213 protein-coding genes, 1 tRNA gene and 7 pseudogenes (1 of these 221 cut by a window edge) are annotated in these 230686 nt (G+C 38.9%); 82 read left to right on the plus strand and 139 right to left on the minus strand.

The genetic code is table 11. The features are described 5' to 3' along the window. From rsxC to PR767_RS00020, 4 genes are all read right to left on the minus strand, one after another. The coding region (rsxC, locus tag PR767_RS00005; protein ID WP_272519703.1) for an electron transport complex subunit RsxC at positions 1-1780 on the minus strand (1780 nt) is incomplete at its 3' end. Then, positions 1773-2387, minus strand: coding sequence for an electron transport complex subunit RsxB (rsxB, locus tag PR767_RS00010; protein ID WP_004910986.1), 615 nt, complete (start codon positions 2385-2387; stop codon positions 1773-1775). The genes rsxC and rsxB, both read right to left, overlap by 8 nt. Continuing rightward, entirely contained in the window at positions 2387-2968 is a 582-nt protein-coding gene (rsxA, locus tag PR767_RS00015) for an electron transport complex subunit RsxA (RefSeq protein WP_004910983.1), read from the minus strand. The genes rsxB and rsxA overlap by 1 nt, the downstream gene beginning before the upstream one ends. A gap of 84 nt (positions 2969-3052) precedes the next feature. Continuing rightward, positions 3053-3493, minus strand: a complete 441-nt coding sequence (locus tag PR767_RS00020; protein ID WP_004910980.1) for a DUF2569 domain-containing protein — start codon at positions 3491-3493, stop codon at positions 3053-3055. Positions 3494-3621: 128 nt separating this feature from the next. Here PR767_RS00020 and PR767_RS00025 point away from each other — a divergent pair, with 128 nt between their 5' ends. Both PR767_RS00025 and PR767_RS00030 read left to right on the plus strand, forming a co-directional pair. Further along, the gene (locus tag PR767_RS00025) at positions 3622-4665 is read left to right on the plus strand and encodes an oxidoreductase (RefSeq protein WP_272519704.1); all 1044 of its coding nucleotides are present in this window, start codon (positions 3622-3624) and stop codon (positions 4663-4665) included. A gap of 60 nt (positions 4666-4725) precedes the next feature. Then, on the plus strand, positions 4726-5706 hold the full coding sequence (locus PR767_RS00030) for a bile acid:sodium symporter family protein (protein ID WP_109912257.1): 981 nt from the start codon (positions 4726-4728) through the stop codon (positions 5704-5706). Between the two features lie 307 nt (positions 5707-6013). Here the strand turns inward: PR767_RS00030 and PR767_RS00035 are convergent, their stop codons facing one another. The 4 genes from PR767_RS00035 to manA form a co-directional block, all read right to left on the minus strand. Beyond that, complete coding sequence (locus tag PR767_RS00035; RefSeq protein WP_272519705.1) at positions 6014-7228, minus strand: ADP-ribosyltransferase domain-containing protein; 1215 nt, start codon at positions 7226-7228, stop codon at positions 6014-6016. Between the two features lie 230 nt (positions 7229-7458). Further along, the gene (gene add, locus PR767_RS00040) at positions 7459-8460 is read right to left on the minus strand and encodes an adenosine deaminase (protein ID WP_272519706.1); all 1002 of its coding nucleotides are present in this window, start codon (positions 8458-8460) and stop codon (positions 7459-7461) included. Positions 8461-8654: 194 nt separating this feature from the next. Further along, positions 8655-10301 (minus strand): YdgA family protein, encoded by a 1647-nt coding sequence (locus PR767_RS00045; protein WP_272519707.1) that lies wholly within the window; start codon positions 10299-10301, stop codon positions 8655-8657. Positions 10302-10408: 107 nt separating this feature from the next. Then, positions 10409-11584 (minus strand): mannose-6-phosphate isomerase, encoded by a 1176-nt coding sequence (manA, locus tag PR767_RS00050; RefSeq protein WP_004910968.1) that lies wholly within the window; start codon positions 11582-11584, stop codon positions 10409-10411. Between the two features lie 179 nt (positions 11585-11763). Here manA and fumC point away from each other — a divergent pair, with 179 nt between their 5' ends. Then, complete coding sequence (gene fumC / locus PR767_RS00055; protein ID WP_004910966.1) at positions 11764-13161, plus strand: class II fumarate hydratase; 1398 nt, start codon at positions 11764-11766, stop codon at positions 13159-13161. A gap of 60 nt (positions 13162-13221) precedes the next feature. Here the strand turns inward: fumC and tus are convergent, their stop codons facing one another. From tus to PR767_RS00070, 3 genes are all read right to left on the minus strand, one after another. Next, positions 13222-14139, minus strand: a complete 918-nt coding sequence (gene tus, locus PR767_RS00060) for a DNA replication terminus site-binding protein (protein WP_272519708.1) — start codon at positions 14137-14139, stop codon at positions 13222-13224. Between the two features lie 133 nt (positions 14140-14272). Further along, entirely contained in the window at positions 14273-14851 is a 579-nt protein-coding gene (locus PR767_RS00065; protein WP_004910963.1) for a lytic polysaccharide monooxygenase, read from the minus strand. An 84-nt stretch (positions 14852-14935) separates the two neighbouring features. Continuing rightward, positions 14936-16207, minus strand: a complete 1272-nt coding sequence (locus PR767_RS00070; RefSeq protein ID WP_109912251.1) for an MFS transporter — start codon at positions 16205-16207, stop codon at positions 14936-14938. A 125-nt stretch (positions 16208-16332) separates the two neighbouring features. Here PR767_RS00070 and PR767_RS00075 point away from each other — a divergent pair, with 125 nt between their 5' ends. From PR767_RS00075 to bioD, 3 genes are all read left to right on the plus strand, one after another. Beyond that, positions 16333-17244: a LysR family transcriptional regulator gene (locus tag PR767_RS00075; RefSeq protein ID WP_004910958.1), complete on the plus strand. Its 912-nt coding sequence runs from the start codon at positions 16333-16335 to the stop codon at positions 17242-17244. Positions 17245-17335: 91 nt separating this feature from the next. Beyond that, a complete protein-coding gene (locus tag PR767_RS00080) occupies positions 17336-18547 on the plus strand; it encodes an ROK family protein (protein ID WP_110731941.1) in 1212 nt (403 codons plus the stop codon). A 142-nt stretch (positions 18548-18689) separates the two neighbouring features. After that, the gene (bioD, locus tag PR767_RS00085; protein WP_004910953.1) at positions 18690-19364 is read left to right on the plus strand and encodes a dethiobiotin synthase; all 675 of its coding nucleotides are present in this window, start codon (positions 18690-18692) and stop codon (positions 19362-19364) included. Between the two features lie 73 nt (positions 19365-19437). On the opposite strand, the gene PR767_RS00090 is transcribed toward bioD, so the two are convergent. The 5 genes from PR767_RS00090 to PR767_RS00110 all read right to left on the minus strand — a co-directional run bounded on the left by PR767_RS00090 (position 19438) and on the right by PR767_RS00110 (position 23912). Then, positions 19438-19671, minus strand: a complete 234-nt coding sequence (locus PR767_RS00090; protein ID WP_115167223.1) for a DUF1161 domain-containing protein — start codon at positions 19669-19671, stop codon at positions 19438-19440. A gap of 48 nt (positions 19672-19719) precedes the next feature. Further along, the gene (locus tag PR767_RS00095) at positions 19720-20091 is read right to left on the minus strand and encodes a DUF1283 family protein (protein WP_117161917.1); all 372 of its coding nucleotides are present in this window, start codon (positions 20089-20091) and stop codon (positions 19720-19722) included. A gap of 82 nt (positions 20092-20173) precedes the next feature. Continuing rightward, on the minus strand, positions 20174-20923 hold the full coding sequence (gene ydfG / locus PR767_RS00100) for a bifunctional NADP-dependent 3-hydroxy acid dehydrogenase/3-hydroxypropionate dehydrogenase YdfG (RefSeq protein ID WP_272519709.1): 750 nt from the start codon (positions 20921-20923) through the stop codon (positions 20174-20176). Between the two features lie 75 nt (positions 20924-20998). Next, the gene (locus tag PR767_RS00105) at positions 20999-22627 is read right to left on the minus strand and encodes a DUF4139 domain-containing protein (RefSeq protein WP_272519710.1); all 1629 of its coding nucleotides are present in this window, start codon (positions 22625-22627) and stop codon (positions 20999-21001) included. A gap of 163 nt (positions 22628-22790) precedes the next feature. After that, the gene (locus tag PR767_RS00110; protein WP_004910943.1) at positions 22791-23912 is read right to left on the minus strand and encodes a ribosomal protein uL16 3-hydroxylase; all 1122 of its coding nucleotides are present in this window, start codon (positions 23910-23912) and stop codon (positions 22791-22793) included. Between the two features lie 467 nt (positions 23913-24379). Here PR767_RS00110 and PR767_RS00115 point away from each other — a divergent pair, with 467 nt between their 5' ends. Further along, positions 24380-24658, plus strand: a complete 279-nt coding sequence (locus PR767_RS00115; RefSeq protein ID WP_004910941.1) for a VF530 family DNA-binding protein — start codon at positions 24380-24382, stop codon at positions 24656-24658. A gap of 254 nt (positions 24659-24912) precedes the next feature. Here the strand turns inward: PR767_RS00115 and yjjJ are convergent, their stop codons facing one another. The 3 genes from yjjJ to PR767_RS00130 all read right to left on the minus strand — a co-directional run bounded on the left by yjjJ (position 24913) and on the right by PR767_RS00130 (position 27178). Then, complete coding sequence (gene yjjJ / locus PR767_RS00120) at positions 24913-26217, minus strand: type II toxin-antitoxin system HipA family toxin YjjJ (RefSeq protein WP_109912246.1); 1305 nt, start codon at positions 26215-26217, stop codon at positions 24913-24915. A 345-nt stretch (positions 26218-26562) separates the two neighbouring features. Further along, on the minus strand, positions 26563-26832 hold the full coding sequence (locus PR767_RS00125) for a hypothetical protein (RefSeq protein WP_181937002.1): 270 nt from the start codon (positions 26830-26832) through the stop codon (positions 26563-26565). 82 nt (positions 26833-26914) lie between these two features. Next, positions 26915-27178, minus strand: coding sequence for a DUF3811 domain-containing protein (locus PR767_RS00130; protein WP_109912245.1), 264 nt, complete (start codon positions 27176-27178; stop codon positions 26915-26917). A gap of 156 nt (positions 27179-27334) precedes the next feature. Here PR767_RS00130 and mnmH point away from each other — a divergent pair, with 156 nt between their 5' ends. Continuing rightward, positions 27335-28423, plus strand: coding sequence for a tRNA 2-selenouridine(34) synthase MnmH (gene mnmH / locus PR767_RS00135; protein WP_272519711.1), 1089 nt, complete (start codon positions 27335-27337; stop codon positions 28421-28423). 81 nt (positions 28424-28504) lie between these two features. Here the strand turns inward: mnmH and PR767_RS00140 are convergent, their stop codons facing one another. From PR767_RS00140 to PR767_RS00155, 4 genes are all read right to left on the minus strand, one after another. Then, positions 28505-29158, minus strand: a complete 654-nt coding sequence (locus PR767_RS00140) for a LysE family transporter (RefSeq protein WP_072206017.1) — start codon at positions 29156-29158, stop codon at positions 28505-28507. Positions 29159-29262: 104 nt separating this feature from the next. Next, entirely contained in the window at positions 29263-29727 is a 465-nt protein-coding gene (locus PR767_RS00145; protein WP_272519712.1) for a YaiI/YqxD family protein, read from the minus strand. 135 nt (positions 29728-29862) lie between these two features. Next, positions 29863-30354: a GNAT family N-acetyltransferase gene (locus PR767_RS00150; protein ID WP_123381935.1), complete on the minus strand. Its 492-nt coding sequence runs from the start codon at positions 30352-30354 to the stop codon at positions 29863-29865. Between the two features lie 64 nt (positions 30355-30418). After that, positions 30419-31636, minus strand: a complete 1218-nt coding sequence (locus tag PR767_RS00155) for an MFS transporter (protein ID WP_272519713.1) — start codon at positions 31634-31636, stop codon at positions 30419-30421. Between the two features lie 111 nt (positions 31637-31747). Here PR767_RS00155 and PR767_RS00160 point away from each other — a divergent pair, with 111 nt between their 5' ends. Continuing rightward, positions 31748-32335, plus strand: coding sequence for a TetR/AcrR family transcriptional regulator (locus tag PR767_RS00160; protein WP_272519714.1), 588 nt, complete (start codon positions 31748-31750; stop codon positions 32333-32335). Positions 32336-32484: 149 nt separating this feature from the next. Here the strand turns inward: PR767_RS00160 and PR767_RS00165 are convergent, their stop codons facing one another. From PR767_RS00165 to PR767_RS00175, 3 genes are all read right to left on the minus strand, one after another. Further along, the gene (locus PR767_RS00165) at positions 32485-33510 is read right to left on the minus strand and encodes a threonine aldolase family protein (RefSeq protein WP_272519715.1); all 1026 of its coding nucleotides are present in this window, start codon (positions 33508-33510) and stop codon (positions 32485-32487) included. A gap of 194 nt (positions 33511-33704) precedes the next feature. After that, on the minus strand, positions 33705-34340 hold the full coding sequence (alkB, locus tag PR767_RS00170) for a DNA oxidative demethylase AlkB (protein WP_109912238.1): 636 nt from the start codon (positions 34338-34340) through the stop codon (positions 33705-33707). 100 nt (positions 34341-34440) lie between these two features. Further along, entirely contained in the window at positions 34441-35313 is an 873-nt protein-coding gene (locus PR767_RS00175; protein WP_272519716.1) for an EamA family transporter, read from the minus strand. A gap of 84 nt (positions 35314-35397) precedes the next feature. On the opposite strand from PR767_RS00175, the gene PR767_RS00180 reads away from it, so the two are divergent. Further along, positions 35398-35889 (plus strand): MarR family winged helix-turn-helix transcriptional regulator, encoded by a 492-nt coding sequence (locus PR767_RS00180; protein ID WP_109912237.1) that lies wholly within the window; start codon positions 35398-35400, stop codon positions 35887-35889. A gap of 46 nt (positions 35890-35935) precedes the next feature. Here PR767_RS00180 and PR767_RS00185 read toward each other — a convergent pair whose 3' ends face one another. The 5 genes from PR767_RS00185 to PR767_RS00205 all read right to left on the minus strand — a co-directional run bounded on the left by PR767_RS00185 (position 35936) and on the right by PR767_RS00205 (position 46649). After that, a complete protein-coding gene (locus PR767_RS00185; protein WP_272519717.1) occupies positions 35936-37978 on the minus strand; it encodes an SWIM zinc finger family protein in 2043 nt (680 codons plus the stop codon). Further along, positions 37975-39129 (minus strand): VWA domain-containing protein, encoded by a 1155-nt coding sequence (locus PR767_RS00190; protein WP_272519718.1) that lies wholly within the window; start codon positions 39127-39129, stop codon positions 37975-37977. The genes PR767_RS00185 and PR767_RS00190 overlap by 4 nt, the downstream gene beginning before the upstream one ends. Further along, positions 39129-41675: a DUF5682 family protein gene (locus PR767_RS00195; protein WP_196723413.1), complete on the minus strand. Its 2547-nt coding sequence runs from the start codon at positions 41673-41675 to the stop codon at positions 39129-39131. The genes PR767_RS00190 and PR767_RS00195 overlap by 1 nt, the downstream gene beginning before the upstream one ends. A gap of 105 nt (positions 41676-41780) precedes the next feature. Further along, positions 41781-42890 (minus strand): ATP-binding protein, encoded by a 1110-nt coding sequence (locus PR767_RS00200; protein WP_109912233.1) that lies wholly within the window; start codon positions 42888-42890, stop codon positions 41781-41783. 24 nt (positions 42891-42914) lie between these two features. Next, on the minus strand, positions 42915-46649 hold the full coding sequence (locus PR767_RS00205) for a DUF4132 domain-containing protein (protein WP_272519719.1): 3735 nt from the start codon (positions 46647-46649) through the stop codon (positions 42915-42917). A 359-nt stretch (positions 46650-47008) separates the two neighbouring features. On the opposite strand from PR767_RS00205, the gene PR767_RS00210 reads away from it, so the two are divergent. From PR767_RS00210 to PR767_RS00220, 3 genes are all read left to right on the plus strand, one after another. Continuing rightward, positions 47009-47398: a RidA family protein gene (locus PR767_RS00210; RefSeq protein WP_109912231.1), complete on the plus strand. Its 390-nt coding sequence runs from the start codon at positions 47009-47011 to the stop codon at positions 47396-47398. Between the two features lie 27 nt (positions 47399-47425). Continuing rightward, positions 47426-48391, plus strand: a complete 966-nt coding sequence (locus PR767_RS00215) for a threo-3-hydroxy-L-aspartate ammonia-lyase (RefSeq protein ID WP_004910908.1) — start codon at positions 47426-47428, stop codon at positions 48389-48391. A gap of 98 nt (positions 48392-48489) precedes the next feature. Next, entirely contained in the window at positions 48490-49119 is a 630-nt protein-coding gene (locus PR767_RS00220; protein ID WP_109912230.1) for a helix-turn-helix transcriptional regulator, read from the plus strand. On the opposite strand, the gene PR767_RS00225 is transcribed toward PR767_RS00220, so the two are convergent. Both PR767_RS00225 and PR767_RS00230 read right to left on the minus strand, forming a co-directional pair. Continuing rightward, positions 49116-49652, minus strand: coding sequence for a metallophosphoesterase family protein (locus PR767_RS00225; RefSeq protein WP_109912229.1), 537 nt, complete (start codon positions 49650-49652; stop codon positions 49116-49118). The two genes, PR767_RS00220 and PR767_RS00225, sit on opposite strands and share 4 nt — an antisense overlap. A gap of 127 nt (positions 49653-49779) precedes the next feature. After that, positions 49780-50703: a LysR family transcriptional regulator gene (locus PR767_RS00230; RefSeq protein WP_238563291.1), complete on the minus strand. Its 924-nt coding sequence runs from the start codon at positions 50701-50703 to the stop codon at positions 49780-49782. A gap of 94 nt (positions 50704-50797) precedes the next feature. Here PR767_RS00230 and PR767_RS00235 point away from each other — a divergent pair, with 94 nt between their 5' ends. Then, entirely contained in the window at positions 50798-51982 is a 1185-nt protein-coding gene (locus tag PR767_RS00235) for an MFS transporter (protein ID WP_109912227.1), read from the plus strand. A gap of 142 nt (positions 51983-52124) precedes the next feature. Further along, positions 52125-53003, plus strand: coding sequence for an alpha/beta fold hydrolase (locus tag PR767_RS00240; protein WP_109912226.1), 879 nt, complete (start codon positions 52125-52127; stop codon positions 53001-53003). Between the two features lie 43 nt (positions 53004-53046). Here the strand turns inward: PR767_RS00240 and PR767_RS00245 are convergent, their stop codons facing one another. Continuing rightward, positions 53047-53931 (minus strand): DUF362 domain-containing protein, encoded by an 885-nt coding sequence (locus tag PR767_RS00245; protein ID WP_004910894.1) that lies wholly within the window; start codon positions 53929-53931, stop codon positions 53047-53049. A gap of 411 nt (positions 53932-54342) precedes the next feature. Between PR767_RS00245 and PR767_RS00250 the strand changes: the two genes are divergently transcribed. Together PR767_RS00250 and ydeE are read left to right on the plus strand one after the other, a co-directional pair. Next, on the plus strand, positions 54343-55500 hold the full coding sequence (locus PR767_RS00250) for an iron-containing alcohol dehydrogenase (RefSeq protein WP_272519720.1): 1158 nt from the start codon (positions 54343-54345) through the stop codon (positions 55498-55500). A 467-nt stretch (positions 55501-55967) separates the two neighbouring features. Then, positions 55968-57158, plus strand: a complete 1191-nt coding sequence (ydeE, locus tag PR767_RS00255; protein ID WP_272519721.1) for an efflux MFS transporter YdeE — start codon at positions 55968-55970, stop codon at positions 57156-57158. A gap of 61 nt (positions 57159-57219) precedes the next feature. On the opposite strand, the gene PR767_RS00260 is transcribed toward ydeE, so the two are convergent. After that, complete coding sequence (locus PR767_RS00260; protein WP_272519722.1) at positions 57220-58371, minus strand: MFS transporter; 1152 nt, start codon at positions 58369-58371, stop codon at positions 57220-57222. A gap of 534 nt (positions 58372-58905) precedes the next feature. Here PR767_RS00260 and PR767_RS00265 point away from each other — a divergent pair. Beyond that, the gene (locus PR767_RS00265; protein ID WP_272519723.1) at positions 58906-60153 is read left to right on the plus strand and encodes an MFS transporter; all 1248 of its coding nucleotides are present in this window, start codon (positions 58906-58908) and stop codon (positions 60151-60153) included. A gap of 51 nt (positions 60154-60204) precedes the next feature. Here PR767_RS00265 and PR767_RS00270 read toward each other — a convergent pair whose 3' ends face one another. From PR767_RS00270 to PR767_RS00280, 3 genes are all read right to left on the minus strand, one after another. After that, positions 60205-60414: a hypothetical protein gene (locus PR767_RS00270; protein WP_004910885.1), complete on the minus strand. Its 210-nt coding sequence runs from the start codon at positions 60412-60414 to the stop codon at positions 60205-60207. Positions 60415-60658: 244 nt separating this feature from the next. After that, positions 60659-61735: a bifunctional DNA-binding transcriptional regulator/O6-methylguanine-DNA methyltransferase Ada gene (gene ada / locus PR767_RS00275; protein ID WP_109912220.1), complete on the minus strand. Its 1077-nt coding sequence runs from the start codon at positions 61733-61735 to the stop codon at positions 60659-60661. A gap of 170 nt (positions 61736-61905) precedes the next feature. Beyond that, the gene (locus tag PR767_RS00280; protein WP_109912219.1) at positions 61906-63084 is read right to left on the minus strand and encodes an MFS transporter; all 1179 of its coding nucleotides are present in this window, start codon (positions 63082-63084) and stop codon (positions 61906-61908) included. A gap of 117 nt (positions 63085-63201) precedes the next feature. Between PR767_RS00280 and PR767_RS00285 the strand changes: the two genes are divergently transcribed. Next, the gene (locus PR767_RS00285) at positions 63202-64101 is read left to right on the plus strand and encodes a LysR family transcriptional regulator (RefSeq protein ID WP_272519724.1); all 900 of its coding nucleotides are present in this window, start codon (positions 63202-63204) and stop codon (positions 64099-64101) included. A 2-nt stretch (positions 64102-64103) separates the two neighbouring features. Here PR767_RS00285 and PR767_RS00290 read toward each other — a convergent pair whose 3' ends face one another. Beyond that, entirely contained in the window at positions 64104-64958 is an 855-nt protein-coding gene (locus PR767_RS00290) for a helix-turn-helix domain-containing protein (protein ID WP_272519725.1), read from the minus strand. A 153-nt stretch (positions 64959-65111) separates the two neighbouring features. Here PR767_RS00290 and PR767_RS00295 point away from each other — a divergent pair, with 153 nt between their 5' ends. From PR767_RS00295 to PR767_RS00315, 5 genes are all read left to right on the plus strand, one after another. Continuing rightward, on the plus strand, positions 65112-65654 hold the full coding sequence (locus tag PR767_RS00295) for a GNAT family N-acetyltransferase (RefSeq protein WP_004910874.1): 543 nt from the start codon (positions 65112-65114) through the stop codon (positions 65652-65654). Between the two features lie 175 nt (positions 65655-65829). Beyond that, positions 65830-67257 carry a Na+/H+ antiporter NhaC family protein gene (locus PR767_RS00300; RefSeq protein WP_004910864.1) on the plus strand — a complete coding sequence of 476 codons (1428 nt, stop codon included), beginning with the start codon at positions 65830-65832 and terminating at the stop codon, positions 67255-67257. A gap of 15 nt (positions 67258-67272) precedes the next feature. Beyond that, positions 67273-68262, plus strand: coding sequence for a D-cysteine desulfhydrase (locus PR767_RS00305; protein ID WP_272519726.1), 990 nt, complete (start codon positions 67273-67275; stop codon positions 68260-68262). A gap of 130 nt (positions 68263-68392) precedes the next feature. Then, the gene (locus PR767_RS00310) at positions 68393-68587 is read left to right on the plus strand and encodes a hypothetical protein (protein WP_272519727.1); all 195 of its coding nucleotides are present in this window, start codon (positions 68393-68395) and stop codon (positions 68585-68587) included. An 84-nt stretch (positions 68588-68671) separates the two neighbouring features. After that, positions 68672-68806: a GNAT family N-acetyltransferase gene (locus PR767_RS00315; RefSeq protein WP_336297923.1), complete on the plus strand. Its 135-nt coding sequence runs from the start codon at positions 68672-68674 to the stop codon at positions 68804-68806. 251 nt (positions 68807-69057) lie between these two features. Here the strand turns inward: PR767_RS00315 and yqfB are convergent, their stop codons facing one another. After that, positions 69058-69387 (minus strand): N(4)-acetylcytidine aminohydrolase, encoded by a 330-nt coding sequence (gene yqfB, locus PR767_RS00320; protein ID WP_004910859.1) that lies wholly within the window; start codon positions 69385-69387, stop codon positions 69058-69060. A gap of 184 nt (positions 69388-69571) precedes the next feature. Between yqfB and PR767_RS00325 the strand changes: the two genes are divergently transcribed. Continuing rightward, the gene (locus PR767_RS00325; RefSeq protein ID WP_272519728.1) at positions 69572-70354 is read left to right on the plus strand and encodes a GNAT family N-acetyltransferase; all 783 of its coding nucleotides are present in this window, start codon (positions 69572-69574) and stop codon (positions 70352-70354) included. Between the two features lie 40 nt (positions 70355-70394). Here PR767_RS00325 and PR767_RS00330 read toward each other — a convergent pair whose 3' ends face one another. From PR767_RS00330 to PR767_RS00340, 3 genes are all read right to left on the minus strand, one after another. Beyond that, positions 70395-70994 carry a LysE family translocator gene (locus PR767_RS00330; RefSeq protein WP_272519729.1) on the minus strand — a complete coding sequence of 200 codons (600 nt, stop codon included), beginning with the start codon at positions 70992-70994 and terminating at the stop codon, positions 70395-70397. Position 70995: 1 nt separating this feature from the next. Continuing rightward, positions 70996-71916 (minus strand): alpha/beta hydrolase family protein, encoded by a 921-nt coding sequence (locus PR767_RS00335; RefSeq protein ID WP_272519730.1) that lies wholly within the window; start codon positions 71914-71916, stop codon positions 70996-70998. A 111-nt stretch (positions 71917-72027) separates the two neighbouring features. Then, a complete protein-coding gene (locus PR767_RS00340; protein ID WP_115167260.1) occupies positions 72028-72798 on the minus strand; it encodes a DeoR/GlpR family DNA-binding transcription regulator in 771 nt (256 codons plus the stop codon). 88 nt (positions 72799-72886) lie between these two features. On the opposite strand from PR767_RS00340, the gene PR767_RS00345 reads away from it, so the two are divergent. From PR767_RS00345 to PR767_RS00365, 5 genes are all read left to right on the plus strand, one after another. Next, positions 72887-73687: an inositol monophosphatase family protein gene (locus tag PR767_RS00345; protein WP_272519731.1), complete on the plus strand. Its 801-nt coding sequence runs from the start codon at positions 72887-72889 to the stop codon at positions 73685-73687. A gap of 27 nt (positions 73688-73714) precedes the next feature. Continuing rightward, positions 73715-74875 carry an MFS transporter gene (locus PR767_RS00350; RefSeq protein WP_272519732.1) on the plus strand — a complete coding sequence of 387 codons (1161 nt, stop codon included), beginning with the start codon at positions 73715-73717 and terminating at the stop codon, positions 74873-74875. 222 nt (positions 74876-75097) lie between these two features. Beyond that, positions 75098-76165 (plus strand): NAD(P)/FAD-dependent oxidoreductase, encoded by a 1068-nt coding sequence (locus tag PR767_RS00355; RefSeq protein WP_272519851.1) that lies wholly within the window; start codon positions 75098-75100, stop codon positions 76163-76165. A gap of 3 nt (positions 76166-76168) precedes the next feature. Further along, positions 76169-76942, plus strand: coding sequence for a GNAT family N-acetyltransferase (locus tag PR767_RS00360; protein WP_109912207.1), 774 nt, complete (start codon positions 76169-76171; stop codon positions 76940-76942). Between the two features lie 118 nt (positions 76943-77060). Then, a complete protein-coding gene (locus PR767_RS00365; RefSeq protein ID WP_117161927.1) occupies positions 77061-77612 on the plus strand; it encodes an adenylate kinase in 552 nt (183 codons plus the stop codon). Positions 77613-77659: 47 nt separating this feature from the next. On the opposite strand, the gene ddlA is transcribed toward PR767_RS00365, so the two are convergent. After that, complete coding sequence (ddlA, locus tag PR767_RS00370; protein ID WP_117161928.1) at positions 77660-78763, minus strand: D-alanine--D-alanine ligase; 1104 nt, start codon at positions 78761-78763, stop codon at positions 77660-77662. A gap of 133 nt (positions 78764-78896) precedes the next feature. Then, positions 78897-79781 carry a LysR family transcriptional regulator gene (locus PR767_RS00375; protein WP_272519733.1) on the minus strand — a complete coding sequence of 295 codons (885 nt, stop codon included), beginning with the start codon at positions 79779-79781 and terminating at the stop codon, positions 78897-78899. Between the two features lie 151 nt (positions 79782-79932). On the opposite strand from PR767_RS00375, the gene PR767_RS00380 reads away from it, so the two are divergent. Further along, positions 79933-80547 (plus strand): LysE family translocator, encoded by a 615-nt coding sequence (locus PR767_RS00380; protein ID WP_109912203.1) that lies wholly within the window; start codon positions 79933-79935, stop codon positions 80545-80547. Positions 80548-80595: 48 nt separating this feature from the next. Here the strand turns inward: PR767_RS00380 and PR767_RS00385 are convergent, their stop codons facing one another. Next, positions 80596-81069, minus strand: a complete 474-nt coding sequence (locus PR767_RS00385; RefSeq protein WP_272519734.1) for an NUDIX hydrolase — start codon at positions 81067-81069, stop codon at positions 80596-80598. 301 nt (positions 81070-81370) lie between these two features. Continuing rightward, positions 81371-82012: a leucine efflux protein LeuE gene (gene leuE, locus PR767_RS00390; protein WP_004910832.1), complete on the minus strand. Its 642-nt coding sequence runs from the start codon at positions 82010-82012 to the stop codon at positions 81371-81373. Between the two features lie 485 nt (positions 82013-82497). Here leuE and PR767_RS00395 point away from each other — a divergent pair, with 485 nt between their 5' ends. From PR767_RS00395 to PR767_RS00420, 6 genes are all read left to right on the plus strand, one after another. After that, positions 82498-83352 carry a helix-turn-helix transcriptional regulator gene (locus PR767_RS00395; RefSeq protein ID WP_004910830.1) on the plus strand — a complete coding sequence of 285 codons (855 nt, stop codon included), beginning with the start codon at positions 82498-82500 and terminating at the stop codon, positions 83350-83352. Positions 83353-83410: 58 nt separating this feature from the next. Beyond that, the gene (locus tag PR767_RS00400) at positions 83411-84112 is read left to right on the plus strand and encodes an AzlC family ABC transporter permease (protein ID WP_123381951.1); all 702 of its coding nucleotides are present in this window, start codon (positions 83411-83413) and stop codon (positions 84110-84112) included. After that, a complete protein-coding gene (locus PR767_RS00405; protein ID WP_004910828.1) occupies positions 84109-84423 on the plus strand; it encodes an AzlD domain-containing protein in 315 nt (104 codons plus the stop codon). The genes PR767_RS00400 and PR767_RS00405 overlap by 4 nt, the downstream gene beginning before the upstream one ends. A gap of 191 nt (positions 84424-84614) precedes the next feature. Then, the gene (locus tag PR767_RS00410) at positions 84615-85082 is read left to right on the plus strand and encodes a DUF1456 family protein (RefSeq protein WP_109912201.1); all 468 of its coding nucleotides are present in this window, start codon (positions 84615-84617) and stop codon (positions 85080-85082) included. A gap of 88 nt (positions 85083-85170) precedes the next feature. After that, positions 85171-85632 carry a type II RES/Xre toxin-antitoxin system antitoxin gene (gene parS / locus PR767_RS00415; protein ID WP_004910826.1) on the plus strand — a complete coding sequence of 154 codons (462 nt, stop codon included), beginning with the start codon at positions 85171-85173 and terminating at the stop codon, positions 85630-85632. Beyond that, positions 85629-86087 (plus strand): RES family NAD+ phosphorylase, encoded by a 459-nt coding sequence (locus tag PR767_RS00420; RefSeq protein ID WP_272519735.1) that lies wholly within the window; start codon positions 85629-85631, stop codon positions 86085-86087. The genes parS and PR767_RS00420 overlap by 4 nt, the downstream gene beginning before the upstream one ends. Here PR767_RS00420 and PR767_RS00425 read toward each other — a convergent pair whose 3' ends face one another. The 6 genes from PR767_RS00425 to PR767_RS00450 form a co-directional block, all read right to left on the minus strand. Continuing rightward, positions 86088-86978 carry a LysR family transcriptional regulator gene (locus PR767_RS00425; protein WP_109912199.1) on the minus strand — a complete coding sequence of 297 codons (891 nt, stop codon included), beginning with the start codon at positions 86976-86978 and terminating at the stop codon, positions 86088-86090. A 45-nt stretch (positions 86979-87023) separates the two neighbouring features. Continuing rightward, positions 87024-87983 carry an acetyl-CoA carboxylase carboxyl transferase subunit alpha gene (accA, locus tag PR767_RS00430; protein WP_109912198.1) on the minus strand — a complete coding sequence of 320 codons (960 nt, stop codon included), beginning with the start codon at positions 87981-87983 and terminating at the stop codon, positions 87024-87026. A 105-nt stretch (positions 87984-88088) separates the two neighbouring features. Further along, positions 88089-88511, minus strand: a complete 423-nt coding sequence (locus PR767_RS00435) for a helix-turn-helix domain-containing protein (RefSeq protein WP_004910820.1) — start codon at positions 88509-88511, stop codon at positions 88089-88091. Between the two features lie 30 nt (positions 88512-88541). After that, complete coding sequence (locus tag PR767_RS00440) at positions 88542-89105, minus strand: GNAT family N-acetyltransferase (RefSeq protein ID WP_080641505.1); 564 nt, start codon at positions 89103-89105, stop codon at positions 88542-88544. Then, the gene (locus PR767_RS00445; protein WP_375372754.1) at positions 89086-90546 is read right to left on the minus strand and encodes an AMP nucleosidase; all 1461 of its coding nucleotides are present in this window, start codon (positions 90544-90546) and stop codon (positions 89086-89088) included. Before PR767_RS00445 ends, PR767_RS00440 begins: the two co-directional genes overlap by 20 nt. A 119-nt stretch (positions 90547-90665) precedes the next feature. Then, on the minus strand, positions 90666-91574 hold the full coding sequence (locus PR767_RS00450) for an AEC family transporter (protein WP_272519736.1): 909 nt from the start codon (positions 91572-91574) through the stop codon (positions 90666-90668). 295 nt (positions 91575-91869) lie between these two features. Between PR767_RS00450 and PR767_RS00455 the strand changes: the two genes are divergently transcribed. The 4 genes from PR767_RS00455 (at position 91870) to PR767_RS00470 (ending at position 94824) form a co-directional block, all read left to right on the plus strand. Next, on the plus strand, positions 91870-92637 hold the full coding sequence (locus tag PR767_RS00455) for a basic amino acid ABC transporter substrate-binding protein (protein ID WP_442959800.1): 768 nt from the start codon (positions 91870-91872) through the stop codon (positions 92635-92637). Between the two features lie 65 nt (positions 92638-92702). Continuing rightward, the gene (locus tag PR767_RS00460) at positions 92703-93467 is read left to right on the plus strand and encodes an amino acid ABC transporter permease (RefSeq protein ID WP_272519737.1); all 765 of its coding nucleotides are present in this window, start codon (positions 92703-92705) and stop codon (positions 93465-93467) included. Next, the gene (locus tag PR767_RS00465) at positions 93454-94176 is read left to right on the plus strand and encodes an amino acid ABC transporter ATP-binding protein (protein ID WP_272519738.1); all 723 of its coding nucleotides are present in this window, start codon (positions 93454-93456) and stop codon (positions 94174-94176) included. The genes PR767_RS00460 and PR767_RS00465 overlap by 14 nt, the downstream gene beginning before the upstream one ends. A 99-nt stretch (positions 94177-94275) precedes the next feature. Then, positions 94276-94824, plus strand: coding sequence for an NADAR family protein (locus PR767_RS00470; protein WP_123381954.1), 549 nt, complete (start codon positions 94276-94278; stop codon positions 94822-94824). 97 nt (positions 94825-94921) lie between these two features. Here PR767_RS00470 and PR767_RS00475 read toward each other — a convergent pair whose 3' ends face one another. Next, positions 94922-95380 (minus strand): GNAT family N-acetyltransferase, encoded by a 459-nt coding sequence (locus PR767_RS00475; RefSeq protein WP_184957443.1) that lies wholly within the window; start codon positions 95378-95380, stop codon positions 94922-94924. Between the two features lie 103 nt (positions 95381-95483). On the opposite strand from PR767_RS00475, the gene pdxR reads away from it, so the two are divergent. Together pdxR and PR767_RS00485 are read left to right on the plus strand one after the other, a co-directional pair. After that, positions 95484-96971: a MocR-like pyridoxine biosynthesis transcription factor PdxR gene (pdxR, locus tag PR767_RS00480; protein WP_110731923.1), complete on the plus strand. Its 1488-nt coding sequence runs from the start codon at positions 95484-95486 to the stop codon at positions 96969-96971. Positions 96972-97065: 94 nt separating this feature from the next. Then, complete coding sequence (locus PR767_RS00485; RefSeq protein WP_123381956.1) at positions 97066-97647, plus strand: YebB family permuted papain-like enzyme; 582 nt, start codon at positions 97066-97068, stop codon at positions 97645-97647. Positions 97648-97726: 79 nt separating this feature from the next. Here PR767_RS00485 and yajD read toward each other — a convergent pair whose 3' ends face one another. From yajD to PR767_RS00500, 3 genes are all read right to left on the minus strand, one after another. Continuing rightward, on the minus strand, positions 97727-98074 hold the full coding sequence (yajD, locus tag PR767_RS00490) for an HNH nuclease YajD (RefSeq protein ID WP_004910806.1): 348 nt from the start codon (positions 98072-98074) through the stop codon (positions 97727-97729). A gap of 171 nt (positions 98075-98245) precedes the next feature. Continuing rightward, positions 98246-99277 carry a methionine synthase gene (locus PR767_RS00495; RefSeq protein WP_109912189.1) on the minus strand — a complete coding sequence of 344 codons (1032 nt, stop codon included), beginning with the start codon at positions 99275-99277 and terminating at the stop codon, positions 98246-98248. 29 nt (positions 99278-99306) lie between these two features. Next, positions 99307-100284: a DUF1852 domain-containing protein gene (locus PR767_RS00500; RefSeq protein ID WP_004910801.1), complete on the minus strand. Its 978-nt coding sequence runs from the start codon at positions 100282-100284 to the stop codon at positions 99307-99309. 364 nt (positions 100285-100648) lie between these two features. On the opposite strand from PR767_RS00500, the pseudogene PR767_RS00505 reads away from it, so the two are divergent. The 3 genes and pseudogenes from PR767_RS00505 to PR767_RS00515 all read left to right on the plus strand — a co-directional run. Beyond that, positions 100649-100906: pseudogene (locus PR767_RS00505) on the plus strand (phage tail sheath C-terminal domain-containing protein); the annotation flags it as partial. 12 nt (positions 100907-100918) lie between these two features. Then, a complete protein-coding gene (locus PR767_RS00510) occupies positions 100919-101332 on the plus strand; it encodes a phage major tail tube protein (RefSeq protein WP_272519739.1) in 414 nt (137 codons plus the stop codon). A 127-nt stretch (positions 101333-101459) separates the two neighbouring features. After that, a complete protein-coding gene (locus tag PR767_RS00515; RefSeq protein WP_222959675.1) occupies positions 101460-102971 on the plus strand; it encodes a phosphoethanolamine transferase in 1512 nt (503 codons plus the stop codon). 22 nt (positions 102972-102993) lie between these two features. Here the strand turns inward: PR767_RS00515 and PR767_RS21230 are convergent. The 4 genes and pseudogenes from PR767_RS21230 to PR767_RS00530 all read right to left on the minus strand — a co-directional run. Next, positions 102994-103134 (minus strand): annotated as a pseudogene (locus tag PR767_RS21230) (tail fiber assembly protein); the annotation flags it as partial. A gap of 12 nt (positions 103135-103146) precedes the next feature. Continuing rightward, positions 103147-103338, minus strand: a complete 192-nt coding sequence (locus tag PR767_RS00520) for a hypothetical protein (protein WP_004910797.1) — start codon at positions 103336-103338, stop codon at positions 103147-103149. Positions 103339-103375: 37 nt separating this feature from the next. Beyond that, a pseudogene (locus tag PR767_RS00525) lies at positions 103376-103546 on the minus strand (phage tail protein); the annotation flags it as partial. Beyond that, positions 103531-103707 (minus strand): annotated as a pseudogene (locus tag PR767_RS00530) (baseplate assembly protein); the annotation flags it as partial. The pseudogenes PR767_RS00525 and PR767_RS00530, both read right to left, overlap by 16 nt. Here PR767_RS00530 and PR767_RS00535 point away from each other — a divergent pair. Both PR767_RS00535 and PR767_RS00540 read left to right on the plus strand, forming a co-directional pair. Beyond that, positions 103699-103902: pseudogene (locus tag PR767_RS00535) on the plus strand (XRE family transcriptional regulator); the annotation flags it as partial. The pseudogenes PR767_RS00530 and PR767_RS00535 overlap by 9 nt on opposite strands. A 6-nt stretch (positions 103903-103908) precedes the next feature. After that, a pseudogene (locus tag PR767_RS00540) lies at positions 103909-104073 on the plus strand (phage integrase); the annotation flags it as partial. A gap of 194 nt (positions 104074-104267) precedes the next feature. Here the strand turns inward: PR767_RS00540 and ahpF are convergent. The 6 genes from ahpF to PR767_RS00570 form a co-directional block, all read right to left on the minus strand. Beyond that, entirely contained in the window at positions 104268-105842 is a 1575-nt protein-coding gene (ahpF, locus tag PR767_RS00545) for an alkyl hydroperoxide reductase subunit F (protein WP_272519740.1), read from the minus strand. A gap of 117 nt (positions 105843-105959) precedes the next feature. Continuing rightward, positions 105960-106523 carry an alkyl hydroperoxide reductase subunit C gene (gene ahpC / locus PR767_RS00550; protein WP_004910793.1) on the minus strand — a complete coding sequence of 188 codons (564 nt, stop codon included), beginning with the start codon at positions 106521-106523 and terminating at the stop codon, positions 105960-105962. 188 nt (positions 106524-106711) lie between these two features. Beyond that, positions 106712-107836: an ABC transporter permease gene (locus tag PR767_RS00555; protein WP_272519853.1), complete on the minus strand. Its 1125-nt coding sequence runs from the start codon at positions 107834-107836 to the stop codon at positions 106712-106714. A 5-nt stretch (positions 107837-107841) separates the two neighbouring features. Continuing rightward, on the minus strand, positions 107842-110598 hold the full coding sequence (rbbA, locus tag PR767_RS00560; protein ID WP_210783155.1) for a ribosome-associated ATPase/putative transporter RbbA: 2757 nt from the start codon (positions 110596-110598) through the stop codon (positions 107842-107844). After that, positions 110595-111665 carry an HlyD family secretion protein gene (locus PR767_RS00565; protein WP_004910790.1) on the minus strand — a complete coding sequence of 357 codons (1071 nt, stop codon included), beginning with the start codon at positions 111663-111665 and terminating at the stop codon, positions 110595-110597. The genes rbbA and PR767_RS00565 overlap by 4 nt, the downstream gene beginning before the upstream one ends. A 371-nt stretch (positions 111666-112036) precedes the next feature. Continuing rightward, positions 112037-112513 carry a GNAT family N-acetyltransferase gene (locus PR767_RS00570; protein WP_110731917.1) on the minus strand — a complete coding sequence of 159 codons (477 nt, stop codon included), beginning with the start codon at positions 112511-112513 and terminating at the stop codon, positions 112037-112039. Between the two features lie 418 nt (positions 112514-112931). On the opposite strand from PR767_RS00570, the gene PR767_RS00575 reads away from it, so the two are divergent. Then, positions 112932-114677, plus strand: coding sequence for an ABC-F family ATP-binding cassette domain-containing protein (locus PR767_RS00575; protein WP_164528879.1), 1746 nt, complete (start codon positions 112932-112934; stop codon positions 114675-114677). A 235-nt stretch (positions 114678-114912) separates the two neighbouring features. Here PR767_RS00575 and PR767_RS00580 read toward each other — a convergent pair whose 3' ends face one another. The 5 genes from PR767_RS00580 to PR767_RS00600 all read right to left on the minus strand — a co-directional run bounded on the left by PR767_RS00580 (position 114913) and on the right by PR767_RS00600 (position 120516). Then, a complete protein-coding gene (locus tag PR767_RS00580; protein ID WP_004910787.1) occupies positions 114913-115116 on the minus strand; it encodes a hypothetical protein in 204 nt (67 codons plus the stop codon). Then, positions 115109-115660 carry a PadR family transcriptional regulator gene (locus tag PR767_RS00585; protein WP_004910786.1) on the minus strand — a complete coding sequence of 184 codons (552 nt, stop codon included), beginning with the start codon at positions 115658-115660 and terminating at the stop codon, positions 115109-115111. The genes PR767_RS00580 and PR767_RS00585 overlap by 8 nt, the downstream gene beginning before the upstream one ends. Positions 115661-115931: 271 nt before the next feature. Continuing rightward, the gene (tyrP, locus tag PR767_RS00590) at positions 115932-117140 is read right to left on the minus strand and encodes a tyrosine transporter TyrP (RefSeq protein WP_272519741.1); all 1209 of its coding nucleotides are present in this window, start codon (positions 117138-117140) and stop codon (positions 115932-115934) included. A 20-nt stretch (positions 117141-117160) separates the two neighbouring features. Continuing rightward, entirely contained in the window at positions 117161-119101 is a 1941-nt protein-coding gene (locus PR767_RS00595; RefSeq protein ID WP_272519854.1) for a pyridoxal phosphate-dependent decarboxylase family protein, read from the minus strand. A gap of 404 nt (positions 119102-119505) precedes the next feature. Continuing rightward, the gene (locus tag PR767_RS00600) at positions 119506-120516 is read right to left on the minus strand and encodes an NAD(P)H-quinone oxidoreductase (protein WP_004910780.1); all 1011 of its coding nucleotides are present in this window, start codon (positions 120514-120516) and stop codon (positions 119506-119508) included. A 364-nt stretch (positions 120517-120880) separates the two neighbouring features. Here PR767_RS00600 and PR767_RS00605 point away from each other — a divergent pair, with 364 nt between their 5' ends. Beyond that, the gene (locus PR767_RS00605) at positions 120881-121636 is read left to right on the plus strand and encodes an FNR family transcription factor (RefSeq protein ID WP_004254821.1); all 756 of its coding nucleotides are present in this window, start codon (positions 120881-120883) and stop codon (positions 121634-121636) included. Between the two features lie 125 nt (positions 121637-121761). Continuing rightward, positions 121762-122709 (plus strand): universal stress protein UspE, encoded by a 948-nt coding sequence (gene uspE, locus PR767_RS00610; RefSeq protein WP_004910778.1) that lies wholly within the window; start codon positions 121762-121764, stop codon positions 122707-122709. Between the two features lie 49 nt (positions 122710-122758). Here uspE and PR767_RS00615 read toward each other — a convergent pair whose 3' ends face one another. Beyond that, complete coding sequence (locus PR767_RS00615) at positions 122759-123391, minus strand: TetR/AcrR family transcriptional regulator (RefSeq protein ID WP_109912182.1); 633 nt, start codon at positions 123389-123391, stop codon at positions 122759-122761. Between the two features lie 167 nt (positions 123392-123558). Here PR767_RS00615 and PR767_RS00620 point away from each other — a divergent pair, with 167 nt between their 5' ends. Beyond that, positions 123559-124755 carry an MFS transporter gene (locus PR767_RS00620; RefSeq protein WP_004910773.1) on the plus strand — a complete coding sequence of 399 codons (1197 nt, stop codon included), beginning with the start codon at positions 123559-123561 and terminating at the stop codon, positions 124753-124755. A 131-nt stretch (positions 124756-124886) separates the two neighbouring features. On the opposite strand, the gene pntB is transcribed toward PR767_RS00620, so the two are convergent. After that, the gene (gene pntB, locus PR767_RS00625) at positions 124887-126275 is read right to left on the minus strand and encodes a Re/Si-specific NAD(P)(+) transhydrogenase subunit beta (protein ID WP_004910772.1); all 1389 of its coding nucleotides are present in this window, start codon (positions 126273-126275) and stop codon (positions 124887-124889) included. 13 nt (positions 126276-126288) lie between these two features. Next, positions 126289-127818, minus strand: coding sequence for a Re/Si-specific NAD(P)(+) transhydrogenase subunit alpha (pntA, locus tag PR767_RS00630; protein WP_110731915.1), 1530 nt, complete (start codon positions 127816-127818; stop codon positions 126289-126291). 385 nt (positions 127819-128203) lie between these two features. Here pntA and ydgH point away from each other — a divergent pair, with 385 nt between their 5' ends. Together ydgH and PR767_RS00640 are read left to right on the plus strand one after the other, a co-directional pair. Further along, on the plus strand, positions 128204-129154 hold the full coding sequence (gene ydgH, locus PR767_RS00635) for a DUF1471 family protein YdgH (protein WP_109912180.1): 951 nt from the start codon (positions 128204-128206) through the stop codon (positions 129152-129154). Between the two features lie 353 nt (positions 129155-129507). Continuing rightward, positions 129508-130848 (plus strand): basic amino acid/polyamine antiporter, encoded by a 1341-nt coding sequence (locus PR767_RS00640; protein ID WP_371021248.1) that lies wholly within the window; start codon positions 129508-129510, stop codon positions 130846-130848. A gap of 283 nt (positions 130849-131131) precedes the next feature. On the opposite strand, the gene hrpA is transcribed toward PR767_RS00640, so the two are convergent. Beyond that, complete coding sequence (hrpA, locus tag PR767_RS00645) at positions 131132-135031, minus strand: ATP-dependent RNA helicase HrpA (protein ID WP_272519742.1); 3900 nt, start codon at positions 135029-135031, stop codon at positions 131132-131134. A gap of 214 nt (positions 135032-135245) precedes the next feature. Between hrpA and PR767_RS00650 the strand changes: the two genes are divergently transcribed. Then, entirely contained in the window at positions 135246-135845 is a 600-nt protein-coding gene (locus PR767_RS00650) for an FMN-dependent NADH-azoreductase (protein WP_004910760.1), read from the plus strand. A gap of 80 nt (positions 135846-135925) precedes the next feature. Here the strand turns inward: PR767_RS00650 and PR767_RS00655 are convergent, their stop codons facing one another. Genes PR767_RS00655 through PR767_RS00665 form a run of 3 tightly spaced genes read right to left on the minus strand, consistent with a single transcriptional unit; the run spans position 135926 to position 139073 of the window. Continuing rightward, the gene (locus tag PR767_RS00655) at positions 135926-136255 is read right to left on the minus strand and encodes a YdbL family protein (RefSeq protein WP_004910759.1); all 330 of its coding nucleotides are present in this window, start codon (positions 136253-136255) and stop codon (positions 135926-135928) included. Beyond that, positions 136252-136464 (minus strand): YnbE family lipoprotein, encoded by a 213-nt coding sequence (locus tag PR767_RS00660; RefSeq protein WP_102140371.1) that lies wholly within the window; start codon positions 136462-136464, stop codon positions 136252-136254. The genes PR767_RS00655 and PR767_RS00660 overlap by 4 nt, the downstream gene beginning before the upstream one ends. Before the next feature lie 11 nt (positions 136465-136475). Continuing rightward, on the minus strand, positions 136476-139073 hold the full coding sequence (locus PR767_RS00665; protein WP_272519743.1) for a YdbH family protein: 2598 nt from the start codon (positions 139071-139073) through the stop codon (positions 136476-136478). Positions 139074-139307: 234 nt separating this feature from the next. Here PR767_RS00665 and PR767_RS00670 point away from each other — a divergent pair, with 234 nt between their 5' ends. Then, entirely contained in the window at positions 139308-140306 is a 999-nt protein-coding gene (locus PR767_RS00670) for a 2-hydroxyacid dehydrogenase (RefSeq protein WP_272519855.1), read from the plus strand. Positions 140307-140320: 14 nt separating this feature from the next. Continuing rightward, positions 140321-140758 carry an META domain-containing protein gene (locus PR767_RS00675; RefSeq protein ID WP_164528881.1) on the plus strand — a complete coding sequence of 146 codons (438 nt, stop codon included), beginning with the start codon at positions 140321-140323 and terminating at the stop codon, positions 140756-140758. 78 nt (positions 140759-140836) lie between these two features. Here the strand turns inward: PR767_RS00675 and grxB are convergent, their stop codons facing one another. After that, positions 140837-141475, minus strand: a complete 639-nt coding sequence (gene grxB, locus PR767_RS00680) for a glutaredoxin 2 (RefSeq protein WP_211888801.1) — start codon at positions 141473-141475, stop codon at positions 140837-140839. A gap of 240 nt (positions 141476-141715) precedes the next feature. Between grxB and PR767_RS00685 the strand changes: the two are divergent. Continuing rightward, a pseudogene (locus PR767_RS00685) lies at positions 141716-142060 on the plus strand (DJ-1/PfpI family protein); the annotation flags it as partial. Between the two features lie 713 nt (positions 142061-142773). Beyond that, positions 142774-143076 carry a helix-turn-helix domain-containing protein gene (locus PR767_RS00690; protein ID WP_004910749.1) on the plus strand — a complete coding sequence of 101 codons (303 nt, stop codon included), beginning with the start codon at positions 142774-142776 and terminating at the stop codon, positions 143074-143076. A 100-nt stretch (positions 143077-143176) separates the two neighbouring features. On the opposite strand, the gene PR767_RS00695 is transcribed toward PR767_RS00690, so the two are convergent. From PR767_RS00695 to PR767_RS00740, 10 genes are all read right to left on the minus strand, one after another. Next, the gene (locus tag PR767_RS00695; RefSeq protein WP_164528882.1) at positions 143177-144208 is read right to left on the minus strand and encodes a fimbrial protein; all 1032 of its coding nucleotides are present in this window, start codon (positions 144206-144208) and stop codon (positions 143177-143179) included. Beyond that, the gene (locus PR767_RS00700) at positions 144199-146679 is read right to left on the minus strand and encodes a fimbria/pilus outer membrane usher protein (protein WP_272519744.1); all 2481 of its coding nucleotides are present in this window, start codon (positions 146677-146679) and stop codon (positions 144199-144201) included. The genes PR767_RS00695 and PR767_RS00700 overlap by 10 nt, the downstream gene beginning before the upstream one ends. Before the next feature lie 9 nt (positions 146680-146688). Next, entirely contained in the window at positions 146689-147390 is a 702-nt protein-coding gene (locus PR767_RS00705; RefSeq protein WP_102140365.1) for a fimbrial biogenesis chaperone, read from the minus strand. A 110-nt stretch (positions 147391-147500) separates the two neighbouring features. Then, positions 147501-148079, minus strand: a complete 579-nt coding sequence (locus tag PR767_RS00710) for a fimbrial protein (RefSeq protein WP_004910744.1) — start codon at positions 148077-148079, stop codon at positions 147501-147503. Between the two features lie 1604 nt (positions 148080-149683). After that, positions 149684-149917: a putative hemolysin gene (locus tag PR767_RS00715; RefSeq protein WP_109913289.1), complete on the minus strand. Its 234-nt coding sequence runs from the start codon at positions 149915-149917 to the stop codon at positions 149684-149686. 91 nt (positions 149918-150008) lie between these two features. After that, positions 150009-150218, minus strand: coding sequence for a hypothetical protein (locus PR767_RS00720; RefSeq protein WP_004910742.1), 210 nt, complete (start codon positions 150216-150218; stop codon positions 150009-150011). A 467-nt stretch (positions 150219-150685) separates the two neighbouring features. Then, positions 150686-151126, minus strand: a complete 441-nt coding sequence (locus tag PR767_RS00725; protein ID WP_004910740.1) for a YcgN family cysteine cluster protein — start codon at positions 151124-151126, stop codon at positions 150686-150688. Between the two features lie 20 nt (positions 151127-151146). Next, positions 151147-151803: a fumarylacetoacetate hydrolase family protein gene (locus PR767_RS00730; protein WP_004910738.1), complete on the minus strand. Its 657-nt coding sequence runs from the start codon at positions 151801-151803 to the stop codon at positions 151147-151149. Positions 151804-151822: 19 nt separating this feature from the next. Beyond that, positions 151823-152911, minus strand: coding sequence for a lytic murein transglycosylase (locus PR767_RS00735; RefSeq protein ID WP_004910737.1), 1089 nt, complete (start codon positions 152909-152911; stop codon positions 151823-151825). A gap of 48 nt (positions 152912-152959) precedes the next feature. Next, positions 152960-153229, minus strand: coding sequence for a YcgL domain-containing protein (locus tag PR767_RS00740; RefSeq protein WP_004910736.1), 270 nt, complete (start codon positions 153227-153229; stop codon positions 152960-152962). A gap of 129 nt (positions 153230-153358) precedes the next feature. Here PR767_RS00740 and minC point away from each other — a divergent pair, with 129 nt between their 5' ends. The 3 genes from minC to minE are packed head-to-tail and all read left to right on the plus strand — an operon-like array spanning position 153359 to position 155187. Next, on the plus strand, positions 153359-154060 hold the full coding sequence (gene minC / locus PR767_RS00745; protein WP_004910735.1) for a septum site-determining protein MinC: 702 nt from the start codon (positions 153359-153361) through the stop codon (positions 154058-154060). Between the two features lie 23 nt (positions 154061-154083). Beyond that, a complete protein-coding gene (gene minD, locus PR767_RS00750; protein ID WP_004910734.1) occupies positions 154084-154899 on the plus strand; it encodes a septum site-determining protein MinD in 816 nt (271 codons plus the stop codon). A 3-nt stretch (positions 154900-154902) separates the two neighbouring features. Next, positions 154903-155187 (plus strand): cell division topological specificity factor MinE, encoded by a 285-nt coding sequence (minE, locus tag PR767_RS00755; RefSeq protein WP_004910733.1) that lies wholly within the window; start codon positions 154903-154905, stop codon positions 155185-155187. Between the two features lie 153 nt (positions 155188-155340). Here the strand turns inward: minE and PR767_RS00760 are convergent, their stop codons facing one another. The 10 genes from PR767_RS00760 to PR767_RS00805 all read right to left on the minus strand — a co-directional run bounded on the left by PR767_RS00760 (position 155341) and on the right by PR767_RS00805 (position 168781). Beyond that, on the minus strand, positions 155341-156111 hold the full coding sequence (locus PR767_RS00760; RefSeq protein WP_110731912.1) for a TonB family protein: 771 nt from the start codon (positions 156109-156111) through the stop codon (positions 155341-155343). 67 nt (positions 156112-156178) lie between these two features. Beyond that, positions 156179-158851, minus strand: a complete 2673-nt coding sequence (locus PR767_RS00765) for a TonB-dependent receptor domain-containing protein (protein WP_272519745.1) — start codon at positions 158849-158851, stop codon at positions 156179-156181. Next, on the minus strand, positions 158802-159191 hold the full coding sequence (locus PR767_RS00770) for a hypothetical protein (RefSeq protein WP_272519746.1): 390 nt from the start codon (positions 159189-159191) through the stop codon (positions 158802-158804). The genes PR767_RS00765 and PR767_RS00770 overlap by 50 nt, the downstream gene beginning before the upstream one ends. An 18-nt stretch (positions 159192-159209) precedes the next feature. Beyond that, positions 159210-160622 (minus strand): surface lipoprotein assembly modifier, encoded by a 1413-nt coding sequence (locus PR767_RS00775; protein WP_272519747.1) that lies wholly within the window; start codon positions 160620-160622, stop codon positions 159210-159212. 87 nt (positions 160623-160709) lie between these two features. Beyond that, the gene (locus PR767_RS00780; RefSeq protein ID WP_272519748.1) at positions 160710-161453 is read right to left on the minus strand and encodes a Slam-dependent surface lipoprotein; all 744 of its coding nucleotides are present in this window, start codon (positions 161451-161453) and stop codon (positions 160710-160712) included. A 436-nt stretch (positions 161454-161889) separates the two neighbouring features. Beyond that, complete coding sequence (gene rnd, locus PR767_RS00785) at positions 161890-163011, minus strand: ribonuclease D (protein ID WP_272519749.1); 1122 nt, start codon at positions 163009-163011, stop codon at positions 161890-161892. 84 nt (positions 163012-163095) lie between these two features. Continuing rightward, positions 163096-164784: a long-chain-fatty-acid--CoA ligase FadD gene (gene fadD, locus PR767_RS00790; RefSeq protein WP_004910720.1), complete on the minus strand. Its 1689-nt coding sequence runs from the start codon at positions 164782-164784 to the stop codon at positions 163096-163098. 431 nt (positions 164785-165215) lie between these two features. Further along, the gene (locus tag PR767_RS00795; RefSeq protein WP_004910718.1) at positions 165216-165818 is read right to left on the minus strand and encodes a Slp family lipoprotein; all 603 of its coding nucleotides are present in this window, start codon (positions 165816-165818) and stop codon (positions 165216-165218) included. Between the two features lie 244 nt (positions 165819-166062). Further along, complete coding sequence (gene tsaB, locus PR767_RS00800) at positions 166063-166761, minus strand: tRNA (adenosine(37)-N6)-threonylcarbamoyltransferase complex dimerization subunit type 1 TsaB (RefSeq protein WP_272519750.1); 699 nt, start codon at positions 166759-166761, stop codon at positions 166063-166065. A gap of 94 nt (positions 166762-166855) precedes the next feature. After that, positions 166856-168781, minus strand: coding sequence for an ATP-dependent DNA helicase (locus PR767_RS00805; RefSeq protein ID WP_004910714.1), 1926 nt, complete (start codon positions 168779-168781; stop codon positions 166856-166858). Between the two features lie 149 nt (positions 168782-168930). On the opposite strand from PR767_RS00805, the gene PR767_RS00810 reads away from it, so the two are divergent. Next, complete coding sequence (locus PR767_RS00810; RefSeq protein ID WP_004254978.1) at positions 168931-169278, plus strand: RidA family protein; 348 nt, start codon at positions 168931-168933, stop codon at positions 169276-169278. Positions 169279-169455: 177 nt separating this feature from the next. Here PR767_RS00810 and mdtI read toward each other — a convergent pair whose 3' ends face one another. Both mdtI and mdtJ read right to left on the minus strand, forming a co-directional pair. After that, positions 169456-169788, minus strand: coding sequence for a multidrug/spermidine efflux SMR transporter subunit MdtI (gene mdtI / locus PR767_RS00815; RefSeq protein ID WP_004254980.1), 333 nt, complete (start codon positions 169786-169788; stop codon positions 169456-169458). A 1-nt stretch (position 169789) separates the two neighbouring features. Further along, complete coding sequence (gene mdtJ / locus PR767_RS00820; protein ID WP_004910709.1) at positions 169790-170218, minus strand: multidrug/spermidine efflux SMR transporter subunit MdtJ; 429 nt, start codon at positions 170216-170218, stop codon at positions 169790-169792. Between the two features lie 634 nt (positions 170219-170852). On the opposite strand from mdtJ, the gene pdxK reads away from it, so the two are divergent. Further along, positions 170853-171701, plus strand: a complete 849-nt coding sequence (gene pdxK / locus PR767_RS00825; protein WP_272519751.1) for a pyridoxine/pyridoxal/pyridoxamine kinase — start codon at positions 170853-170855, stop codon at positions 171699-171701. A gap of 97 nt (positions 171702-171798) precedes the next feature. On the opposite strand, the gene zwf is transcribed toward pdxK, so the two are convergent. Then, positions 171799-173274 (minus strand): glucose-6-phosphate dehydrogenase, encoded by a 1476-nt coding sequence (zwf, locus tag PR767_RS00830; protein ID WP_004910705.1) that lies wholly within the window; start codon positions 173272-173274, stop codon positions 171799-171801. A gap of 472 nt (positions 173275-173746) precedes the next feature. On the opposite strand from zwf, the gene PR767_RS00835 reads away from it, so the two are divergent. Continuing rightward, positions 173747-174592, plus strand: a complete 846-nt coding sequence (locus tag PR767_RS00835) for a MurR/RpiR family transcriptional regulator (protein ID WP_004910703.1) — start codon at positions 173747-173749, stop codon at positions 174590-174592. 200 nt (positions 174593-174792) lie between these two features. Further along, on the plus strand, positions 174793-176235 hold the full coding sequence (gene pyk, locus PR767_RS00840) for a pyruvate kinase (protein ID WP_109913282.1): 1443 nt from the start codon (positions 174793-174795) through the stop codon (positions 176233-176235). Positions 176236-176287: 52 nt separating this feature from the next. Here the strand turns inward: pyk and PR767_RS00845 are convergent, their stop codons facing one another. The 9 genes from PR767_RS00845 to znuA all read right to left on the minus strand — a co-directional run bounded on the left by PR767_RS00845 (position 176288) and on the right by znuA (position 186803). Then, positions 176288-176716, minus strand: a complete 429-nt coding sequence (locus PR767_RS00845; protein ID WP_164528889.1) for a DUF7832 domain-containing protein — start codon at positions 176714-176716, stop codon at positions 176288-176290. 156 nt (positions 176717-176872) lie between these two features. Then, positions 176873-177889, minus strand: coding sequence for a fimbrial protein (locus PR767_RS00850; protein WP_117161952.1), 1017 nt, complete (start codon positions 177887-177889; stop codon positions 176873-176875). A gap of 8 nt (positions 177890-177897) precedes the next feature. Continuing rightward, positions 177898-180384 carry a fimbria/pilus outer membrane usher protein gene (locus PR767_RS00855; RefSeq protein ID WP_272519752.1) on the minus strand — a complete coding sequence of 829 codons (2487 nt, stop codon included), beginning with the start codon at positions 180382-180384 and terminating at the stop codon, positions 177898-177900. A gap of 1 nt (position 180385) precedes the next feature. Further along, entirely contained in the window at positions 180386-181057 is a 672-nt protein-coding gene (locus tag PR767_RS00860; RefSeq protein ID WP_109913286.1) for a fimbrial biogenesis chaperone, read from the minus strand. Positions 181058-181113: 56 nt separating this feature from the next. Further along, positions 181114-181635, minus strand: coding sequence for a fimbrial protein (locus PR767_RS00865; protein ID WP_110731910.1), 522 nt, complete (start codon positions 181633-181635; stop codon positions 181114-181116). 158 nt (positions 181636-181793) lie between these two features. Next, entirely contained in the window at positions 181794-182681 is an 888-nt protein-coding gene (locus PR767_RS00870) for a LysR family transcriptional regulator (RefSeq protein ID WP_272519753.1), read from the minus strand. Positions 182682-183389: 708 nt separating this feature from the next. Further along, entirely contained in the window at positions 183390-184364 is a 975-nt protein-coding gene (gene lpxM, locus PR767_RS00875) for a lauroyl-Kdo(2)-lipid IV(A) myristoyltransferase (protein WP_004910694.1), read from the minus strand. A 118-nt stretch (positions 184365-184482) separates the two neighbouring features. After that, on the minus strand, positions 184483-185823 hold the full coding sequence (gene mepM, locus PR767_RS00880) for a murein DD-endopeptidase MepM (RefSeq protein WP_004910692.1): 1341 nt from the start codon (positions 185821-185823) through the stop codon (positions 184483-184485). A gap of 20 nt (positions 185824-185843) precedes the next feature. Further along, positions 185844-186803 (minus strand): zinc ABC transporter substrate-binding protein ZnuA, encoded by a 960-nt coding sequence (gene znuA, locus PR767_RS00885; RefSeq protein WP_004910690.1) that lies wholly within the window; start codon positions 186801-186803, stop codon positions 185844-185846. Positions 186804-186879: 76 nt separating this feature from the next. Here znuA and znuC point away from each other — a divergent pair, with 76 nt between their 5' ends. After that, positions 186880-187647 (plus strand): zinc ABC transporter ATP-binding protein ZnuC, encoded by a 768-nt coding sequence (gene znuC / locus PR767_RS00890; RefSeq protein WP_004910688.1) that lies wholly within the window; start codon positions 186880-186882, stop codon positions 187645-187647. After that, positions 187640-188425: a zinc ABC transporter permease subunit ZnuB gene (gene znuB, locus PR767_RS00895; RefSeq protein WP_109911322.1), complete on the plus strand. Its 786-nt coding sequence runs from the start codon at positions 187640-187642 to the stop codon at positions 188423-188425. Before znuC ends, znuB begins: the two co-directional genes overlap by 8 nt. Before the next feature lie 105 nt (positions 188426-188530). Here znuB and ruvB read toward each other — a convergent pair whose 3' ends face one another. The 6 genes from ruvB to aspS form a co-directional block, all read right to left on the minus strand. Then, complete coding sequence (gene ruvB / locus PR767_RS00900; RefSeq protein ID WP_004255021.1) at positions 188531-189541, minus strand: Holliday junction branch migration DNA helicase RuvB; 1011 nt, start codon at positions 189539-189541, stop codon at positions 188531-188533. Between the two features lie 16 nt (positions 189542-189557). Beyond that, positions 189558-190175, minus strand: a complete 618-nt coding sequence (ruvA, locus tag PR767_RS00905) for a Holliday junction branch migration protein RuvA (protein ID WP_004910685.1) — start codon at positions 190173-190175, stop codon at positions 189558-189560. Positions 190176-190317: 142 nt separating this feature from the next. After that, a complete protein-coding gene (gene ruvC, locus PR767_RS00910) occupies positions 190318-190839 on the minus strand; it encodes a crossover junction endodeoxyribonuclease RuvC (protein WP_004910683.1) in 522 nt (173 codons plus the stop codon). 269 nt (positions 190840-191108) lie between these two features. Next, entirely contained in the window at positions 191109-191852 is a 744-nt protein-coding gene (locus tag PR767_RS00915; RefSeq protein WP_004255032.1) for a YebC/PmpR family DNA-binding transcriptional regulator, read from the minus strand. 30 nt (positions 191853-191882) lie between these two features. Beyond that, positions 191883-192314: a dihydroneopterin triphosphate diphosphatase gene (gene nudB, locus PR767_RS00920; RefSeq protein WP_004910680.1), complete on the minus strand. Its 432-nt coding sequence runs from the start codon at positions 192312-192314 to the stop codon at positions 191883-191885. 5 nt (positions 192315-192319) lie between these two features. Beyond that, the gene (gene aspS / locus PR767_RS00925; protein ID WP_123382002.1) at positions 192320-194089 is read right to left on the minus strand and encodes an aspartate--tRNA ligase; all 1770 of its coding nucleotides are present in this window, start codon (positions 194087-194089) and stop codon (positions 192320-192322) included. A gap of 495 nt (positions 194090-194584) precedes the next feature. Between aspS and PR767_RS00930 the strand changes: the two genes are divergently transcribed. The 5 genes from PR767_RS00930 (at position 194585) to cmoB (ending at position 197825) form a co-directional block, all read left to right on the plus strand. Continuing rightward, a complete protein-coding gene (locus PR767_RS00930) occupies positions 194585-194908 on the plus strand; it encodes a DUF4377 domain-containing protein (RefSeq protein WP_109911319.1) in 324 nt (107 codons plus the stop codon). 108 nt (positions 194909-195016) lie between these two features. Further along, positions 195017-195421, plus strand: coding sequence for an NUDIX hydrolase (locus tag PR767_RS00935; RefSeq protein WP_004910675.1), 405 nt, complete (start codon positions 195017-195019; stop codon positions 195419-195421). A 150-nt stretch (positions 195422-195571) separates the two neighbouring features. Beyond that, positions 195572-195970 carry an MAPEG family protein gene (locus tag PR767_RS00940; RefSeq protein ID WP_004255048.1) on the plus strand — a complete coding sequence of 133 codons (399 nt, stop codon included), beginning with the start codon at positions 195572-195574 and terminating at the stop codon, positions 195968-195970. 131 nt (positions 195971-196101) lie between these two features. Further along, positions 196102-196851 carry a carboxy-S-adenosyl-L-methionine synthase CmoA gene (cmoA, locus tag PR767_RS00945; RefSeq protein WP_004910674.1) on the plus strand — a complete coding sequence of 250 codons (750 nt, stop codon included), beginning with the start codon at positions 196102-196104 and terminating at the stop codon, positions 196849-196851. 2 nt (positions 196852-196853) lie between these two features. Continuing rightward, positions 196854-197825, plus strand: coding sequence for a tRNA 5-methoxyuridine(34)/uridine 5-oxyacetic acid(34) synthase CmoB (cmoB, locus tag PR767_RS00950; protein WP_004910673.1), 972 nt, complete (start codon positions 196854-196856; stop codon positions 197823-197825). Between the two features lie 61 nt (positions 197826-197886). On the opposite strand, the gene PR767_RS00955 is transcribed toward cmoB, so the two are convergent. The 5 genes from PR767_RS00955 to PR767_RS00975 form a co-directional block, all read right to left on the minus strand. Next, on the minus strand, positions 197887-198663 hold the full coding sequence (locus PR767_RS00955) for a dimethyl sulfoxide reductase anchor subunit family protein (RefSeq protein ID WP_004910672.1): 777 nt from the start codon (positions 198661-198663) through the stop codon (positions 197887-197889). A gap of 1 nt (position 198664) precedes the next feature. Next, positions 198665-199282, minus strand: coding sequence for a DMSO/selenate family reductase complex B subunit (locus PR767_RS00960; RefSeq protein WP_004910671.1), 618 nt, complete (start codon positions 199280-199282; stop codon positions 198665-198667). A gap of 10 nt (positions 199283-199292) precedes the next feature. Then, the gene (locus PR767_RS00965) at positions 199293-201716 is read right to left on the minus strand and encodes a DMSO/selenate family reductase complex A subunit (protein ID WP_272519754.1); all 2424 of its coding nucleotides are present in this window, start codon (positions 201714-201716) and stop codon (positions 199293-199295) included. 291 nt (positions 201717-202007) lie between these two features. After that, positions 202008-202769 carry a copper homeostasis protein CutC gene (gene cutC / locus PR767_RS00970; protein ID WP_109911317.1) on the minus strand — a complete coding sequence of 254 codons (762 nt, stop codon included), beginning with the start codon at positions 202767-202769 and terminating at the stop codon, positions 202008-202010. A gap of 182 nt (positions 202770-202951) precedes the next feature. Continuing rightward, positions 202952-203506, minus strand: coding sequence for a VOC family protein (locus tag PR767_RS00975; RefSeq protein ID WP_004910664.1), 555 nt, complete (start codon positions 203504-203506; stop codon positions 202952-202954). 166 nt (positions 203507-203672) lie between these two features. On the opposite strand from PR767_RS00975, the gene argS reads away from it, so the two are divergent. After that, positions 203673-205403, plus strand: a complete 1731-nt coding sequence (gene argS, locus PR767_RS00980; protein WP_272519755.1) for an arginine--tRNA ligase — start codon at positions 203673-203675, stop codon at positions 205401-205403. Positions 205404-205424: 21 nt separating this feature from the next. On the opposite strand, the gene PR767_RS00985 is transcribed toward argS, so the two are convergent. The 4 genes from PR767_RS00985 to rimJ form a co-directional block, all read right to left on the minus strand. After that, positions 205425-205997, minus strand: a complete 573-nt coding sequence (locus PR767_RS00985; RefSeq protein ID WP_109911316.1) for a helix-turn-helix transcriptional regulator — start codon at positions 205995-205997, stop codon at positions 205425-205427. Positions 205998-206040: 43 nt separating this feature from the next. Next, positions 206041-206277, minus strand: a complete 237-nt coding sequence (locus PR767_RS00990; RefSeq protein ID WP_004255083.1) for a hypothetical protein — start codon at positions 206275-206277, stop codon at positions 206041-206043. 369 nt (positions 206278-206646) lie between these two features. Continuing rightward, positions 206647-208185, minus strand: a complete 1539-nt coding sequence (gene murJ, locus PR767_RS00995; protein ID WP_004910657.1) for a murein biosynthesis integral membrane protein MurJ — start codon at positions 208183-208185, stop codon at positions 206647-206649. Positions 208186-208268: 83 nt separating this feature from the next. Further along, positions 208269-208856, minus strand: coding sequence for a ribosomal protein S5-alanine N-acetyltransferase (rimJ, locus tag PR767_RS01000; RefSeq protein WP_109911314.1), 588 nt, complete (start codon positions 208854-208856; stop codon positions 208269-208271). 450 nt (positions 208857-209306) lie between these two features. On the opposite strand from rimJ, the gene mdtH reads away from it, so the two are divergent. After that, positions 209307-210512 (plus strand): multidrug efflux MFS transporter MdtH, encoded by a 1206-nt coding sequence (gene mdtH / locus PR767_RS01005; protein ID WP_004910648.1) that lies wholly within the window; start codon positions 209307-209309, stop codon positions 210510-210512. Positions 210513-210550: 38 nt separating this feature from the next. Continuing rightward, the gene (locus tag PR767_RS01010; RefSeq protein WP_004910646.1) at positions 210551-211111 is read left to right on the plus strand and encodes a lipoprotein; all 561 of its coding nucleotides are present in this window, start codon (positions 210551-210553) and stop codon (positions 211109-211111) included. A gap of 144 nt (positions 211112-211255) precedes the next feature. On the opposite strand, the gene PR767_RS01015 is transcribed toward PR767_RS01010, so the two are convergent. Both PR767_RS01015 and ghrA read right to left on the minus strand, forming a co-directional pair. Next, positions 211256-211807, minus strand: a complete 552-nt coding sequence (locus tag PR767_RS01015) for a TorD/DmsD family molecular chaperone (RefSeq protein ID WP_109911313.1) — start codon at positions 211805-211807, stop codon at positions 211256-211258. Between the two features lie 138 nt (positions 211808-211945). Then, positions 211946-212887 (minus strand): glyoxylate/hydroxypyruvate reductase GhrA, encoded by a 942-nt coding sequence (ghrA, locus tag PR767_RS01020; RefSeq protein ID WP_004910644.1) that lies wholly within the window; start codon positions 212885-212887, stop codon positions 211946-211948. Positions 212888-213224: 337 nt separating this feature from the next. Between ghrA and PR767_RS01025 the strand changes: the two genes are divergently transcribed. Beyond that, positions 213225-213312, plus strand: a tRNA-Ser gene (locus PR767_RS01025). A gap of 8 nt (positions 213313-213320) precedes the next feature. On the opposite strand, the gene PR767_RS01030 is transcribed toward PR767_RS01025, so the two are convergent. From PR767_RS01030 to PR767_RS01050, 5 genes are all read right to left on the minus strand, one after another. Then, positions 213321-214841 (minus strand): alanine/glycine:cation symporter family protein, encoded by a 1521-nt coding sequence (locus tag PR767_RS01030; RefSeq protein ID WP_109911311.1) that lies wholly within the window; start codon positions 214839-214841, stop codon positions 213321-213323. Between the two features lie 87 nt (positions 214842-214928). After that, a complete protein-coding gene (locus PR767_RS01035; protein WP_109911310.1) occupies positions 214929-216413 on the minus strand; it encodes an aldehyde dehydrogenase in 1485 nt (494 codons plus the stop codon). A gap of 8 nt (positions 216414-216421) precedes the next feature. Further along, the gene (dapA, locus tag PR767_RS01040) at positions 216422-217288 is read right to left on the minus strand and encodes a 4-hydroxy-tetrahydrodipicolinate synthase (protein ID WP_272519756.1); all 867 of its coding nucleotides are present in this window, start codon (positions 217286-217288) and stop codon (positions 216422-216424) included. An 18-nt stretch (positions 217289-217306) separates the two neighbouring features. Then, positions 217307-218554 (minus strand): NAD(P)/FAD-dependent oxidoreductase, encoded by a 1248-nt coding sequence (locus PR767_RS01045; protein ID WP_196723371.1) that lies wholly within the window; start codon positions 218552-218554, stop codon positions 217307-217309. A 9-nt stretch (positions 218555-218563) separates the two neighbouring features. Continuing rightward, positions 218564-219514, minus strand: a complete 951-nt coding sequence (locus tag PR767_RS01050; protein ID WP_272519757.1) for a 4-hydroxyproline epimerase — start codon at positions 219512-219514, stop codon at positions 218564-218566. 153 nt (positions 219515-219667) lie between these two features. Here PR767_RS01050 and PR767_RS01055 point away from each other — a divergent pair, with 153 nt between their 5' ends. From PR767_RS01055 to dauA, 5 genes are all read left to right on the plus strand, one after another. Next, positions 219668-220471: a helix-turn-helix domain-containing protein gene (locus PR767_RS01055; RefSeq protein ID WP_042851586.1), complete on the plus strand. Its 804-nt coding sequence runs from the start codon at positions 219668-219670 to the stop codon at positions 220469-220471. A 243-nt stretch (positions 220472-220714) separates the two neighbouring features. Beyond that, on the plus strand, positions 220715-221338 hold the full coding sequence (locus PR767_RS01060) for a CDP-alcohol phosphatidyltransferase family protein (RefSeq protein ID WP_110731898.1): 624 nt from the start codon (positions 220715-220717) through the stop codon (positions 221336-221338). Positions 221339-221347: 9 nt separating this feature from the next. Beyond that, positions 221348-223114, plus strand: coding sequence for a bifunctional alpha/beta hydrolase/class I SAM-dependent methyltransferase (locus tag PR767_RS01065; RefSeq protein ID WP_272519758.1), 1767 nt, complete (start codon positions 221348-221350; stop codon positions 223112-223114). A 171-nt stretch (positions 223115-223285) separates the two neighbouring features. Continuing rightward, positions 223286-224644 carry a phosphatase PAP2/dual specificity phosphatase family protein gene (locus tag PR767_RS01070; RefSeq protein WP_272519759.1) on the plus strand — a complete coding sequence of 453 codons (1359 nt, stop codon included), beginning with the start codon at positions 223286-223288 and terminating at the stop codon, positions 224642-224644. 656 nt (positions 224645-225300) lie between these two features. Continuing rightward, entirely contained in the window at positions 225301-227034 is a 1734-nt protein-coding gene (gene dauA / locus PR767_RS01075; RefSeq protein WP_222959712.1) for a C4-dicarboxylic acid transporter DauA, read from the plus strand. Between the two features lie 51 nt (positions 227035-227085). Here dauA and PR767_RS01080 read toward each other — a convergent pair whose 3' ends face one another. The 5 genes in view from PR767_RS01080 to prmC are tightly spaced (at most 46 nt apart) and all read right to left on the minus strand, a layout consistent with a single transcriptional unit that may run on beyond the window. After that, positions 227086-227820 (minus strand): tetratricopeptide repeat protein, encoded by a 735-nt coding sequence (locus tag PR767_RS01080; protein ID WP_228367024.1) that lies wholly within the window; start codon positions 227818-227820, stop codon positions 227086-227088. A gap of 20 nt (positions 227821-227840) precedes the next feature. Then, positions 227841-228743, minus strand: coding sequence for a TIGR01212 family radical SAM protein (locus tag PR767_RS01085; protein WP_004910623.1), 903 nt, complete (start codon positions 228741-228743; stop codon positions 227841-227843). Positions 228744-228755: 12 nt separating this feature from the next. Next, on the minus strand, positions 228756-229610 hold the full coding sequence (kdsA, locus tag PR767_RS01090; RefSeq protein WP_004255137.1) for a 3-deoxy-8-phosphooctulonate synthase: 855 nt from the start codon (positions 229608-229610) through the stop codon (positions 228756-228758). Positions 229611-229656: 46 nt separating this feature from the next. Beyond that, positions 229657-230466 (minus strand): invasion regulator SirB1, encoded by an 810-nt coding sequence (gene sirB1, locus PR767_RS01095; protein ID WP_109911300.1) that lies wholly within the window; start codon positions 230464-230466, stop codon positions 229657-229659. Positions 230467-230488: 22 nt separating this feature from the next. After that, a protein-coding gene (gene prmC, locus PR767_RS01100) for a peptide chain release factor N(5)-glutamine methyltransferase (RefSeq protein ID WP_272519760.1) crosses the window boundary here: on the minus strand, positions 230489-230686 show its 3' portion. It continues 636 nt past the right edge of the window; the window shows 198 of its 834 coding nt (coding positions 637-834); its start codon lies beyond the right edge, outside the window; its stop codon occupies positions 230489-230491.

Raw genomic sequence — 230686 nt, forward strand, 5'->3', positions numbered from 1 at the left:
CACACGCAATAGCCGCAGCGACAGCCGGAATGGCAGGTTGTTCTTGAGCGGCTTTTTTAGCTTTGGCACGCGCAATAGCTGCAGCGACGGCATCTTTACGGGGATCATCCGTTGCTGTTATATCAACAGTTTCTGTTTGTGCATTAGCCAGCTTTTCAGCTTGTTTAGCACGAGCTTGGGCTTTACGAGCTTCGCGAGCGGCGATTACTGCACTATTGTCTGGGAGTTCACCGGAAACAATCTTAATGGGTTCCGCTGTCAGCGTTTGTTTGGCTTTAACTCGAGCTAAAGCCGCATTAACGGCATCTTTATCTGCACTATCGACTTGCACAGCAGCTTTTTTATGGCGTTCTTCTCGTGCTTGTTTATCACGTTCCATACGCAACTGTTTTGCTTCAAAACGCAATTTTGCTTCAGCAGCACGGCGCTCTTCTTGAGCAATTTCACGAATTTCTGCTTTTTCTTGACGATAATATTGCACTAACGGAATATTACTCGGGCACACATAAGCACATGCACCACACTCTATGCAGTCAAATAAATTATGTTTTTGCGCTTTTTCGTGTTCATCTCCTTTACTGAACCAGTAAAGTTGCTGAGGTAGTAGCGCAGCAGGGCAGGCCTCAACACACAACCCACAACGAATACACGCTTCTTCTAGTGCTTTAGGCCCCATTTCTTCCATTGTAGGAACCAGTAAACAGTTACAAATTTTCACGACAGGAACATTTAAGTCGGGTAGGGTAAAGCCCATTAAAGGCCCTCCCATAATCACCATTTGTTCTGGTTCAGGGTTAAAACCTGATTGCTGTAATAGATGTTTAACTGGAGTCCCTAAACGAGCCCAAAAATTACCCGGTTTGCTGATTGCTTCACCTGTGACAGTGACTACTCGTTCGATTAATGGCTGGCCATCGATAACCGCGCGTTTGATAGCAACCACAGTACCGACGTTTTGCATTAACACGCCAATTTGAGAAGAACGCGCACCGGATGGTACTTCTTTTCCCGTTAAAATTTTTGTCAGCTGTTTAGCACCACCTGATGGGTACTTGGTTGGTATAACTCGAATGAATATTTGTTTGTCTTGCGAGGTGATTGCATCTTTAAGTGCACGAATAGCTTCGGGTTTATTGTCTTCAATACCAATTAGTACCTGGTCTGGGTTCAATAAATGCTGTAAAACACGGCAGCCTTCAATAACTTCCTGTGCATGTTCTTGCATTAATCTATCATCGGCTGTGATATAAGGTTCGCATTCAGCCGCATTAATAATTAATGTTTTAATTGCATCTTGACCACCTGCCAATTTTGATGCGGTTGGGAAACCAGCACCGCCGAGACCCGCAATACCCGCTTGTTCAATTTTCTGTAGTAATTCAGCGCGGGTTAATTGAACGTAGTTAGGCTCTGGGTATAAAGTACACCATGTATCTTGGCCATCGGATGCAATACGTACACACAACTCTTTTAAGCCAGAAGGATGCGCTGTCACCATGGGTTCAATCGCAGTGATAACCCCTGAAGTTGAAGCATGAACAGGCACAGTACGTCCAAGGCCTTTAGTTAAAGGCTGGCCTTTTAAAACGAAGTCACCGACTTGAACAATCAGTTCACCTTCAGGGCCTAAATGTTGTTGTAATGGGATAACCAGTTCATCAGGTATTGATGCAATACGCATTGGTGTTTGGCTTGATTGTAGCTTCATTTCAGGCGGATGGATCCCGCCTTTGAAATCCCAAATATTATCTTTTTTCAACCAATTAAAGAGCTTAAGCATGAGTTTCACCCCTTGCTTTAGTTACAAATGGTTCATTGGGTTCAACATTGATATTTTTGACTGGGATGGTGTTTAAATCCCATTTCCAATTGGCTGTGGTGGTTTTCACGGGAACAAGCTCAATACAATCGGTAGGGCAAGGGGCTACACACAGGTCACATCCTGTGCACAAATCTTCAATAACGGTATGCATGGCGCGGGTTGCACCCACAATAGCATCAACAGGGCAGGCTTGAATGCATTTAGTACAACCGATGCAGTTTTCTTCATCGATAATAGCAACTTTACGAACTGGATTTTGCGCGGCTTCATCACCATCGATTGGTTGGGGGTCAACATTAAGCAACTCAGCGATTTTTAGCATGACTTGCTCACCACCAGGGGCGCATTTGTTGATCATTTCCCCATTATTTGCAACCGCTTCAGCGTAAGGACGGCAGCCAGGGTAACTGCATTGACCGCACTGACTCTGAGGTAATATCGCTTCAACTTGTTCAACAATAGGGTCAGCCTCAACTTTGAATCGTAATGAGGCATACCCTAAAATCAGCCCAAAAATAAGGCCAAAAACGGCTAATATACCGATAGCAATCCATACAGACATCATTAGAATTTCACCAAACCACTAAAGCCCATAAACGCGAGAGACATCAAGCCAGCAGTTATTAACCCAATTGACGAGCCCTTAAAAGGAGCAGGAACATTGGCAACAGCTAAACGTTCGCGAATAGCGGCAAATAACACCATCACTAATGAAAAACCCACAGCAGCGCCAAAACCATACACGGCAGACTGCATAAAAGTATGAGACATATTAATATTTAATAAGGCAACACCAAGAACCGCGCAGTTGGTGGTAATTAAAGGCAGAAAAATACCAAGTAAACGGTAAAGCGTTGGACTCGTTTTCCTCACCACCATTTCAGTAAACTGTACAACGACAGCAATCGCTAAAATAAAACTTAGCGTTCGCAAATAGATGAGGTCGAGAGGAATGAGGATGAGAGTGTCAATCAACCAAGAACTGATTGACGCTAATGTCATAACAAACGTCGTTGCTAAGCCCATTCCAATGGCGGGTTCGAGTTTTTTTGAGACGCCCATAAAAGGGCATAAGCCTAGGAATTTAACGAGAACGAAGTTGTTAACCAGTACTGTTCCAACAAAGAGTAATAGATAATCAGTCATGCTATTGCCTGAAATGAAAAAAGAACAAAAACTGACCGAAGCCAGTTAAACTATCATTATGATATCAAGCAATTTATGTGATGCTTATCGATCTTGTGTGAAAGTCATTTTTACACGTTGGGACCGTTTTAAATAAGGGACAAAGAAACCTGCACCAATTAAAGGCCACGCTAAGACTTGCAAAGCAGTTTCATCATCAATAGGTGAAAATGCGAAGGTTTTTATACCTAATAATAATAAAATCATTAACCAAATAATAAAGCGGCGGGGAAAATGTTTTGAACGAGAAAACATTAGCTGCAACACATGGATACTGAAAATAGTCATCCCAATAGTAATCGCGAATGACAGATACCATGCGGCAGGAATAAAGCTTGTCCAATGGTCAACAGTCGTGACAATCTCATAAAACTTAATGCAATACATGACAGTCATACTGCAAACAGCTAAAAAGGTTAATAACAAATAGATTGCTGGAACTAATAACCAGCCAGTGATGCGGTTGGCGTCATAAACTGAAGTCATAATCAATAAAACCCATTTTGGCGAAGTCGCTGGACAATTTACAATCCTATCATAGATTTATTTGCCATTTCATTCCTTCTGATGGTACTTTTTATCTCCACCTGTGTTTATCGTTGTATGAGGTCTAAATGTCTAAACCAATTAAAGTTGCGATCGTCGGATATGGCTATGCTAGCAAAACATTTCATGCTCCCTTCCTTGACATTTTAGAAGGGTATGATTTAACAACGATTTCTAGCAGTGACCCGAGTAAGGTTAAGGCTGATTGGCCAAATGTTCATGTTGCCGCCTCTCCGGAAGCTATTTTTGCTGATAAAGATATCGAACTCGTCGTTATTCCTACGCCTAATGATACTCATTTTCCTCTCGCACAAGCGGCATTAGCAGCGGGAAAACACGTTGTTGTTGATAAACCATTTACATTAGATGTCTCACAAGCTGAACAATTGAAACAACAAGCGGAGCAAGCTGGAAAATTACTGTCGGTTTATCATAACCGCCGTTGGGACTCTGGTTTTTTAACCGTTAAAAAAATCTTAGAAGAAGGTAAGCTCGGGGATATTAAATACTATGAATCACATTTTGATCGTTATCGCCCACTGGTTAGGCAACGCTGGCGTGAAGCGGATATTCCCGGAGCCGGTATTTGGTATGACCTAGGTCCGCATTTATTAGACCAAGTCTTACAATATTTTGGCAGGCCGTTAGGGATCAATGTTGATCTTGCCATGATCCGCCCAAATGCACAGGCAGTGGATTACTTCCATGCCGTTTTGCAATATGCCGATAAAAAGGTGGTATTACATGCAACAACATTAGCTGCTGCACCAACGCCGATATATGTTATTCATGGCATGAATGGTAGTTATGTTAAATATGGTTTAGACACCCAAGAAGACTGCTTAAAGAGCGGCCAACGTCCAGAAGGGGCTGATTGGGGAATTGATACCAACATGGGTAATGTGACGCTGTCACAAGATGATGAGCTGATAACACAATCTTGGCCAAACCAACGTGGTAATTATGGTGGTTATTATCAAGGGATACATGATGCAATTCGCCATGGTAAACCAAATCCTGTCACCCCGAGCGAAGCGATAGATATTATGAAACTTATTGAAGCAGGTATACGTTCGGCAAAAGAAAAACGGACTATCGAAGAAATATTTTAACGTCATCAACGCTCACTATAAGGCCAGTTAACATAACTGGCTTTTATTATGGATAATCGAATGAATTTGCTAGCTAAACTGAGAATAGACCCATTTTTACTTATCATGATTGGTGTTGTCATTCTAGCCAGTCTTTTTCCTTGTGAAGGTGACATAAAAACGGGGTTTCAATATTTAACTACAGCTGCAATTGCATTGTTGTTCTTTATGCATGGAGCTAAGTTATCTCGTGAATCAATCATGGCGGGGATAGGGCACTGGCGTCTACATCTCCTGGTTTTTGCGAGTACATTTATTGTATTTCCTATTGTAGGATTAGGACTTGCGGTGATTGTACCTAAATGGATGTCACCGACTGTGTATATGGGTTTTTTATACCTGTGTGCTTTACCTGCAACCGTACAATCAGCAATTGCGTTCACATCAGTGGCCGGTGGGAATATTGCCGCAGCTATTTGTAGTGCATCGGCATCGAGTATTCTTGGGGTTTTTCTTTCGCCAATCTTAGTTGGCTTATTGATGGATGCTGATGGTAGCCAAGCCATGGATACGCTCAATGCGATAGGGTCTATCTTAATGCAATTGATGCTCCCGTTTGTTGTGGGGCATTTATCTCGACCATTGATTGCCAATTGGATTAACCGTAATCGTAAGTTAGTGAATATGACTGACCGGTCTTCAATATTGTTAGTGGTTTATGTGGCATTTAGTGAAGCCGTTGTAGAGGGGATTTGGCAGAAAATAGATGCATTTTCACTCTTAATGATAGTGGTTGTTACTTGCGTTATTTTATTTATTGTCATTGTATTTAATACGTTAGCTGCACGGTTGTTAGGTTTTAGCAAAGAAGACGAAATTACCATCGTTTTCTGTGGATCGAAAAAGAGTTTAGCGAATGGAGTACCAATGGCGAACGTGTTATTTCCTGCTGCGACAGTGGGGGTTATTTTATTGCCATTGATGATCTTCCACCAAATACAACTGATGGTCAGCGCTGTACTTGCTCAGCGTTATGCGAAAAGGCTATCAACTAAGGACTGACAATAGGGCAATCATGGGGTTTTGTTCTGACAAAATAGGCCATTACCCCTCAATTAGATTTATAACCGATCTCCTAAGCATACACGCCTTTTAGTTACAACATACAAATAATTATATAATTAACAATAGAGCCGCTGCTTATGCGGTGGATGCTAATAATCGATGATGTTATTTTAAGTAACGCATTGTTTTTAGACAGGCTTAATATATTCAGAAAGCGCGGTAGGGTTAATTATTTTACGCTAAAGTTCAAAAAAGCCTATAAAAAGAAAAATAATTGTTATAGGCTCAAAAACAAACTCTCGAACTAGTAAGGTAATAGTTGTGCGTCTTTTTGAGATTTAACTTCTGTTAACTCAATTTTATATATATTTTCTTTGGAGTTTTTTACAATATTGTTGACACTAAAGTTTGCCAGCGGTGAGTAGAGTACTTCACTTTCATTATTATTAAAGCTTAGCCCAGCTTGCGGAGTGATCCCGTTGCCACTATTGCCTTTCACTAAAAACATAACTTTAACATCATCTTGGCTCTGGTTGGCAAAAGACTTAGCAATATCATTTCTACTCGACGTTGAAAAAAATTGCCCTAACTGATAAACCGTCTTATTATCGCTTTTTTTGTCGGCATTAAAATTATTAATTAAAGTATTTAAGCCATCACTAGTCATACCTTGCCCACGATGGGTGGTTGCTGTTGTACTTGACGGTGAATACCAATTTTTAGCAGCGGTTTTCACTAACTCATTTAAATTATCACTGTTACATTTTAATTCAAATTTAATGTGGCTATTTCCTTTTGAAAAAATATCTGAGCCATGTACTCGCTCATATTCAGCAATGACTTTACTACCACTTAAAGAGCCACCTTGTTTGCCATTACCAAAAATATAGCGGGCCTCATTGTTGATTGCTTTACAACCTTCATTACTTTGGTAGATAGAAGAAAATTGCTGACGCTTAATTTTTAGCTGTTCAGCTGCTTTCTTATTATCGGCTTCTTGTGTTTTAATCGTGTTTAATTGAGTTTCTATTGGGGCAAGCTCTTTACTGAGACTAGTAATTTGTTGTTGAGCATTTTTATTGTTATCGGTCAGTGATGATAAGGTTGATTCATTTTTTGCTTTCAACTTCGTGAGCAAGTTAGTTGAATCGGCGACAGTAACACTTTTTGCTGTTACATTTAATAAGGTTGCCGCGGCAGTGCGTTCAGTTTGGTAGCGGCCACTGGAAAAAATATTTTTTAGTACATTACTTCCTTGGCCTAATTTAAAATGCCCATTTTTGAGGCGGACTTGGCTATCTTTTCCATGTTGGTCAGAGATACTCTTCAGCTCTTTTAAGAATGACATATTATGTTTGATAAATTCTTTTAATTCTGTCATTTCCGCTTTATTCGTTTCTATTGTAGTTTTAATTTTATTAATATTGCTAACTAAACTATTTTTTTGCGATATGAGCTGCTGTTTTAAATTTGGGCTAGCTATATGTTGTGTTGAAGTACTTGAGTTAATAATAGTCATGCTGATTTTCCTAAATGAATATATAAGATGTTTTTTATTAATATATAAAATATGAATATATAGGCTTGCGTAAAACGATTTTTAAATAGTAAGAGAGCGGCTAACTAAAAAAATAGGGCAGATATTAACAATCTCATATAGCAGCATGCAGGCCAAAGATTTTTCGGAAGGGGAATTTTAAGGATATTGAGATAGAGGGGCAGATCCCCTCTAAATCTTAACTAAATAAATTAGCGATTGGCGACTTTTTTTGACAGCGCATTTTTCTCACTATCCGAAAAAAATGCCATACTCAGACCATTTCGTTGTGCTTGTTCTATTTCTGCTGCCGTTAAACCAGCTTGTGGGGCAGCTACTTCATATTCATGGCGTAACTCAATCCCTTGAACTGCAGGGTCATCTGTATTAATTGAAGCCAGAACACCTTGTTGTAAAAAGTTTTTTAACGGGTGTTGAGCTAAGGATGGAACTGCACTTGTTTGAATATTCGACGTTAAACAGCTTTCCATGCCAATTTGATGTTTTACTAAATACTCAATTAGAGCAGGGTCTTCTATTGCTTTAACGCCATGACCAATTCGTTGTGCGCCTAATACCTTAATAGCATGCCAAATACTGTCTGCACCAGCCGCTTCACCTGCATGAACAGTAATATTTAACCCAGTATCTCTAGCTTTAATAAAATGTGACTCAAAGAGCTCTCCAGGGAATCCGAGCTCATCTCCCGCTAAATCTAATGCGCATAAATGATCCCGATGCGCTAATAATCCTTGCAGCTCAGTTGTACAGGCTTGTTGGCCAAAAGTACGGCTTAAAATACCAATTAAATTAATTTTAATATCAAATTGTTGGCACCCTGCACGTACACCATCAACAATGGCTTCAACGACACCTTCAACAGGCAATTGGTGTTTCATCGCCATATAATAAGGGGAAAAGCGCAGCTCTGCGTAATCAATACCTGCATTAAAGGCATCTTCAACATTTTCAAATGCCACGCGGCGACAGGCATCTAAGTTTGCTAAAACAGCGACCCCCCAATCAAGTTTTGCTAAGAAACCGACTAAGTCAGCTTCTTGTCCTATAATTTGGACATGAGGGCGTAATGCTTCAAGCTCTGAAGCAGGTAATTGAATATGGTGTTGCTCTGCTAAGGAGAGAATTGTTTCTGGACGGATGTTGCCATCAAGATGGCGGTGTAAATCGGTTAAAGGTAAATGTGTTTTAATCACGGAATGATCCTTTATCTATTTTCTATCCTCATTTTGGCTTTTATTTCGCTAAAGGCAATTGTAAATCACGAAAAATGTGAAACGCGATCAATAATTACATTTTAAATGTGATTAAAATCACGTTTATTTTGCGATGCAAATAAAAAAGCCAGCTAATATTAACTGGCTTTTGTGATTAAATTATATCAATTAGATTAGTTAGCTGGCGCTGCATCTTGTGGTGCTAATTCAGGCTCAACTTCCATTCCTGGTGCTGGTTCTGCATCTGGAGCAGGTACTGCTTCATATTCTAATGCATCTTCTGGATTAGACATCACTTTCATCTTAGTGAGGAACTCAGCTAAGGTATATTTGTCATTATTGAATGTCAGGTCATTACCTGCAAATTTGATAGTCATAGTTAAATCATTTTCGCTATCAATCATCCAAGGTGATTTTTTCTGTTTAGCTTTTTCAGCGCGTTCTTCATCCGTCATAAACATTTCTTCAAACGGAGAAGAGAACATATCTGAAGTCAGCATTTGCTGAACACCTTCAAACTCAGAAGTGACCATGCCTTTCATTTCTTTTTTCGTGTTAGCATCAACTGGAACACCTTGATCTAAAATCATTGCTTGAGTCATTGATTCGATCACCATTGGTTTATTCAGTTTTAAATTGAAATCAAAAGAAGTAATGAGCTGCTTGATAGCTTCATCAACTTTGTTAGACATTGCTAACGCAGTAATTTCGTCTTGGTTCCATTTATTGAATGTGATGTTTAGGTCAATTGAGCTTTGGCCAGCTTCATTTTTCCAGTAGAAAGGGCTAACCGTGAATACCGGCTTGCTCTTCATTAGCTCTGGCAATGTCGTAGACATCATTTCCATAGCTAAACGCTCTGTTGCTTCAGTTGGGTCGCCATTAGCTAAACCTTGTGCTAAAGCTTCATTATATTGCTCAACGAATTTACCTAATGCTTTTGCATCTAATTTTTCAATAGCAACCGTCAGTTCGCCTGAACCTAAGTTTTGCTCTAATGCTTTTAAGTCAGAGATGCTATAAGAAATATTCCCTTTCACATCTTCGCCAGTAATAGAGGTGTCACTTGAAATTTTGAAATCTTTAAAAGAGAATTTGGTTTCAGGAATGTTGAAATTTGTATCCGCAATAACAAATGACTGGGTTCCGGTGTAGAAGCCATATTGTGATTTTGTCACATTAGAGACTAATTTTAAGCCTTTTAGTGTCATAGATTCAGAGTTATCTTTCTTACCGATAACTAAATTATCAGTGACTAAAGTTGCATCTACAGCAGCAAGGTCGGAAGTCGTTGATACATCAAACTTAGAACCACTGAAAGATAATGAAACGTCATCTTTCTTATACTCGACAGGGATCAGCTCTAAATTGGTATCAATACTTTTACTATAGCCAATGACCGCAGAACCATGAATAAATGGTTTACCTTGTGTCGCTTCAAACAATTCTTTTGTTGTTGCGTTGTTAGCTAATTCAATTTGCGTCGCTGCTAATTTTGGTAATAAATTAAACTTAGCGACTTGTGATAATGGGAATGGACCATGATCAATATTCGTTTTAAATACGATAGAGTCGTCTGGTGATGCAGAATCAGCAGAGGTGATTACGATATCCGCTTTAGATGAAAAAACACCTTTTTCATAATTTTCTACTTTAAAATTCAAACCTGACTCAGGCACATTTACAGCAAAAAAATCGTTGGTTTTGAGGATTACTCTATCAAGTTCATCTTTTACTTTAGAACCTGTATACCATGAAGCTCCGGTCCACACTGCACCCAGAGCAACAATAACACCAACCGCGACTAATGACTTTTTCATTATAAACATCCATCCTTTCAGTACGTTATTGCCGTACTTATCAATTTATAAAAGTTTTAAATAACCGCCATTCATTGAATGAAGACGGTTAAATACAGAATATGACTCTATTTGTTAAATACTCGGGCTAGTTTACCACTGCCATTAATGGTTATGCTTTTCTCATAAGCCGGTAAAAAAACAGATTCACCTGAATTAATGCATATTTCATCATTACCTGAATGCAAAACTAACTGGCCTTCAATACAGAACAAAATTGAGGCACTATTGTTAGATAGCGCAACTTCCGAGTGGTCTATAGAATATATATTAAATGCAAAATCTTCTACTGGAATATTATATTTCCAGATATTTCCAGATTTTTCGGGAATGCTTAATAAATCCTTTGCAAACGTAGGCTTAAAGTCAATATTAGCAATCAGCTCTGGAATATCTATGTGCTTGTTTGTTAACCCGGCACGCAGCACATTATCGGAATTTGCCATCACCTCTAACCCAACACCTTCAAGATAGGCATGCGGTGTTCTTGCATATAAGAACATCGCTTCACCAGGCTCTAATTCAACGATATTAAGAAGAAGTGGGGTAAATAGCCCATTATCTTCAGGGTACAGGCTTACCATTTGTTTTATCGAGTTCCATGGTTCACCTTGTCGGCTATTTAACGCGGCTTTCAATACACCAAGCGCTAAATCTTTTTGTTCACCTGTCAGATTAAGAATTTGTGCAAATAAACGTGATAATTTTTCTTCAGTTGGGTCCTGAACAAATAGCTGAATATCCGGATGTGCTGCTGAAACAAAATCCAGCAATTGTGCAATTTCGTCGAGTGGGCGAAACGCATTCATAGCTTTAAAAGGCGTTAATGCAAAGATTAATTCAGGTTTATGGTTATCGTCTTTATAGTTGCGTATTGGGGAGTCTAATGGGATCCCGGCTGAGTTTTCTTTGGCAAACCCAACTTCAGCATAAGTTTTATTTGGGTGTACCTGAACAGATAACGGTTGAGCTGCACATAACACCTTAAATAAATAAGGTAAGCGGTGATAAGTTTGTGCGACATGCTGGCCTAAATAGGTTTCAGGAGCACTTTCGATTAAGACATTAAGTGGAATGCTTTGATTTTTTTCCTCATCGAGAACTTCAGAGCTTGCTTTTGGATGAGCTCCCATCCAAAGTTCAGCCATAGGTAAGTTATCAGGGTTTGAAATCCCATATAGCTTAGTCAGGGCTGTTTTACTGCCCCAGTCATAGTTTTGGACTTTGTTTATCATTTTAAGCATAGCAAAATTCTCTTTTTCATAAAAATCAACTGATTTCCTTTTCACTACAGTACAATAAGCTCGACCAAGTCTCATAAATGAAATTCAATTTGTGGCATTATACTGCTCGGTTATTTGCTTACCTGCAAGCAGATGATTCTAAAATCAATTATTCTGTGTATGTACCTAAGGAGATAGTAATGGCAGCCACTCGCATTGAAAAAGACTCAATGGGACCAATTGAAGTACCTGCTGACCAATTGTGGGGCGCGCAAACGCAGCGTTCTTTAGAACATTTCCGTATATCTGTAGAAAAAATGCCTGTTGCGTTGATTCACGCACTCGCTATCACAAAAAAAGCCGCTGCTAGTGTCAATATGGATCTTGGATTATTAGCCAAAGAGCGCGGTGATGCAATCATTGCTGCTGCTGACGAAGTCTTAGCTGGCAAACATCCAACGGAATTTCCTCTCGCTATTTGGCAAACAGGTTCTGGTACGCAAAGTAACATGAACATGAACGAGGTTTTAGCTAACCGTGGTAGCGAAATTCTCGGAGGCCAACGTGGCAATGATCGTCTTATTCACCCTAATGATGATGTGAATAAAAGTCAAAGTTCAAATGATGTTTTCCCAACGGCAATGCACGTTGCTGCGGTTGTCGCAATCCGCGAACATCTTCTCCCAGAACTGAAAGTTTTGCATCAAACATTAGATGCAAAAGCGAAAGAATTTAAAGATATCGTAAAAATCGGTCGTACTCACTTACAAGATGCAACCCCACTGACATTAGGTCAAGAAATTTCAGGTTGGGCTGCAATGTTGGCGCATAATGAAAAACACATTGAAAACGCTGTTCCGCATGTGTGCGAATTAGCGTTAGGTGGTACAGCAGTAGGAACTGGTTTAAATACGCATCCAGAATATGCAGTGCGTGTTGCGAAAAAAATCGCAGAATTAACTGGCCAGCCATTTGTTACAGCGCCTAATAAATTTGAAGCATTGGCAACGTGCGATAGCCTTGTGCACGCACACGGTGCTTTAAAAGGTTTGGCTGCCTCTTTAATGAAAATTGCGAACGATGTTAGGTGGTTAGCATCTGGCCCACGTTGCGGCATTGGTGAAATTTCAATTCCAGAAAATGAGCCAGGCAGCTCAATCATGCCCGGTAAAGTTAACCCGACGCAGTGTGAAGCATTAACCATGTTATGCGCACAAGTGATGGGAAATGACGTTGCTGTTAATATTGGTGGTGCGTCTGGTAATTTTGAGCTGAATGTATTCCGCCCAATGCTAATTGATAACTTCTTACAATCCGTTCGTTTGTTAGCGGATGGTATGCGTAGCTTTAATGAGCACTGTGCGATTGGCATTGAACCAAACCGTGAGCGTATTGAAAAATTACTTCATGAATCATTAATGCTAGTAACAGCTTTAAATACTCACATTGGGTACGATAAAGCGGCAGAAATCGCTAAAAAAGCGCACAAAGAAGGGCTGACTTTGAAAGAGTCTGCATTGAAACTCAACTATTTAACTGAAGAACAATTCAATGATTGGGTTCGTCCAGAAGATATGGTGGGCAGCATGAAATCTTAAGCTAGCCAATTAAACTAGCGAGTATATAACACCCATACTGTTTTACAGATGGGTGTTTTTTTAGCGCTCAATATACAAATTTAAGCGTGGTATTAATAATTCAACTGCTTTTGCTTTAGGGCGATTACGAATAACAATGCTATTTGCATGGTAATCGGGGAGTTCACCGACTTTAATTTCGGCCACTGTTTTTTCGAGCGCAAAAACAAACAAAGGGGTTGCACAGGCAAACTGCGTTTGTTTCTGTTGTTCTTTATCCCACACTCGAGCTATTGGCTGAACTTTGACAGGACGTTGAGTTTTCAAAACCGCATTATGGGGTAGGGAATCAATTAACCGAATTTCATTTTCCAATTGTAAAAGCCAGTGTTCTTTAGGTAAATGAAGAGGGGAGCGACCACTTTCTAAACTTGCTTGTAAACGGTCTAGTACTGTTTCTTTGGTCACTTTATTAATGACTTTTTTATTCGCCCAACCAAAATTAATCGTATCGATATCAACCAATGAGGTGAGGGTGCGGTAAGTATTTAGTGTTAGCAGTCCATGTAAACTGCTACGTATAAATTCGAATCGATGTGGTTCGTTAACTTGAGTGACTATTGCTTTTATATGCATCTTTAACTCATTGATCTTTGATATTAATGAATTAAAGTCACGATACGCCTGTAAATTGGTTTGTATACATATTGCCCCAGGTAAGCGGATAGCGGCTTTATTGCTAATTTCTTCAGATTTATTCTGTAAAAATAACAAGTTAATTAATTTTATTGTTTCTTTTACTGCATCATGGCTCACCACCGTTTCCACTGCGATTTGTTCTATCTCATTATTTTCTTCACCTTTGATTATCGAAGGTAATTGAAATACATGGGCTGTAAATGGTACTTGCTTTGATTGATCCAATAGCAAAAGGCTAAATTGGTTTATTTGTGATTCCAATTCATTAAACGTATTAATCAGGTCTTGTTTATTTGTCATTTAGTTACAACATTCAATATGTGGTAAACAATAATTAACATTAACTATCGTGTTTATCAATAAAAAATAAAGCCTAAAAGGGCAAGTGGGTATTTTAACACTTGTCCTTCTCTTATTATGACTTACGTTTACGCTAATTTATTTCTGCATCAATGACTTGGTAAAACGCATTTACCGTATCATTTATTGTCCAAATTGCTAAAATCACATGGTAACCTTTTTGATTCTTCGGTAATACGCAATTGTGCTCCACGCTCTCCCCTGGAATTTCTACACGTTCAAATTTACAAAATGGGGTTAGTATAAACTGTTTACGCGATAACGGCGAATTGGGTTGCCAATCTGGTTTAGTGATGAAGTATTCCCATTTTGTTGTTTTATGTTTCGCAGTAATGCGCCATTTAAACCTAACATTTGGTGAATTTATAATAGCTCGTTGCCACCGAACAGTAGTTTGTATGTCTAAGGGAGAAAAAAGAGCATTAGCTGCACTGGCAATTTTACCATCGGCTGGGCCGTATTTGGGAAAGCCTTGTTTGCCTTCAATGGATTGCGGTTCATATTGCACTGGGCCACATTGCTTATTTACCCCTAACTTACAATAGTATGAACGACTTTCAGGGGACTTAACATAGCCATGCGACCAGACCACAAAACTGCAACAAAAAAGCAATGGTGCAAATAAAAATGATTTTATAGAGAATGATTTCATTGGGTTTCCTCGTTATTAATAGACACTCATATCATCTACTAATAACGGGAGAAAATGGTAGTTTAACCTTTATCAGCCTCTAATCTACTGGTTATAACAAATTGATTTTAAACGACAAGCGATGATAAGACCGATAAACAGTATGCCAGCGATAAATAGCGCAACACCCGTCCAACCAAAGTGTTCCCAAAATAAACCACCGACTGTACCTGCGATACTTGACCCTGCATAATAACTGAATAAATACAGAGAAGAAGCTTGTCCTCGTGCTCGTTTCGCTCTACGTCCCACCCAGCTACTGGCAACAGAGTGCGCAGCAAAAAAACCGGTTGTTAGTACCGTCATCCCAAATAAAACTAACCACACATTCGAACACAATGTGATTAAAATACCAATTAACATCAAGGTAATAGAAGCTATCAATATACGACCAAGCCCATATTTTTGAGTTAGGCTTCCTGTTTTAGTCGCACTGTAAGTCCCTGTTAAATAAATAACAGATAGCAAGCCAACCGTAGACTGAGAAAATGAATAAGGTGCGTCAAGTAAACGATATCCGATGTAGTTATACATTGTGACAAAACCACCCATCAAGACAAAGCCTTCGATAAATAGAAAAGGTAAACCTTTGTCTCTAAAGTGTAGATGTAAATTAACCCATAGATTTTTAGGTTTTAAAGAACTCGCGCGGAAATGTTGAGAAGGGGGCAGTAAGCGCCAAAAGCCAATTGCGGCAATCAAGGCTAACGAACCTAAAATAACGACAGCAACACGCCATGAATAAAAATCTGCGATCACCCCCGTCATTAGCCGGCCACTCATACCTCCCAGCGAGTTGCCACTAATATACAACCCCATAGATAGTGCAACATAACTAGGGTGGATCTCTTCACTTAAATAGGTCATAGCCACTGCAGCAACACCGCTTAGCGATAAACCAACTAATGCTCTGGCAATTAAGATCCCTTGCCAGCTCTGCATGATTGAGCTGAGTAGAGTAAATAATGCAGCGCAGGTCAATGCAATAACCATCACATTCTTACGGCCTATTGCGTCTGAAATTGGCCCAGTAATTAATAACCCTAATGCCATTAAGCCTGTACTCAGTGATAATGATAAACTTGCTGTTGCAGGGGAAATGTTAAAATCTTCTGACAGCATAGGCAAAATTGGCTGAACGAAATACAGCAAAGCAAATGTGGCAAAACCAACGGTAAAAAAGGATAAGGTCACACGTAAATACAGCGCGTCATCTCTTTGTATGTAATGTTTTTTTGGTGTGGTATGTCCCTGTAAGGGTGTTCTTATTCCTTCATTAGGTTGCTCAGATGTAAGGCTATTTTGTGAGTGTTCCATGTTTATTCCTTGTCATACCAACACACTTGATTTCGATCAAAGAATAGAAATTTTTTAGTTTTTTGTCTAATATATTAATTATTCATAATAATACTTTAAACATATTAATGGGTATTAACCAAACGATGAGTATAGAACTTAGACATCTTCGATACTTTATTGCTGTCGCGGAAGAACTTCATTTTGGTAGAGCTGCTGAACGATTGCATATTTCTCAGCCCCCTTTAAGTCAGCAAATACAAATACTTGAAGAGAAAATTAATGCAAAACTATTGGAAAGAAATAACCGAAATGTGGCCTTAACGGCAGCGGGGACTATGTTCTTAAAAGAAGCATATCAAATTTTAGCTCAAGTCGATGCAGCAGCAACAAAAGCAGCTCGCATGGAAAAGGGTGAACTTGGAGAGTTATCCATTGGTTTTACTTCAACTACGCCATTTATGCACAAAGTTACGATGAGCTTACGGCAATATCGAGAAGCTTACCCTGAAGTTTCTATTCATATGCACCAGATGAATACCAAACAACAGATAGCGCCATTAATTACGGGGCGAATTGATATTGGTATTATGAGAAATACGGTATTACCAGAACAATTGGATTATCAACTATTATTTAAAGAGCCTTTTATGGTAGCCGTCTATGAGGGACATCCATTATTAGAATTTATTGATGTAGGCGTAGATATTCAACAACTTGCTGATTATCCTTTTATTTTCTTTGAGCGCGATGTTGGTACAGCATTATATGATGAAATAAATCAATTACTAACATCTGCGGGAGTGGTTCCAACCATTTCTCAAGAAGCCGGGGAAGCCATGACTATTTTGGGACTAGTTTCCGCTGGTATGGGAATATCAGTGATTACAGAATCATTCACGCGTATGAAAATTGATGGTGTAAAATACTTAAAACTCACTAATCTTAATGCTTCATCTGAAGTCTGGTTAGTCTACAATACACGTAGAACATTGCCCTCCGTCGCAAAAAAATTAACGAATCTTTTGATGGCCAACATTGTTGGTAACCAAAAGTGAGCAAGTTCACACTTTTAATGTAAATGAAATCATTCATACACAGATTAAGGCATAATAACTCATTGCTTTATAAAGGAATTGAATTATTACCATGGTGAATCAAACTGGCCATATAGACCAAATCAAACAATTAAATACGGGTATTGTTTACCGTATCATTGATCAACATGGTCCAATTTCGCGTATTGCTTTGTCAAAACAAGCACAGCTTGCGCCCGCTAGTATCACCAAAATTACACGTGAACTTATGGATGCTCACTTAATTAAAGAATTAGAGTTTCCGGTACTCGGTCTGCGCGGACGCCCAGCAGTCGGGTTAGTCATTGAAAGTGAAGGGTGGCAATTTTTAGCTATTCGTATCGAAGGCCAAAAACTCACGATTTCTCTGAAAGAAATTAACGCAGTTACCTTAGCTCAAACAGAGTATCCATTTACACCGCTAGGAAATAGCGAATTTATCGATTTTCTTTCTGAATTAATTAGTCAATTCTTTGCCAGCCAGCAAAAAATATTAGAAAGAGTCACCGCGATAAGTATCCTTATTGATGGTATTTTAGACCCTCATACTGGCGTTATTTATCAGCATTCTTCTTTTAAAATCCACCAACTTGCCATCGCAGAATATCTTACCAAGCAAACTGGTTTACCCGTTTATTTACATCCGCCAGTGGATGCTTTAGCCTTAATGGACCTCTTCTCCCATCAGGAAAAAAGAAAAGAAAAAAATATCATTTACTTACAGCTACAAAATGTTGTTAATGTCATGGTATTAAACCATGGGACAACATTGGATACGAATACCCATCGGCCTATTCTATTCGGCCATACTCAATGTGAGCCTGAACAAAATAACGTTTGCTACTGTGGTAGCTATGATTGCTTAGAAACCCATACGTCCATTCCTGCAATATTACAACAAGCTAATAATTTGCTAATAAACTACCCAGATTCATTTTTGCATCAGCAAGATATCTCAATGGATAAAATTTGCGCTGGCGCAATTCTAAACGACAGTCTTTGTGTTTATCTTATTAATAAAGTTGCACAACAGTTGGCAAAACCGTTAGCACTGATGGTAAATTTATTGGGTAGTCAGCTCATTTTGGTTAATTCTCCTTTGAATCAAGATTCTGATCTGTTTTTAAAATGTTTACATAAACATATAAATAAACTTTCTATTCCTCTGTATTCGTCTACATTAGTGATAGAAAAATCTACATTTAGCATCAAAGATAGTGAAACTTCATTAATACAGCGAGCGTTATACGATGGTTCACTTCTACTACAACTATTACAAGGCTAAAACAATTCGATAATATTTACACTATCGTACACAAAATTGAGCTAACGCAAACTTCTCACTTACCCATTCCAATAAACTGAATCCATATCATTTTTGCAGCTTATTGCTGTATAAGTCTGTCACTTCAGGATAGAAAAAGACCATGATCAATCTATTTGTTACCGGGACAGATACAGATGTCGGGAAGACAGTATCGACGCTTGCCATCCTGCAAGCACTAAATAGCCAAGGAATTAAAGCCGTGGGCTACAAACCTATTGCTGACCAATGCATTGATACCCCTGAAGGAATCAGAAATAAAGATGCATTGCTAATTCACAGTGTTTCTAAAGACCTAGTTTCCTACGATGAAGTTAATCCTGTGCGTATCACGGACAATTACAGCCATGAGAACAGCATTGATTTCAATAAAATAAAGCATGGTCTAGACCATTTACATCATCAATGTGACATGGTTGTTATCGAAGGTAATGGGGGATGGCGCTATTTGCTTGATGACAATACTTTTTATGCAGACTGGTTAAAAGGCCAGCCGGTCGGTGTTATCTTAGTCGTAGGTATTCAACATGGCTGTGTTAATCATGCACTATTAACTGCGGATGCAATCCGAGCAGATGGATTACCATTAATCGGTTGGATGGCAAACCGTATCAACCCAGGGTTAGCGCACTATGCTCAAATAATTGATCGGTTACAACATCATATTAAGGCCCCATTAATTGGGGAAATCCCATATTTATTGCGGCCGGAAGAAAGAGAGCTAGGGCATTATCTCAATACAGATAAACTGCAAGAGCTTATCGCTATTCCTAATTAATTGCATTAATAACCCAACAAAGAAAAAGGGCGCTATCATCAAATAGCGCCCTTTATTTTACCTAAAATATAGACTAATGGCGGGTATAAATGATTTTATAAGAATCATTTTGGCAGTGACCTACAACTTGACCTTTAGATGAGTCAACTTCATCATTAGGTACTGCGACCAAACTAAAATTATCAGCAGGAACGCCATTATTGATAATCTTTTGTTTGATTTCCTCAATCACACTTTCACATGAAGCTTGCGCAAAAGCGGGCGCTAACATCAGTACAAATAAGGGTAACAATAATTTCTTTTTCATCTTATCTCCTTGTTGAACAACAACTCCATAAGGCAACCTATTATCAGGTTATGGATTACTAATTGGACGACCATTACTCACATCAAGGCAACGTTTGGTGCTTGGCTCCCAATAAGCATTTAGATTAAGACTTTTTTCACATTTATCTTTTGCATCAAAAGCGGCATCTACTTTATCAAATTCTTTTTCAGTACGCGCATTAACTTTATTACGCAACATACGGGTACTATCCCATTGTTCCTTTTCTTGACGCGCTTGCTCTTTATTAAGAGAGTCATCGCCTTTACCTACTGAAACACAAGTACTACCTGCAGTACATGATGTTGTCGATTGTGCAGCAGGAGACGACGTAGCCCAAAGTAGAGGGAGACAAAAACATAACGCAGTTAAGCCAGTTTTCAACATTTTGTGTGAATTCATGGTAATTCCTTACTAAACAGGACTGATAATCTGAGTATAGCTAAAAGTGTGCTAGTGCGTCTGTATAGAATAGTACTAAAATCTAAAGTTGTTTATGTACGGTTAAACCTGCAAACGTTTGGCAAACAGGCATTAATTCTAATGTATTTACGTTCATGTGAGCAGGTAGCGTGGCAACCCAATACACTGTTTCAGCAATATCTTCAGGGGTCAGGGCATCTGTACCTTGATAAGTGCTAGCTGCTTTATCGTCATCCCCTTTAAAGCGAATATTTGAAAACTCTGTGCCACCAACTAAGCCTGGTTCAATATCGGTAACTCGAATTTTTTTCCCTTGTAAATCAGCACGTAAACCAAGTGAAAATTGTTTCACAAAGGCTTTGGTTGCACCATAAACATTACCACCTTTGTAGGGCCAACTTGCCGCAGTAGAACCAATATTAATAATGTGACCATGATTTTCGGCTACCATGTTTTGCAACACCTCATAGGTCATATTCACTAAGCCTTTAGTATTCGTATTAATCATAACGTCCCAGTCATCAGGATTTGCATCAAAAGCAGGCTCTAGGCCCAATGCAAGACCGGCATTATTGACTAAGACATCAATGTTTTTGAGGTGAGTAGGTAAATTAGCGATTGCAGATTGAATGGCTTTTCTGTCTTGAACATCCAATGTTAATGGATAAAATTTTTCCCCTAATTCTTGATGTAGGGCTTTTAAACGTTCAGTTCTACGCCCTGTACCAATAACAGTATGATTATTTTGAATAAATTTACGAGCGATTGATTCACCAAAGCCAGAAGAAGCGCCTGTTACTAATATAATCATGGAAACCTCAAATTTGTTATTGTTGTGTCAGCATGGCGTTATTCTAACGCCATCTAACATTAACTACAAAAATTGTTATAACCCTAATATTTGTTTGTCTTTTGGATAGCTCAATGTATAACTGAATGAAATTTGCTTTTCTTCATTAGGCTCTAAAGTAATATCCCAGGCTATTTCACCTGTACTTTTATTGGTAACTGCGTTTTTATCCTCTATTTCAGACACTTTTATCTCACTATCCTCACTTAGCGGAATTTGGTCATAAACCGTTAATTCAACTGGTTTCGCATGCATATTTTTTACTTTGATCAAGTAACTTTCTGTTTGTTGGATTGTTGATCCCATAAAACTCGGTTTTTTCTTTATTTTTTCATTTGGTTCACGGGAAACTTGAATACTCTTGTCAACACCAAAAGGAACTCGTAATGTATCAACCAATTGATTTGCATTAATCATAACGTTGCCAATATATGTATTACCATAATAAATATTAGCATTTCCATTCAATAGGTTAAGTGATTGCCAATTGTCGATATCTGCTTGTAAGAACACCTCTTCAATCAGTTTTGGCGTGGTGGTATATTTGTATTTTACATCGAGATTTTGTTGTTTGATGGTGACAGTATTCGGCTTGTTCGCGCTTTTTAGTGAATAAGGCAGGGCGATTTGATAATTTAAATTGATACCATTATTAGACGTTGTAACAAAGTCTGATATACCTGAATTGATTGTTTTTTTCTTCTCACTAACACCATTTTCTTGATACATTGCCGCAGGGGCTACAGGCATCCTCATTCGAACCTGACGCGCTATTTGAGCATTATCATCATAAACGGATAAGCGCCAAGGCTGTAAAACAGAAGGCGTGATATTTTTTGATGGGTTAACCGTCGATAAGGTCAAATTGACTTTTTCCCAATCAATGCCTGTATTTTGAATTAAATTGGCTTTATACGTGAGGGTGATTGGCGACTCAACGTCCTGACTACGAATGTCATAACTTGGTGACCACGCGGCATCAGGCGTTAAATAGGACAATTGTAGCTGTGCAATGGTTGGTTTAGCCGCATCGACCAACATGACAATCTGAGTTTGCTGGCCAACAGACGAGGGCATTTTTTCATCGATCTGCGTTTGCAATATCGCAAGTTTTTCTTCTAACTTATCAATCTCTAATTGGTATTTTTGTTGTTCATGCAATATTGAAGTCATTTGTTGACGGATAAAGTCTAACTTTTGAGAGGACTGTTCTAATGATTGCGCGTTATTTTCCCCAAAAAAGCGCTGATCTTTCAATAAGCTTAATTGCTCTTCACCGACTTTAATTGCAATGTTTAAGTTTTCAACTTGCTGAACTAAGTCCTTTTGTTGTTCTTGTAATTCAACAATATTGGCGGGGTATGTAGGTGTAACTGCCACATTTTGTACATTTACGGAACGAATAGTCACATCACTATTATCAAAGTCAATTGAAAGCGTTCGAGCGTCAATATTGCTTGCTATATTCGTAAGAACAACCTCAGTCTGCCCCTTATTAAGTGACAGTGTCACACTGTTGTCTAAGGTAGCACCGCGCAAAAACACGGTTGCATGATTTAGTTTAACATCTTGATTTAGTTTTGTTTCAGCATCAGCACGTACGTGTTGAGAAGCCAAAAGTGTTGCGAATAATAAGCCGCTGACCAGCCGAGTAGGAACTGTCATTTTTAACTCCAATCAGAAGTACCGCTAAGTAAGATAATGACTAAAACTAGCTTATTTGACTTTTATTAGATAACAGATAAAACCTAAAAACTGACAAAAGTAGAAGGACAGAAGGGATAAAACACCCATCAGCAGGTGTTTTATCTTGTTGGGCAGGGGCGACTTATTCTTCGAAATACCAATATCCTTGATTGATAAATTCGGTTAATTGCGCAACAAAATCTCGGTTATTCAGTGCCTTACCAAGTTCATTGCTGTCGACTTCCGTAAACTGGCACAATGCATCCGCACCCTTTGTTTCTGTGGTAATCCAGCTTTCAGAATTCACGAAAAAGTGCTCATTAATACGCATCACACGCAAACCGCTCAGTCGGATCAGTTTTTCACCATCATTCAGTGCACTCAGCACTTCTTCCGGTTGGTATGGCGGTTCCGCAGGCGCAATATCCAATTCATGACGTAGAGTCGTTGCAAAACGGCCTAACCACTGTTCAAAATCACCCGGTTTGTTGATCATTTCAATCATCATGGCTCGTAGACGTTCAACCTCATGAGGTTTCATGGTGCCTGTGTTTTCAGTCACCGTGAGGTCAGGATCGCTATAATTTATGCCACCTAAATCCTGTTCCAGCGCATAGTCTGCAAAACTGCTCAGCAGATCACGTCCTGTTGGCCCGCGAAAGCCGACAGAATAGTTCATGGTATCTTCGAAAGTGAAACCATCATGAGGGAATCCCGGCGGAATATACAGAATATCTCCAGGCGCCATTTCTACGTCAATAATCGGTTCAAATGGGTCGACATGTAATAATGCCGGATGTGAGCAGAATTGACGCATAGGTAGGGCATCGCCCACACGCCAGCGGCGGCGTCCCATACCTTGGATGATGAAAACATCATAGTTATCAATATGAGGTCCAACACCACCTTCAGGCACCGAATAGGAGATCATCAAATCATCAAGACGCCACTCGGGTAGTACACGAAACGGTTTTACCAGTTCGGCCGCTGGCATATGCCAATGGTTGACCGCTTGCACCAGTAGTGACCATCCTTTTTCGCCTAATTCGCTGAAATCTTCAAACGGGCCGTGACTCGCTTCCCATTTGTTATCAATAAAGCTGACTAGGCGACTGTCAACTTCCGGCTCCATGGCTAAGCCCGCCAGTTCATCCGGTGTGATAGGGTCGACAAAATCAGGAAATGCATTTTTCAATACAACGGGTTTTTTCTGCCAGTATTTTTCTAAAAATTCAGGCCAGTTAAGATTCAGTTTGTAAGCCATGTGACCACATCTATATGAGTAAATTAGCGGGTAATTATAGAAGTAATACACCGTCATATTCTTGTTTGGCGTCAAACGTCGGTCAATAACTTTTGTGGGAATATCCGTAACATATTGCCAGAATTCATTTCTCACAATAATCATAATATGAATTAGGTTAGTTAGCATGGGAACTAACAGATATCAGAGTAATTGAAGAACCCATAGAAGTTATTGCAAAACGGAAGATTTATGAAGTCAAATTGGGTTTAAAACCAAAAAAGAACCAACACGATTAACCAGCCAAAACGCTGGATTTCTTCATTTCACACTTAGATTCGCATAATGCATATTATGTTAAATATAATTTCAGGGCAAAAATAGGCCTTGCTCGTTCAGTCATTGTTAACACCCTATTGACTTAGATTGGTATTCAGCTTATTTATATGCGCTTAATAATAACCTGCCTATGCTTCGGATATGCCGTAATGAGTGAATATAAATCGAAAGACCCTTTACATGGAGTTACACTAGAAATGCAAGTTAATGCATTGGTTGATAGATACGGTTGGAGCCAACTTGGACGCATTATAAAAATAAACTGCTTTAACAAAGATCCAAGTATTAAATCTAGCTTAAAGTTTCTTCGTCGCACGCCATGGGCAAGAACTGAAGTTGAGTTACTCTATTTGGATATGATAGAAAACAATTCGATTGATAATACGGGAGCATATCCTAATGACCCATGGTGTAATTCACGACGTTAAAAGCCAAGATAATATTAACGCCTCACTAATGACCACAATCATACATAACAAATATCTACTTAAGCCTTAAATCTACCTTAATAATGTTTAAGGTTTAGGCATTACGGCCGCCCCGCTGGTTAATACCCCTTTCACAAAATCGGGTTGAAATTTCATGGTTAAAAACTTACGTAACCCAATTTTGGCGATCGGTTACATAAGCAATTAACCTTTTCATGAATAATGAAAAATACTGACATCTATACCAATGAGCCTCACTCCAAACGGGATATGCGTGACCTCGCCTCATCAAGATGATTACGCAACGCAGTAAGACATTGGCCAAAATTATTTGATAACCGATCACAATTATTTACCAAGGTGAAAAACTCTTCCGCTAGTGCTAACGCCTCTCGCCAAATATCCCCACTGATCCCATCAAGTAGAGTTGCCACTCGAAGTGAGTTTACGATTTCACCGCCCGATTTAGGAGCAAACCCCATAGGCAAAATATCGTAGGCTGGCGCAAGCTGATATGGACGACCATGGCTACTAATAAATGATAAATTACCATGGTGCATATCCGTATTTCCTATCAACATGCCAAATGCCCAAAGTCGCGCAGTACTAATGGCGGCATCGGCATCTACATACCCTTGTTTGACAAGGTCATTCACCAATACAGGCCAAGGTTTCATCGCTTTGCCAACAAACTCAGCTTCTAGAGCTTGTAAAGAGAAAAGGCCTATGCGACCCAGTGAACCTACTCGGTCAAACCGAGGAACTTCAAGAAAGCGCTGTCCACCAAAATCAAAAACTTCTGTTTCTACACCAAGCACTTTTAACGCAAGATGTTCAGCTTGCAATAAATCGCGCCACCGTTCGCTGATTACGTTATCGTCCAGCGCCGTAAATTTTACGAGTACATGACCACGATCGGTATAAGTACAAAATTTTGGTTGCTCTCCACCGGCTGATGAGCCTGGAGCTTCTCCAGAACTGACAGCCAATGCTAGTGAGGGATAGGTTATAGCTCGATCAACAGGTGTCGGTGAAGGCATATTCAAAAATTGCTTTTTTGCCTGCTCCCCAATTAATAAGTTTCCTACTGCATCATGACCATGGGTTATTAAAGCCCTTATTATATCGCTATCTGACCAGTGTTCTGGATTAGCTGGTAGACCAAGTTCTGCTGAATAAGTTGATGCATACGCCCGACCAAGATACCCCTGTGGACGCATATCAAACAACCACCATGGCAGGCCATCACTATAAAGGCAGACATTATCTTCCTGCTCCATGACAAATCCTCCGGGGTAAACTGGGATCAGTTTCCCTAGTGGCCTTAAGGTTCCCTCTTCACTGATGCGATAAATAGGTGCCGTGTCAAACCCGCGAAAAGTATCACGCAAAGCATATTGAATAGATGGGCCCGAACCAATTCGAACAATGTCTTCACCAAGTGATGTTAACGCTCGAGAAATGGTTGGCTGACTAATATTCATTATATCAGCGAGTTGCCTTGCCGTTGCTGGCTCTCGACGCAATAATTGACGAATCATTTCAAGTCTATTTGTCATGATTTAATCACTCAGTGAATAGGTTTATGAATAGATAAATGAATATCTATATGAATAGATAATCTATCAGCCACCGCTACTTTTGTCACGTGGAAGTTAAACAACCACCGCTGGATACTGAAAGCCGTTGTATTAACTCATAGCATTCATGGATTACCAGTTACTTTTAGTGAAGTTGCCAGAGCGCTAGAAAAAGGAAATTTATTGAATAGAAAAATACAAGGTCGTTGGCAATTTTGCCCAAGAAGGCCGAGAGTCGGCTTCTGCTTTAACTTGGGGATCCTATATCGCCAAAAAATGCAAAGAGAGCAAACAGCGAATAATCCGATTATATTGTGTTCCCCACTAGACCCAACCAATTTTACTGGTACTGCATTTCGCATCTTGAGCTTTACAAAAAATACTGCCTTGCCCTTGCCCTAATTCACAACGCCGAGAGGTTTTGTTTCGTGCTGTTTGCTCGGACATTGCAGCTTCTGCATAAAAATTAGAAAAAGGAGATAAAGCGCAAACATGCACAACAACAGAATCATTACGGGATGGTTTCCCATGATAATGGGATTTTGCGACAGCAAAACTACTAAATAACAAGAATAATAACGTAATCTTTTTCATCTTAGAGATCTTTTAATGATTTGAATTGCATAAAATTACAATCACTTAACGCAAATCACTAGCGGAACACTCTGATTAAAAATTAACGATACCCTCTTTTGTGATTTTGTGAAGACCAACTGTATGTTATATCACTGGGTACTAATTTATCTTTTTTCTTTTCTGCTCGTCGTTTTTTAGCTTGTTTTTCGACTTCTTGAGATATTTCGGTAATAATTTGTTTTCTTACCTTGCTCTGCTCAGAATTGGTTAATTCACGGCCTAGTTTCTTCCTTTCTTGCGCGAGTCTCGTGCGCACTTGGATTTTTTGAGTTTCGGTCATTTCTTGAATCGTTAGCATCTTCATAGTATTACCCCTTACTCATATTAAAATACCTAACGACAATATATCATTATTACGCAGTAAAATACTAACCCTCGTTTTAAACCTAACATTAATGCCAAGCAATAGGATTAAGAGTATAGTAAACCCATTGCAACTTTAAAGAATCTCTCTGTTATTATGGAATTAACCACTTCTTCGCAAAATATTCGTCAAATCTTAACCACTGGCACACCACTTATCGATGTCAGAGCGCCTATCGAATTTCAACAAGGGTCAATGCCGAATACCATAAACCTGCCTTTGATGAATGATGATGAACGCGCAGCTGTTGGTACATGCTATAAACAACAAGGTTCGGCTAAAGCTGTTGAATTAGGCCACCAGCTTGTCAGTGGTGACCTTAAAATGGCTCGGATCACTGCATGGATAGCAGCTTGTAAACAAAATATGAATGGCTATATTTGCTGTGCACGCGGTGGTATGCGGTCACATATCGTGCAATCTTGGTTAAAAGAGGCCGGTATTGAATACCCTCTCATCAATGGTGGTTACAAAGCATTACGACAAACAGCAATTGATGCCGTTAATGAATTGGTTCAACGTCCTATTATTTTAGTGGGAGGCTGTACGGGTAATGGTAAAACCACTCTCGTACATCATTTAGCGAACGGAATTGATTTAGAAGGTCTCGCACATCATCGTGGCTCTTCGTTTGGTCGTACATTACAACAACAGCACACTCAAGCCACTTTTGAAAATTATTTAGCAGTTACGCTATTGAAAAAAGCCCAACAATGTCAGCGTTGGGTACTGGAAGATGAAGGACGTGCCATTGGTGCAAATAGCCTGCCACTTGAACTACGCGCACAAATGGAAAAAGCGCCAATCGCTATTATTGATGACCCTTTTGAACTGCGTCTTGAGCGTTTAAAATATGAATATTTTGACCGTATGACGCAAGATTTTATAGCGACTTTTGGTTTCGAGCGTGGCTGGCAGGAATATAGCGACTATTTACATCATGGTCTGTTTGCCATCCGTAAACGGTTAGGATCACAGCGGACAATCGAATTGACGCATTTACTTGAGCGTGCTTTAGCAGACCAAAAAACAACCGGAGATACCCATACACATTTTTCGTGGTTAATCCCATTGTTGAATGAGTATTATGACCCAATGTATCGCTATCAATTAAGTAAAAAACAACATCGCATCATTTTTCGCGGTAATTACCAAGAAGTTGAACATTGGTTAACGTATCAATAAATTCATTTTATTCCACTGCAAATAGCCTCATCGTAAAGTCTGAGGCTATTTTATATAGCAATGACTTCTTCATCAGTAAATCTAGAACGGTGATTTCTTCATAGCCAATTCGCTGAACCCTTGGTAAATCAACCTTGTTGCCAACGCTCCTAGAATTAACCCAACACCTTTACCGACCACTTTATGAACTCGTGAATAGGTTCTACGAACTGAGGTTAAAGAGAATGTTTGGCATAAAATAATCCGCCAAATTAATGATGCAATAACAATTCCCAGCCAAATGACTAATTTAGCCCATAATGGTGTTGATGGCGAAATGGTCGTTGAAAAAATACTCATAAAAAATAAAACGGTTTGGGGGTTTGATAAATCAGAAATTAGCCCCCGCCTAAAATAGATACCAGATGGGAAATGTTCCGTAGTATTTTCGGTGGACAGATTAAGTTGCGTTTTGTTATTAAATACACTTAGCGCGTAATAAAGCAAATATAAGCCACCAAGAATTTTAATCAGTGAAAATAATGAGCCAAATTCAGCCATTAATGTGACAAGACCGAATAAACCGAGCCCCGAATAAATGGCATTGCCTAACACCACACCATAACCACAAGTTAATCCTGCTTTTTTACCGGAGCTCAATGTGGTTTGCACCACAATAAACAAATTTGCTCCAGGATTAAAAAAGGTCAGTATAAATAAGAATAGCGTGATGATAATACTGTGTAATGGATCCATCATTTTTCTTCAAAAATTTAAGGTTAACCATTATAGGCACGGTATAGATTGTAATTCTGTTTTACTATGCACATTTTCTGAGCTTAAATAAAAAATGTGCTGGTTTATAATGACTTTAGTGATTTCTTACGTTGCAACAGCCATTTATCTAACTCATTAGCAAATTGTTGCCTGTCTTTCTGGTTTAGACTTGCAGGCCCTCCCGTTTGGATGCCACTGGCTCTCATGGTATCCATAAAGTCACGAATATTAAGACGCTCACGAATAGTCGCTTCGCTATACCGTTCACCTCTAGGATTCAAGGCATTGGCGCCCTTTTCCATGACTTCTGCGGCTAATGGGATATCTGCAGTGATCACTAAATCATCTTTTTGAACTCGTAATACAATTTCATTATCCGCTACATCAAATCCTGCAGGCACCTGCAAGGTTTTTAAAAAAGGAGATGGAGGTACTGTTAAGCGTTGGTTCGCAACAAATGTTATTTGCACTTTTTCCCTATCTGCTGCTCGGTATAAAACTTCTTTAATTACTTTTGGACAGGCATCCGCATCAACCCAAATTATCATTATTACTTCCCAAATGGTGATTATCTATGATGAGATATCATATCAGACAACAAAATTACACGTTAGATACTTCGTATGGAAAAACTCCCAAGCTCACTCAGACGGCCTCAAAATAGTGGGCTTGAGAAAATAGGTTTACAGTTTCATTACCATTTCATGCCACGTCATTCCGCCATGGTCAGATTCTGACGGTTTAACATATTGGTAGCCAAAATGCTTATACAGGTCAATATGGCGTTCTTTGCACATAAGATGAATCGTTTTTTTATTCATCTCCTTCATGACATTGATAAACCTTTTCATCAGTAAAGATGAATAGCCTTTACCTTGATACTTGGGATGCACTACCACTGACATAATAACGACATTTGGTGCTTGTGAGTCATGCCCAATGAGTTCTTTAAACTCTTCATCCGACATCACAACATCCCATGCACAACCCGAATTAATAAAACCAACGACTTCCCCGGCTAATTCCATACATAAAAAACCGTCTGGATATTGCTGAACTCGTGTTGCTATTTTTTCTTTTGTTGCCGCTTCATCCCCTTCATAGGATTCGATTTCAATCGTATAACAGGCGTCAACATCATCAAGTGTGGCAGTGCGAAAGACTGGAGAATGCATGAAATTACCTCATTAAATTATTTTTTATGATTTTATCACTACATGGTTTATTTTTTCGTTGTTTTTAATGGTAATCCTCACATTCAACTGCCATTTTTTGTTGTGTTTTATCCCGTAAGTAGCTCAGCCATGTTGAAATGAAAACTAAAACTCCACCAGAGATTGCGACGGCATAACCTGCATAAGGACCATAGGTATCCACCATTTTGCCCGTTAGCATCGCACCAATCGCAACGCCAATATTTAACCCTGCGAGTAACCATGTCATTCCTTCTGTTAATTTATTCCGTGGAACAATTCTCTCAACTAATGTCATTGCAATAATCATCGTCGGTGCAAAGAACAATCCTGAAATAAACACCACCACAGACAAAGAATAAACACCTACCACCCACCACATTGGCACAATAGAAAGAAACGTCATTAAGCCACTGAGGAATAATAAACGTGATAACGATGTGTTAAAGGTTAATCCGCCAAATACAAGCCCCATCGCACATGAACCGATCGCATAGGCCGATAACACTAAACTGGCCATCGCTGGTTGCTGTTGTAATTGAGCCAACGTGACACTTAAAATATCCACACTGCCAACAATCACGCCTAAAGCAATCATTAATACAATCAACAACTGCAAGCCAATCATTGAAATAATTGATTTATTCACCAATACAAGAGAGTCATGCGCCACAACTTTGGGTTCTGTGCTTCGCTGTGAAATAAATAAAGCCATTCCCACGGCTAATAAAATTGCCGCAACCAGTAAACCTGCTTGAGGAAATAAAGCGACAGTGATCCCGACAGATAACGGAGGGCCAACAATAAAAGTGGCATCATCAAATACGGTTTCTAATGAATAGGCTGTTTGTAGTATGGGTTGATCTTTATACAGCGCAGTCCACCTAGCCCTTACCATGGCAGACATACTGGGCATCGCCCCCGTTAATAAAGCTCCGATAAATAAGCCGATATCGGGTAATGATAACCACGTAGTTAAGATAATAATAAACACACCAAGCACACTGATTACGGTCACCACTGGCAAGACGCGAAATTGACCATATTTATCCACTAAGCGAGAAACTTGTGGAGATAGTAACGCATAAGTTAAGACAAAAGTTGCAGAAACAAGCCCTGCTAAGGTATAGCTTCCTTTTAGTTGCGCTAACAAGGTAATGATCCCGATCCCCATCATCGGTAACGATAAACGTGCCAGTAACCCTGCTATCACAAAACGTTGGTTTTCTTTTGCCTGAAATAACTGCTGATAGCGACCTATCATATGAGCTCCAAAATGAAATTTAATTATACATACTCTGCGTATGTATAATCATGATATAATCATACAGATTGAATGTAAATAATTATACGCTATGTATGTAAGAGGCTTTTAATGGCAAGAAGAACGCAAGCTCAAATGGCAGAAACACGTGCAAATTTATTAACTACAGCACGAGAGCACTTTAGCCGGCTTGGTTATGCAGAAACCTCAATGGATGAAATAGCAGCAAGCGTTAATCTCACACGCGGAGCCCTTTACCACCACTTTGGTGATAAACAAGGCTTATTTACTGCCGTTGTTGAACAAATTGACTCACAAATGAATGCCCGTTTACAAGCAATTACTCTCCATACTGAAGACCTATGGAATAGTTTTTGTCAGCGTTGTCACGCCTACTTAGAAATGGCATTAGAACCGGAGTATCAACAAATTATTTTGCGTGACGCAAAAGCCGTTTTAGGCGATTTTTTGGCTAAATCAAACTTACAGTGTACTGAACAAATTGAACGCCTGCTTCATCAGCTAGTCCAAAATGGCGTTATTAAAAGTATTGATACCCATGCATTGGCTTTTTTAATTAATGGTGGGCTCGCTGAGGCAGCTTATTGGATCTCACAAGGTGAAAGTCAACAGCGACTAAAGAAAAGTGTCGAAGCCATAGATATGATGTTATCAGGGCTATTACTCTCGAAAGATTAGCTCTACGTTACCTTTCGCTGGCACGGATATTGTATCAGTACCAACAATATAATTGCTCAGTAAAATCATCAATAAACTACCATCATGATAAATAAAACCCAATAAATATAGGCGAAAGATCGGAAATATTTATTGGGTTAATTAATTATCTAAATTAGAGTTTGGAAAGTTTGTTTTAATTTATCGACATCTTGCTGAGTTGTTGACCACGAGGTACAAAAACGAATACAGGTGGTCTCTCGTGTCGGTTTGCATATTTGATTTAATTGATAATGTACTAATAATTTATTTGCCAGTGCATCTGGGAAAATAACGAAAACTTGGTTTGATTCAACGGGCGCAAGAAACTGAAATCCCTTTTCGGCAAAAAATGAAGCTAATTGTGAAGCCATCTCATTAAGATGACGCCCCAATTTAAAATACAAATCATCATTAAACAGCGGCTCAAACTGGGCAGCAAGCAGCCAACCTTTGGCTTGTAACCCACCTTTTTGTTTAATACTAAAACGAAAATCAGATTGCAGTGCTGGGTTTACAATCACCAAGATCTCCCCGGTTAATGCACCAATTTTCGTTCCACCGATATAAAAAATATCAGTTAACTGCGCAACATCTTCGACTGTTAAATCACTATATTTCGACATTAAACCTGAAGATAAGCGAGCACCATCCATAAATAACAGTAAGTTATGAGCATCGCAAACCTCACGTAACGCAACTAACTCTTCTTTACGGTAAACGGTACCAATTTCGGTTGAATTACTAATATAAACAAGCTTAGGTTGAACCGTATGTTCATCATTATGCTCAGACAGTACTTTGATGATATGTTCTGGCGCTAATTTGCCTGATGGCGAGTCAACAGTAATAACTTTATGGCCGGTTGCTTCAATTGCTCCCGTTTCATGGACTGCGATATGCCCACTGTCTACAGTGATAACCGCTTGGTGTGGTCGTAAAACATGGGAAATCGTAGTTAGATTAGTGATTGTACCGCCATTAAAAAAATGAATTTCCGCATTAGGCTGGCCAATTCTTAATCTAATTTTATCTGCTACACGACGACAAATCTCATCAGTGCCATAACCTTTGAAACGTTTCCCTGATAAATTATTTAGGACTTGCATAACTGCCGGATGAGCTATTTCGTTATAATCATTTAAAAAGCTATACATTCACTTACCTATCAATAACTAGTTATATTAATTTATAGCCATTATTTATAGGGGGTTCCAATTCATTATTCAATGATATTTTTGCTATATAAATACCAAAGTTAACGATTAATATTATTTAAGTTGCTGAAATTAAATATTAAGTCATTCATAGTCTATTTCATTGATAAATTGGCATACTGTAAAAGGTGAATTCAGGGTTGAGAATGCCTAAACGTCAAGTTATATCGATACGGGCCTAACAGCGGGTGCACACCTGATTTAACTCGACGCACCCCATGGTAATTTAATCGTGACTGGCCTCCCCATACCAAAACATCGCCATGCTCTATATAAATAGCAACTTTGGGCGCATCTCGAGTTACTCCACCAAAATCAAATGTTGTGGGTAACCCTAAAGAAAAAGAGACAATCGGCTGAGTAAAATCAGTTTCGTCTTTGTCTTGGTGCAATGCCATCGCAGCACCAACGGCATAGCGGTTAATCAAGCAAGCATCAGGGATAAAATGATCAAAGCCAGCAGTGCTCGCTGCAGAAGTGGCCAATTGAACAAAGGAAATTGGTATGGGTTGCCAAGGCTCATTAGTGACAGGGTCACGCTGACTATAGCGATATCCCTTTTCATCAGTTACCCAACCCCAGTCACCGCAGTTAGTCATTGCGGCAGACATTGAGTAGCCATTTGGTGTCGTCATATGTCTTAAGGGGTTAGCTGCAATAATGTTGTTTAATGACTGCAATAATGCATCAGTTTGCCCCAGTAGAAACCCTTTGAGTAAAAAAGCCTCTGGTGCAATTTGTACGGTATTATCTTCATCAGGAAATAACATATTAGCCACTGTTTAATAGTCTGAGTGAATGCTCTAATGAATGTTAACACAGGAAAAAAAGTTGCTCATCACATTCAATGAGCAACCTACAGGGTTAACTTTAACGTTGATAAGCTAGAGTGACTTTTCTTGTTTCCGCTCGCTGACTCGCCCACACACTGAGTAAAATGACAACCATGCCGATAAATTGCAAGGTACTAAGCTGTTGATTGAGATAAAACCATCCCAAAACCACCGCACTCACGGGGCTTAAAAAACCCAGTGACGCCACTGAACTTGGACCTAATATTGCCAGTCCGCGGAACCATAAGGCGTAAGTTAATGCACCGCCAATAAGCGTGAGATACCCTAAACCAATTAAATTTAGTGAACTTAACGTTGGTAAAGCCGGCTCAAACATCATGGCAAACGGTAATAATACTAATCCTCCCGCGGTTAATTGCCATGAAGTAAAGGTTAAAGCACTGACTGGTGGCTGCCACCGGCGACTCAAAACCGTCCCCGCAGCCATTGAAAATGCCCCTGCTAACCCAGCAATAATACCTAAAGGGTCTAAGGCGGCATTCGGTGTTAAGAGCAATATAGCTACCCCGAATACCCCTGCTATTGATGCCATAATGGATACCGCAGATAAACGGTTATTTAACAGCCAGCGGCTTAAAAATAGCACAATTAATGGCTGTACAGCGCCAACCGTTGCGGCGACACCACCAGGTAAGCGATACGCAGCAATAAACAATAGCCACCAAAATAAAGAAAAGTTTAAAACACTTAATACCACTACCCGCAACCACCAAATGCCTTCGGGGAGTTTTCGTAACACAAGTATCAATAGTAATCCTGCAGGTAACGCGCGTAATACCGCCAATGTTAATGGTATCCCTGCGGGTAACATCTCTGTTGTCACTAGATATGTGCTTCCCCACACAATTGGTGCTAATGCTGTCAACCCTAAAACCGTTATACGATTCATATTTCTATTCTCTTAATTTATCTTGAAGTCAAGATATGTGCATTTTACCTTGACGTCAAGATAAATAACCGCCATTATTTGCCTATGGATAGAATAGATAAAATCACTCAACAGTGGGAAAGAGAGCGCCCTGACCTCGATATTAGCCCAATGGGGCTAATTGGCCGGCTAGGTAATGTCGCGTTCCACTTAACTCGGGAAATGGAAAAGGTCTTCGCTCAGTTTGGCCTTAACCGTTCAAGCTTTGATGTACTTGCGACTTTACGGCGTGCAGGTGCCCCCTATACACTGAGCCCAGGAGAAATGTTATCAACGTTGATGGTCACATCAGGAACGATGACCAACCGAATAGACCAATTGGAAAAAGCGGGGTTAGTCAGCCGCCATACTAACCCTGATGACGGCCGCGGCTTTTTGGTTTCATTAACTCCCGAAGGGTTAACGTTAATCAACCAACTTATTGAAGCACACACACAAAACCAGGCTCGCCTCGTCGCTAACTTGTCTCAACAAGAGCAACATGCGTTGAACCAGTTATTACGGACATTCTTAGCGTCATTTGAATCTAATGAATAATAATACGTTGTGTTGAACATAACATGGGGGAATACCTCCCCTCATGTTATTGGCTAAATTGAAAAGGTAATGGCATTTGTAACCGTTCAAAATGGTCACATAAATAAACTAATTGTAAAAGTAATTGGGGTTGTATAGCGCCGGAAGCCACCAAAGGTTTGAACTGATTAGCCAACCAAAGCGCCCCCAAATCTTCAAGTGTTCTAACGACATACGCTATTTCATCTTGTTGAGTCTGAGATAAACGCTGCCTTCCTGTACATGCTTGAGTTTCTAATACCGAAAGTAGCGGCCGAACAAGCTGACTAGCCAACGTTAATTCAGGTACAAAAACTTGGTTTTTTTGCTGTTTTTTCACCATATATTCGATAATTTTATTAAAAAAACCAGAACGTTGTTTCTTACGCGGTGTACTTTCAAAATCTAAATAGAACAGCTCAATACCATGTTCTTTTTTTAACCATAATGTTTTGGGGATTAATTGAAGCACTTCTTGTGAATGGCTCACCTGCACCGTCACAGCACAAATTGGCCATTGCTGCTTTGTAATAAAACGCAATTCCTCAATTTTATGGTCATCACTTCCTTGCCAATTTAGCCGTAAAAACGCCCTGTTTTTTTGTGAATCAATCACCGTCCACAATACACATTGTTCGGTTTCATCCCAATAGAGCGGCTCATAATCAGTAATATGCAATAAAATGGGCGAAAACCTATTCTCTTGTATAAATGTCGGTAATTCGTTAGCTGCTGATTGCCAGTCGGTATAACCAAATTCAGCTTTGATGCTAAGATAATCATCAGTTGTTAATCCTTTTTCTTTGCAGCTAACTGCATAGCTTTCACCGCTAGCTGATAATTTCCCTTCCTCTGATAACCTTGGTAAATGCAATTTAAAGGGGCTTTTCATCAAACTTACTGCGGTATGTTTCCATAACGCCAAGGTTTGCCAAACATTTTGTCGGTTAAACGTCGGGTCAAGGCTATTTCCACGCCCCTGTGTGCATTGAATAATTTTTTTATTTTGTTGATCCCAAAAACTCAATGTAGCACCGATCGCACCGCTATCTGTTTTCCACCAATTCGCATCGATAGGCAGCAAATCAAACTCTATGGGTTGGTCGGTATACTGCCGTCTTTGTAACCCTTTGAGTGCCATAAGCTGATGTTCATTGGCTGTTGATAATTGATACATATAAGCAGATATTTCAGCAATTAACCGTAAAACTTGCCCTTCATCCATCGTAAAATGTTTATCGGCTAAGCGTTTAACTTGCTGGCTAAGGCGTTTCATATAATTGGCTAAGCGAGGCAACCCTTCCGCACGTGCTGACATATTTAGTAATTGCAACTGGCTAGCACTGCTTTGGCTAATATGTGATAGCCCTTGTCGTAACATATCCTGAATGAATTGCTCAACTGAACCCATCACCATTTTATCGTCTTGGGTCAGCTCTTGTTGATGAGTTTGACCTACGGTTATCTCCTCTGGCCATTGCCACTGTTGGCCATGCTGAAACATTAGTTTTGCAATAATAGCGAGATGAACTGCACTTTTTTGTTTTTCAGGTATTGATGAAATCATGCCCTGCAAACCACTACCTCGCATATAAATAATTGGCTCATCATATTCTGGTAGGATAATTTTTAACTGGCTAGAATGTGCTTCATAAACCAGCTCTTTATCTTGCCATACCTGCATAAATCTCAACGCTAAACGAATATCAGGTTTCGGTGTTTGTTTAATTAAGCTTTCTGGTAATAATGCTAATAATTCACTTAGCACCGTTTCACTAGCTACCGGCTCTGCTGAAGTCATTTCTGCGGCTGTATTCGATTGAATCCATAAAACTGCTGCCAAAATGTGTTTACAGCATCCCGTTGCTGGGCAATCGCAAGTGGCTTTTTGGATCCCTTGCGCATCTAAAGAGACACATTGCCCATCACTCGTGAATGTCCCAAGGTTTAAGTCCGTTGGATTAACCTTTTGGTTTTCAACATCTTTGCGTGCACGCCTGAGTAACCCCACATTCGCTAATACGACTAATGCGTCGTCGTCATACTGTAGGTAACTGTTTTTCCAACTCATTGCATGACCTCTGCTAACCATTGCGCAAAATGCTCCGGTGTTAATGCTGCAACATGCATCCCTCTATCTGCGAGTTTTTGGGCAATTTCAGGGTCATAAACAGGGAGTGCCTCGTCATCCAACGCAGCTAAACCTAATAATTTCACTTGTTGGCTATGTAAACGCTGTGTGCAATTGAGTAAATGATTCAGCGCGCCACCCTCTTCAAAATCACTAATTAAGCTAATCACGGTACGTTTTGGGTTACGTATTAAGCTTTCGCAATATTGCATGGCTTTAGCGATATCTGTTCCGCCGCCCAGTTGCACTGTCATTAACACTTCAACGGGATCATGCGCAAGATGGCTTAAATCTACCACTTGAGTATCAAAAATCACTAAAGAGACACGCACTGTCGGCAATGCCGCTAATATACTCGCACACACCGCGGCATACATAATAGAGCTCGCCATCGAGCCGCTTTGGTCCACACACAAGATCACATCCCATGGTAAATGCTGTTGCTGACGAGAATTAAAATGGGGTGTTTTGATAACTAACCGTTGATTTTGCTTATCGTAATTCTTCAAATTGGCAGCGATAGTCCCTCGCCAATCAAAATTACGGCTGTTTGGGATCAGTGAACGTTGAAAACGGTTACGCCGCCCTGTTAATGCGTGACGAAATTGGTTACGCATTTGACTTAAAATATCATCAACTACTTTACGTATAATATTTTTAACGGCATCACGGGTTTCTTCATTCATTTTCCCGCGTAAGCTTAACAAGGCTTTAGCGAGGGATTTTGTCGGTTCCATGGCATTGAGCGCCTGTGGATCCTTTAGTAAGCTACTGATCTCATAACGTTCTAACGCTTGGGATTGCATCCGCTCAAAAGTACTATTAGGAAATAATTTACGTGCTTGATTTAACCAGTTAACCGCCGTTAATTGAGAAGCATCTAAGGAGCCGTGGCGTCCAGCTTCTTGTTTTAAGCCTCGACGTAGGTATTCTCGGCGATATAAAAAATCCAAAGAACGTTCTATTTTCAACTCTTCAGCACTAAAGGTGGCTTGGCCCAGCGCGTTATCGGCATATTGCCCGAGGACTAAGCGCCAGCGCTTAGCCAATTGAAGTTGTTCAGGGGTTAATGTCGTATTTTTCTGACTCATTATTTGTCATCCTGAGCACGAGCAAACCAATCCTGTAACCCTAGTTCAATCAGCTGGCTCTGTAATTGTTGTTCGAGTTGAATCACTTCCATCATCTGTTGTTCATTAAATTCTGTCTGGTGCAATGTGAGTTCTTTTGCCTCAATCGCCAAGTCTTGTGCCACATATTGTGCCATTTGTGCATTTTGTTTAGGCGTTAACTGGCTAAACGCAAACCGTAAATCAGGTAACACCTGAATAAAACGCCCTTCATCCCATTCACTAAGCAACTGATTTAACATATCAATTAATAATGGTATGCGTAAGACTAACTCTGGTGCTGTTCGCATCACACCGATAAAATAGCCAATTGCCATTTCAGGATCACTGCCTGTGCTGAACGCGCGCCTAATTTCATCTGTCAGGACGGTTTCATCAATTTTCGCCCCAAGGTAACGCAAAGCATCCACTGCGCCTTTTAAAAGCGGTGTCTGATTTAACTGACCTTCACAACGGCCTAATGCCTGATAAAAATCATTGGTGTAGTCATGGCTGTTATTAATTTCAGGCATAAAAGTGATTAATTCACGGCAAGAAAGTAATGCTGAAAAATGAGGCTCTTGCTGCTGTTCATCCCCTTGTGTAATTTGAGCAAAACAATAAAATGCTTGTTGTAATAAGGCATCTAAACGCGCTTCGATAGCAAAATTATCTTCAATATCAAAGAATTGACGCCCCCTCCAAAGATGAACCAGTTTATGACCACAAGCAATCAATGATTCAAACTTTGTATCCTGCTGAATATAACCATCCAACAAAGAAAATAATGCGGGCATCCGTTGATGTAACCCAATTAACGCGGCTTGCATAAGGAGTGCAACCGCACTTTGGCTTGAGCGACTAACCCCTTGTTGTTCTAGGTTTTTTTCCATTTCAAACAAACGGGCTAGCGCGATAGCTTTTAATTGCGTTCCTTTTTCCGATAATGCAATCAATTCCCCCTCAACATTAGGCGTCCATGCGTATTGCCATTCTTCAAATAATAAATCCATTTGGTTACCCGACAAAAAGTTTGGCCCAGAGAGCAGCTTAGCAAAATGGATATCAAGAAATGCTAGTAAATGCAGAAATCGGCTGCGCGCACGATGTTGTTGGTTACGATAAACATCTAAGCGGCTCACCTTACTTAAGGTATCATCAAGTTTGAAACGAAAACTTTTTGCTAATTCATAAGTTTCAGTGACTAACGGAGGTGTTGCTGTCCCTTTGGGAATTTTTCCGAGTAAAAAGCCGGAAAAACAGGTTGTTATTTCCTGCCAAAGTTCAACTTGGCTTTCATCTAAGCTACCTTTGATAAAAACGCTTTGTAACCCATCCAACAGGTCATAACGCCCTGGGCCTGCATGCCCACGAAAGACGGCAAGGCGAATGCTTTGCTCTGCAGCCAGTTTAACCGATAAAAACCCGGGAGCCGCTTCAAATTGCCTTTCACGTAAGATATTCGCAACTTTAGAAAGATAGGCAACACCTAAACGGTTTCGATAAGCCTGCGTAGGCTGGTTATCGCCTGTCAACTGTGCTTGGCGTTGCTGCAATAATGACAACCATGATTGTTGGTAAAATGCAGGAGAAGGCATGCCGGATGCATAGCCATTTAATGCATCAAGTTTGTCATAGCTATAGCGAATAAACCAAGCCTTGTCTTGTTCACCCAATTTTTGTTGTTGAATAAACGCTTTTTGTTGTGCTACAGAAAGCTTAAATTGTTGATTGCGAGTCTCTTCTAACCCTTCAAGAAGCGCAAGGGTATGGAATCCTCCCGTCACCACCACAATTTTAGCTTGTGGGTGCTGGGCTTTAATGGTCTGGATATGCGCTTGCATATAGCGCTCACGCTGTATAGAGCCTTCTGCTTCAAGGACTTGGGGCTCATAATCAAGCCGTGCCAATGCACACCAAATAAAGCTATCCATGAAAAATGTCTGCCAATCCGCGAGTTGTTCAATCGCCCGTAATTCAAAAATTTGCTCCCATAATTCATCATGGTCACGGCAACCACTTTTTTTCGCAAGCTGGCTAATAAATAGGCTATGGGCTAAGTAGCGTTCTTTCTGCAAACTTTGAGATTGCAACTCATTGGCTTCGTCTTCATTAACTTGCGCTGTCCATGGTAAGTCAATGAAACGCAACTGGGCTTGGTGTTGTTGGCCGATTTGTAAAGCCTGCCATTCAGGGGAATATTCACAGAAAGGAAAATAAGCAGATCGAGTGACAACGTCACTTTTATCTCCTACTTGTGCGGGTTTTACTTCTGTTTGTGCCATAATAGCGACAGGTGGCTGGGTATCATGATGTAATAAGCTCGCCAGTAGCCCATTAAAACTATCGGGTCCCTCGATTAAAACATAGTCAGGTTCGATTTGTTCAATCAACGACAACGTGCTGTATGCACATGCGGGGCTATGATGCCGAATAGGTGCAAAGTAGATACCGGCTGATTCAAGTTGTTGCCTGTTGTGTAATGCATTTTCAATGCGTTTTGGTAAAGGTATAGATAGCAAGCTCACCGCTGATTTCCCTAAGGGTTATTCGTCTTAAATGGCCTAGTACTAATTCAATCATCATGACGAGGGGTTAGTAGAACCATAGTGGCTCTACCTTGTTATGAAACTTTATTGCCAATATGCCCTCGAAGCATCAAAAAAAGCTTTCCACTCTTGGCTATGTTTCGCCCTTTCTCTCGCGACATTGTCAATGTAATAACGCATCCGTTTGATATCATCTGCGTTATCTTTTAAAACCACACCAATAAGCTGGCGTGCAACTGCTCCTGCATTGAGTATGCCATCACCTAAGTAATGGGCTTCAAGTGCACATGCATAAGCAATATTAACGGCTTCAGCTGTCGACATCACCGCGTCTGGCGTTTTAATGCTGCCCCCATCTTTGGTATTTCCTGAACGCAATTCTTGGAACGTGGTGACCAACAGCTCGATCACGTTGCTTGGGATGGTTACTTGGCCATTGAGGTCAGCTAACTCTGCGGTTAATTGCTTATTGATCAGCTTAATTTCAAATGCGGGATCTTGGATAGGCCGTACCGTTTCAAAATTAAATCGACGTTTTAACGCTGATGACATTTCATGAACGCCACGATCACGCAAGTTTGCTGTACCAATTAAATTAAACCCTTGCTTCGCGCTGATCCGTGCATTGTCTTTCATTTCAGGGATCATCATTTGCTTTTCTGACATCAAGCTAACCAGCACATCTTGAATTTCAGGAGGACAGCGCGTGATCTCTTCAAAACGAACAATTTTCCCCTCTTGCATACCTTGGTATAACGGCGAGCTAACCAATGCTTTCTCTGTTGGGCCTTCAGCTAATAGCAATGCATAATTCCATGAATATTTAATATGATCTTCAGTTGTGCCCGCGGTTCCTTGAATGGTTAAACCTGAATCACCACTAATTGCAGCGGCTAATAACTCCGATAACATGGATTTTGCCGTCCCAGGCTCCCCGACTAACATTAACCCTTGTTTACCTAATAACGTCACAATTGCACGGTCAACTAAAGCATCATCACCAAAAAATTTTGCAGAAATATTGAGTGATTCATCACCTAAGATAAATTGCCTAACAGCACGAGGTGAGCGCAACCACCCTTGTGGTTTCGGGTTCTGTTTATCTGCTTCGGTTAAACGCGCCAATTCATCGGCAAAACGAATTTCTGCGCTTTCACGCAGAATATTCCCTTCTATTGTTTTACTTTTAGTCATTCTAAAATCCTACGTTAAACCCACTTACCAAGGTGTTTTCTTTTCCCACTCAGGATCAAAACCTGCACACGCATCCGCAACTTTTAAATAATCCGCATAGCTTTCAGCTAATAAAATAGGTGGGATATCTTTTAACTCGATATAGCTGCGGTTCCATGAGCTTTGTTGTGATTTTTCGAAGCTTAATGAAAACAAGACCGCTGGAATATTTTCCTCTGGCACATAGCTGCCACTAAATTCGATATAGACATAAAAACCTAAACTGGCAAAGTGTTTTGCATAATGGGTAAAACTCCCACCGTCTTCTGCTTGCCCGCGTTGATAACCCATTTTTGTCAAGACGCCACGCAAGGTATAGGTGTCGGTTAACCACCCTTTACGATCTTCAATTTCAGTTAATTTCAGATCCAGAGCAGGGATTTTATGTTCCATTTGTGAAAATAAAAATTTCACTTTGTAATCTTTAAAGTGCGTTATCCACGCTTTTCGCTCATCTTCACTGACCAATGCAGCATGGGCTAATTTGATGTAAGAGTCAGCAGATAACGTCACTTCGTCATCATCTAAATTTAATAAACTGCCATCATCCGATGGACGAAACACATTCAGGATATTGTTCTCTTTCGTTTCTATCCAAACTAATTTTTCGATAAGGCCACGCATCACCGGGTGCGCTTGGATATATTCCTGCCAATCTGCGGTTGTCCAAAGGCGCTCTGCGCACATCGCTTCATATAAACGAGCCGTTTGCAGTTCAATGACTTGCTTGAGTTCTTTTTTACTCGCAGTGAATAGCTTTTTAGATTCTTTAGCCAATTCTTCGTTATCGGTTTTACGTGCAGCGGGTAATGCTTTGATTTCTTTGCCTTCTGGATTAAATAAGACTAATTTTTGCTGTGCGTCCAGCTTCGCAGTAAACGTACGGTCACCATATTCGAGTGCCAAAATACCTGTTTCATCCATTCCGGCAGTCGGTATTGTTCTATCTGCAAGTTCATCCGCGCTCCAACCATTACGTTCAGCAATTTGAGCAACAAGTCCGCGCGCTTTTTCTTGAACTGACGCGGTACGATAACGGCGAGAAAGTGACAATAATAATTGAATAATCAGAGGGTCATTGCTTGTCGCCACCGCATCAATCATGGCTTCAATTTGTGCGCGACGTTGGTAATGATCACGCATATAGTTGCGCAATGTGGTTACGGCAAGGTGCCCTTCAATACCACAAATCAGCGCTAACATTCCTTTATCACTAATAGCGGAGCCTAAATAGCGGCGCAGAACTTCATTTTTTATCTCATTAAACGTCTGCTCTAAAGTATAGTTTTCATACTGACTATAATATTCAGGCCAGCGTTTCACCCAATCTTGATAATTAGCTAAGCGTTTTGGGGCATCACGTTCTGCTTCTGTCATTGCCATTTCTAATGACGGCCCAGCAATATCTTGCCCGATAAAACTATTTAAAATAAAACTACCTAATTTCTTTTGGCTATCTATCGAAAGTAAACCAATATAACGTTGAAGTAATCCATTACCCGCTGGCATTTTTAATTTAACGGCCAGAACCACCCACCAGCGAATAATATCGGCTTCTACGGGTTTATTATTTTGCCAAGTTAATGCCGGCAAAGAATCGAGATTAAACCATGCCATACTAGCAGGCGCTTTCGCTTTTAGCCCTTTTTGCGCTTCAGCTAATAACACTTTAGGCGCAAGATAACCTGAAATATCCTCACCAAATTGTTCCAGTGCAGTTAACAAGGCCGCCCGTACAACTTCCCGTTTTTCTTTCTTTAATAAGGCATAGAGTGGTTTTAATGACTCTGGATTTTTCAAACGAGCCAACCATTCAATTGCGGTGACACGAATTTCTTGTTTGCCTGAATCTAACCCTTCTGCCGCGTTAAGGTGAATATTCGGTAATGTCTCTAGTAATTTTTGTGCACTCAGGCGGTGGGTTTTATTTTCCCCAAGAGCCAACTCCATAATACGTGGAATAAAACGTGCTGGAATGGTCGGTAACATTGCAAGGACATCAATTCCACTCGCCGCATCATATTCTTGATAATAACGCTGCGTTTCTTGTTGAGGAATTAAACCTAATGCTTCTGCAATAAAATCTGGGTATTGAATGAAAAACGGCCAAACTTGTGCTGGCTGGTTAAAAATTGCTAACCCATTAGCATATGAGCGTAAACAAAGGTCTGCAATCAACCGTGTTGCGTTTTTAAAATGACATTGTGTTAACGTTTTTTCTAGCTGACGCAATTCAATTTGCCCAAGAATTCGCGGTGGAACTTCCCGTGTAAGATGGTAATGGGATAAATGTTCCTCATTTGTTCGGTTATGGCTGATCAGACGTAATGCATGGAATAAGTTATATTCGGGCAAGTTAGTAATACGTTCTTTAAATTTCACCACGCTATATTCATGGTCAGTAATAATTTCCTTACCTGAATTCAGCTTATCAATCACCTTACAGCAGGCTTGCGCATTGAGTTTTTGGAATTCTTTATAATGTCGCTGTGCCCAATTGTAGCTGTGCTTCTGTTTTTTGTTTTCTTCAATTTCACTTTCTGCATTTTCCTTGGCTTTTTGCAGCATTTCATTGAAATTATTAACTAAGATATCTTTTGCACTTTCAGGCAGCGGTGTATCTTCTAATTCAATAAACTCAGGTAACTCAGTCTCTTCAACTTGGCTGGCGGTATCCATGACTGAAAATCTCGAAATTGCACTTTCAATACTTTTCAGTACGGTTTTATTGGTTTCTGTTGTCAATGCCGCTGCTAATATCTCTCTGTGTTCGCCTATACGGGCAAACAAATCTGCTGCTTGGGTACGCTGTTTTGGCGTACCTCCAGTTAAAATTTGAGTTAAGTGTTGCGTAACCGATTGTGCAGGTAAAATTGCCATTGTGGGTTCCGCGGCTGCACGCACTGTTTTTAACGAACTAGTAGCAAAAGAAACTAATACATCAGCAAAAAGCGTATAAAGCTCAACGTCTTTCTTCAGTGTGTTGATTAACTGAATTTGCCCTGCAGCAGATAAATTATTCACTAACGTCTGCTTAATAAATGCTTGTTCTGCGATTAAATACGCTTTGAATCCTGGAATGGCAAATAACCGATTTAAGTTATCATAATGGTAATCAGATAAATGATGACGATCGAAAATGATATATAAAATAGTGTTAGCCGGTTTATCTGTCTCTTGTTCGATGATTTCAGTTAGTAGGTCAAAATGCCAATGTTTACGGTGTTCTAACTTAGTATCCCGCGAATTATCATAGGTTTTTGCAAAGGCATCGCCCATTAAATAACTTACCCACGATGGTAATTCAGGTGTTAATACTTTGATGTTAATATCTTGGCACGCCGCCGCTAATACTTTTGCAAAACGGGCAATTTGCGATGAAGTAATCCCATCGCCCACTTTCGAATATAGTTTATGTCTTGCATTTGCCCCTTGGCGAATTAATTTATTATATTGGCTCGAATTAAAGCTATTTCCTCCCCACCACCAATCTACGGTACCGGGTTTATCGAGCAAAATAACCGCTTTTTCGTTATCCAATTGGCTTAATTGAACCAATACTTCTGGCGATTTTCCATCTAATACATACTCTAAAACGGTTTTAGGTAGTTCTTCATCTAAGACAGACAAAGGTAAAAGCGCTTCTTGTAAATATTGTTCTGCAACGGGTGATTCTTTTTTCCCAAAAATTGAAAGAAGATTAAATGTGAACTTTGCCATCTGATTTCCCTAAAAGTATTTATATAACAACTTCTTATCATTTTAATCATATCGTCACAATTTGATTATTCTTAATCGTTTTTAATTAAGATATATCATTTAACCCGTCTTGCGATTTTAAATTCTGCCTATAGGGATATAGCTATAGGTTTACTCTTTATAATTAAACTTTACCCAATAAATTATTTAATTAACTGCCTTATACCTATATTTTTCTTTTTATTATGTTGACGATAATTCTGATAACAGTTTATTGCTATTTACATCAAATTTATTCGCGAAGAAAACGTTGACTAAACACTAAATCTAATATTAGACTAAAAATCTAGTCAACGTATTTTGTGCATGGTGAGGCAGATATGAGTCAACTTATTGAATGTGTGAATGCACCGATACTCATTGCTCCAAAAGGGCATTATTCACACTGTGTTACTGCTAATGGATTGGTTTTTATCTCAGGGCAATTACCCGTTGATAAGTTAGGCAATGCGATGACTGACGTAGCATTCCAAGAGCAAGCCACGCTTGTGCTTGCTAATTTACAAGCATGCTTAGATGCTGTTAATTGTAGCAAAGCGCATTTGGTTCAAGTTCGAGTTTATATAACAGATATGGAAAATTGGCCGTTATTCAACCAGATTTATGCTAGTTGGATAGGCGATCACCGCCCAGCTCGTGCTGTCGCAGGCGTTGCTGAACTTCATTTTGGTGCAGCATTAGAAATTGAAGCGATTGCGATGTCTGCTTAATTACTTATTATTCATTGGGGTTATATCATGTCAGGATTAATATTACCGACTTATCAAGATGTAGACGCAGCAGCACAACGTATTGCGGGTTTTGCACATAAAACCCCTGTTCTCACCTCAACCACCGCAAATAAAGAATTTGGGGGCGAACTGTTTTTTAAATGTGAAAACTTTCAGCGTATGGGGGCGTTTAAATTTCGAGGAGCCTTTAATGCGTTGAGTTTGTTAAGCCCCGAGCAGAAAAAAGCGGGCGTTATTGCATTTTCTTCCGGTAACCATGCACAAGGTATCGCTTTAGCAGCGCAACTTTTGCATATTCCTGCCACTATTCTTATGCCCAATGACGCACCTGCGGTGAAAGTGGCTGCTACACAAGGTTACGGTGCCACCGTTATCCGTTTTGATCGCTATAAAGAAGACAGAGAAGTGCTTTGCCAACAACTCGCTACTCAACAAGAGTTAACGATTATTCCTCCTTATGACCACCCTGATATCATCGCTGGCCAAGGTACCGCAGCCAAAGAACTGATTGAAGAAGTGGGTGAATTGGATGCCCTATTTGTTTGCTTAGGTGGCGGAGGCCTACTTTCAGGGTGTGCCATTGCTACCAGAAAATTATCACCTAACTGCCAAATTTATGGGGTTGAGCCTTTAGCCGGCAATGATGCGCAACAATCATTTCATCGAGGGGAAATTGTGCACATTGATACGCCAAAAACCATCGCAGACGGTGCGCAAACCCAACATCTAGGTAACTACACCTTTGCTGTTATCAAAAACAAGGTTGATGATATTTTCACTGTAACCGACGAGCAACTTATTGATCGCATGAAATTTTATGCTGAACGCATGAAAATTATCGTTGAGCCGACAGGTTGCTTATCCTATGCTGCTGCCCTTGCCCACAAAGAACAATTCCAAGGTAAGCGCGTGGGGGTCATTGTCAGCGGTGGTAATGTTGATATTCAGCACTTTGCACAATTAGTTTTATAAGTAATTAGTTTCATAATGAACACCGCCCTTCATCTATTAGCAATACTAAAAATAGGTTAAAATTAGGGATTAGCAATTGATGGATGAAGGGAAACAGCATGTCAGATCAAAAAGATAATTCAATACTGGCTCAAGTTGAAATTATTGCGAAAGGTCTTAGTGAAACATTTGCCCCTTTTTGTGAAGTGGTGGTACACGACCTTAAAAATCCGGAACACTCGATCCTTTCTATTCATAATAACTTATCTGGTCGCCAAGTTGGTGAACCTACTACCGAACTCGGCCATGCAAGAATTGAATCTGCAGATTTTCCGAATATTATTGCTAATTATGCCAACCAATTTTCTGATGGGCGCCCAGTAAAAAGCACTTCGATTGGTATTAAAGATGAGTCAGGACAATACATTGCCGCATTGTGCTTAAATCTGGATATGACATTATTTAGAAGTATGCAAAGTATGTTATCGCAATTTATTGACGTGGGTAATAGCCCAATAAAAGAGCATATTGAGCCTAATGGTGCAGAAGCCATTCGCATGCGTATTGACCAATATGCAGCCACCTTAGCTGCGACACCACGCACATTGAAAGTAGACGAAAGAAAAAACTTAATTGAAGTGCTACGCAATGAAGGCCTGTTAGATATCAAAAAATCTATGGAAACAGTAGCTCAGCACTTAGGAATATCAAGAGCCTCGGTTTATTTGTATGCGAAAAAAGACAGTTAACGATTGGCTTTTTTTAATATCTGTTTAATGCTGATGGGGAAAAAATCATTTACATCCACGCCGACATTAATAGCACGGGGCCCTAACACCGCTAAGCGCTTAAACTGCTCTGGGTCTTTCCCTGAATTATGAACATGGCCGTATAAATGAATTGCATCACGGAAGAAGCCTTGCCATTCTAATATTGGGTAATGGAATAACACTAATTTTTGTTTTTGATATTCCAACTCATAATAGCTTTTAACCCATTCAAACAACGATTGGTCAAATTCAGGGTCGTCCAAAAATTTATCATGATTGCCGCGGATCAAATATTTTTTCCCTGCTAAGCGACGTAATATTTTATTCGCATCCGCGCCATTCCCCTTGTATAAAAAATCACCGAGTATGTAGATCTCATCATGCTCAGTAACATACGCATTCCAGTTATGAATCAACGTATCATTCATGTGACTGATACTCTTGAACGGTCGGTCACATAGGTTAATAATATTTGAATGGCAAAAATGGGTATCTGAAATAAAGTAAATCATATAAAACCTAAAAATATATTAATAATAATTCTACTCAAGCAAACCATTTGCTTACTATTTATCATATCTCAATGATTTTTAATTGCTTTACGGAATTAGCTGAAAACAGACTTATTTAGCGTAATAATCACTCCCAAATTGCCCTTCCTTCCCAACACTCATCAATTAGCGCTAAAAACTCACGAACTTTAGGGGGTAAATAACGTTTTGTCGGGTATAGCGCACAAATAGGTGACTCAGGCAGGGAAAACTCGGTTAGCACTGGCACTAATCGGCCTTTTTTGATTTCCTCACTCACTAAAAATGCACCTAACTGGCACACTCCCTGTCCTTCTATAGCTGCGGCGAGAATAGCCTCGGTGTCATTTAATACTAAACGCCCTTGAGCTGGATAATTTTGCAAATGCCCATTAATTTTATACTTCCACGACACATTATATCCTCGGTGCCTAAACACCAGCATACTGTGATACTGTAAAGCTTGCGGGTTTACTGGTTCACCGCGCTGCTGGAGATATTCAGGGGATGCGCACGTGATTAACCGATGTGGGGCTAAGACTTTACGGACTAAACGGTTATCATCCATTCCGCCAATACGGATCGCAATATCAAAACCATCGCGCACAATATCACAATAGTCATCATTAAAATCTACATCCACCTCAACCTGTTCCCATTGTGCTAGATAACGTTGAGCAAGAGGTAAAATGAAACGTTTTCCAAATACCACAGGTACCGTTATCCTTAATAATCCTTTTGGTTGTTGCTGGCCTTGGCTTAATATATTTTCAACTCTTTCAATCTCTTGTAATATGTTAATGGCAGATTCATACACCAATTGACCTTCATCACTTAAATGAATACTTCGTGTCGTTCGATGTAACAAGCGAGTTTGTAGACGATGTTCTAGTCGCCCAATACATTTCCCAATCGCTGAACGCGATAGTGCTAGCCGTTCGGCCGATTTCGTGAAACTCAGTGTTTCAACAACATCCACAAAGACTTTTAAATCAAGTAGGTTATCCATCACTAGAGAAGCTGAATTAGACACGATTTATCCCCAATATTACTACATTTGATATATTTATCTCCCATCATGTCCCCTATATGCTATTTCAACAAGTTTATTTTTAGTTAGGTAGAATATGTTTTCACAATGCATTAAACATTCAAATAGCATCAGCACACTTCGTTCATGGGGGGCAATACTGACCTTAACCCTTGCCACTTTTATTGTTGTGACCACTGAAATGTTACCCGTCGGCCTATTAACCCCTATTGCCAATCAGTTTTCTATTTCTATCGGTTTGAGCGGGTTGCTTATGACTTTACCTGCTGTCGTGGCTGCAATTTGCTCACCATTGGTAATTTTATTTACCGAACAAATTGATCGTAAAAAATTGCTGATTTTGGGTGCGCTACTGCTCGTTGTATGTAACTTGCTTGCGGCAATCACGTCTCATTTTACATTGCTATTAATTAGCCGCTTATTTATTGGTTTGTGTATTGGCATTATATGGGCGATCGCAGGTGGAATAGCACCGCGTTTAGTGGCATCAGCACATGTTAATTTAGCAACATCAATGATTTTTGGTGGCGTGGCTGCTGCCTCGGTAGTGGGGATTCCATTAGGCGTTTTTATGGGTGAATGGTGGGATTGGCGCAGCGCATTTTTCTTAATGAGTGCCTTATCATGTATTTTATTATTGTTAATGGTAGTTCTTTTACCCTCTTTACCGACGGTCACACCACCTTCAGCTAACGCTTTTATTGCACAATTAAAACGCCCAACAATATTGCTTGGGTTAGCCATTACCTTACTCTTGGTATCAGGGCATTTTATGGTGTTTACCTATATTAGACCGCTATTAGTCACTAATATTCATGCAACAGGTGAACAACTTAGCATTATGCTATTCTTTTATGGTATTGCGGGCATTTTTGGTAATTTTATCTTTGGCTTAACTGCGGGGAAAAAGCTTAATTTATCCTTGTTTATTATTATAACAATCATTATTGCTTGCTTATTTTTGCTTGCTATTTTACCCCTGACAACATTAATTGGCGGCCTAACTATTATAGCTTGGGGAATGGCTTATGGTGGTGTCTCCGTCACATTGATGACATGGATGATTACGCACAGTCTTCAACATATTGAAATTACGGGCTCACTGTATATTGCTTTTTTTAATGCAGGCATTGCTTTGGGTTCTGCTTTAGGCAGCATGGTTGTCTTCTTATATGGGTTATCTGCTAACCTCATCATCGCAGTTCTATTACTCACAACGGCGCTACTGGCACTCGCTATTTATCACCTTAAAACACATTAATCTGACATTCTTCATCAATAAAATGATTACCATGATAAACTTCGATTATATCATAGGTAATCATTGCCATTTTTTATGGCTCGTAATTGCAACGAAACTACGGCATATAAATAGCACTATTAATGAAGATACCGGAAGAAAAATGACCAAAACCAATTCAGTTCCACTTTTTTATGATTCATTTGGTACACCAGATAACCCGACTATAGTCCTCATTCCTGGCTTAGGTGGCCATAACATTAGTTGGACGTCAGACTTTTGTCAGGAAATTGCAGATGCTGGTTTTTACCTGTTACGTATAGATAACCGAGATGCGGGTTTATCTCATCATATCAATGAGTTCCCACCTATTGATTTAGGGGTATTGATTGAAAAAATGCAACAAGGTGAGCCTTTCGCTGTTCCTTATACCTTATTCGATATGGCTGAAGATATTATCCATCTCTTAAATACGTTATCTATTGATAAAGCCCACTTTATTGGTCGTTCCATGGGCGGAATGATTGCCCAAATAGCGGCAGCGAAATTTCCTGAACGTACATTATCTCTTTGTGCAATCATGTCATCGACTGGGAACCCGACTTTGCCACAAAGTGCTCCCGATGTTATGCAAATGCTGATGAGCCCAAGTGCTAACCCAAAAGAAGATTTAGAAGGATATTTGTCAGGACAGCTTGCGTTTTATCGCCGGATCAGCTCAACGTTTGGCCCATTTGATGAAAATTATTATCGTGAATATATACTGCAATCACTCGCACGCAATCATTCACCAGAAGGCACCAAACGCCAAATTGTGGCTGTTGCCGTCACCGGAGATTTGCGTTCTTATATACAGCACATTAATGTACCCACATTAGTTATTCATGGTTCAATCGACCCGCTCTTCCCATTAGCCGCAGGGCAAGATATTGCTAACAATATTCCGAATGCAAAATTGGAAGTTATTGAAGGTATGGGCCATGAAACGCCACCAATGATTAATCCACAAATCGCTAAACTGATAATTAATCATTTAAATTAATAAATTCGCGTACTAAGGCTCTGAAAATGAGCCTTAGTTACTATTATAACCACCCTTGTTTCTTATGCTGCGCACAAATTGGGCAAATATGGGTATTTTCTTCCCAAGAAGAAAAAGGTAAATGGCAGGTATTACACTGCGCATCATAATAATGGAAAATTTTTGGTACGCTATTTTTGGCTGTATATGCTTGTACATGGATAGATTTAGGAAAACAAACGACTTGGCAACTCATACAACCAGTACAACGTTTTTCATCTATCAAAAATTGGTTATTTTCAATTTCTATCGCATGCTCATCACACATCTTGGCACAAGCACCACAAAGAATGCATTTTTCTGTGTCTAATTCGACCTTAAACCAGCTATCTTCAGGGTAAAATTGTTTTCTTGCATTTAATCCTGTTTTCACCTGGCCCTTATCTAACGGCTTTGAATCCAATTTTTGACGAAATAGCATCATCCGACGACCGCTATCGACTTGTTCAGGCTGAACAATACGTAATTGCCAAATAGGTTCTTGTAATATTTTGAGTTTTAAATTTAATGCCGCAATCGTTGGCAACCATTTATCAACCCAGGGTTCAGCAATTTGCATACCACGAATGCCATATTGCCGGTGCCAAACAATCAGTTCGTCCGCATTCGCAATGGGTTCGTCATGTTTTACTATCAGAAACTCCCCTTGATAGCTGCGTTCGTGAGGTTTGATATTTTCAATAGCATCGACAGGGCAAGCAAATAAACAATTACCACATTGAAAACACAATTCATTATTAATTTCTGCATTCATATGGCTAAACGATACCGCACCCACTGGACAACTCGTGGCACAATTATCACAGATGCTATTTTTCAGGCGTTTTCTTACACACTGGCTATTAATTATGGGTTCAGGTGGTAGCTCTAAACTAATAAACCGTCTCATCGCTCTTTTATTCCCATCGTTGTAAAAACAACCAAAATAATAATGAAAAAATTATAATCACAAACACAATACTTTAATTCTATCACTAAGTTACATTTTATTTTACAGTAACCTTTTATTCATAAAGATGACCTGGGCTAAGTAACAAGCAGAAAAATATTTATCAATATAATTTCAATGGGTTAATAGAATAACGTTACTCTACAGCCCCGCTTTGCACCTTCATATTCATCATGTATGCGATAATTTATTCTATAATTTCATTATAAGTAATATATAACGCATATTTATGATAAATAATCATATAGTTTTAATCTATAATATTAATCTGTTAGTCTTATATCAATCATATTAGTTTATATACGTGATATTTTAGTACCGCTCACCCTCCATACAAACTAAGGTTTATCTATGAATAATTTTGAATTTTATAACCCAACTCGTATTATCTTTGGCGAAGGTAAAATCATTGAGCTTGATAGATTAATTCCGAAAACGGCAAAAGTTCTCATTCTTTTTGGTGGTGATAGTGCAAAAAAAACGGGAACATTAGGTGAAGTTGAGCAAGCTTTAGGATCTCGAACATTCGATCATTTTGGTGGAATTGAGGCTAATCCTCGTTATGAAACCTTGATAAAAGCGGTCGATAAAATTGAAAAGGAAGGCTTTGACTACTTGCTGGCTGTTGGTGGCGGTTCGGTCATTGATGGCGTTAAATTTGTTGCGGCAGCGGTAAATTATCCAGGTGATAAGTGGGAAGTGGTCACCAATAGAGGCACTACCATAAATACTGCGCTACCGTTTGGAACTGTATTAACATTACCTGCTACAGGTTCTGAAATGAACAAAGGTTCTGTGATTACTCGTGAAGAACTACACTCTAAACTTGCATTTATGAGTGACCACGTATTTCCTCAGTTCTCTATTCTTGACCCAGTCAAAACCTATACCTTACCGGCTCGTCAAATCAGTAATGGTGTCGTTGACGCTTTTGTTCATGTGATTGAACAATATTTGACTTATCCAGTAAATGCCTATGTACAAGATGCATTTGCAGAAGGTTTATTGAAGACATTAATCGAAATTGGACCTAAAGCGCTAGAGACTCCGAAAGATTATGATATTCGGGCTAATTTAATGTGGACAGCCACATTGGCTTTAAACGGTTTAATCGGTGTTGGTGTTCCACAAGACTGGTCTACCCATATGTTAGGTCACGAAATTACTGTGTTGTATGGTTTGGATCATGCACAAACACTCGCGATTGTTCTACCGTCCATGCTGACAGAAAAATTAGCCCAAAAACAGGCCAAATTAGTGCAATATGCCGAACGAGTTTGGGGAATTACGTCAGGTACAGAACAAGAGAAAGCACTCAAATCCATTGAGTTAACTCGAGAGTTCTTTGAAAAAATGCGAGTGGGTACTCGTTTCAGTGACTACCAGCTGAATCAAGATGTTATTGAGCCCTTAGTCAATAGCTTGGCTGCACATGGTATGGTGAAATTAGGTGAGCACCAAGATATTAATTTAGATATTAGCCGCCGAGTATATACTGCCGCTTTATAATGTTTACTTCTTTCGAAAAGGTGCAAAATTGCACCTTTGAGGTTATTGACAAAGCGGGATAAAAGCGTGGTTTTTCCCGCTTTGTGTTATCAGCCGAAAATCAATAATTTGATTTTCCTCGTTTATTTTCAAAACCTATTAGACTTGCCGCCAAGCATAATATGTTTGGCGGCAAGTCTGAAAGGTGCAAATTTGCACCTTTTTCTATTTTAACGTCAAGATTCCTTCGCCTTATAACTCACTTTAAATTCTTGGTGATTACAACAGCATATAACATTTAATTATCAAGATTGTATTTCATATTACCAGATTTTTAATTGAGAATGGTACATTAGCATCAGCAAAATATTGTTTTCAATTTTGAGCATTAATCACCATATCTCACCGCAGTAAATTTAGGTATTTTATAGCTTACAGAACGTCTGAAACAAATCTATAACAACAATTAATGAGTTAGGTTGTGTGCCATGTTATCTAAATTTAATATATCAAACAGTGCATTACTTGCATCGTCACTGCTCTTAACTATTGGGCGTGGTGCGACATTGCCCTTCATGGCTATTTACCTGACCCGTGAATATAAAATGGCTATTGATATTGTTGGTGTTGCAATGTCAATGGCTATGGTAGTCGGTGTTTTATTTAGCATGGGTTTTGGCATGCTAGCTGACCGCGTAGACAAAAAACGCTGTATGTTATTTGCTGTTATCGCCTTTATTTGTGGGTTTATTGCAATACCTATCGTTAATAATGCAATTTTAGTTATTATTTTCTTTTCACTAATAAATTGCTCTTATTCCGTATTCTCTACGGTACTAAAAGCGTATTTCGCAGATACCCTCACCGTTGCATTAAAAGCAAAAATATTTTCCTTAAACTATACCTTTATTAATATAGGCTGGACCGTTGGACCACCAATTGGTACTTGGTTATTAATGTATAGTATTAACTTGCCATTCTATTTAGCCGCAATTTCTGCCGCTTTTCCGATATTTTTTATACAAAGGTTTGTACAGAGCATAAAGCCGACACCATTAGGAGAAGGCCAAATCCGTAAATGGAACCCTGTCGCTATGCTACGAGACCAAGTGCTAGCTTGGTTTATTTTATCAACGTTTTTAGGCTCATTAGTTTTCGGTACTTTTACGACTTGGATATCCCAGTACGCCATTACTGTAGCGGACAGTGATTTCGCTCAAGTGGTTATTGGTGTTATTTTGCCTGTAAATGCGATTGTCGTGGTGACGTTGCAATATACCGTCGGAAAACGCATCACCTCAGATAATTTAAGAAAATTAATGACATTAGGCAGTCTATTTTTTATTTTAGGGTTGGCAACCTTTATGTATGCCCATGAAAATTTATACCTTTGGGCTCTTGGTGCCTTTATTTTCACTCTGGGTGAATTAATTTATGCCCCTGGTGAATATATGCTGATTGATAGTATTGCACCAGACGGAATGAAGGCTAGTTACTTTTCGGCCCAATCTCTAGGGCTGCTTGGTGGTGCATTTAATCCGATGTTAACAGGGGTTGTATTAACAGAACTTCCACCCTATTTTATTTTTATTATTCTTATGTTTATTACATTTTTAGCTTGGCTATCCATGTTAAATGGAATGCGTCTAAGAAAGAAACAACTATTAGTTGCCCAATAGCACTCTTTTCTCCACTGAAAAACCATTTTCGGTGGAGAAAAATAAGCAATCTACTATCTTTTTATTCTCTGTCTTTTCTCTGTCTTGTCGGGAAAACTAAAAAAATAGCGGAGCTCAAGAATATAACAATCATGATCATAGAAATCACAAGGTGACCTTTCGAAAAAAATAAAGAAAATACGGGTAGTGCAGATAATAAAACCAAGTTGTTCACACTCTCGGATATCGACAAGACAAAACCTTTATTCTCTGCACTTTGCCTTGCTAACATTGAGGTACTTATGGGAGATGCTAATCCCAACATCCCCCCAAGAATAGTTAAGCATAAGCCATGACCAATTAACGAAAGCCACCCACTAAGAAATAACATAATCGCAGCCATGATTATTAAAATAATAACAATGAGTTTTGTATTATTTGACGTCTTAATCCTCTCTATTCTTGCAACCAAACCATTGCCACATAATAATCCGACCCCGAATAATCCCATTAGACTGCCAACTTCAACGCTTTCTAAGTGTGATCTTTGCCTTAATATTTCACCCGCAAGCAGAAACATACAGACTGACACCCCATTCCATAGACCTTTCGCTAATATAAGTCGAACAATACCTTTTTGTTTAATCGCTATGAAAGATAATTTTTTACTGGTTACTTTTTGTGAACGAGGTAGCGTAAATATCCCTATGATGAATACCACTAAGCACCCTACCGCGGTATAAATAAATGGCACGTACCACGCAAAATACTGAACTAATGCCCCAGCGATGATAGGCCCGGTAATAATACCGACAGTCATTCCCATCATAATGTTTCCCATTGCTGCAGCTTGCTTACTTTCGCTCATCACATCAGCAATAAGGGCAAAGATAACCGGAACAAGTGCGGCAGATGCTAATCCACCAAATCCTCTTAAAACTAGTGCAATCAATAAATTAGGCGCAAAAATAATAACCAAGCTATCAAGTGATAATAACAAAAGAGCCATGAGTACAATTTTTCGTTTATCAATTCGATCTGATAAGAAACCTATAATAGGCGCTGCCAAGGTATAGGCCAATGCATAAGCTGATATCAACCAAGCAATTTGGTCGGGCTGAACATGAAAAACATTTGCTAACGGCGATAAAATCGCCGATAACATGAATTCTGCGGTACCCACAAGGTATACCGCTACTGCGGATAAAAGCAGCAGGTAATGAGTAGATATCATAATATTCTCGTTTTGATATACATCGAATTTCCAACCATTGTTTATGATTGGTACTTATAAAATTTGAATTTTAAAAAAGTAGTTGAGGTAAGTTTTTTGGTAGCAAGCCACTAGGGCGCAGTCAAGCTGACTACTGGAAAAATTGAGATATTAATTGGGATAGCATACTGAAAGTATGAGGCTGAAGAGATACCTATTAAATCTTAAATATTAATTAAATTCAAGTAATACCGACTAAGTTAAATATATATTAACTATCATTTAATCATCTTGAATTCAGAAGAGTTAATTCTCACACTTATTTTATTATATCTTTATTTTGATACGTGAAATCTCCTATAAAAAGGGACTAATTCCTACAATTAATCGATGATTTGCCTCTTCCATATCAAAAAAACTCACATTAACTATTTTATAATGCTCAAACAATAACAAGATGGGTGCTTCCATGTTTGGTTATTAAATTAATTGAAAAGAACAGTTTATTTAATAATTACATTAAAGCATGTTTAGGCTAACGGAAGGTGTATGAACATGAATATCACTGCTCGGCTAAAATTCGTTTCATTTCTTCAATTTTTTATCTGGGGCTCATGGCTGGTTACTTTTGCGTCTTACCTCTTCAATACCTTACATTTCAAAGGTGGTGAAATTGGCCTGATTTTTAGTACATTAGGCATCTCAGCTTTATGTTCACCGATTATTATCGGATTTATTGCAGATAAAATTAATAACCGAAAACTGGTGTATATTGCTTCACATATTATTTCTGCTGTATTTTTGATCGCAATGGCGCATAGTGACTCAATAACCTTGCTATTTATTATGACATTAGTTCACCTAATGTTTTATATGCCAACTATTTCCGTTTGTAATAGCATTGTTTTTGAGATGTTGAGCGCAAAAAAACTCGATTCGGATGTTTATTTTCCCAAAATACGCGTTTACGGCACCGTAGGTTTTATTGTTGCTATGTGGACAATTAGCTTATTAAAATTGGAAATGAGTTTTTATCAATTATATGTAGGTGCGATCGCATCCGTGGTCCTCAGTATCTTTTCTATTTTCTTTATTTCAACACAGGCCTGTAAAATTGAGAAAAAAGAACAGAAATCTAGCTTTAGTTGTCAAAATATTATTTTACTCTTTAAAAAGGGGCGAGTTGCAGTATTCTTGTTTTTTGCCATGCTATTAGGTTCTGTCTTACAAATTACCAATACCTTTGGCGTTCCCTTTTTACAAGATATGGCATTAATGCCTGAAGCTAGAGGCTCGGTTTTTTCTGAATACCCCACTATCTTTTTATCGATATCGCAATTTTCAGAAATTGTCTTTATTTTACTCTTGCCGCTGTTACTCAAAAAATTCAAAATTGAAACCATCTTATTTATGAGTATGGTTGCATGGATTTTACGACTAGGCTTATTTGCTTATGGTGATTTCACTGCGATTGGTACACTGGCATTATTTTTATCCATGGTTGTATACGGCTGTGCATTTGATTTCTTTAATATCGCAGGAGCACTATTTTTGGAAAAAGAAATTGCGCCCGAATTTCGTTCAACAGCACAAGGCGTATTCACCACATTAGTCAATGGATTTGGTACGTTTTTAGGGGCGGTATTATGTGGTTGGGTTATCGAGCTTAATACCGTCAATGGTATAGTAGATTGGAAAACCTTCTGGATGATTTTTACAGGTTACACGGCCAGTTTTACACTTCTCTATGTGATTTACTTATTCTATTCTAAAAATAGTCAACCGAAACCCACCATTCAATGACTATTATTCCCCTTATTCATGACTCATATCTACTGAATAAGGGGTTTTATATTATTTTAAGCTTGTGACTTTTAATGCTTCCCCTAATATTTTAATTGCATTGCGTCGCCTTGCGATTAATGGAAGCGCATAGTTTATTCGCAAATGATTAAGGAAACATCCGCCGGTCGAGAAATGTTCCCCTGTTAAAACGGTGACTTTATTACGATGTAGAATATCGAGTAATTTACGACTATCAACCGGTAGATGTTCAACCCACAATGAAAATCCTCCTTGTGGCCGCGAAATACGAGTATTAGCAGGAAAATGGGTTTCAACTAACTCTTTATATTGGCATGTTACTTCTAAAAGTAAAACTTTAGATCTAGATACTATATTGTGTTTACTAAACAGCACCTATTATATATTAATATAGGTGCTGTTTATTTTAAATATTCTAATTAAGGTAGTTCACTAGAAATAATTATATGAATACTATGGTTATCCGTGATCCCCTTAGCTATCATTAACTATTATCTGCCTTATACTGGGCTTCTTTTAACAATAGCGCTTGTTTTCGGTCAATGCCCCAACGATAGCCTGAAAGGTCACCATTACTCTTAACCACTCGGTGACAAGGAATAGCGACAGCTAACATATTTGCACCACAGGCATTAGCTACCGCTCTGACGGCACTAGGCTTGCCAATTTTTTCTGCTATATCACTGTAACTTACTGTTTCCCCTACTGGAATATTACGTAAAGCTTGCCAAACGCGTTGTTGAAATGCAGTGCCTTGAATGTCTAATGGTAAATTTAATCCAATTTCAGGTGCTTCAATAAAACCTACCACCTGAGCAACCAGTTGCTCAAAGCCGTCATCTCCTCCAATCAGCTCTGCTTTTGGGAATTTATCCTGTAAATTATTCAATAACTGCTCAGGGTCATCCCCTAACAAAATGGCGCAAACACCTATCGGACTTTGTGCAACCAATAGTGTCCCTAATGAGCAAACCGCAAGAGCAAAGTAAATTTTACTGCCCCCCCCTCCTGATTTCCATTCACTCGGCGTCATTCCTAGTCGTTGAGATGAGGCTTCATAAAAGCGACTATTTGATTGATAACCCGCATCATAAATAGCGTCAGTAATTCGTTTTTTTTCTTGAAGCCGTTGTTGCAAGGTTTTATGGCGAAATGCATCCGCATAGGCTTTTGGTGTTAACCCTATTTGCGCTTTAAACAAACGGTGGAAATGATAGCGACTCATACCAATGTAACTAGCTAATGCAGCCAAACTCACCGTTTGCTCTTGCTGTTCAATATAACGACAAGCTTTCTCAATTTGCTCTTGATAAAATTGGGTTAATTGTGATGTTTCTGTCCGAAAGCGTTTTCCTGCACGATAGCCTTGTTCAATCGCTTGTTGCTCATTATCAAAAAACTCAACATTATTTATATTTGGTAAACGGCCAGCAGCAGACGGATGGCAATAAATAGCAGAGGTTCTTACACCGTAAACAAAGTGACCATCCGCGGCTTTATTCCTTTCAACCACCGCTTGCCATCTCTGTTCTGGCGTATTCCACAAATTTTTAGTTGTCATCATGTCGCCCTTCTTTAGTTAATTGCATTAATTATGACAAACTACAATTGCAAAAAACTCCGAACATTGCTTTTTAATTCAAGTTTTATTTATTCCGTGCGAGGGATCCTTTTAATCCACTTAACGGTGATTTTACATTAATTATCAAATGAAGAATAAGTACAATAAAATTAGCTGCATGCAATTTCAGTTTCCATTTTAGAATCGGATTTTTTGCGAAAAACAACCAGAATAACCATAATTCCCAAAACAGCGACTAGTGCCCCCATAAAACTAATCATTGAATAGCTATACCCATAGGATAAAACTATCCCACCAATTGCTGCGCCAATGGCATTTCCTAAATTAAAGGCACCTATATTAACGGAGGACGCTAAGGCTTGCGCACCTTTTGCTGCATTCATGACTAACATTTGAATAGGAGGAACAATACCAAAGCTAAAAATACTCCATACCATTAGGCCGACACCCGCACCAAATGCATTTACCGCAATAAATGGGAATATAGCCATGCTTAATGCCAACATAATGAAAAATATTATTAAAGTGCTAAAAAGTGACTTATCTGCAAATAACCCACCAATATAATTACCAACAGTAAAGCCTATACCGATAATCACTAACATTATTGTGACCATTTGGTCTGAAGCCTGAATAAAATTCATTAACATTGGTGTAATATAGGTATACAACGTAAACATTGCGCTCGCACCTAACACAGTAGATAACATGCCTAACAGGACTTGAGGGCGCCGTAAAATACGCAATTCATTTTTTACATCCACTTTTGTCCCCATTAGGTTATTTGGTAAAGCCCAAATTAAACTTATAATCGTCAAAATGCCTAAAATTGAAATTAAATAAAATGCCTGCCTCCATCCTACGACTTGTGTTAATTTCGTCATCAAAGGTACGCCACCAATATTGGCTATTGTTAACCCCATGAACATAGCCGCTATTGCACTTGCTTGTTTTCCTGGAGGAACCACGCTTGCCGCAACAATTGCGCCTAATCCAAAAAATGCACCATGATTTAAACTGGTAATAAAACGAGAAAGTGACAGGGTCACCAGATCAGGTGACATTGCCGATAATACATTCCCAATAGTGAAGATCGACATCAAAAATACTAATGCTATTTTAGGACGCCTTTTGACTAACAATAGCGTCATAATAGGTGCACCAACCATAACGCCGAGGGCATAAATAACCACTATCACCCCCACAGAAGGAATGTCTTCTTTAAGATTGTCAGCAATATAAGGAAGCATTCCCATTGGTGAAAATTCTGTTGCTCCAATAGCAAAAGCCCCTATTGCTAATGCTAGTAATGCCGTATTAATTCTCATTTAAAAACCTTATTGAAATAAATTATTAACATTTTTATTAATGAGCAGAATTTTTTCACATTGATACTCAATGAAAAAGGCGTTAAGGTGAAAATAACTTTTGCCGGATATGCAATAATGAAAATAACTTTTGAAGAGCTTCAGGCCTTTATTAGCGTTGTAGATTGTGGTTCTATCACCGCAGCAGCAGAGCAATTAAACATGACAATATCGACAGTAAGTCGTTTATTACTCAGGCTTGAAGAAAAAATAAATACGACGTTAATCTACCGAACAACTCGTTCAATTAAACTTAGTGATGAAGGCGCTGCATTTTTGCAGAAATCGCGAAAAATAGTTGAACTAGCTCAAGAAGCTGAAGATATGCTCTCAATACGACAGACTGTTCCTTCAGGTAAATTACGGATAGATGCATCAACTCCCTTTTTGACTCATGTTATTACCCCATTAATTCCACAATTTTATGCACTTTATCCGCAAATCGAACTTGAGATCCATAACTATGAAGGAATTACTAATCTGTTAGAAAAACGAATTGATGTAGCTTTTCGTATTGGAGTCCTCAAAGATTCTTCACTCAATGCCACCTTATTAGGTTTTAGTCGACAACGACTCGTTGCCAGCCCTGATTATCTTGAAAAATATGGCGTACCGGAAAGTATTGAAGAATTAAAACAACACTGTTTATTAGGCTTCACTCAACCTGATTCATTAAATATTTGGCCAATAAAAACTCATGATGGGGATTTATTTAAGATTTCACCTGATATTTCAGGCACTAGCGGCGAAGTTTTATTTCACCTTGCAGTTCAAGGTGCAGGCATTTTATATTCAGCTGATTTCGTCACACTAGACGCTTTCGCTCGTGGTGAATTAGTACAAGTATTAGAAAAGAAAACCATTAAAACTCGCCAACCTATAAATGCCGTTTACTATCGTAACCAAGCTGTTTCACCACGCTTACGCTGTTTCATTGAATTTATAAAAAAATACTCAACAAAGATTGAACCACATTAATATTATTTATTTTTCCGTTCTTTTTGTTCAATGCGTTTTTTAAATCCCGTTAACGTCATCCCTGTATGCCGTTTAAAATAGCGACATAAATAAGATGTATCTTCAAAGTTTAATTCATCCGCAATTTGCTTAATGGATAAATTACCAATTTCTAATAATGCCTTTATTTCTAGAATCACTTGCCTATCAATCAATACCTTTGGTGAGTCTTTAAAAAAACTTTGACTAATTTTAGATAAGTAAAATGGAGTGATCGACAATTGCTCCGCATAAAATTTCACTTCTTTATGCTGTTTACAGTAGGTCGTAATTAAGCCCCAAAAACGCCAGCACAGTTGCTCTTGGCGGCTTTTATTTTCTGGTTTGATAGAAGTGTGTTGTGCATGATTACTAATTTCTAAAAATAAATTTTGCAAATGATTTTTTAATTGTAATAGCCCATGACCACTCCAGTTAGACACGATAGTTAGAAGAATATATCTCCAGCTTTCAAATAGTGCAGCTTTTTCTAATGACGTTGAAATCACAGGGAAGTCATTAAAAAAAGCAAAAAGTTGATGTGGTAATGCATAAGCAATTTCTACTGCTAGCTTTTTATCAATCAACCAATACTCCAAACGAAATTTGCGTGATTTGGCTTGTAGCATTGCAAAGGAATCATCGTACAAAACGATTATGTCGTTTTTTCGTACTGGATACCGTTTGAAATTAATATTGAATGTTGCATATCCTTGCTTGCACACACAAACCGCCACATAAGATGTTTTAATCGGTTTAAATTGCATTTTATCCATATGGCTTTCACCAATCCGAATGACTTCAGGCAAATCAATTTGATAATTTTTTAAATGCATCATGATCGTTGTACTTTAATTTGCACCATATCGCACTACCATAACAAATAAGTTGTTATAAGTACCTAAAATGAACAAATTATGCCCTTATTTTATTTCTATAAATACCTAAAATAACTTTCAAGTTAGGAGATAGCGTAATGAGGAGATGATAAAATGGTACTTACAACAAATAGGTTAATATTGCGTCCTTGGCAAGAAACAGATGCCGCGGATTTATATTTCTATGCAAAAGATGAAAGAATTGGCCCAATCGCAGGTTGGCCTACTCACAAAAGCGAAGAAGAAAGTCTTTCTATCATCAAAAATATTTTTATGCGTGATGAAATTTACGCTGTGACGTTAAAAAATGAGAACCAAGCTATTGGCTTGATTGGTTTATCATTCAGCCATGAAAGTAATTTTCCTATTGGTGAAAATGACGCAGAAGTTAGCTATTGGGTTGGTGTACCGTTCTGGGGAAAAGGCATTATTCCAGAATCAATTAACGCCATCATTCACCATGCTTTCACTGATTTAAAATTAGATAATTTGTGGTGCGGTTACTTTCAAGGTAACGAACAATCTAAAATTGCTCAAGAAAAATGTGGCTTCAAATACTATGCAACTCTTGAACCACAATTTATTGAATTAATTGGCGAAACTAAAACAGAAGATATTAGTAAAATAACAGCTAAAGAGTGGCAAGCTCGACAGTAATATTTGATTCTATCTATACATATGGCCAACATTTATCTGTTTGGCCTTTTTCTTATTAATTTATTGTCACAACGTATTTCAAACTACATAAAATTATTCTACCGTGTTCCTATTAATGCTATGATTTTTCAACAATTATAAAATTCATATTTTCTCTCGGATCACAGGTAAACACATGCAGGACTATGGTATTTGGACCGTTATCACTCCCATTGTGACTATAATATTGGCGATATTAACTCGCCAAGTCATGCTTTCATTAATGTTAGGAATACTCGTTGGTTTTACTGTCATTCATGACCACAACGTATTATTAGGTGTACAAGGTACCGTTGATGGTATTATTGATACATTTTCATCTGCAGGAAATACGCGAACAATTGTCTTTATGGTTATGATCGGTGGGATCATGAGGCTTGTTGTGGTTACAGGTGGCGTTCGTGCTTTAGTTCAGTTACTTACCAATAAGACAAAATTAATTAAAAACCGTAAATCTACTCAGTTGCTCGCCATTATCATTACTTCTCTTATTTTTATTGAAAGTTCAATTAACCAATTAGTCGCTGGAGCTTCAACTAAAAATCTCGCACGACAATATGGTGTTGCCCCTGAAAAAATGTCCTATATTATCCAAACTGCGTGTGTTTCTGTTTGTTCCTCTGCCATCATCAATGGGTGGGGAGCGGTAATAATGGGGTTAATTGGGGTACAAATTTCCCAAGGGCTGATTCAAGGCGAGCCTTTTGATATTTTAATTACGTCGATTGGTTACAATTTAATGGCGTGGTTATCCATTATAACGATCCTATTCTATGTATTTACTAATATTTCATGGGGTCCCATGAAAAAAGCAGAAGATACATACCAACAAAATTTTATTGCTGGGAACATTTCTCAATTACAACGTCAGGATAACGAAGAAGAGATTATTGACCACCCTAATGCTCATTCTTCATTAAACTTCTTTATACCTATTTTATCTACAGTATTAATGGTCCCTATCGCACTATATATCACAGGTGATGGTGACTTTAGTAAAGGAAGCGGTTCGACATCCGTATATTGGGGAGTCATGTTTGGTACTATGGTATCTTTCTGTTGGTTTATCGGTCGACGGTTACTAAATATTGATGCTTTCTTTAAAGAATTGTTTATCGGTTATGCCAATATGCTAAAAATTAGCTCCATTATGATTTTAGCATTCTTAATGGGAAATGTTTCTGCTGAGTTAAATACAGGTGCTTATATTGCTGAAGTCACTCAAGGCGTTATGGCCCCAGGTTTTTCTATTGGTTTTATCTTTATAATTAGCGCCATTATGTCTTTAGCAACAGGCACCTCTTGGGGTACTTTCGCAATAATGATCCCTATCGGAGTTCAATTAGGTTTATCTGTAGGAATGCCTGTGGAATATATGATTGGTGCAGCAATTTCTGGCTCAATATTTGGCGATATGACCTCTCCAATTTCTGCGGATGCTATTGTTGCATCAATGGCGACAGACTGCGAACATATTGAGCATATTCGAACACAGATGCCTTATGCACTAGTGACTGCCAGTATTGTTCTTGCTATTTACCTTTACCTTGGTTTCTCTTATTAATTATTGGGAATTTAGATGTCTCTTCAACAACGACTAGCACAGTTTGCAAAAATAGATTTACTTAACGCATCGACTCCGCTTAATCGATTGAATAATTTATCGCGTAAGTTTGGTCGTGAGATTTATATAAAGCGTGATGATATGACTCCCCTTGCCATGGGGGGAAATAAACTGCGTAAACTAGAATTTTTAATGGCTGATGCATTAGCCAAAAAAGCAAAAATTATTGTTACTGCGGGGGCAATTCAATCAAACCATGTCCGCCAAACTGCCGCAGTTGCCGCTATGCATGGGCTTGAATGCGTTGCATTGTTAGAAAATCCAATTCAAAGCGATAATCCTAACTTTCTTCATAATGGTAATAAATTATTAACTGATTTATTTGCCACTCGTTGTGTTATGTGTGACGAACTAACCGATCCGCAATCTCAACTGGAAGAATTAATAAAAACACTTTCTCTTAAAGATGCCTATGTTATCCCTGTTGGAGGGTCAAATGCATTAGGTGCCTTAGGTTATATTCAATGCGCTATTGAAATAGCTCAGCAGAAGCCAGAACATATAGAATTTGACAAAGTTATTGTTGCCTCCGGGAGTGCTGGAACGCATGCAGGGCTTGCCATTGGCTTGCAAGAACTATTACCACAAAGCCAAGTAATTGGTGTCACCGTTTCAAGAAAACAACAAGACCAAGCCCCTAAAGTTGAAAAATTGCAATCCGAACTGGCTCAATGGCTGGATCTAACTAAAACACCCAAAGTACAACTATGGGATAACTTCTTTACCCCCATGTACGGAATGCCAAACCAAAAAGGCCTCGCAGCAATCAATTTATTAGCGAGGCAAGAAGGTATTTTATTAGACCCAGTTTATACCGGTAAAGCCATGGCTGGATTAATTGACTACTTAGAAAACTCTGAAGAAAAAACCCCCATTCTATTTGTTCATACAGGTGGAGCCCAAGCGTTATTTGCTTACTCAGATATTAGCCAAACAATTAAATAATCATCATCAGATAAAAGGGCTAATTAGTCCTTTTATCTTCTCTCTAATACCAAAAATGCTCTACTTTTCCTCTTCTATGACATTTATCAATTGATTGCTATACACTGATAAAGCACAGGAGAAAACATTTATGAACCAAGTTCCCCATATACTAAGAAAAGCAACGAAACACGACGCGTTATTGCTACATAAAATAGGTACGGAAAGTTATTTGCATCATTTTGCTACATTATGGAATAGCCAAAATGAACTTAACTCATATTTACATCAAGAATACAGCACAACTAAAATCACTGAAGACCTTAATCAACAGCATATTGATTAGTATGTTATTGAAAATACGAGCCCAATCGGTTTAGTAAAACTAACCTATCACTCCTGTATACCTGAAACTAATTTAGTTGGTACTTTGTTAAATAAGCTTTACTTTTATCCTGGTGCTACAGGTAAAGGTTATGGAAAAACCGTATTTAAATTTATTGAAGCGCTCGCAAAACAACAAGGTGACTCTTTGCTATGGCTAGATGTTCTCGCAAGTAACTAAGTATTCCCAAAAAATTAATATTCCGCCAATAAAGGTCACTGTACTGAGTAGCTCATTAAGAAATAGAGTTCCCACAATAACCGCACTCAGCGGATTTAGTGCAATAAATACCCCTGCACCCGCAGCAACTAATGGTGAACCCCCTTAGCCCACCAGTTAAGCGTAGTATTGCTTTTGCTGTTATTAACGAGAACCAAGCATCACCGGCAACAAAGGCATTTTTACAAATTGCCAAAAAACTATATTCGTGATCAGTCAGTGCTATTCAGCAATTGGTAAGTGATTACGTATAAATATTGCTCGTTTGGGTAAATCTCTTTGATAAGCGCTTTCAACGTCTCTAGACTCATGGCTTCTTGCTTAGCGTGGTATTCAGAAATGTCATCATAAGAAATGGGCTCTACCGACAATATTTTAATATCAGTATAATATTCACCTGTTTCCAGCGCGTATACCTTCACAATAGTCCCAGGAACATAATCGCTCTCGCTTTTATCACGGATAGTGATAATTTTTTTACCGGAAACCACCAGTGGAAGTAAACGCTCAAAAAAGGTTATCGTGTCTGGGGCGTTATTCATAATAATTCTCTTATTTTTATGCAATGTCTTTTCTAGGAAGACCTATTTTCTTATAAACCCAATAAATTGCAATAAAATGGTTCTTTTCGTGCTTTCAATTATACGAATACTATAGCGATCATTGCGTTTTATATACAATCAAGCCATAAAAATATTATCTACTACTATAAATTGAGTATACATAATGGATAACAATGAAAATTTGTTCTATCAACAAGAACACTATTTTTGGTCTGCAATATGTGCAAATGTAGTGAAAATCAGCAACCAAACTAGTGCTTACTTTTCTGAGCTACCATTGCCTATATTTAATTATATTTACCTCCACCAAGGTGCGCTCATTTCAGATTACGAGAAGGCTGAAATGCTGTTCAAACAACAAGCTAAGCCTTATGTCCTTGTTGTTCATGGCCAAATACGTTCTCTATTTGAGTCAGAAATAGTAACACGGGGGTTAATCTATGATGGTGAATCAACCGCAATGATTTTACCGCAAGACGTTTTATCTCAGTACAATTCACCACCGCAGCTTAATGCGGCTTTTCAGGTTGTGTTCAGCAATAATCAACTCAAGGATTGGGCTCAGCCGTTAATTACAGCATTCCCTGTCGATTCTGATACAGATGAAAGTGACTCAACTGTTACTGACGAGTATATTCGTTATCACCAAAGAGCACTTGATAAACAAACTAATATGGTGCATTTAGTCTTATTTGCAGATCAGCAACCAGTCTCAACCTTAACTATGACATTTAATAATGAAACAGCTCGACTTGATGATATTGGTACTGATATTCAATACCAAGGTAAAGGGCTCGCGACTTCACTTATTAAACATGCGCTATACCTTTGCCATCAACAAGAGGCTAAACAGTGTGTATTAGAGTCATCCAGTGAAGGGTTATCTATCTACAAAAGACTGGGTTTTGTACCTATATTTAATTACTACAGCTATATTTCGGAATGATTTTATTAAATGCATCTTAATAAATAAGGTGCATTTTACTTTACCTAAAAAAATAAGGCTCTAGTGTAATCGCTAATAGCAACACTCCACCACCAATATTAATGTATTTTCGTAATGTTGAGGCGCTCAGGGAGGAAGAAGAAATAATTAAAGCGGAGCAAGAAAACAGCAGCCATAAAGCCATCATGATAATATGGATAAGTGATAATACAAGAAAATTAGCAAGTGACGGGTCAGCTCCTGCATATTTTGAAACAACGACTAAATATAAAATAATCGCTTTTGGGTTAAGTAAATTAGCTAAATAAGCATCTTTGACCGTAATTTTTTTTATTTCTTGAGAGCTTTCTCTTTTACTGGCATTAATTCCTGAAATGATCAATGAAATAGCAAGATACAATAGATATAATGTACCTAAAATACCAATTAAATTCATTACCCACTGGTAAGAAACCAGTATTTTACTTAAACCAATTCCAACTAAAAAACCATGAGTTAAAATGCCTAATCCCGTTCCAATAATAGGTATAAACAGTCCTCTAATACCTTGGTTTAATACACTATTTAAAGCAATCGCAAAGCTTGCTCCCGGTGACACGACAATGGGGAATAATATAACGATAAAGCCAAGTATATCCACTTTATTTTGTCACCGTTTGGTACCAATGTTGAATATCTGTCACAATTTGTTCAGTATGTAACTGCCCATCTTTATCTTTAAAAAAATGGTCTAAATCTTGATATGCTCGGTAGCTGACATGGGGATTACGAATTTGTTTCATCATATTATCTGTACCATGAGCATCCACGTTGGTATCCGCCATCGTTTGTATCACCAAATGTGGAGTTTTAACTGACTGGATAAGCTTTAAATTGTCAATGGTGAGCATCTCATACCACCATTTCGGGCCATGGCCGCTGACAAATTGGTCGTTATTTAATTGCTTTTGTTTTACCGCTTCTGCAAATTGTTTAAAACCTTCTTTTGAGTTAGCAATTTCTTCTCTAGGTGTATTATTTTCAATACTATACAGAACATCATTAATAAAATATTGTCCGCCGACATTCAATGCAACGGATGCGGTTATAAAGTTTTCTTGTGCAACAATTAAATTAGTTACCAGTGCACCTTCACTTCCGCCTAATAGCACTATGTGTTGATAATCATTTTTTAATTGTTGTAATACTGCAACATAATTATTGGCGCGTTCTAATGGCGAGTCTTTCGACATATAGTCAACAGGACACTCTTCTTCCGAAGCTTCTTCATCATTAGCCCCCACTAGGTTGTTTAACCCTGTTTTTTCAACTAATAAAATATCATTATCAGGAAATGCCACACCGAAATTTTTCAGCATGTTTGGGTTATTAATGACGCTTTTACAATCTGAGCCTTGTAATAGAACTAATAAGTTTTTTGATTTTTCGGCTTGTTTTTGGATTAAGTAATAATGTATTTCTTTGCCGGCAAAGTGCATAGTTTGCATATTCACAGATAAATCCTGAGCAAATACATCCAATGAATAAAGTGAAAGCAACAAGGTAATCATTTTTAGTTTCATTACACACTCATCATATTTATAAAAGCCTTTCGAAAATATTATATTGATTTTTTTATATCAAATAGCACCTAAAATGCCCTCACGGTACAAGATAAAAGTTAGACATATGGCCTATGCTTGTGCAATCTTTATTGCCATATTAGTAAACAAGTCAGTCGTTTGTTTATTCAATTCTGTTGTCATAACTAAGATTGAAATTTGTTCACAATTGGCAATCTTATACCTCGCAACCCCGGGTAATTTGTCTGCGGTCACCCCCATAATGACTTGATTACTGCGCTCAAAAAGCATTTTCTTAAATTTAGATTCTTCATAATCAAATATCGAAACTCCCATTTGCGGATCCAAAGCACAGCCACCAATAAAGCATTGGTCAAAGTGGATTTGGTTGATTTGATTTACTGCAGAAATATCAATACTCGCGCCAACTTGGCGGTTTAATTTCCCACCAATTAAAATCACTTCATATAGTGGCTTCTTCATTAATTCTAATGCTATTGAGGGGGAATGAGTCACAACCGTCAATGATAGTTCCGAAGGTAAATAACGAGCGATTTCTAAGTTAGTTGAACCTGAATCAATAAAAATACAGGTATTTTGTTTGACTAGTTTATTGCAAGCCTTCGCTATTTTAATTTTTTCATCTTGGTTTTGTGTCGTTCTCTGCTCGAATGTGCCCTTTTCCTCAAGCATACTGACCGCACCACCATGGACTCGGCGGCAAACGCCTTCTTGTGCTAATTCATTTAAATCCCTACGAATGGTATGCTCTGAAACTTGCATTTCACGGGCTAAAGTCGTACAAACCACTCGCCCTTCATCTAGCAGTAGCTGGCGAATTTTATTTTGCCTTTGCTCTGGAAAAGCGACATAATCAAGCATGAAATTCCTCATTAATTTTTTTAGCAATCATAATCGAGCAAGAAAAGATGTCAAACACTATCTTGTTCAAGCACTCGAGGACAACTAAATGTCGCACTCTCAGTTACCAGATAGCTTTTTCTTACATGAACTTGCCAATACTGCCGCTAAAATTTCTCTTGAATACTATCGAACAAATGAACTTAGTGTTATTGAAAACAAACCCAAAGCCAACTATCGCTTCGACCCAGTCACTCAAGCGGATAAGCTCGCAGAAAAAGCCATGCGAGAACTGATATCTAAACATTATCCAACGCATTCTATCATGGGTGAAGAATATGGAATAACGGGTACAGGTCCCATTCAATGGGTACTTGACCCCATCGATGGAACCCGCCCTTTCCTTTGTGGACTCCCTTTATGGGCAAACCTGATAGGCCTAACTGAGCATGGCAAAGCGGTCATGGGAATGATGAGCCAACCCTATATTGGTGAACGCTTTTGGGCAGACCAACACGGGAGTTGGACTAGTAGCTCTCACGGACAATATCGCTTATCTACTCGCAAACAAGTCAAACTCGAACAAGCCATCTTGCATACCACATCGCCTGAGCCTATAGCAGCACTGCCAGACATTCATTTTATGGCGCTTGAGAAACAAGTATTAATGACTCGCTATGGGGGAGAATGCTATGCAATGGCAATGTTAGCAGCGGGTAGAATCGATATTTGTGTCGAATTCGCACTGGAACCTTATGATATTGTTCCATTAATCCCTATTATAGAACGTGCTGGTGGCATAGTGACTACATTGGATGGCAGCCGAGCTGAAGCAGGCGGTGCTGTTGTAGCAACGGGTTGCCCATATCTTCATGAACAAATTCTGACTATCTTAAATACAGGTAGTTAATTTTATCTTTTTAAGAAGCCCTATAAAATGCAATCTACTCAACAAGTTAATAGCCATGTTTCCTTAATACCCGCTAAAAGGGAGCAAATTTCTACTCGAATTATTTTTTTTATTGCTGGTTTTGTTACCGCGGCCTGGGCAGCCATTGTTCCTTATGTCAAACTTAACACAGGAGCAAATGATGCCACCCTTGGCATGCTATTATTATGTTTCGGTGGAGGGGCACTTATTGCTATGCCGGTGACCGGAGCATTAGCGGCCAAGTATGGCTGCCGCCGCTTAATGGTTTTTTCCACTATCGCCTTTTGTTTGTTGTTCCCCATTTTATCTTCTTTATCGCAAGTTAACTTTATCATCGTTGCCTTATTATTTTTTGGAATTTTCATTGGCTTAACAGATTGCGCGATGAACATTCAAGCTGTTATTGTTGAAAAGTTATCCGACAAGCCAATTATGTCTGGTTTTCACGGTTTTTATAGTGTCGGGGGTATAGCAGGTGCAGGTATCATGAGTTTGATCTTGCTACTTGGCGTTTCCGCGACAATGGCATCAATGATTATTTCAATTGTTGCGGCGGTTCTATTAGCGGCTTGCTATAACGGTTTAATCCCCTACGCTAACGCCCCAACGGGCCCCCTTATCGCTATCCCGAAAGGCATTGTTTTAGTTATTGGGATTGTCTGTTTTGCCGTTTTTCTTGCTGAAGGCGCAGTTCTTGACTGGGGAGCTGTATTTCTAATTGAACACCATGGATTAAAAGAAACTTTAGGCGGTTTAGGTTTTGCGGCTTTCGCCACAACCATGACTATTGGCCGATTACTGGGCGACAAAATTGTTATGCGAGTTGGTTCTGCTCGTATCGTATTTTTAGGTGCTTTGCTCGCTTGCCTTGGTTTTGTTATTGCTGTTTTATCTCCTCATCTCATATTTGCCATCATAGGTTTTGCATTAGTCGGTGCGGGTTCATCTAATATAGTACCGGTGATGTTTTCTGCTGTAGGGAAGCAAAAAACGATGCCAGAGGCTCTTGCCGTACCTGCAATTTCAACTTTAGGCTATTTAGGTATTTTGGCTGGACCTGCAGCTATTGGTTTTGTTGCTTTTCAATTGTCCTTGGCAACTGCATTATTATTAATTTCTGCATTATTAGTTATTATTGCTTTTGTAACTCGTTTTATCCGTGTGTAATTTTTTGAATCTCTTAAGGCTACTGCATTGTAGCCTTATGCTCCGTTTTTCCTCATCGATTGTTCGTATCTGATAAAAATGGAAACAATCGTGCTCTATTTATAGATTTCATGTATATAATTATTCATTAAACTATTAAAATTCCATCTGATTTTTCTGCTAGTGACTTCCATATATACTGAGGCTAAATGAACCCTACTCATAAAAAAAAAGATTATCATTATTGGTGCTGGCTTTGTTGGTACAACATTAGCTTGGTATCTATCAAGACAATCCGATAAGCAGGTCATTTTGCTTGATAAAGCACACGCTGGCCAAGGTGTCACACAGCATGCTTTCGCTTGGTTAAATGTGTCATATGGAAGGCCCGATGCATATAGTCAACTTCGACAACAAGCCCTCGTTGCATGGCATGAACTCGATAAACACACTGATAGAAAGTTAAAGATCCAGTGGACAGGTGCTCTCAGCTGGCAAGAAACAGATTCAGCAACTGCAGAATATGTCTACCACCACCAACAGAGTGGATTTAATGTCGAATTATTGGACAAGTCAACTGTACACAAGATGGAACCTTGCTTATCTGCTTTACCTGAACTTGCTGCATTTTGCCCAGATGAAGGTAGCGTTGACCCGATTCATGCAACAAAAGCGTTGCTGTCCCTTGCTATTGAACAAGGTGTTGTCTATTTACCTCAGCAGGAAGTTCACACTATTTTGCAGGAAAATGGGCGCATAATTGGCGTAAACACCCATAAAAATACGTTTTTAGCTGAACAGGTTATCGTGACTGCTGGCGTAGACGCGACTGCCCTTATGCAATCGCTTAATGTTGAATTACCTATTACCTCCTCTCCCTCTATCATTGTGCGTATCAATGATTCCGTCGAACAAACATTGGTTCAACATATCATTTCAACACCACAAATGGAGCTACGACCAGCAGGTTCAGGTAAAATACTCTGTGCTGAAGATTATATTAGCGAAAAGCCCGAGCACAGTGCAGTGGCTATCGCACAAAACGCCCTTACAACGATTAAAAATTCATTTATAGGTAGTAACACGTTAAATCTTGAAAACGCTTTCATAGGAATGCGACCTATGCCTAAAGATGAGATGCCAATTGTCGGAAAAGTTGCTGATTTTGAAGGTTTATATATTATCAGTATGCACGCTGCGATTACGCTAGCGCCTTTGATATGCCAATTGGCTCAAGATGAAATCTTGCATGGAATAGAACAAGCCGCATTAGGCCCATATCGATTAACTCGTTTTGTATCAGGTAACTGACAAATGAATATTCCGTTGTACTATTTAAGACATTATCAATCGATTGAAAAAACATTTTGGACATCTATTTGTGAACATAGTATCCAGATTGCACAACACACAATTTGCTATTTAACGCCCCTTAATTCGCCGGCGTTTAACTTCATTTATTTGCAGCCTGACTCGACCAGTCACGCCTTTATGCAGGCTCACAACCTGTTTGTTTCACAGAAGAAAAACCATACTTTAGTGATCCCCGAAGAGATGCTCCAACAGGTGGTAACTGAGGCTGAGTCACTAGGTTACAAACGTGACAGCGTCACTACCGCAATGGCGTTGACTTTAGCAAAACAAAATGAGGTTGAACTGCCTGATAACCAAGTCGATATCGTCTTAGCGAATCACGATTTGTCTTTGTGGGCTAAGCCACTTGTTTCCGCATTTTATCTATCTGAAGAGCACGACCAGGTTATTAAAGAATATGTGCGTTATCATGAGGATGCTTTGCAACAAGGCGCACCACAATTTCACCTTGTGTTGCTCGTCAACGGAGAACCAGCGACCTCAATGACCGTAACAATTGAAGGAACGTTAGCCCGTTTTGATGATATTGGTACTGAGCCAAGCCATCAAGGTAATGGCTATGCATCACAACTCATTGATTATGCTTTAGCATTTTGCCGCCAGCAAGGTGTAGAGCACTGTTTCCTTGATGCTTCAGAAGCAGGATTTGACCTGTATAAAAAATTTGGTTTTGAGCCATTATTTCGCTACATCAATTATGTCTGGTGCAAATAATTTAAAGCAATAGTGTTATTTGTAGAGGCATCTAATCTGGGATCATTGTTCATACAATGGTTCCAAATTCAGTCATTTCCAGATCAACCCTAGTGACAAAATTGTCTGATGTTTACATATGAAAATTAATATTATTGGCACTAGTGGCAGCGGTAAAAGTACCCTTTGCCAGCAACTTTCTTTGTTATTAAATGTCCCTTCTATTGAGTTAGATAGCTTATATTGGCTAGCAAATTGGCAAGGTTCTTCGGATGATGAGCTTAACCAGAAACTCGCCGCTACATTAGATAAAGCGGTATCTGGATGGATTCTTGATGGCAACTATACACGGACTCAACCCATTAAATGGAAAGAAGTCGACATGGTGGTTTGGTTGGATTACTCCTTGCCTCGAACCCTTTATCAGTCGATTACGCGCACATTAGCGCGCATTCGTTCTGGACAAGAGCTGTGGGAAAATACGGGCAATAAAGAATGTTGGAAAAATGCCTTTTTCAGTCGCGATTCGATAATTTTGTGGCTGCTAAAGACTTACTATCCAAATAAGAAAAGAAACCTAAGTCATATGGTAAATTTCAATTTACGCCATATTCAGTTTGTTCGGCTCACCTCACCAAAAGAAACAAACTTATTTTTACAACAGATGAAGGCTCAAGTTCAGAGTAAATAAACATCTCGGTAGTCATAAAAACTACCGAGATAGTATTATCTCAGCGATTAAAGCTCATTACATGCCGTTTTCAACATCGCCGTTTGTTGAAATTTTTCAATTCCTAACTCAATTAAGCGGCTAATTAATTGCTGATAGGTCATACCGCCTTGCTGCCATAGTTTAGGGTACATACTGATATTCGTAAAACCAGGCAATGTGTTGATTTCATTGATAACAACGTCATTATTTTCTGTTAAGAAAACATCCACACGGGACATTCCATAGCAATTTAATGCACGATATGCTGATAAAGCAATCTCACGAATTTTATCACTCACCGCTTCATCTAATTGTGCAGGAGCAACGACCGATGCGCCATTCTCATCAATATATTTGGTATGGTATGCATAAAAACTATCGTGCAACACGATTTCACCACAAGGGCTGGCAAGAGGCGCTTCATTACCTAATACTGCGCACTCAATTTCACGCCCTTTTACTGCGCTTTCAATAAGGACTTTCGTATCAAATAAAAAGGCAAAATCCAGTGCCGAGTCAAATTCTGATTCAGTGCTGACTTTGCTGATCCCAACAGATGAACCTTGATTTGCCGGCTTAATAAATAACGGTAAACCTAATTGTGCCACAGTGGCTTCATATTTCGTTGTTGCGCGTTCATTTTTAAACACCGTAATAAACGGGGCGATATTTAAGCCTGCGTCTCTAAGTAATCTTTTGGTAACGTCTTTATCCATACAGGCCGACGAACCTAAAACCCCCGGCCCGACAAACGGTAAATTCGCCATACGCAATAAGCCTTGCAGTGAACCGTCTTCACCTAAGTTACCGTGAACAATAGGGAAAATGACATCAATTTGCGGCAATGGCTTCGTATCTTCAAGGGAAATAAATTGTTCTCGCGTTTTTCCCGGAACAAGTGCAATGCTACGTTTTGGTGTATTCAAGGCAATACGAGACGGGTCATCACCATGCAATAAATAATCAGATTCGTTATATTCATGCCATTGCCCTTCTTTATTAATTCCCAAAAGGCACACATCAAATTTATTGCGGTCTAATCCATTGATAATATTTTTAGCGGACTGTAGCGAAACTTCATGTTCTGTTGATCGACCACCAAAAATAACACCTACTCGTATCTTGCTCATTATTTGCTCCGACATAAAACACCAAACCTAGCAGAGAAATATAGCACGCAAAGAAATGGTTATGACATAAATTATTTATTTTTCATTAGGGTTCGCTGGCTTTATAATCAAACCTTCTTTTTTTGATAGGTAATTATCTTCCGTCAATCAGGGTTTCAATACTGATATTCACCTGCTCTATTAGCCACTGGGTAAAAATAGCTGCTGCACTGCCCTTTTCAATAGGTTTCGATGACAATAAATAATACGCAGAACTATCTTCAATGAAACCATATGGTGCGGCTAATTGCTTTGATTGTACTTCATCCGCAACCATCAAAAATGATGCAAGCGCTGCTCCTTGCCCCGCCAATGCAGCTTGAATGCACAAGTAAAAGTGCTCATATGTAATTGTTTTACTATTTGGAAGAGTAACTTTTTTTATATTCTGCCAAGTTGTCCATGCATTGGGTCTAGATGTCGTCGACAGTTGTGGTATATGAGCAAAGTTTTTCTTAAGATCAAGTCCAGGCCGAACCACAACTCCCATGCGTTCTGAACAAACTTTTACTGCAAAAAGATTGTCATTCCATTTAAAATCATTACGCCTCAATGCTAAATCAACGTTCGCTTTTGTAAAATCAATAACACCACCTGCGGCAACTAGATGTACCGTAATATGAGGATATTGTTGATAAAAATGCGTAAGTCGAGGAATTAACCACTTCATTGCAATTGTTGGTTCACAAGACAAGCTAACAATATCAGGAAACGTGCTACTTTTTATCTTTTCAACACCGTCTTTAAGCTGTTCAAATATCGAACTAGTTGTTTGTAACAATATTTGCCCGTTAGCCGTTAAAAAAACAGCTCGGTTCCTTCGTTCGAATAACTCAACACCAAGATATTCTTCTAATAAACGAATTTGTCGGCTAATCGCACTATGAGTCACATTTAGCTCTTTTGCTGCCTTCACAAAACTGCCTGCTTTCGCAGCAGTATCAAAAAAACGTAATGATGTTAACGGTGGTAGTTTCATATATATAGGTAACAAAAACTGACAGATTTGCGTCAGGATAAATCGCTTTTTAGTTTTATTCAATCCATTGATAATAAAAACAATAAATAAACAAATTATTTCAAAGTAAATACATTTTTAGTCTGTTTCTATTACCTTTCAGGAAATTAATATGAATGAAGTTATTGCAGTTGCGACCATCACCATTTTAGCCGTAATTAGTCCAGGGCCTGACTTCGCTATGGTAACTCGCAATAGTTATACCTATGGCATTAAAACAGGCTTATTGTGTGCGCTAGGTATCGCTATTGGGGTACAGGTTCATGTGTTCTATACCGTTTTTGGTATCACGCTGGTCATCATGAATTCACCAACATTATTCTTAATAGTTAAACTTATTGGTGTAATTTACTTGGTGTATATCGGATTTAAATCATTAACAAATAAAGTAAAAATATCCTCAAATAATGCAGTATCAAGGCCATTATCTGCCTTAAACGCTTTTAAAAATGGTTTTTTGACGAATGCTTTAAACCCAAAAACCATGTTTTTTGTAGTTTCTGTGTACAGCCAAGTTATCAGTACACAGAACTCAATTTGGTTAAATTTAAGTTATGGCCTATTTATTTCTTTCGCTCATTGGCTTTGGTTTAGTCTAATTGCTATTTTCTTTGCGACACCCGTAGTACGAAACAAAATTCTTAACTACCAATTTATTATGGATAGAACAATTGGTGCACTACTCATTCTATTGGGACTATCTTTATTATTCTTTAATATAAATTAATCTTGTATCTTGTACTTACATTCCTACCTATGTTCACATTCATGACAACTATTTACCCTGCAACCGATAATATTCATTGACCACTTTCGCCAACTCAATCACGTCGGCTGGAATATTGAGTTTGGCGAGCGCCTCAAATGGCACCCATTCAAATGGTGCAAAAGGCGGTTGTGATGAAGGCAATAACTCACATAAATAAATCATATCAATATGCCAATGGTTACCTTTCTTTTTATCGACAATAAACTCTTTCAAGATAGCGATAGGCAACGGCAGTACTTGTGTATGGGATGAATCATGGATTTGTGATGCAAACGGGAAACCACAACTGACTACTTGGCACTCTAACCCAGTTTCCTCAAGAACTTCTCGAAAAACAGCATGCTGTGGCTCTTCATTCACTTCGATGTGGCCCCCCGGAGGTAACCAAAAACCAAGCTTTAGATGTTCGTGTAATAAAAATTCACCATGCTCATTACGGATCATTGCTGTTGCCGTAAAATGTTTAACTTCCTCGTTCATCCTATCATTGCCCTTTTTTCCATTTTACTATTTCTACGTTGTATTTTTATTTTCGAGCTTAACACCTCGCGGCCTTCCAGTCATAAGGCATTAACTCTGCTAATGTCACTTGCGTATTTTCATTGACTGCAACAATAGCTTTAATGACTGAGATGCTAACTAGATATACACGCCAGGCATGCAAACACTATACCGTCAAACGGGCAAGGAAGACACTAGAAGACACTAAACGGAAGCTAGTGAGTGGGTAACAGTGATAAAAAAATAGCCAGCGCATGGCCGGCTATTTCTGATAAAACTATTATGCGGTTAGTGCAAGTTTTGCTCCAAACATCAAGAATACAGCGCCAATACAACTATTAGATAATTTAGATAGCTTTTTATTATGTTTAACCATATTCGTTACGGCAACCGCGCCAAAAATCAATAGTGATAAATAAATCATGCTACAGGCTTCTAAAATGGCGCCAAGAATAAAAAATGGCACCCCCGCGCTTGGGTAAGCTGGATCAATGAATTGGATAAAAAATGAAACATAAAAAATGATCATTTTAGGGTTTAGTAAACTTAAAAAAACGGCTTTTTTATAGGTACCCTTGGTTTCTAAAATAATTGAATCAACATCACCTGTATTTTCTTTCTTATGTAACACGCTATATAAGGTTTTAATCCCTAAATAAAATAAATATGCCGCCCCTGCGTATTTTATAACACTAAAAAAGATAGGCGATGTTTTTACTAAAGACGCAACCCCTAAAAATGATAGAAAAATGAGCATAGCATCTCCTGTAAAGACACCTAATGCTGCTTTATAACCATTTTTCACACCATATTTCGCACTGCTAGTTAAAACAAATAAAGAATTAGGGCCTGGTACCAATGTAATAAAAATAACACCGATAAGATAAGTCCATAAGTTTGTAATACCGAGATTTTCAAGCATAGGAAACCCGCTAACTCAATAAAAGTTATAACAAAAAATTCACATCATTTCTTTATATTTATTATGATACAGACTTTATTCACTCCATAAAAGATATCACTAATGAATAATGCAAATATAAAATATAATTTCAATAAATTAAAGTAATCTGGTTTTATAGCAATGAGGTAAAACACCTAACAAGAACAATAAACCACGCAAACCAACTTAATCAGAAGCGGACTACAAACACCTAGCAAGACAGTGATTAATGCCAGTATTTATTAATAAAAAAGAATTTAACACCACAAAAACAAATGGAATAGTAATAGTGATTTGAGTGAGGTTTCACGTTATAACATAAATGTCGGTGCTATTTAAAAGTAACGTTGGATAAAAACTGTATAAAATTAAAACACCTCATTTAATAGCAAGCTAAGATTATTTTCTTTTAACATTTTATTAAAAAATATTGAGTTATTAATCATTATTATTTTAGGAATTCCATGGAAAGCGCTAACTATTTTCATCTAGAGGAACTCAACGGCCTTGAAATGATCAAAGCCCGTTATCATCAACAAAAATTTTCTCGCCATAGTCATGAAGGGTTTTGCATTGGTGTTATCGAAGAAGGCGCACAACAATTTTTCCGTACTGGCGAAAACCACTACGCGCCTAAAGGGGATATAATTTTAGTTAATGCCGATGAAATTCACACTGGCTCATCAGCAATGGAAAATGGCTGGTCTTATCAGGCTATTTACCCTACTCCAGAACTTTTTACCCAACTCACACTCGGTTTAACAACAGAGCACCAAGGGCTGGTACCCTGGTTTCCTATTGCAGTGATACAGGATGCAGGGCTTAGCGCCCAACTCCGCTTATTGTTTAATCTATTACCTCAATCAGGTAATACCCTTTTCAAGGAAACCTTGTTGTTATCCTCTTTAAGTTGGCTAACCTTACGTTACAACCGCACTAAAATTGAATTAACAGAAATAACACCCGCAAAGCAACGCATAGAACAAATTTGTGACTTGCTCATCAACACCTGCGAACAAGAACATTCATTAAGCCAATTAGCCGAAATATCAGGTTTTAGCCAATGGCACTTTCTACGACAGTTTAAATTGCATACAGGAATTACACCACACGCATTCTTAGTACAAGCCCGCTTACACAAGGCAAAAAAACTGTTATTAGCAGGAAATACGCCTGCAGAAGTCTCAAACCAATGCGGTTTTTCCGACCAAAGTCATTTCACTCGGCATTTTAAACAGGCCCTTGGAGTTACCCCTGGGAATTTTATTCGGCATCGGATCGGTGAAAAGAGCAATTTTATTCTATCTACTAATATTTAATATCTTTAAAATCAATCAAATTATAAAAGTGTTCATAATTACAACAAGGTTAGTTTAAATGGCATCACAACAAAGTAACCAATGGCAAAAAGCGATGATGACAGGAGCTGTTCATACCGCTCCTCTTAATCTTGCTGTTATTCCATGGGGGGTATTAGCAGGTTCAATGGCGGTCGAAACAGGTCTCGATTTCTGGCAAAGTGTGGCGATGTCTGCAATGGTATTTGCAGGCGCAGCACAGTTAGTCACCCTTGGATTGCTAAATTCAGGTGCGGGCTATATCACGATTGTTATCTCTGTTTTTTTTATCACTTCTCAGCACTTACTTTATGGGCTGACATTACGCCCTCAAGTTAAAGACTTTACAACGCCCCAGCGCCTTAGTATCGGCTTTTTATTAACAGATGAATTATTTGCGATTAGCGCAGCTAAACGCCAAAGTTTAAGTTTTCCCTATCTCTTTGGTGCTGGGTTTAGTTTTTATATCGTTTGGTTAATCGCCAGCCTTTGTGGGATTGCGATGGCCAATATTGTGGGCGATTTGAGCCGCTTACATCTCGATTTTTCTGTGGTTGCAACTTTGCTTGCAATCGTCGTTCCACTAACAAGAAAAATAAGTACGCTTTGTGGTGTTATTTTTTCACTCGTTGTCGCCATCGTACTTTCAATGTACTCCTTTAGTAGTGCTATTGTTATCGCTGGTGTGGGTGGGATGTTTGTATCGGTGGCCGTTTCACGTTTATTGAAGGAGGAAAAATGATTTGGCTTTTAATTATTACCTTAACAGCAGTTGTTTTTACTCTACGTTATATTTTCCTAATACCACAGTTACCAATACGTCTGCCCCTCGTGGTTCGTCAAGCACTAGGGTACTCAGCGCCTTGCTTGCTAACCGCAATTTGTGCCCCTGTTATCCTATTAGAAAACCATGATCTACGCTCCTTCCCAGATAATCCTTATTTATGGGGGGCGTTATTCTGTGTCATTGTTGCCTCAGTATTGAAAAATATGCTGTTAACTGTCGGTCTTACTTTAGTATTTTTCTATTCCCTTATTTATTTTATCGGTTAACTTAATATTCAAGATAAAGCATCGTTCAACGCTTTGCTTTATCTTGGTTAATCCCTCATAATATGCCCCTCTCAAAATACATTCCTTTTCAATTTCACCCTGTCATTGATTGTCATAGTGAATACTTTATTGGCCTTACTTACTCAATAAATAGCCAATTAACTTTTATAGATAATGGATAATACAATACCATGCTTAATAATTATGTTTTACGTAGTGTTCGCTATATGTTGGATCTAAGCGATGCCCAAATGGTTAAAATCGTAAAACTCGCAGATTTGGCTGTTACAAAAGAAGAAATGGTGACTTGGTTAAAAAAAGATAATGAGCCTGAATATGTTGAGTGCAATGACAATGTAATGGGGCATTTTCTGAATGGTTTAATCTATCACCGCCGCGGTAAAGATGAAAATCATCCCGCACCTGACGTTGATAGCCGCCTTAATAACAATATTATGCTCAAAAAATTACGCGTAGCTTTTGAATTAAAAGATACAGATATGATTGAAATCTATCAGCTTGTTGATTTTCGTGTATCCAAACCTGAGCTTAACGCTGTTTTTCGTAAACCAGGACATAAAAACTATCGCGAATGTGGGGACCAATTATTGCGTTACTTCCTAAAAGGCCTGACAATTCGTCTACGTGGTGATAAATAACTATTTCCTCTGTTTGTTTTTTGTTCATTAATTTTGCATTTTTCTGACATTTGTCTATAATGAAAATGACAAATGTCAGGAGGTTCAAATGAGAAACTATATCCCCACAACCCCACTTCAACCGACTGCTTCATCTTTTAAACCACTATGGCGCCATGTAGGGTTACCTGCCGAACGTGGTATTGAATTGACCCACTTCTTACGCCAAGGGCTGTCTGTCTCTGTTTTAGACAATATCCAAGAATGGTCAGGGATGAGTAAAACTGAATTATTACGGATATCCGGCATTAATGAACGCAATATTGCTCGTCGCAAAAATGCAGGCCAACCCCTCAATGCTGATGAAAGCGAACGAATTGCTCGTCTAGTACGCGTATTCGATGCGGCAGTGCGTTTATTTAATGGAGATAAACATGCAGCAGGTGATTGGCTTAATCACCCCGTTAAAGGGTTAGGCCATTTACGCCCTATTGAGCTTATTGCGACAGAAAGTGGAGCCATTGAGGTGATTGATTTGATTGGCCGCATTGAGCATGGTGTGTTTTCATGATTTTGTATCGATTGGTTAAATCCGGTTTTATTCACGATGCATGGTCTGGTCAAGGAGCCATGCTCTACGGTGGGCGTTGGAATCATAAAGGAACTCCCGCTGTTTATACTTCAACCAGTATTTCATTAGCCACCCTTGAAATACTCGTTCACATCAATCAAGACTTACTATTAAACCAGTTCAGTTTGCTATCCATCGATATCAATGATAGGTACGTGATGAAATTGTCGTTAGACCACCTTCCAACAGATTGGCAGCAAGACCCAGCGCCAACTTCTACCATGGATATTGGTACTACATGGCTAAATAACCAAGATAGCTTAGTATTATTAATTCCCTCTTGTATTATTCCCTACGAATACAATGCAATTATTAACCCGTTGCACCCGCAATTTCAAAAAGCCATACATACTGTTAAACCGCTGGATTTTAGTGTTGACCCACGCTTAGCATAGTTAAATATTTGCTAACAAATACTGTAAAAAAGTGTCTATCTTCGGTGATAATGCACTACGGCTCGCATAAACCGCGCGCAGCTCTATTGGGGCTGGTGATACTCCATCGAATTCTATTTGCACTAATTTATTCTGTGTAATCTGTTCGGCACACGCTTCTAATGCCAGAATGGCATAACCAACGCCGTTCATTGCGGCAGCGTGAGCTAGAATGCCACTATTTACTCGATAATTACTGTTAATTATCACTTTTTGCTGTAAACCCTCTGAATCAATAAATATCCATGGTTGCCCCTGCAATGCACTCAAGCTTGAAATACACGGCATATTAGCTAAGTCCTTAAATAAACATGGTTTTCCTACTTGTTCAATTAATTGGGGAGCGGCAACTACAACACTTTGCCATGATTTGATTAAACGTGAGTGATAGCTACTGTCCTCAAGGTGACCGCGATGAAATGTGAGTAATAAATCAATATCATCACTAATAACATCTTGAGGCATTAATTGTGTATCACAGTGAATATTTAATTGTGGGTGTAATAATGCAAACTTCGCTAATAAATCCGCGAATAATAGACTACCAAATTCACTGGGGATAGTTAGCCGTAACGTTCCAGTAAGTTGTTGTGGATGACAAATTTGCACCACAACCTGCTCTAATTCACTAACTAACCTTTGGCTTTGCTCAAATAAAATATTTCCTGTTTCAGTTAGCCGCATTTGCCGGGTTGTACGTTCAATTAACTGGCTGTTAAGTTGTTGTTCCAACTGTTTAATATAACGGCTCACATTCGATGTTGGCATTGAAAGTAATTTTGCCGCATTGACAAAATTTCCTTGTGTCGCAACGGCAATAAATACTTTCAATAAATTCAGGTCAACAGCCATTTCTAATCCCTACAGTTCACTCTCTATTAATCTGAACTAATAGCATTAGCAGTATCCAAAATCCATTATTTTTTGATACCGCTCTGCCAGCAATACTTCCATGTCTAATTGAATTAACTCATTTAAATCAGTGAGTAATTGTTGTTTTAATTGTTCTGCAGCTAACTGATAGTCACGGTGAGCTCCACCCAAAGGCTCTGAAATAATGGTATCGATAATGCCTAGTTCTTTTAACCGTGGAGCAGTCATTCCCATCACTTCTGCTGCAATTTGTGCCTTTTGAGAGTCTTTCCATAAAATAGAAGCACAACCTTCCGGAGATATCGCTGCATAAGTACTGTATTCCAACATATTAATACGATCCCCCACACCAATGCCTAACGCACCACCAGAACAACCTTCACCTGTAATGACACAAATAATGGGCGTTTTTAAGCGCGACATTTCCATAATATTACGAGCAATGGCTTCTGCTTGTCCGCGCTCTTCAGCGCCAACGCCAGGATAAGCTCCCGCAGAATCAATAAATACCAATACAGGTAAGTGGAAACGTTCCGCCATTTTCATCAAACGGAGTGCTTTGCGGTAGCCTTCTGGCGACGGCATACCAAAATTACGCATAACTTTCTCTTTTGTTGTACGCCCTTTTTGTTGCCCCAGCACCATAACCGGCCTACCATCCAAACGAGCAAGCCCCCCCACCAGCGCCTTATCATCAGCAAAAGCACGGTCACCGGCTAATTCTTGAAATTCAGTAAATATTAATGAAATATAATCAAGAGGATAAGGCCTTAATGGATGCCTAGCTAATTGAACAATTTCCCATGCCCCAAGAGATGCAAATATCGTTTTCGTCAGCGAATGACTCTTTTTTTTCAAGAGCTGGATTTCTTCATCTAATTTAATTTCTGAAGGGTGCCCTTTCTGTTTGAAGGCAATAAGCGCCTCAATTTTATCATTAAGTTCAACAATGGGTTTCTCAAATGCAAGAAAATGGTTAGTCATATCGTTCCTAAAATGGTAACTGCAATCTTAGGAGTGTAACCAGAGAATCAATCCCATTCCATGCCTGAAAATAGAATTGATTATTACCAAAAGTGGGATAGTTATTTAGCGTTGATTTTTCTTCAATTGATTTAATTTTAAACTATTTTCCATGATTTTTTGAAAATTAGGGCATAAAAAGTGATTTTTTTCAGGGCAATTCGCAATGTGTAAAATACCTTTTTTTAATGCAGATAACCCCTGTATGGTTTGCTCAATCTCCTCGGCTTTTTCGAGTAAGCTCGCACGTTCAATATTAGGGCCATCCTTATGATTGAGCATGGTAGCAATTTCGTCGAGTGAAAATTTAGCTTCCTGCCCTAATGCAATTAAAGATAAGCGGGTCATAACATCTTTCCCATGATAAACCCGTTTTAACCCCTTGCGGCCTATCGGTTTAATCAAACCTCTTTCTTCATAATAACGTAAGGTTGATGCCGCTAAACCTGATAATTGGCTAACTTGAGAAATATCTAGTTCATCATGCATGAGATAATAACCCGCTCTAACATTCACAACTCAAGCTAATTGTTGCCGTAATAGTACCGTGATCGTGCCATTCATAAATATCTCACGGTCAACTACGTAACCCAATTTTTCAGCCACGCGTAAAGATGCTAAATTCCTCGGCTCAATAAAACAAATAGATTGCCGAAACTTATTTTCTTTTATTAGCCAAGACAATGCAGCCTGCATCGCTTCTGTTGCATAACCTTTTCCTTGATATTCAGGTGCAATGACCCAGCCCGCTTCCGGAATGCCTTTAACTTGCGGCTCGACCATACGATGAAAATCTGCAAACCCCAAATCACCAATATATTGGCCACTCACCTTTTCGCGGACAGCCCAATAACCAAAACCTAATAATGGCCATAAGCCACCATAAGCTAACATTCTCATCCATGACTCGCGCTCGCTAGATGGCATACCGCCAATGTAGCGAACCATCGACTCGGTCGCCCATAACTTCGCAAGTGCAGGAAAATCACTCACTTGGTGTTTATTTAATATTAATCTGTCTGTCTCAAGCTCAGGTATTACAGCCATTGATTGCATCTCCTTGCTATCTAAATGGGGGTTCATCAAACGTTCTTAATTTCCTTGAATGTAATTTATCCCCTTCTTGCCTCAATAAATCAATAGCACGAATACCTATTTGTAAGTGTTCAGAAATTGCACCTTCATAGAAACTGTTTGCTTGGCCCGGTAATTTAATCTCACCATGCAAAGGTTTATCCGAAACACATAAAAGCGTACCGTAGGGAACCCTGAAACGATAACCTTGTGCTGCGATTGTGGCACTTTCCATATCCACTGCAACAGCGCGACTTAAACTAAAGCGGCGAGCCGTTGCAAAAAAGCGTAATTCCCAGTTTCTATCATCTGTTGTAACAACGGTTCCTGTTCGTAGCCGTTGCTTTACCAACTCCCCAGGCATATTACTAACTTGTTTCGTTGCGTCATACAGCGCGCGTTGGACTTCTGCAATACTTGGAATAGGAATATCTGGCGGTAATACATCATCAAGAATATGGTCATCACGCAAATAAGCATGTGCCAAAACATAATCACCAATTTTTTGGCTTTCTCTTAATCCACCACAATGGCCTATCATCAACCAAGCATGTGGTCGTAAAACCGCTAAATGGTCGCAAATATTCTTTGCATTTGAAGGCCCAACACCGATATTCACTATAGTAATCCCTGCACCATCCCTAGCGATTAGATGATATGCAGGCATTTGAAATTTTTTCCATGTTAAATCAGAAGTGGCAATTTGCGGGTCTGCATTTTCAGCGGTTAAATAATTATGCCCTACACAAGATAATGCAATATAACGACTTTCAGGATCTCGTACCTGTTCACATGCCCAATTTACGAACTCATCAACATAACGGTTATAATTGGTGAACAAAATATACGGTTGAACATGCTCAGGTGGGGTTCCGGTATAATGTTTCAAACGTGCTAATGAAAAATCCACACGTAATGCATCAAAATGGGACAGTGGCATTTCATCTGTAGCAGAATACAAACCATCGGTAATATCATCACTAATGTGAGATAAATCGGTTATAGGAAAATATGCAGCTAAATTACTGCTCATACTCCTATCCAACACTAAGTCTGACCCATCAATGACAAAAGGATAAGGAATTTCAATTTTTGAAGGGCGAACAGCAAAAGTAACATCATAATCCTGTTGCAAAATAGACAGCTGTTCAACTAAATAGGCACGGAATAAATCTGGCTGCGTCACCGTAATGGTGTAATCGCCTCGTTTAACAAAGCGAGCATAAGCACGTGTTTTTTCACAATGATCGATTTTTCCTTCCCATGTTACACATAGCTCGGGGTAAGCGAATAACCCATTTTCCCTTTCTGTAATATCTGGTATGCGGCCTTCTTTTACATAAATAGCGATAGCGTCCCTTAATGAGTCTATCGCATTGCTATATAACAACGAAAGTTTATCCAAAACATCTTCAATAGATAAGTTTTCATATTTCTGGCATTTTTCCAAAGACACACACAACTCCTTATCATCAGATAAAATCATCTCCGATAACATAGAGTATCAGTGTGATAGTTGCAAAATATATCGAGACTAATGTGCTTATCCCACAATTAATATATTCACAATTAATGTACTACAAAGGATAAAACAATGGGTAATGTGAACACAGCAACCACGGTTTGTAAGGTTATTATACCTGCCATTAACTGACTATCTCCATTTAACTGGCGCGTTAAAATATAAGCGGTTGGTGCAGTGGGAATAGCAAAAAATAGCACTAATAGGGTTGTTTCAAGATTTGGCAATGAAAATAAACTCGCTACTGTTACCGCTAAAATAGGCATAAGAAGTAAGCGTAACAGTGTCGATGTCATGATGGGTTTAAATTCACTTCTCAACGTTGAGGTTTGTAATGCGGCCCCAATACAGATTAGGCCTAGTGGTAAACTAGCGGCTGCGAGTAATTTTAAAAATTGATCAGATCCAAACGGTAACCCCACAGGCGATATATTTAATAACACTCCCACAACACAAGAAATAATTAATGGATTTTTTATGATCGGCAATAAAATTTGCTTAACGGAGACTTTTTGCCCAGAAGATAATGAAAGTACAGCTATGACATTACAGCTTGGCACTAAAACAGCCATAATGACTGCAGCAATAGCAATGCCTTCTTTACCAAATAAATCTGCAACAATGGCCAGCCCTAAATAAGTATTAAAACGCGTAATTCCTTGGATATGAGCCCCAAATCGTGGGATAGGAATTTTGAATAAATATTTGCAACCAAGAACTAACGCAGAACTAATCGCTAAAACACATAGAATGGCGCTCGCTAAATAGGGTAATTTAGGGTTATCCAATGGTGCTATTGCTAAACTGTTGATTAATAATGCAGGGAATAAAATGTAATAGTTTAACTTTTCAGCACTCGGCCAAAAATCAGTGGCAACTATTGTCGAACGGCGTAATACAAATCCCATTGCAATCAGAGCAAATAATGGCCATAAAACTAATAAAATCTTATCCATGAGCACGTAATCTGTTTTATCGAAGTATTAATTAAGTATATTAATCAGTCTATCGTTAAGTTTTTGTGACGGATAGGTAAAAAAAGCTCTATTTCAATATTTGGCCTTTTCTCTAATTTATTGTTCCATCAACCAAGATTTAATCGATTATTTCTCGTTTATATTTAAATAAATATTTTTCCACACAAAAACTGAACCCTAAAATTATCTCACTTAGGCATATAAAAATCATTTGCTTACCACAACAATATTATGTATTTTTATTCACTATAAATGCATAATTAAAGAGGTTGGTATGTTTAAAAAATTAGTTTTTGCTGGCTGTATGTCATTGGCAGCCTTCGCCGGGAATGTTTACGCAAAAGAAAGCTATACAGTTGGTGCTGGTGGGACTTACCGTCCATTCGAATATGAAAATAGCCAAAAACAGCTCGAAGGCTTTGATATTGATATCATTAAAGCAATCGCGGAAGCAGAAGGTTTTGACGTTAAACTTGTCAATACTCCTTGGGAAGGGATTTTTGCGACTTTATCGTCAGGTGATAGGGATATTTTAATTTCGGGGATTACAATTACCGATAAACGCAAAAATATGGTTGATTTTTCTAATCCCTATTTCCCTGCTGAGCAAGCGATCGTTATCAGCGAAACATCTGATGTAAAAGATTTAAATAGCTTAAAAGACCTGAATGTGGGTGTCGTCAACTCCAGCACAGGTGACATTGTTGTTTCTGACGTAATCGGAAAAAACAGTACATCAATTAAACGTTTCGACAATACTCCGCTTTTATTACAAGAGCTATTTGAAGATGGTATTGATGCAGCTGTTGGTGATGTTGGTGTGATTAAATATTACATAAAAACGCACCCAGAGAAAAAATTTAAACTGATCTACGATAACCACTTCGAAAAACAATATTTTGGTATTGCTGTCGCAAAAGGAAATAGCGAATTACAGCAAAAAATAAATAATGGCTTAGAAAAAATTATTGCAGACGGTACTTACAATAAAATTTATCAAAAATGGTTTGATGAAAACGTTCCTCAATTACCAAAACAATAATTAAATCTAACTTAAGGCCATCCTTAGATGGCTTTTTCACGTTCTAAATCAGGGTGAAAATTAAGATGTCTGCGTTTCGTTGGGAAATAATTGAAGAATATGCTCCATTATTTGCTGAAGGCGCAATGATGACGATAAAAGCAACCATCATTTGCGTTATTTTAGGCTCATTATGGGGGTTAACTCTCGGCTTAGGAAGAACTGCCAAAGCTGAGCAAGGAATTTGGAACCCGATTTTACATTATTTTGTGCAGTGGCCTGTTCGCTTCTATGTCAGTGCTTTTCGTGGTACTCCGCTATTTGTTCAAATAATGGTTGTTCACTTTGCCTTAGTTCCACTATTTATTAACCCGCGTGATGGCTTATTTGTTACCTCAGGGATAATGTCTGTTGATACGGCTAAAATGCTCCGGTCCGATTACGGTGCATTTTTATCTTGTGTCATTGCAATCACTTTAAACTCAGGGGCTTATGTTTCTGAAATTTTTCGTGCGGGCATTCAATCTATTGACAAAGGGCAGATGGAAGCCTCGCGTGCGCTTGGTATGAGTTGGGCAAAAACAATGCGTAAAGTGATCCTTCCACAAGCTTTTCGTCGTATCCTTCCCCCGCTTGGAAATAATGCCATCGCGATTGTTAAGGATTCCTCCCTTGCTTCCGCAATTGGCTTAGCTGATCTCGCCTATGCAGCGAGAACGGTATCCGGTGCTTATGCAACTTATTGGGAACCCTACTTAACGATATCTGTGATTTATTGGATGCTGACATTTATACTTGCTCAGCTGGTGCAATATATGGAAAGAAGGTTGGGCAGAAGTGATTTACGTTAATAATTTACAAAAGAAATTTGGCGATGCTCATGTACTTAGAGGTATTTCTTGTGAAGTTAAACCTCAAGAAGTGATTTGTGTCATAGGCCCTTCTGGCTCAGGCAAAAGTACCTTCTTACGGTGTTTAAACGCACTAGAACGCCCAGATGGCGGTGAAATACAAGTTAACGGTTTTAACGTTCATGACCCTAAAACCGATTTAAATAAAATGAGAGAAAATGTGGGGATGGTGTTTCAGCGTTTTAACTTATTCCCCCATATGACCGTGTTAGAAAATTTAATGATGGCACCAACCTTAGTAAAAGGAATAAAAAAGGAACTGGCACTTAAACAAGCTGAACAGCTCCTAACCAAAGTAGGGCTGTTAGATAAAATTGATGCATGGTCTGCCAGTTTATCCGGTGGGCAGCAGCAACGTGTTGCTATTGCCCGGGCCTTAGCAATGCAACCGTCCATTTTGTTATTTGATGAACCGACGTCTGCGCTTGACCCTGAATTAGTTGGGGAGGTACTTTCTGTGATGAAAACCCTAGCGAATGAAGGTATGACGATGGTTATCGTCACCCATGAAATGGGATTTGCACGTGAAGTTGCTGACCGCGTTATGTTTATTGACCAAGGCATAATTCAAGAAGAAGGCACACCAGAACAACTCTTTACTGCACCTAAAAACCCACGAACTGCGGAGTTTTTAAGTAAAGTACTTTAATTTTATTACCTGCTTAGTAGGCTAAGCAGGTTTTTCTGATATCCAAATCTTTTTATTATCGATAAGCTAAGAATATTATTCCTTAATAAAACTTAAGTTATGGATATCAAAAGCCTCTGTAAACAATACCGCTCAGGGAAAAAATTTAAATATATTTTCTTCTGGGGCCACCAAACCAAGCAAAGCCAAATTACAAAAAGCTGTTTCAGCCAGTGGTACCCTTCCCCATTTGTTATCAATAATCACCGTTTTGCTAGCGCAGAGCATTTTATGATGGCAGAAAAAGCACGCTTATTTGGTGATTTAGAAACATTGGATAAAATTATTCATGCACCAAATCCTGGTGCAGCTAAAGCATTTGGCCGTGAGGTTCGTGGGTTTAAACAAGATATATGGGATGAAAACCGTTTTACCATTGTTGTTGCGGCGAATATGGCCAAATTTTCTCAAAATAAAGAAATTAAGCAGTTTTTACTTGCCACAAACGAACGTGTTCTGGTTGAAGCTAGCCCCGTTGATAAAATTTGGGGAATAGGCCTTGCCGAAGATGCTGAAAATATTGAAAACCCATTAACATGGAAAGGGTTAAATCTGCTCGGTTTTGCATTGATGGAGGTTAGAAGTCAGTTAGCCAATCTAACTGCCTAATTTTTGCTTATTTTCTGATAAAAACAAAAAACCCGTTGTGACTAAACAACGGGCCTATCGATAGGTTACTGAATATAGGATATGCTACTGCGTTTTATTACAAAGGCATTCTATATTCAATTACTCCTGGTTTTTCTGCTACCCAATTATACAATTTTTGACCTCGTAAATTGGTTTCCTGTGTATGCCAATATAAGCGGCCACATTGTTTTTCTTGTGCTTGTGCATGTACAAATTCAATTAATTGTTTTCCTACATGCCGCCCGCGCATTTCTGGTGTCACATATAAATCTTCTAGGTAACAAAAATCATTTTCTGCCCATGTTGAACGGTGAAATAAATAATTCACAAAACCAACAACTTTTCCACCTTCAAGCGCAACCGCACAATACATCGGTTCATTTTCATCAAAAAAGCGCTCCCATGCTTTTAGGGTAATTTCTTCGCTTAAATCTACTCGATAAAATTTTTGATATTCCAGCCAGTACACTAACCATGCAGGATAATGTTCTGGAGCAACAAATTCTACGGTAACTGATAATGTTGTTTTACTCATAATAACCCTTCCATTTGTAGACATATTACATAATGGAGTTATAGTACATAGCAATCTGGCCCTGTATAAGAGACACTTTTGTTATTTATTTAGGAACCATTTTATGCGACGCCAACAACATGCGCAGTTCCCATTACTTTTACTTGAAGATGGACACATTAAGGAAAATGTTTATCACACAATACGTAACGCTATCTTAGATGGACGTATTGCTGCCGGTGTTAAACTACCCTCATCGAGAGCATTAGCAGAAATGATGTCAATCTCGCGAAATTCAGTTATTGCTGGGTTTGAACGATTAATTGATGAAGGGTATCTTTACTCTAAAAAAGGCTCAGGAACTTATGTGTCACCCCATATTCCTGATGAATTAGTTGGCACTATAAGTAGTACTAAACAGCGTGACCAATCTGGATACCCTGCATTAAATCTGAACCCAAGAGTTTCTACTTTAACAAATTTATGGAAAAACTCACGGCCGAATACCGATAAGAACTCAATGTTTAATATTGGTATTGGCTGTGTAGACCAATTTCCACATGAATTATGGGGTAGATTATTAGGCCGAGTTTGGCGTAAATCTAAACATACAATTACGCATTTTAATCACCCTGATGGGTATACCCCGCTTAAAAATTTATTAGTCGATTACGTTCGTTCTACTCGCGGAGTTCATTGTAAACAGCAACAAATTATTATTGTCAATGGAACACAGCAAGCTATTAACTTAGCCGCAAAAGTCTTATTACAACAAGGGGATAAAGTATGGTTAGATGACCCTGGCTATGATAGTGCGAGAGCTATTTTAACCGCAGCAGGTGCTGAGATTGCCGCTATTCCATCTGACAGAGAAGGAATGGATATTGTATACGGTGCAAAACATCATGAAACAGCAAAATTAATTTACACCACGCCTTCTCACCAGTTTCCTCTCGGCACCACTCTCAGCTTACCGAGACGTTTAGCATTATTGGATTGGGCACAACAAAATAATGCATGGGTTTTTGAAGATGACTATAACAGTGAATTTCGTTTTCTATCAAAACCTATTCAAGCCTTACAAGGCTTAGATAATCATCAACGTGTTATTTATGCAGGGACATTCTCTAAAATGATGTATCCCGGTTTTCGTTTAGGTTTTTTAATTGTGCCAGAAATTCTGAGTGAGGCATTCACCATGATGAAATATTATAGTGATAGCCACTGTAGTTATTTAGAGCAGGCAGCTTTAGCGCAGTTTATCCAAGAAGGCCACTATGCACGCCACGTCAGAAAAATACGAAAGATATGTTACGACCGACAAAATACGTTTATCAATGCCATCAACCATTATCTCCCGCATATATTTGATGTACAAATGACAGACTCAGGCATTCATACCGTTTGTTGGGTTAAAGATGGTTATGATATTAACCTGATCCTTAACCAATGCCGTCTGTTAGGCTTTGGTGCACAACCGCTATCGCGTTACTGCATTCAGAGTGCTCACCAAAATGCGATTCTATTTGGCTACGCTGCTCATGGTGAAAACGAGATAATTAGCAACGTAAAACTACTTAGCGAACAATTGAGTAAAATATACCCTAGTTAAACAAAAATGATTTTCAGCTTTTATCCGATAGCTAGAAATTTTTCTAATCTTTATAACTGTACCTTAATAGCATTGTTTATATTGAGGTACTTTTATGACAAAAATAAATTATCCACATGAGTACGAAGTTGGCGATGTTGTCTTTACCAGTATTGGGAGCGAATTATTTCGCCAAATAGCCTCAGCATCTTTATGTTGGAGTAACCATGTTGGCATGATTGTCGGCCATAATGGCGAAGACTATTTGATTGCAGAAAGTCGTGTTCCGCTTTCAACAACCACAACCTTATCTCGCTTTATTTCCCGTTCATCTGGTAATCGTTACAGTGTACGTCGATTTGCTCATACACTAACCCATGAACAAAAATCAGCATTAGTCGCTGAAGTTCCTGCTCGCTTAAACAAATTTTACCACACCGGGTTTAATTACAATTCACCTAGGCAGTTTTGCTCTAAGTTTGTTTTTGATATTTACCAATCTGCGTTATCAATCCAAATTGGCGAAATTGAAACCTTTGAAGAATTATTAACTAAAAATCCGAGTGCAAAATTAAATTTCTGGAAACTTTGGTTTATTGGTCATATCCCATGGAAACGCACTACAGTGACGCCCGCAAGCCTATGGAATCACCCTGAACTATCACTCGTATATCGTAGTCATGAGGATATTCATTAATAACCAATATGGATTTAAATACGTAAAAAGCACTCGATAGAGTGCCTTTAAATACAACAGCCTGAGTCTGCAATGATACTTATTTTTTCTTATTCATCATTGATTTTAAATCAGCAAATGGGTTATAGGTTGCTGCTTCAACATCATTTTGCGCATCTTCCCCTGCAACAACATTAGTGCCATACATCTCAGCCTCTGTGTACTTCGAATGCTCATGATCATGGCAAAATAGGCATAATAGTTCCCAATTGCTGCCATCTTCGGGGTTATTAGTATGATCATGGTCGATATGGTGAACGGTTAATTCACGCAAATTTGAATACACAAACTCGCGGGTACAGCGCCCACAAACCCATGGATAAATCTTAAGTGCTTTTTCACGATAGCCACTTTCCAATCGCGCATAGTTTTTAGGGATCAAAGCCATTGCCAATATTCCTATTGAAGATCGTAATTTTGAAATAATACGCCTAATATACCTCAAGTCAGAACAAAAAAAGAAACTCAATGCAACAAAAAACCCAGATATCATGAAGTCCCAATTTTATAGGGCACCTCATCAATTCTGGGTCCTTTTATCCGTTAATTTATACTTAGATTACTTATTCAACAATTCTCTGCGGATAATCTCAGCACCCGCACTTAATGCATTGAGTTTACCGGTTGCGACACGACGAGATAACGGCGCCATCCCACAGTTTGTTGATGGATAAAGTTTATCTGCATCCACAAATTGCAGTGCTTTACGTAGCGTATTGGCGACTTCTTCTGGTGTTTCGATAATATTACTGGCTACATCAATCGCCCCCACCATCACTTTTTTACCGCGAATAAGCTCAATCAAATCCATTGGAACATGGGAGTTATGGCATTCCAAAGAGATAATATCGATATTCGAGGTTTGTAGTTTTGGGAAAGCCTCTTCATATTGTCGCCACTCGGAGCCCAACGTCTTCTTCCAATCAGTATTAGCTTTGATGCCGTATCCATAACAGATATGAACCGCAGTTTCGCATTTCAGCCCTTCAATGGCTCTTTCTAACGCGGCTACGCCCCAATCATTCACTTCATCAAAGAATACATTAAAAGCTGGCTCGTCAAACTGAATGATATCAACGCCCGCCGCTTCAAGCTCTTTTGCCTCTTGGTTCAAAATCTTAGCAAATTCCCACGCCAATTTTTCACGACTTTTGTAATGATTATCATACAGGGTATCAATCATCGTCATTGGTCCAGGAAGCGCCCATTTTATCGGCTGGTTCGTTAGCTTACGTAAAAATTTAGCATCTTCGACAAAAACAGGCTTTTGACGTTCAACCGCGCCAACCACCGTTGGCACACTTGCATCATAACGATCGCGAATTTTAACCACTTCACGCTTTGCAAAATCAACACCGCTGAGATGCTCAATAAATGTCGTCACAAAGTGCTGACGTGTTTGCTCACCGTCACTAACAATATCAATTCCAGCACGCAGTTGATCTTCAAGGGATAAGCGCAGTGCGTCTTGTTTTCCCTCAATGAGCTCTTCATTTTGCAACTTCCAAGGAGACCAAAGCGTCTCAGGTTCAGCAAGCCAAGAAGGTTTTGGTAAGCTACCCGCGGTAGAAGTTGGTAATAATGTTTTCATAATAATTGACCTTAAATATTTATAATTAATCAAAGCGCGTAGTTAGCAGACCATTGCTCTAGAATATGCCTATAGGGTTCAATAAAGTGTTCTTCCGTATATTTCCCTTGCTCAATAGCCAATCGGCTACGTTCTTCGCGGTCATAAACAATTTTTGTTAATGAATAATCTTGGTTCGTCAAACTCGGTTGATAGCATGGTCCCGCAACGGAGTTCGCATTGTAAATCTCCGGGCGATAAATTTTCTGGAATGTTTCCATCGTGCTAATCGTGCTAATTAATTCAATATTGCTGTAATCGCTCAGCAAATCTCCCGTAAAATAAAATGCCAGCGGTGCAACACTGTTTTGAGGCATAAAATAACGAACCTGTAATCCCATCTTTTTAAAATATTGATCCGTTAATGAAGCCCCATTTTGCTGATATTCAATACCTAGTACAGGGTGTTGATTACCCGTACGATGATAAATATCTTTATTTGAGACACTTAAACAAATGACTGGCGCCTTACTAAAATGGGTTTTGTATTCGCTAGAATTAACAAAATATTTAAAGATATTCCCATGTAAGTCACCAAAATTTTCTGGAATACTAAAGTTTGCTTGGTCTTTATTGTGGTCTAACAATAAAACACTAAAATCATAATCACGCACATAAGATGAAAAGTTATTTCCAACTATGCCCTCAGTACGTTTGCCTGTTTTGTGATCAACAATATTGGTTTTCAATATTTCAATCACAGGAAAGGTATTACTATTCCCTTCAACACTCATCTCAACAGAAATAATTTCAAGTTCGATAGAGTAACGGTCACTTTTAGGGTTATCCCAGTAAGCTAATGTATTGAAACGGTTGTTCATCATGACAAGCGTGTTACGCAAATTTTCTTGGCGATTTTTCCCTCTGGCTAAATTAGCAAAGTTAGTTGTAATACGTGTATTTTCAGAAGGATTATAATTTTCGTCAAAAAGACTACTTTTAATCGTAAATGTAAAATTTTTGTTCATCGTCTCGTCACACCCTAAATTCCAAGATGGAAACTCAATTGACTTCTTGATTTTCTAGAAGTTTTAGTTGTCCATTCATCAATCTTTATGTTGTAAATACGTTAATTTGTTTGCGTTGTCTAATTTATGCCAGAGCTGTTGATTGAGTGAAAGCGACTTAATTTCATTTCAAACATGAACGATTTTCATGATCATTTATTTCACTTATTTTAATTATGTGACAGAGAACTAAGAAATATTATTTTTCATTATAATTCATAGCATTAAGTGTATTATATGGACAATTTCCTAGAGGGGATGAATACTCGACACGAAGACTTAAACATTGGTCAGTGAAATAAATTTATTTAGTACATATAGAAAAATCGACAAAACACTCACGCCCTCATTGGTAAAAGATATTGTGGATGGTATCAACCGCAAAGGCGCACAACTCGTCACGCAAGGCCGTTTATTGGGCTTCCAGTGCTGGTATGACCCATCGGATAACCCTAAAGAAAATTTACGCGATGGTAAGGCGCACATTCGCTACAAGTACACCCCCGTACCGCCACTGGAAAACCTGACATTAACGCAAGAATTCACTGACGAGTATTTCGCTGTTTTTGACCAACTGGGCTAAGGAATTTGAATTATGGGTATGCCTAAAAAACTCTTTTTGTTTGACCTATACATTGATGGCCAAACCTACCTTGGACAAGTAGAAGAAGTCACCCCGCCAAAGCTGTCATTAAAAACGGAGGATTATCAGGGTGCCGGTATGGTGGGCTCCATTGCTGTCATGATGGGCTTTGATTCTGGCGCATTAGATATGGATGCCTCTATGGGTGGCCTAATGTCGGAATTATTAGAAAGTTGGGGCGCGACGATTGACTGTAAGCAATTCTGCTTTGCTGGCTCTTACTACGATGATCCAACCGGTGAATCCGTTCCGTGTGAAATTCAAACTCGCGGGCGTTTCACTGAATTGGATTTCGGCAGTGCGAAAGCCGGCGATAACACAAACAACCATGAGCATAGCCATGATATAGAACTTTATAATGAGTGACATAGCTCAATCAATGATAAATTTTTCTGATAATATCAAAAATTCAATCCTATTGTTATGTTTCGTTTACTCTATTTGTGCTAATCTACGCGGCAAAAATTAAGAGTGAATTGTTAAAAAGCTAGTTATGATCCAGAAAATACAAAATGTAATTTTAAGCAAAATAATGCTGAAGTTTATCGCATTATTTTTTCTCTTTTCTATATTACACAAGGTAATGGGCTATCCATTCAAGCCGCTGTATATATTTTTCATAAGCATTGGTTTGCTTTATGTGAAAAATAGCATCTACCGTTTTATTGTTTTATTTTTCACTATTTTAGCTGCTATTTATTTACCTGTCGGGTTGATTTATGGCTCCCCTACATATAATACAGTTGCTTCCTTTTATTATACCGACATACAAGAATCACGAGAATTTATATCAAATATAGATAATAAATATTTTATTTATTCTATCTTAATACTCGCTTTTGGAACTTTAGTTAGCTTTATTAAAGCCAATTCGATGAATTATCATAAAAAGACAATACTAAGTATCGTAATGGTGTTTTTTTTCTTCACTCCCTCAAAATATGCTTTAAGTGGTAAATATGAGAGAGCGGCTAATTCAGGAACACCAGAAACTCGTTTTTTTACAGAGCTCATTTATTCTATTTATTCCTTAATCAATGAGGTTGAATTATATACAAGTGATGACACTTTTAAAATCACTGACGTTAATAACCAATATGATACTTACGTTATTGTTATTGGTGAAAGTGTCCGAAAAGATTTTATGCAAGAATACGGTTTTAAAATACAGAACACACCATTTATGAGCTCCATCAATGGGACTTTTTTTACTAACTACACTTCTGCAGCGAGTTCGACACAACCTTCTTTAACGCATAGCTTATCCTTATATCCTGAAATCGGTAATAACATCATGACATTAGCTAACAAAGCAGGTTTTGATACTTACTGGTTATCTAATCAAGGATTTGTGGGTGAATATGACGGCTCAGTTGCCGCTATTGGACGAAGAGCAAACAATAGTTTTTTTATTAAAAGAAGAAGTTCAGATGATAAATCAGTCTCTCCAGACGATGCATTGTTACCAGAATTTAAATTGGCTTTGAAGTCCCAAGTACCTAAAAAACTTATTGTTGTTCATCTTATGGGAAGTCATACGCCATTTTGTACCAGAACAGAGGAGCAGTTTGATCATTTTTATCAGAATAAAAAATTCTCTTGTTATGTCCAGAGTATAAAAAATACAGATAAATTGTTATCAGAAATATATTCTGACTTAAGTAAAACTAAATCAAAATGGTCAATGATGTATTTTTCTGATCATGCGTTATCTTTAACATATGACAAAAATGAATTGGCACATAGTGATAAGTACAAGCAGAACTATGAAGTGCCTTTTTTCATCACATCTTATAATTCTAAGCATAAAGAAATAATAAACAGCCGTCGTAGTGGGCTAAGTTTTATGTCTTTATTTTCTCAGTGGACCGGAATAGAAGAAAGTAATATTGAAAGTAATTGTGATATGTTGTCTAAAAATGATTGCCCTAACCAAAATATCATAATTGATTTTAATAGAAATCATCGCATGTTTGATGATTTACCCGATGATTATTCCAAATAAGAATAAAATGGGATGCCTTCACTCATAAGGCATCCTTAAAATATGACGGATAAACTAGCCAAATAATATCCGACGCAGTTGAAATCTCTACTCGATTTAATATTACTCGATATCTTTTCCAGGCGCTTAATTGTAATTTCTCACTTTCTAAAGCAATCCCTAAATCTAATGTATCTTATAATGGAGTTATGATCTTATCTGCATGATTGATCAATTTAACTTTACATTTATTAGCTATGTAAACTTCTTTTTCTTTCAATTCAGTCGCTCCAAGTTCTTTCCATTCTGGGAATCGGTTAAAGTTTTGTATAACTTTGAAACCTAATTTCTCGGTTTTTGTAAACTCATCATAAGTAGACTGGAACACCCAAACGCCTTTTAAGTCACTTTCAATCTCAGCACTAAATCATACGGATAGTTTGCGTGCGACCTGAGCCCTCGGCCAATAATGGTTTATAAGTTTCAGGGCAATTCGCCACGACCACCAATAACCCCGATTTATCAAACAAACCAATTTCCCTCATCCACCAACCGCCCTCATTTTCGGGGATCACTTGTTCCGCAATAACTTGGTTAACGGCTCAGATTCTAAGTCCAATGTACGTGCAATCGTTTCCCGCTGCTCTACTAGCATAGCAGCTATTAACGCGGCTTTTCGCTCGGCGAATAGCACCTCATAATCTAATAACTCGACCACATCCGATGCGGGTAACAAACTCAAATCGTTACCTATCATGGATATGAAAGTGGAAAAGCTAAAATATCATTGGAGTCTGCGATGAAATTCTTTAAGCACCCCCGATTTAGAAAATACCGAGATTGGTTCATGTTCGATGAGGTGAATCCCGAAGCTGGCCAAATCGCACCGGCTTTAGCGCACACTAGGCACGAAAATTCAGGCTCACCCCACTCAGACAAGAAAACTAGTTAACAATTTTTCGCAACCCATTTTATGATGAATGGCGGTAGTATTATTACTTTGCAGAGGATCTTAGGGCACTCAACATTACAGCAACCCCTGACCTACGCACACTTTGCACCGGACTTTCTTCAAGATGCGATTACATACAACCCATTAAAAGGAGGAACAGAGTTAGCTTAATAGGTTGTTCGTTTTAGGATGATTTTGAGGACGAAAAGCAATACAAATTTAACTTTTGCATATCCACAAATTGTCCACACTTGAACACTTTTAGGCACTTTTGAGCCTTTTTTGTACAGATTATGCACAAAAAAAAGGCACTCGCCCCCGAGTGCCTTTTGACTACAACTCACTGAATATAAAGTAAATTACACCTATTCAGCGGTTCTGGTACTTGTGCGGATTAGGTAATCAAAGGCGCTAAGTGCGGCTTTTGCTCCTTCTCCGGCTGAAATAATAATTTGCTTATAAGGGACTGTAGTACAATCGCCTGCAGCGAAAATACCTTTAATACTGGTCTCATTACGAGCGTCAATTTCAATTTCGCCCATACGGTTTCTGGCGACCGTATCACCTAACCAATTGGTATTTGGCAATAAACCAATTTGTACGAATGCGCCAGCCACTTCCAATAAATGTACGCTATCATCGGTACGGTCTTTATACTCAAGTCCGGTCATTTTACTGCCATCGCCTTTTACTTCTAAGGTTTGTGCATTGACGATAATATCGACATTTTTCAGGCTACGGGCTTTTTGCTGTAACACTGAGTCTGCTTTCAGTTCCGGAGCAAACTCCAGTACGGTCACATGTTCAACCACTCCAGCTAAATCGATAGCCGCTTCAATACCTGAGTTCCCGCCACCAATAACAGCAACACGTTTACCTTTAAATAATGGGCCATCACAATGCGGACAGAATGTTACGCCTTTAGTGCGATATTCTTGTTCCCCCGGAACACCCATATTTCTCCAGCGCGCACCCGTTGAAATAATGATACTGCGTGATTTTAAGATACCACCTGATGCTGTTTCGATTTGGTGTAATCCACCTTCTTCTGCAGCTGGGATCAGTTTTGCAACTGATTGACCATCAATAACATCAACATCATAGTTGTCCACGTGGTTCTTTAATGCACCTGCAAAAATGGCACCTTCCGTTTTGATAACTGAAATATAGTTTTCAATATCAACCGTATCCATGACTTGGCCACCAAAACGCTCACCAATCACACCAGTGCGGATCCCTTTACGAGCCGTATAAATTGCCGCTGAAGCCCCTGCTGGACCACTACCAATAACAAGCACTTCAAAAGGTTCGCGCTCTGTTAGTGATTTTGCTGCACGCGCATCCGCATTGGTATCGACTTTGCTAACAATCTCGCTTAATGTCATACGCCCTTGACCAAACTCTTTTCCATTCAGGAAAACCGCAGGAACGCCCATTACATTACGTTCATCAATTTCATTTTGGAAAAGTGCACCATCAATAGCGGTATGACTAATATTTGGATTTAAAACTGCCATCAAGTTCAGTGCCTGAACAACATCTGGGCAGTTATGGCAAGATAAAGAATAATAAGTCTCAAAATGAAACTCGCCTTCAAGACCTTTAACCTGCTCTAATAACTCTTGTGCTTCTTTCGATGGATGACCACCGATTTGCAATAAAGCCAGCACAAGAGACGTAAATTCATGTCCCAGAGGCGAGCCGGCAAAACGCAAACCACTATCTGTACCTGGGTTAGTAATTAAAAAAGAAGGTGTTCTTACTGCACTATTTCGTTCTTCACGTACAGTGACTTTATCAGACAACGACGCAATTTGTTCTAACAGCTGTTTGATTTCATTTGATTTTTGGCTGTCATCTATATTAGCAACTAATTCAACGGGCTTAGTTAAACGTTCTAAGTAGGCTTTCAATTGTGCCTGTAAATTATTGTCGAGCATGTAATCCCCTTTAATTTTTATCATAAAATCGGGTACATATACCCGTCATGATCCAGGTTGCAGGCCTAGACACCTGCAACCTGAATTATTCAGTATTAATCAATTAAGCTAGATTAATTAGATTTTGCCGACTAAGTCCAAAGATGGGGACAGCGTTGCATCACCTTCTTTCCATTTAGCTGGGCAAACTTCACCTGGGTGGCTAGCAACATATTGCGCTGCTTTTACTTTACGCAGTAAATCTGAAGCGTCACGGCCAATGCCTTCTGCTGTAACTTCAATCGCTTGGATGATACCTTGTGGGTCAACAACGAAAGTACCGCGGTCTGCTAAGCCTTCATCTTCACGCATGTTTTCGAAGTTACGTGTTAATGCGCCTGTTGGGTCACCAATCATTGCATATTTGATTTTACCGATAGTTTCTGAACTTGCATGCCATGCTTTATGGGTAAAATGTGTGTCAGTAGAAACAGAGAAAATTTCAACACCTAATTTTTGGAATTCTTCATAATGGTCAGCAATGTCACCCAATTCTGTTGGGCAAACAAAGGTGAAGTCAGCTGGATAAAAGAAGAAAACACTCCATTTACCTGCAACATCTTTCTCAGAAACTTCGATGAATTCACCGTTTTTAAATGCTTGGTTAGTAAATGGTTTGATTTGAGTATTAATTAATGACATATGATGTTCTCCTGTTTGGTTGCCTATTAAGTTACTGTTTTACAGCAGCTTAATCCAATCATTACCTACTATCGATTTGATAGGTACAGCCTAATCATATTTTAAAAATCAATAGGTGAGACATTAAAACGCTTCCTGTTCTGTTCAGCAAGCGTTTTATTTATAAGGTCTATTTTATGTTCAGTGAGTTAAGCCATGGTGGCAATCGTTTTGCGAAAACGAATGAGTGCGAGGGAAAAGAATACAGCGCCAATCACAACGAGCACTGCAAATTGAGGCCAAACAATTTGGAAACCTGCTCCGCGATATAAAATCGCCTGAGCTAGACTAACAAAGTGTGTGGTCGGCATGGTTAACATAATATCTTGAACGAGCTGGGGCATGCTTTCTCGTGCTGTCATCCCGCCAGAAAGCATGTTTAATGGCAACAGTACTAAAATCATCAACAAACCAAACTGAGGCATAGATCGTGCAATTGTCCCCATAAAAATACCAATTGATGTTGTCGCAAATAAACTCAAGGCAACTCCACACATAAACAATAAGATAGACCCTTCTATGGGGACTTGTAGCAATGTTTTTACCACTAAAATTAAGGAAACACCGGATGCAATCAATACCACCAGCCCCATTGACCATATTTTTGACATCATAATTTCAAATGGTGTTAGTGGCATGACCATCAAGTGCTCAACGGTACCGTGCTCTCGCTCCCTGATAAGTGCTGCCCCCGTCAAAACGATCGATAGCATCGTAATATTATTGATAATTGCCATAACAGAACCGAACCATGACTGCGTCAAGTTAGGATTAAAGCGCATGCGCACTTCCAGATCGACAGGCAAACTCGCATTACTGCGGTATTTTGCTAAAAATTCGTTCACTTCACCTAAGGTAATGTTTTGAATATAACTATTCCCTAAGAAGGCTTGGCTCATTCGTGTTGCATCAATATTCACCTGAATTTCTGGATGCCGGCCGGCAAGCACATCACGTTGAAAATTAGGCGGAATATCTAATGCAAATGTATATGAGCCACGGTTTAACAAGCCATTAATTTGGTCTGGTGTGATATCTATGGGGGGTAAGAAATAAGGTGCGTAAAAGCTATTGATTATCCGGTTTGATAACTGTGACTTATCTTGGTCAGCAATCGCAATGGGAGCATTATGTAAAGAACCGGGTGTCACCGTTGCCGACGAATAAATCGATACCGTAAAAGCAAAGACAATCAAGGCTAGCATTGCTTTATCGCGGCCCAGACTGCGCAATTCTTTGATTCCTAAATTAAAAATATTCTGAATTTTACGTATCATCACTATGCCTCCTGCTTTTTCAGGAATAAAACACTTAGCCCAATAACCAGTGGTACGGTGATCAGTAATGGAATAAATGATGACTGTAAATCAAATAAATTTAACCCCTTAGAGAAGGTTCCTCGCGTGATAGTCAAAAAATGTGATGTTGGATAAACCATCCCAACCCAGCGGCCAATACCTTCCAATGATGAGACAGGGTCAATCATTCCTGAAAACTGAGTTGCTGGTATCAATGTGATGATAGAAGTACCAAAAATTGCCGCAATTTGGCTTTTCATAAAGCATGAAATTAGTAGTCCCATACCTGTTGCAATACTGATATACAGAAATGCTGCCAGCGTTAATGTCAGAAAACTACCTTTGAATTCAACACCAAATATATACACTGATAATATGCAAAGTAATACAAAGTTAAACATGCCTAATAAAATGTAAGGGAGCTGTTTTCCAAGTAAAAATTCTAATTTGGTGATCGGGGTGACATAAAGATTGATAATCGAACCAAGTTCTTTTTCCCGAACAACACTTAACGCACTCAGCATGGCGGGTATCATCATTAATAATAATGGAATAACCGCGGGAACAATCGCCGGCAAACTGCGAACATCTGGGTTATAACGATATCGAGTTTCAATGTCGATAGCGGGCATACCAGCAACACCTACGGGTTGACGAGCAGCCATCGTACTTAGCCATGCTAAGTGCATTGCTTGTACATAGCCACGCACAGTTTCAGCACGGTTTGGCATGGCACCATCAATCCACACGCCAATTTTGACGTTATTACCACGAGCGATATCCCTAGCAAAATTAGGTGGAATTTCTATCGCAACAGTAACATCACCGCTACGCATTTTTGCCTCTAAGTCATCATAATCTTTAATTGGTGGTTGTTCGATAAAGTAACGTGAGCCTGCTAAGTTCAGAGTATATCCCTGACTTAGCCCTGTTTGGTCGCGATCGAGTACTGAAAAACGTAAATTTTCTACATCCATACTAATACCGTAACCCATGATAAACATAAGAATTACAGTTCCCAATAACGCCAATGTAGAACGGACAGGATCTCGACGCAATTCCATGCCTTCCCGGATGGAATAACTAAATAACCGACGTAAACTAAAGCGTTTTTTCAACGCTTCAGTCGCTTGTTCTTTCAGTTCAGGGTCAACATGGAACTCAGGCGCAGTTTCTTGCCCTTGCCCTGCATCACCTACCGCATCTTGCAAATAAGCAATAAAAGTTTCTTCTAACGTCGCTAATCCGCGTTTTTTGGTTAAGTTTGCAGGCGTATCACAATCAAGTACCTTTCCTGCATGCATTAATGAAATCCGGTCACAGCGTTCGGCTTCATTCATAAAGTGAGTTGAGATAAAAATTGTGACGCCGTCACGCCTTGATAAATCGACCATTAAATTCCAGAACATATCTCTGGCAACAGGGTCCACTCCTGACGTTGGCTCATCGAGGATTAACATTTCAGGTTCATGAATAACAGCGACAGCTAAAGATAACCGTTGACGAATTCCTAAAGGCAAATCATCAGGCATAGTACCCCTGACTTCCTCGAGTTCAAATCGTTGACACATATCATCAATGCGTTGTGCGATTTTTTCTTCTGGAATATGAAAGAGTTTTGCATGCAGTTCAAGGTTTTGCTCAACACTGAGTTCACTATATAACGAGAAAGCTTGCGACATATAACCGACGCGTTTGCGTGTTTCGATATCCTTCGGATCAATTTCTTGACCAAATAGCCACGCTTGACCTTCACTGGCTTGTAATAAACCCGTCAACATTTTCATTGTGGTTGATTTACCACAGCCATTGGAGCCTAAAAATCCGAAAATCTCCCCTTTCGGAATTTTAAAATTAACATGGTCAACAGCGACAAAGTTGCCAAAACGCATGGTTAGGTCTTGAGCCTCAATGGCAATAATATTGTCTTTTGTGGTATCACGCGCAGGGATCACAACCTTTTTGTGCCCGCTACGCTTTTCTTCTGGTAGTAATTGAATAAACGCAGCTTCAAGGTCATCACATTGCGTCTGTGCTTTTAATTCAGAGGCATGGCCAGTGGCAAGCACCTTGCCATCATCCATTGCCACTAACCAATCAAAACGTTCGGCTTCTTCCATGTAAGCTGTTGCGACCAAAACACTCATATTGGTTTGTCGCAAACGAATACGATCGATTAAATCCCAAAATTGTGCACGAGATAACGGGTCAACCCCAGTGGTAGGTTCATCTAAAATTAATAAATCGGGATCATGAATTAACGCACAGCATAATCCCAACTTTTGTTTCATGCCTCCTGATAATTTGCCAGCAGGACGGTCTTTAAAGGGTGCAAGCCCTGTACTTTCAAGTAAATCTTGAATGCGATATTCACGCTCAGCTTTTGATTGGCCAAATAAACGCCCAAAAAAATCGACGTTTTCATAAACAGATAATGTATGGTAGAGATTCTTCCCTAAACCTTGTGGCATATAAGCGATGCGAGGGCAAACAGCTCGGCGGTGTTCAATGTCATTCATATCACCATCAAGTACCGTTATTTGGCCTTCTTGAATCACTCTTGCCCCCGCGATCAGAGAAATCAAGCTTGATTTTCCTACACCATCTGGACCAATCAACCCAACCATTTTTCTTGCTGGGATGGAAAGTACAATGTCATCCAACGCACAATTATCACCATAATGCTGGCTGACATGCTGTATATCGATAATCACATCATCCATCAGTTTATTGGTCATTGTGGTAATCTCACCTCAAGTTCAGCAGGCCAAGATTCATTCGGATCCAAACGTACATACGCTTTACCAGGTAACCCTGTTTTGACATATTCTAAGTGTTGCTCTAATAACTCAGGGGAAATACGCGCACGTACTCTGAACATCAATTTTAAGCGTTCATTTTGTGTTTCTACGGTTTTGGGTGTGAATTGTGCAACACTTGCCACGAACGTGGTTTTTGCTGGGATCACGATGTTTGGTGCAGCATCAAGGATAATGTGAACATCACTGCCTAAGGCAACTTTACCTGCATCTTCAGTCGGTAAGAAAAAGGTCATATACACATCACTTAAATCGACCATATTCAAGACCCGCCCACCAGCGCCAAGTACCTCTCCAGGCTCAGCGACACGGTATTGAATACGCCCGTTTCTTGGTGCTTTTAGAATACTGTCATCTAAGTCCGCAATAATGCGACGTTCCGTTGCTGTCGCTGCATCAACACGGTTTTTCGCTTGGACAATACCGGCGCTTGCAGAATCAATCGCTGATGTCGCGGCGGCAACTTGCGCTTTTGACGCCTCCAGTGCTGCGCGAGCACCTTGCATCTGCGCTGTATCGTCATCGACTTGTTGTTGAGAAACAGCGTTGGTTCTTACCAAAGCTCTAGAGCGATTTAATCGTTTCTGTGCGGCGTCTAATTCCGCTTCACGTTGGCGAACAACCGCTTGAGCGGCAACTTTTTCACTTTTTCGTTGGGCTAAAGCAGATTCGGCTGTTGTCACTGCACTAATCGCTTGGCGTAACTGGGCTTGTACTTCATGAAGCTGCTCTTGGAGCGCTCGTGTATCCATACGAGCAAGTTCTTGCCCTTCTTTAACAAAATCGCCTTCTTTTACATTAATCGTTTCAATGCGCCCTGCAGTCTTAGTCGCAATATCAATTTCCGTTGCTTCTATACGGCCATTACTTTGTGCAAATCCAGCAGGTAGCCCACCTGAATTAACATTCCAGTAATAAAAACCACCCGCAACAATAATTATTATTAAAATGATGTAAAAAGATATTTTTTGCTTATTTATTTTCATACCATCCCTTTCCATTAAATGAGAAAACAAGGAACAACAATTATTTTGATTATTAACCTGGTAAATATTAATAAAACGATATAACTGTCCTATATGCTAAATAAATACAACTAAGACAAAAGTAATAATTTTTTATTTTTTAACTATGTTAGTACGTGTAAACACAGTTATTAAATTAGCTATCTATCTAATTTAATAACATTTTATCAGCATTTAAGTTAAGTGAAGTTGCCTTGTGTCACAAAAAGGTAGAATAGACAGATAAAAACAATAATAAGGCATTAATTGTATACATTTAATTCAATATATAAAAAATAAAGCCAGTCAATTAGTTTACTGGCTTTATTAATAACATTTGATTTGAATAAATATTAGCAAGCAAATTCAGCTATCGTTTTTTCGTCCATGCGGTAACGAACCCACTCATCCTGTGGTTGCGCACCTATACTTTTATAGAAATCAATCGCTGGCTGATTCCAATCAAGAACGCTCCATTCCAGACGCTGGCATTTTCGATCTACGGCCAATTTTGCAATATGTTTCAATAGTTTTTTTCCGGCACCTGCCCCTCTATAATTAGGGGATACATATAAATCCTCTAAATAAATGCCACTATTACCTAACCATGTTGAATAACTTGTAAAGAATACGGCATACCCTGCTGGCTGCCCATCGACATAACAAATCAATGCTTCAGTGCTTGAATTTTCATCGAATAAGGAATTTTCGATATCAGCAACTGTAGCTTTCACTTCATGACGTGCTTTTTCGTAATCCGCAAGTTCAATGATCATATCTAATATCAAAGCGGCATCTTGGTGGGTTGCTGACTTTATTTCTACGTTCATGTGGGGCTCTCTTAGCTTTTGAATCCTAATTTTAAACGCTACCAACGAAGAACCCAATTCACAGCAGTATTATTCATTTCTTCGTGCATGATATAAGTATCATTTATATCTGTGGATATACTTAATTTAACAATAATAATCAAACAACGCATTTCTGGACATTGTTTGCCAAAGACTATGTTTGCTATGATTATCTCATGGATTAACTTAACAAATATTAAGGAGGCTAATCTATGCTGTTGTGTGATCTTATTGAATACTCACACTTCTTTGGTAATCGCCAGAGCTCAGGCTTTCACAGTTTTATACTGCGATAACCCTGCCTGAGCGAAGCCACTAAAGAAAATCTTCCCTCAGCTTACTGGGTTGTCGTGACGACTATGCCCTGGCATTTTTATGCCTAAAATTTGAGTAAGCTATGAGCACTTTATTAACTGTAAAATCACTAAATTACGATACTTCAACCTCGACTTTATTGAATGATATCTCTTTTACCGTTCAACAAGGCGACCGTATTGGTTTAATTGGCCATAACGGAAGCGGAAAAAGTACATTATTGAAGCTAATAACCCAGCAATTGTCCCCTAATAATGGCAGTATTACTTATGCGAACCACTGTGTTACTGCTTATATTGAACAACATTTACCCGATGATATTGCTTCCTTAACACTCCTTGATGCACTGGTTCAAAAATTACCTGAACAAGACAAAGTCACTGAACGCTGGCGGGCTGAAGTTTTATTATCAGAATTAGGTTTTACACCTGAACAGTGGGAACAAAAAGCTTATGCCATCAGTGGAGGGCAACATACTCGTTTGCTTCTAGGTCGTGCTTTAATTGAGCAGCCCGATTTACTACTACTTGATGAACCAAGTAATCATTTAGATTTACCCACACTTATTTGGTTAGGTAATTTCTTACAGTCATGGAAAGGCAGTTTCGTACTCGTGTCTCATGACCAGTCATTATTAGATAAGGTGAGTAACTGCACTTGGATTTTACGAGATAAATCACTGCATTTTTATCGGTTACCTTGCAGTGCAGCACGGCAAGCATTGAGTGAAAAAGACATTACTGATGCACGTCGTAATCAAGCCGAGCAAAAAGAAATTGACCGTATTGCATCAAGTGCCAAGCGCTTAGCTATTTGGGGGCATGTGTATGACAATGAAGCCTTATCACGCAAAGCCAAGCAGATGGAAAAACATATTGATCGGCTTAAAGATGCCCAAACTGAGTTAACTGAAGGCTATCAATGGAAGCTTGCTTTAAATGGCAAAGCGATTCCTGCAGATAGAGTTTTGGAGTTGGAATACACTGTTGTTTCAACACCGAATGGAAATCAGTTGTTTAAAACGGCATTTCATCAAGTGAAAAGTGGTGACCGTATCGCCATCATGGGCGCTAATGGCTGTGGTAAATCGACACTATTACGTCTACTTTGGCAATGTTATCAACAAGATTTGCGTTATAGCTCGCAATTGAAGTTTCACCCAGCAATCAGTGCTGGTTATTATGACCAACAATTAGAGCAGCTAAATGATAATGATAGCCTACTAGAGGCACTACGTCATTTTGCACCTTTAACCGATGAACAACGAAAAATGGCCTTGATTGGCGCTGGTTTTGCTTATTCACGCCATCAACAGAAAGTAGTAACACTGAGTGGTGGAGAACGCGCTAGGTTATTGTTTATTGGTTTAAGTTTAGCTCAGTACGAGTTGATTTTATTGGACGAACCTACCAATCACCTTGATCTAGAAGGCAAGGAAGCGCTTTGTGAACAAATTAGCTTATTTTCTGGAGCATTATTGGTTGTAAGCCATGATAGATGGCTCATTGAAAATAGCTGCCAACGCTTCTGGTTTATCGATGATAATCGGCTAGAGGAATACCTTAATGTTGATGATATTTATCATAAAATCGAGCTGCAATCCCAGTCATTATTAACGCCTACACTTGGGAGAGATGTCTCTGTTAAATCGGCGATTAAAATTCCTTGTGAGGAAGATGCGCATGAAGATGAGCTACTAGAAACATTACTGATATTAGAGCAAAAGTTACTTGCGGATCAAAAACGCAAACTAAGCCACCAAAAGCCACAGTTACAACAACAGTGGATAAATGAAATAGCCCAAATACACGCTAAATTGGGCTTATAACCGATACCCCCTGATGACGCTAAGTGATCAGGGGGCCTTCTCAATAAGTCGTATACTGATATAGAATGATAGTTACAGTTTACAAAATAATTATATGTACCCTAAAATTTACCTTATTGACGAAATAATAGAAAATTGAGTACTGTTATTCATCAATAATGAAAATAATTGCATTTATTCTTTATGTTCTTTATGCCTTTCGTATGAATAAAGATTTTGTAAACTATCCAAATTATTATTTTATTTTTTGTTTTTTAGCTCGCTTAAAATATGACGTTGGGACATTGGGGCAAACAACCTCTTTAAATTTAACATCTTTATTCGTATTCACAGGCGGTTCATTTTCAGAAGTAACCGGGTCGTTGCTCTGTGGTATTTTGCTTGTTTCTTTCATATATAAATGCTCTTTTGCTTGTATAATATCATTCGTTTTAGCCATTTGATTTTCCCTCTGCCACTAACACCGCATTAACTTGCTCAATTCGTTCCACTGCGCGGTTAATGATCTCAACGACTCTTGTTGTCTCTTCTTTTGTCAACTGTTGTATCACGATTTGGTGTCTCAACAATGACTTAAATTTATCTACAGCACATTCAATTTCATTAGCAAATTGATTACCTGCTTTTAATTCCTGTGCATATTTTAATTTTAGTTGAACTTCTGCCAATATTTCAGCTTTGAGTAATAAAAAACAGCGACCTTCTGGAGTAATCACATAACACTTGCGCCCTTTTCCATTATCTTTACCCGCTGAAATAAACCCTAACTCTTCTAATAACGTTAGAGTCGGATAAATTACACCCGGACTTGGACAATAAAAACCTGCCGTTTCTTCTGCAATTTTTTTTATTAACTCATAACCATAATTAATTCCCCCCGTCAGTAAATGTAGGATATAAATCCTTAACTGTTTAGGGTTAAACATACGACTGACACTTTTACCGTTACACAAACACGGGTCTAGTTGTTGTTCACTGGCCATTAAAATTCTCAGGGTTATTTACTCTAAAACCGATATATCTAACATAATAGTTACTTTTACAGAAAATGCCAGCTTTAGATATATCTGTTTTTGTGCATAACGTGCTAATGATAATCATTCTTATATGGATTATACCGACTAAATGTCGATACAACAGTAAAAAATGTGCGGTAAATTGTCTAACTGAGTAAATTATGCCGTAAATTTGAGAAAGGCTTTAAGGAAAGGAACAAGCCAGCTATCAAAAGACAGCTGGCAAGTAAACGGTTTATTAGCCAATATTAGGTAATATGTTGAAAACAATCCCTAACTGAACACCAATAACTATAATGCCACAAATAAATACCAATGATAGACCTAATCCACCACCCAATACTTGATATTTCTGTGGGTTCAATGCCCTTGATTTAAATGCCATTGCACTAGGTAGTAATAAAGCTAGTATTGAAAGTGCAATTGCGGCATATCCTAATGCCATCACAAACCCTTTAGGATAAAATAAAGCAAAAACTAGCGGTGGTCCAAAGGTTAGTAAACCTGTTTGTAGACGCCCTGAAGCATTATCTTGACGTTTAAATAAGTCTGCTAAAAAGTCAAATAACCCTAAAGCAACCCCAAGGAAAGATGTCGCTAGAGCCAAGCTCATGAACATTTGTGCAATTAACTCTGTTTTTCCTGATTGAGCCACATCCTTAATTGCATCTAATAGTCCATTAAGCCCTGCGTTTTCAGCCAAAATACCAACGAACGTGGTTGTACCAATACTCCCTAAGGTTACGATTTGCCATAAAATATAAGCAATCAATGGGATAGCACTTCCGATGATAAAAATAACTCGCAGCTTTTTGACATCTCCCCCCATGTATTTAACGATACTTGGGACGCTACCATGAAAGCCAAATGAGGTAAAAAATACTGGTATCGCAGATAAAATGAGAACTTTTTCAGTTGGCGCAGCCAATAAATTTTGTTGCTCAACATGCGGTATCATTAATGCCAATATAATGACTAGGAAAACAATTTTTGCAGCAAATAAAATACGGTTGATAAAATCTACGGATGAAGTCCCGAAACATACAACGCCACCGCCAATGACGGTAAATACAACAATTCCCATCCAATCGGCCATTTCAATGGCAAAACTACTTTTTAAATTTGAAGTAATGATTTCCCCTGCACCACTGACATAAGCCGCTGTCAGTGCATACATAAGGAACATCATACTGAAACCCGTAATAAATTTGCCGCTAGACCCTAAATACCGCTGCGCAACACTACCAATCCCCGTTTCGTGGGATTCATGTTGATAAACCTCGACCAAAAGCAATGCTGTGTAACACATCAATGCCCATAACACTAATAACATAGCCAAGCTAACTAAAAACCCATTACCAGCAGCCGCGATAGGCATAGCTAACATACCTGCGCCAATCGTAGTACCTGCAACAATAAATACACTACCAAGTGTGCGATTTTTCATATTGAGATCCTAACAATCAATTAAATATTAATTTTATAATTGGAATGATTTGACTTATTTTCTTCATTAATGAGTTGTTGCAGTTTATCTTCAAAGATATTTTTTAACTCCGCCCAATAGGTTTCAAAATGTGCCCTATCACGCAAGCAATGCGTCATGATTGCTGCCCGTAGTACATAAATTGACCGCACTTTATGCCATTCATTATCAGAGAACTGTGCATCTCGACATAAATTCAATGGATTATCACCATATTCGTCATAAGTTAGCGAAGTTGATGAGGTGAGAAAATCATTAGAATAACTCCGACCAGCTGCATAAGAGCATAATTCATATAGCCGCTTATTGAGCTGATTTTGCTTTTCTAAAGAGGTGTTTCCGATTTCACGAAACATAAAGTTAATCATATGAAAATCAGGCGTAGGCATCGCTATAATTGAAAATTGACGCTCATCAATAATGAAAGGCTCACATTGATTAATTTTGTCAATCATCCAATTAGCTGTGATGATCCCTGCGGCAATCACTTTTCCATACCCTAAAACATTTAATGGGACTAAGCGGTGTGCAGCCCATACCGCTGCGGCGGTTGCGCCCGCTTTTGATCCTTCCATGATGGAAGAGCCAAGTAATACATTTTGCGTTTTTTCTGCTTTACGCTGTTTTTCTTGCACTTCTTCAAATACATAAGCGGCATGGTAAGAAATCAAATCAACAATCCGCTTATCTTTCATACAAATAGCCCCCGCCGCATACGGAATAAACCCCACTTTATGAGGGTCAACGGTAATAGAATCAGCTTGGCTTAATGCTTTAAAACTTTCATACACATCGCGTTTTGGCCACACCATATTTTCAGGGAAAATTCCTTCACTATGATACCGTTGGATTAAATTCTCATACTCCATAAATTGATTTTCTTCATCACGAAACATCGCACAAGCGTATCCCGCATAAGCAGCATCGATATGCACATAAAAAGAAACACCAAAACGTTGCTCACATTCACGTCGTAGCTCAATGACTTCTTTGACATTGTCAATTGCGCCAGTTTCTGTGGTTCCCATAACGGCAACGACTGCTAAAATAGGTTCTTCTTGCTCAATCAATGCAAATACGGTTTCACGCATTTTACACACATCCGTTCGATAACTTGCATCAACGGGTAGTTGCACAATATTCTGTTGGCCTAAACCAAGGATATCCATCGCTTTCATCCATGAATAATGTTTAGACTGGGGAACCAATAACTTACCAAGCTTTCCTTGCTCTACGCCAACTCCACGGCAGGTTAAATCACGAATTTCCTCAAAAATTTGCTGTTTCTTTAATTCGTCAATTAAGTCTAGAACTGTAGATACTGAAAGATTGAGCAACTCTTTTTCGGTTTTCCCCTTTAGCAAGTATTGGGATTTTGGGTGCTGCATAACCGCCAACGGTAGTGTTTTAATATTTCTAGCCACCCATAATCCTTCATAGTTAGCTACTGTGCCACCTGATGTAATATGCCCCCAAGCATGTTGTACGTCATAACCAAACATGGCACATAAATCTAATCCGGCCTCTATTTCTAAAACGGTTGTCGTCGGAGAAGATTCTTGTGCACAATTATTAGGGTTGTACATCATCGCCATAACATAAGCTAAATTAGAAATCATCAGCGTATCTGCATTCATATGGCCCATATAACGTGGAGAGAACCATGGAACTGATGTTGTTTTTAATTTTGAAGAGAGTTGATTAAGAATACCTTCTGTACGATATAACGTATCTCGGTATTCAGGGGCATAGCGGTCAACGGTAGAGATAAGATCAGGGTCTTCTGGATGATAGCTAGAGCGCCAATGCATGTGTTCACTCACTGAATATTCCATCATTTCTTTGAAAAAGACAGCATTTTCAGATTTAGGGCCTAAAAACAATGCATCTACATTCATCTTTGCATTTTTAAAATTATTCATCATTACTACACCTTCAAACTGCAATTAGCAGCCGCTAGTTGCATTTAAGTCACTTAACTTAATATCATTGGAAAGTGCATAACGGGCTGTGTTTATATAAAAGATATCAATATATTAATGATATACATTTAAAAATATCATTTAAGGATTACTTATTGATAAACAAACCGTTAATGGCCAACTTGTTTATAGATATAATCTATTTTTATTAAATTATTAACAAACCAATTGGAATTTCATTCTAATTTGTGGACGAGCACAAAAAATCAAAATTTAGTTAACTGTAAAGAGATATTTACGCTAAAAAGACTTGATTATGTAAATTATTTGTTATAAATGGACTGGTTTTTACTATTATAAATATATCGTAATACAACAATAAAAACCAGAATGAAAAATTCTATTTAATTGTTTATTAGGACTATTTTACCAACAAGATCACCTGATTCCATATATTCATGAGCTTCTTTTACTTGGTCTAAAGGATAGCATTTGTTAATAACAGGTTTAATTTCACCTTTTTGTAACATCCCCCAAACTTGTTCTTTGAGCTCTTGTGCGATCAAAACTTTTTCTTCAATAGTTCGAGAACGCATTGTTGATCCCGTATGAGTTAATCTTTTTACCATTAAAGGCATCATATTTAACTCTTTAGGGTTACCTTTCATCATCCCAATCTGGATAATGCGCCCAAACTTAGCAGCAACTTGATAATTTTTTGCAACATAATCGCCACCGATAATATCCACGACCATATCTACACCTCGAGAGGAAGTATAATTGAGCGTAGCCTCAACAAAATCATCTTTTCTATAGTTAACAGCACAATCTGCACCTAACGATTTTGCAACTTCAGCCTTATCCTCAGAACCAACAGTGGTAATCACTGTTGCACCAAACGCTTTCGCTAACATAATCGCCACACTACCAATACCCGATGTTCCCCCGTGAATAAGTACTGTTTCGTCTTTTTTTAACTTGCCGATTTGAAAAACGTTTGCCCAAACAGTAAAAAAGTTTTCAGGTATTGCCGCCCCCTCGATAAAAGATAAATTCCCTAACGGTAAGGCGATGTGCTTATGCACTAGACAATATTCCGCATAACCGCCCCCAGCAACCAGCCCACAAACTTTATCACCTAGCTGCCATTCCGCTACATCATCCGCCTTGCCTACAATAGTTCCTGCAATTTCAAGCCCCATAATCGGTGAAGCATCAGCCGGTGGAGGATAAGATCCCTTACGCTGAAAAATATCAGGACGATTAACGCCCGCAGCTTCCACCTTAACAAGTAAATACCCTGCAGAAATTCTAGGTAACGGTTTATCAATTAATCGCAGCTTTTCTGACCCACCAGGTTCTATAATGTCAACAACTGTCATCGAAGTGGGTAAAGACTGTTGAGTAAGTGTCATTATAATCTCCTTATTGAGGTTAATTTGAAAAATTGATATTCATAAATTTATTTTCGTGTTAAATTAATGCTAATTAGTTTAATATTTCGTGCTCAAGCACTATAATTTTAAGTATTAATTACAATGGTGATATCTGTCATCTTTTTATCGTTTAGAGGGTGAAATTTAATCTATATCAAATTTTATATTTAGTAATCTTCTTTAATTTAGCATTAATATCTAAATTCACTAATTTCTTCCATGTTCTCTGATTGGCTTTTTTGTTTATTAAGTCGATTCTGTCATACATTACTACTTACCAGTTGCATTATCTTATGTTAAAATTGACTCATATCAATAATTTTAACTTGATTGAGCCTTAAATATGATCCCAGAAAAAAGAGTTGTTCGTCGCATCCAGTCTGGTGGTTGTGCTATTCATTGCCAGGACTGCAGTATTAGCCAACTTTGCATTCCTTTTACGCTGAATGAACATGAACTGGATCAACTTGATAATATCATCGAACGCAAGAAACCAATTCAAAAAGGCCAAGCTTTGTTTAAAGCAGGCGATGAGTTGCGTTCATTATATGCCATCCGCTCTGGTACAATAAAAAGCTATACAATAACCGAAGAAGGCGATGAGCAAATTACCGGTTTTCATTTAGCTGGAGACCTTGTTGGTTTTGACGCCATCATTCATACACAGCACCCAAGTTTTGCACAAGCACTTGAAACATCAATGGTTTGTGAAATACCTTTTGAAACATTAGATGATTTATCAGGCAAAATGCCTAATTTACGTCAGCAAATTATGCGTTTAATGAGCGGTGAAATTAAAGGTGACCAAGAAATGATCCTTTTATTATCTAAGAAAAATGCGGAAGAACGTTTAGCTGCATTTATTCTTAACCTCTCACACCGCTTTGCAGAACGCGGTTTTTCACCAAGAGAATTTAGATTGACCATGACTCGTGGAGATATTGGTAACTATCTTGGATTAACTGTTGAAACCATCAGCCGTTTATTAGGCCGCTTTCAAAAAAGTGGCATGCTGAGTGTTAAAGGTAAGTATATCACCATCGAAGATATGGCTAAACTGACTGATATTGCTGGTAAAGTTTCCGCAATTACATGCTAATATCCCTAAACGGATCACGTTATCAGTGATCCGTTTTCATTTTTTTCCCTAGATTTCTTGCCTATTTAATCTCAATATCATAGTTTATCTATATGGAAATATCCGTGTATCGAGAGGATTTCAATATGGCAAACTATAAAAATCTGCTAGTTGCAATTGACCCAAATCAGGATGATCAACCTGCATTAAGACGTGCTGTCTACATCGTGCAGCGTAATGGTGGACGGATAAAAGCGTTTTTGCCTATCTACGACCTTTCCTATGACATGACAACATTACTGTCCCCTGAAGAGCGTAATGCCATGCGTAAAGGTGTAATAAGCCAAAAAGCAGCGTGGATCAAACAACAAGCTCATTTCTATCTTGAAGCAGGCATTGATATTGAAATTAAAGTTATTTGGCACAACAAGCCATATGAGGCCATTATTCAGGAAGTTATCAGTGGTGAACATGACTTATTACTGAAAATGGCACATCAAACCGATAATTTCGAGTCAATTATTTTTACCCCGTTAGACTGGCATTTACTCCGAAAATGCCCTGCTCCTGTCTGGATGGTGAAAGATAAAGTATGGCCAGACCACGGTTCCGTGGTTGTTGCCGTTAATTTATCAAATGAGGAATCTTATCACGATGACCTCAATATTAAATTGGTCGAAAAAACAAAAGACTTAGCAACACGCATTATTAAAGAACAGGAAATTCATTTAGTAAGCGCATATCCTGTTGCGCCAATGAATATTGCCATAGAGTTGCCCGATTTCGACCCGAGCTTATATAACAACGCACTACGTGGCCAACATTTAATTGCGATGAAAGAGCTACGGCAAAAATTTGGGATTGATGAAAAGTACACCCATGTCCGTGAAGGCCTACCTGAAAAAATTATTCCTGACATGTGTGAAGAATTACATGCGGGGGTTGTGGTGCTGGGTATTTTAGGCCGTACAGGGATTTCAGCGGCCTTTTTGGGGAATACCGCAGAGCATGTCATCGATAAGCTAAAATGTGATTTATTAGCGATTAAACCTGACGGCTTTGTCTGCCCTATCACCCCTGCTGATGAAGATTAATTAATCATTTAAAAATTGCTCCCCCTAATTCACTAACTAGGGGAGCAATTCAATCCTGATTCTGTTTATGTTGGCTGGAATTAAGTACTGGCCAAACCTGCATAGCATTAAAAATAACTTGATTCAGCCTCTCAAGTTCAATTCCGTCACACGCTTGGATGGTAAAACCATCAATTACCGTGATATAAAAATCAACGATAGCTTCAATCGGTGCATCTGGTGCAACATCGCCATCAGCAATACCTTTGCGCATGCGCTCTAGTAGAATCTCTTGATAGCTCTTACGTTTTTCTTGAACGTTTAATTGCACATCTTCGATTTGCTTCGCCCCATTCATTGCTGCAGTAATCAACATACAACCTGCGGGTTTGTTTGGCTGAATTAGCCTTTTGGCGCTTTCGTACATCAGTAATTCAATCGCAATTTTCGCCGTTTTAGCTTGCTTTACGATAGACAAAATAGGGCAAGCTTCATTCATCAAATAATAATCAATACATTGATTGAACAACGATGCTTTATCACCAAAAGCACAGTAAAGACTAGGTGCGGTGATACCTAGCTCATGAGTTAAATCGCTAATTGAGGTTGCAACATAGCCATTTCGCCAAAAAAGTAACATGGCTTTAGCTAATGCATCTTGTTGGTCAAAGCCTTTAGGCCGCCCGCGTTTTATTTGATTCATCTTCTCACTTTACTCGCAGTCAACTCACGATGCCATAACTATTTTATAGTGATCACTACAAAAATAATTGACAGCGCCTAAATTTGCATAAAGAATAGCATTATAATTTTATAGCGGTCACTATAAAATTATTTTTTTGTAAATAACTCAATTTTCATGGAAAGCAAATGACAACAACTCATTTTTCTTCGCACAATGGTAACTGGCTTTCACTATTATCTGCAACTTTTGCTTGCTTCATTATTGTTACTGGTGAATTTTTAGCGATTAGCGTCCTGAATAATATCGCTTATGATTTCCAAATATCAACAGGTACTGCAGGACTTACCGTGACAGTCACATCTATCGCAGGTATGGTATCCTCCCTATTTGTTCCCATTTATGCAAAAAATATCGATAGACGCCAAGTATTACTTTTCTTAGTTGCTCTCATGATATTAGCCAACGCAATTACGGCTTTCGCTTCTAATTTTAGTTTAGTTTTATTAGGTCGTTTCGCATTAGGAATTGCATTAGGGGGTTTTTGGGGTGTTGCTGCTGGCTTAGTCGTACGTTTAGCACCTAAAAACATGTCAATTACCACATCCGTAACAATATTTTTTTCGGCAGTCACATTAGTTACCGTACTCGGCGTACCTCTAGGCGCTTGGCTATCTGATAACTATGGTTGGAGAACACCTTATATTGCATTAGTCATTGCGGGCGCTATCGCATTTTTAATGCAGTATTTTTCTTTACCATCATTAAAGCCGTCCTCGTCTATGCAATGGAAAGAGTTATTATTGATGCCCTCGCACCCTATTGCACGTAAAGGGTTAGTTATATTCACACTGATTTTTTTAGCACATTTCTCTGCCTATAATTATTTTACGGTATTCTTTAAACAAACCGCAGGCTTTATCGAAGGGCAAATTTCAGCATTATTACTCTTTTTTGGAGTGGCTAGCGTCGTTGGCAATATACTGGCAGGTTATGTCGGAAAACATAATGTTCGTTATAATTTTGCGATTAGTGCACTTTTATTGGCCTTAGCTTTTCTCGCATTATCTGTTTTAGATTTTAATTGGGCAACCAGTATCATATTTGTTTTTTCATGGGGAGTTGCTGCGGGTATGGTTCCTGCAACAATCAACATGTGGATGCACGTTCATGTTCCAGAATTAACCGAAAAAGGTTCAGCTTTGATTACCTTTATGTTTTTAATTTTAATTACTATTGGTAGCTTAGTGGGAGGATATGTCATGGATAATTTCAATGGCGGAGTTCTCATGATGAGCATGCTCATAATATCAACACTAGCGTTTTTATTAGTGTTTACCTTTGCTCGAGGGCTAACCAATTGCGCTCGATTTTGCCTCAAATGATGCGTTTATAAGACTGCATCACATAAACTGATTTAACTCTCAAATATCAAGAAGGGGTGACTGGAATTAACCAATCACCCCTTCTTATTTACTTTGCTAATTTTTTTGAAATGAATTAGTAACTCATTAAATTACAATGCACGTAAGATTGCATCAACGCTATCTTTCGCATCACCAAACAACATCTGCGTATTTTCTTTGAAGAATAATGGGTTTTGCACCCCAGCATAGCCAGTATTCATTGAACGTTTAAATACAATGACATTGCTTGCTTTCCAAACTTCAAGAACTGGCATACCTGCAATTGGGCTGTTTGGATCTTCTTGAGCCGCTGGGTTAACCGTATCGTTAGCACCAATAACAAGAACGGTATCGGTATCAGAGAAATCATCATTAATTTCATCCATTTCCAATACGATATCATAAGGTACTTTAGCTTCGGCTAATAATACGTTCATATGGCCAGGTAAACGCCCAGCTACAGGGTGAATACCAAAACGCACATTAATACCACGTTCACGTAGTTTAGTGGTGATATCCGCAACAGGGTATTGTGCTTGTGCAACCGCCATACCATAGCCTGGAGTGATAATTACCGATGTTGAATTTTTCAACATTTCAGCGACTTCTTCTGCCGTGCTTTCACGGTACTCACCCATTTCTTCTTCTGTGCCTGTTGAAGAGCCATCTGTACCGAAGCCTCCTGCAATAACACTGATAAACGAACGGTTCATCGCCTTACACATAATATAGGACAGAATCGCACCTGAAGAACCGACCAATGCCCCTGTGACGATCAACAAGTCATTGCTTAACATGAAACCTGCCGCTGCAGCAGCCCAACCTGAATAAGAATTCAGCATTGAAACAACCACAGGCATATCCGCTCCACCAATTGATGCCACTAAATGCCAGCCAAAAGCTAAAGCAATCGCAGTCATGATTAGCATCAAGAAGACTTGTAAGCCCACACTTTCTGTTTTAACGAAAATCACTAACAGAATGAATGAAACAACTAATGCCGCTAAATTCAGTTTATGGCGATTAGGTAACATCATCGGTTTTGATGACATTTTTCCTGATAATTTACCATAAGCGACCACTGAGCCAGTGAAGGTAACCGCACCAATGAAGATCCCTAAGAAAACTTCTGTTAAATGAATGTTTTCCATCACAACATCAGCGTGCCCTTCACTTGCGATAAAGCTGTTGAAACCAACCAGCACTGCTGCTAAACCGACAAAACTATGTAAAATAGCCACCAGCTCAGGCATTTCTGTCATTTCAACTTTTTTCGCTAAGCGAATACCAATCACTGCACCAATAACCATCGCAACGATCATCCAGCCCACATTAGCACTGTGAGGACCTAAAATCGTGGCTACCAATGCAATAGCCATCCCGATGATGCCGTAAGTATTCCCTCGTTGGGAGCTTTCATGACGGGATAGCCCAGCAAGGCTGAAAATAAATAGGATAGCAGCAACTATATAAGCTGCTGTCACAATTCCACTCGACAACATAAGTTACCCCTTACCCTTTACGAAACATTTTTAACATGCGTTGGGTTACAGTGAACCCACCAAAAATATTGATACTGGCGATCAATATGGCGATAAAGGATAAGAAGCTTACCCAGCCACCGCTTCCAATCTGGAGCAAGGCGCCCACGACGATGATCCCTGAAATAGCATTAGTGACTGACATTAACGGTGTATGCAATGCATGAGTGACATTCCACACCACGTAATAACCGACCACACAAGCTAATGCAAATACCGTAAAGTGCGATAAAAACTCTTTTGGCGCTGAATTAGCGAACCAACCAAACAAGATGATGGCTAATGCCATCAAGCCATATTTCAGCGTCGGTGACATCTTTTTCTCAGGCGCTTTAACTTTTTCAACCGATTGCGGTTTCGCCTGCGGTTGAGCAGATACCTGAATTGGGGGGGCAGGCCAGGTGATTTCACCTTGCTTAATCACTGTGACACCGCGAATAACCAGATCGTCAAAATCAATGTTGATTTCACCGTCTTTTTCTTTGCATAGCAGTTTCATCAAGTTAACAAGGTTTGTTCCATATAACTGTGATGATTGAGTTGGCAAACGGCTTGGTAAATCAGTGTAGCCAATGATTTTTACGCCATTGTCAGTCACAACCAACTTATCTGCTTGAGTTAATTCACAGTTTCCCCCAGTTTGCGCCGCTAAGTCGACAACCACACTCCCTGGTTTCATTGATTCAACCATTTCCTTGGTAATCAATTTAGGTGCGGGTTTACCTGGGATCAGTGCCGTAGTCACAATGATATCGACTTCTTTCGCCTGGGCAGCGAACAATTCCATCTCAGCTTTAATAAATGCTTCTGACATCACTTTGGCATAGCCATCGCCACTACCAGCCTCTTCTTTGAAATCTAGCTCAAGGAATTCAGCTCCCATACTCTGAACTTGCTCTTTCACCTCAGGGCGAGTGTCAAAAGCGCGAACAATAGCGCCTAAGCTACCTGCTGCACCAATTGCAGCAAGACCAGCAACCCCAGCACCGATGATCATGACTTTCGCTGGAGGCACTTTACCTGCTGCCGTAATTTGCCCCGTAAAAAAACGGCCAAATTCATGAGCAGCTTCAACAATTGCACGGTAGCCTGCAATGTTTGCCATTGAACTCAGCGCATCAAGTGACTGGGCACGTGAAATACGTGGCACGGCATCCATCGCCATCACGTTAATTTTCCGAGCTTTTAACGCTTCCATTAGCTCAGCATTTTGTGCCGGCCAAATGAAACTCACCAGTGTTGCCCCTTCTTTTAACAGAGGAATTTCATCATCCAGTGGCGCGTTGACTTTAAAAACGATATCCGCAGCAAATGCAGTATCACGATCAACGATTTCTGCCCCCGCTTGTTCGTATGCTACATCATCAAAACTGGCTAAATGACCCGCATTTTGTTCTACACAGACAGAAAAACCTAACTTAAGAAGTTGAGTCACTGTTGATGGTGTAGCTGCAACACGCGCTTCATTGGCAAGTCTTTCTCTTGGTATACCAATACGCATAATGTTCCCTTTTTAATGCCTAACGTAATGTTGTTAATAGAGTGTTTGCTAAAATAATGACTATCATCACAGAGAAAAGTCTTATTTTGTGCATAAACAGATTTTTAATGTTCTAATAACCTACTGAAAATAAGCTTCTTGATCCATAATTGATCTCGATTCTTAGACAGTAAATGGAATTCGCAGTGAAAATCTTAGTTTTAGGTCAATAAAATACTGGATACTTTAAAAAATCTGGTAAATTTAACTAGTCAATAATTATTTATTTCTCATAAAAAGAAAATCATGAGACAACGGGTTCCGTTACGTGTAATAATCACGTACATGTGATACAACTAAGATTCAGCATGTTTATAATAAATTGCGCAAGGCGGAAGGATTTTGTATGAAGCTGAAAACTACGGTCATCGCAGCCGCGGTGTTATCATTAACTAGTATAACTGCTACTCAGGCGGCTGTTGAATTGACGCCAAAACAGGCTACTGAATTAAAACCTTATGAGCGTATAACAGTTACCGGGCGCTTTAATGCTATTTATGAAGCATCCGATGCAGTCTCCCGTAGGGCTGATAAAATGGGGGCATATGCCTTTTACATTCAAAGCCTTGATGATGTAGGTGATAGCGGCAACATGCGTGTTGTTGCAGATGTCTACGCAAAAGATGCACCAGAAGTTGGTACACCGAAACGTCGTGTATTCGGTGGTGTTGAAGAAATGTCAAAAACTGACGCAACAGAATATGAGCCTTTTGATACTGTTACGGTAAGCGGTTTTTACCCTTCTCAACCAGACCTCTATGAGGCTATTGCTAAAAAAGCCCTTGAAAAAAATGCAGCCTCATTCTATGTGGTTCGTAATATCGCAATGAATGATGGTGGAAACACATTAGCAACGGCTTACATCTATAAGAAAGATGCCCCGAAACGACAAGTACTTAATGAAGACGCAGTGGTTCCTGCTGATTCAGAAGCTGGTCGAGCTCTATTAGCTGAAGGCGGTGAAGCAGCTAAAAAAGTACGTATCCCAGGTGTTGCATCTTCTGAAGAGCCAACAAGCGCAGTCGGTCGTTTCTTTGAAACCTCTAGCAGCCAGCCAGGTCGTACTAGTGTGACTCTGCCAAGTGGCTATGTTATTGAAGAAGTGAACAAAACAGCAGCAGCTCAAATGGTTCCATTTGACTCTATTACATTCTCAGGATATTACACCAATACGCCAGAAGTACGTTACCAAATAGCAAAACGTGCTGAAGCTAAAGGGGCTAAGTATTTCCATATTACAAGAGAATGGCAATCTAATGGTGGAAGTGTCACCATCAGTGCTGACTTGTTTAAATAACCCAGTATTACGTGATGTTAAAACCAGCCTACTCGGCTGGTTTTTTTGTTTTTATACTTTCTCTTTACGTTATTTATTTTCTTTGGCTCTATTCACTTCCATTCTTTTAAAAAAGTGCATAAAACATCTTTAAAAATGCATACATTGCCATTGCATATCTGTCATTTCGTTCGTAGAATCCACACCTATGAAAACATGTAGTCATTCTATCTGCTTTTTTAATGGCTACTAGTTAAACTAATTATTGCAATGGCATTTTAACGTCATTTTAACTTTTGATTTCTGAACGTTCAGGATTTACTTTGAAAAATACTTTGAGTCTTACCGCACTAACAGCGCTAGTTCTTAGCTCAATGGTTGGCGCCGGTGTTTTTAGTCTCCCTCAAAATATGGCGGAAGTTGCCAGCCCACTCGCATTAATAATTGGTTGGTCAATTACAGGTGTGGGTATCCTCTTTTTAGCATTTGCCCTATTGTTACTTTCCCGCATACGTCCTGACCTTGACGGTGGAATATTTACTTACGCAAAAGTCGGCTTCGGGGAATTAATTGGTTTTTGTTCAGCCTGGGGGTATTGGCTATGTGCGGTAGTTGCCAATGTGTCTTATCTCGTTATCGTATTCGCAGCAATCAGTTTTTTTACGGATACGCCTGATAACATTGTTTTTGGTGATGGGAATACATGGCAAGCTCTAATCGGAGAGTCCATACTTCTCTGGTTTGTTCATTATTTAGTTCTTCGAGGGGTACAGACAGCCGCTGGGATTAATAAACTTGCTACAATGGCAAAATTGGTTCCTCTTGGCTTATTTATTGTATTGGCTTTTTTTGCGTTTAAACTTGATATTTTCAATGCAGATTTTAGTGGTATCGAATTTGGTGTTCCGGTTTGGGAACAAGTTAAAGATACCATGCTGATTACACTCTGGGTATTTATTGGTATCGAAGGTGCTGTTGTCGTTTCTGCTAGAGCTAAAAATCGCCGTGATGTTGGCTTAGCAACAATTTTTGCAGTAAGTTCTGCATTAATTATCTACATTCTTGTTACCTTACTTTCCCTAGGTATCATGCCTAGAGCTGAACTCGCAGAAATAAAAAACCCATCCATGGCTCCGCTCATGGTAAATTTAATTGGTTCGAGTGGTGATATTATTATTGCGGCAGGCCTAATTATTTCCGTTTGTGGGGCTTATCTAAGCTGGACTATTATGGCTGCGGAAGTACCTTATATCGCAGCCCAATATCAATCATTCCCTAAAATATTCAACAAATTAAATAAAAATGATGCACCATCATCTTCTTTATGGCTCACCAATGGTGCAGTACAACTATCTTTGGTTCTTATTTGGCTTAGTGGGAGTAATTACAACACATTGCTTACCATCGCCTCTGAAATGATTTTAGTCCCTTATTTCCTTGTTGGCGCATTTTTAGTAAAAGTGGCTTTTGAACGTCATAATAAAGCATTACTTGCCGTTGGAGCTATTGCCAGCCTTTATGGTTTATGGCTGCTTTATGCATCAGGGTTAATTAATTTGCTATTATCTGTCGTTTTGTATGCTCCAGGTATTTTGGTCTTTTTCTATGCTCGTCAGCAGCAAACCAACCAAATGCCATTAAAAGCGATTGAAAAAATTATGGCATATGCCATTGCGATAGCCGCTATTCCTGCGCTCTATTATTTGGTTGCCTAGTCTTATATAAAGGGCTTAATTTTTATGAGTAAATTTAAGCCCTAATCTGCTGCAAAATCCTAGTCCCTGGTCGCTTAATAGCCCAATAATTTTCTATTACCCCCACCTCTTTCACTATTTTTCGCTCTCTTATTTTAGTGAAAATGACTGTTGTACGAACTCGAAAGTTTATATTTTTAATTTCCTTTAGTATGTTGTAACTAAATAAGCCAAGATTAACTAAAATAAAAAACGCTTCACATAAACAATATGTGAAGCGCCAATGAGTAAAAAATAATAGTTCTTACAGCTGTTGTGATAAGTGTTCCATCAACTGCATAATGCGTTTATCCGAAATTGGGTATGGTGTTCCAAGCTGTTGGGCAAACAAGCTAACTCGCAATTCTTCAATCATCCAACGAATTTCTTGAACTTCTGGCATATTTCTCTGAATTGGAGATAATTTAGCTAGCCATTGTTGCCACATATTCTGAACATGCTCTACCTTACTCATTTGAGCACGATCTCGGTTAGGGTCAATCGCTAATTTTTCTAATCTCCGCTCTATTCCATTTAAATAACGAAGAATATCAGGTAAGCGCTTCCAACCATGAGTGGTCACAAAGCCTTTAAATACCAAATTCGACATTTGTGTTTTTATATCCGATAACGCTATCGCCATCGAAAAATCAACCCGCCCTTTTAGACGTTTATTGATAGCAAACACCGCTGTTAATATTTGTTCAACTTGCTTAGCAATATTAACAACCACATCATTTAATTCTGCACGTGCAAACTCTTTCAGTTTTTCAAACTGCACTTCATCCCATACCGCACCACCAAAATCAGCAATTATTTGGTCGACGCCACAAGCAATACAGTCATCAATTAACTCTAATACCTTACCATAAGGGTTAAAATACAGACCTAATTTTGATTTATTTGGTAATTTTTCATGTAGATATTTAATTGGCGATGGAATGTTTAACAGCAATAACCGACGCACTCCGGCCCACATTGCTTGCTGTTGTTCCAATTCGGTTTCAAATACCTTGATACCAACGCTATTTTTCTCATCGACTAACGCAGGATAAGCTTTAACGGAATATCCGCCTCTTTTTTGCTCATAACGTTGAGGTAATTCGCCAAAACTCCAAATATGTAACCCGTGTTGCTCAATACCGTCATCCACAACTTCAGATAACGTTTCTTGCACTTTTTCTTTTAAGCTATTTTTTAGCTCATCAAGATTTTGCCCTTCCGCAACGGTTTTATTTTTGTCACCCACAACACGATACGTCATTTTTAAATGGGCTGGAAGCTGCGCTAATTGCCATGATTCACGTTCAACAGTGACACCTGTCATACGGCGTAATTCACGTTCAAGTTTATCCAATACGCTGCCTTCAGGCTCTGGCACTCGTTCTAAAAATGCAGAAGCATAATTAGGTGCAGGGACAAAATTTCGTCTAATAGGTTTAGGTAGTGATTTAATTAAAGCAACGATTAGCTCATGACGCAGCCCAGGAACTTGCCAATCAAAGCCAATATTCTGAACCTGATTTAATACAGCAAGAGGTATATGTACCGTCACACCATCAGCATCAGTTCCAGGTTCAAATTGGTAACTCAACCGAAATTTTAAATCTCCTTGATGCCAATAGTTAGGGTAATCAAGTGCCGAAACATTGCTGGCATCCTCTTTAATCAGCATACTTTTTTCAAAGCTTAACAGGTCAGATTGTTGCTTAGATGCTGTTTTCCACCAATTATCAAAATGACGGGAAGAAATCACATCATTCGGGATACGTTGGTCATAAAATGCAAATAATGTTTCATCATCAACTAAAATGTCACGTCGACGTGATTTATGCTCCAAATCCTCTACTTCTGATAATAATTTCAGATTTTCTTTAAAGAATGCGTGGCGAGTGACCCAATCCCCTTCAACCAAAGCGTGACGAATGAATAACTCACGGCATAGTAATGGGTCAATATTCCCATAGTTAACCTGCCTTGACGCAACAATAGGTAGCCCATATAGAGTCACTTTTTCGGATGCCATTACCGCGCCTTCAGATTTTGACCAATGAGGCTCACTATAACTATGTTTAGTTAAATGTTCAGCTAAGGGTTCAACCCACTCAACATCGATGGATGCGGCAATTCTTCCCCATAATTTCGATGTTTCAACAAGTTCCACAACCATTGTCCATTTTGGTGGTTTTTTAAACAACCCCGAACCTGGGAAAATAGTAAAACGTGCATTCCTAGCCCCAGTGAATTCGTGTTTATCGGCATCTTTTTGACCAATATGTGAAAGTAACCCAGCCAATAGCGAAACGTGAATACTTCGAAAATCAGCCTCAGAACTATTAATTGCAAAACCTTGCTCTTTTACCACTTGCCTCAGCTGAGTATATAAATCTTGCCACTCTCGAATACGTAAATAATTGAGAAAATCTTGGCGGCACATTTTTCTAAATTGGGCGTTAGAAAGCTGCGTTTGTTGTTCTTTTAAGTAATCCCAAAGATTTAAAAAGGCTAAGAAATCTGATTGCTTATCATGGAAACGGCGATGTTTTTCATCAGCAGCTTGCTGTTTATCTAACGGTCTCTCCCGCGGATCTTGAATTGATAATGCAGAAACAATCACCATTGTCTCACGTACTGCACCATGTTTACGTGCTTCAATCACCATCCGAGCAAGTCTTGGGTCAACAGGAAGCTGAGCTAGCTGCCGACCTGTATCTGTCAATTGATAGCCTTTATCTGCCTGTTTGTGGGACTTAATTGCACCTAGCTCTTCCAGTAATTTCACACCATCTTGGATATTACGTTTATCTGGAGCCTCTACAAATGGAAATGCAGAAATATCACCAAGACCAATAGAAGTCATTTGTAATATAACTGATGCTAAATTCGTCCGTAAAATTTCAGGGTCTGTAAACTCTGGGCGTGATAGAAAGTCATCTTCTGAATATAAACGAATACAAATCCCATCGGAAACACGGCCACAGCGCCCTTTACGTTGATTAGCGGAAGCCTGAGAGATAGCTTCAACAGGGAGACGCTGTACTTTTGTACGGTAACTATAACGACTAATACGTGCATAACCGGTATCAATGACATATTTGATACCAGGTACAGTTAATGATGTTTCTGCTACGTTTGTTGCAAGAATGATCCGACGTCCTCCATGAGGATGAAAGATGCGATTTTGCTCACTATTAGAAAGCCTTGCGAATAATGGTAAGATTTCAGTATGACGTAAAGAAAGTTTTGATAACGCATCTGCGGTATCACGAATTTCCCGCTCACCACTCATAAAAATCAATATATCGCCATTACCTTCAACAGATAGCTCATTTACTGCATCTATAATCCCATCTATTTGGTCACGGTCGCTATCGTTCTGATCTCCCATAATAGGACGATAACGGACTTCAACCGGATAGGTACGGCCAGACACTTCAACAATCGGAGCATGATTAAAGTGTTTCGAAAAACGTTCTGGGTCAATAGTTGCTGATGTAATAATAACTTTTAAATCAGGGCGTCTTGGTAATAATTGACGTAAATAACCTAAAATAAAGTCGATATTGAGGCTTCTTTCGTGAGCTTCATCGATGATAATAGTGTCATACTGCAACAGCAATTTGTCATTTTGTAGCTCCGCAAGCAAGATACCATCAGTCATCAATTTGACTTGAGTTGTTTCACTCACTTGGTCACTAAATCGCACTTTATAGCCAACATTTGAACCTAATTCACATTCAAGTTCTTGAGCAAGACGTGTCGCGACTGAGCGTGCGGCTAAACGTCTTGGCTGAGTGTGGCCTATAAATCCTAGGACCCCTCTGCCAAGTTCTAGACAAATTTTTGGAATTTGGGTGGTCTTTCCAGAGCCCGTTTCACCTGCAACAATAACTACTTGATGCTTTTTAATGGCATCTAAAATAACCTCTTTTTTCTGGCTGACGGGTAAATTATCCGGATACACAATTTTAGGCACATTTAATCGTTTAATTTCAACTTTTTGTTTGGCCTTTTCAATATCTATTTTAATAGCGTCAAGTACCGCAGAGCGCGATTTTTCGTTCTGGATCTTTGCAATACCTTGCACTCTTTTCTTTAGTAACCATTGGTCACGTAATGAAGTTTGTCCAATATCAGCGGTTAATGCTGTCAGAATGGATTTCACCTGTTAAATCCTTATCTTTAATAAATTTCAATACACGCTAGCCAATCCACTTCGCAATTTGTAAGGGCTAAATTTCGTTTTTATTTTTAATTGTTATTATCACATAAAAATACCATCAATTTTTTTGAAGAAGGCTATCTAATTTTTTTCCTATCAATCAGTTACACCTTACGTATCATTACCAATAAAGTTTTACCTAAAAATAGAGGAACACATGAGTAAAGTATTACTATTGAAATCAAGTATTCTGGCTGATTATTCACAAAGCAATAAAATGGCAGATTACTTTATTCAACAATGGCAGGAAAAACACTCAGCAGATACAGTAACTGTACGAGATTTAGTCAAAGAGCCAATTCCAGCGATTGACGGTGAAATTTTAGCAGCTTTTAGCCCAAGTGACACGAAAACAGAACAACAACAAGCACATTTGGACCTGTCAAATACGTTGATTGATGAAATTAAAGCTCACGATGTGATTGTTATTGCAGCCCCAATGTATAACTTTACGATTTCTTCTCATTTAAAACATTACTTCGACTTTATCGCTCGCTCAGGGCACACGTTTAAATATACAGAACAAGGTTCTGTTGGCTTATTAAAAGACAAGCGTGCCTATGTATTAACGAGTCGAGGTGGTATCTATAAAGGTACACCAACAGATACCATGGTGCCTTATTTAACATTATTTTTAGATTTCATTGGCATTACAGACGTTGAGTTCGTTTTTGCTGAAGGAACATCGTTAGGCCAAGAGTCCGTTGAACGAGCACATCAACAAGCACAAAACCATATAAATACTATTATCGCTTAAGATATAGTCTTTTTAAGTCATATATTATTAAAACCCAAAGCTACCATTGTTATATTTTGCGCACTTTCTGAGTGCGCTTTTTATTTCTTTTGTAACCATTGGCCATTAATGCCACGCACAAACTCCCCAGGACTTGCCCGTTCTACGAGTTTTTGCCCTGCTATCCTAGCGACCTCATTTGTTTTTAGGTTATTTTTTGCAGCAATTTCGCTGTATCTTTTTTCTCGTTCTTGGTTAATTTGTGCTGCTAGCTTAGTTGCCTCCTGGTTACTCGTATTAATCGGAGCTAAATAGCCCGACAGTGTTTCCCCTAATAGGCCTGTTTCTTTGGCTTCATCAACCGTAATTGCTATCGTCTGAAAAGCAGTCAATAATGAACATAGTGCTAGTACCTTGATAATTCGACTCATTTAGGATTTACCTCACCGAACAAATCACTATTTTCTTTCAATAATTCTTCTACTTGCCTATCCGCTTTTATTTGGATTTCATGTTCAATTTTTACATTCATATTAATATTGATGGGCTTATCCGGTGTTGCGACCTCAACTCGCAAGCAAGCTGATAACAACAATGCGATCGATATAGCTGTAGTGAATTTTAATATTTTCACGTTCATTCTTATGCTCATTATAAATTTTTTTCCAACCACTCTTCTAAAGAGCTACCAAATCGTAAACTACGCCATAATTGAAAGATATTTTCTTCATGTTGATAATGCAAATGAACTTCACGTTTTTTCTTTTCTTGCGTGTTATACCCTTCAAGGATTGTTGTCATCTTTAACATCCCTAAATTTGTAACATTAACATCTGTACGGCTGCGTTTTATTTCCAAATATTGTAACCACCCCATTGCGGAACCTGCAGATATATTATCTTCTCGGATAGAATCAACAAATTGGGGATCTAATCGTAATGTTAATGGCCCACTATTTTCTAACCATCCATCTTTAACTATCCATTCTGGGTTATTTAAATAAAAAGGTAATTCACCATTAACTTTACCGGAAACAGCAAATTGCGACACTCTTAGTATGGTAAATAACTGGCTAAGTTCAATCTGCCTTAATTTTATCGTAGCGGCTTGAGTTTGTGGCCAACGCAGTAAATCCATCGATATTTCACCCCCTAATGTTTTAAAGCCTACATTAGTCAGTTTTAATGGCGAATTTTCCGTTGGCGGATAAGAACCAGAGAGATCTGCTTTAATATCAGTTAATTCGAATAAATTATTGAGCTGCTTAATACGCAACTCAACAGGTACTTTAGCGCCCAAAGTCCAAGTACTTTGTTTTAAACGCCACGGTAAAACAAAATCTAATCCTGATAATTCGCCATCTTTTAACCAAAGACTAGTATTCTCTACGCGCCAGTGTCCTCCTGCAATAAAACCATCTTCCGGCGTTATTGAAAAAGCGGCTTGAGAAAATAATTTTCCTTGTTTTAATTCAATACCAAGGTCAGCAGGAATTAACGTTTGAAAAGCCGTGACCGACTGTTCAGGCCAACGAGCTTCCCCTCTTAATCTTTCACCGTCCCAGCGCCCAAAAATGACTATTGGCCCTACATCTTTAGTACTTAAATCGCCTTTAAGTTGAAATTCAGCAGGAGATTTTCCACTAAGATCTGCGTTTAATGTGATCCTTGGCAGATAACTTTCAGTACCGAATTGCATCCGTTCACTGGTAAGCTGTAATTTTCCATTAAAATTGGCTTTATTCTGATCACGCTGCCAAACCAATGGCTTACTTAGCTGTAAGCGTGGAGCTCTCATCGATAAGAGCCCATATTGTATTTGGTCAAACCCTGTATTTAAGCTATTTAATGTGATTAAAGTGTCCTGCCAACTCCCATTACCCTTAATATCCCAATTAGCTGATAATGAAGGCAAATTGGCATTTCCCCAATAATTCCAAAACCATTTTCCCTTATCTAAAGCAAACTTATTGGCTTTACCATCCAAATGAATGTCGAAATCTCCCCAGTACTGTTCTTTAACCTTAAGGATAGCTTGTAAACGCCCTGAAATACCATCTTCACTTAATGATGTTCCCGCGAGTGGTAATCTAACTTCATTCAGAACAAGTGTTTCAGAAAGGCGGCCATAAGCTCTTAATAATGAACTGGATAAAAAAGAAATTTTTGGGGCTGCTAGCTGACCTGAAAGCTTAGCGGGTAAATTAATATCCAGCACCATGTCATCATATTTAACTTGGCCATTTAAACTAAAATTAATATTCGTATCGAGTAAGTCTATTTGAGTGGCTGGCAGTGTTAAAACAATATTAGCTTTACCTTTCTTCGCTTGTGTAAGCATATTGACACGCCCTGAGAAAACCATTTCACTTAACGTTTTATCCCAGTTATCGACTTGAAAATTAACTCCCCCCTGCAAAGGAATATCTGCTTCTTTCCATTGCCATTTTCCTTGAGATATCTGTATGTTAGATGGTGTTAGCGCCCATGGTAGATAAAGTAATTCTTCTTGTGTTTCTGTATCCTTGACCGTTAATACCCCTTGGCCATTCACCCAACCAAATTCAGCCAGTAAAAATTTTTCTGGGTTGATTAACTTAAAGTAAGCATTCAATTCCCCCTTTTCGGGAAATTGATTAGCCATTAATGGCAATTGAACATCACCAAATAACTCTATTGTTTGCTTTTGTTCTGGTAGGTACGCAGAGAAATCTTTAATAACCAATTGATGCTCAGCCGTAATTAAAGATGATAATCTTAAATTATCCCCTCTAAAATCAAACTGTAGAGAGTTAACCTGATTTTTACGCAACCAGATACTACCTTGGTAATCACTCCATGGTTGTATATTGGTATTATTTATAACTAATGAAAAAACAGGGAGATTATCGATAAACTCTGCAATATTAATCGGTTCATTAACTGTTTCATTAGTTGGCTCAAGAGCACTTAAACATTCAGTTTTAACATCAAGACCATCCACAATAGCATGCAAGGGAAAGACAGAAAACCTTGTGCTATTCAATTGAACCAAAGTGCAATTGTTTGCTGTTATACTGATACTTGCTATATCCAATTGACCATAACTAATTCTTGGTTCTGAAAATGAAAGTTTAAGTGGCTTAGGAAGATAGTGCGATGCGACAACTGGCACCCAGTGGGATATCGTTATCCATAAGAGTATTAAGAGAGCAGCGCTTCCACCCAAAAAGTAGAGTAATGTTCTGAATGCTCTTTTTATTAACTGCATTACTGCGTCCCTTGTTCGAATTGTTCTATAGCGCACATGATAATTTTCAGCAAAATTTTCTTATTAAACGTGATACTAACAAAGATAAACCACATTCAATCGTAAACAGATACCTATTTTCTTAATTTATAGGTGATTTACAAACTTAATTGCCTTATTCTGAGTTTATATTTTGTAGGTACACCTTTTTACCTACTCTTTTCTAATTGGTTCCTAAAAATTGGAGTCTTTATGATGAAAATTGTTTCTTATAGTACCAAACAGTATGACCGCAAGCACATGGAACAAGTAAATCAAAATTCTGGATTTAATTTTAGTATTGAATATTTTGATTTTCCATTGACGGTTCAGACCGCTAAAAATGCGGTTGGTGCCGATGCCATCTGTATTTTCGTTAACGATGAAGCTAATCGCGCTGTTTTGGAAGAGCTTGCCGCACTAAATATTCGAATTTTAGCTTTACGTTGTGCTGGCTTTAACAACGTTGATTTACAAGCAGCTAAAGAATTAGGTATTCAGGTTGTCCGCGTGCCCGCTTATTCTCCTGAAGCTGTCGCCGAACATGCTGTTGGTATGATGCTATGTCTTAATCGCAGGATCCACCGTGCGTACCAGCGTACTCGAGATGCAAATTTCTCTCTCGAGGGATTAACAGGCTTTAATATGCATAACCGCACTGCGGGTATTATCGGCACAGGAAAAATTGGTCAAGCAACACTACGTATTTTAAAGGGATTCGGAATGCGTTTACTCGCACATGACCCCTACCCGAACCAAGCTGTTTTAGATTTGGGTGCTGAATATGTTGACTTAGATACTTTATATGAGCAATCAGATATTATTTCTCTTCATTGTCCATTAACACCAGAAAATCATCACTTACTCGATGAAGACGCCTTTAAGAAGATGAAAAATGGCGTCATGATCATCAATACAAGCCGAGGCGCATTAGTCGATTCTGTTGCGGCAATTAATGCACTAAAATCGCAGAAAATTGGCGCTTTAGGTATGGATGTATATGAAAACGAACGCGATTTATTTTTCGAAGATAAATCTAATGATGTCATACAAGATGATGTTTTTCGTCGACTTTCCTCTTGCCACAACGTATTGTTTACAGGGCATCAAGCGTTTTTAACGGAAGAAGCATTAACAAGCATCAGTCAAACTACGCTTAATAATATCCGTCAAATAAGTCGCGGGGAAATTTGCCCTAATATTGTTAACGCATAGTTGGGTCTGGAACCATGAAACGCCTAATTCCACTTACAATTTTGGGTTTATTGCTAGCAGCTTGCCAAACTCATCAAGTCAATGCGCGAAATGATGACCAAGCACTTGAAAATAAATTAATGCATCATCGTTTTATTCTCACTGAAGTGAATGGTAAGGCCATTAACAGTAAGCAAACAGCTCCTTCCCTTTCTTTTGGCGAGAAAATGTTTGTTTCTGCATCAATGTGTAATGATTTTAACGGGTTTGGCGATATCAAAAACGCAAAAATTACTGTAAAAAACTTAACTAGAACGGAACTCGAATGTGTTGATGAAGATTTATCTAAATGGGATTCAATGATAAACCGAGTACTGTCTGATGGCGCTGTTATTTCTTTAAAAAACAATCAGCTAATATTAATTCAGGGTCATTACAAATTAGTTTATACACTACGTGACTACGTCCATTAATGGATTATCCTGCACAACCTGCCTCTTTTAGAGGCGGTTGGCATTTAACAAAACCCACTAAACTGGCAACCAAGTAAGCTATTTAATCTTATCAAATAGCAAGTTAATATTCGTAGATTTTGCAATTCGCTCCATATAATTCCGAATGTTTGTGCTAAATGATAAGTGCTCAACAATACTCAAACTGCGTAAGGTTGGAAAAATAATAAAATCATTAATATCAATATCTTCGCTCCGTGTTTCTAACCACGCATCTAATAAAGATAATTGCGGCTCTAATTCAACTAGCAACGTATGTGTTTCTTTTTTAAGCTCATTTAAGTCGCCGTAAGATTTTGATGTTCTGCTTATATATGCTGCTCTAGCTTCCGCTGTACTGATTTCGGGAAAATCCGTTTGAGTAAAGCGTGGTGTTACAAGCTTATATACCACCACCGAAACCGTTTTAGACCAAGTCTCTATTTCAGGAGCAATACTCCCTTTTGCATATTTAGGTTCATTAATACTATCAACATAATGAACAATATCTAAACTTTCAGGTAAATAGCTTCCATCATCTTTTTGTAAAATAGGTAACATTTTTCGACCAATCATTTTTGTCGGTGTTTCTATATCATCATCGAATAAAACGATTTGCTCTACTGCTAACTTTTTTAAACCAAAAATCATTCTTGCTCTGACACAAAACGGACAGTGGTCATAAATATATAATTTCATTGTTAACCTCACTAATTTGATAATAAAAGTTACAATAGGTTTATACAGTATACTTGAGTGCTTACATTTATGTCTTATCACGCTTGTAAAATTTTGTTTAGCGCAAGGAAAAATAAATGTAATAGAGTGCACAAAATCCCAATAATGAAATACAGATCATGGCAAAATACGTTTAATAATGGCTACTCCTGAAAAAAATATGCAGCTAAATTCCATCGCAATTATCCTTTTGATAATTTTGAAACCCTTGATGTTATGGGGCCTGTTGAAGTATTTGGCCGCTTAGAACATTGCCAAATTGAATTTATATCACCTTCAGGAAAGGCAATGACTAGCTCTCAAGGGGTTACAGTCAATACACGCCCTATACTTACCCCATTCTATCAATATATTTTGATACCTGGAGGGCAAGGTACTCGCTCATTATCGCAGAATGATGATTATATTCAGTGGCTGAAAAAACAGGTCGAGTATGCGGAAACTGTCATTTCAGTTTGTACTGGTTCCGCACTTCTTGCTCAAACGTCCCTTTTAAACGGCTTTAAGGCTACAACAAATAAGCTCGCTTATCAGTGGGTAACTTAACTCAATGACCGAGTATTATGGCAATCTAAAGCAAGATGGGTTCATGATAATAAGTTTTATACCTCATCTGGCATTAGCGCAGGTATTGATATGTCATTACAGATTATCTGCGATTTTTATAACCGAGACATTGCAAATAATATTGCGCTTAAAATGGAGTATATATGGAATAAAGATGCTAATCATGATCCTTTTTCAAAAGTAATCATTTAAGATGTTTATAGCTTTATTTAAATCAACTTATTTGATAGCTAATAAATATTATTGATTTATTAGTCATCTTTAATTATTCAAATAATAACTCCGCCAACCCATAAAAACAAAAAATTAACATTTATTCTCATGATTTAACTTTACACTTTCAATCTTACACATCCCAAAAAGAAAGCAACTAACTGAAAACAAAGAAAATAATTAACCATTTTTTATAACCATTAAATTTTAAGTATCAATTTAAATTTGTTAATATTAATTCTTATTTTAACAATCTTAGTTTGATGAATTCTTGCATTAGCTATTTTACTTATTTTCGTTATAATCCCTTACTATAAACAATGTTATTATTTATTAATGTTTAAAGCTCTAAATCGCGATTTTCATCATATTTATGTTCATTAAATCTTTTAAAACACTTTAGTTTTTAATATACTATCAAATGTAATTTTAATTTAGTGCATTAAATAATAACCCTTCATATAAATTGAGGATGTCATATGGACATTCATACTATAATTGGTATTAAAATAAAAAACCGGAGAAAAGAACTCGGTCTATCTGGAGCTAATTTAGCTAATAAATTAAATTTAAGTCAACAGCAAATCTCACGTTATGAAAATGGAATTAATAAAATACCTATCAATCATTTAGTTGATATCGCTGAAGCGCTAAATTGCCCCATTGAATGGTTTTTCCAAGGTTATACTAGTGGATTAAAAAATGAAAAAAATGATGCATCCGAACATATCAATAAAGAACGACAGTATGTTGCTGAAAGCATAATTGTTGATTTGAAATAAGTCTTCTATAATAACTACGAATTATCATTTTTAATATAAAATAAAGGCTGACTCTAAATATAAAATCAGCCTTTATTATTAAATAAAATACTTTTAATAATTAATCATATGTAATATCAAAGCGCATTTGAGCATAAACTTCACCGGGTGAAGTTCTGTCTTCATATTGAAAATAACGAGCGGTAAGTTCTATATCGATATCTTTTGTATCATTATTATTTAATGATGCTACACGATATGGGCGGCCAAAATTGATTGGGCTTTTATCTTTTCGTTCTATAACTTGAACACCAATTCCTTTTGCTGGGCTATAGGTACTTTGGTTTGCTAAAACACCGTTTACTTGAGTCCCTGTCGCTTTTATCCCGCTAAAAGTAACATCAATATTAGTCTTACCCGTAAAACTAGTACCGCCACTACATTTCAACTTTATAGTAAAATCTTTTTCACCAGCAGGCTGGTCTCTCGCTGTTAATTGAACTCGTTTTATAGGGTCTAACATTACATTTTGATTTTCACCACTTGTCACTTGGCAGGATGGAGAAACGATAGTAATAGCATTTGCATCTAAATAACTAACTAAGATTGGACTGTTATTAGGTTTATATCCATAAGTGGTATAAATACCACTTGCTAGTGTTCCGGTTCCTGTATATTTAGCCGTTTTTATTATACTTAGCGTAAAAGTAGAATCATTTAATGACATTGGGGTACTATAATATCCCACATTTGTAGGAAAAGTACTTGGGTAAGTCATAGAATGCTGCCGACCCGATGAACGGTGGAATTTTAAACCAATACCTTCAACATTCGTTTGGTAAACTTTCCCACCAATATCGCGTAAATCAGGCATGACCACTTCAGCCTCAATATTCACCTTTCCACGACACCAGAGGTAGGTTTGGTTAGTATTCATTGAATAATCTTGTGTTTTAATTACACTCCCAACCGGAAGGTTAGGATCTACAACAATTTTTCCAAGTCTCATATCTACTCTATATGCCGGCTGACTTGTTCTTTCGCAACTATTCATATAGATGTATCCAGGGCGCCCATTATTTGCAGATACGCCATTTGCGGTAAATAGTAACCCTACCCCAATATACCAAAACCATTGATTTTTTATTGACATAGAACTTCCTTACTATTTCCTGCAGCTAATGAGAATGTACATTGACCTTTATCCCACGTAATAATGGCATTAGTTGCAATTTCACTGCTAATGAACACCATACCACCTTGCCCAACAATACCGATTGCCTCACCTTTTTGGTCTGTCACATTAGCGCCAAATGGTAGTGGTTTGTTATTAGATCTTTTAACGTTATAAACCACATTTTTTTCAATCTTAGTACCAAATTTAACCTTAACGACACTACCTTCATAAGGAACTATCTGTGATGACATATTTTCAAAAATAATACCTTCAGAACTGCCTTTCGGGTCAATTTCGATTTTATTAGTGCGATAAGCTCTTACATAAGGCGCAATAGCATAACCATGACTATCAATTGTCGTCCCCATCGCCCCTACCACTGATGCACCTTCTGCGTCTTTCGCCTCAATCAATGCAATTGTGGTTGCATTATTCGGCGTTAGCGTTATTCCACCGGAGTGCAAAACTAATGACCCATTTGCGCCTACACCATATTGGCGATAACCTTCACCTTGGCTGTAATTCGCATTTGTATTGACCGACGATGTACGGTAGCTAGTATTAAGACCGATATTTTTCGCACCACCATTTGCAACTGAGGTATTGATTCCGTATGTCCAATTATTATCACGGTCAAACGTACCACTGGTACCTATTTGGCTACTTCCGAACTTTTCATTATTAAATGTAGTATTAGACGTTAAGGTGGACACCTGATTCTCTCCCCAATAAAGAGGAATGCTCAAGTTCACACCGAGCCTGTCATCTTTTTTATCATGGCTATTTTGTGTATATACCCTCATAAATGACAAACCATATGAAAGGCGATTGATGCTATTGTTGTAACTTAGTTGATATTGTTTTTCTATTCCTGACTTATCCCAATAACTTGAAATACGCCCCATGAAATAAATTCCACCGTAACCTTCAGGTAAATTTTGGTTAATAGTGTAACTGAAACCATTTTTTTCACGCCCTAATGTATCGACAACGCCACGTTTATCGTTATCAATAGCATAAAGTGCATTATTAATATTGTAATAATCTTTCGTTGAATATCGATATGCTGCTAACACAAGATTAGTGTCTGTTTCAGTGAATAACTTATTAAATGTAAAACGATAACTTTGCCCATAATCTGTACGATGATTTAATACAATGCGAGATTGCGTTACATCAATTGCAACCGCACCAATCCCAGTATTAATACCACTTCCTAACAAATAAGCTTGGTAATCATCAAAAGCAGTGACCCCACCATAAAGGGTAAATGTATTATTAATCCCATGCTGAAGAGTCGCTTGCATAACAAAAGGACGATTTCTTAAATTTTCAGAATCAGATTTACCGCCCGCTATTTGGTAACGCGTAAACCCTGGACGTAATAATTGTGCTAACGAAGAATACGGCACACTAAAATTAGTCTCGCTACCATCAGCCTCTTTTACTGTAACATTCAAATCATTACCATAACCCGATGGGTAAACATCATTCAAACTAAATGGCCCAGGAGACACGGTTGTTTGATAAATAATATTGCCATTTTGCCGAATCGTCACTAAGGCATTACTTTGAGCGATCCCCCGAATTTCAGGCGCATAAGTTGTCATCCCATCTGGATACATATTGTCATCCGTTGTTAGCTTAGCCCCTCTTAAGCCAATACTATCGAATAAATTACCATCCGTATAAAACTGCCCAATAGTCGCTTTTGATTTTAGTGCGGCAATGGGCCTTTGCAGATAAGTTTGATTGCTATTCCATTCAGAACCTGTAGAACGTTGCCAACCCAAATTCCCTATATGTTTCAATAGCCAACCATCATAACTTAAGCCAGCATTAACGCCTAAATAGGCGCTAGAGCTATTTGAACCTTGGTTTCCACTGATATGGCTATCATAGTAATTAGCCATATAGCCAATATTTAATGCAGGAATTCCTGTTTCCCAAAATTGCGAAGAAACATAACCCCGAGAAATTTTTTGTTCGTAAATTTGCGGTACAGAAATATCTAAACGTAGTGTCGACGTATGAAATATATCTTTAACTTCTTTGTCGCTGTTCCACTCATCCAACGGCAGACAAGTAGCACTGTTTTTATCAATTGATGGATTAAATTTTTCAGTATCAATACCTAAGTTTGAAAGTAACTCTCGGGTATAACAAACCCCTAATTGTTTATTTTTTTGTTCTTCAAAATTAAGTTCGTAACGCCCTTTCCAATCATTATTCGTATATACATCAACTGAATACTTTCCTGGACTAATCCCTGTCGCATTAAAACGGTCTAAATCAACGTTGTCTTTACTTCCCATAATAAAGCCACTATTGAATTCATAGGTTTCTTCTTCAGCTGAGGCATGGAATACGGGAACAATCCATGACGTAATAAAGCAGACTACAGAGAGTGTATTGCTATATTTATTGTTTAACTCTCGCTGTTTCATTATATATTCCTATTTTGCAGTTAGAGTCACCGCAACATCTGAACCATAGTCATTAATATTGTTAACAACAACCTTACTGCCAGACTTAATTGCCTGCTTTAATTCAACTAATGTTTGATTTTTGGGTTCTATTAAAACAGTTTTATCTGTAAGGCCAACCTTTCCATCGGTGGATATTTTTGTGACCGTAATATAAAAAGGTGTTGGATTTTCAATAACAATATTCTTACCATTTGTTTTGATAACTAACTGTTCAGGAGCTAATTCTCGGCTACCTAGCCCAACAGGCCGGTAAAAAAACTTAAAACGAGAACGAATTGCTAGCTGTAAAACATTCTGCATTTCCCCATCTTTGCCTTTTACAGTAGGCGGAATATCTAGAATATTAAGCCACCATAAACTTTCCCTATCTTGGGGAATTTGCCCTTTATCCATTAACTTTATGCGTAAATTTTGACCACCCTTTGCTTCTACTCGAGAAACAGGAGGAGTAATTTGAAATGGGGTTTTTATCGTATCAGGTGTTTCTGATGCATTACCTGTATCAAGCCAAGCTTGAGCAACCGCAGGACGTTCTGCTGTATTTGAAAGTTGTACGGTGATCTCTTTCTCATCTCCAGGGTAAATAAACCTCGTACCATTAACAATTATATTGTTAGCAAACGAATTAATACTGAAGATAAAGCAACATGCTAATACGATAGCTTTCATTTAAACCTCAAAACATAAAAGCGGCAGTGTTCTACCGCTTATTGCAATAATATCCATTAGTGTTTTACTACAACGTCTAATAACACTAACTTAAAACAACCAACCTATTCTTATTGATAAGTGATTTCGTAAGTTGCGTAGCTTTTAACTTCACCTGCAGTAACTTCTGTTGGTTTATCGGTGATATAACCTACGTAATATTGGAAACGTGAACCTTGGTCAATTTGGGTAATAAGTTCGGATGGTTGTTGATTGTCGCCGCCTGGTACGATGAATTTTTTAGCATCATCAGCCGATAAGACAAATTGGATATTCTTCGCACCAGTAGAATCAGTATTCGCTAAATAACCTAATTTTTCGCTACCACTTAATAAGTTACCACCAGTCCACACCACACCGATCGTTTTAGCGTTGCCGCCAACTGATGTTGCTGAACAGTTAGTCACATCAATTGCAAATGTTTTTGGTTTTAATAATGTACCTTTACCACCTGCTTGAATTTCTTCCAATGAAATTGGTGCTAAGTATACGCTTGCATCGCTACCTTGACCGTCAACAGAAACAGTACAAGAAACATCAGTTACTTTACCGTTAAAGTTAACTTGGCCACCGCCAACTTTATTTGCTGCATTAGCTGTTGATAAGCCGATGATTGTTGTAGCAACAGCGGTCAGTAGTACTTTCTTCATTTTCATTTCCTAATATGAGATTTTTATTCTTACATTTAAAGAACTTATTAAGTTTTTATTTAATTTATTGGTAAATAAAGAAAAATAAAAACTCCACCGCATATTGAATACAGTTAGTCATTTATGTTTCATTTTTAAACCATTTTTACTAATGCAAATAAATATCTTTCTTAATTAGTCCTATTTAGAATTTATAATCATATGCTCTATATGATTTCGAAGAGAGGATACATAATAACTTAAATTTTATTAAATCGTTTTTTTCATCACTTATTAATTTTTTGATAGGTAAAGACTATTAAAACAAACCTATTGATTGAGCATTTTGATGTGCTGATTCCACTAATTTACTCGTACAAAGCTTAATATTTAGATTTTAATATCTATTAATTTTGTATTATCTTATTTTAATTCAACCAAACTAAAAAATGAAAATTATTATAAAATACAAAAATCGTTATAATTGGATTGAATACACATTTTAATTCACATTTTGATACTTTCTGTCGCAAAATATCCACAATATTAATCTAATAATGAATATCACATAAAGGCTTAAACATTAATATAATTAATATTTATTGATCTGTGAAGATATGTAATACCCGTCAATTACAAATATTAAATTTCGAATTATTATGCTTGAATATCAAATTAACACACTATGGGTGTATAGGCGTTCTTTTATATTAACAGTCTGCTTTGGTCGTTATTAAAGTTTAAAAATGTGAATTTTTACGAGGTAAATGTCGATTTTAATCAAAATTAAAAAATAAATGGAATGAGGGAAATAAAAATGATAAAGGAAATAGCGATAAAATCGCAATATAATCCTTTATTCATTCAACTTGATCTTGTAGTAAAAACCAGAATACCAAATTATTTAGCCGAAGCTATGTTAAAAAAAATTATCATTATTTTTGATATAGGATAAGAAACCCCGATTAATTGTACAAACTATAAACTGTGTTATATCAATTTTCTTGCTTTATAACCTAATGAAAATAATGATGTTTTCTTAAAACGAACACCCCATGGAAATGTGGTCTATGCATCAATTTTTAACATTAAGAATATTCCTAAATAACTCATTGCGTGTGTTAAAGTGTGATCAAATCCAAAAAGCCATCGCTAAAAGATGATGTTTTACTCTATTACTTATCCACTAGCAGACAGTTTAACGTCTTTTTGGCAAATCAATCACTCTAATAAGACTAATTTATTTAGCAATTACATAACATAAGGTAGCTGTTTCTATTTTAGTACAACAAATTACCGGTTATGAGACATTAGTGGATAAAAATATTTTATATCAATAATTTGCCATAAACAGATGAGGTCATCCTTACTAAATCTATATGAAGCTATCAAAATATTGCCTCCCCCCTTATGATGAGCTTAATAAGTATTAGTCCTGTTATTACATCGCTATTTAGTTGATCAAATGACAAAAATACGCTGACAACTAGTAGTAATATCGGCTAATTTCAAGAAATAATTAATGCAAAATAGAAATATTATTGGATTGGAACTGTTAGATTGGAACTACAGCAAAATCTTCACTAAGTTTTCGCTGTAGCAGTAATCAAGAAGTGAATAATTGGTTAATGTTCGTTCTGACGGTATAGAGCCCACTCTTCTATTTTCTCACCTGAGGGCAAGATACAGTACCCGAGTTGCCCTTGCTCTGTTCTCTTAATTTCTAATTTCCCACCAATTTGTTCACAATACACCGAAGCAGGGTTGGCCATGCCTACCGCTTTTGACTCAATTGCGGTTGTATTGGAAACACATCCGGAAATAGCAGCAAAACTCACTAACATAAGTGTTTTCTTCATAAGAAATATTCTTTAGTTAATTTGGAACGTTTATTTATTATTATGGAATGAGACGAATATAAACTGATTTTATTAATAAATAAAAGCCATTTTACTTACGCCTTTTGTTGTCAAAAAGGACAATCAAAATGCCAAAAAAGGCAATTAGCAAACTGCCAATAATATAATTCTGCCTATCAAATGCCAGCCCTGAATCCTTCACACTCTCACCATAAACGATAGGAATACTTACATCCATATTGTAAGAAATAATCGCGGTAATGAGACCTATAATTGTGAGTACCACACCAAATGTTTTCATTTCCATCCTCCATGTTACTCTTACAAGAAATAGATTAGCTAAGTATCTTGAGAAAAGCAAAATGAGAGGTCACAAATCATCATTTTTCCTCAAATAAAAATATTATGGTTTTAAGATATAACATAAAAAATTGTGAGAGGTTGGTTTTAAAGATAGATTTTCATGCAGTTAAAATTTTAAGACTGATAAGGCTAATAACTAGAAGGCAATATTGAATATTTATTGAAAACTTCTATAACTAATAGAATAAATAATCACACCTTGTAGTAGTGTGATTATTATTTACTTTCATTTAACACACTATAATGCACCAATTAAAATGAATAAATCATCATCGATGCAACTTGGCTAAATTTTTCAAAAAAAGAAATTATTGCCGGTAAAATAGCAATATTTAGAATGGCAAATAAGCCTACAGTTGAAAGTGATATTTCCATAATAACTTACTGTATCATAGAGGGTTACTACTACCCCCTACCCATCGGCCTATTCATAATGTGTTCTTCCCAATCCACCACATCAATTTCTCTGACCGCGATATGGCGAACAGACACGCCTTCATTATGCATTGCCGCTTTAGAGCCGGTTTTTAATGGGTGCCAGGCCGGGAGAGGCTTCCCTTCTAATAACAAACGGTAAGCACAAGTGCTTGGCAGCCATCCAAATGTTTCTAAGTTATAGCGATTAAGTTTTATACAATCCGTTTCATAACTGAAGCGGTCTTCATAATGCTTACACTGGCAAGTTTTTAGATTTAGCTGATTGCAAGCGACATTAGTAAAATAGATTTCATCTGTATCTTCATCCATTAATTTGTGTAAGCAGCATTGCCCGCAACCATCACAGAGAGATTCCCATTCTTCATCCGTCATTTCATCTAAAGTTTTAAATTGCCAGAACTGCGACATAATACTTTTTAATCCTATACTTAAATAACCCGTGTAGTCAGCGAGTGATCATTAATTGATAATTTTAGCATATCACCAGAAGCTAATGGGCCAACACCTTCAGGTGTACCCGTTAAGATGACATCCCCTGCACGTAATGTGAAAAAGCGGGACATATAGCTAATCAGAGGTAAAATTGGCGTGATCATATCACGCGTTGAGCCCTCTTGGCGAACTTCACCATTTATTTCCAGAGAAAGCTGAACATTTTGTAAGTCATTTGGGTTACTAATAGGAATAAAGCCAGAAATTGGACATGAACCATCAAATGATTTGCTTTTTTCCCATGGCTGACCTGCTTTTTTAAATTTAGCCTGCAAATCACGTAATGTTAAATCTAATGCAACTGCATAACCGGCGATAGAACGTGATACACGATCTTCGTCTGCATTTTTTAATGGCATACCAATTAAGATTGCCATTTCAATTTCATGATGAACAGCACCAAAATCTTTTGGAATAACAATTGATTGAGTAATATCACACAAGGCAGTTTCTGGTTTAATAAAAATAACAGGTTCTTCCGGTATAGCAGACCCCATTTCTTTTATATGCTTTGCATAATTACTACCAACACAAACAACTTTATTTGCAGGGAAATCCAGTAACGCACCTTGCCAGTCACGATGTTGATACATAATAGTACTCCTATTATCGTTATTGTATTTTATTAGCGATACCATCTGCCATCATGCATACACTCAATGCAAAATAATACGAGCGGTTCCAATGCATAATGGTTCGAAAATTTTCGGTCACTAAAAATGTCCTGCCTTCAGGGTCATCCGGAATAACCACCCACGTTTTTACGCCTGAAGGTAACTGAGCGAATGCAGGTAATGTAACACCTAGTTCTTGCCATTCACTAACAGATCTTCCTTGTTCTGCTTTTACACCTTCCAACGTTTTATTAAAATCTACAGGTAAGTTAACTTGGTAACCCCATGGTAATTTAGCTTGCCAACCTTCTGTTGATAAATAATTAGCGATGGATGCAAAAACATCAGATTTATTATTCCAAATGTCCATTTTACCATCACCATCACCATCTGCTGCATAAGACAAATAAGAGGTTGGCATAAATTGACTCTGGCCCATCGCTCCAGCCCATGAACCTTTGAGCTGTTGATCTTCTGGGATATAACCTTTATCCATTATCTCAAGCGCAGCTAAAAGTTGTTTGCTAAAAAGCGCTTCTCTTCGTCCTTCAAAAGATAATGTCGCGAGTGCCGAGATAACATCTTCTTTACCCTGTGAGCGCCCAAAACCACTTTCTAATCCCCATAATGAAACAATAAACTGAGGTGGAACGCCATATTTATCACTTATAGCATCTAGAGTGGATCTGTTTTCTAAATATTTGTCATAGCCTGCATTGATACGCGATTGTGGTAATACGTTTTTTAAATAGCTTGCTAACGTAACCGTCGCCCTTTTCTCTGGTTGGCCTTTATCTGCTTTCACTACACGCTCAATAAAATGGATATTAGCAAAAGCACGTTCAATGGTGGCAGGCTTAATCCCCTGTTCAATAGCATGTTCTTTCAGTAATTCCACATAAGCAGGAAATTGTGATGGTTCACGTTGTTCAATAGGAAATGCTTTATCTAAAGCAACGACTTCTTGCGCTATAGCCGCATTTTGTTCTGCTGTAATCGGTTGAGTAACAATTGATTCGTTATGAGTTGCAGAGCAACTTGTTAAAAACAAACCAGCGACTAATGTATATAATAACGTTGGTTTCATTTGTCTCCTCCAGACTGTCATTGCTTTTCAGGATTTTCTTAATTTGCTCTAGTTATTCAGTTCTTTGTGTTCTGAAAGCAAATTTTCCACCGGAGGTGGGAATTGTAAGTAATAACCAACTTCTAAGAGGTCAGATTTAACCTTTGCCAAGTCAGCATTGGCGAGCTTTTCACGCTTATCTAATGAGACAAGCATAGCAAATTGAGGTGTACCAAATTGGGCTAATAATTCATCAGGAACACGTGAAAAATCATCTTTCTTCTCAATATAAAGATAAGTTTGGTCACGTTTAGGGCTTCTATAAATTGCACAAATCATTATATTTAACTCTTTTTCTTAGTTCATTAGCTTGCTTGAAGTATATAGTAACTATAACATGCTATTGTTTTACAGAATATCTTCACCCGAGGATTGTTTCGGAAATTTTAATTTGCTGAGTCTGGATAGATGCCACAATCGCCAATAGAACTTAAAGGCAGCAGTTTTACTCTTTCAGTTATTCACTTATACAGTGAAGAGCCTAAACTCATCAAAAAAGCGCTGCAAGATAAAGTAAATCAAGCTCCTGATTTCTTTAAAAATGCTCCTGTCGTGATTAACATTGCTGAATTATCCCCAAATGTAGATTTACAGAGCATTCATCGTTCTGTTATATCTGCGGGATTACGTATTGTTGGGGTTAGTGGGTGTACTAACCCGCAAATGCGACAAAAAGCAAACGATGCTGGTTTACCGATATTAAGCGAAGGTAAAAGTCAAAAACCTGTTGAGATTCAGCCTGAGCCTCAGGCTGCTACAGTTCAAACTGAGCCTTTATATCGTAAAACTCGTATTATCAATACCCCTGTTCGCTCTGGACAACGTATTTATGCACCAAATAGTGATCTGATCGTCACAAGTAATGTTAGTGCAGGTGCAGAACTATTAGCAGATGGTAATATCCATATTTATGGCGTGATGCGAGGCCGTGCATTAGCAGGGGCCTCCGGCGATATTGAAAGTCAGATTTATTGTACTCATTTGCAAGCTGAGCTGGTCTCCATTGCAGGTGAATATTGGCTGAGCGATCAAATCCCTGCTGAATTTCTCGCCAAAGCAGCTAAACTTTGTTTAGTTGATAACAAACTTAATATCGAATATTTAAATTAGACCTTATTTACAAGGAATTATTCATGGCACGCATAATTGTAGTGACTTCAGGTAAAGGTGGCGTTGGTAAAACCACTTCAAGCGCGGCCATAGCTACTGGCCTGGCACAAAAAGGGAATAAAACGGTGGTGATCGATTTTGATATCGGCCTACGTAACCTTGACCTCATCATGGGGTGTGAACGTCGAGTAGTCTATGACTTCGTAAACGTTATCCAAGGTGATGCAACCCTGAATCAGGCTTTAATCAAAGATAAACGCACCGAAAATTTATTCATTTTACCTGCTTCGCAAACACGCGATAAAGACGCATTAACGCGTGAAGGAGTAGGCAAAATTCTTGACGAATTGAGCGACGACCTTGGTTTTGATTTTATTGTTTGTGACTCCCCCGCAGGTATCGAAAGTGGCGCTTTAATGGCGCTCTATTTTGCTGACGAAGCCATTATAACTACCAACCCGGAAGTTTCATCTGTCCGTGACTCTGACCGTATTTTAGGTATTTTAGCGTCAAAATCACGTCGTGCAGAAAAAGGTGAAGAACCGATTAAGGAACACTTATTGTTAACACGCTATAACCCTGGCCGTGTAACCCGTGGCGATATGCTAAGCATGGAAGATGTTCTGGAAATCTTATGTATTCCTTTGATTGGTGTTATTCCGGAAGACCAATCTGTACTGCGCTCTTCTAACCAAGGTGAACCGGTCATTTTGGATACAGAATCTGATGCAGGCCAAGCCTATGATGATTGTGTTGCTCGTATTTTAGGTGAAGATCGCCCTATCCGTTTCATTGAAGAAGAGAAAAAAGGTTTCTTAAAACGCCTATTTGGGGGATAAATAATGGCTTTATTGGATTTCTTTCTGTCGAGAAAAAAAACGACAGCGAATATCGCAAAAGAGCGATTACAAATCATCGTTGCAGAACGCCGCCGTGGTGATAGCGAGCCCCCATATCTTGCAGATATGAAAAGAGATATTTTGCAGGTTATCTGTAAGTATGTCCAAGTTGACCCTGAGATGTTATCAGTGCAATTTGAGCAAAAAGGGGATGATATTTCTGTTCTTGAACTAAACGTTACGCTACCTGAAGGTGACGAAATAAAAACAACAACAGAAGAAAAGTAATTTGCAAAGAAAGCCGCTGTCTAATTTTAGGATTAATTCAATAGGTCGCGGCTTGCTTTTATCTTATTAATATAAAACAATAAATTAAGAACTACCCTCGGGCGCTAATTTCAAACAGCTATTCAGGTTGAAAGCCCACCGCTATTAGGCAATTTATAACTCGAATTCAATTGACAATGTTATCTGTTTTTTTAAACCCTCTGGTGGTATGCCAACAGGGCGACTCTTTGCTATAGCCGTCAACGCAGCTTGGTCGAGTTGTGTATGCATAGAAGACTTAGCAATACTCACCCTTGTTATCTCTCCCGATGACGTAAGCGTAAAATTCACCAGAACCTTTCCTTGAATATGGGTATTTCTCGCTTTTCTTGGGTAACGTTTATGGCGCTCTATTTCTCTACGTAATTTATCAATATAAGATTGATAATTCGCACTTATATTATCCCCTACTGCCCTCGTATTTTGCGCACCCTGTTCCCCTGCGGCATTTGATAAAGTACTATTTTGGCCAGCTTGCTGTTCTTGTTTTACATCATCGTTTTTTTTATTTTGTTGTTGTTCTTTCCGCTTAATCACTTTTTTATTTGGTTGTTTTTGTTCTTTTTTCTCGATAACTTTTTTCTGTACATCCGAAACTTTATTTTCATCACTATGCGTACTTTTTTTATTAGCAACTTTGATTACCGCATTTTCATTTTGTTGCGGTTCAGAAAGTAAACCGCCAGTTAGTTTATTATTTAATGTGACATCACTTATTTGCTTTTCAATTACATTTTGCGTCAATGCAATAGAGATAATCGCCGCCTTTATTGGCGTATAAATTTGTGCGTGACGTGTTTTTTCAGCACTTAAGCAATAAAAAACGATACCAAAATGAAATAATAGCGAAACCATAACAGCAAAATTAAAACGTAGAGTAAGCATTTTAATATCCCTAATAGCCCCTTCGCTAATGCCAAAACATAACTACATCAACGAAGGGGAATCCCTTTTAGAAGCGACTTGTTACATTGAAGCGTATAGTTCTACCCGGTGCCGGCATCATACTGCGGGTTAGAGGATCAATATAATATTCATCAAATAAATTTGTAGCTAATAATTCAAACGATAGGTCTTTATTAAACTGGTAATTAACATAAGCATCAGCAGTAAAAACCGCATTCCAGCTCATTGGGCTATTATTTAATGGTGCATATGAGAATGGATATTTATCTATCATTTCCGCCTCATCCTCATTTTTTGCTTTACTGTGATAACGCATACGGCTACCCACTTCCAAGCTTTCATCTAAAAAACGTAAACCTAGGTTGGCATGAATACTGTATTTGGGTTGCAATTGAGTACGTAAATAGCCGCCGGGGAACCCAGCTGTTGTACACTCTGAGCCCCCAAATTTATTATAGGGGTCCATCACCATCAATGAGACTTCATCACAAACTTCATTTTTTAAGCGGTAATCTACCCCTAAGTCACCAAATACCCAGCCATTATCATAACGTGCCAATAGTTCCAAACCAGCTGTGTTATGTTTATCAACCTGCGTAAAGACTAACCTGTCGTTCCTATCAAAGGCATTTGTGACTACGGTGTTGTAGTAATTTATACGTAAGTCAGCATGATTTTCTGCCGCAACCAGTTCTTGGAAATTACGCACATATCCCAGTTCTATTGTATGGCTACGTTCTGGCAAATAAACCGGCGGCACATAGTTTGCTTCACGTCCCCCTGAAAAACCAATAGTGTCTTCAAAGATACTTGGCATTCTAACGGTCTCTAAATAACGCCCAAATATTCGGTCGTTCTCTGTTAGGTAAATAGTTGCTCCTAACGCTGGCGCCCAAGCCGATTCTTCATTTCTTTTTGGCGCTTTAAATTTTTGGTCATCTGTGAACATAACTTCATCTGTTTTTTTATTACTAAGCGATCCCAATCGATATTTTTTCGCTTTTAAACCTGTTACGGGATCTATTATTTCTTCTTTTAAATCAATCTCGCCATTATAGAATGGGTTATTTTTGCGTATAAACCGGTTATTTTCATCGACCTTCCATTTCACTATATTGTTTCTTTCTGTAATTCTAAACTCAAATTTTTTTCTATTTATATCCTCTCGATAGCTAGCATCACTTAATGAATTAGCTTTCATTTTTAGTGCTTTTTCGATAAAAATTCTCTGATTATAAAGTTTTTCTTTTATATCTTCGTATGTATTCCCTTTATCATCAACATACTGCTGTATTGTTTGGTATTCTTCTGCACTTAATAAACGGGATAACCTATAGTTTCGAGCGGTTATATGGCTATAGGGCGCATAATTTACATCTTTGGCCGCAATGCGTCTCTCTTTTAATAAATCCCTTGACCAATAGCTAATATATTGAGCCCCCGCATTCAGGCTTAACCAATCAGTAGGCTGCCAATCAAACCGAATAGTACCATTATATTCCCGACGCTTACCTTCCCTTGGGATAGCACGGAACATGTTCCCCTTGGGGCTAGAATCCGAATTAAAAATATCTTCACGACTACCAATGGTTTCATCAATTAGGCTTCCCATTAAAGTCACTTTAAATTCAGGTGTAATTTGAAACTTATTGGATAATGAAACACCATAGCGATCGTTAAGTTGGTTTAATTTAATGCCATCAACTAAGGTGCCATTAATGGCAGGGTTTTTAGCCACATTTTTATCTCGACCAAATTCATAATTCCAATCTCTTTCCATTGGTTCCCTAGGCTGGCCACCTGCGGTATTTGAGTTTAAATTAGTTTTTGTCAACCAATAACCTAAGCGAAAATCAATCCAACCAATGGACTCAGGTTTGAACGAATAATTGGCGTAAAAAGTATTTAGCGCCAAGTAAGCCAAAGGCCATTGCGGAATTTTCCCCTCAAGATCATGATAACGAATTTGTGATGGCATAATTTCGCCATAATGACTCACTGTACGCATATAACCCAGAGATAAATCTTGCGCATTCGGTAACATCAAATTTAATTTAGTCAACAACGTCGACATTTCATTCGAGGTATTCGCCACCTCTGTATTTGGCCCGTAAATTCTGGCTACAAAGGGTATATAGGGGTCTATCGCCTTATTTGTGTTATTAGGGTCATAGGTAATAATATCATCATAAAATTTATCCGCCCCACGGCGCCCTGCAAAATAGTTGCCTTGGTTGCGGTAGCTGTATGCCAGCATCAAATCAAACTTTTCTTGCCGTGTTCCAACGGCAATGCGTGCTGCGTTATCTTGCAGATTAAAGAAATTGGCGTTACCTTTACTACGAGCATCAACAAGCATTTCGTGATCTTGAAAATAAATTCCACGAAACTTCTGCATGTCTAACGTACTCAATAGGCGCTTATCATCACGATAATCTATACCGTGGTTTAAATGGTTAATCCGCGGCTTTGTAGAGTTACTCGATGTTTCTAATTTAATATCAAAACCAAATTTGTCATTTTTATCCATAACATCGTCAATACCAATGGTGGTTATCGCCACTCCACCGCCTGTCGATGTACGCACATTACGGTCTAGCGTTGCGCTTTTCATTACTTTAATACTGCTAATCATATTCGGGTCGATATAATTGCGGTTATTCGCCCCGTTATAGCCACGCCACACAGTGATAGCCTGTTCTGTGCCATCCACAGTCACCGGAACACGCCCTTTGCCCCTGTATCCCTCGTACATTGGGGTCTATCGCCCCGCTATTACGGGCGTCACCACTATATACCCCTACTGCATGGTTAATGGTGTCTGCGGGGTTAGTGCCTTTATAACGATCAATTTCTTCTTTACTAATATAAATGTTTGATTCGTCTTTATCATATTGGTCGTCCGCCCCTTTTCTATCACGCTCTTTGATAGTGGTCGCTTTATCATTTACCACAATAGAGCCGATGTTTTCGCTTTGTTGGGCGTAGACTAAACTTGCAATACTGCTAATAGATAACCCTGTCACGATATTAATGGCTATCACTGTTTTGATTTTCATTATCTGTTCCGGTGAAAATTAAAATTTCTTGGTGAAATTGACACCGACTTCACTTTGCTTAAAAGAATAAATAATATCTGCCGTGCTTTTATTCACTTGGCTATTAAAATAAATAGAAGGTGTAAAGGTTAATATTTTATTTTTATCAAATGTTACTTGGGCATTTAAATATCTATTTTGATCTTTTCTTTTTACATTTAAATACACATCAAACTGTTCGAAATTTGTTTGCTTGTAACCTACCGCAACAAGTAAATCACACAGTTCGGTGACCTTTAAAAAACCGGCTCTAATCCCATACTGTGAATAACTATCACTATTGCGTTGTTTTTCCCGATTGGCTCCATGTATTCCCCCAAAAGCGACTAACTGAGAATCAACTAAATAGGTCCCAAATAGTGAATAGATCCATTTATCACCATCATTAAAACTATACTCATGAGGATACGTTTTATTTTTATATTCAAAATCACCTAAAATAGTTACTCTATGATTTAACGTATATTCTGTTGCTATTTTTCCTCCTAGGCTTAAATTATAATATTGGTTATCATGCCATTTGGCTTCAAATATGGGCAATATGCCGATTTTTGTATTCGCATTCTCAAATTGATAACCCCCGCTAACAAATATATTTATTTTTCTAGCCGTGACTGTTTTCATCGGTTCTAACCCAAACGCACCGAATGATAATAGCCCTGAATGGTTACCCACGAGAGGAAACCGCTTTGTTGATTTAATATAATAATGCCATTTTCCACCTGCGATAGACTGATTGCTGCTATTCATACATTTACTACGAAAACAGTACATTTCACGGCTATTTGATGCTTCATTTAAATTAAAATCATAACTTGAACCTAGCTTAACCATTCCTTGCCAGCGATTTTTATTCTCTAAATATATTATTTTATTTTCAATATATTCAGCTAACTTACTTGATATTCCCCCGCTATGTTTTGTTTTTATATTCTGATATATCGACAATGCTGCCTCATAATGTTTAACATAAGTTAGTGCTCGTGCAAGTTTTAACTCAACCAAAAGCATATTAGGCTTGTGAATTAAAATTTCATTATATAACCTAATTGCCAAATCATATTCATCATTTAATATCGCCTTTTCAGAGTGAATATATTTAACCAACTCTTTATCATGGTCTTTATGACTAACATAATTATCAATAATTTTATTTATTGCATCAAAATGCCTCTTCTGAATTAGATCATAAAGAATAAAGCCAAGTTCGTCGATATTTTTTTTACTATATTTTATATTATTTATTTCTGACTGATATTTTTTGTTACTATAACCATTTAGACCATTAGTAATCTCCTCTTTTATATCTTGAACTGCCTGTGCTGAGCGTGGAGAAAAAAATAATAATAAAATTATATATATTAAATTTATTTTTTTATTAAAAATAAACATATTAAGATTACCATTTTAATGATACAAATAAAAAAGTAGACAAATTTCCTTTTGCCTACTTTTTTTATCCAATTATATTTTCAGTAATTATTCGTCTTTCTGCCCACCAAATGCCGTGTCTAGCTCACGATTACTCTCATAGAAAAGAATACCTGCCACTTGTTCAGCATTCTCCCCAAAGAGTTGTCCCATACTCTCACCATGATCTGTTCCATTAGCAATGGCAGCACCGATAAATTTACCATCTTCTTCAATGGAGCCCATCATGGAGTGGCTATTCGTTCCTTCTAATGCACCTGTATATGATTTATCCGTAAAATCAGCATTAAACCAACCCGTCTGTTTTGCTTCACCTGCGAATTGGTTAATGCCTGCTATAGTATAAGTCGCTTGGCCACTGGTTGGGACTTCTGTTGTTGCATTTGCACCGGAGAAATAAACCGTGTGCATTGCATCATCGGCTAAGCCAGTTTGTGACCAATCACCGAAATATACCTCGGCATCTGCAACTTGACTAAATTGGAACTTGCCCATGCCACCGTGCGGGCTACCGCCACTTTCCAAAACATACACGTTGTCTGGCTTTTGTGTTACCATATATTTTAAGCCAGAAAATGATATGGTTTTGCCTTCCTTCATAAAGCGAGAACCAATTCCCGGTGCCCCGATACTCCCCCCATGTGGCCCCATAGTTGATTGAGTTTTATCGACAATAATATTTGTTAGGCCATCATTATAATTTAAACTCTGATTTGATACCGTTTCTGCCATAACACCAACAGAAAATATAGAGAAAGATACTGCAACTATAATTAATGATAATTTCTTCATTTGCGCGTCCTTTTCAATAGAAGTTTTAATTAGGTAGTTTTTTAAAAAGACACATTAAATAAAAGTTTATGCTTTCCTTTAATGTTCGAGATTGAGTATATGCAAATGATTTTTATTTACAAATAAGGGAAATATAATTCAATTTTTTATTATTAGGCAATAAGAAAAAATAATCTTTTATTTTTTAAACAGTTAATTAAAAACCCTATAATATCTAATTTTATTTATTAGGGTTTTCATTAAGAATTAATTCTATTTTTAAGAGTAATTACAATTATTGGATAAAAGTAAAATAAATATATTGATTAATAAATAAAACGTATATTTTTATAAATATATTGACAAACAATAAATATAAATGAAATACAGGTGAAGAAAGTAGACTAAGTTATTTAAATGAGATACAAGAAGTACTCTTCTTGTACCTCATAATATGCTATACGCTTGCTAAGAGCTTTGCTATGGGTTCAGCGAGTAATCGCCCTCGCCAGCCAGCCAATAGCTCAGGAGGTGTAGCCGAAGACTTTAACCCCCAATGAATAGACAGTAATTGGTTAATTTGCCGTCTAGAGGCCAATAATTCTGCATTAAATTTTTCGTTTTCAGCAATATCTTTAACTACCGCTTTAATTTCTTTAAACACACTTTTGTATTGGCTCTGTTCAGTAATATTCGCCACCGGCGTTGGGTATTGGCTTTCATCAAGTTGTTTTGCTTGTTCGACAATCGCTAATAAACGCTTACCATGGCGACGAATTTCTTGCCCCGTTAAACCAAGTGCATCGAGTTCACCAAGAGAGCCTGGTAAATAGCGGGCTACTTTCCACAGGTGCTCTTCTTTCACCACAAAGTTGACCGCCATATCACGTGCTTTAGCTTGGTTTAAACGCCATTGTGCTAATAACTGTAGGCAAGCCAGCTGTTCATCACGTAGTTGCCACGCATTATGGATATTCATGTAGGCTTTTTCTGGCTTTAGTGTTTTTTGCCGACGAGCGACAACACGTTGGCACTCATCTTTTGCATCTTCCAAATAGCCAGCTTCAGTCACTTTTCCCATTAAAATTTCAGCTAATGGCAGCAAATACAGTACATCTGCGGCTGCATAATCACATTGTTTTTCGCTTAACGGACGCGCGAGCCAGTCTGTCCGTGATTCACTTTTGTCGAGCTCAATGCCTAAATGTTCAGCAACCAATGACGCAAAACCACAAGAAATTGGGTAACCTAAAAATGCAGCCACAACTTGTGTGTCGATCATCGGCTCAGGTACACAATCGAAATCATGCATAAACACTTCAAGGTCTTCACTCCCCGCATGTAAAAATTTTAGTTGCTCTGGGTTGGTTAAAAGTGCTTTAAATGGGCTAAAATCCGTGATTAATAATGGGTCAATTAACGAAACTTGCTTTCCATCATATAGCTGTAGCAAACCTAGTTGTGGGTAATATGTTCGGGTACGAACAAACTCGGTATCCAAAGCGAGCCATGGTGCATTACTAGCCTCTTGGCATACTTGGGCTAATTCACTATCTGTAGTTACTAAACGATAATTCAAAACAAGTTTCTCTTTTTTATTTTCATCACAATGACGCCGGTTAAAACCGGCGTCATCTATTCTTTGTTTAAGACTAAACCACAATCATACTGGTGATTTTTCTCTTTGCAATTTTTCTTCATCACGTAGGTCTTTACGCAAAATTTTACCCACATTAGATTTTGGTAATTCATCACGAAATTCAAATATCTTAGGTACTTTATACGCGGTTAATGAACGACGGCAAAAGGTTTTTAGCTCATCACCCGTTAAATTCGCATTTTTCGTTACAACGAAAACTTTAACCGCTTCACCCGTACTTTCACTTGGTACGCCAATTGCGGCACATTCTATAACGTCTGGATGTGCCGAAATAACATCTTCAATTTCATTTGGATAAACGTTAAAACCTGAAACGATGATCATATCTTTTTTGCGATCAACAATACGAATATAACCTTCGCTATCTATTTCTGCGATATCCCCCGTCGCTAACCAACCATCCACTATCGTGTCCGCGGTAGAATCAGGCCGGTTCCAATACCCTTTCATGACTTGTGGACCTTTTACCCACATTTCGCCAGGCTCACCAATAGCGACTTCGTTGCCGTCGTCATCAAGGAATTTAACATCTGTTGACGGAACAGGTAAACCAATGCTTCCACTATAACTGGTTAAATTATAAGGATTACCCGTTACTAGTGGTGCACATTCTGTTAACCCATACCCCTCGAGTAAATGTTTCCCTGTCAGCTTCTGCCATTTTTCTGCAACGGCTTTTTGAACGGGCATTCCGCCTCCAACTGAAAGGCGTAAACGTGAAAAATCCAACTTTTTGAACTCTTCATTATGCAGCCACGCATTAAATAACGTGTTAACACCAGTAATTGACGTAACGGGATAACGTCCTAGTTGTTTTACGGTGTCAGGTACATCTCTAGGGTTGGTAATCAATAAGTTAACTCCCCCCACCGTAATAAATAGTAAGCAGTTAACTGTCAAAGCGAAAACGTGATACAGCGGTAAAGCAGTGACAACAAATTCAGCCCCAAATTTCAGTACAGGCCCGTAAGCCGCTCTTGCTTGCTCAATATTTGCTAACATGTTGCGATGAGTTAACATCGCCCCTTTAGCAACACCGGTTGTTCCACCGGTATATTGCAAAAAGGCCAAGTCATCACCGGTAATGTTAGGCTTAATGTACTGCATACGATAGCCATAATGCATAGCGCGGCGAAAGGAAATGGCGTCTGGTAAATTATATTTAGGGACTAAGCGTTTGACATACTTAACTACAAAATCAACGATTGTGGCTTTAGGACGTGAAAGTTGGTCACCCATACGCGTTAAAATGACGTGTTTCACTTTGGTATTGAAAACAATTTTTTCCAGTGTATGCGCAAAATTCGATACAATAACAATCGCTGTTGCACCGCTATCATTCAATTGATGCTCTAACTCTCTTGGGGTATAGAGTGGATTAACATTTACTACAACCATCCCTGCTCGTAATATCCCAAATAAAGCAATCGGATATTGTAATAGGTTTGGCATCATTAATGCGACACGATCCCCTTTTTTAAGGCCAAGTCCATTTTGTAAGTAGGCAGCAAAAGCGCGACTTCTCTCTTCAAGTTTCCGATAAGTCATCACCGCCCCCATGTTAATGAAAGCAGGTTGGTCGGCAAATTGAGAAACCGCATTTTCAAGTAACTCTGCTAGAGAAGCGAAGCTATCAGGATTGATTTCTTCCGGCACATCAGCAGGGTAATTTTTTAGCCAGATTTTTTCCAAAATGTTACTCCTGAATTTAGTGAAGTTATTATACTCAACATCTCTTTTAACAAATTATTAACTCAGCGTACCAGTTTGAAAAACAGACAATGTCAAGGTTGAGAGGTCTATCACTAAATAAATTTTGTTCCTTCAAGAAAAAACAAGGCGGACTAAGCCGCCTTGTTTGTCTTAAATTAGTTAAACAGATATAAATCTGTACAAGATTGCGTAATTATACATGATGTTACGTTGTTTTTGGAGAGCTTATCTAGTCACTTAAGAAAGGATTTAACCTATTACGTTAACTAAAGTCATTTTTATTGAAACTAAATTTTAGTTAATGTTTTTATTACGCACTTTCATCTGTTAGCGCTTATTTAGATAATCTTTTCTATATCAACAAAAAAGCCCCGCTATAAGCAGGGCTTTTAAATAAAGAAAGATAATCATTATTCTGTTAGATACGTTTGTACGGGTACTGGGCCTCCAGGATAACCGTATCCATAACCATAGCCCCACGGGTGGTTATAAAAATACGGGTCACCATAATAACCATAACCCCACGGGCCAGATGGCGGAAGCATGACACTTTGTGCAACATTCCAGCGTTGGAAACCTGTTACATCTAACGTGACATACTTATAAGGAACTTGCCCTACTTTTCCTTGTTGCTCCCCAGTGATTTTCCCCACCACAGTAATATAACGGTTAGTAAAATCACTTGGTTCACGAAAACCATTTAGGTACGCATAAATACGCCCAATAGAAGGGGAATTGAGTTCTGGCGCAGCATCATATTTATTTAATGCCATCACCGCAATTTCTAAACGTGTTCTTGCTGTTTCATTTTTAACTGCAAGCACTTTCCCGCCAAAACGTGCCTCCTGCCCAATATACATTTCAGGAGCATTTTGTACGGATGTTAAGTTATCTGTTGGGTTTTGCACCGAACCTTGAATTGAAGCAGGTATCGAAACACACCCTGTCAGTGCTAATATGCTTGCAACAAAAAGGCCTTTAAGTGCATTACGGCAGTTTAATTCAATGTTCATAGACCACCTCCGATTAGCGACATTATAAATTCAGGTAATACAGTTTTAAATAGCATTTAGCAAACAAAACACGATATGTTAAAAGTAGCCATAAGAATTCTATTACACCCTAATAATATCCTAAATTATTGAATGATTCGATTCGTATTTTTATTATTCAATATTGGATTTATTTTCTGTTTAATATAAAAAATTGGCTATATCACGTGATATAGCCAATTCAAATCAATTAATTTCCCATGTATTATTCACGACCAGGCAATTTTTTCCATGTAACTTCATTACGTAGGTAAGTAGGTTCGACGTTTTCAACGGCAACCACTTTTCCCTGTTGCCATAATTGCGCAGCAATGGGTAACATATCTTGCGCATCAGGCAGCGTAATATGGCTATTGGACAATGAAGCTGAGTCATTCAGCAATGAAGGATACGCTTCCCATCCAGTTCCTGCATAACTCCAAACCCCTGAAAGCCCAGTAAATTTATTTTTAAAATCATCGGGAAGTAGAACAGCTTCGGTTTCTTTACCTAACCAGTGACCTTCAGATGTTCGCTGATATTGGGCACAATAAATTTCTGACATCCGTGCATCAATAGCCACTAATACCTGTTTATGCCCCGCTATACGAAAGGCGCCTTCGGCAAGTGTCATTAAAGAGGAAACGCCAATCATGGGTAAATTAGCTCCTAATGCTAACCCTTGTGCGATACCAACACCAATACGAACCCCAGTGAAACTTCCTGGGCCTCGCCCGAAAGCTAATGCATCTAACTGATTTAACCCCATTCCGGCTTCCGCAAGAACGTCCTCAACCATGGGTAAGATTTTTTGCGTGTGCTCACGGGGAGAAACCGCAAAACGAGAAATAATATCACCTTCACACCAAAGTGCGACTGAACAGGCTTCTGTTGCTGTATCAACAGCAAGAATACGACTCGACATGCCTAAACTCCGGCAAATTAATAGTTTCTAATTGAAAGATGCCGATTATATTAACATAAACGGCCGTAGGAATAGCAGAAAAACAAGGTGGGATTTACCTCGTTCTATTAACTTCTTGTCTTTTCTCTTCAAGAAATGCAATTGCTTTTTGTATACTTCTTGTTCGCGGTGATGGCGGAAGGCTACGTAAAAAAACCTCACCATAAGGACGTGTCACTAAGCGGTTATCACAAATAACGATGACACCATAGTCACTGGTATCACGAATTAACCGCCCGACACCTTGTTTTAAAGTAATCACGGCATCTGGTAATTGAACATCAGAAAAAGGGTCTCCGCCTCGTAATTCACAATCTTCGATACGCGCTCTTAATAATGGGTCATCCGGCGCAGTAAATGGGAGTTTATCGATAATGACACAAGTCAGTTCATCACCTCGCACATCAACCCCTTCCCAAAAACTACTGGTAGCAACTAAAACGGCATTCCCTGCTGAAATGAATTGGGATAACAGTTTATTTTTACTGCTTTCCCCTTGCATTAAGACGGGTAATGTCAATGAGGATTTAAACTCTTCGGCCAATTCACGCATCATCAGGTGCGATGTACATAAAAAGAAACAGCGCCCCTGATTTTTTTCAATCATAGGTCGTAGCATTGTTGCTAATTTTTGTGCTAGACCTCGTTGATTGAGCTCGGGTAAAAAACGGGGAACACATAATAAGGTTTGGCTTTGATAATCAAATGGGCTGGCTAATAATAACGTTTTTGCACTGACTAAACCTAAACGGTCAGTGAAGTGACTTAATTTTTCATTTACCGACAAAGTTGCTGATGTGAAAACCCAACTGCCTGGCGTACTTGCAATCATTTCGCTGAATTTATCTGCAACCGTTAAGGGGGTTAGCGCCAGTAAAAAATGGCGACCATAACTTTCAAACCAATAACTGTAACCCGCAATCGTCACATCTTTTAAACGATTCAAACGATTTCGGTAAATAGTGACGCGCTCAAAAATTGAGTCTAAGCTCTGTGATCGGCCTAAAGTGGTTTTAATCACTTCGTAACAAAGTTCAAGAGAATCATCAAGTAATGTCAATGCTCTTTGCACTTCAGGGCGTTTTAGTAAATCACGTAAATTACCACGAAAACTGTTTTCCCCCAAATTGAGCCGGAAATCCAGTGTACTTTGCGTGAGCCTATCTGCACTTTTTTGTAGTTGCACTTGGTCTTTTAACTCAGTTCGATAGGCCATAATCATATCGCGTGCAAGATCAAGTAGTTGACGACTGCTAAGTTGCTGACCAAAATATTGGCTGGCGATATCTGGAATTTGGTGCGCTTCATCAAAAATCATGACTTCTGCTTGGGGAATTAGCTCACCAAAACCCGTGTCTTTCACGACTCTATCAGCCATAAATAAATGGTGATTTACAACAACAATATCCGCTTCTAAGGCTTTACGACGTGCTTTTAAGACAAAACAGTCTTGGTAACGTGGGCAGTCGCTGCCGAGACAATTATCATTGGTACTCGTCACTAACGGCCAAACTGGGCTGTCTTCAGCGATATCATGGCAGGTACTCGTATCACCTAACTCAGATTCAATTGACCAACTGCGTAGCCTCACTACCGCTGACAATATTTCAGGTTCAAGACTACCACCACCGAGGGACTGTTGGTCTAATCGCTCTAAGCATAAATAATTTGATCGCCCCTTTAACAAGGCTGTACGCCCAGTGTAACCCATGGCATCAATAATTGTCGGTAAGTCCCGGTGATACAGTTGATCTTGTAAGGCTTTTGACCCCGTAGAAACAATGACTTTTTTTCCACTGCGCAATGCAGGAACTAAATAAGCATAAGTTTTTCCTGTTCCAGTACCGGCTTCCGCCACCAGCACATGCTGCTGCTCAATCGACCCAGTTACTGCGTTCGACATCGTAACTTGTGCTTCTCGAGGCTGAAAACCGGGAATTGTTCTGGCTAAAAAGCCATCCGCAGAAAAATCGTCGTGCACTACAAGACCTATTTATTAGTAATAATGAGGACACACTTTACCATGAGTTTATTAACCCTGCTGAGGTAATTATTATCCCCTTGAACAACTGATTTTCATCCAGCCTACAAACTGTTATTCTTGAGCCACATGTATAATAGGGAATAATTATGACTATCAAACGTATTGACCCGGATAATCGTTGGTCTGAAGCTGTTATTCACAATAATGTAATTTACTACACCAGTGTGCCTGAAAACCTTGACGCTGATATTGTTGCTCAAACAGCAAACACGCTCGCGGCAATTGATGTCATGCTTGAACGTGTTGGTTCAGACAAAAGTAAAATTCTTGATGCCACCATTTTTCTTGCTGATAAAGCCGATTTTGCTGGTATGAACCAAGCATGGGATGCTTGGGTTGTTGCTGGAAGTGCGCCTGTCCGCTGTACTGTCCAAGCATTGTTGATGAAGCCAGAATATAAAGTTGAAATTAAGATTGTTGCAGCAATTGATTGATTAGACAGGTTTTGCTTTGCATAAAAATGGGCGCCAATTATTAGCGCCCATCCATGCTCTAAATAGTTTGTGATGTCGCTAGGCGGCAAGTGAGTTAATCCCTTGGGGCATACAAAAGTATGTGACTAGGGTTAACGAATGCAGCCAACAACGCGACAACGCAAAATATGATGAGCATTATGACATCTTAATAAGTACCATCCCCAGCAACAGCAACACAATTCCCCCCCAGCCTTTATAATTTAGCCGTTGATTGAAAAGAATCCAACCTGCTGCTACTGTCGCGATAATACCGAATGCTCCCCATAATGCATAAGCAATTGAAAGTTCGATTCCTTTTACAGCTTGCGCTAATGCACTGAAGGCTCCGAGTACCGCAATTAGGGAGAGAATACCTATCCAATATCGTTTAAATCCATTCGACATTTTTAACAAAATGTTAGCTGCGATTTCTAATATTACGGCTAGGATCAAAAACGCAGCATGCCACCATTCAAAATGACTCGCCATATTACGCCTCCGACTTAGCTTCGCGTCCAACTAAAGCATTTGTTTTGGCAGCATTGACCGCGTTTTGTGTAACTTGTTTTACTTTCTGTGCAGATTGACGAACGGTGGCTTTTTTGGTGCCTGATTTAATCAACCCAATACCGGTGATCAGTAATACTAATCCACCTATTTTCATCGGTGATAGTGATTCTCCAAACCACATGACACTAAATGTTGTGATAAAAAGAATGCCAATACCTTCCCAGAGTGCATAGGCGACACCTAATGCCACTTTTTTAACTGCAATGGCAAGCAAAATGTATGATGTTGCTATCATGACATACATCACCACCATACCGGTGAAATCACCACTAACGCTGGCATGTTTCATTGATAATGTACCGATAACCTCGGCAACGATAGCTAATACTAAAAATATCCAGTAAATCATTATAATATCTCTCTATGTACAGCCACGTAATAGCCTGTTTTTTGTACAGAACAAATAGACAAATTACTATTGCGCGATTGTTGAAAATTCAAATAAATAACAAGGTGTTGCTGAGTTTATTCAGCGAAATGAATAATCGAGAGAGACGCTATAATGCACCACACCAGTAGTGTTCACTGGAAAGGATAGCTGAAAGGAAAAGCCTGTGTGTCGTTCTTTTTTGGGACTTGCTGATCTTGCCGCTAGTTGAGCTAAGCATGATATCTTATTCTTTTCATCAGGTAGACATCTACCCAATTTACTCCGAACCCTCATGTTGATAGTTAATTTCAGCTTATTTTTAGCATGCCAACTTTATTAAGTCAATGAATATAAACATTTTTTGCATTGAATAAAAATATGCATAACTATTCATTAATATGCTAATCAACCCTTGAACTATCAACAATTATACGAATAAACAAGCGGCAACGATAAATTTTTCATTGGAATTATTTTATAAAAAAATCTCTTTATTCCACTTTTTATACTCTCATCACACCTAAAATATACTATTCGATTTTTAACATTGACAACCTGATTGAACAAGCTTCTTATAGTAGCCATATGATTGTAATATGCCGAAGAGAGTGCCATGAATACCTTTAGCCTTACCTCCAATAGTTTCCAAAATGCCGCAGATGCAACACCATTACCTTATGATGTCGTATCAATTCAGTCGCAAGTTATTTATGGCAGCGTTGGGAATAGCATTGCCGTTCCAGCGTTGACAAAACAAGGTTTACGAGTAGCTGCAGTCCCTACCGTAGTACTGAGTAATACTCCTCATTATACCACTTGCTATGGTGGGGAGTTACCTGGAGAGTGGTTTCGTGGTTATTTAAACGGTTTTGTTGAACGTGGTAGTTTAGATTCTGTAAGAGCTATTTTGACTGGTTATCTAGGTTCCCCAGAAAAAGCTCAAGACTTAGCTGACTGGTTAACCCTCGTCCGCAAAGAACGAGCCGCACTGCCGGTTATTGTTGACCCAGTCATGGGGGATGAGGACAGTGGTTTTTATATTCCCCCTGAAATTGCCGAGGTCTACCGTGATAAAATCATACCTTTAGCAACAGGAATTATTCCAAACAAATTCGAGCTCATGACCTTAAGTGGCAAACAAGTTAATAATTTGGATGATGCAACAACTGCAGCCCGCAGCTTATTGAAAGGAAATACACAGTGGGTAATCATCACAAGTGCTTTCCAGCCTGATGATGATAATATCGAAGTGGTCTGTGTTACCAAAGATGACGTGGCCGTGATCCGCCACAAACGTTACCCTGTCACGCCAAAAGGAACGGGGGATTTATTTGGTGCAGAACTCACCGCACAATTATTAGCTGGGCTGTCCGTTCCTGATGCCGCTAAAATGGCGTGTTTACGCATCGAACAAGCGATTATTCACATGGCTGCTACAGGACGTAGTGAATTGATTCTTTAAACCACGATATAACACGATATAACAAGCATAGAGAAATGGCGGGATTATCCCGCCATTTTAGTCAATACACCGTCTAATATTTCAAGTATTGATAATTTTATTCGAACTCATTCCACGAACGACCATCACGAGCAATCATCGCTACAGATGCAATCGGCCCCCAAGTCCCTGCCTGGTATGGTTTAGGCGCTTCATTGTCCATTGCCCATGCATCTATAATAGAATCAACAAATTTCCATGCTTCTTCTACTTCATCACGGCGAACAAACAGTGCTTGAATGCCGCGCATTGCTTCAAGCAATAAACGTTCATAGGCGTCAGCAAGGTGAGTTTGGTTGAAAGTTTCGGAGAAACTTAAATCCAATTTAGTGGTTTGTAAACGGTGTTTATGATCAAGGCCTGGTGCCTTATTCATAATTTCAATATCAATCCCTTCGTCTGGCTGCAAACGAATAGTTAATTTATTCTGAGGTAGATCTTGATAACTTTCCGAGAAAATATTTAACGCGGGCTTTTTAAAATAAACCACAACTTCTGAACATTTAGCCGGTAGGCGTTTCCCTGTACGTAAATAGAAAGGCACGCCCGCCCAACGCCAGTCATCAATATCAACACGCAAAGCAACGAATGACTCAGTCATACTTTGCTTATTCGCCCCCTCTTCCTCTAGATATCCAGGGACTTTTTTGCCCTGAACAAAACCAGAGGTATATTGCCCACGTACTGCCTTTTCACGCACATTAGTATGGTCAATGCGACGTAAAGAACGTAAGACTTTCACTTTTTCATCACGAATACGGTCAGTAGTTAAATCTGCCGGTGGTGACATCGCAATCATCGTTAAGATTTGCAATAAGTGGTTTTGCACCATATCACGCATTTGGCCTGCTTGATCGAAATAACCCCAACGACCTTCGATTCCCACTTCTTCTGCAACTGTGATCTGGACATGATCGATAGTGCGGTTGTCCCAGTTATTGATAAATAACGAGTTTGCAAAACGCAGTGCGAGTAAATTTAAAACTGTTTCTTTACCAAGATAGTGGTCAATACGATAAACTTGGCTTTCATCAAAATACTTGGCCACTTCATTATTAATTTCTTGTGATGACGCTAAATCCGTTCCCAGTGGTTTTTCCATGACAACACGATTTGGCTTTTTATTTAATTTAGCATGACCCAGTCCTTGGCACATTGCACCAAAGGTGCTCGGTGGCATGGCAAAGTAATGGATAGCCGGTTGTGCATCTTGTTTTAACATTTCAGCTAAACGCACAAAACTTTCAGTCTGGTTAACGTCTAAGTTACAAAAATCCAAGCGAGAGCTCAATTTTTCCCACAATGCTGAATCGAGATCTTCTTTTAAGAACTTATCTAACGCTTCTTTGACAAAGTGGACATAATCATCTTGACTCCATTCAGCTCGACCGACACCAATAATACGCGTGTCTGGATGAATGTAACCTGCTTTCTCTAACTGATAAAGCGATGGCAACAGCTTACGACGAGCGAGGTCTCCCTTGGTGCCAAAAATAATTAAGTCACAAGCTTGAGCAGCATTATGTACCGCCATATTGGTTCTCCTCAATTTGCGGAATGTAAGACCTAACTAGGATAGGCCTTATTGTAATTTTGTTAAAATTAGCCCTAATTCCGCTAATGTACCCTGTTGCTAGTGCCCAGTAAATCTTCATGATACCGATCACAGTTTTTATGATGAAAAAAACAACATATTCCCTGTTTGCTCTTATGTTACACACTGAATAATTTTTAGTGTATTAAAAAGATGCGATTTAACTGAATGGAGACAGCTTCCGTAAAAAAATAACAAAATATGTAGGATGTTTACTAATCTGAAAATTAGATACGGGTCAAAGTTTCACAAAAAGCTGCTAGTTATCACCTGCATTCAGATAGCTTACATATCTTACATAGTATATTTTCAATCTCTATTACAGCATCACGACAAGAAATTAAAAATCAACAATAGGATAACGTGATGACTCACAAATTTCTCCTTTCGATGAAATAGGCGCTTTTGCTATATGAATATTTTAGAACAAATGAAAACAAGTCTCGATTTTTTAAGTAAATCAGAAAAAAAGGTGGCTGAGGTTATTTTAGGTATGCCACAAAATGCCATTCATCTTAGTATCGCCACTCTAGCGCAATTAGCAGATGTTAGCGAACCAACAGTAAACCGCTTTTGTCGGAAAATGGGCACGAAAGGATTCCCTGATTTTAAATTACGATTAGCACAAAACTTAGCCAATGGAACCCCTTACATCAATCGCCATATAGAAGAAACTGACACAGTAAATACCTATACTCACAAAATTTTCGAATCGGCTATGGCCGGGTTAGATAATGTGAAACACACGCTCGATATTAGTGCAATTAACCGTGCAGTTGATTTATTAACCCAAGCACGAAAAATCAGTTTTTTTGGCTTTGGTGCCTCTGCTGCCGTCGCCCACGACGCAATGAATAAATTTTTCCGCTTTAATATTCCTGTCATATACTTCGATGATATTGTCATGCAGCGTATGAGCTGTATCAATAGTACTGAAGGAGACGTTATTGTGCTCATTTCCCATACGGGAAGAACAAAAGCATTAGTTGATATGGCTCGTTTAGCAAGGGAAAACGATGCCACCGTCATAGCAATTACCTCAGAAAACTCTCCGCTATCCCAAGCCGCTACCCTACCTATCATTATTGATGTGCCTGAAGATACAGATATCTACATGCCGATGGTATCAAGAATGGCTCAGCTCGCAGTCATTGACGTATTAACAACGGGTTTTACGTTAAGAAGAGGTGAAAAATTTAGAGATAACTTGAAGCGCGTCAAAGAAGCATTACGTGATTCGCGGTTTGATAGCATCTAAAGGCAATAAACTGACAGTATAAATGCTTTTCTTTGCTTTTCAGGCTTTAATAGTTTTACAGACCTGATAGCATTAAGAAATTGGCTGTATATAATAGCTGTGCTCGTGTCAGCATCCCTATTTGCAGTAAACAGGTTTCGAAATGGGGTGAAATGGTTTCACTCTTTTATCAACACCATTACAGGTCAACGGAGTAATACATGTCTAGACGGCTTAGAAGAACTAAAATTGTTACAACTCTTGGTCCAGCTACCGATCGCGATAATAATCTTGAAAAAATTATCAATGCTGGCGCCAACGTTGTTCGCCTTAACTTCTCCCACGGAACTCCAGAAGACCATCTATTGCGTGCTAATAAAGTACGTGAGATTGCCGCTCGTTTAGGACGTCACGTTGCTATCCTCGGTGATTTACAAGGCCCTAAAATTCGTGTTTCTACGTTTAAAGATGGTAAAGTTTTCCTCAATATTGGTGATAAATTCATTCTTGATGCCAATTTAGGTAAAGGTGAAGGTTGCCAAGAAAAAGTGGGTATCGACTATAAAGGCTTACCTGCCGATGTCGTTCCAGGCGATATTTTACTTCTTGATGATGGGCGTGTTCAATTAAAAGTCCGAGAAGTCCAAGGATTACAAGTCTTTACAGAAGTTACTGTTGGTGGTCAATTATCTAACAATAAAGGTATTAATAAACTCGGTGGCGGTCTTTCTGCTGAAGCATTAACAGACAAAGACAAAGAAGATATAAAAACCGCAGCCAAAATTAATGTCGACTATTTAGCCGTTTCATTCCCTCGCTCTGGTGAAGATTTAGATTATGCGCGCCGATTAGCTCGTGATGCGGGTTGTGAATGTCAAATTGTTGCTAAAGTCGAGCGTGCTGAAGCCGTTGCCAATGATGAAGTCATGGATGAGGTTATTCTCGCTTCTGATGTCGTCATGGTTGCTCGTGGTGACCTCGGTGTAGAAATTGGCGATCCTGAGTTAGTTGCTGTTCAGAAAAAATTAATCCGTCGTTCACGTCAATTAAATCGCGTGGTTATCACTGCAACACAAATGATGGAATCGATGATCACTAACCCAATGCCAACGCGGGCCGAAGTCATGGACGTCGCGAATGCGGTGTTGGATGGTACCGATGCCGTTATGCTTTCCGCTGAAACTGCCGCAGGCCAGTACCCTGCAGAAACGGTAGCTGCAATGGCACAAGTTTGCTTTGGTGCAGAAAAAATGCCTGGCCTGAATGTATCTAAACACCGTTTAGATGCAGAATTTAGCAGCCCAGAAGAAGCAATTGCTATGTCAACAATGTATGCAGCTAACCACCTTAAAGGGGTTAAAGCTATCATTGCAATGACTGAGTCTGGTCGTACTGCTCGTATGATGTCTCGTATCAGTTCTGGCTTGCCTATTTTTGCAATGTCTCGTCATGAAAAAACGCTCAACCAATGTTCTCTATACCGTGGTGTTACCCCTGTTTTCTGTAGCACCCACACAGATGGTATTGCGGCTGCTAATGAAGCAGTGACACGTTTACGTGATAACGGCTATTTAATGAGTGGTGACGTGGTTCTTGTCACTCAGGGTGACTTAATGGGCACCGTAGGTAGCACGAATACTTGTCGTATTCTAGAGGTCGAATAATCTTTTAGCCCTCGCCTATAGGTGGGGGCTGTCTTTTATATTAGTGCTCTATCTAACCTTGAGCTTGTTTCCATTTGGCATATGCTTCGCTAATTACAGGGGCAATTTTATCATAATTTTCCCATGAGTTTTCTATATGGTAAGTTGTTGGTAAATGGCCTTTAAGGACACCTTCATAATCTTCAAAATAGCCCTTCTCTTCCGCTGCATAGTAAAACTGAGTAAAAGCATTACCTTCATCACTTAAATCTTCATCTATAAATTTTTCATCACACATTGTCATCAAAAATTCACGACCATCCAACTTTCGAGCTTTAACTAATGCGAGTTCTTCCCCTGATTCTTCAGTATGAAATTCTCCTACTAAATTATTATGAATAATCCATGTTAAATAAAAGCCAATATGGGTGCCTCCATTCTCATTTGGTAAGTCTGATGGATAATCACCACCGTAATGCCAATCCATACGATCAAATGCCATAGTCGTCCTCAACTTATTCATCAATAAAAGCTAACTATAACTTACTTCAGGTTAGTGATGAATTAAGATAAAGTGCAAAATGATGGCTAAATAATAAGTAATACAAAACAGTAAAACTCTGCAGTTCACTTCTGTTACGTGCAGAGCAAATAGAGCTTAGTGATATTGTAGATTAAATTGTAGCGTACCGTTTGCTTCCCCAGCAGTTGTTATAGATTGAGTTTGGATATAAGCAGCTTCCAACGGAATGTTATATTGGCCTACATTATTTTGTTCAACGATAGGCATTAACTGATTAAGCTTAATTGGTGCTCCGTTATATTTTACTTGGATTGCATAGCCCTTCGCTGTATTTTCATCAGTTAAATTATTGAGTGCAATTGCCCCCGGTGTTTGGCTTGTGTCTTGCGATCCAATAAACGTAATTTTTATCGGTGATATAGGGTCGCAGTCTAATTGAATTTGAAAGTTTCTTTTACTCACGGAGCTTGTTGAACCAACACCTGTAAACGACGATTTGCTGACTTTACCGAACGGCACATCTATTGACTTATTTTTAACTTCGCAACCACTCGAAATAATATTAATTGGCCCTATAGTCACTTTTGGTTCAATTCTTCCATATGAGTCTGAAGCAATAAAACTATTATTGAACAAAATTAACATCGCAGCATAAGTGGTTGGTAAAGTTTGGTTTTTAACATTATTACCAACTTTATAAAAATCTGCTCTTAACTTTACAGTATATCTTGCTGATGATGCATTAGAACCACAAATTAACCTATTACTAATATTTCCATCTTTCGTATTTACTCCATCAACATACGCAGAACCAGAGCAAGGGCTCATCACTGTTCCATGTAAAGCATAACCAACACCTGAACTATTAACTTCTCTCACATAGCCTACACCAGAAATGTACCTTGAATTCCCAGATACGTTTGGTAAATATATACCAACTTCTGTATTACCAGTTACATTCCACCACACCCAAGGGGAATGCGTACCTAAATCAACTGAACCAATAAAAGTACCTACCGGTAATGTGCGTGAGACATAAAGTGTTTTATTTGAATTAACAAGTTGGTTAGTAAATTCAGCCCTAAATTCTGCAACACCAAATTGTGAATATAAAAGTAACGGAATGCCGATTTTTAATCCTAAATTATTCATGACGACTCCTATTCACAAGTTCGTTCTATAAACTGAATTTTTTCATTTTCTAACGATAATGAAAGTGGAACTGTACATTGTTGATTATGACTATTACCCCATTTTACAATGACGATACTTTGCTCTGGAACACCACTTAAATACACTTCCCCATCATTTGCAACAATACCTCCAGTCACTTGCTCTTCATTTTCTATAACAGAAACTTGTGTGCCAAATGCAATTGGTTTGCCTGCATGCTGCAGTTTTAGTAATACTCTAGCGCCGCGTTTTGCTTGAAAATTAGCTAATACAATAGCTCCTTGAGTAGGAACGACAGTTGTTGTATTAATAGCAACATCATTATTACCACTTAATGTTGCAGTATCGACACTAATTTTATTTCGTTCATAGCGTGTAACCGTAGGAATTACAGCAAAGCCTGAAGAGTTAGTATAGAGCGACTGCGCATTATTCACTTTTAAATTATCAATATCTTCAGCTTTTACGAGCACTGCAGAATCATAAATAGTACGTGATGTCGTTAGCCCTCCAGAATGCAGTAATAATGCTCCTGTTGCACCTAGATCGACAGAATGATATTTAGGATCATCATTATAGCCTACACTGTATTCCCCTGATGAAACTATATAGCTTGCACTAATGGAATTACTATATTCATCATGGCTATGGTGGTATCTTTGTGTGAGGTCATACTGCAAATTATTATCTTCTAATTGCGTACCATTAAAACTCAATGAGCTAATAGAGTCGCCTTTTTTACTGGTATTATAGCTATAATTGATCCAATTATTTCTCCACCCTAAATCAAAAGGAATACTTAAATTTAATGACAGCATTTGGTCATTGGTATTCGAATAATCTTGCTTTGTATAAAAATAAGCAACACTGTAATTCATCGAATTATAATTAGAACTAAAACTCATTGTTAGATTTTTATCTGAACCACTTTTATCCCAATAATATTGCTGGTAACCATTCACTGATAAATAACCTATTCCGTTAAGTGATTGGGATACTGATGCTTGAAACTGTTGTTTTTTCCGATCGATGTTATAAAAGTAATTATTCGAATCAGAGAAATCATAATAATTCTTTGTTGAATAGCGATATGATGCTAAAGAAAAAGAAGTGCCTGTATCTGGAATATATTTTGAATACTGAATTCGGTATGATTGCCCTTCTGCCTTCTTTTTATCAATCAATCGTGCCGATGCTTGTGTAATATCTGTCGATATCGCACCAATATTACCTAAGTTTACTCCAGTACCTATTGTGTAAGCTTGATAGCCTTGGGAAACTAAAAAACCTCCATAAGCGGATAAGTTATATGGTAACCCATAAATTGCTGATGCTTGCGCAAAATTTGGTTTACGCCGTGCACTATCAACATTATATTTACCAATATCTACACTATATTTTAATGCACCTGCCCTTTGCATCATTGGTACCGCTGAAAACGGCTGAATAAAAGATCGGATTGTTCCATTAGCTTCTTCAATGGAGACCTCAAGGTCACCACTGTATGAAGTTGGATATAAATCATTAATTGAAAACTCACCGGGGGGTACAGTTGTTTGATAAATCACATTACCATTTTGCCTAATAGTAACAATCGCATTTGATTGTGCAATTCCTATGACTGTCGGTGCAAAACCTCTTTCACTTTGAGGCAACATACTTTCATCGGAAGCTAACCTTATCCCACGATAAGGGTTGCTTTCCATCACACCATTATCAAAGGATGTTTCACCAATCGTTAATCGACTTTTTAAACTTCTGATATCTCGCTCTATATAGGTTTGTAAGTTATTCCAATTTGTTTCATTGGTTGTATTACTATATGTGCTATAGCTACGCAAACGCCAAGCATTTATATTAATACCGCTTCTTAAACCTAAGAATGTATTATCTCTGTTATCTCTATTTTGGTACCAATGCTTATTAAATCTTGCAGTGTAATTAACAAATGCCACATTAATTCCATCGTCCCATTCTTTCGGTTCAACGTAACCTCGGCTAGTATTTTCTAATCCAATTTGAGGAATACTAACTTGTAGCTGTTGGATTTCGAATTTGTATTGATAATTAGCGCTAGGAATAATTTGAGCAATATCGTTCAAATATTCATCACTTTCAATTACTGAGAATTTTTCGCTTGCTGAGTTTTTTACCCCCCAATCTAGTAGCATTTTTTTTGTTATTTTAGGGAGTAGTTTTTTAGTTTTATCATCAAATAAAAATGTAATATTCTTATTGTCCACCCGTTGATCATTAATATAAATATCAACAAAATAGTCACCTGGTAATTGCCCACCTGTGGATGACAAGTAGCCCAAGCTATTCACATCGGCAACTTGACTTTCAATTCCAGTGTTGATGGCATTGATATCAAATATATCTTCAGCAATTGTATTATTGGCATACAATATCAAGCTGATCGTAGTAAAAACTTTAGAATACATAATTCTATTTTTGGTATAGAGAATTGACATCTTAGATACTCTTACTTGGTTTTTTCTCTATGATAGCGCCATAATCATTAATAAACTGAACAACTATTGAATCACCATTATTTATTTTTTTCTTAAGAATGTAGTCATTTTTAAATGGGTATATTAAGCTAGCGCCATCAATAACCTTGTCATTGATAAGAATATTTTTGATTGATAAATGATATGGTGTTTGGTTATCAATCATAACTCCATCTGATTTTTCAACTAAATTAACCTTCTCAAAATCAAAAGGTTCAATATCTTTCGACCTTAAAAATAATTTAAATTGTGAGTTTATAATTATCTGTAGCTCATTTTCAATACTATTATTTTTCGGTGGTATTGATTTAATATTAAGCAAATAGATTTTTTCTTCATTTGAATTTATAGGTTCACCTATGTATGAAATTCTCGCTGAGCCATTTGTATCTGGTTCAATTCGGAATAATGGTGGCGTAGCAATAAATGGTGCTTTACCCTCACCATTAAATGGAGAAACCCAACTTTGGATTAAAAATGGTTTTTCTTTATCACTATTAAAAATCGGGATATCAATTTCACGTTTGTTTTCTTCATAGACAAAACGTGTTCCACCTACACTAATACCTGACGCTTGAGAGATGTTAGAAATAGAAAATAAACATATACAGATTGAAAAAAATATTTTTTTCATAAAACAGCCATGATATTGATGTGAGAAAGAGGGCAACCATTGTGCCCTCCAAATAATTAATGATATTGAATGCTATATACTGCACTACTATTAGCAGGACCTGCAGTTGCTGCGCCTGTAGCTTTATAACGAGCTACGTAATCTAAGTCTACAGTTGCACCATCGAATTCAATTTGTTTTGAGTCATCAAATAATTTGATTTGTGTTGTTGCGTCTTTTTCAAATAAAGCAATACCGACATTATTTGCAACACCTGCACCTTGGTTGATGGCAAGAATATCCCGGTCTGCAGTATCACGTGTACCACCAAAGCGTACAGTTACTTTCGAGTTTGCTGGACAATCAACAAGCTTAATCGTGAAGTCTTTCAATCCTGCAACTTCACCCTGTGCAGCTAAACTTTTAGCTGATACCTTTCCAAGATCAACATTTAAATTTTTTGAATTACTATCAACTGTACAAGCAATGTCAGTTATTTCCCCGGTAAAATTAATTGTACCTGAAGCAAAAACAGTTGGCGCAGATGTTACAGCTAAAGCAACCCCTATTACTGCTAGGGATTTTTTTAGAATACTCATAATAGTTCCTATAATAAAATTTTTAATTATTAATTACTATTATATGAATAAATAAATTACTCATATTAGATGTTCTAAAGGAATATACCATTTACCTTTAGTTAAGTTAACTAATGGATACATTGAATTTTTTAAAATGACATCTAAAATATTTATGTTTAATTTTGGTTATTCATTAATTGACTCATTAATTTAGCTTTTTCATTATCAATTAGGTAGTATCTTAAAATTTCATTAGCCATTGAATTTTTATTCAGATACATATAAAAATTATAGAATGATTTTTTATTTGCTGTTTTCAGCTCTTTTAATGAATTATTATTCAATTCCTTCTGGACTAAATTTTTTGGTAACCATAAATACCCAATCGAATTCTCTGTTAATTGAATTGCTAAATCCACATTAGGAACATGAATGGTTTGGATGCTTTTTATACTATCCATATCTGTAGTTCCCAAAGCAATCAATGTTGTTTTTTCCATTGATTTCAATACATTATCAGCCTGGCAATGTTGAAGCTTATGATTTGGATTGGATACAAACACCGCCTCAACTTGCTCAAGGAATATAGGGTTTAACGACTCAACGTAATGGTGAGTAATTAATAAATCATAATTTTTAACTTCAAAAACATCTGTTTTTTTTAATAAAACACGTTTCAAATCAATATCATAATCCTTTCTAGAGCGACTTACCCCCCCAATTTTCTTCAGTATTTCATCACTTTGATATAGTGAATCAATAACAATATTAATTTTATTATTTCCTTCATAATTTAATGATTTAGCAACCTCTTCTAATGAAATTGCTTTATTTGTTACCTCTCTCGATAGCGCTAATAGCTGCTCTCCTTGTTTAGTTAATACTGCACGACGTTTTTCTAAAGAAAATATTTCAATTTCCAATGTTTGCTCTAATTTACTAATGGTGTAGCTAATTGATGATTGTGTCCTATGCAAAATTTCAGCTGCTTGAGCAAAACCACCGTAGTCAACCACTACCTGTAGAGTTATCCATTGATCTAACGTTGTTCGAGTTTTTTCCATAGAGTCTCCAAGTATTAATCTGGGAGTCATTTTTATTATATAATTAAAATATAGCAATATATTTTATATATCGTTAATAAGTGATTATACATAATGCTTAGTATTTACTCATATGTTTAAAATTATTTATTCTCTTTTTTTTAGTATGTAAGGAATAATTTTTAATATAAAGATTGATTTTATATTTTAAATATAGCCTTACACTTATCATATAATTAACATAAATAACCAATAAATAATTTCAATTTTAAATTAAAAAAATAATAATTTCATAAAGATGAAAAAAAATAATTTTAGAAGAAAAAACCAATACTCAACTATAATTATTGTAAAGCATACAAATAATAACCATAACTGGCTAGTCATTTAATGATGATTTTGTAATGTTATCTACTGCATGGTTGGCTTTACATTAGATAAATAAAAAGGAATATCACAATACAAACATTGAAATAAAGCTGCTTCAGTATATATACTAAGATCTAATTTCATGATTAATGTTACACTGGCTAATTACTGCTAGTGATAATATCATCAGCATAATAATTACTTAAAACGATACGGTTTGATATTTATTAGTTCTAGTTTATCTGATGTTAGGCAAGTAATAATATGAACCCTCGTTCATTTTATAAATACACACTTTTAAATAAAAAAAGCCATTACTTAAAAAGTAATGGCTTAAACACTATTCTGTAAAACTAAACACTAACGGTAGAGATCTTTACGTTGATAAGGTTCTATCTCCCCCTCTTTACGCGTTTTTAATAGCTTTAATATCCATGTGTATTGTTCTAAATTCGGAGAAACCAAATATTCCAGTTCCTCATTCATTCTTCGTGCAATGTACTTATCATCCTTACCATCGATATCATCCATTGGTTCACGGATATAAATATGCAATTGGTGCGTTTTATGGTCATAAACGGGAAATAGCGGTACAACTTTCGCTTTGCAAACTTTCATTAGCCTACCAATAGCAGGTAATGTCGCCTTATATGTACCAAAAAAATCAACAAATTCACTATGCTCTTCACCATGATCTTGGTCAGGAAGATAAAAGCCCCAATAACCTTGCCTAACAGAAGCGATAAAAGGCTTAATCCCCGCCTCTCTTGAGTGCAAACGCCCCCCAAAATGGTATCTCGCTTTATTCCATAAGTAATCGGCAACAGGGTTCTTTTGGTGATGAAACATTGCAGCCATTTGTTGGCCTTTTGCTGCTAATAACATGGCTGGCGCATCAACAGCCCAGCCATGAGGAACCATAAAAATAACATTACTTTGCTGCTGTTTTAAGCGCTCTATAATTTCTTGATTATGCCAATGTGTCCTCGCTAGCGTTTTACTCGCACCACGAAGACATAACTCTGCCAACATGACAAAAGACTGTGGTGCGGTTTCAAACATGCGATCAACTAACTCTTCTCGTTGATGTTCGGTCAATTCCGGAAAACAATAAAGTAAGTTAATTTTGGCACGACGACGGCCACTTTTAGCAAGCCGCCCAACCCATTTTCCTATTTTAGCAAGTAAAGGGTCACGGATCTTAACAGGAATGAAAGCCAATCCCGCTAAAACACCAGCCCCTAGCCACACCCCCCAATATTTAGGTAATAGGTAAGAACGGTGAAAAGTTGGCACATAGCCTTTTTTACTATCAGTGTCTTGATCTTTATTCATGCTGTACTCAAGTGAATAATAGCCATCTTTCTATAGCTTATAATAATAGTTTACGGGAGCATTACAAAGAAAACTGGCAGATACAAGTACCTGCCAGTGATAAAAATAGAAACTTAAATTACTGTAGCTTGAGTTGTGGTTTCGTTTCTTTCACAAGCGCTAAATATTCTTTACGCTCTTTTCCTGTTAAACCACCAGAACTCGGTAATTTTGCGGTGAGTGGATTTACCGCTTGTTGATTTACCCACATTTCAAAATGTAGATGAGGACCAGTCGAACGCCCTGTATTGCCTGATAACGCAATACGATCACCGCGCTTAACTTTCTGGCCTGGCTTAACTAATAATTGACGTAAGTGCATATAACGAGTTGTATATTGGCGGCCATGACGGATTGCAATAAAGTTACCTGCAGCGCCGCTGTATTTTGAAACAATCACTTCGCCATCGCCAACAGCAAGTACTGGTGTGCCAACAGGCATTGCGAAATCCACACCTTTATGCGGTGCTACGCGCCCAGTAACTGGGTTAACTCGCCGAGGGTTGAATTGTGAAGAGACTCTAAACTGCTTAGCAGTTGGAAAACGTAAGAAACCACGTTCTAAACCATTCCCTTCACTGTCATAATAGCGCCCATCTTCAGCGCGAAAAGCATAATAGCTTTTTCCATTCGTTTGTAGGCGAACACCAATAAGTTGGCTCTGTTCACTGCGACCATTAAGCATTTCCCTGCTCATTAATACACTGAACTTATCGCCTTTTTTCAATTTTTTGAAATCAACCTGCCATTGTAAAGCTTTAATTACCTCACGGCCTTCATTACGCGTTAAGCCCGCTTTATTTGTACTTTGCGCAAATGTGCCGTCAACCGTACCGTTTAAAACACTGTTAGTCCATTCACCTTCGCGAATCTGCTTAGCTTCTTCAAATTTGTTTGTCGTCCCAACACGGGTAAATACACGGGTCTCACGGCGAGAAACTTCCCATGTTAATGACTCTAACTCACCCTGATCAGTTAACGACCAATTTAATGACTGGCCTATCTTCAGATTTCTCAGTGATTTATGTTGGTTAGATAGTGTTGCAACGTCACCAGCTTCAATACCGAATTGAGTTAAAATAGTCGTTAAGTTATCACCACTTGCAACAACATATTCATGGACGAGAGGCGCAGCCACTCCTCCCGTCTCTACGGCTTCTGCTTCAGTATCAGCGAGGCCTTCATCTGGTAGCTGTTCACTACTGTCTTGAATTATATCGTCGGTAGCATCACTTGCAGGTAATAATGAAAGCGGAATGATGGTATCCGGTGTACCATCATATTCAGCTGTTGTTGGTACATGAACTGGCCGCCAAATTGCGACGGCCATAGTCGCTACAGTGAGCGTACTTAATACAATTTTGTGTGTTCTAGACAGGCTACCGTATACCTGAGCCAGACTTTTGGCCATTTGCTGCACTTAAACAATTCCTTCTATTTTTAATCCAGGCAGCTGGCGTATTGCTCTGATAATTGAGTCAAAAACTGCATGTAGCTATCCGGCCCTATCGCCAGCCCAATTCCTAGTGGGTCGAGAGTTCCCATTTTCACCCCCGTATTACGTGCTACACTTTCAATCACAGCAGGCCTGAATTGAGGCTCAGCAAAAACACATTGCGCTTTATGCTCAACCAATTGTGTTCGTATTTGATGTAATTTCTGCGCGCCAGGTTGTATTTCTGGGTTTATCGTAAAGTGCCCCAATGGAGCTAATTGATAGTGTTTTTCAAAGTAGCCATAAGCGTCGTGAAAAACAAAATAACCCTTGTTTTTAGCTGGCTGCAAAATACTAGCAATTTTCTGATCATTTTGCGTCATATTTTCTTTGAATTTACGAAGGTTTACGTCTAGCTTATCTTTTTGTTCAGGATAAAGCTCTACTAAACGCTCATAAATGTCTTGCGCAGCAAAATTTGCAATTTCTGGAGACAACCAGATGTGCATATTATACTCACCGTGGTGATGATGTTCGTGATCCTTGTCATGATTAGCTTCATCTCCATGTTCATGGTCGTGTTCATCTTCATGGGACTCTGCCATAAGAAGTGGCTTAATGTTTTTCTGTTCAGCCAATGCTAGGCGTTTATTCTGTGGTAATGTATTGATTGGCTTCTGTAAAAACATCTCCATATCAGGACCAACCCATACGAATAAATCAGCCTGTTTAATTTTTTTCAAATCAGAAGGTTTAAGTGCATAATCATGGGGCGAAGCACCGTCTGGTAATAAAACTTGTGTCTCAGTGACACCATCTGCAATTCCCGCGGCAATAAAGGCCAGTGGGCGTATTGAGGCCACAACATCAGCATTCGCAGCTGATACCATTGTTGCACTTAATACGGAGCTCGCCACTGCTCCAAAAAGAAATTTGCAGGCAATGTTTTTCGATTTATGTATCATAGCAGTCTTTTTCCGTGATTTTGATTTTGAAATGTTATAATATAACACAACATGAATTCTGCAAGATGTTTTTCACATGCAACCATTACTGACTTTAAATAAGATTTCTGTTTCATTTGGCGAAAAACAGGTTCTCAATGATGTTACCTTTGAACTGAATAAAGGTGATATCGTAACCCTTTTAGGCCCGAATGGAGCTGGAAAATCAACAATTGTACGTGTTGTACTCGGGCTACTTGCCCCTACATCAGGTACTATTACGCGTCCTTCTTCTCTCGCTATTGGCTATGTTCCACAAAAACTTCATTTGGATACGACGCTACCCCTTACTGTTAAACGTTTTATGTTATTAAAACTTGGTGTTCGTAAAGAGCATTTGTTACCTGCACTCGAAAGAGTCAAAGCAACGCATTTACTTGAACAACCGATGCAAAAGTTATCAGGCGGTGAAACACAACGTGTTTTACTGGCTCGTGCCCTACTCAATAAACCGGATCTCCTCGTACTTGATGAGCCAGCTCAAGGTGTTGATATCACAGGTCAAGTTGCACTATATGACTTAATCAACCAATTAAGAACTGAGCTTAACTGCGCTGTATTAATGGTTTCCCATGACTTGCATCTCGTGATGGCAAAAACAGATAAAGTACTTTGCATTAACGGCCATATTTGCTGTTCTGGTGCGCCCGATGTTGTTTCAAACCACCCAGAATTTGTCGCTATGTTTGGTTATCGCGGTGCACAACAACTTGGTGTATACCGCCATCAACATAATCATCAACATGATTTAGAAGGCAATATTATTGTTGGTCACCAGCACAGCAAGGACTGCAAACATGATTGAGTTACTATTACCTGGCTGGATAGCAGGCATGCTACTTGCCATTGCGGCAGGTCCTCTAGGCTCTTTTGTTGTATGGCGCCGAATGTCCTATTTTGGCGATACGCTAGCTCATGCTTCATTGTTAGGGGTCGCATTTGGGCTTCTATTAAATATCAACCCATTCTATGCCGTTATTGCTGTCACTTTACTATTAGCCTTAATTTTGGTTTGGCTAGAAAAACGCCCACAACTTGCCGTTGATACTTTACTGGGTATTATGGCACACAGTTCACTGTCTTTAGGTTTAGTCGTTGTTAGCTTAATGGCTAATGTCCGCGTTGACCTAATGGCTTACTTATTTGGTGACTTACTCTCAGTAAGCTATGAAGATATTATAACGATTTTTATTGGCGTTATTGTCGTTTGTGGGTTGCTTTTTTATCGTTGGCGGGCACTTTTGTCCATAACGGTTAGCCCTGAGCTTGCTTTTGTTGATGGGATTAATATTCAAAGACTGCGTTTATTACTGATGTTAGTTACCGCACTAACAATTGGTATCGCTATGAAATTTGTTGGGGCGTTAATTATTACGTCTTTATTGATTATACCTGCAGCAACGGCTCGGCGTTTTGCTCGAACACCTGAGCAAATGGCTTTCATCGCTGTCTTAATTGGTATGATTGCTGTAACCGGGGGGCTAACTTTCTCTGCTTTCTACGATACCCCTGCTGGGCCGTCAGTCGTGTTGGTATCGGCTATTCTATTTGTACTAAGCTTAGCAATAAAAGCGAAAAATTAATTTAAGCTTTAAGCTACATAATTTCAGTCATTACATACTATTTTTAATGCAAATGGCCCCAACATTGAAAACAATGTTGGGGCCATATTTATTCATTTAATATAATTAAATTTCTTTAGGCGTTAAACCAAAGTGGTTATACGCATGAACCGTCGCCATTCGACCTCTAGGGGTACGCTGAATAAAACCTTGCTGGATAAGATAAGGCTCTAAAACATCCTCTATGGTTTCACGCTCCTCCCCAATGGCTGCTGCGAGGTTATCAACACCAACAGGACCACCCATAAATTTATCAATGATAGCAACTAGAAGCTTTCTATCTAAATAATCAAAACCTGCAGCATCGACATTTAACATGTCCAAAGCTTGGTTAGCAATTAGCCCATCAATCGAACCATCACCTTTCACTTGAGCAAAATCCCGCACACGACGTAACAAACGGTTAGTGATACGTGGAGTTCCCCTTGAACGCATCGCAACTTGTAGCGCACCTTCTTCGGTGATATCTAACCCCATATATTGGGCACTACGCTTGACAATATGTTGTAAATCATCAACTTGATAAAATTCTAGCCGTTGCACAATACCAAAGCGATCACGTAATGGTGATGTGAGCGACCCTGCCCGAGTCGTTGCACCAATTAATGTGAAAGGCGGGAGATCAATTTTAATCGAGCGCGCTGCAGGCCCTTCACCTATCATGATATCGAGTTGGTAATCTTCCATTGCGGGATAAAGTATTTCCTCAACAACTGGGGATAATCGATGGATTTCATCAATAAATAGGACATCATGGGGCTCTAAATTAGTTAGCATGGCAGCTAAATCGCCTGCTTTTTCTAATACGGGCCCTGAAGTTGTACGCAGATTAACACCGAGTTCATTTGCAACAATCCCTGCTAAAGTTGTTTTTCCTAACCCTGGAGGGCCAAAGATGAGCAGATGGTCAAGCGCATCGCCTCGCATTTTCGCTGCTTGAATAAATATTTCCATTTGGTCTTTAACCTGAGGCTGACCAATATACTCATTCAATAGCTTTGGCCTGATCGCACGGTCAATAGCTTCTTCATCTGACTGTAATACTTCAGCAGTTATTAGGCGATCAGCTTCAATCATATTAAAATTCTCTCAATCAAAGTGCGGCACGAAGGGCATCACGGATCAATGTTTCAGAATCGCTATCCGGTTTTGCAACTTTACTCACCATTCGACTTGCTTCTTGTGGTTTATACCCTAAAGCAATCAATGCGGCGGCAGCTTCTGCTTCGATATCCGCCATATTGGGAACTTTACTGTTTACATTTGGCAGATTAATGTCGCTATTTGGATTAAATAAATCCCCATTGAGGCCTTTGAAGCGGTCTTTCATTTCGACCACTAAACGTTCTGCGGTTTTCTTACCAATTCCAGGTAATTTAACCAGTGATGCAATAGCTTCTTGTTCGATAGCGGAAACAAATTGTTGAGCAGACATACCGGATAAAATCGCGAGGGCTAATTTGGGGCCAACACCATTTACTTTGATCAGCTCTTTAAATAATGCCCTTTCTTGCTTATCGTTAAAACCATAGAGTAACTGGGCATCTTCACGAACAACAAAGTGAGTAAAAACAATAGCTTCCTGACCAATATCGGGCAGTTCATAGAAACAAGTCATTGGCATATGGACTTCATAACCGACACCTTGTAGTTCTAATAATACGATTGGAGGTTGCTTTTCTAAAACAATACCACGTAAACGACCTATCACATTGAAGCCCTCTATTACTAACTAAACCTTGAGCAGGTTGGTTTATTATCATTAATACTGTTGTTTATACCACAAAAAATGCTGGATGCATATCCAGCTACACGCTATTTATTAATAAGCAATTCTGTTTAAGATAAACTCGCTATCTTAAACGTCCACGAGTTAAAACTAACCGTGGGTCGCCAACTTTTAAAAGATTTTGATTGAAATGGCAATGTGTAATCGCAATTGCCAAAGCATCTGCTGCGTCAGACTGTGGGCTCGCTGACAATTTTAGAATTGATTTAACCATATGCTGTACTTGGCTTTTTTCTGCGGCTCCCGTACCTACAACTGTTTGTTTGACCTGACGAGCTGCATATTCAAATACGGGTATATTCATGTTTGCAGCAGCAACAATGGCCACGCCTCTCGCTTGCCCAAGTTTTAATGCGGAGTCCGCATTCTTCGCCATAAAAACTTGTTCAATGGATAGTACATCCGGTTGATATTGTGTGATAATTTCCGAGACACCCGCGTAAATTCGTTGCAGACGACTTGGTAAATCATCAACTTGTGTACGAATACACCCACTACCTAAATACAGTAGTTGCCGGCCTTGCTGGCGAATAACACCGTATCCCGTAACACGAGAACCGGGGTCAATACCTAAAATAATCGCCATATAAATTTACTTATACCTCTTTATATTAATCATGTTGTTCTAATAAGCTTCATAATACTATCCATCTCATAATACTATCAATTTCAACTAAATAGCTATTTGAATAGCTGATAAAAACTAAAAGCGAGTTAGCTCGTTGATATAGAAGAAAGTATAGCGGATAAGGGAAAGGAAAGAGTAGAAGGCGTTAGAGAAAACAGGCTGCGCCAGCCCGCTTTCTCTACGCGGATTATGCTAAATGACTATGCCGCCATTTAGTGCCTCACAAATTACAGTGTGGCAGCGACTTCGTCAGAAATATCACCATTGTGGTAAACTTCCTGTACATCGTCTGAATCTTCTAACATATCAATAAGACGTAACAATTTAGGCGCCGTTTCAGCATCCAGCTCTGCTTTGGTCGACGGGATCATTGATACTTCTGCAGCTTCACTGGTAAAACCCGCAGCATCTAATGCGTCTTTCACTTCACCAAAAGTTTCTGGCGTTGTGTAAACATCGATTGCACCATCATCATAAGTTTCAACATCATCAGCACCCGCTTCTAATGCCGCTTCCATTATGGCATCTTCATCAACGCCCGGTGCATAAGTGATCACGCCGCGTTTAGTAAATAAGTAAGAAACGGAGCCGTCTGTACCCAAGTTACCACCTGTTTTAGTGAATGCATGGCGCACTTCTGAAACAGTACGGTTACGGTTATCACTTAAGCATTCAACCATAACTGCTGTCCCGCCCGGGCCATAACCTTCATAAATGATGGTTTCCATATTATCGTTATCATCATTACCAACACCACGTGCGATAGCACGGTTTAAGGTGTCACGAGTCATGTTGTTCGATAATGCTTTATCCACCGCTGCACGTAAACGTGGGTTTGTTGCGGGATCACCACCACCTAAGCGGGCTGCTGTGACTAATTCACGGATAATTTTAGTGAAAATTTTACCGCGCTTAGCATCTTGTGCCGCTTTACGGTGTTTGGTGTTGGCCCATTTACTATGACCTGCCATGAAATATCTCCAAAAAACGTCAATAAATAATTAAACAGCAAATTCTAAAATAGCCTGACTATTGCTCCAGGATTTCGTTAAGCTCGCCGCTTCATCAGGGGCTAGCCAACGATATTCGCTGTGTTCCGTCAGTAATGGCATTTTTTCTTCACTTTGCACCATTTTAAACCAATGTTCTTTGCAATGCGTAACATCAGGTGCATAACGATGCCTGAAATGTGGGAAAATTTCAAAGATGATACTGTGCGACAAATCTTGCAGCTGGTTTTGTTCAACCTCAAAACCCGTTTCTTCTTTAATTTCACGACACGCCGTTTCATACGGCGTTTCATCAGGCTCCAAACTTCCGGTCACTGATTGCCAGAAGTCTGGGTCGTCTTTACGTCGTAACATAAGCACCCGTCCACTACTTTGAGCCACAATAATGACTAATATCGATTCCGGGCGCTTATATTTTTTCATTGAACTTACTCTTCGTCTTTCGCAACCACGGCGATAGCGAGCTCCGTCAATGCATCAGGATTCGCATGGCTTGGAGCATTCGTCATTAAACATGCTGCCGCTGTTGTTTTCGGGAAAGCAATAACATCACGAATATTATCGGTTCCTGTTAACAGCATCACTAAACGGTCAAGACCAAAGGCTAATCCTGCGTGTGGTGGCGTGCCATATTTCAATGCATCTAATAAGAAGCCAAATTTTTCGCGTTGGTCTTCTTCATTAATGCCTAAAATACTAAATACCGTTTGTTGCATTTCATTGCGGTGAATACGTACTGAACCACCGCCAACTTCGTAACCATTGATGACCATATCATACGCATTAGCAACGGCTTCTTCGGGTTTACTGGCCAATTCTTCAGGTGAGAAATCTTTAGGAGAAGTAAATGGATGGTGCATCGCAGTTAACCCGCCCTCACCATTATCTTCAAACATTGGGAAATCAATCACCCACAGTGGCTGCCAGCTATTTAAATCGGTTAATTCAAAGTCACGACCGACTTTCAAACGTAGCGCGCCCATTGAATCGGTTACGACATTTTTTGCACCCGCACCGAATAACAAGATATCGCCATCAACTGCGCCTGTGCGGTCTAGTAACTGGTTAATCACATCTTCATTCAAGAATTTTGCGACTGGGCTTTGAATACCTTCAAGGCCTTGAGCTCGTTCGTTAACTTTCATCCAAGCCAAGCCTTTCGCACCATAAATACCGACAAATTGACCATATTCGTCGATTTGCTTACGCGTCATAGCAGCGCCACCTGGGACTTTCAGAGCCGCAACACGGCCTTTCGGGTCGTTTGCTGGACCTGAGAACACCGCAAATTCAACACCTTTTACGATATCCGCGACGTCCACTAACTCCATTGGGTTACGTAGGTCTGGTTTATCTGAGCCATAACGACGCATAGCTTCTGCAAAGGTCATGATTGGGAAGTTACCTAAATCAACCCCTTTTACCTCTAACCATAAATTACGGATCATACGTTCCATAATTTCACGCACTTGCTCTGCGGTCATAAACGAGGTTTCAACATCGATTTGGGTAAATTCAGGTTGACGATCTGCTCGTAAGTCTTCATCACGGAAGCATTTTACGATTTGGTAATAACGGTCAATACCAGACATCATCAGCAATTGTTTAAACAACTGAGGTGATTGCGGTAATGCATAAAATTTACCTTTATGAACACGGCTTGGTACTAAATAGTCACGAGCACCTTCTGGTGTTGCTTTGGTTAACATTGGTGTCTCAACGTCCAAGAACCCTTCGTTATCCATAAAATTACGAACAAAGCTGGTGATTTTGGCGCGCGTGCGCAGACGCTCAGACATCTCTGGGCGGCGTAAATCTAAATAACGATATTTTAAACGACGCTCTTCCGTATTCGTTTGGTTGCTATCTAATGGCAACGGCTCTGACTTATTAAAAACATTCAGTTCTTCAGCAAATACTTCAATCTCGCCCGTTGCCATGTCTTTATTTTTTTGGCTATCTGGACGTGCGCGTACTGTCCCTGTGATTTGGATACAGAACTCATTACGCAGCTCTGACGCTTTTTCAAATATGTCTTTACGATCGGGATCGAAGAAAACTTGCACGATACCTTCACGGTCACGCATATCGATAAAAATCAAACCACCTAGATCGCGACGGCGGTTTACCCATCCACTAAGAGTGACCTTTTGGCCTTCGTGAGCGATGTTTAACTGCCCACAATAATTAGTACGCATACAATATCCTTTTACTCAGCTTGTTGTGCATTTGCTTGCTGCGGAAATTTGGCATTTTGCTGAACATTGAGCTGAAAATTCAGAATGTCAAAAAGGCAGACATTATACAGGAAATTCTGTTAGACAAATAGTTACGTATTCTACATAACACGTAAACCATTTTGTTTTTAATCATATTTTCATCAATTATTGTTGTGGCTAATCAACAATAACAAGATTGAATGGCGAGATAGACGCCTATCATGATGATCCTATCGATTTTAAGGGACTATCCGCACCATGTACATATTGCAGCAGAGGTTTATTTTGTTAGTTCGATGTCTTTTTGAGCAAAGTAACATCACTTAATGTTTTCCAATTCAACTATTGATTAATAAATACTTCTTTAATCATTAATCTTTCTATTTCAGAATCGTTACCTTTTTCAGTTTGCTATAATCACAACAGACAGATATAACGCTGAATTAATCACCATCTGCAGTTTAAGGATTGCCCATGAAAAAATTGTTACTTGCCACTTCCATGTTCGTACTACTCGCTGGATGCCAAAACATGAAACCCGCAGAGACTGATAATACAAAAACTTTTTACATCGATTCTTCACTTGCTGATTGTATGGGAGTTGCCCCAATGAAGTGCATGAAAGTGAAAGAAAATCCAAGTGATGACTGGCAACTTTTTTATAGTTCAATTCAAGGCTTCGAATACCAACCAGGCTTCTCTTATACCTTGCAAGTGAAGCAATTTGATGTGCCAAACCCACCCGCTGATGCGCCAAGTATCCGTTATGAATTGGTAAAAATCGTTGAGAAAAAATAATTTTTAAACAATATAATTTAAGTCATTAAGTAATTTTATCATTTTACTTAATGACTCACTTACAGCAATAATTCTCTTATCATCGTTAAATAACAGAGTGGCCATATTATGAGTGCTAAAATCATTGATAAGCTTGGGTTAATCACCTTATCAGATCACAAAATTGCGATGGTACGTTCCCATAATAAAAGTTTGTTTTACATCCCCGGCGGAAAACGCGAACAAGGCGAGACTGATGAACAAGCGCTCTGCCGTGAGATTAGCGAAGAATTAAAACTTGAGCTAGATGCCGCTTCTATCCGGTTTTATGGTGAGTTTATTGGCCCTGCTGATGGAAAAACAGATGGAACGCAAGTCCGTATTCGTTGCTACTTTGCAGACTATCAAGGCGAGCCACACCCTGCTGCTGAGATTGCTGAGCTAGATTGGTTCAGCATTGACGATTTACCGCGCTGCTCAACCACGGCGGTGACTATTTTAACTCGCTTAAAGAAAGAAGGTTTGATCAACTAGAGCATGAGGACTACCCAAAAAAAGTTGTGATTTCATTTGTCTAACGGCTTTTTAGGATTTACAATTCACAAAATATTGTTAATACCCATTACTATAACTTATATTTTTAGGTGTTTTCATAGTTTGATTCGTTTTATGGTGGAGTAAAAAATGGTCAGCTCTTTGTATGCTGTACTGGGTGCCTTACTGCTGCTTAGATTATCCTTAAATGTTGTGAAGCTGCGTAATCAATACCGTATAGCTTATGGTGATGGCGGTTTTTATGAGTTACAAACCGCAATCCGCGTTCATGGTAATGCCATCGAATACATTCCCATCTCATTAATTTTATTGCTTTTAATGGAAATGAATGGCGCACAAGTGTGGATGATTCATATTTGTGGCCTGATCTTAATTGCCGGTCGAATACTGCACTCTTATGGTTTGAAAAATCACGATTACTCATATCGCCGTTCAGGCATGGTAGCAACTTACCTTGCAATGGCACTGATGGTTATCGCCAATACTTATTACCTACCTTGGCTGCAAATCGTTTCATTTAATCTTTAGTTTTTACTCTCTGTAACGGCACAAGTTATTAATGTGCCGCTCATTATTTCATTGCTTATGGATTGATTTTCAGTAGACAGCCTTTCTGATACAATCCTTTACTACTTTTGTTTTTGCTTAATACAGAACTTATGTCAAACTCAGATCCAACCTCAAAAGATCGCCTTTTCTCTGCGCCTATCGCTAACCTTGGTGACTGGCAATTCGATGAAAAAGTGGCTGAAGTATTCCCTGATATGATCCAACGCTCCGTGCCAGGGTACTCTAATATTATTACGATGATTGGTATGCTTGCGGGTCGTTTTGTCAAACCCCACAGCCATGTTTACGATTTAGGCTGCTCTTTAGGTGCAGCAACCTTATCAATAAGGCGTAATATTACAGTAGAAAAAAGCAAAATTATTGCTGTTGATAACTCTCCGGCTATGGTTGAACGTTGCCGCCGCCATATTGATGCCTATCGAGCGGATACACCGGTTGACGTTATAGAAGGTGATATTCGTGATGTAAATATCGAAAATGCTTCCATGGTTGTGCTCAATTTTACTTTACAGTTTCTCAACCCAGAAGATCGCCAATTATTACTCAGTAAAATATATCAAGGGCTACAACCCGGCGGTATTTTAGTCCTTTCCGAGAAGTTTAACTTCGAAGACAAAGAAATCGGTGAGTTATTATTCAATATGCACCACGATTTCAAGCGGGCAAATGGCTATAGCGAATTAGAAATCAGCCAAAAACGTAGCATGCTAGAAAATGTGATGCTCACAGATTCTGTTGATGCACATAAAGCGCGTTTAAAAAATGCCGGTTTTACTCACTGTGAAGTTTGGTTCCAGTGCTTTAATTTTGGTTCACTGTTAGCCATCAAAGAGGTCTAGGCATGATTGATTTTGGTCGTTTTTACCAACAAATTGCCGTTGGCCCGCTAAGTCATTGGCTTGTAACGCTTCCAGCACAACTTTCAGAATGGAAAAAACAAGGGTTACACGGTGGTTTTTCTTCATGGGAAAAAATGCTAGATAACCTGCCAATCATGGTTCCTACTGATTTGGATTTACAGCATAGCGTGACAGCGACACGTGAACCCGAGCTCACTGCAGGCGAGACTCGCCGCCTAAATAATATTCTTCAACAATTAATGCCATGGCGCAAAGGCCCATTTTCTCTCTATGGTGTCAATATTGATACGGAATGGCGCTCCGATTGGAAATGGGATCGCGTATTACCCCATATTTCATCACTAAAAGACCGTTATGTCTTAGATGTCGGTTGCGGCAGCGGTTATCATATGTGGCGTATGCTAGGACAAGATGCCAAATTTGTCGTTGGGATTGACCCAACGGAATTATTTCTATGCCAATTTGAAGCAGTAAGAAAGCTATTAGGCGATGATCAACGCGCTCACTTGTTGCCTTTAGGTATTGAACAACTGCCTGAGTTGAAAGCATTTGATACTGTGTTCTCAATGGGTGTACTTTACCACCGCCGTTCACCACTCGACCATTTGTGGCAACTTAAGAATCAATTAGTCAGCGAAGGAGAGTTGGTTTTAGAGAGCCTGGTTATTGAGGGGGATGAGTTTCAGTGTTTAATCCCCGGTGAGCGCTATGCCCAAATGCGTAATGTCTATTTTATACCTTCCGCTAAAATGCTCAAAGTTTGGCTAGAGAAATGTGGTTTTGTCGATGTCCGAATTGTTGACCAAGAAGTAACCTCTTTGGAAGAGCAACGCCGCACACAATGGATGAAAACAGATTCACTGGCTGAATTTTTAGACCCCAATGATAAAACTAAAACTATCGAAGGTTACCCCGCACCACTACGTGCAATTTTAGTTGCCCGTAAGCCATAAAGATAAAATGCCTATGGCAATCAAGTCATAGGCATTTATTGTCATAGTGGTTAAGAAGCGATTACATTGTTATTTGCCATAGATTATAGAAGGCAATTCGGCCAGATAACTCTGCTAAAATAACCGCTAGCGCACATAGGCTTAATAGTACGGATGAATTTCTTCCGCGATATAACAGCGCCGGGTAAACAAATAACATCACCGCTAAGACGACTAACTGGAAGCTCCAAAAACCAGCTTGCTCGGCACTAATCTCTGGCCCTGTCTCGCCTAAAAATGACACATAAGCCGCGCGAGTAGCAAAAATAATAATTGAACCAATCAAAAATACCATCGCCCCTAACCGCTGAGCGCCAAATAGGATAGCTAACGCGCCACCAGCGACTAATAGTGTCATCCACATTTGTAGTGTCGTGAAAACAGTAAACCAATTGGCTACTGTGGCAATATTATAAACTTGAGGAATTGACCATACGAATGCCAAACCAAAAATAACCGTGGCAATATTACACAGTTCACTTAGCGCTTTATTTTTAATCAATAAGGTGAATAATAAAGTTGCGGCCCCAAAAGCGACAAAAATACCACTGAGTAAAGCTTCATTACTCATTGGTGAGCGGCCTACGCCTAAAAGCATATTAAAGAAGCGTAGAGGCTGCCCAACGTGTAATCCTCCAATGACTAGCGCAATGATCATGATGACAAATGCCGCTATATTGGCATGACGTAATTGGTTTTCGCCCAACATACCCAGTTTTCGGCTCGCATACGCCAATAAATATAAACCTGCTGCCGACTGCCCCAATACGGTGAAAAAAACGAGTGGAAGTTCGTGCATGTTATACCTCTGCTGGGTTTTGTAATTTCCCGCTTTTGTCACCACAAGGTTTAGCATCTTTATGCGGCTTAATGACAATATTAGGATTAGTAAGAGATGGGTTTGGCATGGGGGCTACCCCACTAATATTGCCATGTCGCTCGCGAAGGATGTTGATATCATCAAAGTCCAATGCGCGTTGTGGGCAAGATTCAACACAAACAGGCTTCATCCCTTTTTCGACGCGTTCATAGCATCCATCGCATTTACTCATCAATTTTTTCTTTTCATCATATTGTGGTGCGCCGTATGGGCAACGTAACTCGCAGTAGCGACATCCAACACAAATTGTTTGGTCGACCACCACTAGTCCGTCTTGCTCACGTTTGTGCATAGCGCCAGTTGGACATCCTGCAACACAGGTTGGGTTAGAACAATGATTACAGGAAATTGATAGATAGTAGCTATAAACATTCTGTTGCCATATCCCCTCTTGTTGCTGCCATGTTCCACCACCAAACTCGTATACCCGACGAAATTTAGGCCCTAAATCAAGGTCTTTTTCATCCTTACAACTCACCTGACACGTTTTACACCCAGTGCATTTTGTTGAGTCAAAATAAAAACCATACTGTTTCATTCATCGCTCCTTATGCACGTTTCACGTCAACTAAGTTAGTATGTTGTGGATTCCCTTTAACAAGGGCGGAAGGTTGTTGTGTCGTTAGTGTATTGATACAACCGCCAATATCGACCCCCTCCTCATTGACTTCTCGCCAAGCACCTTGCGGGACTGCAATCACACCGGGTAATACGCGCTCCGTCACTTTTGCTTTAATATGCATACGTCCACGGTCATTGAAAATTTCAGTAATATCACCATCCTGAATACTGCGAGCTGATGCATCAATTGGGTTAATCCAATACTGGTGAGGAACGGCTTCGCGTAACATTGCAATATTAAAATATGAAGAATGCGCATGGCCTTTATCGTGATAGCCTGTCATTTGCAGTGGATATTTTTGTTTAGCTTGCTTGTTTTCAACGCCTTCAGCATTTACACAATATTCAGGTACAGCAGGTATTCGCTGGTCAGTTGGGTATTCCCACTCTTTCGCTATCTTAGCGAGCCTTTCTGAATAAATTTCAATTTTACCCGATGGTGTGGGTAATGGCGCGGTTTCAGGTGAGTCTCTGAATGGTTTTAATGCAATATAATCTGCACTGTTTGCCAATTTTCTATCCACGATCCCCATATCATTCGTTTCTTCGAACGTTGGCAAGTGTGGATTTTTTTCTCGCATCAGGTTATAGCAATGTTCTATCCACTGCTCATGAGTACGACCTTCAGTAAATTGGTCTTTAATACCCAGTTTTTCAGCAATATCAGTTAAAACATCATAAGATTGGCGACACTCCCATAATGGGGTAATCGCATTTTGTAGGCGAATAGCGTAGTGATAAGCACCGCTGGCATACGAGTTATTAATTAAATCATTTGATTCAACGCTGGTCACATCGGGTAAAATTAAATCCGCATATTTAGTCGATGGCGTCATATGCGTATCCCACACCAAAATAAATTCGCATAAAGACTCATCTGTTAGAATCTTGTGGGTTTTGTTTAAGTCAGAATGTTGATTACCCGTGACATTACTCGCATAGTGCCATAAAAATTTCACATTCGTTTCAAGACGCTCTTTACCAAGCAGTGTTGAATTTGTCGCCGTCATTTCGGTTCCGCGCGCAATCGCATCTGTCCACATAAAACACGGGATCTTGGTTTTAACTGGATTTGGGATAGCAAAACCTGGCACCGAATACGCCACGTTTCCTCCCCATCCTCCGGCATTCGTTCCTGGACGTCCAATGTGCCCCGTGACAATCGGTAACATCATCACAGCCCGTGCAGCTTGTTCACCCGATGCCGTTCTTTGCAATCCCCAGCCTTGAGAAATCCACGCGGCTTTCGCATTACCTAACTCACGAGCCAGTTGAATAATACGAACCGGTGAGACGCCTGTAATTTGGCTAGCCCACTGCGGTGTTTTTTCAATACCATCCTCACCGAGCCCTACAATATAATCCTTATATGAGCCATTTTTGGGTGCAGACTCAGGAAGTGTCTGGCTATCCCAACCCACACAATATTTCGCTAAAAAAGCCTCATCCGTTAATTGTTCTTTAATCAATGTATGGATAATCGCAGCCACAAGTGCACCATCTGTCCCCGGATAAATTGGGATCCATTCAGCGCCTAGCGTTGTCACGCTATCGGTACGGCGCGGGTCAATAATAATGACTTTAGCTTGGCTTTTTTCTAATGCTTTTAGGGTTTCGTAGAATTGGCCGCCACCGGACATCCGTGTTTCCGCAATATTATGACCAAACATCACAACTAAATCGCTATTGGCTATTTCAGACAACAGTGAATCATCCAACTTGCCATAAACATACGGAATAACGCCGTTTATTTGTGCAGTTGAGTAGGTTCCATGTTGATCAAGAAACCCACCGAGTTGGCTTAGTAACCGCTTACAGGCATTACGCCCTTGTAAATTAGCACCAGTAGATCCTGAACCATACTGATAGTAAATCGCTTCATTGCCATATGTATCAATGGTTGAGCGCAATTTTTGCGCCACAATCGTCGTTGCTTCATCCCAACTGATCCGTTTAAATTTTCCTTCTCCCCGTTTACCTGTACGCAATAACGGGTATTTCAAGCGGTCTGGGTTATAGGTTTTCCAGCGAACAGAACGCCCTCTCAAGCAAGGACGTATTTGATGTAAACCAAATTGCGTGTCGTCATACATGGTTTCATTCGATATACGAGTAATGACGTCATCTTTTACATGTACTTTGAGCGGGCAGCGACTGCCACAATTGACTAAGCATGCGCTGTATTTGATTTTTTCGCTGACTTCATCGGGTTGGATTGTGATGGTTGGTGTTGCTTGAGCGGAAAAAGGGAGAGAGATGGAGCTGATAATAGACGTTGTCGTAGCGACAGAGGCAGAGGCTTGAATAAACTGTCGCCGGCTCAGCGCTTTTTCCCTGATTTTATTGATCATTACATTGCTACCTTATTAATTATTATAAATTGAATTACTTAGTATTCTTATAGTAATTAGATAGTAGCCTTATAAAAATAAGGGTTAATTGACATGCATCAACACAAGCAATAATTAAACCATTAATGATAAATAAATCATATTTTTAGTCTTCTTATTGACTATTTTAATGACATTAAACTAGTTGATGACTAAAAAACAATAAGGAAAACCAACGAATTGATTTTCCTTAAAGAATAACAAGCTATGTAAAATTTCTATATCAAAGCTGTGTATTGAGTCCGGCAGCAATTAAACAGAAACTTTTTCTGTAATAGAAATAAAGTCCTTCATCGCTTCGACCGTAGGACCATCCACACAATAATGAGTAAATTCATCTGATTCACTATTAGAGGCCATTGTCACGCCCACTTTGCGGTAACTCATGGTTGATGGTACCGTTTTCCCCGCGGAACTGTGCACCTCAGATAAGCCGATTTCCATAAATTTACTTAAATTGGCCAAACGTACGCCCGCACCTGCCATTATTTGTGGGCCATTAATTTGCTGGCTTTTTTCATGTAGCTCTTTCAAGAGCGGTAAACCTAACTCCGCGCTTTGTTGCTGCCCAGAGGTTAAAATGCGAGCTACGCCGAGTTCCTTTAATTGTTCTAAAGCTAACAATGGGTTAATACACATATCAAATGCACGGTGGAAGGTAATATTCATCCCCTGAGCTATTTCCATCAACGTGTGCATCCTATTGATATCAATGCGCCCTTCACTGTCCAATATACCGATAACAGCGCCTGAAAAACCCATTTCCTTAATCATAATTAAATCTTCACGGATCACGTCAAATTCACTGATGTTATAGCAAAAATCACCACCACGAGGACGAATAATAGGATGAACTGGAATATGTAGTTTTTCTTTTGCCAGTTTCAGGTAGCCATAACTGGGTGTTAAGCCACCATCAGCGGCGCCAGAGCAAAGCTCGATACGATCTGCACCATACTCTTGGGCCACTTGGGCGCATTCAATTCCAAAACAACAGATTTCCAGTTTTGCCATCACAACCTCCGAAATAGAGCAATAAAATACCTGCTTTATGTGCCCCAAAAATAATGAAAAGATTTAATGTTAAACGTTAACAATTCGGCTAATAATGCCATTTATTAAAAAATGTTATCGGATGGATATCACACCGCCAAAAGTTAATGAGAATTATTGATCAATAACGTTAATTACATCACTTATTTTTCACTTTCAATTATCTTTTTTAGCGGAAATGGATGGTATTTAACGGTTACTTCACCATTTGACACTGCTAATGTTGGATTTGGCAACCTTTCTTGCTGCCCTTTAGGCTGGCTCATCTTCATTCGGTACCCTTGGGGCAAAGGGTCAGGTAGCAACTGGAATGCCGAAGTTTCTAGCTCACTTGGCTCAACATCAATTACCATTTCAATATGTTCCCAGCTTTCTTTCGGGTAAATTTTGTCTTTTGGGAAAGGTAATTCAATCATAAACACATCTTGGCCTACGATGTTTAACGGTTCGCTTAGCTCATATAAACGAATCGGCCGACCATTAATTACATTGTCAGATAAAAGTTGCGCACATTGCAGTAACCCTTGGTGCCAACGTTCTGCAGTTGCAAGATGATGACAACGCACTGAAATGTGGTCTATCGGAAAGGATGACAATGATAGGTTTATCTCCTGCGCCATCTGTTGTAATTTACTAATAAATACAGGTAGGTCATCCCATAAATCTTGTAATTGCGAAATTTTGCTAAACTGTGGCACTTAAAGCCCCCCTTTACAAAAACTTATCTGCTAAACAATGGCGCAGACTGTAGCATGAGAGCCCCAAAATGTGGTATAAAACCTGCCGATTTTTCTCTTCCACCTTTTAGTTATGCGCATGTGATGGCACAATGCGGTAACTATGTTCGTAATTTAAGGTAATTCGGTGAATATTCAGGCGATTCTTTCAGATAAAATTAGTGCTGCGATGTTAGCAGCGGGTGCTCCAGAAGGCAGTGATGCACTTGTGCGTCAGTCCGCTAAAGCTCAGTTTGGTGACTACCAAGCTAATGGAGTGATGGGCGCGGCTAAAAAGATGGGGATGGCTCCGCGACAACTGGCTGAACAGCTTGTTAATCACTTAGATTTGGAAGGGATTGCCAGCAAAGTTGAAATTGCAGGTCCTGGCTTTATTAATATCTTCCTTGAGCCAACTTGGGTTGAAAAGCATGTTGAAGAAGCATTAGCTTCACAGCGCTTAGGTATCGCACCAGTCAAGTCTGAAACGATTGTTATTGACTATTCAGCGCCTAATGTCGCAAAACAGATGCACGTGGGTCACTTGCGTTCAACCATCATTGGTGATGCTGCGGCACGTACCCAGGAATTTATTGGTCATAAAGTCATTCGAGCCAATCACGTCGGTGATTGGGGTACGCAATTTGGTATGTTAATTGCCTATCTTGAAAAAGTACAAAATGAAGATGCCACGGATATGGCACTTGCAGACCTCGAAGAATTTTACCGTGAAGCCAAAAAGCACTACGACGAAGATGAAGAGTTCGCGGTACGCGCACGTGGTTATGTTGTGAAATTGCAATCCGGTGATGAGTATTGCCGCCAAATGTGGCGTAAATTGGTTGATATCACCATGCAACAAAACCAAGAAACCTACCGCCGCTTAAACGTCACCTTAACTGAAGATGACGTGATGGGTGAAAGCTTATATAACAGCATGCTACCGGGTATTGTTGCAGATTTAAAAGCTAAAGGTTTAGCGGTTGAGAGTGAAGGTGCGACGGTTGTTTTTCTTGACGAATTTAAAAATAAAGAAGGCGAACCTATGGGCGTGATCGTCCAGAAAAAAGATGGTGGCTTCTTGTATACAACAACCGATATTGCCTGTGCTAAATACCGTTATGAAACCCTGCATGCTGACCGCTCACTTTACTATATTGACTCACGCCAACATCAACATTTGATGCAAGCATGGACCATCGTCCGTAAAGCAGGTTATATCCCTGAATCAATGGCGCTTGAGCACCATATGTTCGGTATGATGCTAGGTAAAGATGGCAAACCGTTTAAGACTCGTACCGGTGGTACTGTTCGTTTATCAGACTTGCTTGATGAAGCGGTTGAACGCGCTCAAGCATTGATCCGTGAGAAAAACCCGGATATGCCTGAAGATGAATTACTTAACGTCGCAAATGTGGTCGGTATTGGTGCGGTTAAGTACGCTGATTTATCCAAAAACAGAACGACGGATTATATTTTTGATTGGGACAACATGTTAGCTTTCGAAGGAAATACCGCTCCGTATATGCAATATGCGTATACTCGTGTGGCTTCTATTTTCAAGAAAGCCAATTTAACCCATGCAGACTTAACTCTGCCTATTTCATTACAAGACCCTCGTGAAATTGCACTTGCGACACGTTTATTACAGTTTGAAGAAACCATTCTAACTGTCGCTCGTGATGGTACACCTCATATTATGTGTGCTTATTTATATGAATTAGCAGGTTTGTTCTCTGGTTTCTATGAGCACTGCCCTATCTTGTCAGCTGATGACGAAGCCCAGCGCCAAAGCCGCTTGAAATTGGCTGCATTAACCCAAAGAACGTTAAAAACCGGCTTAGACACACTGGGTATTGAAACCGTTGAAAGAATGTAATTCAAATCTATAGGTTGTCTATTAACGGTTCACTTCGGTGAGCCGTTTTTGTTTGCGTTGTTTCGCTAGCTTTGTTGTTAGTTTTTGCAATTCATCGATATATTCATTCGCGCAATTACGGAGTACTAAGTTCCATTTACAAAGTATTTTTGCTTGTTCATAAAGTTCAGGGTTATGCGACAACCGGTTATTCTGTTGTAGCCAATCAGCAACACTCGCCCAGTCCCATAACGGAGATGCCCCTCTCAAACGTTGTACGGGCGCAGGGAAATGACCTTTACCTCGAGCCCCATCTTTCAGCAAAGCCACTGCTTGACGGGTTAGTCCTGTCAATTCTGCAATATCACTTAGCCCAACCAAAGCGGAATCAATAGATTCCACTTTTATACTCATTGATGTACTTTCAATATCTGTAATCGCAGTTTCAATTGCACGATCAAAAGATTCCGCTTCCCTATCAAATTCTAAATAAACCGATTTACCATAGAAGCACACCAATGCATCGCCACAGCCTGCGGCAAATATGGTATCAACTAAGCCTTCCGTATCAGCAGTCACACCCGATAGTGTTAATGTGAAAGTAAATACCGCCATAATTTCCCCATCTTACATAAATAAGCGGCCTAAGCCGCTTGGATTAACCTAAAAGAGCAATACAGTGGTTCACTTTACGTATTATCTGTTTAGCATGCACTTCCATAACTTTTGGCGTTGACCAGACACTCATCATATGTGTTTTGTGTTCACCCACTGCGTTACCACAACGTAACTTGCAAAAAGTATGTGATGAGTTTCCTGCTGTAACCCAGACCCAGCCATTTTCTATCGCATATTCAATAGCAGCCTGAACATGCTTATTTGGGTGTTTTTTCATCGACCTCAGTGATACATAACATAGCCATTTCGTTGACAATAGTCAACAAACAATATCCAATAAATTGAATATTTCCCTGAAATTAGTTGTTGTCACAACAACCCAGTAAATATACTCCAAAAATAGAGTTGGCTATTGCTTTTATCAATGAAAACAATTAATTGAAATTTCATGAAATGATTTTGAAATTAATAATTCAGTTATAAAGAGAATAAATTTGCGTAGATAATTAGAAATTGAAGGGAAAGAATCTATGCCTGCTGGCACCTTAACTACATAGATTGCAGAGATAAAAAAGCCCAATTTTATGAGATTTCCTCATTAAAATTGGGCTTTTAAGGTCATTGACCTTCTTATTAATTAGGTTAATTAGGCAATACTACGTTTCATAAAGTCACGAGGGCGGAACCCAAGCACGTATAAAGCAACGAAATAACTTCCCGCTCCAACAATTACGACGCCTATCAAACGTAGCATACGCATCAGCATATTACCTTCTTGCCAAGATGGCATGAAATGTAAGACACCAAATAGCACGGCTCCCATTACAATTAAGGCTATCAATAATTTAAATATAAACCCTTTCCAACCCGCTAAAGGCTGAAAAATATCTTGCTTGCGCAATTGCCAATAGAGAACCCCTGCATTAAAACAAGCTGCTAACCCAATGGATAAGGCTAAGCCTGCATGTTGCAATGGGCCAATAAAGGCTAAGTTCATCAATTGTGTTAATATTAAAGTGACAATCGCAATTTTTACTGGCGTACGAATATCTTGGCGTGAATAAAAGCCCGGTGCCAAAATTTTCACCAAAATCATCCCCGTTAAACCGACACAATAGGCAATTAAAGCATATTGCGTCATTAATGAGTCATGCGCGGTAAAATTACCGTATTGGAATAAAGACACCGTTAATGCTTCAGAGAGTATTGCCAACCCTAACGCACATGGCAAGGCTAATAACAAACAAAGGCGCAACCCCCAGTCCATCAATTGGCGATACTCATTTTGATTACCGCTCGTGAAGCTTTTCGCGAGAGAAGGCAATAAAATCGTTCCGAGAGCCACACCAAGTACTCCAGATGGCAATTCCATTAGCCTATCGGCGTAATACATCCATGACACTGAACCAGATTGCAAAAAAGAGGCGAATATCGTATTGATAATTAAAGAAATTTGAGCGACAGACACCCCAATAATGGCGGGTCCCATCATTTTCATTACACGCCAAACCCCGCTATCACGAAATGACAAGCGTGGTAACACTAACATGCCCACCTTTTTAAGATATGGGAGCTGATAGACTAGCTGTAAGACACCACCAACCAGCACCGCCCATGCCAATGACATAATGGGTGGATTAAAGTATGGGGCTGCGAAAGCGGCAAAAATGATCATACTGACATTGAGCAATGTCGGCGCGAATGCCGGAACCGAAAAACGGTTCCAAGTATTGAGAATTGCCCCAGCGAGGGAGACCAGTGAAATCAGAAAAATATAAGGGAATGTGACCCGTAAAAGGTCAGTAGTCAGCGCAAATTTATCAGCGTCATCGGTAAACCCAGGAGCGGTGACATAAATGATCCAAGGAGCGGCTATCATGCCAAGGATAGTCACAATCGCCAAAGCAAGGGTTAGCATCCCGGCAATATAAGCGACAAATGTACGAGTGGCTTCTTCTCCCTGTTGGTTTTTATATTCCGCCAGTATGGGAACAAACGCTTGTGAAAATGCCCCCTCGGCAAAAATTCGGCGTAAAAGATTCGGTAATTTAAATGCGACAAAAAAGGCGTCTGCAGCCGCTCCTGCACCAAAAACTCGAGCGATAATGGCGTCACGAATAAAGCCAAGCACACGAGACATCATGGTCATGGAGCTTACTGCCGCCAATGATTTTAATAAATTCATGATTGATAGACTAAAAGAATACAATCGCATCAGTTTAACAGTGTGCACTGCAACTGACTACGATTGAAAAGTAAATTAGGAATTTAGGCTTTATTCAGCGCCCAAGTGTTATCGGTCAGTGCCGTTAATACATGGTCACGCCACTCACCGTTGATTTGTAAGTATTGCTTTGCATAACCTTCCCGTTCAAAGCCAAGCTTAGTCAATAAATTACCACTACGCATATTATGAGGCATATAATTTGCCATAATTCGGTGCATTTTTTGGTGTTGCTGCATATAACGGATTGCTTGGGTTAACGCCTCATGCATTAGGCCTTGGCCTTGCCATTTTTGACCCAATGAATAACCTAGATAGCATGCATGAAATGAGCCACGTAATACATTACTAAAGTTCGCTACCCCCATGACTTCATTTTCTTCTTTGTCTAATAGTAAGAAATGGAAAGCGCTTCCTTCTCGATGCATTTCATTCATGACTTGTAACCGATTCTGCCAACCCGCAGGCTGGTAATGTGAGTTATCCCTGATGGGTTCCCACGGAATTAAAAAGTCTTTATTCAGGCTGTAATAATCAGCTAGTCGATAATTATCACGCTCATAAGTCAAACGAATAACCATTCTATCAGTGACAAGGCGCACTTTCGGTACATTTGAACGATAACCAAACATCGTTAACCCTTAATTAATAAAAAGCCAGATATTTTCTCTAGTTCCAAGCCAATAACTTAGAAAGTTAAAGTGTAGCTTACAATGCGCTGACGAAAAATATGTTCTGAAAATTAAAATACATCGTTAAGGCCAGCAAGCACAATCAACACCGTCACAGAGTGAAGTATGACCTCTACCAATTATCAATATTCTAAATAATTCGCGCTGTAACTAGGCGACCAGCGAGGATAGCTTGGGGAGCATACACTCGTATGTGACCCAACTAGCCGAACGCAGTCAACACCGTCACAGAGTGAAGTATGACGAATATTTATTGATAAAAATAAATCATCGATACCTCACGTTACTATGATAAAAAAATATCATCTATTGAACCCTATTATACTGATATTATTGATAACTGATTTTAAGAAACTTTCCCCCTTTGCTATTTTTCTAATGGTGTCTCTCATGGCGCAAGTGTCACGGGCAAGAAGCCTTGGCAAGTATTTCCTTTTGCTTGACAACATGTTGGTTGTCCTAGGCTTTTTTGTCGTTTTTCCGCTTATTTCTATTCGTTTTGTTGATCAACTGGGCTGGGCCGCCGTGGTGGTTGGTTTTGCCTTAGGGCTTCGTCAGTTTGTTCAACAAGGTTTAGGTATCTTTGGCGGTGCTATCGCTGACCGGTTTGGCGCGAAGCCCATGATTGTCATTGGAATGCTATTACGTGCCAGTGGTTTTGCAGTCATGGCGGTGGCCCATGACCCTTGGGTTTTATGGCTATCTTGCATACTTTCTGCTCTGGGTGGAACCTTGTTTGATCCCCCACGAACCGCATTAGTTATTAAATTAACTCGCCCATATGAACGTGGCCGTTTTTATTCTTTGCTGTTAATGCAGGACAGTGCTGGTGCAGTTATCGGTGCTTTGATTGGTAGTTGGCTACTACAGTATGACTTCCATTATGTCTGCTGGGTTGGCGCTGCTGTGTTTATTATTGCTGCTATCTGCAATGCTTGGTTATTACCTGCTTATCGAATCTCAACCGTCAGAACCCCCATTAAAGAAGGCATGGGACGCGTACTGAAAGATAAACGCTTTGTAACTTATGTGGTCACATTGGCAGGTTATTTTATGTTGTCAGTACAAGTAATGCTTATGTTTCCTATTGTTGTCAATGAATTAGCTGGCACACCCACTGCCGTCAAATGGATGTATGCGATTGAAGCAGCGATATCTTTAACATTGCTTTATCCCATTGCGCGTTGGAGCGAAAAACATTTTCGCCTTGAACAACGGCTCATGGCCGGGCTATTTTTAATGAGTCTCAGCATGTTTCCGATTGGCATGACAACCTCACTCAATACGCTATTCGCCCTTATTTGCCTATTTTATTTAGGTACGGTAACTGCAGACCCAGCGAGAGAAACATTAAGTGCATCTCTTGCTGACCCTCGAGCACGAGGCAGCTATATGGGTTTTAGTCGCTTAGGCCTTGCTTTAGGTGGAGCAGTCGGTTATACCGGTGGCGGCTGGATGTACGATATTGGTCACCAATGGAACCTGCCTCAACTTCCTTGGTTCTTATTAGGACTCATCGGTTTTATCACTTTATGGGCGCTGCATAAGCAATTTAACCGTAAAAAAATTGAAACAGTCATGTTGAGTGGGCAGTAATGCGCTAAACTAGCGGTATTACTGTAAAAGGAGTCTCTATGAAGAAGTTTTTAATCGCCGCTATGGTAGGCTTTCTCACTCTCTTATCGGGTTGTAATCAATTATCTGAGTTTAGTATTAGTGAGTCACAAATTAATAACTACCTTGCTAATAAAGTAAAATATGACCATAAGGTCGGTATTACGGGTTTTGCTGATGCGGATATTCAGCTCGCTAATTTAAAATCAGAAATTGGCCGCAGTGAACCAGGAAAAGTTGCTTTAACGGGGGATGCAACCGTTAAATTAGACTCGTTGATTGGTAAAGCAGAAGCGCAAATTAACCTGACACTCACTGCTCGCCCTTATTTTGATGCCAAAACAGGTTCAATTTACTTAAAAGAATTGAATATTAGCAGTTACAAAGTGATGCCAGAAAATATGGATACAGCGATGTCAGCGGTTATTCCTTACTTGAATAGTTCCCTTGAAACTTTCTTTGAAACCCAACCTGTTTATGTGTTAAATCCTGATAATGGCGCGGCTGAAGCAACCGCGAAAAAACTCGCTAAAGGGCTTGAAATCAAACCGGGTAAACTGGTCATTCCATTAGTTGATTAATTTTAACCATAAATAATTTCGATTGATAAAAGCATTAAAGGCAACAAGAAAATCTGTTGCCTTTTTTATTCAATCAAAATTATTAATCAATACCGCTAACTAAAACAACAGTAACATCGCCACAAAAAAGTGACAACGTCATAATTATTCAGTTTCTGAGTCAAGTTCATCACGCAGAGCAATGACTGCATCACGCGTAATTTGGGCTAAAGTCCGGTAAAAGGTGGTGGTTGCATGCGCTTCAACTTTACCTAAAAAGCTGCCATACCAACTAAGGATATAGCTATCAAATAATTCTTCTTGAGCGGCAGTTTCATCTTCTGCCGCTTGGTCTTCTAACCAAGAAGCCGCGAGTAGCAATGCGCCAAAAGCGTCAGCAGACGCATTCGTCAGGGTCATTCCTCTAACGGTTAAAAATTCGCGAACTTCTGCTTCTGTAATTTCAGAATCGTAATCATTCGCTAACATTGAAACTGAAGGAGATTCCCCTGCAAATAGGCCTTGGTAATCCGCATTAACTGCATTGACGTCGAGGTCTTTTGCCATGCGTGACCACAACTCATCTTGTTCTAATGGCCATGATGCTTTTAATTTATCTTGAGCAATCATATCAATAAGCGGTTTTACGAGGCTATCAGAGGGACTACGTTGAAATAGTGTCCCTAAAATACGGCAGACGATTGAAAATTCGTTCATATATTATCCTATTTTACAGATTCAGTAGTCACACCTCGTGACTGAAGCAGTTACTTTCAGTATATCGAAAAAATAGGAAAGATATTAGGGGGAGATAATTACAAGTGGTCATAAAGACCACTTGCAACAAAGAAGTGACTAATAACCGCGTTGCATATCAACGACACCAACAGGCGCTTGCCCTGCTTCGATGCGTTGGATATTACTGACAATCATATCCATCGCCTCTTTCGGTTTTGTAAAGGCGGCAACATGAGGTGTGATAGCGATGCGGGGATGCGTCCAGAACGGGTGCATTTGCGACAACGGCTCACTCGCAAATACATCAAGTGCAGCACCTGTAACTTGTCCTGATTCAAGGGCTAAAAGCAAATCCTGTTCAATCAGATGGGCGCCACGTGCTAAGTTGATAACATATGCCCCTTGCTCTAACTGGCTAAATAGTTGCTGGTTTAAAATTCCCACCGTTTCTGGAGTACTTGGTAACAGATTAATAATTACACGAGTACCAGAAAGGAAATTAGCTAGTTGGTCATGGCCAAAATAACTTTTTACGTTATCAAGTTGTTTTTCAGAGCGACTCCATGTTCTTACATGAAAACCGAAACTTACTAAGCGCTTTGCAACTGCTTGTCCTAATGCCCCTGCGCCCATCACACCAATGACAAAATCTTCGTGTTGGTAGGCCGGTAACTGTTTCCATTGGCGCTGTGATTGTAATTGGCGATATTCATCCATACGACGAAAGTAACTTAACACTTTTGCACAAGCGTATTCTTCCATTTGAATCGCCATGCCCGTGTCTTCCAGACGCATTACGGGAACCCCTGCAGGCAGGGTCCCAGGTTTATCTTGTTCCTGTTTTAAAATAGCATCCACACCTGCGCCTAAAGCGAAAATTCCCTTTAAATCACTGCGACCAGCGAGACATTCATAAGGAGGTAACCAAACCATGGCGTAATCCGCACTTTGGTTATCCCCTTTTTCCCATTGGCGAATATTCACTTGTGGTAAGCGTGCTTTCATGCCGTCAATCCACTGTTTCGAATCAAAAAATGGATGGTAAAATAAAATATTCATGGCAACTCCTCTTTGGTTTCTAACAGAGTGTGCCGAATGGGATTTCTTTTCAAGTTAATCAAGCCGATACACTGTAAACAATCAGAATTTTGTTAACTAGCTAACGGTTTTTACTTCTGTTACTTGCCGTTTTAAATTAACATTAAAAATATTGTTTACCTTAGCCGATAACATTTGAGGTTAGATAATAATCGAATTGTTTTTTATTTAGCTAAACAGCAACAAAAGTCGGAAAAAGGATAAATAGGGAGTTGACGTAAGACGCTATTTTCCCTATAGTAGCGCCCCGTTGCAGAGCAGGTTTTTATTCCCTACTCCACAACAGATTTAGAAAAACGGTGAGGTGTCCGAGAGGCTGAAGGAGCACGCCTGGAAAGTGTGTATACGGCAACGTATCGAGGGTTCGAATCCCTCCCTCACCGCCATTTTTCTTCTAGTTTTTACCTTCTTCTTCTTGATATACCATCCCTTTATTTTGTTTCTCTTTCGGTTCTATACCTATTCCTTGCGCATGGTATTCACGGCTAATATCTTCCCAAAGTTCTGCATTTTCTATTCCAGCCACTTTCGGGTCAAACACTGGATCAACACCTAATTTTTCCTGCCGTTCAAAGTCACGAAGTGCCCGTAGCGCTGGTTTTGACAAGAAGACAATGGCGATAAGATTAAGATAACTCATACTACCGAACCCAATATCGCCAAGGCTCCACATTAAACTGACAGACTGAACACTTCCCATAAAAACAATAATCAAAAATACAAACTTTAGTATCAGTTTTAGAATGGGGTAACGTAATTTTCTATCAAGGTAAACAATTGTGGTTTCTGCAATATAGTAATAGGCCATCAATGTTGTGAATGCGAATAAAAATACGGCGATTGAGACGAATCCCGACCCTGCGGAAGTAAAGACTGTTGATACCGCCATTTGTGTCCATGCGGTTCCCGCAGCAACCCCTGGAACGTACTCAACTAAGGCCGTTGCCGAACCGTCTGGAAAAACGTTATACATATTCGTGACAAGGATCATTAGACCTGATGCTGTACACACAACAACAGTATCAATGTAAATTGAAAATGCTTGAATTAACCCTTGTTTTACAGGATGGCTTACCTCGGCTGCCGCAGAGCTAAATGTAGCTTCACCCGCCCCTGCTACGTTGGAAAAAACCGCACGGCGTACACCCCATGAAACAGCCGTACCAACAATACCGCCGAATACGGCATCCATTCCCATCGCGCTGCGGAAAATTAAACTGAACATTCCCGGCACTTGTTCGTAATGGCTACCTAAGATGATCACCATCATGACGATATACGCTAACGCCATAATTGGCACGATTTTATCCGCAGCACTCGCAATACGTTTTACACCGCCAAAGATTAGCCATGCCATCAGCACTGTCACAATGCCGCCTGTCGCAATTGGGGGTAAGTTGAATGAAGTTTGAAAGGAGTCAGCTATGGTATTGGCTTGAATACCCGGAACTAGTACACCATAAGATAGGCAAATAACAGCAGCTACCATAATGGCAAATGGCTTCAATTTTAACCCTTTCTCGATATAGTAAGGCGAACCGCCACGGTATTGACCATCAGAGCGCTGCTTGTATATTTGAGCGAGTGTTGATTCGATAAACGCACTTGCTCCGCCTAATAACCCCATGACAACCATCCAGAAAATCGCCCCAGGACCACCCGCAGCAATGGCCGTCGCTACACCGGCGATATTACCCACCCCAACTCGCCCTGATAATGCTAAACAGAATGCTTGGAAGGAGGAAATTCCTTCTTTTGACGCTTTATTTTCCTTTAACAAACAGACCATTTTAATAAGATAGCGAAACTGCACACCACGAGTTGCTAATGTAAAATAGAGCCCAACACCTAGCGATAATACTACTAATGCATTACCCCAGATGTAACCAACGATTGTATTAACGATGGCTTCCATTTTGTACTCCTTCGTTATTGTAATTGTTTATTTGTATTTGCAGGGTAAAAAAAAACCTGAGCCCACTAGGGGACTCAGGCCAACGTTTTACTGATGGATAAACCAGATAACCTTCGTTTGAGTATATTGTTCAAATGCCTCTAACCCGTTGTCTTTACCGCCAAAACCTGATTGACGAAAACCACCAAACGGCGTTGTAATATTGCCCTCACTAAAGCCATTGACTGAAACAGTACCCGCATTAATACGCTGTGCAATTTGCATGGCTCGGTGAATATTTTGGCTATAAAATGAAGCCGCTAAGCCATATTGAGTGTCATTAGCTAAAGCAACCGCTTCATCATCAGTTTTAAACGATGTGACGGCTAAAATAGGGCCAAAAACTTCATGCTTAAATAGCGACATTTCAGGCGTGACTTCATCAAAAATTGTCGGTTCGATATACCATCCGGCCCCCAACTCATGATGAATTTTTCCACCCGCAACTAATTTTCCTCCCTCTTTTAACGTGATATCTAAAAAGGATTTTACTTTCTCAAAATGAGCCTGTTCGACCATTGGCCCAATTGAAATATCTGCTTGCCTTGGGTCTCCGACTTTCCATTCTTTAATGGCGACGGCAAGCTTCTCTAATAGTATTTTTTTGATGCTTTCGTGCACAATTAAGCGAGAACCACAGCTACAGTTTTCACTCATATTCCAGAAAGCCGCCGCCATAATATGTGGAATTGCGGCTTCAATATTCGCATCTTCAAACACCACTTGCGGGCTTTTACCGCCACATTCGAGTACAATTTCTTTTAAGTTACTTTCGGCGGAATATTTTAAAAATAAGCGTCCCACATCTGTTGAACCGGTAAATGACACCATATCAACATCATGATGGCGGCCAAGCGCTTCCCCGACTTTTTCACCTAATCCACAAACTAGACTTAATGCACCTTTAGGAATACCCGCCTCATAGGCCAGTTCCACCATACGATGCGCGCTTAATGAGGTTAGTTCGGCAGGTTTCACAATCACCGAATTGCCTACAGCAAGAGCTGGAGCTACTTTCCACGCAAACATTTGAGCAGGGAAATTCCACGGTAATACCGCCCCCACCACACCAATAGGCTCATGCACTATTAACCCCAACTCTTGATGACTGGTTGGTGCAATTTTGCCAAACAGTTTATCAATCGCTTCGGCATACCAATAAAAGGTGTCAATCGTTGCGGGCAAATCGGTATTTAAGCATTCGGTGATAGGCTTACCTGCATCAATACAGTCTAGCGCCGCAAGTTCTTCACTGTGTTTTTCAATCAGATTAGCCCATTTAAGCATGATAGCTTTACGTTCTTGCGGCGATAACCCGCGCCATTCACCTTGATTAAACGTGTCACGCGCCACCTGTACCGCGGCATTAATATCGCTCTCATCACCATCTGCAATAAAACCAATAATGCTGTTGTCGATTGGGGTCCGGTTTTCTAGTCTATTTTGCTGTTCTGGGTGCCCTGCAATTAAATTGCCCGCCCACAGTTTTCCTTGTTTTGCGCGTTCAAATACCTGCTGCTGGGTAAGAGTCATATTCCCCCCTAGCGCTTAATTAATTTAATAAAATCATCGCGTTCTTGAGACGCTAGATTTGACAGAGGCAAACGAACCGGGCCGACATTGAATGTGCCATTCAAGCAACCCGCCTTGGCTTTTTGGTTATAATCACCTGATTCCATTGAGTAAATCGCAGGGTAAATTTCATTCATAATCTGCTTGGCTTGTTGCCAGTCACCCGCTTGCGTGGCATTAAAAATAGCAACTTGCTCTGCTGGGTATACATTACCAGCTCCCGCAATCCAACTTTTGGAACCCCAAAAGAAGAAATCCACTGGTTGGTCATCACAACCACAAATGACCTCAAAATTTTTGAATGGTGTTTGTAATAAGTGCAGTGCTCGGCTAAAGTTTCCACTGCTTTCTTTGATAGCGACAATATTGTCAATTTCGGCTAGCTTAATGACCGTTTCAATGTCAATTTCAATACCAATCCGAGCTGGAAAATTGTACATAATTATGGGTAATGGTGTTGATTTTGCGACTTTTTCATAGTGGGCAAATACACCTTGCTGGTCCGGCAAACTATATGGCGGTGGAGACAGCATTAACCCTTCATAACCGAGTTCTTGAGCTTGTTTCGCACGTGCAATAGCCCCCTCAGTTGATAAATCATTAATACCCGCAATTAATGTCACTCGCCCTTTGGCAATTTTGCAAACGGTTGACAGCACGGTCTTACGTTCATCTTCGTTTAATGCGTAATACTCCCCAGTTGTCCCACAAACCACTAAACCCGTCACACCCCGCTCAATCAGTTTTTCAGTTAATTCAGCAAGCGCACTGACATTTAATGTTAAATCATCATGAAATGGGGTCACTAATGGAACAAGAATGCCATGGAAATTCATTTTGAATTCTCCTCAAAATTAAAGAAATCGTTCAATGGAAAAAGGGGTACAGTCGATACTTGTCGGCTGATGATGGATAAAACTATTCACAATATCTGCGGTGATCGCCGCTTGGGTTAACCCCAAGTGTTGGTGACCGAATGCAAAAATATAGGGGCCTTTATGGTCTAAAATTGGTAATGAATCAGACGTAGATGGGCGAAACCCCATCCATGATGTAGATTGTTGGCTATTTAATGTTTCCTTTAGCATAGGTTGTGCTAACGGGAGAAAATGTTGAGCTCGCTGCATATTCGCAGGACGTTTTAACCCTGCGTATTCTACGGTTCCTGCGAGGCGTAGCCCTTGAGACATTGGCGTCATTATAAAACGCCTATCCATACTTGATACTGGTATCGATAATCGACCTAATTCATGGGGCAACATCAAATGATAACCACGCTCAGTTTCAAGTGGCACTTTGATACGACTCACCATTTTGACTAGCGATTTAGAGAATGCGCCCCCTGCAATCACTATTTTTTGTCCTGTAAACTGCCCTTGAGTGGTTGTCAATATCGCTTGTTGATTCGACGTTGATGTGATTTCTGTTACTTCACAGTGGGTTAATATCTGCCCACCCGCAGCGATAAAAGCTTCTGTCAGTTTTTGGTGTAATGCACATAAATTCACAACATGGCCTGTATCGGGATAAAAAATGCCACCGATTTGGCTTTCAGATAAAGCAGGTTCGCGCGTTAATAGCGTATCTTGATCAATCAATTGATTAGCCATACCAATACGTTGCAGGTACTCACTGTGCTGGCTTAGCTTATCGAGCGTCTCTTTTTTTTCTGCCACCAATAGTGAACCCTTCATTTTGACAAGCTCATTTAATTGCCATTTCTGAATAAATGCTTGCCATGAATCGAAAGCGGCACTATTTAGTGTCATCAATGTGTGATGAATATGGGTAAAAGGCTTATGGCGCATGTTACCCAATAATTTTATTAACCAAGGTGTTAGCGGTAATAAATAGCGCCAATCCAGACGCAAAGGGCCTAGTGGATCAAATAACATTTTCGGAATTGATTTTAAAACGCTCGGATCCGCAATCGGAAAAACTTGTTCTGTCGCAATATGCCCTGCGTTACCAAATGAAGCACCTTGGCCAATTTCATGTTTATCAAGCAACAGCACTTGTGACCCATTAGCTTGCACTGTCAGTGCAATACTCAGACCAATAATGCCGCCACCCACTACAATCACTGGATATTTGCGTTCCATTTCATTCCCCTATGCCACTGAAATTCCAAAACGAAATGGATCTTGTTCATCTATCAATAAGGTATTTTTCCCACTGATATAGGCATGCCCGCGAATAGTCGGAATAATGCCTTTTTCATCAGCCTGTTGAAAACTGGCCTGAAATTGGCTGCCAATCACACTGGCTTGATGCCAGATTTCACCAGCCGCCAGCTTTTTATCCGCGGCTAAACAGGCAAGTTTGGCACTTGTTCCTGTTCCACAAGGGGAGCGGTCATAAGCGCCGCCTGGGCATAAAACAAAACTTTGGCTATTGGCTTCGGGGTGTGTACCGAATAATTCGATATGGTCAATTTCTTGGCCATCTTTACCGTAAATACCTTGATCGGATAAGGCTTGTTTAATCTTTAAACTGACTTCTGTCAGTAATTTAATGTTTTGGTAATCAATAGCGACTGGTGACTTATCAACAAGAAAGAACCAATTTCCGCCCCAAGCAATATCCCCGGCAATGGTACCGAGTTCTGGAACATTAACTTGTACCGCTTTGCGATAACGGTATGAATAAACATTCTGAATACTCACACTGCCATCTTGATGCAAATGAGCCGTAACATCCCCTACCGGGGTTTCGATAAGATGTTTACCAAAAGTGATATGACCGAGAAAATGCAATGAAGCCACTAAACCGATAGTGCCATGGCCACACATTCCCAAGTAACCTTGATTGTTAAAAAAAATCACACCGGCTGCTGCTGCTGGGTTTTGTGGTTTACACAATAGTGCCCCCACTAAAATATCGTTACCTCGTGGCTCTAAAATGGTGGTTTTACGCCATACATCATGTTGATGGCGTAATATCTCCAGTCTTGATGCTATGCTTTGCTGCCCTAAATCAGGGAATCCGTCGATAACGAGCCGAGTTGGCTCACCTGCAGTATGGGAGTCGATAACTTCAATTTTGGTATATTGATATTGCATTGGTTAGCATCCTATCTATTATCATTGTTAATAGAATGCTTGATTTTTGTTAACAACTCTTGATATCTTTCTAACAAACTTATGCGCTTTTCTGCACAATCTAAAAATATTTAACAGAACTAGTAAAATTAATTTAATATCTCGGAGCGCAGCATGATCAATCTAAATAAATTGTTATTGATTAGTCAGGAGAACATGCTGTTTCCTGTTGATAATATTGATGTTCTATTAAATCATTTAGGCTTAGTGATGCCCCTCATTAATACCTTGCCGAATGTGACTTTCTTTGTGAAAGACCATAATGCAAAGTATGTTTTGGCCAATGATAATTTAGCCACCCGTTGTAAAATCGATAGCGTTAATCATCTAGTTGGTAAATGTGCTGAGGATATTTTTCATTCGGAACTAGGCCAAAGCTATAGTTCTCAAGATTATTTAGTGATGGAGAAAAAAATTAGCGTCATTAATAAACTTGAACTTCACCTGTATAAAGCGGGTTTGTTGGGATGGTGTTTAACAACTAAGGTTCCTATTTTTAATACACGTAACCAAGTTATTGGAGTTGCAGGTATTTCAGTGGATTTACAAGATGTGAAATCGGTCAGCCCTAAGCTAAACAACCAACTTAGCCGTGTTGAACGCTATATTAGTGAGCATTTCGATACCGCAATAAAAATGACAACTCTTGCTGACATATCTGGCCTCTCGCTTTCTCAATTAAACCGCCAATTTAAAGCTATTTTTTTGATAACCCCTCAACAATATATTCAAAAAATGCGGCTTGAACATGCGATTGAACTGCTCGAAGATGATTTTTCAATTACTGAAATTTCCAGTAAGTGTGCTTATGCTGATCACAGCGCTTTCTGCCGAAAATTCAAAGAAATGACCACCATGACACCTAGCCAATTTAAACGAATGCGTTCAAAAATCGATAAACAAAGGATATTGGCCTGACTGAGTATCATATTGGTTAACCCGTTTTTCCTTAATACCGATAAATTCATTCTCTTTAGATTTTATGAAGTGCTTTTTGGCCGTTTATTCAAATAATTACCGCAGTACCTTCGATATAATTACTAAATAACTTCCCTTGGTTATTTCCTAACTTAAGATAGCTCTTATTGCAGACATCCATCAATCGGGTATTGATATATCCCAATGCTGCATCTAAGTGCGGTGACGAGAAAGGAATACTCAATGACCATTTACGATCTGAAACCTAAATTTCAAGATCTTCTTCGTCCAATTGTTCGTAAGCTATTTAGTGCGGGTGTGACGGCTAATCAAGTCACTTTGGCAGCTTTACTTTTGTCTGTGATCTGCGGAATGCTATTACTGTTCATTCCAAACCCACACCTGTTTATTTTATTACCTTTCGTACTGTTTATTCGTATGGCACTCAATGCGATTGATGGCATGTTAGCAAGGGAGCACAACCAAAAAAGCCACCTTGGTGCAATCCTGAATGAGCTTGGTGATGTTATTTCAGATATCGCACTATACCTACCATTTGCGGTTATTTTCCCTCAAGTATTTTGGCTTATTTTATTCATTCTATTTCTTACGCTACTTACTGAATTTATTGGTGTTATCACTCAAGCAATTGGTGCGTCTCGTCGCTATGACGGCCCTATTGGTAAAAGTGATCGAGCCTTTATTTTCGGTGCGTTAGGGCTGCTTGTCAGTATTTTCCCGCAAATCATATTTTCTAGTTGGATAAGTTATCTGTTTATCCTTTTAACTTTGTTGCTGTTTTATACTTGCTATAACCGTATTCGTCGTGCACTTTGTGAATTATCTACATCGGCGAATAATAATTAAGGAAGAATTATGAATGCTCAGACAGATTATCTGACGCAACGTCCCGTTATTGAGTCCCAATTTACCACCAGTGACCATACTTCTCTTTTTTATCGACATTGGCCAACAGAGACTTCGACCAACAAAGCGATTATTTTATTTCATCGTGGCCATGAACATTCTGGCCGTGTCGCCCATTTAGTCGATGAACTCAATTTACCTGACTATGCGATGTTTGCATGGGATGCCCGTGGTCATGGTAAAAATGATGGCCCGCGAGGTTATAGCCCTTCACTAAGCACATCTGTCAATGATGTCGATGAATTCGTACGTTACATTTCCTCCCAATATAATATTCCCTTAGAAAATATCATTGTTATCGGACAAAGTGTTGGTGCCGTCCTTGTCTCCGCTTGGGTTCATGATTACGCCCCCAAAATTCGTGGGATGGTACTCGCCTCTCCTGCATTTAAGGTTAAATTGTATGTCCCATTTGCCCGGACAGGGCTTGCTTTAATGCAAAAGGCTCGCGGTTTGTTCTATGTGAATTCCTATGTCAAAGCTAAATTTCTGACTCATGATGAACAACGAATTGATTCGTTTAATCGCGATCCATTGATCACTCGCCCTATTGCCGTCAATATTTTACTTGAATTATATAAAACAGCTGAACGTGTAGTGGCTGATGCAGGTGCAATTACCTTACCAACTCAATTATTTATTTCAGGTAGTGACCACGTTGTCGACCATCGACCTCAACATCAGTTTTTTGAAAGATTAAATACCCCAATAAAAGAAAAACATATATTACCCGGTTTTTACCACGACACATTAGGTGAAAAAGAACGCCATATCCCAATTGAAAAAATCCGTGATTTTATTGGGAAATTATTCGCCTTACCGCGCTACCAACATAATTATCAATATGAAGATATCTGGAGTGTCAGTGCTGAAAAATATCGTTCGCTCATGACTCCTTTGCCTAAATGGTGCCCTAAAAATCTTGCTTATAAAATTATGAGCAAATCAATGAGTACACTAGGTAAAGCTTCTGAAGGTATTTGCATTGGTTATGACAAAGGGTTTGATTCAGGTTCAACTCTCGATTACGTATACCGCGACAAAGCCCAAGGTAAAGGCTTATTTGGCCGTGTGATTGATAGGCAATATCTCAACAGTATAGGCTGGCAAGGAATACGCCAACGCAAAGTGAATATTGAAAATATTATTCGGCAAGCGATACGTGACCTCACGGAGACAGGTATCCCTGTTCGAATTATGGATATTGCCGCAGGCCAAGGTCGTTATATCTTTGATGCAATTAATGATTATAGCAAAGTTGAGTCTGTCCTATTAAGAGACTATAGCCCTATCAATGTTGAGCAAGGACAATTACACATTAAGGAACGTTATCTTGAAGATAAAATTCAATTTACTGAAGGTAATGCTTTTGACGCCGATGATTTAGCCGCGGTTTCACCCTCTCCAACAATTGGCATTGTCAGTGGTTTGTATGAACTGTTCCCCAGTAATGAAATGATAAACGCTTCATTAAATGGACTTTCTCGAGCTATCCCTCCTGGCGGGCTATTAATTTATACTTGCCAGCCATGGCACCCTCAAGTTGAAATGATTGCTCGGGTACTACCAAGCCACCAAGGTGGCCAAGCATGGGTTATGCGTTGTCGTAGCCAAGGCGAAATGGATACTTTAGTTGAAGAAGCGGGCTTTGAAAAACTAAACCAATTAATTGATAACTGGGGAATATTCAGCGTATCCATAGCTAGACGACGTTAGTCTATTTATCTCGCATTGTGATTGATGCCACATTGTTGACATCAATCACTAACTTCAACTTTAGGTGATAGCCATTGTTTATTGCCCGCAAAGCACCTATGCTGCTTAGCGTTATTTGTTTCCCTAATCATTTACTGATATCACCTGCCATTTAAAGGAATAGGATAAAGGATGATAACCGCAACTCGCAAACCTCAACAGACTGTATCTCGACGCCAAATAATACGCTCTGGTTTGCTATGGCTAGTTTTTCTAGCACCTTTTTTCTTCCTAACTTATGGCCAAGTCAATACGTATACCGCAACGTTAGGCCAGGTTCCTTCTATCGTTTTTTCTTGGGAAACCCATATTCCATTTCTCCCTTGGTCTATCATTCCCTATTGGAGCATTGACCTTTTTTATGGGTTATCTTTATTTATTTGCACAACCCGTAAAGAACAATCGATCCATGGCTTACGGCTCATCACGGCTTCTATTGTCGCTTGTATTGGTTTTTTACTATTTCCACTTAAGTTTAGTTTCCCTCGACCAAGCACTGATGGCCTATTTGGCTGGATGTTTGACAGCCTAGAATTATTTGATCTTCCCTTTAACCAAGCTCCTTCATTACATATTATTTTATTGTGGATCTTATGGTTACGTTTTCGAGCGCATACACCAACAAAATGGCGCTGGTTGCTTCATAGTTGGTCGATACTCATTCTCCTGTCCGTATTGACGACTTGGCAGCACCACTTTATTGATGTCGTCACCGGCTTTGCCGTTGGCATATTAATTAGTTATTTACTTCCTATACAAACTCACTGGCAATGGCATTACACAGGCTCACCACGCAGTTTTAAAATGAGCAAAAACTATGGCATAGGCTCTCTTGCTTGCTTTATTCTTGCGTTTATCTTCCAAGGATTCGCTTGGTTACTATTATGGCCCGCTATCGCCCTCTTTTTTATTACCCTTGGCTATTTAGGCGCTGGTGCTAGCGTTTTCCAAAAAACACCTGAAGGGAATATTTCCCCTTCTGCCGCTATTTTGTTACTACCATACCGGCTGATTGCTTGGGGAACCTATCATTACTTCGCTAAGCACTGCGCACAACCCAGTATTGTTAATAAACATATTGTTTTGGGAGGACGCCCACTTTACGCTTTGCAAACTCAAGCTGTGTTAGATATGACTTGCGAATGGCCTCGCAATTCTTACAGCAAAGAGCTGAAATATTGTAGCCAACCGCAAATTGATTTGTTACCACTAAGCACGGAAGATATCGAAAAGTCAGTCCATACTATGGATACACTAGTAAAACATGGGGCGGTATACATTCATTGCAAATTAGGTTATTCACGAAGTGCAACTGTTGCTGTTGCATGGTTGGTACATCATGGCGATGCAAAAAACATAGAAGAAGCCGTAGCATTAGTTGAACATGCTCGCCCACAAGTAATTTTAAATGCAGCAACGATACAACAACTGAATAATTGGTATGCCGATTACCATATAAGTCGAGTGAATAATGAATACATTGATGAATAAACAACAAGGTGACGTTATCACTATTTTAACGCATAGTTGGCGTTATTTTGCTACTGGGTCTGTATTGGCATTATTTTGTCAATTCGCTTTGTATTTCTATTCTAATTACCCTAAATATATTTTATTCACCAATATAATTATATTTATAATTTGCCAGTATTATATATATCGCCTGTGGCTAGATAACCATTTTTTTAAAATTATCTACACGCATAATGAAACAGAACATTTTGATAATACATTAAATTTTTTATTTCCGAACAAAATCAAACACCGCACGATGCAGCAAAGGTGGTTTGGGACTAAACGTCTTTTCACCCATGCACTTGGGTTAGTACTACTGCAATGGATAGGGTTATTGGTCGCAATAATAACTAGTTAATTAATTAAGCATTAACCAGTACTATTATTTATATTTACAGTTCAAAAAATAAGATTACTATTGCATATATGTATACCTAAAACTAAAAAGTAGCCATATAAAATGTATTCTAACTGTTTTTCTTTATAATATAACGGTTTTTTACTTTTGTTACTGAAAACGTTATGATAATTGCAGATTCATTGATACATAACAGATTTTTTTCAAGTTACTAAGCGTATCCTTATAGGTACATATTTCGTTTATTTTTCACCCTGTTATTTGGTAGGGTATAATGAGTACAAAAAAAATTAATAGGTTGCGCCCTTTTAGTGCGCTAATAGATTCTTGTTGGAAAGAAAAATATACGGCTACTCGCTTTATTAAGGATTTAATCGCGGGTATTACCGTGGGTATTATCGCTATTCCGCTCGCAATGGCTTTAGCTATTGCAAGTGGCGTTCCCCCCCAATATGGGCTATATACCGCGGCTATTGCAGGTATCGTCATTGCGATAACAGGAGGGTCTCGTTATAGCGTTTCTGGCCCCACCGCAGCTTTTGTGGTGATCCTCTACCCTGTTTCACAGCAATTTGGGTTGAGTGGGTTATTAGTCGCTACCCTAATGTCCGGTGTCATACTCCTTGCCATGGGGTTTGCCCGCTTTGGTAAGTTTATTGAATATATCCCTGTTTCAGTCACATTAGGCTTTACTTCGGGGATAGCTATTACCATTGCCACAATGCAAATTAAAGATTTCTTTGGTTTGCAAATGGAGCATGTCCCAGAAAACTATGTTGATAAGCTAATTGCTATTGGTAATACATTCCCCACATTTCAATACAGCGACACACTAATTGGGCTTTCAACTCTTTTGGTGCTTATCTTCTGGCCTAAATTAAAATTAAGATTTCCCGGCCATTTACCAGCCCTTATTGTCGGGACATTCGTCATGTGGGTGCTTTCATTATTTGGCATGGAAGTCGCGACTATTGGTTCTGAATTTAGCTATTTATTGCCTGATGGCACTGAAGGTAATGGTATTCCCCCTATCCTACCGCAGTTTATTTTGCCATGGGAACTCCCTGGAAGTGCGCCAATTAATTGGGCGATGATCACCGCATTAATGCCCGCTGCATTTTCTATGGCAGTGCTTGGTGCGATTGAATCACTACTATGTGCCGTAGTATTGGACAACATGACAGGAACCAAACACCATTCCAATAGTGAACTTATTGGCCAAGGTGTGGGGAACATTGCGGCGCCTTTTTTTGGTGGGATCACAGCAACCGCTGCAATAGCCCGCTCTGCAGCTAACGTCCGCGCAGGCGCAACATCCCCCATTTCTGCGATTATTCACTCAATATTGGTGATACTTACATTATTAGTTCTTGCTCCAATGCTCTCTTATTTGCCATTAGCCGCCATGTCTGCATTATTATTGATTGTAGCTTGGAACATGAGTGCGGCGGGTAAAGTCGTTTACCTGATTAAACGCGCGCCAAAAGATGACATTATTGTATTAGTGCTATGTATGTCTCTAACTGTTCTATTTGATATGGTTATTGCTATTACTGTCGGGATTGTTCTCGCGTCATTATTGTTTATGCGACGTATTGCCAATATGACCCGTTCAACACAATTAGCAGAAACAGATGAAGAGCGAAGCCGTTTAGTCGTAAGAATAAACGGCCCATTATTTTTCGCTGCTGCCGAGCGTATTTTTGATGAATTACGTGTCAAAAGCACAGGTTATGAAACCATCATTATGCAATGGGACGCAGTACCGGTCTTAGATGCAGGTGGCTTAGAAGCTTTCGAAAAATTCATCGATGCCGTACGCAAAGATACCCATGTCTTAGTTTGTGACATTCCGTTCCAGCCATTAAAAACTTTGGCAAGAGCGAAAGTGACACCGATTGAAGGCGTGTTAAGTTTTTATAATTCAATAGATCATGCACTTGAAGCTGTTAAGGCTATCGAACAGGCGAGTTCTATCGACACAGAAAAGGCAACAACAGCGTCTTAATTTAAGTCCCTTAACTAAACCGCCATGTTATTTTACATGGCGGTTTAACTGTTACTCATTGAAGCAAAACATTTCATTCCCTGCTTCTTTCCCTTTTTCGCAAGCTATTACCCTTAATTTTTTTGCTTTTGCTGGGTCGATAGCCACCGTTCCTGTGTTATCTTCAGAAAATCTAAATGCTGCCATCCATTCTGCATACCCTGGATAAGTCATCTCATTAGCCTTATCAAACCATTGTTGTGCTTGCTTTTCATCTTTTGCGACACCTTGGCCATCTAGGTAGATAACGCCAAGCAAAATTGGAGCAATAAAATAGTCTGGGTTATTTAGCGCGTTAACTTCATTGAGAAGTTCTATAGACTGTTGATAGTCCGTTTTACCTGCAATTGGGTTTATCAATGACTCTGCTAAACTGATTTTTCCACGTGTACTACCCATTTCAACCGCTTTAATCGCGTATTTACGTGCATCAACTAATTCCTGTGAAAAGTAACTATCACTTAATAGATTAATATCCGCTAATAACGCATAAGCATCTGCATTACCATTTTTTGCGGCTTCGTTTGCCCATAAACGCGCACTATTAAGATTTTGTAGAACACCTAAACCGGAAAAATACATTTGAGCCAGCTGATACTGAGCAAGGGTATCTTTCTTCGTTGCTTTTTGATGAGTTTGTACAAATTTTTGTTTATCTTCAGGGGTAATATCAAGTTGAGCGGTAGCTTGAAAAGAAAACGTAATGAGGGATGAAACGATAATAGCTTTATAAGAGTTTGATTTCATAATTATTCTCATTAAAGAAGTCAAAGCGCAGAGCCTTGGCCACCCCATTTTAAGAAGTATTGATATAAGTTATTCATTCCTACCCAATGGTTTTCACACCAGCTCGGGGCGAGTAACGTAGGTTTTCTTGCACTGGCACTAATACGGTGGTAGACAATGTCAGTTGGTGTATGACGCACCATTTCACCGGCAATTTGGGTATATTCATCAAGAGAAAGTGTTGCCAAGCGCCCTGCTCGCCAACTTTTTGCCATTACACTACCTTCAACAATATGTAACGGGTGAAGTTTGATGCCATCCGTTCCACACTCAAGTACTTTATCCAATGTTTGCATATTCATTTGGGCATTTTCACCGGGTAGCCCACAAATCAAATGCGTACAAACTTTTAATCCAAGACTACGCGCTTTTTGCGTTGTTTGTTGGTATGCATCAAAACCATGGCCGCGATTAATACGATGTAGCGTTTTATCATGAGCACTTTGTAAACCTAGCTCAAGCCATATTTCATAACCTTGTTGCTGATAACAACTCAATAAAGATAATACCGCGTCAGGAACACAATCAGGGCGCGTTCCAACACATAAACCAATAATATCAGCCTGTTGTAAAGCATCTTCATAGAGCTGTTTTAGCAGACTCACTTCTGCGTAAGTACTGGTATAGGCTTGGAAATAAGCTAAATAACGTTTTGCGCGGGAAATTCGGGTAATCTGTTGGTGAATTTGTTCACTGATGGTTTTAGAAGATTGGCTTTCATCGGCAAAAGAGGCCACATTACAAAAGGTGCAGCCGCCTCGCCCAAGGGTGCCATCACGGTTTGGGCAATTAAAACCACCATGTAAGGTAATTTTATAAATTTTTTCACCATATCGGCGCTGTAAATCAGCGCCGAACATAGAAACGACTTCGGTGAGCTGCATAAACCGTCTAACTTAGCGACTTGTATCTAACTCAGGGAAGCTTTTTACAACTTCGTCGATTGCTTTCATTTGCTTTAAGAATGGTTCTAGCTTATCCAATGGTAATGCTGATGGGCCATCGCAACGCGCGTTGTCTGGGTCTGGATGGGCTTCAAGAAATAACCCTGCGATCCCAACCGCCATTCCCGCTCTTGCCAGCTCAGCAACTTGACCACGACGACCACCAGATGCGGCACCAAATGGGTCGCGGCATTGCAATGCGTGGGTTACGTCGAAAATGACAGGACAGCCTTTTGATGCTTGAACCATGACATTAAAGCCAAGCATATCAACAACTAGGTTGTCATAACCAAAGTTTGCGCCACGGTCGCAAAGAATAATTTTATCGTTACCACCTTCGATAAATTTCTCAACGATATTTCCCATTTGCCCTGGGCTGATAAACTGAGGTTTTTTGATATTAATTACCGCATCTGTTTTAGCCATTGCTGCAACTAAGTCCGTTTGACGAGCTAAGAACGCTGGTAATTGAATGACATCAACGACTTCGGCAACAGGGGCTGCTTGTGCTGGCTCATGAACATCCGTAATGATTTTTACGCCAAATGTTTGTTTCAACTCTTGGAATATTTTCATTCCTTCTTCAAGACCTGGACCACGGTAAGAGTGAATTGATGAGCGGTTAGCTTTATCAAATGACGCTTTAAATACGTAAGGAATCCCCAACTTTTGTGTCACTGTGACATAATGCTCACACACTTTCATCGCCATATCGCGAGATTCTAATACATTCATCCCACCAAATAACACAAACGGCAAGTCGTTCGCGACATTGATATCACCAATATTGACTACTTTCTGTTGCATACTCTTACCTTTAATATTGAAACAGGAAAATCGGCCTGTATGTTAATTAATGTAATACGACTGGATGGTTATCCAGCGAATAAATTTGTATTTTAATCATTTCAGAGACAGGGTCTTCTGGGCAATGTTCAATAAAATAATTGAGATCGCTCAATGCCACATGATTACAATCTAAGTGTGCAAGAATTAACCCTCTGTCACGAATTTCGTAAGGGTCTTCAGGATCAAGAGTCAAAAGCGTTTCACAAACCCGTAACGCTAACTCCATCTTTTTTTCTTCCATTAATGCAGCTTTGAGTGTGTCAAAAATTTTACGAATAACAATGCTGTTTTCTGCTGTCTCAAGTTGGTCGTAGTAAAATTCAGAAAAAGGATCAACGGTTCCTTTGAGCCACAAATTTAACGTGTGTAATGATAAAGACTCGCCATTTACAGGGTTAATAACCCATTGGCTGCCATCATTTCTTTCACTAATAAATAATAATTGAGTAGGGAAAATAGCGGGATAAATCGCAATATCAAGGCGTTCGGCAATATATAAAAAAATAGCACCGAGTGTTACTGGCGTACCTTGCTTAGATGACAATACTTTGTCTAGCCACAGCATATCCGATAACAAATAGATCCCTTCAGCTGGGCCAAATGACCACTCTTGGTAAAAAAGTGAGGCCAATTGCTGAATTTTTGTTTCGTTATCAGCGGTTAAATCGATACGAGACTTGGCCGATGAGACTAAGCTATCTAACTGAGCTTGCACTTTCATCAGCGGGAAATCATGACGGATACATTGTGAAACAGTCATGATCCCTTCACTTAAAGGGAGTTGATTAAATTCTATATTCGCTATGGTTTTCATTACATTCCCACTGCTATGCCACTTAACCATTCCATTGACCGAGTGAAATTCGCTCTCTTCCACCATAATCAAGACAGGTCTCAATTTTGGTGTACCCATGTACTTCAAATAAATCACGCACTACAAGACCTTGTGTCCAGCCATGCTCAAGAAGCAACCACCCTTGATTTTTAAGATATTTTTTAGATTCTTGAATGATATGCATTAAATCAGCTAAGCC

Origin of the sequence: Providencia sp. PROV223 (assembly GCF_028479245.1) — a bacterium.
Classification (GTDB): Bacteria; Pseudomonadota; Gammaproteobacteria; order Enterobacterales; family Enterobacteriaceae; genus Providencia; species Providencia rettgeri.

Excerpts from the sequence above, each read along its gene's own strand:
- PR767_RS00690 (WP_004910749.1), top strand. The coding sequence starts at position 142,774 with ATGGACATTCATACTATAATTGGTATTAAAATAAAAAACCGGAGAAAA.
- PR767_RS00205 (WP_272519719.1), bottom strand. The coding sequence starts at position 46,649 with ATGGCAAAGTTCACATTTAATCTTCTTTCAATTTTTGGGAAAAAAGAA.
- PR767_RS00160 (WP_272519714.1), top strand. The coding sequence starts at position 31,748 with ATGGCAAGAAGAACGCAAGCTCAAATGGCAGAAACACGTGCAAATTTA.
- tsaB (WP_272519750.1), bottom strand. The coding sequence starts at position 166,761 with ATGTCGAGTCGTATTCTTGCTGTTGATACAGCAACAGAAGCCTGTTCA.
- PR767_RS00065 (WP_004910963.1), bottom strand. The coding sequence starts at position 14,851 with ATGAAATCATTCTCTATAAAATCATTTTTATTTGCACCATTGCTTTTT.
- lpxM (WP_004910694.1), bottom strand. The coding sequence starts at position 184,364 with ATGAATAAAGATCAAGACACTGATAGTAAAAAAGGCTATGTGCCAACT.
- PR767_RS00145 (WP_272519712.1), bottom strand. The coding sequence starts at position 29,727 with ATGATAATTTGGGTTGATGCGGATGCCTGTCCAAAAGTAATTAAAGAA.
- znuB (WP_109911322.1), top strand. The coding sequence starts at position 187,640 with ATGATTGAGTTACTATTACCTGGCTGGATAGCAGGCATGCTACTTGCC.
- PR767_RS00235 (WP_109912227.1), top strand. The coding sequence starts at position 50,798 with ATGTTTTCACAATGCATTAAACATTCAAATAGCATCAGCACACTTCGT.
- PR767_RS00990 (WP_004255083.1), bottom strand. The coding sequence starts at position 206,277 with ATGAAAAAACACCCAAATAAGCATGTTCAGGCTGCTATTGAATATGCG.
- PR767_RS00700 (WP_272519744.1), bottom strand. The coding sequence starts at position 146,679 with ATGAAACAGCGAGAGTTAAACAATAAATATAGCAATACACTCTCTGTA.
- PR767_RS00710 (WP_004910744.1), bottom strand. The coding sequence starts at position 148,079 with ATGAAGAAAGTACTACTGACCGCTGTTGCTACAACAATCATCGGCTTA.
- PR767_RS00470 (WP_123381954.1), top strand. The coding sequence starts at position 94,276 with ATGGATATCAAAAGCCTCTGTAAACAATACCGCTCAGGGAAAAAATTT.
- ydgH (WP_109912180.1), top strand. The coding sequence starts at position 128,204 with ATGAAGCTGAAAACTACGGTCATCGCAGCCGCGGTGTTATCATTAACT.
- ada (WP_109912220.1), bottom strand. The coding sequence starts at position 61,735 with ATGACAACTAAAAATTTGTGGAATACGCCAGAACAGAGATGGCAAGCG.
- PR767_RS00180 (WP_109912237.1), top strand. The coding sequence starts at position 35,398 with ATGGATAGAATAGATAAAATCACTCAACAGTGGGAAAGAGAGCGCCCT.
- PR767_RS00025 (WP_272519704.1), top strand. The coding sequence starts at position 3,622 with ATGTCTAAACCAATTAAAGTTGCGATCGTCGGATATGGCTATGCTAGC.
- PR767_RS01060 (WP_110731898.1), top strand. The coding sequence starts at position 220,715 with ATGACCATTTACGATCTGAAACCTAAATTTCAAGATCTTCTTCGTCCA.
- uspE (WP_004910778.1), top strand. The coding sequence starts at position 121,762 with ATGGCAAACTATAAAAATCTGCTAGTTGCAATTGACCCAAATCAGGAT.
- PR767_RS00835 (WP_004910703.1), top strand. The coding sequence starts at position 173,747 with ATGAATATTTTAGAACAAATGAAAACAAGTCTCGATTTTTTAAGTAAA.
- PR767_RS00770 (WP_272519746.1), bottom strand. The coding sequence starts at position 159,191 with ATGAAAATCAAAACAGTGATAGCCATTAATATCGTGACAGGGTTATCT.
- tus (WP_272519708.1), bottom strand. The coding sequence starts at position 14,139 with ATGACAAATAAACAAGACCTGATTAATACGTTTAATGAATTGGAATCA.
- PR767_RS00665 (WP_272519743.1), bottom strand. The coding sequence starts at position 139,073 with ATGCAGTTAATAAAAAGAGCATTCAGAACATTACTCTACTTTTTGGGT.
- PR767_RS00140 (WP_072206017.1), bottom strand. The coding sequence starts at position 29,158 with ATGGATCCATTACACAGTATTATCATCACGCTATTCTTATTTATACTG.
- yajD (WP_004910806.1), bottom strand. The coding sequence starts at position 98,074 with ATGGCTTTGATCCCTAAAAACTATGCGCGATTGGAAAGTGGCTATCGT.
- PR767_RS00865 (WP_110731910.1), bottom strand. The coding sequence starts at position 181,635 with ATGAGTATTCTAAAAAAATCCCTAGCAGTAATAGGGGTTGCTTTAGCT.
- PR767_RS00500 (WP_004910801.1), bottom strand. The coding sequence starts at position 100,284 with ATGAACAAAAATTTTACATTTACGATTAAAAGTAGTCTTTTTGACGAA.
- PR767_RS00045 (WP_272519707.1), bottom strand. The coding sequence starts at position 10,301 with ATGAAAAAGTCATTAGTCGCGGTTGGTGTTATTGTTGCTCTGGGTGCA.
- PR767_RS00935 (WP_004910675.1), top strand. The coding sequence starts at position 195,017 with ATGAGTGCTAAAATCATTGATAAGCTTGGGTTAATCACCTTATCAGAT.
- minE (WP_004910733.1), top strand. The coding sequence starts at position 154,903 with ATGGCTTTATTGGATTTCTTTCTGTCGAGAAAAAAAACGACAGCGAAT.
- accA (WP_109912198.1), bottom strand. The coding sequence starts at position 87,983 with ATGACTAACCATTTTCTTGCATTTGAGAAACCCATTGTTGAACTTAAT.
- PR767_RS00660 (WP_102140371.1), bottom strand. The coding sequence starts at position 136,464 with ATGAACGTGAAAATATTAAAATTCACTACAGCTATATCGATCGCATTG.
- PR767_RS00095 (WP_117161917.1), bottom strand. The coding sequence starts at position 20,091 with ATGAATTCACACAAAATGTTGAAAACTGGCTTAACTGCGTTATGTTTT.
- PR767_RS00575 (WP_164528879.1), top strand. The coding sequence starts at position 112,932 with ATGAGCACTTTATTAACTGTAAAATCACTAAATTACGATACTTCAACC.
- ruvC (WP_004910683.1), bottom strand. The coding sequence starts at position 190,839 with ATGGCGATTATTTTAGGTATTGACCCCGGTTCTCGTGTTACGGGATAC.
- PR767_RS00475 (WP_184957443.1), bottom strand. The coding sequence starts at position 95,380 with ATGAGTAAAACAACATTATCAGTTACCGTAGAATTTGTTGCTCCAGAA.
- PR767_RS00675 (WP_164528881.1), top strand. The coding sequence starts at position 140,321 with ATGAAACGCCTAATTCCACTTACAATTTTGGGTTTATTGCTAGCAGCT.
- PR767_RS00035 (WP_272519705.1), bottom strand. The coding sequence starts at position 7,228 with ATGACTATTATTAACTCAAGTACTTCAACACAACATATAGCTAGCCCA.
- PR767_RS00440 (WP_080641505.1), bottom strand. The coding sequence starts at position 89,105 with ATGAACCCCCATTTAGATAGCAAGGAGATGCAATCAATGGCTGTAATA.
- PR767_RS00150 (WP_123381935.1), bottom strand. The coding sequence starts at position 30,354 with ATGCATTCTCCAGTCTTTCGCACTGCCACACTTGATGATGTTGACGCC.
- PR767_RS01030 (WP_109911311.1), bottom strand. The coding sequence starts at position 214,841 with ATGGAAGCCATCGTTAATACAATCGTTGGTTACATCTGGGGTAATGCA.
- PR767_RS00105 (WP_272519710.1), bottom strand. The coding sequence starts at position 22,627 with ATGACAGTTCCTACTCGGCTGGTCAGCGGCTTATTATTCGCAACACTT.
- PR767_RS00385 (WP_272519734.1), bottom strand. The coding sequence starts at position 81,069 with ATGAACGAGGAAGTTAAACATTTTACGGCAACAGCAATGATCCGTAAT.
- PR767_RS00855 (WP_272519752.1), bottom strand. The coding sequence starts at position 180,384 with ATGTCAATTCTCTATACCAAAAATAGAATTATGTATTCTAAAGTTTTT.
- PR767_RS00595 (WP_272519854.1), bottom strand. The coding sequence starts at position 119,101 with ATGAATAATTTTAAAAATGCAAAGATGAATGTAGATGCATTGTTTTTA.
- PR767_RS00485 (WP_123381956.1), top strand. The coding sequence starts at position 97,066 with ATGACAAAAATAAATTATCCACATGAGTACGAAGTTGGCGATGTTGTC.
- PR767_RS00265 (WP_272519723.1), top strand. The coding sequence starts at position 58,906 with ATGAATATCACTGCTCGGCTAAAATTCGTTTCATTTCTTCAATTTTTT.
- PR767_RS00400 (WP_123381951.1), top strand. The coding sequence starts at position 83,411 with ATGGCATCACAACAAAGTAACCAATGGCAAAAAGCGATGATGACAGGA.
- mdtH (WP_004910648.1), top strand. The coding sequence starts at position 209,307 with ATGGCGCAAGTGTCACGGGCAAGAAGCCTTGGCAAGTATTTCCTTTTG.
- PR767_RS00515 (WP_222959675.1), top strand. The coding sequence starts at position 101,460 with ATGATCCAGAAAATACAAAATGTAATTTTAAGCAAAATAATGCTGAAG.
- PR767_RS00110 (WP_004910943.1), bottom strand. The coding sequence starts at position 23,912 with ATGGCTTACAAACTGAATCTTAACTGGCCTGAATTTTTAGAAAAATAC.
- PR767_RS00450 (WP_272519736.1), bottom strand. The coding sequence starts at position 91,574 with ATGGATAAGATTTTATTAGTTTTATGGCCATTATTTGCTCTGATTGCA.
- PR767_RS00600 (WP_004910780.1), bottom strand. The coding sequence starts at position 120,516 with ATGACACTTACTCAACAGTCTTTACCCACTTCGATGACAGTTGTTGAC.
- parS (WP_004910826.1), top strand. The coding sequence starts at position 85,171 with ATGAGAAACTATATCCCCACAACCCCACTTCAACCGACTGCTTCATCT.
- PR767_RS00780 (WP_272519748.1), bottom strand. The coding sequence starts at position 161,453 with ATGAAGAAATTATCATTAATTATAGTTGCAGTATCTTTCTCTATATTT.
- PR767_RS00580 (WP_004910787.1), bottom strand. The coding sequence starts at position 115,116 with ATGGCTAAAACGAATGATATTATACAAGCAAAAGAGCATTTATATATG.
- pdxR (WP_110731923.1), top strand. The coding sequence starts at position 95,484 with ATGCGACGCCAACAACATGCGCAGTTCCCATTACTTTTACTTGAAGAT.
- rsxB (WP_004910986.1), bottom strand. The coding sequence starts at position 2,387 with ATGATGTCTGTATGGATTGCTATCGGTATATTAGCCGTTTTTGGCCTT.
- tyrP (WP_272519741.1), bottom strand. The coding sequence starts at position 117,140 with ATGAAAAATCGCACACTTGGTAGTGTATTTATTGTTGCAGGTACTACG.
- PR767_RS01070 (WP_272519759.1), top strand. The coding sequence starts at position 223,286 with ATGATAACCGCAACTCGCAAACCTCAACAGACTGTATCTCGACGCCAA.
- PR767_RS01065 (WP_272519758.1), top strand. The coding sequence starts at position 221,348 with ATGAATGCTCAGACAGATTATCTGACGCAACGTCCCGTTATTGAGTCC.
- PR767_RS00250 (WP_272519720.1), top strand. The coding sequence starts at position 54,343 with ATGAATAATTTTGAATTTTATAACCCAACTCGTATTATCTTTGGCGAA.
- zwf (WP_004910705.1), bottom strand. The coding sequence starts at position 173,274 with ATGGCGGTACATAATGCTGCTCAAGCTTGTGACTTAATTATTTTTGGC.
- rsxA (WP_004910983.1), bottom strand. The coding sequence starts at position 2,968 with ATGACTGATTATCTATTACTCTTTGTTGGAACAGTACTGGTTAACAAC.
- PR767_RS00130 (WP_109912245.1), bottom strand. The coding sequence starts at position 27,178 with ATGAAGATGCTAACGATTCAAGAAATGACCGAAACTCAAAAAATCCAA.
- PR767_RS00175 (WP_272519716.1), bottom strand. The coding sequence starts at position 35,313 with ATGAATCGTATAACGGTTTTAGGGTTGACAGCATTAGCACCAATTGTG.
- PR767_RS00940 (WP_004255048.1), top strand. The coding sequence starts at position 195,572 with ATGGTCAGCTCTTTGTATGCTGTACTGGGTGCCTTACTGCTGCTTAGA.
- PR767_RS00305 (WP_272519726.1), top strand. The coding sequence starts at position 67,273 with ATGTCTCTTCAACAACGACTAGCACAGTTTGCAAAAATAGATTTACTT.
- leuE (WP_004910832.1), bottom strand. The coding sequence starts at position 82,012 with ATGCTTGAAAATCTCGGTATTACAAACTTATGGACTTATCTTATCGGT.
- yqfB (WP_004910859.1), bottom strand. The coding sequence starts at position 69,387 with ATGAATAACGCCCCAGACACGATAACCTTTTTTGAGCGTTTACTTCCA.
- PR767_RS00740 (WP_004910736.1), bottom strand. The coding sequence starts at position 153,229 with ATGATTTGTGCAATTTATAGAAGCCCTAAACGTGACCAAACTTATCTT.
- ruvB (WP_004255021.1), bottom strand. The coding sequence starts at position 189,541 with ATGATTGAAGCTGATCGCCTAATAACTGCTGAAGTATTACAGTCAGAT.
- PR767_RS00985 (WP_109911316.1), bottom strand. The coding sequence starts at position 205,997 with ATGGCGGTATTTACTTTCACATTAACACTATCGGGTGTGACTGCTGAT.
- ydfG (WP_272519709.1), bottom strand. The coding sequence starts at position 20,923 with ATGATTATATTAGTAACAGGCGCTTCTTCTGGCTTTGGTGAATCAATC.
- PR767_RS00080 (WP_110731941.1), top strand. The coding sequence starts at position 17,336 with ATGGTGAATCAAACTGGCCATATAGACCAAATCAAACAATTAAATACG.
- PR767_RS00030 (WP_109912257.1), top strand. The coding sequence starts at position 4,726 with ATGAATTTGCTAGCTAAACTGAGAATAGACCCATTTTTACTTATCATG.
- PR767_RS01015 (WP_109911313.1), bottom strand. The coding sequence starts at position 211,807 with ATGAACGAATTTTCAATCGTCTGCCGTATTTTAGGGACACTATTTCAA.
- ahpC (WP_004910793.1), bottom strand. The coding sequence starts at position 106,523 with ATGTCATTAATTAATACTCAAATCAAACCATTTACTAACCAAGCATTT.
- ydeE (WP_272519721.1), top strand. The coding sequence starts at position 55,968 with ATGTTATCTAAATTTAATATATCAAACAGTGCATTACTTGCATCGTCA.
- pntA (WP_110731915.1), bottom strand. The coding sequence starts at position 127,818 with ATGCGTATTGGTATACCAAGAGAAAGACTTGCCAATGAAGCGCGTGTT.
- PR767_RS01055 (WP_042851586.1), top strand. The coding sequence starts at position 219,668 with ATGATCAATCTAAATAAATTGTTATTGATTAGTCAGGAGAACATGCTG.
- PR767_RS00395 (WP_004910830.1), top strand. The coding sequence starts at position 82,498 with ATGGAAAGCGCTAACTATTTTCATCTAGAGGAACTCAACGGCCTTGAA.
- pdxK (WP_272519751.1), top strand. The coding sequence starts at position 170,853 with ATGAATACCTTTAGCCTTACCTCCAATAGTTTCCAAAATGCCGCAGAT.
- manA (WP_004910968.1), bottom strand. The coding sequence starts at position 11,584 with ATGCTTAAAATGATAAACAAAGTCCAAAACTATGACTGGGGCAGTAAA.
- PR767_RS00460 (WP_272519737.1), top strand. The coding sequence starts at position 92,703 with ATGTCTGCGTTTCGTTGGGAAATAATTGAAGAATATGCTCCATTATTT.
- PR767_RS01050 (WP_272519757.1), bottom strand. The coding sequence starts at position 219,514 with ATGCAATATCAATATACCAAAATTGAAGTTATCGACTCCCATACTGCA.
- PR767_RS00720 (WP_004910742.1), bottom strand. The coding sequence starts at position 150,218 with ATGAAAACATTTGGTGTGGTACTCACAATTATAGGTCTCATTACCGCG.
- PR767_RS00295 (WP_004910874.1), top strand. The coding sequence starts at position 65,112 with ATGGTACTTACAACAAATAGGTTAATATTGCGTCCTTGGCAAGAAACA.
- mdtI (WP_004254980.1), bottom strand. The coding sequence starts at position 169,788 with ATGGCGAGTCATTTTGAATGGTGGCATGCTGCGTTTTTGATCCTAGCC.
- PR767_RS00220 (WP_109912230.1), top strand. The coding sequence starts at position 48,490 with ATGTCAGATCAAAAAGATAATTCAATACTGGCTCAAGTTGAAATTATT.
- alkB (WP_109912238.1), bottom strand. The coding sequence starts at position 34,340 with ATGTTATTTCCTGATGAAGATAATACCGTACAAATTGCACCAGAGGCT.
- PR767_RS00290 (WP_272519725.1), bottom strand. The coding sequence starts at position 64,958 with ATGATGCATTTAAAAAATTATCAAATTGATTTGCCTGAAGTCATTCGG.
- mdtJ (WP_004910709.1), bottom strand. The coding sequence starts at position 170,218 with ATGATTTACTGGATATTTTTAGTATTAGCTATCGTTGCCGAGGTTATC.
- PR767_RS01010 (WP_004910646.1), top strand. The coding sequence starts at position 210,551 with ATGAAGAAGTTTTTAATCGCCGCTATGGTAGGCTTTCTCACTCTCTTA.
- mnmH (WP_272519711.1), top strand. The coding sequence starts at position 27,335 with ATGGAATTAACCACTTCTTCGCAAAATATTCGTCAAATCTTAACCACT.
- PR767_RS00715 (WP_109913289.1), bottom strand. The coding sequence starts at position 149,917 with ATGAAGAAAACACTTATGTTAGTGAGTTTTGCTGCTATTTCCGGATGT.
- PR767_RS00510 (WP_272519739.1), top strand. The coding sequence starts at position 100,919 with ATGGGTATGCCTAAAAAACTCTTTTTGTTTGACCTATACATTGATGGC.
- PR767_RS00350 (WP_272519732.1), top strand. The coding sequence starts at position 73,715 with ATGCAATCTACTCAACAAGTTAATAGCCATGTTTCCTTAATACCCGCT.
- PR767_RS00620 (WP_004910773.1), top strand. The coding sequence starts at position 123,559 with ATGACAACAACTCATTTTTCTTCGCACAATGGTAACTGGCTTTCACTA.
- PR767_RS00640 (WP_371021248.1), top strand. The coding sequence starts at position 129,508 with ATGGTTGGCGCCGGTGTTTTTAGTCTCCCTCAAAATATGGCGGAAGTT.
- minC (WP_004910735.1), top strand. The coding sequence starts at position 153,359 with ATGCCACAATCGCCAATAGAACTTAAAGGCAGCAGTTTTACTCTTTCA.
- cutC (WP_109911317.1), bottom strand. The coding sequence starts at position 202,769 with ATGGCAAAACTGGAAATCTGTTGTTTTGGAATTGAATGCGCCCAAGTG.
- PR767_RS00705 (WP_102140365.1), bottom strand. The coding sequence starts at position 147,390 with ATGAAAGCTATCGTATTAGCATGTTGCTTTATCTTCAGTATTAATTCG.
- PR767_RS01045 (WP_196723371.1), bottom strand. The coding sequence starts at position 218,554 with ATGGAACGCAAATATCCAGTGATTGTAGTGGGTGGCGGCATTATTGGT.
- PR767_RS01085 (WP_004910623.1), bottom strand. The coding sequence starts at position 228,743 with ATGCAGCTCACCGAAGTCGTTTCTATGTTCGGCGCTGATTTACAGCGC.
- PR767_RS00730 (WP_004910738.1), bottom strand. The coding sequence starts at position 151,803 with ATGTATCAACATCGTGACTGGCAAGGTGCGTTACTGGATTTCCCTGCA.
- PR767_RS00845 (WP_164528889.1), bottom strand. The coding sequence starts at position 176,716 with ATGGCATTTGATCGTATGGATTGGCATTACGGTGGTGATTATCCATCA.
- PR767_RS00325 (WP_272519728.1), top strand. The coding sequence starts at position 69,572 with ATGGATAACAATGAAAATTTGTTCTATCAACAAGAACACTATTTTTGG.
- PR767_RS00795 (WP_004910718.1), bottom strand. The coding sequence starts at position 165,818 with ATGAACATTGAATTAAACTGCCGTAATGCACTTAAAGGCCTTTTTGTT.
- PR767_RS00345 (WP_272519731.1), top strand. The coding sequence starts at position 72,887 with ATGTCGCACTCTCAGTTACCAGATAGCTTTTTCTTACATGAACTTGCC.
- ghrA (WP_004910644.1), bottom strand. The coding sequence starts at position 212,887 with ATGAATATTTTATTTTACCATCCATTTTTTGATTCGAAACAGTGGATT.
- PR767_RS00090 (WP_115167223.1), bottom strand. The coding sequence starts at position 19,671 with ATGAAAAAGAAATTATTGTTACCCTTATTTGTACTGATGTTAGCGCCC.
- yjjJ (WP_109912246.1), bottom strand. The coding sequence starts at position 26,217 with ATGACAAATAGACTTGAAATGATTCGTCAATTATTGCGTCGAGAGCCA.
- aspS (WP_123382002.1), bottom strand. The coding sequence starts at position 194,089 with ATGCGTACTAATTATTGTGGGCAGTTAAACATCGCTCACGAAGGCCAA.
- znuA (WP_004910690.1), bottom strand. The coding sequence starts at position 186,803 with ATGATACATAAATCGAAAAACATTGCCTGCAAATTTCTTTTTGGAGCA.
- PR767_RS00200 (WP_109912233.1), bottom strand. The coding sequence starts at position 42,890 with ATGACTAAAAGTAAAACAATAGAAGGGAATATTCTGCGTGAAAGCGCA.
- PR767_RS00605 (WP_004254821.1), top strand. The coding sequence starts at position 120,881 with ATGATCCCAGAAAAAAGAGTTGTTCGTCGCATCCAGTCTGGTGGTTGT.
- cmoA (WP_004910674.1), top strand. The coding sequence starts at position 196,102 with ATGTCAAACTCAGATCCAACCTCAAAAGATCGCCTTTTCTCTGCGCCT.
- PR767_RS00340 (WP_115167260.1), bottom strand. The coding sequence starts at position 72,798 with ATGCTTGATTATGTCGCTTTTCCAGAGCAAAGGCAAAATAAAATTCGC.
- PR767_RS00455 (WP_442959800.1), top strand. The coding sequence starts at position 91,870 with ATGTTTAAAAAATTAGTTTTTGCTGGCTGTATGTCATTGGCAGCCTTC.
- dauA (WP_222959712.1), top strand. The coding sequence starts at position 225,301 with ATGAGTACAAAAAAAATTAATAGGTTGCGCCCTTTTAGTGCGCTAATA.
- PR767_RS00310 (WP_272519727.1), top strand. The coding sequence starts at position 68,393 with ATGAACCAAGTTCCCCATATACTAAGAAAAGCAACGAAACACGACGCG.
- sirB1 (WP_109911300.1), bottom strand. The coding sequence starts at position 230,466 with ATGAAAACCATAGCGAATATAGAATTTAATCAACTCCCTTTAAGTGAA.
- fumC (WP_004910966.1), top strand. The coding sequence starts at position 11,764 with ATGGCAGCCACTCGCATTGAAAAAGACTCAATGGGACCAATTGAAGTA.
- PR767_RS00375 (WP_272519733.1), bottom strand. The coding sequence starts at position 79,781 with ATGAAACTACCACCGTTAACATCATTACGTTTTTTTGATACTGCTGCG.
- PR767_RS01080 (WP_228367024.1), bottom strand. The coding sequence starts at position 227,820 with ATGAAATCAAACTCTTATAAAGCTATTATCGTTTCATCCCTCATTACG.
- cmoB (WP_004910673.1), top strand. The coding sequence starts at position 196,854 with ATGATTGATTTTGGTCGTTTTTACCAACAAATTGCCGTTGGCCCGCTA.
- PR767_RS00225 (WP_109912229.1), bottom strand. The coding sequence starts at position 49,652 with ATGATTTACTTTATTTCAGATACCCATTTTTGCCATTCAAATATTATT.
- PR767_RS00245 (WP_004910894.1), bottom strand. The coding sequence starts at position 53,931 with ATGAGACGGTTTATTAGTTTAGAGCTACCACCTGAACCCATAATTAAT.
- PR767_RS00860 (WP_109913286.1), bottom strand. The coding sequence starts at position 181,057 with ATGAAAAAAATATTTTTTTCAATCTGTATATGTTTATTTTCTATTTCT.
- PR767_RS00360 (WP_109912207.1), top strand. The coding sequence starts at position 76,169 with ATGAATATTCCGTTGTACTATTTAAGACATTATCAATCGATTGAAAAA.
- PR767_RS00850 (WP_117161952.1), bottom strand. The coding sequence starts at position 177,889 with ATGAATAATTTAGGATTAAAAATCGGCATTCCGTTACTTTTATATTCA.
- PR767_RS00215 (WP_004910908.1), top strand. The coding sequence starts at position 47,426 with ATGTCAGGATTAATATTACCGACTTATCAAGATGTAGACGCAGCAGCA.
- PR767_RS00670 (WP_272519855.1), top strand. The coding sequence starts at position 139,308 with ATGAAAATTGTTTCTTATAGTACCAAACAGTATGACCGCAAGCACATG.
- PR767_RS00915 (WP_004255032.1), bottom strand. The coding sequence starts at position 191,852 with ATGGCAGGTCATAGTAAATGGGCCAACACCAAACACCGTAAAGCGGCA.
- PR767_RS00695 (WP_164528882.1), bottom strand. The coding sequence starts at position 144,208 with ATGTCAATAAAAAATCAATGGTTTTGGTATATTGGGGTAGGGTTACTA.
- minD (WP_004910734.1), top strand. The coding sequence starts at position 154,084 with ATGGCACGCATAATTGTAGTGACTTCAGGTAAAGGTGGCGTTGGTAAA.
- PR767_RS00965 (WP_272519754.1), bottom strand. The coding sequence starts at position 201,716 with ATGATCAATAAAATCAGGGAAAAAGCGCTGAGCCGGCGACAGTTTATT.
- PR767_RS00425 (WP_109912199.1), bottom strand. The coding sequence starts at position 86,978 with ATGGCTGTTGACCTGAATTTATTGAAAGTATTTATTGCCGTTGCGACA.
- PR767_RS00210 (WP_109912231.1), top strand. The coding sequence starts at position 47,009 with ATGAGTCAACTTATTGAATGTGTGAATGCACCGATACTCATTGCTCCA.
- PR767_RS00585 (WP_004910786.1), bottom strand. The coding sequence starts at position 115,660 with ATGGCCAGTGAACAACAACTAGACCCGTGTTTGTGTAACGGTAAAAGT.
- PR767_RS00810 (WP_004254978.1), top strand. The coding sequence starts at position 168,931 with ATGACTATCAAACGTATTGACCCGGATAATCGTTGGTCTGAAGCTGTT.
- grxB (WP_211888801.1), bottom strand. The coding sequence starts at position 141,475 with ATGAAATTATATATTTATGACCACTGTCCGTTTTGTGTCAGAGCAAGA.
- pyk (WP_109913282.1), top strand. The coding sequence starts at position 174,793 with ATGTCTAGACGGCTTAGAAGAACTAAAATTGTTACAACTCTTGGTCCA.
- bioD (WP_004910953.1), top strand. The coding sequence starts at position 18,690 with ATGATCAATCTATTTGTTACCGGGACAGATACAGATGTCGGGAAGACA.
- kdsA (WP_004255137.1), bottom strand. The coding sequence starts at position 229,610 with ATGCAACAGAAAGTAGTCAATATTGGTGATATCAATGTCGCGAACGAC.
- murJ (WP_004910657.1), bottom strand. The coding sequence starts at position 208,185 with ATGAATTTATTAAAATCATTGGCGGCAGTAAGCTCCATGACCATGATG.
- PR767_RS00955 (WP_004910672.1), bottom strand. The coding sequence starts at position 198,663 with ATGCACGAACTTCCACTCGTTTTTTTCACCGTATTGGGGCAGTCGGCA.
- PR767_RS00960 (WP_004910671.1), bottom strand. The coding sequence starts at position 199,282 with ATGAAACAGTATGGTTTTTATTTTGACTCAACAAAATGCACTGGGTGT.
- PR767_RS00870 (WP_272519753.1), bottom strand. The coding sequence starts at position 182,681 with ATGGAAAAAACTCGAACAACGTTAGATCAATGGATAACTCTACAGGTA.
- PR767_RS00615 (WP_109912182.1), bottom strand. The coding sequence starts at position 123,391 with ATGAATCAAATAAAACGCGGGCGGCCTAAAGGCTTTGACCAACAAGAT.
- PR767_RS00240 (WP_109912226.1), top strand. The coding sequence starts at position 52,125 with ATGACCAAAACCAATTCAGTTCCACTTTTTTATGATTCATTTGGTACA.
- PR767_RS00570 (WP_110731917.1), bottom strand. The coding sequence starts at position 112,513 with ATGAACGTAGAAATAAAGTCAGCAACCCACCAAGATGCCGCTTTGATA.
- PR767_RS00775 (WP_272519747.1), bottom strand. The coding sequence starts at position 160,622 with ATGTTTATTTTTAATAAAAAAATAAATTTAATATATATAATTTTATTA.
- PR767_RS01035 (WP_109911310.1), bottom strand. The coding sequence starts at position 216,413 with ATGACTCTTACCCAGCAGCAGGTATTTGAACGCGCAAAACAAGGAAAA.
- ddlA (WP_117161928.1), bottom strand. The coding sequence starts at position 78,763 with ATGAGCAAGATACGAGTAGGTGTTATTTTTGGTGGTCGATCAACAGAA.
- PR767_RS00300 (WP_004910864.1), top strand. The coding sequence starts at position 65,830 with ATGCAGGACTATGGTATTTGGACCGTTATCACTCCCATTGTGACTATA.
- PR767_RS00335 (WP_272519730.1), bottom strand. The coding sequence starts at position 71,916 with ATGAAACTAAAAATGATTACCTTGTTGCTTTCACTTTATTCATTGGAT.
- PR767_RS00735 (WP_004910737.1), bottom strand. The coding sequence starts at position 152,911 with ATGAAACCAACGTTATTATATACATTAGTCGCTGGTTTGTTTTTAACA.
- PR767_RS00190 (WP_272519718.1), bottom strand. The coding sequence starts at position 39,129 with ATGAGTCAGAAAAATACGACATTAACCCCTGAACAACTTCAATTGGCT.
- PR767_RS00435 (WP_004910820.1), bottom strand. The coding sequence starts at position 88,511 with ATGCATGATGAACTAGATATTTCTCAAGTTAGCCAATTATCAGGTTTA.
- PR767_RS00420 (WP_272519735.1), top strand. The coding sequence starts at position 85,629 with ATGATTTTGTATCGATTGGTTAAATCCGGTTTTATTCACGATGCATGG.
- PR767_RS00655 (WP_004910759.1), bottom strand. The coding sequence starts at position 136,255 with ATGAGTCGAATTATCAAGGTACTAGCACTATGTTCATTATTGACTGCT.
- PR767_RS00280 (WP_109912219.1), bottom strand. The coding sequence starts at position 63,084 with ATGAGAATTAATACGGCATTACTAGCATTAGCAATAGGGGCTTTTGCT.
- PR767_RS00260 (WP_272519722.1), bottom strand. The coding sequence starts at position 58,371 with ATGATATCTACTCATTACCTGCTGCTTTTATCCGCAGTAGCGGTATAC.
- PR767_RS00070 (WP_109912251.1), bottom strand. The coding sequence starts at position 16,207 with ATGGAACACTCACAAAATAGCCTTACATCTGAGCAACCTAATGAAGGA.
- PR767_RS00020 (WP_004910980.1), bottom strand. The coding sequence starts at position 3,493 with ATGACTTCAGTTTATGACGCCAACCGCATCACTGGCTGGTTATTAGTT.
- PR767_RS00380 (WP_109912203.1), top strand. The coding sequence starts at position 79,933 with ATGAATGAAGTTATTGCAGTTGCGACCATCACCATTTTAGCCGTAATT.
- PR767_RS00410 (WP_109912201.1), top strand. The coding sequence starts at position 84,615 with ATGCTTAATAATTATGTTTTACGTAGTGTTCGCTATATGTTGGATCTA.
- znuC (WP_004910688.1), top strand. The coding sequence starts at position 186,880 with ATGCAACCATTACTGACTTTAAATAAGATTTCTGTTTCATTTGGCGAA.
- PR767_RS00650 (WP_004910760.1), top strand. The coding sequence starts at position 135,246 with ATGAGTAAAGTATTACTATTGAAATCAAGTATTCTGGCTGATTATTCA.
- PR767_RS00725 (WP_004910740.1), bottom strand. The coding sequence starts at position 151,126 with ATGTCGCAGTTCTGGCAATTTAAAACTTTAGATGAAATGACGGATGAA.
- PR767_RS00760 (WP_110731912.1), bottom strand. The coding sequence starts at position 156,111 with ATGCTTACTCTACGTTTTAATTTTGCTGTTATGGTTTCGCTATTATTT.
- PR767_RS00185 (WP_272519717.1), bottom strand. The coding sequence starts at position 37,978 with ATGAGTTGGAAAAACAGTTACCTACAGTATGACGACGACGCATTAGTC.
- nudB (WP_004910680.1), bottom strand. The coding sequence starts at position 192,314 with ATGAAAAAATATAAGCGCCCGGAATCGATATTAGTCATTATTGTGGCT.
- rimJ (WP_109911314.1), bottom strand. The coding sequence starts at position 208,856 with ATGTTTGGTTATCGTTCAAATGTACCGAAAGTGCGCCTTGTCACTGAT.
- rbbA (WP_210783155.1), bottom strand. The coding sequence starts at position 110,598 with ATGACCAATAAACTGATGGATGATGTGATTATCGATATACAGCATGTC.
- PR767_RS00405 (WP_004910828.1), top strand. The coding sequence starts at position 84,109 with ATGATTTGGCTTTTAATTATTACCTTAACAGCAGTTGTTTTTACTCTA.
- PR767_RS00155 (WP_272519713.1), bottom strand. The coding sequence starts at position 31,636 with ATGATAGGTCGCTATCAGCAGTTATTTCAGGCAAAAGAAAACCAACGT.
- PR767_RS00285 (WP_272519724.1), top strand. The coding sequence starts at position 63,202 with ATGAAAATAACTTTTGAAGAGCTTCAGGCCTTTATTAGCGTTGTAGAT.
- PR767_RS00930 (WP_109911319.1), top strand. The coding sequence starts at position 194,585 with ATGAAAAAATTGTTACTTGCCACTTCCATGTTCGTACTACTCGCTGGA.
- PR767_RS00565 (WP_004910790.1), bottom strand. The coding sequence starts at position 111,665 with ATGAAAATAAATAAGCAAAAAATATCTTTTTACATCATTTTAATAATA.
- PR767_RS00125 (WP_181937002.1), bottom strand. The coding sequence starts at position 26,832 with ATGAAAAAGATTACGTTATTATTCTTGTTATTTAGTAGTTTTGCTGTC.
- dapA (WP_272519756.1), bottom strand. The coding sequence starts at position 217,288 with ATGAATTTCCATGGCATTCTTGTTCCATTAGTGACCCCATTTCATGAT.
- PR767_RS00075 (WP_004910958.1), top strand. The coding sequence starts at position 16,333 with ATGAGTATAGAACTTAGACATCTTCGATACTTTATTGCTGTCGCGGAA.
- PR767_RS00115 (WP_004910941.1), top strand. The coding sequence starts at position 24,380 with ATGAGTGAATATAAATCGAAAGACCCTTTACATGGAGTTACACTAGAA.
- PR767_RS00365 (WP_117161927.1), top strand. The coding sequence starts at position 77,061 with ATGAAAATTAATATTATTGGCACTAGTGGCAGCGGTAAAAGTACCCTT.
- PR767_RS00495 (WP_109912189.1), bottom strand. The coding sequence starts at position 99,277 with ATGAAAACATTATTACCAACTTCTACCGCGGGTAGCTTACCAAAACCT.
- ahpF (WP_272519740.1), bottom strand. The coding sequence starts at position 105,842 with ATGCTCGACAATAATTTACAGGCACAATTGAAAGCCTACTTAGAACGT.
- PR767_RS00165 (WP_272519715.1), bottom strand. The coding sequence starts at position 33,510 with ATGTATAGCTTTTTAAATGATTATAACGAAATAGCTCATCCGGCAGTT.